A 166,367-nucleotide genomic window follows, 5' to 3' on the forward strand; every position below is an offset into this window, starting at 1 on the left:
TGCAAAGATAAATGTTTTTCTTTTAAACTTCCAAATTATTTCAGAACTTTTTTCAAGAAAAATTTGTTTCATTATTTCGGTATCGCCGTTCTCTCTCGAATGCGGGTGCAAAAGTAACGCTATAAAACATAACCTCCAAACATTTTCGGCATTATTTTTCAAGTTTTTTCTCATGGCTCAACAATCCTTACTTTTAATGTACGCACACGATAAAGGCACATATATTTATCTGTACTGATGTTGACAATATCTGGATGGGCATGGAAATAGGTTTCAAGTTTCAAGGTTTCACGAACCCCTTTTCCTCACACACGCACAAGTACATATAATACAGTTCCTCATGATCGCTCCGTCCGCCTCGGGTAAAAACATCATGTCGTGGCTACGCAAGTTCTTCGAGGCTATCCATCCCGCATAACAAACATAAAGGGATTTATTTGAAACCTATATAATGTACGCACCGTGTGTGTGAAGAAAAAGGTTTCATGAAACCTTGAAACTTGAAACCTGCCTATAGTCATTTTTTAATTCGATACACGCATAAGCAAAGAAGAGCCATACGATAGACTTAATTCCTTCAAGCCAATGACTTAAATCAAAGAGCGCAAAGAGCTAAGTCATCAAGCGCAAAGACTCAACTTCTCATCCCCCAAGTTCCAAGTCCTTTATACACCTTAATCCACAACTAATTAAAAAATCTGATAACAGAACACGAATGTCCGCTCTCATCAGTCCGACACATTGAAGCGTATTCCCACGGGGTCATCATATTGTTTTTGCAGCTTATAAAGCTCGTCTCGCATGCGTTTCGTCACTGCCTCGTAACTGGGCTTACCGTAAAGGTTATTCATCTCGTGGGGATCTTCTTGGAGGTCGTAAAGCTCCCATACGTCGATGTCGTTGTAGAAATGGATCAATTTATAACGATCGTCACGTATGCCGTAATGACGCTTCACGGAATGCTCGGCGGGATACTCGTAGTAATGATAGTAAAGGGAGTTACGCCAGTTCTCCGGCCGCTCGCCTTTCAGCAAGGGAAGCAAGGACTCGCCTTGGATGTCGGCTGGGATGGGGGCTCCGGCCAGTTCCAAAAAAGTGGGGGCGTAATCAATATTCTGCACGAGCTGCGGGATATCACCCTTCTTGCCACCCGGCAGACGCATCAGCAACGGGGTGCGGAAGGATTCCTCATACATGAAGCGCTTGTCGAACCAGCCATGCTCGCCCATGTAGAATCCTTGGTCGGAGGTGTAGACGATCAACGTGTTATCCAGCAAATCGTTCTTCTCCAGATAATCGAGCACGATACCGATGTTCCGATCCACGGAATGGATCACCCGAAGGTAATCGTGCATATAACGCTGGTATTTCCACTCAGCCAGCTCCTTACCCGTGCGTTTCTTCGCCTTGAAGTCTTGGATGATCGGATCGTAATAGGCGTCCCAAGCGGCTTTCTGGTCCGGATTCATGCGGTTATAAAGCTCACGGCCGTACTTCTCCAGATCGGCGTTGGAGGAATGGATCTCGTTCTCCTTATCGGCCATTTTCAAGTCGTATACGATATCCATATCCTTGATGATGCTCATCTCCTGCTCCGAGGCGGCGATGCGGCCGGCGTAATCGTCGTAGAAGTTCTCGGGCAGCGGGAAGGTCACATCATCGTAAAGACGCAGGTCGCAGGTATCGGGCATCCAAGTACGGTGCGGGGCCTTATGGTGCAGCAGGAGGCAGAAAGGCTTGCTCTTGTCTCGTTTATTGTCCAGCCAATCAAGAGCCAGATCGGTCGTGATGTTCGTGGCGTACCCTTCGATCTGACGCTTCTCGCCGTTATCGATGAAGATGGGGTTATAGTAATCGCCTTGGCCTACGAGGATGTTCCAGTAATCGAAACCGGTGGGATCGGAGGTGAGGTGCCATTTACCGATCATGGCGGTTTGGTAGCCAGCTTTACGCAATAGCTTCGGGAAGGTCTGCTGCGAGCCGTCGAAGGTATGGGCGTTATCGATGAAGCCGTTCTTGTGGCTGTGCTTGCCGGTCAGCATGCAGGCACGGCTGGGGCCACTGATGGAGTTGGCTACGAAGCTATTGGTGAAACGTACGCCCTCGTTTGCGATGCGGTCGATGTTGGGGGTTTGGATGTATCGCTTGTCGTAGGCGCTGATGGTTTGGAAGGAGTGATCGTCCGTCATGATGTAAAGGATATTCATGGGCTTGGCGGGCTGCCCGGACGTATTCTCTTTTTGGCTACAGGAGGTGGAGGCTATCGCCGCCAGACCTGTCAGAATGAATAGTTTATTTGTTTTCATGTATTCCGCTTAGATTTATGTTGTTTTGATTGATTTTGCCTAAATACACTCAGCTACAGACTTGTAGAGACGGGGCATGTCCCGTCTCTACAATTGGTGATATTAACCTTGGTGATATTAGCCGAGGAGGTCTTTCAGCTTGCCTTCGGATTGCAGCTTCACGATCAACTCGCCAAACAGAGTATTCGTCCAAGCGAACCACGAGCGGGTGTAATCGGAAGGATTGTCCTTATGGAAAGACTCGTGCATGAAGCCCGTGCCTCCGTCCGTATCACGAAGCGTCTCTATGCAATACCGGATCTCCTTCTCGTCGTTGGAAGTCGTAGCACGCATGATCAAGCTCATCGGCCAGATATAGTTGAAACCGATATGCGGACCGCCGATGCCCTCGCCGGCCTTTCCCTTGAAGAAGTAAGGGTTGGAAGGGCTCAGCACCAAGCGACGGGTATTCTGGTAAACCGGGTCGTTCACGTCCACGCAACCCAAGAACGGCAAAGCCAGCAAGCTCGGTACGTTAGCGTCGTCCATGAAAACACGGCTGCCGTAGCCATCCACCTCGAAGGCGTATACCTTACCGAATTCCGGATGCTCCACGATAGCGTATTTCTTCACGGCCTCCTCTACCTCACCCGCCAACGCCTCGCAACGGCCGGCCAAGTCCGTGTTATTTCTTACGACACGAAGAATCTCCGCGACATGGCGAAGCGAGGTGATAGCGAACAAGTTCGATGGTACCAAGAAGCCGAACAGCGTAGCGTCGTCGGAAGGACGGAAAGAAGAGACGATTAGGCCCACCGGGTTCACCGGGCTACCCCAACCATCGTTCAAGAGGGTATCGCCTTGGCGGTCCGTCACACGGGAGAAACGGTACGGCCCGAGGCTATCCTTGCGCTGTTGCTCACGGAAGGTACGGTAAACGGCCTCCATTGCCTTCTCCCATTTGTTGTCGAATACGGAGGTATCGCCAATCTCTTTCCAATAATGATACGCCAAGCGGATCGGGTAGCAAAGCGAGTCGATCTCCCATTTACGCTCGTGAAGCTCTTTCTTCATCTCCGTGCGGTCGCTCTCCCACTCGCTCCCGGTAGGGCCTTCGTTGAAGCCGTTAGCGTAGGGATCGATCAGGATGCAGGCGGTCTGGCGATTGATAGCTCCGACCAGCATTTGCCGCAAGTCCTTATCCTTCTTCGCCAAGGTGACGAAGGGGTAAACCTGCGCCGAGGAGTCACGCAGCCACATGGCGTGGATATCTCCGGTGATCACGAACGTATCCGGCTTGCCGTCTACCATCTTGAACTCACAAGTCGTATCCAAGGTATTCGGGTAACAGTTCTCGAACATCCAAGCCAGCTTCGGGTCCTTGATACGGGCCTTGGAAGCCTTCAGCTGCTCCTCTACCGCCTTGGAGGTAAACTTACGGGCCTCGGGAGCCGGGCGCTTGCTGGCGTAATCGCCGGTCACCTTAGAGGCGATCGCGCTAAAACTCTTTTTATTGTCGGGCGTACTCACGGCGGAGTATACCTTCTCGCCAACCAACAGGCCGGCCAAGGAAATAGATCCTGTTTTCAGGAAATTACGTCTTGTAGTCATTTATATAGTTTTTATGGTATTATATTCCAGTGGCAAAGTTAAGAAAAAAAATAAAGGCTCCCAATCCTTTTCGGACCGGAGCCTTCGCCAACTCAATAATTCCTTAAATTAGCCTAAATACGATTTTAGAAGCTTGCTACGAGTTCCTTGTCTTAATCTTCTGATTGCTTTTTCCTTGATCTGGCGGACACGCTCTCTAGTGAGGCCAAATTTGTCGCCAATCTCTTCCAATGTCATTTCCTGACAGCCAATACCGAAAAACATCTTGATTATCTCACATTCTCTTTCGGTCAGTGTAGCAAGCGCTCTATCAATTTCCTTAGCCAATGACTCGTTCATTAACGACCGGTCCGCGATAGGAGCGTCATCGTTCACAAGCACATCCAAAAGGCTGTTGTCTTCGCCTTCCACGAACGGGGCATCCACGGAAATATGACGTCCGGACACCTTCAAGGTATCGGAAATCTTATCCACCGGGATATCCAACTCATCAGCAAGTTCCTCTGGAGACGGTCTGCGCTCGTTTTCCTGCTCGAACTTGGAGAAGGCCTTGCTGATCTTGTTCAGCGAGCCTACTTGGTTCAACGGAAGACGCACGATTCTTGACTGCTCTGCCAAAGCTTGCAGAATAGATTGGCGAATCCACCATACAGCATAGGAAATAAACTTGAAACCTCTCGTCTCATCGAATTTCTCGGCAGCCTTAATCAAGCCTAAGTTACCCTCATTAATAAGGTCGGGCAAACTCAAACCTTGGTTCTGATATTGCTTAGCCACAGAAACGACGAAACGAAGATTCGCACGGGTCAATTTCTCTAACGCCCTACGGTCTCCTCTTTTGATAGCCTGTGCCAATTCCACTTCCTCTTCTACCGTGATAAGATCTTCTCGACCAATCTCTTGAAGATATTTATCCAGCGAAGCGCTTTCGCGGTTGGTAATGGACTTTGTGATCTTTAATTGTCTCATTCAATTTGTTTAATTGAGAATACGGGGTGCAAAGATAACCATTTTTGTTGAAAGAATTGGCTGGATGCACCCCACATCCAGCCAATTAAAAACCTTTAACAATCTTTTCACACCTATAAGACTACAGTCCTTGTTTATCTTATTCGGCAAGATCTATCGCATAGTACTTCGTACGTCCGTTCGGGTAGAAGCCTTTAATGAAGAGGCCTTGATCTTCCGTACGTCCTTGAAGTATGCTTTCCACAATCTTTTCCAAGTCTTCCGGAGCAGAGATCTTCTGGTTGTTTACAATCATGATAATGAAGCCTTTCTTTATACCGGCGTCTTTCAGTTTGCCGCTGGTCAGACCGGTGACCTCGATACCATAACTTACACCTAACTTACGTTTCTGCTCGTCGTTCAAAGCCTTGAACGCTGCGCCCATAACCTCTGCGCTGTCACCACCCTTCACGACCTTGGTGCTACCTTGCGCATTACGGAGTTCTACCGTGAATTTCTTCGTGCTACCGTTGCGGTTGATCGTCAACTCTACCTTGTCGCCCGGACGGTATTTGCTGATCTGCTCTTGCAAAGCGCTAGACGATTTGATCTTCACGCCGTTCACGGCTACAATCACGTCACCCTTCTCGATTCCGGCTTCCTTAGCGGAGCTGCGCTCGGCGAAACCACCTACGTAAGCGCCCTCGAATACTTTCACTTTCTCTTTCTCAGCGTCGGGCACGTATTGCGGGTCTTGTATCAATACGCCTAATACGGCACGCTGCACGGTTCCGAATTGCTTCAAGTCGTTAGCCACCTTGCCGGCGATGCTGATGGGCACGGCGAAAGAGTATCCGGCGAAGTTACCGGTCTCGGAGTAGATAGCGGTATTGATACCGACTAACTCGCCTTTCGTGTTCACTAGCGCCCCACCACTGTTACCCGGGTTCACGGCGGCGTCTGTCTGTATAAACGACTCGATCTTGCTACGATCCTTGCCACCGGCGCCGATGTTACCACGGCTCTTAGCGCTCACGATACCTGCCGTAACGGTAGAGGTCAAGTTAAACGGGTTACCTACCGCCAACACCCACTCACCTACTTTCAACTTCTCTGAATCACCAAAGGGGATCGTAGGTAAGTCGGTTGCCTCGATCTTGATCAAGGCGATATCTGTTGTCGGATCAGCCCCTATAATCTTTGCCGGGAATTTCCGGTTATCGTTCAAGGTAACCTCCAGCTCATCGGCTCCGTCGATCACGTGGTTGTTCGTGATGATATAACCATCCGTAGAGATAATGACACCCGAGCCGGCGCCCACACGAGGTTGCTGTTGCGGACGTTGGAACCCTCCACGGCCACCGAAGCCGAAGAAATACTCGAACGGGTCCATATACTGCTGACCGCCGTCCCCGTTAGAGGCTTGCGCGTTAGCCGTGGCCTTGATATGGACAACCCCGTGGATGGCGCTCTCGGCGGCCGTAGTGAAATCGATATTCTCGGCGGCCACGGTTCCATAATTCGTCAATCGATACGGTTGCTTGAAGGTATTCTCAACTCCGGAGGCCAACTCCACCGGACGTTGATTCTTATTCATCAGGTAAGTACTCGTTCCGATCGCGGCACCAAAACTAATGGCTGCTATCAGAGCAACACCAAGCACATTCTTCCAGATATTTTTCATACTTTTCTTATTTAATTAAACACTTAAATTTAACAGTTTCTTTACGGCAAAGAAAACTCAAAAATTGTGCGGATATTCCATTTCCATCGTATTTTTTATCACTTTTAACGAGGCATCACAGGGGCTTAACCGCACTTAACAGTACTGTGTATTGCAAAGTACCTTTTTAACAATTAAACAGCAGACGAATTGACAGTTGACACGCAATAACTGACAGTCGGCAATCGATAAATGACAGTCGGTTACTGGCAATCTAGAATCCCTGTTCGTATAAAAAACACCTAGGAGACAGAATATGTTTACGGCTGAAAAAGAAAATGTTATCCTATCTCTCCTATGCGTCTCCAAAATAATTGTCAACCGCCGACCGTCAACTGTCAACTAAAATACCTATCTTTGTCCTATCGCAGTCTGCCGGTCTGTCGCTCACCTTCGGGTGTGAGGAAAGTCCGGGCAACACAGAGCACCATACTTCTTAACGGGAAGCTGTCCGTGAGGGTAGAGTAACGTAACAGAGAATAACCGCCGGACTCGTCCGGTAAGGGTGAAAAGGTGAGGTAAGAGCTCACCGGGTCCCGTAGCGATACGGGATGCCGTACGTCTTATGGGTTGTAAGGTCATGTATACCGGCGCATGTAGGATGGCTCGTCCGATGCCGGGGGGTAGACCGCTAAAGCTTACCGGCGACGGTAAGACAAGATAAATGGCAGGCGCCTCTTTCCAAAGAGGTACAGGACCCGGCTTATAGGCAGACTGCTTTTTTTATTTGCCAATTAAATCATGTGCCGATATGCCCAAAAACAAGCCACGGGAAGAAAAGAAACCTATTGGAGAACGGATCAGCGCATTATTAGCACGAACCATCCGTTTCGTTACCTACGACATTTGGCGGATTACCGAGAATGAAGTTAGTGGGCTGAAGGAGATTTATATCAATATCATCAAGACGGTCATACTCGCCGTGCGGGGTTTCCAGAGCGAGAACCTGCAAACCAAGGCGTCGGCGCTTACCTACAGTACCTTGTTATCTATCGTACCTTTGCTGGCCGTATTATTAGGTATAGCTAAGGGCTTCGGTTTCCAAGGGACGGTACGGCAGGAGTTGTTCGATTATTTCCCCGGGCACGAGATGGAGCTGAACAAGGCGTTCGAGTTCGTGGAGAGCTATCTGGCGCAGGCGCAGGGGGGAGTGATCATCGGGGTCGGTTTGATTTTGTTGTTTTATACGGTGATCAACTTGATCTCGTCCGTAGAGGATACGTTCAACGATATCTGGCAGATCCAGAAATCCCGGCCGTGGTACCGGAAGATATCCGATTATCTGGCCTTATTCCTCGTGCTGCCGGTGCTGATGACGGCATCCAGCGGTTTGTCCATCTTCATGTCTACCTTGCAGAACTCGTTCTTGGGGCAATACTTATTTTTTACGCCGCTCATGGAGTTGTTCTTGCATATAGCGCCCTATATTATCACGACATTGGCTTTCACGGGGCTGTACGTCTCCCTGCCGAATACGAAAGTGAGGTTCGTGAACGGGTTGGTGGCAGGCTTTATCGCTGGTTGCGCCTTCCAGTTGTTCCAATTTATTTATATCAGCGGGCAGATTTGGGTGAGCAAGTACAACGCTATTTACGGTAGTTTCGCCGCACTGCCTTTGTTGTTGCTCTGGTTGCAGCTTTCTTGGTTGATTTGCTTGTTTGGCGCAGAGCTGTCGTACGCCTCCCAGAACGTGAAGAAATTCAGTTTTGAGAGGGACAGCAAAAGTATCAGCCGCCGGTACAAGGATTTCCTGACCCTACTGATCGCCTCGCTGATCATCAAACGATTCGTGAAAGGCGAGAAACCCTATACGGCCGACGAGCTATCCGACGCTTACCGCATCCCTATCCGCATAACGACACAGATCTTATACCTGCTCACGGAGTTGAACATCATCATCGAGGTGAATTACGGGAATGACGACCGTGTGGCATACTACCAGCCGGCAATCGATGTCAATAAGATCACGGTCAGCTACCTGCTGACCCGCATGGACGAGCATGGCTCCGAGAACTTCAAGATTGACACGAGCAAGCTTTTCAGCAAGGAATGGAAAGCCCTGCTGAAGACACGTGAGGATATGATAAAGGCAAACGACAATATCCTGCTGAAAGACCTATAGGGAATTGAAAATTGAGAATTGAGAATTGAAAATTAATACAGGAAATAGGGATTTGACGAGTGGGGCGGTATGGAAGGTGATCCTGCGTTTCGCTTTCCCTTTGCTGATCGGCAATCTGCTGCAACAACTTTATAACGTGACCGACAGCGTCATTGTTGGGCAGTTTCTAGGGAAAGAGTCGTTGGCGGCGGTATCGGCTTCCTTCTTCATCTATTACTTTATTATCTCGCTGGTGATCGGTATCGGAAGCGGAACGTCGGTGGTGATCTCGCAGTTTTTCGGGGCGAAGGAGTTCGATAAGGTGCAAAAAGCCTTCTCATCTTTCTTTATCTTCATGTTGGTCGCAGGGGTATTGCTGTCCATAGCGGGGATTATTTTTGCCGAGCCGATGTTCAGGCTGACGAACACGCCGGAGGACGTGATCCCGCAGGCGGTCGCTTATTTCAGGATTTATGTAGGGGGTACGTTCTTGTTCGTCACTTTCAATAGCATTATCTCCATATTGCGGGGTGTCGGGGAGTCCGTGCGCCCCATGCTGTTTATCCTGCTTACCACGATCTTGAATATCGCCTTGGATTTACTCTTCATTGTCGTTTTCAAATGGGGGATCGAAGGGGCGGCACGGGCTACGGTGATCGCCCAAGGGATCGGCATGTGCGTGGCCCTAGGCTACGTGAACAACACCCATCCCCTGCTCTCTATCAAGAAACAGGATTTATTGTTCGATATGGGACTGTTCAAGGAAGGGCTCCGCATCGGGCTTCCCTCCAGCGTACAGCAATGTGCCATCTCGCTCGGATTGATTGCCTTGCTGGGGATCGTGAACAGTTTCGGCACGGATACGCTCACCGCTTACGGGGCAGCGGGAAAGATCGACACGATCATCATCCAAGCGGTATTGACCCTCTCTGGGGCGCTAGCTGCTTTCTGCGGGCAAAACATCGGAGCTGGGCACTTGGACCGGGTACGTGACGGGGTACGATTCGCCATGCTTGTCAACCTATTGCTGGGTCTAGCGACCTTCACGGCCATCTATTTCTTCGGGGACAAGATGATGCTGGCTTTCACCAAGGACCCGGAGGTGATCCGGATTGGCAAGGAATATTTATTGATCATGGGAGGATTCTTTATCGTACACGGCGGCTTGAACGTCTTCAACGGGGCATTACGGGGAGCTGGCGATACCCTGTTCCCGATGGCAGTAAGCATCACTTGTCTTTGGCTGATACGCATTCCCCTCGCCTATTGGTTTAGCTCTATCTGGGGACGGAGCGGTATCTGGTGGGCCATTGGCGCCAGCCTTTGCATCGGGCTTACAATCACCTATATCTATTATAAATTGGGATTCTGGAAGAACAAAGGGCCTTTACGGAAGAAATAAGCATAGCTTATTATTCGTTTCCGTCGGGGTCGCATCGCCCGATCGCTTGATTGAATAGAGAAAAAGTCCTCAAGTCAATGACTTGAAGACTTTTTAGTTGCGGAGGCAAGACTCGAACTTACGACCTTTGGGTTATGAGCCCAACGAGCTACCACTGCTCCACTCCGCGATATAGTCGCTATCATTTCTTGATTGCGAGTGCAAAGGTATATATTACATTCCAAACTTCCAAACATTTTCAAGAAATATTTTCAATTTGTTTGCGTACGCCCTTCACTATCGGGCAGTGAAGCCTTGTTTAGCAGCAATTTGACACTAGAGATTCTCGATCGTATCAAAACCGAATGGTTCATATAAATGCAGACGGTTTCTCAACGATTGTATCTCCGCCTGCAAATTCCGCATCCGGTTCAGCATATGATGAATGGCCTCGATTCCCTCGATGTTAATAGACAAGTCGTAATACATACGTGTGTATTGTTCCAGATCACGGAGCTGGGAAGAGAAGAGATACCTCTCTCCATCCGTGATATTAATGTCTATCAAACCTCCCTCTTCCAGCAAAATGATGAACGAAGGGTCTATATGGCATTTCTGGCAGTATTCACTGACAATAACTAAATCTGTTTGCATAATACACCTGTTTTTAATTTAGACTTTGTATTTCCCGGAACAATTCCTTCTGTTTCTCTGTCAAGTTGGTCGGCACCTCGATCGAGTACGTGACGATCAAGTCACCAAACTGCCCCTCCTTCTTGTAAACAGGGAATCCCTTACCTTTCAACCGGACTTTCGTATTGTTTTGCGTGCCCGGTTTTACTTTCAGTTTCACCTTGCTATCCAAGGTACCGATAATCTGCTCGCCACCCAAGACCGCCGTATAGAGGTTCAAGGGGACGGTCAGGTACAGATCGTCTCCCACCCGTTTGAAACGGCTGTCGTCCGGGATAATGAACGTGATGTACAAATCACCGGCAGGGCCTCCATTCATGCCCGGCCCGCCTTGGCCTTTCAGCTTAATGGTTTGCCCGTTGGCTACGCCGGCGGGAACCGTGATACGCAGGTTCTTGCCGTTCACGGTGATCACCTGCTTATGTGTCTTGGCCGCATCCATCAAGGATAAGTGCAATTCGGCCGTGTAATCCTGTCCACGGAACCCATGATTAGAACGGCCACCGCCCCCCCGGCGGGAACCAAACATAGACTCAAAGAAATCCGAGAACTCTCCATCATCGCCGGAGGAAGACCAATACGTACCTCCACCGTTCGAGAAGCCGCCGCCAAAGCCGCCACCTTGCTGGCCGTACTGCTTCCGTTGAGCCTCGAACTCATCCGCATGTTTCCAATTCTCCCCGTACTGGTCGTATTTCTTACGCTTTTCCGGATCGCTAAGCACCTCGTTCGCCTCATTGATCTCCTGAAACTTACGATGGGCGTCGGGATCGTTCGGATTCAAGTCAGGGTGATATTGCCGAGCCAACTTCTTATAGGCTTTCTTGATATCATCCTGAGAAGCGTCCTTGTTCACCCCCAAAATTTTGTAATAATCGATATAGGCCATAATCTGATATGTTTAGTCTATTTTTCTCATATAATTATATAACAATAAACATACCAAGGATAGTTTTGGTTAGTGAAAATTTACTTAAAACGTTTTTAATCGTACACGCACGGAATTAAGATTGTCTGTAGATAGAAAAGGCTCTAGCCGGGATCATCAGATACCGCTAAAGCCTTTTATGGATAGGAAATTCTTCGAACCTTATTTAAACTGCATCATCTTGCTGATATACTTCCCGACAATATCGAACTCTAGGTTCACTACCGTACCTTTCTCGATCTGGCAAAAGTTCGTGTTATCGTGCGTATAAGGGATGATAGCGACTTGGAAACTGTTTTGCTGGGAGTTGCATACCGTCAGGCTGACGCCGTTCACGCAAACGGAGCCTTTCTCCACGGTCATATACCCCTGCCGGGCCATCTCCTTATCAAAAGCGTACTCGAACGTATAGTACCAGCTGCCGTCCGCCTCCTTCACCTCCGCACAAACGGCGGTCTGGTCCACGTGCCCCTGTACGATATGCCCGTCCAGACGGCCGTTCATCAACATGCTACGCTCCAAGTTCACCTTATCGCCCACTTTCAGGTTCCCGAGGTTCGAACGTTCCAAGGTCTCCTTGATAGCGGTAACCGTATACGTATCTTCCGTCATGCTTACCACCGTAAGGCAAACGCCGTTGTGAGCCACGCTCTGATCTATTTTCAGCTCATTCACGAATGAGCACTTCATCGTCAGATGAAGGTTTCCTTTATCGGATTGGAGGGCTACTACCTGAGCCGCTTCTTCTACAATACCTGAGAACATAATCAAATTGTTTTTAGTTTGTACTCCCAAAACTGTTATTTATTCATGGGCAAAGATAACGCCTTTGAGGTAATAAGCCCGATAAAAAGGATGTTATTAAATGTTTTTATCACGGTAGAAACCGCACTTATTTATCGTCCAAGGAGATCAAATCGTATCGTTGGCTTCCCATACCCAACGCTTCCGCATCCTCGACGATATGAAAGCCTAAAAACGAAATGGGGGTTATTCACACGGCTCCGTATCTCGTATATCATTCTAAACCATCCCTAAACATTCCTTAAAGCCACTTGTTTCATAAATAGATTATCCTAATAATATAGATCTTATGAAATCAAAGAATTTAACACTGGCCTCTCTTTTCGCCGGCTTGCTCATGTTCATGAACCCTACGGGAAGCGAGGCGTGTACAAGGGCCGTTTACCTCGGGCCGGACAATATGGTCGTAACCGGACGTACCATGGATTGGAAAGAGGACCCGCAATCCAACCTTTACCTCTTCCCCCGGGGCGTGCAAAGAAGGGGGGCGATATCCGATAATACCATCCAATGGACCTCGAAATACGGAAGCGTGGTGACCGCCGGGTATGATATCGGTACGTGCGACGGAATGAACGAGAAGGGGCTTGTAGCCAACCTATTGTTCCTCACCGAGTCATCTTATTTCCGACCGGACGATAACCGCCCGGTTATGGGGCTTAGCATCTGGACGCAGTATGTACTCGATAATTTCGCCACGGTAGATGAGGCGGTTGCCGAGTTAAGCAAGGAGGTCTTCCGCATCGACGATCCGGATCTCCCGAACGGGGCGAAATCGACCTTGCATCTCTCGATCTCGGACGCTTCAGGAAATAGCGCTATCTTCGAATACCTGAACGGGAACTTGGTTATCCACGAGGGAAGGGAATGCCAAGTCATGACGAATTCCCCTACATACGATAAGCAACTAACCTTAAACGATTACTGGCAACAGATAGGCGGCTTGGTCATGTTGCCGGGTACGAACCGAGCTTCCGATCGTTTCGTGCGTGCCTCTTTCTATATCCACGCCATCCCGCAGACAAGTAATTTCCGGGAAGCGGTAGCCGGGGTATTCAGCGTAATGCGTAACGTATCGGTACCTCTGGGAATCACGACCCCGGATCAACCGAATATCTCCTCTACCCGCTGGCGTACGGTAGCCGACCAGAAGAATAAGGTATATTACTTCGAGTCTACTTTAAGCCCGGATATCTTTTGGGTAGATTTCAAGAGCTTGGACTTCAAGGCAGGTACACCTATCAAGAAACTAACGCTCACAGACGGCGAGATTTACGCCGGAAACACCGCCAAAGATTTCAAGGACAGCAAACCGTTACCGTTCTTGTTCGGGATCTGAAGGGCCGATATCAACATCCCTGCCGGATGCTGTCCACGGGATTCGTGCTGGCAGCCCGGTAGTTCTGGATCGTAACCGTGAGCAACGTGATGATCGTAATGGCAAGGAAAGCCAAGAGGAAAATCCACCAATGGAGCGGAGCCTTCAAGGCGAAATTCTCTTGCCAGCGCTCAATGCCGTACCAAGCGATCGGCGAGGCGATCACGAAACAGATCATGACGATCCATAGATACGATAGGTTATGCTTCCGCAACAAGTCCATCACGGTAGCGCCAAATACCTTCCGGATACCGATCTCTTTCCGTTTATATTCGCTCTCAAACAAGACAACACCAAATACGCCTACCAAAGACACAAATACGGCAATCAAGCTGAAGAACAAGATTTGTTTGCCAAGTAGCAGCTCTTTCTGGTACAAGTTCTCTTGGATATTGTTGAACAAATGGATATCGAGGGGATAATCGGGATCTAGTTCCCGCAAGGCGCTCCCTATGTCTTGCGATAGTTGACGGTAGTCCGTCCCCGGGCGAACCAAGATCATCAAATTCGTCAAGGCCCCAGCCATAATATCCTTTCCGACAAAGATGGCGAACGGCTCCAGTTTATCCCGGAACGAGTTATATTTCAGGTCAGGCACGAAACCGGCGATCTTCTCCCTACGATGTAAATTACCCCAGTCCAACCGGATTGGATCTCCCGCTTTCAGCCCATAGGTCCGCTTCGCTTCCTCGTTGAACAAATAAGTGCCATCGCTCAACTGGTCTTCCGGCAGGAATCCTCGCCCCTCCAGAATAGGAAGGGCCAATACCCGCTCAATCTCCGGGTCAGCCTGCACCACCTTGAACTGGATATCCTCATCCACGTAGGTACGTCCCCATCCGGAGTAATTATCCTCAGCGCCAACCACTCTTGAGGTAAACGACAAGGCCTCGACAGAGGAGAGTTGCCCCAACCGCTGACGCACGCTCTCCGGTTGCCTGCTCAGATTACGGTTTAGCTTTACGGTGACAATCCGCTCGCTATCGAATCCAAGCGGCGTATGAAGCATATTGTAATTCTGCCACGTGATAAACAAAGCCGCTATAACCAAAATAAAAGAGGCCACGAACTGAAATCCTACTAACACATTGCGGAACGAGCGCCCCTTGGGAGATAAGCCAAAATTTCCTTTCAGCACCAGTGCCGGAGAGAAAGAGGTGATATACCAAGCCGGCCAGCAACCAGCGATAAGTCCGATCAGCAACACAAAGCCTCCACAGGCGATCAACAAGGGCATCTGCCCCTCCAAGGAAATGCCTCCACTGACCAAATCCACAAACCCGGTCTTCGACAACAGGCGAACCAGCAGCAAAGCGATCAGGTAAGACAACAGGCACATCCCCACCGCCTCCGAAGCCACGGCCATCCGGAGCGCCGATACCGGACTCCCCAATACCTTCCTCGTGTTGATGCCCCGCAGACGGACCGGCACCAAAGCATTGCTGAAGTTCATGAAATTAATGACCGCTATCAATACGATCAAGATAGCGATAGCAGATAGCGCTTGAAGCTGGGCATAGCTCCCCTTTTGCTTCTGTGAATCGTAGCTCGTGTCAGTCTTAAAATAGATATCCGGCAGAGAAGTCAAGCGCAATTGTCTCGTTTTCCAATTCCATTCGTCGTGGCGGAAATTTTTCTCGAAACCAGCCAAGACATCCGGAGCGGAGGCCGGATTATCCAGACGGAGATAACACTCAAAATTATTTTGCATCCAAGCGCCTGCGCCTTCCTTGTCCGATATGCGCCGATAGACCGCATTACTGACGATCGAGTTGGAGGGAAAGTCCCGGTAGACACCTCCCACCTCGGACGTCCACCCCTCTCCGATCAAGACTTGCCCGACCGCCGGATGATCGCCAAAGAAACGATGAGCCATACTTGCCGGTATCAATACCCGACCCTTCTCCTCCAACGCCGCCGCCTCACCTTCCACCATATCAAAGTCAAAAACACGAGCATAGGAGGGATAGCAGGCATAGAGCTCCTCATGGAAAGTCATCCGCTCACCATCCCGATCCACCGTGATATACTTCTTATCGCCCCACCGATTGATTAGCGACCCCTCCTCAATATGTGGAGAGGAGGCCAAGAACCGATCGATAAGCGGGCGGTTCAATACGACTTGCGCCCCTTTATTATTGTGAACGATCTCCAAGCGATACAACCGGTCGGCATGCTTATGGAAACGATCGTATCCCCACTCGTAACGAACTTGCATGAACAAGATCAAGAAAGCTGTAAAAGCCACAGATAATCCTGCTACATTCAAGAAACTAGCCATTTTAAAACGACTGATCACAAAAACGAAATTTCGTACGATTGAGTTCATGATATTTCCTTTTAAAAGTTACTAAAGCCTATGCCTAAAGCTATCCACCGGATTCGATGTGGCAGCCCGGTAGCTCTGGAAAAAGACAGAGACAAACGAGATCATGAGGCAGAATAAGCCGGCAGCGATAAATATCAGCGGGCTTAAACCGATACGATACGAATAGTCGGACAGCCAATCTTTCATAAAGTACATAATAATAGGTATGGCGATCACGAAAGCGATCAACACATAGTTCAAGAACGTGAATACGAGCTTAACCAATATCTGCCGGTTGCTGGAACCAAATACCTTTCGTACGGATACTTCTTGCAAACGCTGTTGGATAAAATAAGTGGACATCGCCAATAAGCCTAGCAAAGAAATAAGGATGGCGATTATCGAGAATACGATTACGATCTTTGCCAAACGGATTTGCGAGTCGAATGAGTTTTGTAAACTCTCATCCATGAAGAAAGCCTCAAACTCAAGTCCGGTCACTTTCTCATATACTTTACCGATAGCCTCCTTTGCGGCGAAAGGATCACCTTGTGTCTCGATCAAAATCATCCAAGGAGCTTCATTATCTTTCAAGAAACGGAACATGACAGGGTTCATCCCTGTCGTCACATTTCCAAAGCAATAGAAATCCCGGACGATACCCGCTATCGCTATCGGCCTTTCGTGCCTATCCAACATAAAAGAGGTCGCATCCTCCGATAAGTTCATCTCACGCATCGCTTGCTCGTTTAGGAACCAGCCCTCTGTCGTTAAATGGTTATCACGCAAAATCTCCAATCCCAGCATATCGTAACAATCCTTATCCATAACGAATTGCTGAAAAGATATATTTTGCCCCTGATAAGTAGAAGTCCAATTATTACTACCGAATAAAGGCAATCCTTGAGTCTTCCCGACCCTATCTACGCATGACAAACCTTTCAACTCACCGACAAAAGCGGATAACTGCCTTTCATCCACCGATCGCATAGCCAATAAATTCTTCGTTTTATATCCGACAGGAGCGTTGATCATATGAACGATCTGGCAAACCATCGTGATAGAGGCGGCGATCATCGTGATCGTGATCACATTTTGGAATACGATAAAGAACTTACTGAATACCATTTTCGTCTTAGCCCGGAACGTACCCCTTACCACCTCGATCGGTTTAGAAGAAGAAATAATGATAGCAGGCAGTAAGCCGGATAAAACTCCCACGACAACCGTTAATGAAACCAAAGCCAATAGCCAGACAGGTCTACCCAATACATTCATATCGACACGTGTCTGCAATAAATCATTGACAAACGGCACGACCGCCAAAGCAAGGAGAACCCCAATAACCAAAGAAATAAACGTAAGCAAAGTAGACTCCAGCATCAAGCGCATGAATAACTCGCCCCGTGAAGAACCCAAAAGGCGCCGGGTAGCCATCTCCTTCGCCCTGAAACCCGCTTGGGCGACCGTCAAGTTAATATAATTAATGACCGCAAAAATCAAGATAAGGAAACCTACGGACATTAGCACGATCACGAAACGCCAATCTCCCTTTCGCAAAGAAGAGTAAGAAGCGGCTTTCGCAAAATACTGCTCACTAAGCGGCAATATGCGTACCTCCTTTGCCGTCCCATATTGATACGGCCAATAAAACTCCTTGAACCAATGGGCCATATCCTCCGCACGAGAAGGGAAATCACTACCCTCACGCACCAAGACAAAAGCCGATGTACTTCCGGCATTCCTCAACTGATCCGGGGCTAAGCTGGGGTTAAAACAGCTAACCTGCTCCCAACGCACGATCACATCCGCTTCGGGAATAGAGGAATGAAGTAAATCCTCCACCACCCCGTTTATAGTAGCCGATATGGTATCTCCCACCACTAACTGCCGTCCCATCGGATCATCCGTTCCGAACATCTTACGGGCGAACGAAGAAGAGACCACCGCATAGTTCCCGGCGGCCAACGCTTGCTCACGAGTGCCTTGTAACAGCCGGAAATCAAAGAAATCGAAGAACGTGGAGTCCGCAAACATCACGTTCGCCTTTAGTTTCCGATCACCGGAAACTACAACTATATTGCTTGAATTATCTGCCACTACCGGGCAAACTTTCTCTACCTCCGGATAGCGTTCCTTTATCTTATAAGGAATGGCAGCTCCGGTGGCCATCCAATTTTCATTCCCGACCAGATAGATACGATCCGCCTTGGTATGGAATTTATCTGTAGACATCTCCTGTACCGTATAGACCGCTATCAATAACACAAACATCAACGATACAGACAGACCAAACACGTCTATCAGCGTATAAGCCTTATTCCTTCCAAGGAACTTTAAAAAGGACTTAAAGTTCAATAAATTATTCATGAATTATGAATTATCAATTTTCTATTATCTATTTTCAATCACTCAGATTTTAAGCAATTCACCGGATTATCATTAGCCGTCTTGCGGGCATCCAGACAAACCACGGAATATATAATCAATAATACACATACGCCGCAACCCAAGAATATGTACCATGACAAAGGAACCTTCTCCGTGAATTGCTCTTGCCACTTTTGCAAGACAAAGTATGCTATACCACCGCCTAATATGACCGCATAGATACAGATATATCCGATATCCTTTATGAACAACCTCAATATATCCCATAAGGTAGCCCCATTCACCCGGCGAACCGCTATCTCCTTACGACGACGGCTCACCTCATCATTCGTATAGCCAATAAGTCCTATCAACGTAACAAGAAACGTGACCAAACCTCCGATCATCACGGAATCACGGAATTGGCGGGAGTCCTTATATAGATCCATGATCTCGGAACGGAAAGAGATAGCGTTCAGTTCACGATCCGGAAATGTCTCGGATATCTTCTGCTGTAAACGAGCCATACTATCGTTGTTCAGCTCATGGAACTTCACCTGCAAGGTATACATGGGCTTATGCGCATAGAATAATACGGAAGGCCGCATATCTTGGTTCGAGATTCCTCCCAGACGGATATTCTCATAAACACCGCAAATCGTGAATGGCTCCTCATTCCATTTGCTATGTTCGGTGACGCAGATATCCTTCCCGATCACATCATCCGTCCAGCCCGCTACCAATTTCATTTTCTCCACGAAACGGCGGTCTACCATCACCTCTCTTGAATTGGTCACATTTTCCGTGAACGAGCGGCCTTGGATCACGGGAATCTCCATCATGTCCAAATATCCGTTACCTACCCAATAGAGATCGGCGATATTAAAAAGCTCTTGAGTCTCACCCGGTAAAAGAATATTATTACCGGAAGCATGCTCGAAAGGCAATTGATAGACGGTGGTAGCCGCAACGACCCCCGGAAGCCGCATCACCTCATCCAGAATCTTGGCACGAGAGGTAGAGTCCACGCCAGCTAACCCGCAGTAGGCAAGGTTCTCATAGGCATATCCCGGACGATCGTTCACCATAAACGTATATTGACGGGCAACGAAAACAAGCATCGTCACCAAAAAGCCCGTGGCTACAAACTGGACAAGCAACAAGGCTTTCTTCCAGATACGCTTATTCTCCCGGTAATTACGGAAAGCGGAGGCCACCGGAATCCGAGCGTATAATGATCCCGGCATAAAACCAGATACGAAAAACACCAAGATACATATCCCTAGCAAGACCAAGCTACCATTAGACAAGAGCAAGGAATCTAACGAAGTCGCCAACAACTCCTCTACCGTACCTCTAAACGCAAGGATCAACAATAAGGCCAAGATCAGTGAAAGCACTATATGTACCAACGCCTCACCAAACATCATACCATGAATATTATTCTCGCTTGCCCCATAACATTTATGGACAGCCACCTCCTTCGAACGATTTACGATAGAGGATATCACGATCAAGATATAGTTCATCACCGCCGTGAAGATCAAAGCGAAGGCCAGTAAGGAAAGTATCCATGTCATTCGCTTGACTTGCGGCAACTCCTTGTGTAAGCCATCCAGCTCATGAAACGAGAAACCAATGTTAAACCCTGTCTTTTGCTGTTCCTCCGGAGGGAAATAAGAATTCACGAACGTATGCACCTGTTCCTCCAAAGCTAAAGGATTCACCCCCTTGTGCAATTTCACGTAGCTTATGTAACGATCATTTCCCAACATATTAGTAGGCGAACCCTCCCACATGAACCGACCCGCCGAAGCCATAGAAACAATCACATCGTAACGGGAATGAGAATTTTCCGGAACTTCCTCAAAAACGCCACCAATAGTCATAGTACGTCCCGGCGAACTGTCTACCGTGAAGTTTTTCCCGATAACATCGCCCCCGATATTTTTCGCTATACGACTTGATACCAACACGTACATCGGGGTGGAAAGAACCTCTTTCGCATTTCCGATCAGCATAGGACGAGGAAGAATATCAAAGAAACAACTATCCGCTATGATACAACGACCGGAGTATTTCATCTTGGTGTCGGTCATCGTAAAGGTCCAGTCTCCAAAACTCGTGTATCGGGTGACGGTCTCGATCTCGGGTATCTGTTGTTGCATCGTGGGAGCGATGCCACCGCTTGTTTGCGGATAATCCTTCAACTCCCCTCCATTTTGCTGGTATTTCGCCCATACTTGATAGACCCGGTCTCTATCCGGATAAAAATCATCATACGATTGTTCGAAATAGACTTTAGCGATCAATACCAAACCTACCGCTAAACCGATTCCCAACGATACGATTTTCATCACGTTATGCCGCCCTTTCTTAAAAATGGAACGAATGGCGATTAGTATGTTTTTCATATTATATCGATTTTATTCCAGCACCAGCACTTCATTATCCTTATAACTCTCATAACTGGACACAATCACCTTCTCACCGGCTTCCAGACCTTCAAGAACCTCATAGTATTGCGGGTTCTGACGACCGATCTTGATAGAACGCCTGTAAGCTTTCTTTCCATCCGGATCAAGAACAAATATCCAACTTCCACCCGTACTCTGGAAGAAAGTTCCCTTCGGGATAATGATACTCTCGGTAGGTTGTCCCAGCTCCAAGTTGATATAGTAGGTCTGTCCGCTACGGATATTATCCGGACGCTCACCCGTGAAAACGAAATCCGTACGGAACTTACCATCACGAACCTCGGGATAAACTTTGCGCACCGTTAAGTCGAAAGACGAGCCTTGACGCTCGAAAGCGGCACTTAAGCCCGGTTTCACACGGTCTATGTAATGCTCGTCAATCATGGCCTCGATCTTATAATCGGAAAGGTCGTTAATCTGGCCGATCTTTTGTCCCGGATTGATACTTTGCCCCAATACGACATCCAACAGTCCCAACTCACCGTCGATCTGGGAACGGACATTCAAGTTTTCCTTACGCTCACGGATCAACAGGATATTCTTCCGCATGTTCGCCAAGCTGGCCTCCATCTCATCCATCTGGATCGTGCGGGAGATAGAGTCTTGGCGCAAGCGCTCGGTAATCAAGGCGTGCTTTTGAGAGGCTAACTCGAAGTCCTCCTTCGCTTTCAGATAATCCTCCTTGGCGATCAAGTTCTCTTTATACAACTGTTCTTGTTGGTTGAACGAGCGGCGGGCCCGGTTCATGTCCATATCGTATTGAAGTTTCTCCATCTGATTGGTCAGCTTATCCTGCTCCATGGTAACCTGCGTATTACGAAGGAAGTTCTGCTTCTCCGCCAACTCGGCCTCAGCGTTCAATATCTGCAAATCCAGATTTGAGTTGCTCAGACGAACAATGATATCGCCTTTCTTCACTTGGGCGCCCTCTTCCACGACTTTCTCCTGTACGATACCGCCCTCCTCGGGGCTAAGCTGCACGACCGTGATAGGTTGCACCTGACCATCCATACGAAAGAAGTCATTGAATTGCTCACGGGTCACATTACCGATGCTAATCCCTCTCGCGTCCACTTTCAACGTAGAAGCATGATCACCAAAGATAATCCATCCCAACAAGATAACGAACAACACGCCACCCGCTACATAAGGAATATGCTTCTTCTGAAGACCTTTCTTTTTCTCTAATTGTATATCCATCGTATTCTATATTTTTTATTATCATCTAAATTCTATGTTCTCAATTCTTATTCATTGATAAGAGGCTTGCCCTTATAATAATCCACCAGCTTGCTTTTCAATAAGTACATCAATCGCTTTTGAAGCAGATTGGCCTTGGACTCCAACAGCGTATTCGCACTTGTCTGTACATCCAGCGTGCTCATCAGGCCTTCCTCGTACTTCCGTAGGGTAACACGATAAGCCAACTCATCCGATTTCACCTTCTTATCCATCTGTATGGCCTCTTTAGCGTATCCCTCACGATCCAAGACCGATTGCTCTACCGCTGTCTGCAACTGGCGAAAGACCTCTGTCCTTGTCTCCCGTGCGATCCGCATATTGTTACGGTAACGACGAGCGTTCGTTAATCTGCTCAAACCATCGAATAAGGGGAAGCTAAGGCTAAAAGAGACATATTCACCACGGTTATTTTTAAACTGATCCTTGAAAACTTCCGGGGCCTTATCAGATTTCAAGTTCTCGAAATAACTCGTAGAGATTCCGGCATTCAAATAAATACTCGGCAGCAACTTTCCTTTATAAATACGATATTGGTATTTACTTTGCGTTAATTGATACTCGGCTTGCAAGGCGGTAGGGTTATTCCCGGACGCATAGGCGAAAATCTCCGCCACATTCTCTACTTCCGGGACATAATTGATATCCGGTAATAAAGTATCCACCTCCAGTTCTAAATCAGATGGATAATTCATACATTCCCTCAAAGTAAGCAAGGCGGTATTGAAAAGATTCTGCTGGTGGGTCAATGTATAATCATCGGCCGCTACTTGAGCCTCGAATTGAGCTACATCCGCTTTCCCTTTCAAACCCAGCTCTTCTTGCCGGCGAGTCTTATATAAGGTACGGTTACTCTCCTCCAATTTCTCGGCCGCCATACGAATCGTTCCTTTATAATACACCACATCCATATAAGCCTGCATGGTTTTCATCGCTAAATCATCTTTCGCTTTCTGTATGTCATTAACTCCCATACGGCGATTGGATTTTGCCATCAACCATTGATTGATCAGCTGTCCGCCCGTAAAAATAGGAATAGAAGCGTCGAGGCCATAGTTATTATTAAACGTAGAAGTATTCTCATAGGTATTGGTCGCAGGGTCGATCGAACGGCCAAAACTATATTGCGCTCCGACCTTAGCCGATGCCGCCGGGAAAAAAGAAGCTACGGCGGCATTCCGTTCCGCCTTATACGTATCTGATGTATAAACTTGCTTTTTAACCGATGGGCTGTTTTCCACGGCATAGCGCATACATTCATCCAAAGTCCAAAGTTTCTCTTGGGCCACCGTCGCGGTAGCGAAACTGAGAGAAAGAACTGTTGTAAGTAATATTTGTTTCATTGCTCTATTATTTTCTACCTAAATAATAGCAAAGAACGTGCCAAAACACATAAACAACTAAACAACAATCAGATAACAAAAAGCTATTCTTTTAGAACTGTCCAATATTTTGACAACGCTGTCTAATTGTTTGACACTATTCCCACTTTGACACGTAAGAGCGTCTCCTCTTCTCCCTAAGCAAAAAGCACTCTACTCCTATATGAATTCTTTCCCGATAACCTATGAATTCTTATACGCATACTGTATAATTCTACAAACCACGACGTGGTCTGTACAGATCAAGGCGTGGAATATACAGATCACGACGTGGTCTATACATTCCACGGCGATAATCAGGAAATAGATGAGATAGTAATTATATTTGTATATAGTAAGAAGAATTTTTTTTACTTGAAGATACGAACAATTGTTTTGATTACAATCGTTGACTATCCTTTAGATTTAAGGGTAGGACACAAAAAAAGAGAAACAGTTGAATACCAACCATTTCCCTTTCATCAAGTCGGGGTACCAAGACCCTTTTGTGTAAACGCTTAGCATATATTTATCTGTTTATCAAAATATTACAAATATCACTATAATACTATTTTGTCCTAAAATAGTCCCGGTTCTTATAGACACTCTTCAATAGAAGCCGTATTAGGCAAAATTGAAAAAACGACAGAATATGCCTCTTTTACCTCTATCTTCTCTCCTGAAGGAAGAAGAATCATTGTATTATCCCCATTAGGATAAATGGCAGCAATATGTTTCACACAAATAGTAATAGGAGAATCCTCCAAACTAGTCAATTGAATAAAAAGATCTGTTTCGTTCATAATGTTTATATTTAAAGATTAAAAAAATCAATCTATGCCATCCCCCCCTGTATTCCACTTACCTCCATAAGTAATCGTCATACAGCTTCGTCGGTTTTTGATTTGGAATTATACTTTTTGAGTTCCTCTTCTAATTTACGCGCTTTGAAGAACCACTCATCACGATCCTTCTTCATCTCATCATAGTTTCGATTAATCATTTTTAACTCATTGATTAATTCATGCTCTGGCATTTTTTCTTCGGAGAGGAGCATTTCTCCTCTTCCTGTTATTAACCAATCTGCGTTCAAATCACTATACGTATATAGCAATTTCGCAATACTCGCAATAGATAACCCACGAGAGCCTTTTCTTTGTTTCCCTAGCGACCCTACAGGAATTCCAGATTCTACGGTAACTTTGTTATCGTTTAATTTCTTGTATATCATATATCTATCTAAACGATCAAAAAAATCCTCATTCATATTGCGAAATTTCAATATAAAAAGTTTCATATATTGCGAAATAGCAATATATTTGCACCTGTATTAAACATTCAACATTTCAAAGATAACAAAAGCAGATTTATTAATCAATAGGGTAAACACCCTATAAACACATGAAGTATGAGAAAGATAAAGATTTGGCTTAATTGGTTTAGTGCGAAAGATGCACGGAAATTAGTAGAGAACTACAGTCGTTTGAAACCAGCGCTTAAAGAAATAGCAAAAGGGGCAAAACAAGGAGGAGAAACGTGTTTTGTATATGCTCTCACTTCAGAGGACATAGACAAACTAATTAGGTTAGGATATAGTGTTGAACTACGCTTGACCCAAACAATAAACGGTGTAACATTGAAAAAATATTTAATCAAGTGGTAATATGGCAGCATTGAATTTGAATTACTCATTTTTGAAAGGAACGCGAAAGGTTAAGTATGAAGACTACATGCTTTTGCAGGAAGATTTGATGAAAGCTTTGGGTACAAAGACCAAGCAACATTACTATCAAAAGCGTAAACGCATCACCAATATTCCTGTACAGGAAAAAGAGGCTGTTGAGAAGGTTTTCGCAAAATATGAAATAACTGATCCTAACGAGATCTGGGACATAACACCGGCTTGATATGAACAAATATGCAGAACTAACACGACGAGAAAGTCAAATTGCGGAACGTATCGCCTGGGGAGCCTCGATCAAGGAGGTTGCATATGCGCTACAGATCAAGATTAAGACTGTTGACAATGTTATCCAAAGGGTGTATAAGAAAGTAGGTTGCAGCAAAATCAACGAGCTTTCCGCATGGTGGTTCTGCACGAACTTCAATATCTCATTTGACCTTTCTCCAATGGCAAGATCAATAGTGGCCTCTGCTCTATTGTCAATATTCGTCGCTAGCGAATATATATCCAGGAATGATTTCTGTAGATATAGAACTCGCTCTAGGAGATTTAGAATCGAATACGTCAGATTACGCAATAACTAAAATACCATGGCAACATTAGAAGAACAAAAGGAGTACATTCGTACCAATTACAAAAAACAGACCGGTCAATTTATGGCCAAGATGTTAGGCATACGTCCGGAGAAGGTGTATGCGCTAGTAAAGGAACTTGGATTGAAAAAACAACTTCCTCCTCCCGTGATTAAACAGAAGGCTGATATGGGAAAGAATCCAACCCCTATCGTACCAAACGGTAACGATGAAGGAAAGATTCCTCTCCGGATAGATTGTCGAACGGTTATTCTCATCCCCTACACCGCTGATCCTGAGAAGTATCGTAAAGATTTTCTTCAAAAGATTAATCGTAAACATTCAAGTCAGATAGACTCTCTGTAATAACCTAAAAAATACACAGAATATGATAACATTGGAACAAGCAAAAGAAAAATTAGAGGATCTCAAGAGTGAAATTCGATGCCGTTTAAAATGTGAGCCAGAGGATCTTGAGATTGTACAACATGAATCTGGGTGTATATCTATATATTGGGTTACTAAATATATTGGACTCGATTATATGAATATTCCTTCAGAGTGGATAGTAGTAACTATAGATTGGAAAGAAAAAAGGGCATCAATGTTTGCTGATCCATCAGATTTCATGGTATACACTACATAACTAAAGAAATATGAAACGACTGAATAAAAAGACCTACAAGGCAATCAAGCAAGCAAAGGCAGTGATTACCATCACGCAACATGGGGATGTGGTTAAATTGAATGTGGATTTTTTACCTCCCGCAAAAAACAAATCTCCCAAGCTATTCCAATATCTGGCCATCAAGATGTGTAATCATGCCATGGAAATTTTAGGAGGAAAGAAAAAAGATGAATGACAAGAATTATTTAGCGATGGCTGTAGCCACCGCCAAAAGAAAAAAGTTGGCGCATACTACTCCGCAGGAGTACGCTTTACCGATTTGGATGATGTTCATAGCGGCAGATATCCTAGAGAACTCCGCTATGGAAATCCAAGGGCTATTAATGCAGGACGAGCAATTTATCCAGTCCGATAAGATGCACATAAAAGCCATAATCAATCATGCTGGCAAATTCGTTCGTGATGTTGATCGGACATGTGAATACCAGTTCGCTTGCAAATTTGCGGACTATACAGAAGAATGTTCCACTTTACTTCGCAGCTACATGCAAAATAAGTTAGCCAAGATGAACAACATATGGGCACAGAGGAAGGAGGAATGATCATGTATATCGAAACGGATTCAAACGGCAAGATCATCATTCAGGATATCTCACAGGAAGAAGCTATCATCCTAGATGATTGCTTATATACTTACTTGGCGACGAAGCCTATCGATCAAAGATCAAGTGTCGATAGGATCGTAATGGACATGAAAAGACAATTAGAAAAGAATATACAATGAAAGCTAGAATCGTATATGAAGTAGAATGCCCTCCCGTTAATTGCGATCGGGAGGATTTTTTGAAATGGTTGGAACTAAACCTATATGTTCCGGGAGCGTGCGTCACCTCCGATAATCCTCTTTTTGGAGAACCATTGGATTTTGACACTGCAGATTTTGACAATATTGAGGTAATCGATGGATAGTTACGCCCGGTATCGAATGACAGATTGGAACTGGATCGCCATCTATAAAGAGAAAATGGGAGTAGATCAATTCCGGGAGTATGTGAACGGCGTATATAATGAACTTCTAAATATGAAAGTAGATTGTTCATTCTCTCTCGAGGCTACGGTTAAGGAGGAAAACAGAGAACTCTTTATAAAAATAGTCTGTATGTTCATTCAAGAAGGAAACTATGACTATGATTTTAGTCAAAATTATAAATTCATAAGACGACATGAAAAGACAACGCTGGTCAGAAAGCCAAGAAAAAATATTGAAGGAGAATCTGGGGAAGATAACTCTCAAGGAAATAGGGAAGATTCTAGGAAAGACCGAGTTAGCCGTTAAACTATATATCCATAGGAACCATATCGTTTACCGTCCTTCCGTAAAACGGAACCTTGTGCTAGAATTGTTCCGGATTAAATTAATCAATCCGGAATATTTCAATGTAGCAACAGCTTTCTTGCATGCGGTAAATATCAACCAAGTACGGTTTTGGAAATTATACCGGGGAGAGGAAAGCCCCACAGATCAAGAGTATTTACGTCTAGCCACAACTCTAGGCGTATCCTTACAAGAGGCCTTCGAAGCCCGACAACTATATTTATTTAACGACAATAAAGAAGATGAAATATGATACCTCAAGACGTGATCGATAATATCATCAACACGGCCAATATAGTAGACGTGATAGGTGATTATGTTAAGCTAAAAAAAGCTGGAGTAAATTACAAGGGAGTTTGCCCATTCCATGGGGACAATGACGCAAGCCTAGTCGTATCCCCCGCTAAGAATATCTGGAAATGTTTTGGATGTGGTAAAGGCGGGAACGTGATAACTTTCGTAAAAGAGCACGAAGGGATGTCTTTCTTCGAGGCGGTAAAGCTAGTCGCCTCGAAATACAACATAACAGTACCCGAACGGGAACTAACCGACGATGAACGGAAGAAAGCGAAAGAGCGGGAGGCCCTACAAATCTGCCTCACATTCGCCCAAGAAACGTTTACGGCTTTCCTCAAGAAGAAAGAGGCCGCTGAATATCTGGAAACACGAGGAATCACCCCGAATATCCTGTCTAAATATGGAGCGGGGTACTCTTCATCCATGTTTACCGCATTAACCGAGTTAGGCTCTCAAAAAGGTTATGACATGGCGGCTATGGAGAAGGCCGGTTTGATTATCAGAAAAGAGAACGGAAAGATCTTCGATCGATTTGTAAATAGGATCACATTCCCGTTTTATTCCTTATCAGGACTAGTGATCGGTTTCACGGGCCGTTCCTTGGATAAGGATACCCAATGTAAATATCTAAACTCTCCGGAGACTCCCCTTTTTCATAAGGGAAAGACGTTATTCGGTATATACCAAGCTCGCCAAGAGATATCGAAATCCGATAAATGCTATTTGGTGGAAGGTCAATTTGATGTACTCTCTTTCGTTCAATCCGGTTATCCCAATACGGTCTGCGGTAGCGGTACCGCCCTTACACTAGATCAAGTCCGGATCATCAAGAAATTTACCCGAAACGTCACCGCTGTTTATGATGGAGACGCAGCCGGCATGAAAGCCTCCGTCCGGAACATGGATATCATGCTGGCCGAGGGCATGAACGTCCGTGCCGTTCTTCTTCCGGAAGGAGAAGATCCGGACAGTTTCGCCCGCAAGATGGGGACTGAGAAACTAGCCAAATTCTTGAAAAAGCAGGAGACCGACTTCATCTCCTTTATTTATAAAGCATTCGAAAGCGAGATGGATGATCCGATCCGGAAAACAGAGGTTCTCCGGATTATCGCCCAAAGTATCTCCGTCGTACCGGATAAATTACAAAGGCAAGCATATATCGTATCCCTCGCCGAACGATTTAACGCAGATGGGGAATTGATAACAAATCTAGTTGCCGAGCTACAAGCCGTAGGTAAGAAAAGCGTGCCAGCCCAACCTACCCAACCGGGATTAACCGGCGTGGAAGAAGCGGAGGAACTTGTAAAAACCGGGAACAAACAAGTCACCCTTACTTGGTCTGTCAATCGTTTCTCCGAGGGATGGGGAGTTTGTCCGGTCATCCTTATAACAGGTATCCCGGGTGTGTCCGAGGTACAAGAGCTTCGCCGGCTATCTCCCATCATCCGTTGCAGGGATAAATTCGAGGTAAAAGAAAACATGATCGAACCGGAAGAGCTCTCATTTCTACGTTCCTTGACAAGAACCGGCTTCACGGTCTCCATGAGCAAATATAAAAGAGAGCGGGAAAGTTATGTAGACGAGAAAGGTGAAGAACGTTATAAACTCGTAGACACAGAGAAAGAGATTGGATTCAATGAATACTATATCGGATTATACAGTACATTCCGGGAATCTCCCGAGAATATAAAGAAAATAGCCTTAGAAAGATGCTCTGAAGTGATATCCTACGCGGATGCTACCACCCGGGCTTTCCAAACTACAGATTATGCCCGGATGTTAGGGGTCACCAAAACAGCTCTGGAACATGTCTTGAAACCATATCTCGATATCCGTAAATCAGAGGCCCGGTTTAATTCAGACGCACTCCAAGTAGATGGAGCCTCACTCATGTTCGATCCTAGCCGACTCCCGGATTATGTAGACTCTGATCCAGCGATTAACCGGTTATGGCGTGCCTATCAGTTTTTCCCATATCTCGATAAGAATGGAAGAAAATTAGCATATATATTCGCTAATGGTAAAAAATCGTTTATGAGAGTAGGAAACTTCTATATTGAGCCACTATTACATGTTTACGATAAAGAAAGCCAAGCCAACAAACGTATCGTAGAACTCACTCAAGCAAACTATCCCTATCCGATTTATATGGAGTGGATCAGCGCAGAGATGCTCACACTCCCATCCTTTAAAAAACGCTTATGGGAAGAAGGTGATATCAATTTCTCCAATGGGACACAAAACCATCTCGATTTGATCATGGATAGTTGGGCGGGCAAGTTCAAGAAGTGTTTTGAGCTTCGTATGTTTGGCTGGTATGATGAAGGATTCTTCGCTTTCAGTAACGCTATAGTCCATGATATCGATGGAAAACAACAACTCCAATACGTATCAGATTTGGGATTAGTGGAACACAATAAACAATACTATTATATCCCGGCTTTCTCTAAAATTTACGCATCTGAGCGCCGGGATAGCGATCGCTACTATCTGGATCGCTTCATCAAGTACCGGGAACCCAAAGCGGGATGTTCTATCAATTTCCAAAAGTGGGCCTCACTGATGAACGAGGTATACAAGCTAAACAATAACGGTATGTGGGCGATCATATATTCGATCATGAGTGCCTTCCGTAGCGATATATACAATGTCAGGAGAACCTTTACGGCTTTATTCTTTATCGGTCCGACGGGTTCCGGAAAATCACAAATTGGTTATTCCATCCGCTCTCTATCGATGTCTCCGGACGCACCAGCATTCAACCTAAACTCCGGAACCCCCGCCGCTTTGTTCTCTTGGCTGGAGAGATACCGGAATATCCCGATCATGCTCGAAGAGTATAACGACACGCAAATAAACCCTGTGATTTTCCAAGCCTTGAAATCCGCTGTATATGATGGAGAAGGCAAGCAGAAACGTAAGGATGCGGTAAGTAAGGAGATCGATAGTAGCCAAGTGAACGCAGCTCTTGTTATCATGGGCCAAGAAAGTCCCCAACAGGATGACAACTCTCTCGCAAATCGATGTATCATTTGCGAGGTACCGAAACGTGACGATCGGTCTGAATTGGAAGAAGAAATCTTCAATGAGTTGAAAGGATACGAGGAATCCGGACTACATAGCGTCCTCCTTGAGATATTGGCGTGCAGAAATAGCATCTTGCAACATTATAAGAAAGTATACGACGAGGTCTTTAAATCCTTGAAAGATGAGGTACGGGTATCCGTTAAAAACACGGATGGCCTCTCTCGTATACTCGAGACGGTATCAATGTTCGTTTCCGTTTGTCGTATAGTGGAAGAACATACCTCCTTGCAACTACCTTTTACCGCAGAACAGTTCTTCGAAATCGCAATAGCGAAAGTGATCAAACAAGTAGAATCGATTAGTTCCTCAAATAAGATGTTCAACTTCTTCAGTATACTCAACTTCTTGATCGATACAGGAAGCCTAGTTCAAGGTAGAGACTATAAGATCGAGGTACCGGGAAAGGTAACAATTAAGAAACAAGGCCGGGATACGGAAATAAAAAACCTAGAGCCCATAGATACCCGTGTTTTATATCTAAACATGACAAATATCTATCCTATGTATACCCAGCAGCTAAAAGGTGAGGCGTTCTCTCTTCAATCCTTAAATACCTATTTCGAAAGTAACGAGGCCTATATTGGCAAAGTACGTTCCACTCGTTATCGATGGCAAGAGGTGAAAGAAGTCCCAAAAGGAGACATTCTAGCAAACCCGGCGGGAGAACCCACCATAGATAACAGCATGAAACGTATTATGGTGAACAAAGAGAGTAATACCTCGGCAGTTTGTTTCAATTACGATATTCTCAGAGACTTGCTCGATGTCGATTTCGAAAGAGACGTACAAAACTACGATCAGACTCCGGAGACTGAGCCGGGATTCCGCTTTTAACGACTGATAGTATTTTAAAATCGCATAGAACCGACTTTCTAGGATATAGCTTGGCTATTGGAGGCCATGGACAACAAGCACATCCGGGAAGCCGGTTCTATCTTTATTCATCTATTTCCCCCGGACCCCCTGAAATTAAAAAAAGAAATAAGCAAGTTTTGCGTGTTTTGAAACCCTATAAAGGATAGAAAAAGTGGTCAACAGACCAACAGACCAACAAAAGATGAAACATTTCAAAACAGATATAAGATAAATATATAATAATCAATAATATATATATTAATTAAATAGAAGTAGGCTGTTGTTTCCTGTTGGTCATCGTTTTCTTTTTGTTGGTCACTGTTGGCAATAATTCTAAATTCAGGGAAAAATGAAGCACTGTTGACGGTTGGTAGAGGTGACCAACAAGCTCTATTTTTTGTTGGTCGCATATTTCTTGGTGTTTTATCAATTATATCATTGAAATATAGTAAATTAGCATCATATTTTATATTTCTTGTTGGTCTGTTGACGTGTTGGCCGCAAAATATAACACATACACATAGGGAAAATAGAGTAAAAAAGCCTATAAGAAGAGAGAAAATCGATATGGTGACAGTAAAGATAAGCATAAAAAAGCATTTGGAGGAGTACATGCGTGGAAAATTCAATGATTGCCGGGAAGGAGTGATAACCCTTCCGGACAAGACAGATTTGTATCATACCCTGTTTGATCTGACATCCAAGCGCCCGGCCTCCTGCCCTTTGGAGCAAGGAACGCTGGAAATAGCTTTGCCGGACAGACGATGTGGAAAAGATCCGGCTTACTACAACTATCTTAGCGAACGCTCGCAGCGAATCCTTGAGCGACGGATAGAGTTGATGTTCTGGGCCGAGCTGCACGAATGGATAGATTATAACAAGCATATGTATGGGATACAGTATATCGAAAGTATTTTTTCCTTTATGCGCAAATTCGATATCAACGGGATCAGCGAGGACGCTCTAAAAAAGAACTACTATCGCTGGAGGGACCGAACTAGGAAGCAAAAAGAGAAACGTTCGTACAATAAAAGTTAAATACGAGTGTTTTTCACTCCGACCAAGCGTATCGATTTGTCCCTTTTGGGAGGAATAAAATTCCAAGTGTATCCATTACGATCAGATATTATTGATAAACAAATAAAAACTAAGGTTATGGCAGACAATATGGGAGGTATCTCCGATGCGTGGTTCGCTTTCTCGATGCAAATAGCGAGCGTGTCTCAAGAGGCAGACAAAGTAAAAGTTGGACTCAAGTCCGGAGGCTGGATCAACCTTCACCCGGGGAGATATGGAACCTCTATCAAGGTTGAGCCACAAGAAAGTGAATCAGGTACTCTATATAATGTATCTGGTTCCTTGCAAATACCCCGTCAATATATGACCAGCGATCTATGGCAAAAATGCGAACGATTGAACCACCTCACGGCGATCTTTAAGTATAAACACTTTAGTGGGGATACATTCGTGGTCGGATCGGATCGTTTTCCCTTAAAATGCAAATTCGAGGTGTTGCACCCCAGCGATCCTAGCGGTTTCTCGGGATACAAAATCTCGTTATCCGGAAAGCAATTGGTTCCGCAACTTCAACTGATCGATTGACCGAAGTCCTTTACCATACATATATATAAGTATATCCTTGCCATCAAAAAGGAAGATATGCTTTATCTACACAACATTCTGGGGGGAGTATGGTTCGTCGAGGAAAACTTCGCGGCGAATTATTTCCCCCTTATCGCATCTTTTCTTACCAAGCCGGAAGCGATGTTCGGGAAACCCCGGAACGCTTCTTCCGAACAAGAGCCGACCGAGGATAACGCCTTGCTTTTCGCCTCCCTAAAAAATGGCGCATACCAGATCAGCGAGTATGGAGGATGGTCTCCACCCGAGGACGCACCCAAAAACTCCGTAGCCATAATGAACATCAACGGGGCGATCACGAAATACGACCAAGAATGCGGTCCATCCGGAATGCTTACCAAGGCGAATCTCCTAAACCGATGCTACAACGAGAATAATATCAAGGCGATCGTCTTGAATATCGATTCCGGCGGAGGCGAGGGAATGGGATGCCGGATCATGCAGGAAGCGATTAACAGCCGAAACAAACCTGTCGTAGCTTTCTGCAATGATTTCGTAGCGTCCGCGGCCTATGGCATCGCCTCCTGTTGCGACAAGATCGTAGCGAACTCCAACGTCTGCCGGATCGGAAGCGTGGGTACCTATATGACGATCGTTGATACCAGCGAGTATTATGCCAAGATGGGAATCAAGTTGATCGATATCTATGCCTCCAAATCCACGGACAAGAACCAAGAATTTCACAAGGCACTGCAGGGAGATACGGAACCGCTAAAAAAAGTATGCGATACGTATAACGAGAATTTCATCTCCAGTATCGCTAACGCCCGGGTAGGCGTGATCAATGAGGATCAAGGTAAATGGGCCACCGGTAAGATGTTTTTCGCGCCGGAGGCCATGGACATCGGTATGATCGATGAGATAGATACTTTCGAGAATGTTCTTAATTATTTTAATACATAGTGATTTATGAAGTGGTTGAAAGATGATTCGTACAATGCGATGAAACAAGCGGCCGACAACTGGGACAAGCTTCTGAATAAGGTACTGGGTGATAACCCGGACATGAAAGCGGAAGACGTAACAGTGGATCAGCTGCTCGAATCGATCGAGAGCACCGGTAATACCTCCGACTTACAGGAGCGATTATCGACCGCCCAAGAAGAGTTGAAAGAGAAAGACACACAGATTGAGCAACTTCAATCAGACGTGGCAGAGCTAAAGGGAACACCGGCAGGCAAAAAGCCGGAAGCAAAAGTAAAGCAAGAGCCGACCGCGGAGACCGGAGATATCAAGGATTTCGCCGATAAGCATGAGGACGATACCCTCGCTATCATGGCCGAGGCTGAGAAAACAGGATTTTTTAAACACTAAGAACAATGGCAAAACAAGGCATTTTAGATATTGAGAAACTGAATCGTTACGCGAAGGATTACGATAACGTGTTGCGTACCCTTCCCTATTTCACGTTTCAGGAGTTCGCCGCGGCCATGAAGCTCAACGTGATCGAGATCGAGAATGAGGACGTGATCGTGAACGCTCGCCGCAAAGCCGGACACACCGGCCCATATAAAGCCGGGGCCGAGATTAAGTATCCCGATGAGATCGGTAAATTGGTAGAGATGTCCATCAAACCGGAACTTACCGTTTCTCGTTTGAAGGATAACATCTTAAATTATACGGAGAAACGTATTCTCTCCAACGCCGGGGAGAAGGTGGACCATACGGTAAAGAAACACCCCATGGAGAAATTCGTGGTGGATAATCACATCATCAGCCATTCGGAGGATATCACTTTCTCCGCTTTCTTCGCCGAGAGAAACGACAATGTGTATAGCCCGATGAGTTCTTTCACCGGATTTTTCCCTTGGATCGATCATTTCAAGACAACGAAGGATATCACCATGGCGAATCGTAACCTAGTACGTACCGGTACGTTTGGCGGTGGTGACGGTGTAGATGATTACGATCGTCTGGTCAACTTCTTACGTGCGGCACATCCTTTCTTACGCCGTAAAGCGATCCTGTATTATGCCAACGAGATCGAGTTGATCTGTAAGGAGGCTTACCGGCAAAAGACAAAAGCGTTCGCCCGCCCATCCACCGAGGAGTTTTGGAAGGCGGTCAAGGACGACGCCAAGTTCCCGGGACTGGAACCTGTCACCCATGAGGCATATGGAACAGGGCAGGCCTTGATCTTAATCCGTCCCGGAATGCTGGATTTTGGCGTGAATACGAAGAAGGCGACCCGGTTCGTCCAGATCCGCGATATCTTCGAGGACCCGAACGAGGTTCAGTTCTGGCTACAAGCCGGGTACGGTACCCGCTTTCAGGATATCCATCCGAAGGTATTCCAGATTAACGAGTTCACCAATGAGGGCGTTGATTTAGCGGGCGACTACGTAACCGGTGCCGCCCTGACCGTCACGATCGAGAGCGACGAGGCCATAGAAGCCGGTGCCGCTTGGAAGGTGGGCGAGAACGGCGAGTGGATGAGAAGCGGAGCTACCCTTTTAGGCATACCTAAAGGTGAGCAAACCGTATCCTTCAAGGATATCGCCGGTTATACCAAGCCGGCAGACGTGAAAGTCACGGTAGCCGATGGAGAGGACTTCACCGCTTCCGGTACTTATACCAAATCGTAAAACCAGTAAATAAATAAAACGATGAAAGATTTCAGAAAAGTTTTGTCCGTATTGTTTCTGCTAGCGGTGCTATCCGTCCTCTTCATGGGGGCGGACGTTCCGGCGGATTATGTGATGTGCGCCTCGTTTGGCCCTGTTTTATGGCCAGCCGGAGCGGACAATATGGGGGGTTATAAAGGTCGTATCGCCTTTATTCCGGAAACCTCAGTCTCTGTCGTCCCCACGCTCCCCAAAGAGGCCAAGGCCACAGCCGATTTCGTGACGGCGACAGGAGCTTTTACCTTTTTAGAGTCGGGAGGTAAACCGACACCTATTTACGCGACACGGGCAACCGTAGGATACAAAGCGGAGTCTCAAGGCGAGACAGATTGTAAAAGTTACAAGATCAGCGGCGAGTTCTTCCACCCCGGCAAGAAAGTGGAAGCCGCCGCTTTCGCCCGGCAGATCTGCAATACGCCCGGCTATTTGATCATCGAGGACAACGAGAGCCAGCAGCTTATCGGACAGCCCGGCTATCCTTGTACGGTTACCGCCTCTTTCGACGGCGGCAAGGCGGCGGCCGACAAAAGAGGTTGGTCCTTCACTTTCGAGGCCGATAGCCCCGCCCCTATGATTATCATGGGAACGCCTATCGATATAGACGCATTATTCACCGGGGTAGCTCCTACTCCACCGGAAGGAGGTTCTTAAATGATAACATTACAAAACTGGTTAGCGGACCGTAAGCGTAAATACGCGGACGGTCTAGCGCTTTTTCAAGCTCTAGCTCCGGAGGAGATGAGAAAGAAGTATATCGCTTTCTTTAGCGAGGTAAAGGAGGTTCCGCAGTTCGATTCCCATTTCACCGTATTGGTGAATAAGTTGACAACCGTAGCGCGCCTATCGTCGGCCCAACCCCAGATAACAATCTCCGAACGGGGTTCGATACTCTTGAAAACAGCGGTCGCGGCAACAAAGGCGATCGAGAAAACAGCGGATCAGCTAAAAGGCGATAAAGTCTTAAAAGAAATCCTCGTGAAAGAATCCGAGCTATTCAAGCTACAAGACAAGATCACCGAGCTGGAGGAAGACAATGACGATAAATCCGGAGAGATCGATCAATTGCAAGCCGAGCTGGAGGAAGCGCAGGAAGAGTTGCAAGAACTGCAAGATCAATTCGCCCTGTTACGGCCCGGAGCGAAGATCGCCACGTACTCCTCCCTTCCGGATAACATCCGTACGATCTTCGACGAGGTCCGCCAGATCACCCCCTTGTACGCCGCCTTATTCACGGAGATGCAGAACGAGGCCCTTACTCCGGAGCAACGCAAGCCGATCGCCGATCAGGTGCATGAGCTTTGGAGCCGCCGTGCCAAGCTATGGGACCAGATCGACGCTTGGGCCGAGGGTAAGCAGATCCAGTTAAAAACCGAGGTTCAAAAAACCGAGGAGCTCCCGGCCGATCAATTGCTGAAAGGTATGCAGATCGCCAACCGGATCGAACGACTGAGGGAGAATATCCGGCGCACGGAAACCTCTATCGCCCAACATGAGAAAAACGGGAAGCTTAACCTCCGGCAAAAAGCAGAGCAACGCTTGGCTTATTACAAACGTGAGCTGGCGGAACTGGATAACTTGAAATAAATCTTGCTTCCATAATGAAGGGGAATAGACAATCCATAAGGTATTGGCTGTTCCCCTTTATCATAACCTATTTAGAAAGAATGAACAAGGAACTAACATCATACGACAAGATAGCCACGGTACTTTTCAAAGGGCATGAAGAAGCGGCAAGCCTTCTCTCCTGCCGGGAGCTTATGCAAAAAGATCGCTGGATGTTATGTGTTTCCAAGTTATTGGAAGACCCCATGACAGCCGACAAAGACCTGATCGCTTTCCTGATGGCCGGTTGCGACGGTAGTTGTGAGCCCGTATCACAAGCCACCGCTTACCGTGATTTGGCCGCTATCCGGAGACTCGTAGGAAATGTACAGTTAGCCGGCAAGAACTGGTATCGTTACATGGTGATCGAGGCCGCCAAGGAAGGTATCCGCATCGCCCGGGAAGCCAAAGACCCCAAAGGTATCGCCGCCAACGCGGACAAGATCGGTAAATACACCCGCTCCGATAAAGAAGACGATGACATTGATCGAAGCGCTTGGGAACCACCCTGCTTTGAGCCATCCGATGATGTCACGTTAATGGGAGATGATTTCAAGCCTATCCCTAATCTTGAAGAAGAAAGGAAATCATTCCGGGCATTGTTCAAGCAAGATCATGATATCGTAGATATTGAACCCATTACAGACGACTATGGCACTGATGACTGAACCTTTCACCCGTAAAGCGAAAGAGGCGCAACGCAAGTTTTTCAATAAGATGCAACGCATGGGAATGGCGATCGCCGCCCACGACGAGTATTGGGTGTGTAGCCGTGGTACCGGTAAATCCGAGGGTTTGGACGCACGCTTCATCATCCGGAATGTTTGGTCCATGCCGGGTTCTACCGGGGCTTTAATCTCTCCATCCTATGCCAAGGCTTGGGGTAATACGCTACCGGCGATTATCCACGCTCTCGCCGAATGGGGCTATATCGAGGGCATTCATTTCTTTGTTGGCCGCAAGGCACCCCTGTCCGCCAACTTCGGAAAGCCCAAACGCCCGCCGCTTCAGACCGCATGGGGCAATTGCATTCATTTCTGGAATGGCACCGTATTGGTCGTACTCTCCTTCAGTCAAGGGATGTCAGCGAACTCCATGTCCTTAGATTGGGTAATCGGTCCGGAGGCGAAATTCCTAGACTACGATAAGATAAAATCCGAGGTTGATCCCGCCAATCGGGGAAATTTGCAAGATTTCAACCAATGCCCTTGGCATCATTCCGTTCTCTATTCCACGGATATGCCAACCTTAAAAGCCGGACGTTGGATATTGGATAAGATCAACGACATGAATCCGGTTCATATCAACTTGATCCGGAACCTATACCGGGAAATGAAATTAACCGAGCGCCTTCCGGAACAAACATCATACACCCAACGCAAATACAAAGAATTACGCCATGACTTGATGTTAGCCCGTAAGTATCAAGCACCTGTCAAACCTATGCGTGGCAAGACCCGGGAGTACACGGTATATTACGGAGAGTATGATATTTTCGATAACATGGAAGTCGTAGGCAAGGATTACATTTGGCAAATGTACCGCAACGTTCCCTCCCTTATATGGCGTACCGCATTCATGAACGAACGCCTGTTCCGTGTCGCTAATGGCTTCTATTCGGCCTTGAACGATTACCATTTCTATACCCCCGGCGATACTCGCTACATGGGTAGCATGGGAGCGGACTGGAACCGGCTGCGACTGGCCGGATGCCTAGCCGATGGGGATCTGGATATGGACGCTCCCTTGCTAATCGGTTTCGATAGTAACTCCGCAATCAATACCGCATGTATCGGACAGGTACAAGGCCATCAATTACGTACCCTAAAGAGCTTCTTTGTCAAGACCCCCGATAAGCTGGATGAATTGGCTCGTCAGGTTTGCGAATACTACAAATACAAGCTCAAACGTGATATCATCTTCTTTTATGACCAGACCTTCACGTGGACTACCGGCAATAACTCCGAGTCCTATCAAGATACCATCATCCGGATCTTCAAGGAATATGGTTGGGATATCACCGATATCTATATCGGACAGGTAAGCCGCCACGACTGGAGGCACGAGCAAATAGACCGGGCCTTAAAGCATGATCCGGCGCTCCTTTATCCTGTTTTCAATAAATACAACAACGAGTTCCTCAAACTCGCCATGGAGCAAACAGCGGTGAAAGTAGGCAAGAACGGATTCGAGAAAGACAAATCGCCGGAAGCTACAGAAGACAGCCCCGATAACCCGGATGAGTACAAGACACACATTACCGACGCATGGGACACATTGTTTGTCGGCGCGAATTTCTTTATGCCCGAACTTGCGTACGCGGAATCCGGAATCATCTTCCTTCATTAAAAATCGGTAGACGCATTTCATGCGTGATCTGTCTAAGGGAGGCAGCAGATAAGGTGAAAAATTGAACTTGCGCCCGCATTTTTTTTGTAGGGCGCTGCGGGGTACTTTCGCACGCTTTGAGAAAAAAACGCTACTTGAGAGGTGCGCAACTATTAAGTATCAACAAATTAACATTTCAACAATGAGAAACCGTTGCGAAATATGCGGGGACAAAAAAAGAGCCTCTGTTATGGAGGCCCTAAATGCGCTGTTATGATTTGTACTTGCCGTGGCGTGAGTAAGCGTTGCCCGGAATGATACCCGGCTTCGGTAATCTCATAAAATAACGCCTTGTTTAGATTTATCCATCTCTTTAGCTGGATCGAGGCCGAAGCGGGTGCGCTATTCGGGAAATATTGAATGCCTAGCTCCTGCAATCCGTAAGCCCTTATCTTAAAATTCTCATTGTCCATCCTTCTCTATTTATAAATTATCAAATATACTGAATACTAACCTCATAAAAAAAGGACGCACCCTCTTTTCCAAAACGATGCGCCCTTCTCCCTCAAACGATGCGTGCTTTTAGCCTAGATCTCGTCCGGGCTCTCGGAGTCATTTCCACCTTCGCCCTTTTCCACGCTTACCTTCTCGAATCGCAATACCTTCGCTTGCGAGCGAAGCGCCTTACCCGGAGAGAAGGTGTACTTAGGACGACGAATCTTAGTGGCGTTGAAATCCTTCTCCACCTTCGTCCCCTCACTACCGAACGTGATACGGAAATTACCGAACTCACCCAACTGTACGATCTTGCCGTCCGACATCTCCAGCTTCATCACGTAGATAAGCGAATCCAGCACCGCTTTCACGTCTGCGCTGGATACGCAAGAACGCTCGCCAATCATGGAGCAAAGACGCTCCATATCACTAGTACCCGTAGATTTCGCTTGTGCGTAATAAAGCTTATCGCCTTCAGTCGCTCCCTTGTGCATGTCCCGTCGCTGCACTAATTTGTAAGTTGTAGCCATTGTTTGTTGATTGTTTTGAAGTGAATAATAGATAGTTGTGTCGTGATCACGGGGGCAAAGGTGGGATATGGTGATTATAGGATGTTAGGGATTACCTAGCAGTGTAAAGTTATATAAGGATATTACGATTTTTTCTTTGCCATCCCAAAAACTTTCACCATATTTGCGACATGGCAACCAAGAATGAATTAGAAAAAAGTAAAGTAAGAAAGGAAACTACCGCTAAGTTCTTTTTTGATATGGCAAAGTTGACATTTGCGGCTTTGGTGCTAGGGGTAGCGGCCTCTTTACTAAACCGGGAGATAGAGGATGAGATACCAAGTATGGCTAATTATCTTTTTGCGATGGGATTCATCGGTACGGTTGCCTTTGCGATGATTGGATATAGAATCTTAAAATAATAATAATATGCAGATAGCAGTTGTTTTTTTCACCGTTGTAGCTATTGTTGCCGTAGGCATATTAGCGTATACTTATACACCATCCGGAAAACGATGGATAGAGAACATGTGATAAATCCTTTTTGGAATATTCCCCAGCCGGCCCAATAAAAGCCGGCTTTTTCTTTGCCATCCCAAAAACTTTCACCATATTTGCAATGTCCTATTTCACGAAAGGCGGGTGACCGCCTAACATATTTGTATCGGCATTTTTTGTGTCCATACTAGTACGTATATATAATACAACGGTTTCGTACCCCCTTGATATGGCTTAATGGCCATAACTGCCTTTCGTGGTGTAGGACAAAGGGACAGGCGAGACCGTTTTTTGTTTTTCCTGCCCCAAACAAACAATGTTAGTTATGTCCAAACACGAAAACATTTGTTTGCCGGGGAATAATAGTACCCTACAATCAACGTCCACTCACGAAACGAGTTTCTTTTCTTGGATCACCGTCCAGAAGTTCTACAACTTGTTACCTCTTGGTATCACGCCCTGTAAATCCATTCACGAGGCAAAGATGTACACGGTAGCTTTATTAACAATGCTGTCTCCGGCGTTCTTACCGCTGATTGGAGTGGCTTGGTTCGTGTACTGCTCAGCGAAGAAAGGAGGCCGGTCATGAAAGCAAGCCCTTACATAGAACAAATACGGGTGAAATCCCCCGGCAAGAAAGAAGAAGTTCTTTATTGCATTGACTGTAATGAGTACCGCATGAGCGATATAACAGAAGAGCAACTTACGGATATATATAACTTGATCGGGGAGTTCCTCGGGAAAGGAGGTGAGCAATGAGAACTATTAAAACATTAGAGGAAGCCCACCGGATAATCGCTGAATTGGAAATGGAAATCAAAGAAACAAAAAGAAAACATGATGCCGCCTGTGAAAAAATAGGTTGGTTAAAAGGTAAGCTATCTGAGTGCGGAATACCTATTCGCATAGGAGATATGACCATTTTCACTATTATAAAAGGGGGTAAAGCCATATGACACTCCAAGAAGCCCTTCGCCTACTCGACATCGTGACCGATGTAAACGAGCAATACAGCAAACAAGAACGAATACGTGCCGCCATGCGGCTAGAAGAACTACTCCGGCTACTATTGCCGGAAGAATAATATCAATCAAGCCCCGCCCGGAGAAATCCCCGGCGGGGCTTTTTCATGTCCTTTTTCGAAGGTATGATTACGAGCATCTTTGTGAAAAATGTTTGGAGATGATATCACAGGTATTTAGCCCGATCGTAGAGAGGATCTTGATTAAGCTCCAGATGGTATTGAACCATTCTTGGGGCTGGATGATAAGCGGGATGATATTCTTATTGAATTTTATCTCGCCCGTGAAATACGCTTTCGCCGCTATGGGCGTGGCTATTACGGCCGACTTGCTATTCGGGATGTTCTCGGCAAAGAAGCAAGGTAAATTCTTCCTATCACAAAGCGGAAGAGATACCCCCGCCAAGGTGATCGTCTATTTCGGTTTCATGCTCGTGGTATTCGTTACGGAACGGATATTCACTCAAGATAACGCCATAATCACCAAGGCCGGATGTACCCTAGCCTGTGTGTGCGAGCTGTGGAGCATGCTGGGTAGCGTATTGATTATCTGGCCGAACATGATGTTTCCAAAGCTGCTTAAACTACAGCTCAAAGGAGAGATCGAGTCTAAGCTAGGAAAGAATATTAGTAACCAATTAGATAAGGAGGATTGTAAAAATGACAACGACACCAAGGGGAATCCGAAACAACAACCCCGGTAATATCCGGAACTCGGAGCGGAACGACTGGGCCGGAGAAGTATCGAAAGCCGATAAAAAGGACAACGCTTTCGAGGAATTCGAGGATATACCGCATGGGGTACGGGCCATGATGAAGCTCTTGCTAAAATACCAGCGATCGTATAACCTACGCTCCATAAAGGAACTGATAGAACGATGGGCACCCCGCGATGAGAATGACACGGCGGCTTACGTACGATGGGTATGCCGGGAGATGCAAATGCCGGACTGTTGCCGGCTAGACCTGTCGGACAAGGGAACGATGTGCGCCCTAGTGGATGCCATGTGCTACATGGAGAACGGTGAGCGTATCCCTATGGAAGACATCGAGGCCGGCTGGGAACTGATGTGAGAGTGGTATTGTTTATGCGAGCTCCCTTTTGGATAGCGAATCATGGAATATGGACTTTATAAGAGATTGTGTGTCTTGGCCGGAATGGTGGCTCTTTGCGCTAGCTGCTCCGTGCGTCGTAGCGCTTCTGATCATAGCCATTACAGAGATCAAGAGCGACAGGTATTGGAGAGCTTGGATACCTCTATGGATGTACGGCTTGCCAGTTCCAACACCGTGCGAGATCGGTGGAGAAACATCCGGATCATACGAAGGGAATTCGACCTTGAGCGGCAGCCGGACGAAAACGGCCGATACCCGGTCAAGGCGGAAACGACACTCGAAGGCGAGGAACATGAGAACGAGCGAAAAGAAGAAGCGGAAAGCCAAAAGAAAGAGGAGAACGAGAACGTTTTCGCCCGGTCGGAAGCCAGCCATGAGGAAGAGCGATCCGGAGATACCGAACTCAACTCCGATATCGGCAAGAACGCCCTCGGGTGGTGGGCGCTCGGCGTAACGATGGTTCTGGCCTTGGTAATCTTTTTAAGATGGAGATATGGAAAAAAGGATAAAACAAAGTGATGTCTGGGCTGTCATGCAGCAAAAGGATGACCGGGGACGATACAAGATGTTCTCGTTCTCGTACGTGCGGTTGAATGAAAGCCGGGAGGGAAATGGCTCTCCCGGCTCGATCGAGAATTATGAGGTAGCCTACTTCAGCTCGATCCACGCCAAGGGAAGCACGGTAAACATCCGGATTCGGGGCGAACGGTTCCCACGGAAGTTCATCCGTTGCATGATCATCCGGATTAACGGTAAAAAAATATACGCATAATGGGACGCAAGAACGTATTTCTAATGGGTGACACCGCTTTCCTCCCCGGAGCGAAAGCGGCGGTGGTCATGACCGAGGACGTAGGTTTTCTGGAGGATAAAAAATTCACGGCCACGGTCATTACCCCGGCCAAAGGATCTTCCGTCAAGAAAGAGGTCAGGTTTGTCCCGTTCGGTCACCAAGACAAGTTGCCCGTAAGGATCATGAAAAAGATCGCCGACAACACCATCGTAGGCAGCAATATCGAGTTCAAGGCGAACATGGCCTACGGCGATGGGTTGATGGTCTGCCGGAGGGTGAAGAATCCGGAGACCCAAAAGATCGAGCTGGAGGAACTTACCCCGGAAGAGGCTCCGGAGATATTCCAGTTCATATCGGACAGCAACTACTTACGGGTAATGTCCGAGCTGGCCAACGATCTGGTCGTATTCTCCGACTCTTTCGTCTATCTGGCTTTTGGCAAACGGAAGGCCGGAGAGAAACCGAAGGTAGTCCAGATCTGGCACCGGGAGATGTGCTTTTCCCGGATCAGCGAGCAAGACGAGAAGACGAAACGCATCGAGTATCATGGTTATTCCTCGCAATGGGGAGAGGAATCATTTCCGGACGACGTGATCGTAACGAGATTGCTAGACCGCCGAAGCCCGCTTTACGATCTCAAGGTCCGTACCGGGCTCGTACCCGATCCGGAGACCGGAGAGAAAAAGGACGAGGAAGAGAATGGCTATACGTTAAGCCTCAATATGCCGGTACCGGGGCGTTTTTATTACAACCGCCCTTATTGGTGGTCCATCTTCCTCGATTGGTACGAGTTCAGTTGCGCCATCCCGAAATTCAAGAAGGCGTTGCTGAAAAACCAGATGGTCTTGAAATATCACGTCTCCATCAACATGAAATTTTGGGACAAGCTTTACGACTCGGAAGGTATCCCCAAGGATGACAAGAAGAAACGGAACGAGCGCAAGAACGCTTTCCTACAACAACTGAACGACTTCCTTTCCGGAGAGGAGAACGCCGGCAAGAGCTTCGTATCCCATTTCCGGTATGATCAGATCAATAAATACGAGGAGAGCGATATCATCATCAAGCCCTTGGAATCATTTATCAAGGGCGGTGAGTATATCGAGGACTCGGAGGAAGCGACAAACGTGATCTGTAACACGATGGGCGTACATCCGTCCTTGAAAGGAGCGTCGCCCGGGAAATCGAAGAACATCAACGGTACCGAGGCCCGGGAGTTATTCATTATCGCCCAAGTGCTGTTCAAGCCGCTCCGGGACATGATGGTTCTCCCGCTATACCTAGCCCGGGAGATCAACGGATGGGGAAAAGACATCGAGTTCGTGATACCCAATATCATGCTAACGACACTCGATAAGAACACGGGATCGGAAAAGAGTATCGGTAACGAAAAAGTATAATCATGACACAGCCATTCCTACAAACGATAGATGATTTGAGGCATACCGTCAAGGTAAACGCCTCATTTAAGTTCGAGATATTGGAGCCTTATCTTCAAGACGCTTTCGATCGATATATCGTCCCCTACCTCGGGGAAGCCTTGGTCGATCGGCTGTATCGAGAGCCGTTAACGGAAGATATCCTTACGATCAAGACGCTCGCCAGCCGGACACTGGGACCATTGGCCGTAGCGCTAGCCAGTCCGGAGCTAGGGGTCTTGATCGGTGACAGCGGGCATACGGTAAGCCGGAACGATAAGTTCACCGTAGCCAGCGATCAAAAGATCGCCCGATCGGAAGAGAGCATGCAGGAACGGGGATGGAATAACTTGGATAAGCTACTGGACCATCTCGGAAGCCACGAGAACGACTATCCGGAATGGAAAGAAAGCCGCTATTACAAGAACCAAGCCAACGGCCACTACCTTAATTCCGCCCGGGAGTTCCAATATTACGGTAAGGTGAATATCGATTATTCCCGGTTGACCTTCGAAAAGTTCCGTCCCCTACTCGATACACTGGAGATGAAGCTATGCCGCTGGATCGGGACCACTCTTGACAAGAGCTTAAAAGACACCTTAAGAACCGGCGTGGATGATCCGCTCCGGATCAAGCTGATTGATTATATCCGGGTATGGCTCGCCATGTACGTAGCCAAGCTCCATACCAGCCAAACCACCCGGGTACAACGTACGGCGGCCGGCCAGCTGGAGTTTAAGCCCGTGATCTATCCGCTGTATTCCGATCCCACGGACAACGGTAATTTCTACGCCGAGCAGGTAACGTCACTAGAAGCGGTAATCGAGGATTACATGAAAGTTTACGCCCCGGAACTAGGCCTCCCCGCTCCTATCAAGAACGACTTTAATTCCAAGGACAAACATATTTTCGTATTATGAGAAAAATAACGATCAAAGATATCGATTACCTCGTGCCCGGCACATGGGATGAGATGACAACGGAACAGCTTTGCTTTCTCGCCAATATTTTGAACTCGAAAAGTACGGCCCAAGAAGCCAAGGTCAAGATGCTATTGTTTTGCCTGTCCGCGAGAATCCGGCGATACCAGAAAGCCAATGGAACCGGTTACGCCGTTTCCCTTCCCAAAAATCGTATATGGATCACGGCCGAGCAACTGGCGGCGTTGAGCACCATCTTTGATTTCTTATTCCAAGAGACAGAAAAAGGGATCGAGCTGGATATCCGCTTAACCCGTAACCCATTCCCCGTCTACAAAGACAAAGATATCGAGTTATACGGCCCGGAAGACGGCCTGACCAATATCAGCTACGGACAGTTCATCATGCTACAGACTTGGCAACAGCGGATGAGACAGGATTTCTTCGAGGCATTGGATAACTTCCTATCCATAATCTGGAAAGACGGCTCATTCTCCATACGTGAGGACGGTGATCCGGCTTGGTTCCGGAATGTAGAGCCGATCGTAAAGACAGTCATGTTCTGGTACTACCTAGGTAGCATGAATTTCATACAAGCAAAGTTCTCCCGGGTATTCTCCTCCGGAGGGAATGAAGCCCCTTTGGATATATTCGACACGCAACAACGCATCGTGGATGAGATGGCCAGCGGAGACGTGACCAAGAAAGAACAGGTAAAACAATCCCTTTTATACGACGCTCTCTATACCCTAGAAGTAGCGATCGAAAAAGAGGAGAAAAAGAAACAAGATATGTAGTAATAGGTGTTTTTCATGGTATTAGATTTTTAGATTAGTAATGGACAGCCGCTTTGCCTGTGAAGGTGGAGCGGTTTTGTTATTATCTCCAATCCAGATACTATGATAATAAAAATATTACCAAACGTTTGCCATTGATAATATTTTTATTATCTTTGTGATGTCATTAAGACAAGAGCTCTATGCATAGTGACGATGGGCTAAAAGCCCGGATAGAAGAGGCAGAAAAAGATCTCCTTTTTTATCTCCGCAAGTATCATGAACTGACTTCGAGAAGCAAATTCATGAAAGCGGTGGTTGATAAAGAGATCAAGAGACTTGAGAAAGAACTTAAGGAACTTGGAAAGTATTATTGACCAGAAAGGTTCTCCCCCTCCAGGCCAGAGGGGGAGTTTCCCTTTCATGTGTAACTCAAAAAACAGAATAAGATGGATAAAGTAAAGCGTTTTTTTGAACTAAAGGAACTTTGGAAAAAATCCCCGGAGAATGACCGCCCTACCATAGACCGACAAATTACCGATCTGTTGGATAGCATGGATGAAAAGGAAACCGAACTGCTTACCGCAGGTGTGCAAAATGACTTTGAAAACATCCATAAAGAGATCGCGGACATCAAGGAGCAGCTAACTATTCGTGAGCGACTGAGTCCCGTTTTACCATACCTGTCCGTCTCTAATCTAGCCAAAGATTATTTCGGGAAATCATCCTCTTGGTTCTACCAACGATTAAACGGGAACAGCGTACACGGTAAAATTTGCAAATTCACACAGGAAGAACTGGCTATTCTGGATATGGCGCTGAAAGACATCAGTCGCCGGATTACTAAATTGAACTTGGTATAGATCATTTTATTATGGGAGCCATAGAAAACAAACATATCTTTGCCGCATATGCAAACCTAGCGATAGATGGACTAATAAAAACACTTAATTTTATCGCTAAAAAGTTGGACACCCAAAAGCAATTAAGCAGTTGGGATATCAAGCATGTAATAACACTCATCGACTCAATCTTCGATCAAAATCCACAAAACAACCTAGAACAGGTCGTTGAAGGATATTTACCATGGATAAAACCGATCATTGAAATGAAGACGCCTAAAAAAGGTGAAAGGCAATCGGATAAACTTTGTATAGAATATAAAACCATCATTACAGCTTTTGCCTCTTTGCTTAATGACGTCAGGAACTATTACACCCATTATTATCATGATCCCATCTGTATTTATCCCGGTGGGTATGATATCCCTTCATCACTGAACTGCATCTACGATAGTGCCATAAACATTATCAAGGAGCGTTTCCAAGCCGAGGAGAAAGAGATAGAGCATCTTCGTAGATACACTCGCAAAAAAGGGCGGGTTGTTCTAAAAACGGAAGATGATCATTTCTATTACACATTAGTAAACAATAACGATCTGAGCGAAAAAGGGTATGCTTTCTTCATCTCGATGTTCCTTGAAAGGAAGTACAGTTATCTATTCTTGAAAAAGTTATCCGGATTCAAACGGGGAGACTCGTTACAATATAGGCTTACCCTTGAGGTTTTCACGGCTCTTTCCACCAAACCTCCTGTAGAACGTTTACGCACTACGAAAGACACGAAACAAGACCGGGCTTTAGATATACTGAATGAACTATCTAGGATACCAATAGAACTGTATCAAACCCTTGAGCCTAAATACCGGGAAATGTATAACGAGACATTACAACCAACGGATGCCGAAGATCCTTACGGCCTTCCGGATAGATCCAGAATACGGTTCCGCAGTCGCTTTGAGGCTTTTGCCCTGCACTTTTTAGACAAACAAGCTGATTTTAAAGAAATTGGCTTCTACACATATCTCGGAAATTACTTTCACAATGGATATCAAAAAACAAGAGTCGATAGAGAGACAAAGGATAGATACATTAATTTCCAACTCGCAGGCTTTTGTAAAAACATCCAAGATATCTCCGCAAAGAAACTATCGGAGGCATTAAACGTAAAATCCATAGATATAAGTACGGATAGTATACCGGATATCAATTCTTTTGAGCCTTATCTGGTTCAATCTACGCCCCATTATATCGTTAATGGTAATAATATCGGTATTAAGGTATTACCAGAAGGGAAAGATACCTACCCTACCATCGATGAGAAGGGTGCTAAAATGCCTATCGCCGATTTCTGGTTGAGTAAATACGAATTGCCGGCCATGTTATTCTATACTTATTTACGGAATAATAATATACATAAATCACACTGTCCCCTATCCGTAAAAGATATTATTGAACGATCTATCCATAAAAGTACCAAACAAAAGCATCCGGAAGAGAGATCCGAGCTAATGTTACGCCGGGTCATGAAAGCGATCTTTTGGACAGATAGTAAACTCAATGAGGTAGAACGTATCAAATCTCAGAAATCCGCTTTTGGTAAAAGGCAACATGAAATATTAAAAGCAGGCCGAATAGCGGAAACGTTGGTTAGAGACATGCTATGGCTACAGCCTTCAAAAAACAATGGAAGGGATAAAGTCACAGAGCCTAATTTCCAAGCCATACAAGTTTCTTTAGCATATTTCGGGATAAGAAGAAATGACTTAACGGAAATCTTCACACGAGCAGGATTGATCAATTCTTCAAATCCGCATCCTTTTTTAGCTCAAATAGGTACGAATTATACCTCTTTAATAGAGTTTTACATCGCTTACCTTAAGGAGCGGAAAGTATATTTTTCACGAATACAAAAGAAAATCCTCCAAGGGAAACTAAATATCCAGTGCCACCCTCTTCGGGACTTACAACGTGAGCCTAATAAGCCTCAAGATAAGGAAGAGGCCATATTCCTACCTCGTGGTCTATTTAATGAAGCGATCATTAATTGTTTGAAAAAATCCAAATTGAAGCAATTAATAGAATCTCCTACCCGAGAAAAAAGTCCGGCATTGAATGTCTCATACTTGATCCAGAACTATTTTAGAACTTATTTCGAAGATCAATCTCAAGAATTCTATGCACAACCCCGTAATTATCGTTTATTCGATAAGTTATCACCGAATAAGGGTAAATCCAAAAGCTATTTATCCTTAGAGCAAAGGATCAAGAAAATGGAAGAACTAAGGCCATCCAAGATTCCTGTTGCAGAAGCTAATAAGCTATTAGAGAAAGAAGATAGACTTTATCGTAAGAATTATAACGAAATATGCGATAACGAGTCTATAATCAGACTCTACCAAATACAAGATATTCTTTTATTTATGATGACCAAGGAATATCTTCCTTCTGATTTATACAACAGAATTAACAAATACAAACTAGAAAACGTCAAAGGTATTTTAAATGAGAGAGTTTCTTACTTGATCGATCTCAACCCTTTAAAAATACAAGGAGAAGATATCAAGATAAAAGACTACGGAAAGTTATTTTATATACATCATGATACAAGAATCAGCTCTTTGAATAAAGTATTAAGTAAAGTCAAAAGAAACAATAGTATATCTTCTAGCGTAAAGATTCAACCTTATGAAAATTATAAAAGAGAATGCCTAGATTTCGAAGAAGCCCAGATACAAATCATACCTATCATTCATTCTTTCGAAATCGCTATGGTATCGATGTTCCCAGATTTAAAGAAGGCTACTCCCGGAAATTATTATGATTTTAATGAGCTAATTACAGAATATGAGAAACGAACTAAACAAAAGATAGATAGTTCTTTTCTCATTAAAACTCGGAATATGTTCTTACATGATAAATACGAAGCTGAATGTATCAAAGAGATTTCTGACGATTTCGTCTATGCAAAAAAGATTATAGCAGAATTTAAAATGAAGATAGAAAATATAAAATTAGAAGACCTTTCGAATGACTCATCAGCATAAAAACATTTTATGCTCTTTGGTTGAAAGGTAGAAACAACAATCTTTTAACCTGAATTTCGCAATCAGTTGTATTAACCTTTAGTTTGAAAGGTAGAAACAACCCCGTTTTAGTCGTTACCTTGACCTCGGAAGTTGTATTAACCTTTAGTTTGAAAGGTAGAAACAACTCATATTTACCCCTCCTGAATAATTACGCGTTGTATTAACCTTTAGTTTGAAAGGCAAAAACAACCAAACAGAATACAACCATCAAATTAGGTTAGTTGTATTAACCTTTAGTTTGAAAGGCAAAAACAACCTCTCTAACGTCCCACCGGTAAAGGTAGGAGTTGTATTAACCTTTAGTTTGAAAGGCAAAAACAACATTACAACAAATACTGATACTATGCCAAATGTTGTATTAACCTTTAGTTTGAAAGGCAAAAACAACATTTTAAGATATATACTCTTATCAACTTAAATAATCAAGAAAAACCTTTGTATTTCAAATAAACTTTACTTACTTGCAGCATTGTTAACATTTAAATTCACACGATATGAAGAAAACATTATTATCTCTCATTTTCGTCGCAGCCATAACAGGCTGTAGTATTATTCCTAAATCTCCATACCAACAAAGCGCAGTGGTATTAGATTATTCAGAATATACAAACAAAGGATTTTTTATGACAGAAGCCAATTCTGTCAATTTTGAATATAAAGCTATTGGTAGTGTATCCGCAAAAGTTCAAAGTGGTTATGAGATTATAGGAGAGAGCGTTCGCAAAGGAATGAAAGATGATATTTATGGGGAGACCTATGATAAGCATAAAGTCAAATACGGAAAATACAAACAAGCTTTTTCTGATGATGCTATTAATGTCTTATGTAATAAAGCAATGGAAATAGGAGCAAATGGTATCATTAATATCAAGGTCACTTATCTGCCCGCAATAAGAGATTTAAAAACAGGAATTGTTATTGAACCAGATGCTATCATTGTCACTGGCATGGCTATCCGGAAATAATTTGGATTCATCAAAAACTTTTCCTTAATTGCAGTAATGTTAACGTAAAAACTAGTCAAACTTATGATTGTAAATAAGGTTTTAAATATAACCTCAGATGATGTGGAAAATCAAAAGGATTTGCAAATTCTTTTAGATTGGAAACGCACGCTTCAAAATAAAATCAATGAACTGAAAGTTCGTTTGGAGGTTGCAAGAAAAGAATATCAAACTCTTAATTCGGAAGAAAACAAATCAATTCTTATTAGGACATCTGACGCAAGAAACTATAATATAGCCTTTCTTGAATTGTTAAATGCTCGCATTAAGAAATTAAGGAATAAGAATGGTTTAGGAGATCATATCCAAAATCTGCGTAATTTCAAAGCAGTTGCAAAGGAAAAGCTTTCAGAGGAGTTATATGAAGAAATAAAAAGGCTAGCAATAGAAAGAACCGAAAAAACAAGCGAATCGAAGTTTTGAAGCAAAAGCTATTGCCATCTCAAAAACTTTCACCATATTTGCAATGCGTTACATTTTGACAAGGCGACAAAGCCTCGCCATTTATTGCTGCGGGCATTTTTTATGCCTACGGTTAAAAATATAGTTCCGACCCCCGTGTGGAGCGTTAATGCGCCCACTGCCTTGTCAAGGTGTAACGCAACGGGAAAGCGGAACTTTTTTGTTCCCTTCTCGTATATTAATTTATTAAATGCGTTACATTATGACAAAGAAAAATTCAATTACCTTGCAGCCCGAGGTGGCTACAAGCGTAAAGGTATCCAATCCTTTCACATGGACAACCGTCCAAAAGTTCTACAACCTCTTACCTCTTGGTATCGCCTCCTGCAAATCCATTTACGAGGCTAAAATGTACACGGTAGCTTTATTGGTTATGCTGTCTCCAGTGTTCTTTCCACTGGTCATCGTAGCTTGGTTCGTTTATAACTCAGCGAAGAAAGGAGGCCAAAATGATTAGACTGGAAGATATATGTATATCAAACCTGATGCTGGATGCGATCAGATATTGGCAGGAAAATGATAAAGGTGGGTTAGAAGAAGATGTTAAGGCCATTGACAGCGCTATCACTTTCATTGCATGCGAGCATGATGCCCCGGGTGTACTTTCTGAAAAAGAATCATTGTCGCTTATCGCGGCTCTAAGTTTTCTGAAAAAAAGATTATGTTTGTTTGAAGGAAAGGAGGAACCGAAATGAAACTCCAAGAAGCCCTGCGCCTACTCGACATCGTAACCGATGTAAACGGACAATATAGTAAAGAAGAACGAATGCGTGCCGCCATGAGATTGGAAGAGCTGTTACGTTTGTTACTCCCAGAGGAATGATTATATTTGCGATATGTTGACGTTCGTTATCATATTAGGTTTTGTCATGCTGATCGGGGCCTCGATTAATGAGGCTAAACGCAGTGGAAATACAACGGCAAAGGTTATAGCTACTGTACTGATCTTCTTTTTCCTTTTCTTTTTACTATCCTTAGTTTAAAGATATGTCCTTTAAAAGCTCCCTTCGGGGGGCTTTTTTTGTGTCTATAAATTGGATGTTATGGACATATACAATCACTTTGAGTATTCGGAATGGATCGCTAGGCATCTAGCCGCTATCGGTCATACGGACGGGGAATGTCATTTCCTCCGTAGTGACGAGGTAGAGGAAATCTCCGATCTGGAAGAACGTATCTCCTCTATCCGGGATCATGTATTAGTCGCCATCGATGGGCTTAACTCGGATTTTTCTTGGCTTAACAATGATAACCTCGTAAATGTCCCACAATATTTTATCGCCCTATTAAAGCAATGCGAGGCCGGGGATATCGACGGGATTCACTTTGCGAAAGCGGAATGCAAGGATCTTCTCATGCAGATCGTCTGCCGGATGATGCTCGACTGGAACGAGGAACGTAACGGGCTTCAGTTCCTAGAGCTAAACAGCATGACCTTTCGGGGCATTGGTCCCATGGGAGATAATTTCTATGGGGTGATGTTAGGCTTCAATCTAAGAAAGCCTATCCCCTTCTCTATCGACAAATCAATGTGGGTATGATATGGGAGTCATGAAAAGATTGAGCGAGCAGATGCGCACACCTAAACGCAGGAACTCCCTAATCGGAGCGAGGGAAGGATTACCCTTCGAGATCTCGCTAGAGTCAACCAGCCGGATCGCCCGGTATGAACGTAGGCAGGATAAGGAGAAATTGAGACAATTCAATTCTGAGGTAAAGGAATGGATGGGTTACGTGATCCAAGACTTAAAAGGGAATATCGCCTTGCTTGTCCAGAAAGATGAGTTCCTATCGGACTCCCTAGAACCCAGAATTTACAAAAGTAAAGGAGAGACCGAACGAGTGGGATTCAGTTTCGCCCGTGAAGGTATCTATATCCATAAGGGAGCCGGACGGGGCCAAGGTGGTTTCCGGGGCGGCTCTAAATGGACGGACAAATACGGGAAGCTGAAAAAGACCAACCCGGATTCTTTCTACCTGATGGGAACCGGCAACCGCCACCCGATCCGTTGGTTCGATCCCATCATCGAAAAGAATCTTCCCAAACTGGCAGACATCGTAGCGGACTACGCCGCCGATATGCAAATCGACGCATCACGAATTTTCATAGATAAAGATTAGGATATGGCAGGAGATTTAAACAGGAGCATCAAGATATACTTGGATAACTCCGACGCAATGACTAGCGCATCGGAGTTAGAGACGAAAATCGGGGAACTGGAGAAAAAGCTACTTGATCTCCGGACGGCCGGAGAAGGCAATAGTAAGGCGGCAAAGAAAATAGAACGTGAGTTGACTGCCCAAACCCAGAAGATGCAAAAGTATAAGCAAGAGGTCGCTGATACGGAAAGAGTATTGAAGAACCTAAGTGGAGCTACTTATAATGACTTAATAAAGACAAAGAATAAAATTTCAACGGAGCTGAAAAAAGTAACTCGTGGTACCGCTGAATATAACACTAAGTTAGAAATGCTGAAACGCATCTCCAAAGAAACCGCACTAGCCCAACAAGAGATGCGTGTAGAGATCGGTTGCCAAGCCTCGGTCTGGGGACGTGCCACAGATTTCGTAAATAAATATATGGGAATCATTGGTACCGCAGTGGCAGCCATTACGGGTATTACTCTTACTTTCAACAAATTCCGTGAAGCCCGCAATAAACTGGAAGAAAGCAAGGCCGATGTAAAAGCTCTTACAGGCCTAGATGATGAAAGTATAGAGTGGCTTACAGATCAAGCAAAACGTCTTTCCACTACAGTTACCGAAGAAGGTATCCGCATACGCCAATCCGCTGATGAGATACTGGAAGCTTATAAATTAGTAGGTTCCGCTAAACCCGAATTGCTAGCAAATAAAGAGGCTTTAGCAGAAGTGACGGAGCAAACGCTCATCCTCGCCTCTGCCAGTGGCATGAAACTTACAGATGCGGTAGATGCCGTCACCTTGGCATTAAACCAATATGGGGATGGAGCTGATCAAGCCGCTCGATATGTAAATGTACTTGCCGCCGGAAGTAAATTCGGTGCGGCAGCCGTAGAGAGCCAAACCAAGGCTATAAAGACAAGTGGTGTCGCAGCCGCTTCCGCAAAGATCCCGATCGAACAACTGGTTGGAACCATAGAGACTCTGGGAGAGAAAGGTATCAAGGACGAGATCGCCGGTACCGGACTCAAAAAGTTTTTCCTTACCCTGCAAACAGGAGCTGACGAGACTAACCCCAAAATAGTCGGGCTAAGTACGGCTCTGGAAAATCTCCGCAAAAAACAAATGGACGCTACCGCTATCAAAAAAATGTTCGGGGAAGAAGGTTACAATGTTGCCTCTGTCCTTATCAATGAAGCGGATAAGGTAGAATATTATACGAAAGCCATAACCGGCACATCCGTCGCTTTAGAGCAGGCCACGATAAAAAGCCAATCCGCCACGGCTAAAATGCAACAAGCAAAAAACAAACTTAACGATCTTGGCATTGAGTTAATGGAGAAGATCAATCCATCCATTATCAGCGTAATGAATCAAACCGTGAACTGGACTAAAAAACTAGTTCTGATGGCTGATTGGATCAGTAAAAATACAGGGCTGGTTATTACCTTAATATCGACATTAACTTTGTATACAGCCGCTATCAAGCTAAACACTTACTGGAAGATTGCGTCAAATGGAGCTACTCTAAAAGCTACAATTATAGAAAAAGCTCATTTAGTTGCGACCCGTTCTTCCATAGCCGCAGAATATGCATTAGCGGCAGCATCAGCTCTCAAGGCTAGAAATATCAAAGCTGCGACTATGGCTATGCGCAGTTTCTTAGTGACTCTGGGTCTCAATCCCATTATTGCGGCAGGTGTGGCAATTACGGCTTTAGCTGTAGGCATTTACAAAATATGGGATAATTCAACAAAAAGTGCCCGGGCTTTAAAAGAGATGAACAAGGAAATCTCCACAGAACGGGCAGAAGCTTATACCCTATTTGACGCTCTCCAACGAAGCAACGCCGGAACAAAGCAACGAAAAGAATTAATCGATGAGATCAATTCTCGATATGGAAAATATCTTGAAAACCAACTAACAGAACAAAGTACAACCGAGGATATCGCAAAAGCTTTAGAAATAGTTAATGAAAAGTTGCATGAAAACATAGTTTTAAAAACCATGCAGAAAGAGAAGGAGGATGTAACGACCACCGCCTTAAATAAACAAATCGATTTGATGGATCAAATGAGGGAAAAATCAAATCTGGGGCAATTCGTTACCGACGCTATGCTTCGAGACGTAAAACGTATAACAGATGAAGGGATAAAGAACGGACGCTCATGGACAAAAACGTATGATGATGTCATCTCTTACATTGACTACTACTATGGTGCCAGAGGTAAGGTCGATAAGGATTTCTGGGGAAGTTTACAGAGCTATATGACACAAACTTACCAATTAGCATCCAACCTCGATAAGATATCTCAGAAATACTCTCCTCTTCTGCCTAAAAAACCTGCAAACGAGTTGCCAGAAGTAGAAGTTATTGCCCCTAAAATAAAAAAAACGGATATAACCCCGGGACTGTCAGTGGAGCAAGAGAAAAAAATCACAGACGCAAAGCTGAAAGAGGTTGATCGTTATATCGCAACCAAGAAACTAAAATTGACACAAGATTATACCGAGGGCCTAAGATTATATGATGATTATCAAACAAAACTTCAAGCTTTAGAACTCGAAAAATTAAATAAACAATTAGCTATCTATAAAATAGGCAGTGACGAAAGAAAGAAAATAGAGCAATTAATACTAGATTATAAGATCAAATTATTAGACAAAGGGTATCAAGCCTATCTGGAAAATCTCCAAAAAGAAAAAGACATCAACAAAAAGAAGGAAAAACAGACAAAAGAACACTATGACAAATTGAATGAGTTGTTACAAGGATTCGTTAAAAAGGAAATGGACGAAAAAGAGAAGGCTAGAGAAGAAGAGGAAGAAAAGAAAAAAAAGCAATTCAACATAATGAAAGATTTTGGTAGTGAAGCAGGAATGATATTAGGTCAAGCTTTAACAGATACCGAAACGACATTTGCTGATGCTATGCATAATATTCTTCTTCTTACCTTAGATACATTAAGACAGATTGCAGTAATGGCTATCGCTGAAAGAACCATTAAAGATATAGGTAGCTTAGGTTTTCTAGGATTGGCAAAAGCAGCAGGTGAAATCGCACTTATTAACGTCGCTTTCGGTGCCTTGAAAGGTCTTATCAAGAAACCTAGTACATCTACCGCAAATGCAGGTCTTAATGACAGCACTACGCCGCAAACCGGACAACGGGTTGTATCAGACTCCACCGGTTGGTACAACGGAGGATTCACCGGCAACGGTGGTATACTTGAAGTGGCTGGTCCCGTACATCGAGAAGAATACGTTACACCGGCATGGCAATTACAAGATCCGGTTTCCATGAACCATATCCTAGCCTTGGATGCCATCCGAAGACAAAGAACAAGCACAAATCCTCTTCCCGTCAACGGATTCGCCAACGGTGGATACAATGGACGCTCGGATGAAGAAAATGTAATGGTTTCAAGTAATAATCCGGAATTACTCAAAGTACTCACACAGCTACTTATGCTATTTTCCGAACTAAGAGCAAAAGGCATGAGGGCCTATATCGTTTATAGCGATATCGAGGCCGCCCAGAAGACATTGGACAAATCCAAAAAGATAGGAGGCAAATAAGATGGACATCATTCACGAATCCGGCAAGGCTTACGACCTAGGAGACATCCAATTGACCTTATCCCGGATGAACCCGTTCTTTAACGATTACGGAGAGCAGAGCTTACCGGTAACACTCCCTCCCACGGACAGGAATAGGGAGCTACTCATCTATCCGGATAACATGGCCGGGATCAGCAAGGCCTCGCAGCGGATCAACGCCATGATCCAACACGGGGTATTCTCCATTCCCTGCCGTCAAGCCATCCTGTCGGCGAACCGGAAGAGCGGGATCGAGACCAGTTTTTACTTGAATACCGGAGCGTTCTACGAGAAGATCAAGGATGTACCGTTATCCACGGTCTTTGAGGACAAGGTTCTCAAGTTCGCGTCTGTCAGCGAGGCGATATCCTTCTGCCGGAACCTGTTCATTACACATGACGACCGATTCGCCTTGTTCCCGGCCATCCTAGAGTCCGGTTCTTTAAACGCCACCGGTGATCCGGGACCGGACGGATATCCCCGTCTTTACAACGACGTGGAGCGGACGGAGGTAGTCGATGAGAAAACGATCCGGTTGGCTCCGGGATTCTACATATCCCCCTTCATCCGTGGATTGCATCTATTGGAGGAGATATTCGCCTATCTTGGCTACACCTTGGAGGACTCCTTCTTTTCCCGCACCACCCCATTCAAGGACATGGTTTTTTTGAACAACACGATCGATACGATCGTAAGGGGTGAGATCCGATACTCCCAGATCGTCCCGGACTGCATGATCAAGACGATACTGGACGTATACCGATATAAATTCTGCTGCGAGTTCATCCCGGACGAGACCCGCAAGACCATCCGTATCGTGCTATTCGATGAGAACCTGAACGAGACACCCTCCTGCGACCTCACGGATTGCGTAGCTGGTAAATACACAGTCAACCATCCCTCGAGCTTCAAGCAGTTAAAGCTTACCTGTGACCGGCTCACGCCGCCGGAAGAGAAACAGGAGAGCGAGCGCCCGATGCCAACGACGGGAAGAGCCACGGGGAACGAGAACGAGGAGTTCAGTACCTTGGTAGACCTATTAAAGAAATACCCGGACGTGGAGTATAACCAGATATCGGGTGAGTTTGTCCGGAGAGGTTACAAGGGGATCACGCCGGTCACGCAACGGATCGGTCTGGTCACGATGGATTATTACGCCGGCGGGACACTGGAGACGGAGAGCAAGGAATCCCCGGACGTGCTACCGGCGATGGTCCATACACCTGCTTTTGGCAGCGGAGGAGCCGGGGCCATCCCGCATCTCGGGATTTATATAGGGACCGGAAGATCGTTGAACTCCTCCATCATCATGGATTCCGTGAATGACTCCACGTCTGAGGTGGTAGGCGAGGCGGAAGATAACGAGGAGTTGAAACCCATGCCGGCGTTCGTATTCCATGCCGGGAAACTGGACTACGGGACGATCCTCAATCATGATGCGGATGGAAACAAGCTCTGGAACTATACGCTCGCCTACCACGGCCCGGACGGGCTTTTCGAACGGTTCTGGAGGAATTACGATTCCCTGCTCCGGAACTCTCTGCTCGAGATAAAAGCGAGCATGCTTCTCAGTGACATCCAAAAGGTATCGCTCTCCGAGTACAGGAAGGTGACGATCGAGGGACAGGAGTTGCTTCCCTCCGCCATACAATATAGCCCGGGTTCCCGGGAACCCTTGGAATCCACGTTCCTTACCACGAGGCTTTACGAGCCGGTATCCACGGCCATGGCCGAGGCAGAGCGGTTCGCCTCCCATGTATCCAAATATAAATGGAAGGTCAACTACTCCCGGTCCAACGCCAGTGACAGCGTGAAAAGGAGATGGGTGTTCAAGGAGGAGCCCGTGACCATATACTACGCCCCGCCCAGCGCATACCAATACGTGCAGGGCGGGAAATACCATCAAGCCACTTATCCCGTGCAATTCTATAGCCGTGGCTCCGCATCCGGGCCGACCGATCCGGAGGACGGTACCCTGACCGTGTGGCTCGAGCCCGTGACCCGGTAACTGTCCTTTATCGGACCATCCGACAGCCATACTTTTGGGGGTAAAATAATCGCAAATGGCAACGATCATAGATAAACCAGACGCTCTGAGCCTGTCCGGGAACATGAGGAAATTTGTATTGGGGGCACAAGAGGCCGTCTCTTTCATCTTGAAGAAAGGAACGGCCACCTTGCTCGAGCAAAGCTACGAGCCCGGGCCGGACAAGATGGTCACGATCGACGTGAGAGAGGTGGTGGAAAGCCAATTGAGCTATACTTTGGACACGGCCCAAGAGATCTATTCCCAAAATACCATATTCGCAGATTTCACGGCCACGATAGACGGGACCTCCCACTCGTTCCGGGCGATCCGGTGCGGGATAGCGGATCTGGCGGACACGCCGGGAAACTGGTTGAAGTCCCACTTCCTCACGTGGCAGCCAAAGGTCAAGGAGGTGACCTATTACTCACCGGAGTGGTTGACCTACTACGCCATATCGGACTGCACGGTGAAGGCCAAGGCCACGTTCCCGGACAAATCTTCGAGCATGACCTCCTTGAAGGGAATGACCGCCGGCGAGTGCGTGACACTCAATCTCCAATACGCAATCGTAGCCAAGCTATTCGGGAACAAGTACCCCAGCTATCTCGAGGTTTACGCCGAGGCCGGCGGAGCGAGACTGAGCGTATCGCAATTCTATAAATTCACGGATATCCATTCCGAGGACGAGCAATGGTTCCTTTTCGAGAACAGTCTGGGAGGTATGGACACCTTCCGTGCCCATGGGGTGAACCGTCTGCAGGCGGAGCATGGGCACCTGATAGCGGAACTGGGCGAGAACCTGTCCGAGTATGACGTGGAGACCGATCGTAAGTTCGTAAAGAACACGGGATTCCTCGATGATTACTCCCGCCGTTGGTTGCTGGATTTTTTTCCCAGCCGGGCCAAGTATATATACGAGGCGTCCATGATCCGGAGAATAATCGTCACCGAGAGCGACGCCACCTACACCTCCAACGATCTCCCGAGCTCCTATACGTTCACGTACCGACTCTCGGAGATCTCGAGGTACCTGAACCTTATCCGTAACGAGAAAGAGCTTCCGGATAATCTAACGGTTCCAAACCTCTCCTCGCCGGATTTTATTTTTCCCCCTCGCTTAGCTGAGCTCCCACGGCAAGAGCTTGGCGAGGGGGTATTATTCCCGGCCTTTGATCCGCATAACCCGAAAGCATCCGTTACGTCTTTTGGTGTAATACATGACACGATAAGGAACGGCATCATAAGTGAACTTGGAGAGACATGGAGGGCTATCGTCAACGGAGCAGGAGGATCGGGTGGACCGGGAGACGATTTCTATCATATAAAATTAGATGATCTGACAGAGCCGTCCGATGAGAACGCTTTCACGGCTCTTAGAGTCTTGAAGGAGATACTAAAGCCTATATCCGCACTTGATGATCGCTTTTTAAGAAAAGATATAGATGATACGGCGCATGGTAACATCACTTTCGAAAAAGACATAATCTTAAGCGGGCTGGAATCCTCCATCTACTCAGACCGTGACGCTGATAGTTTCAAGCACGAGAACGGTTTCCGTATCTTCGCCGACGGCACGGCATGGGTGAAGGACTTGAAGGTGAAGAATGACTCCATGTTCGCCGGTTCCCTTTCCTCTCCTACATTCGCCTCCGGTTTCCCGAACGGGACGGGATTCATGATAGCGCCTTACAAGGTGACGAACGCCGCCGGTGTGGAGGAGACTAAATACAAGCTGGAGATCGATTCGATCTCGGTACGCAACGAGCTTAAAGTATATACGTTCGTGGTCTCGCAACTGCTTGGCGAGAATGATAACCGCATCTTCGCCGGAATGATGGAGGTGGATCATTACGACCCGGAGACCGGCCGGATCTACTTGGATACCGACGGAGGCAGGTTGTACAACCCGTTCCGGGAAGGCGATATCCTCATGGTACAGCAGTTTCAAGGCGATCCTACCTTGCAGAACGACTACAAGATGACCAAGTCGTACGAGCTGAAGGTGGTGGAAGTGGCCGTAGGGGACCTCTCCGACGGCGAGAACCGTCTGGACTGGCTCCGTTTCACGAATTTCGTGGGAAATCTATCGGACATAGCCAAAAGGGATACCCTTTGTCGTGTGGACAATCCGGATAACTCCACCCGCAGCGGCATCATGAAGATCACCACGGTGGATGAGTTCGGCACGCCCTACATGGACGTGATCCGTGGGATGAAGACCGATCCGGAAAACTGCGTGAAGGTACGTATCGGGAACATGAACGGTCTGGTCACGCCCTATTTCGGAAGGTTGGACGGTGACGGGGCGTACGTGGAGAATCTTTACGCCCGTGGGCAGTTCATGCTCGATACGGGGGAGAACGTGAAGACCAAGTTCGAGATCGTGGAAGGCAGGCTTTCCAGCGAGATGTCTTCCGTGCGCTACGAGTTGTCGGAGAAGGATAATTGCCTCACGAACGCCTCTTTCTCCGCTGATACGGTAGGATGGGTACTCGGTAACGACGTGTCGCTATTCACGGTGAAGGAGCGTTTCATGGCCGTGAACGATTCCTTCTACGCTGAGAAGGATAAGGTTACAGGGATCGTAGAGGTATCTAGCCGCAAGGCCCTGTATATAAAGAATTCGGGAGTGAAGCAAGTAAACTCCTACTTGAGGAATAAGCCGTCCGGACAGCTTGAGCTTCCGGACGGGACGAAGGTCTGGCCTACCTACTACGTATCCTTCATGTACATGGTAAAGACCGCCGGTACGTTAACGTCCGGATTCTCCGGACAGGGCCTTTACGTAAGCAAACCGTTGGCGATTACGGATACCTTCGTTCAAGAGGAATTTTCCGGCAAATGGAACGGAACAGGTGATTTCATCTTGAATTATACGGGGGAAATATATATCTACAACGTCCAGATGTCCACGCATCCCGTGGAGGATCTACGGTTGGAGATGTCCACCCTTTTTCTGCAGACGGACGAGAAGATCGGCATGTACGCCCAAAAGATCGACACGTTGAACGGCACGGTGACGGACATGGGGGTAGAATTGGATAATACGACCAGCACGTTATCCTTGTATGTTGACAAGACTGACAGCATAAACCAGACAGTGACAAGCCTAGGCTTAAAGCTGGACGGTGTAGATGAGAGCTTGACGCTGTACGCCAAGAAGACCGACGTATCCGGGCTGAAAACCGAGATGGAGGCGGCTATCAAGGTGAACGCTGACAATATTAATCTGAAGGTATCTAAGGATAGTATCATATCGAGCATCAACCAGACGGCGGAGACGATCAAGATAAACGCTAGCCGACTCAATTTGAACGGTTTCGTGACATTTTCCATGTTTGACCTAAGCACCCAGAATACGATCAAGAACAAGGTTAGCTCAGGTGATCTAGGATCGATGGCGTGGAAAGATGGTGTCTCTTCCGATGATCTGTCTTGGGCATTAAGTCAAGAGATCGCTGGTAAGATAAATCTGGATACGTTAAACAATAGCCTTACGAATTATACCAAAAAAGGCGCTATCACAAAAGAAGATTTGGCTAAAGCCCTTCAGACGGAATTATCCGGGAAACTTACAGGTAGCGCCAGTGTGGGAGCGAACAAATTGGCGAGCGTGATAATAAACGGACAGACGCTTATAGCGGGAGGGTATATTCAAGCGGACTTGATAAACGTTAAAGACCTTGTCGTAGGCAGTACCTTGAGTATCGGTGCGTTCTCCTTGAATAGTTATAAAGGTCTTAACTGGACTGGCTCTGACTATTTCGGTAATACCTCCTTTAGGTTGACTGTAGGGGGAGGATATACATACAATACCGGAACAAGTTGTAAAACCATGGTAGGGGCTTGGAGCAATTCCGCTGATACCCATGCGTGTATATCTGGTATATGCAACACTTTTGGCGTAGCCATATATGGATCTGTAGATGGTTATGGATCGAATTTCCCTCCTACAGGATCTAAGTTTGCGGGCTACTTCTCGGGAAGCACTAAAACCACGGGTACTACCATTACCGGTACATTGGCGGCGGGGGCATTTCGTTTCGCTTATAACCTCGGCTTTGGTAATTCATATAATTATTATGAGGGCATAAGTTTCGATCCTGCTACTTATGATCTGGATAATGTCCGTATTCGTGTTAGAGGAGGAATAATCGTTGGAGTTACCGATGATAATGGTCATTTATTGCAAGGTGTTTAATTTTAATATATAAAAACATGAAAGTAGATTTCAGTAAAGTAAGTATTAACGCTACGGTAGAAGGCGATCCCGTAGTTATTGACTTGACAAAAGAGGTAGGAAACTTGGTCTATGGACGTACGGCGGATATCGCTGTCTCTGATTTCGGAAAGAAGATATACTACAGCAAGGAAGCTATCGATGTTCCGAGACCTATGGCTGAATCCATCAAGGAGATTATCATGGGATCCTCCTTTATCGCCCCCTTGAAAAATGCCATGAACGAGTTACTAACCCCTAAAACAAAGAAAAATGGAAACAACGACAATCAATAAGTCCTTGACGGAAGCCCTTTCTTCCACGGGTTTCGTGAAGATAGAGGCATCCCGTAAGGAAAGCGAGCCATTCCAGCATATAGATGCCTACATATACGATGCCGGTACCCGTATCGGCTATGCTTCCGTAGACCGGGGGAAAAGGCTCTCTTTCTTCCAAGAATCCCCGGACAGCCTTACCGGAGAGGAATGGATAAGCGCGTATACGAAGGTGCAAAACGCTTTCGACAGGATATTTAACGAGACGGTAACCCTATAAGCAATCTTGATCCCATGGCATATACTCTCGAAGAAATTAAAGAACTGGTCGAGACTTTAACCCCGATCGTAAAGAACGCTATAGAGGCGGGTTCCCTTAGCGTAGAGGATCTCCGTGTAGCGGAGAGCATGGATTTCGTAAACTCTTTGCCGGCCTTGGAGGAGAAAGGTCTTAACGTCTCTTACGTGAAGGTCCGGCTGAAAGACTTGCTCGGTAAATTGGACGGGGATTATGCCAAGGAGCTGGAGGCGATCAAGAAATTGCTGGAAAAGAAGGTGGATAACGGCTACTCGAAAGACGGTAATCTGTATCTTACCTCCGGGGGCATTGTCGTATCGGACGCTATCCCGGTAGGCTCCGGAAGCGGTGGCGGCGGCGGGACTAGCTCGCTGGGCGAGCTTACCAACGTGGATGATATCGTAGACCAAGATCCGGACGAGTCCCGTGTGCTGGTGCAAGAGGCCGGAAGCTCACTATGGACGGTGAAGAACCTCTCCGAGATCGGAGGAGGAGGTGGTGGTGGCGGCGTGACCATGAAACTCGTGAGCGTCACCGATACGCTCATCACCACGGTAGAGGGGGCCGCCGTCACCGTGGGATACAATTTCACGAGCGTCTATCAGGATGACGGTTCCGAGACCGGGCCGGGAACGGCCACTTACACCGTGAACAGCCAGAAGGTGGGCATGGTATCCATCTCGCAGGGCAATAATTATTTCGATCCGACGGAACACTTGATCACCGGCTCCAACATGGTAAGGGTAACCGTGAAGGATAGCACGGGATCGTCACGTTCCCTATCCTATACGATTGAGGTGATATCCATGTCCATATCCTCCTCCATAGACCCGGCGCTCGTCTATTCCGGGGAGATCGTGTATCGCTATACGCCCGTGGGGGCCATCAACAAGACGGTGCATTTTGTACTGGACGGGAAGGAGTTGGGAACGGTGGAGACCAGCGCCTCGAACCGGCAATTGACCTACGTGATCCCTAGGCAGACGCACGGGGCGCACTCGCTCCAAGTCTACATGACGGCCCTTATCAACGAGGAGCTGATCCGGAGCAACACGCTTACCAACGACCTTATCTGTATCGTGGAGGGGGATAACACGCCTATCGTGGCCTCTTCTTTCGCCCAGACCGCCGCGCGGCAATACGACCGGCTCACGATCCCCTTCGTGGTCTATACGCCGGACTCCTCGCTATCGGAGGTTACGCTATCGGCGAACAACGCCACGGTATCCACGCAGAGCGTAGACCGCACCTTGCACGAGTGGAATTACCGTATTCCCCAGTCGGGAGATCTCTCCCTGAAGATATCCAGCGGGTCGGCCTCCCGGACCTTTACGCTCACCGTATCCCCCGCCGAGGTGATCGTGGAGCCGGAGAAGGCGAACCTGCAACTCTGGCTGACCTCGCAGAACCGGAGTAACAACGACAATAACCGTAACGAGTGGAAATACGGGGATATATCCGCGGATCTGACCGGCTTCAACTTCAAGACGAACGGCTGGATCTCGGAACGGGATAGCACCTCCCTCCGTGTGTCGGGTGACGCCCGTGTGCGTATCCCGCTGAAGATATTCAAGGATGACTTCCGGGCCACGGGTAAGACCATCGAGTTCGAGTTCTCCACCCGCGACGTGACCGATTACGAGGCTATCGCTATCGAGTGCGTGAACGGGGGGATCGGCCTTCAGATATCTTCCCAGAAAGCGGTGGTCTCGTCCGAGCAGACCACGATCGACACCCGGTTCAAGGAGGAGGAGAGGGTTCGTATCTCCTTCGTGGTTGAGAAACGCACGCTAAACCGTTTAATATACATCTATATCAACGGCATCATGTCCGGGGCGGCGCAATATCCGTCGGAGGATAATTTCCAGCAGAAGGTTCCGCAGGATATCATGATCGGTAGCGAGGGCTGTACGATCGACCTGTATAACATCCGTGTCTACGATAACGACTTGAACCAATACCAGATGCTCGATAACTTCATAGGCGATCTGGACGATTACGACAAGGCGCTGGCTATCTACAACCGGAACCAAGTATATAATGATTATGGGGATATCACCTATCAAAAGGTGTTGGAGCGATTGCCTTGCTTGATCTTCGAGGGGCCGTTGCCTACTTATAAAGGCGATAAGAAAACAAACAAGGTCTATTTTACGGACTTGCAAGAACCCGGGCGATCTTTCTCTTGCGAGAACGTCCAGAATGACGTGCAAGGTACCTCCTCCCAATATTATCCGAGGAAGAACTGGAAGTTCAAGTTCAAGGCCGATATCACCTACACGGAGAGCGGAAGGACATCGCCCACATACGCATTACGGGCGGATAGTATCCCCGTGAACGCCTTTTGCGTGAAAGCGGATTTCGCCGAGTCTTCCGGTACGCACAACACGGGTATGGCCAAGGTCATCAATTCCCTATTGATAGAGATGGGGCTTACCACCCCGCCCCAAAAGACAAACAAGGAGGTCCGCACAACGGTAGACGGCTACCCGATAGCCATCTTCCACCGTGAGACGGCCAGTGATACGCTCGAGTTCGTGGGTAAGTATAATTTCAACAACGACAAGTCCACCGCCGAGACCTTTGGGTTTTCTGATGGTGATGAGAGCTGGGAATTCTCGAACAACACCTCCGATCGTTGCCTCTTCAAGTCCGCCGATTTCTCCGGGACGGACTGGATGAACGATTTCGAGTCCCGCTATCCGGACGATGACGCTATCAACGCCGAGTACGAGGCGGGCACCCGCAAGCCGGAGAAGCTCATGGCCGTTACCTCATGGGTCGTATCCACCAAGGATAACTTGGAGAAATTCAAGAACGAGGTTCGGAATCATTTCAACCTTGATAACTTGATCGCCTACTACCTTATCACCGAGTTGTTCGGTATGGTGGACCAGCGGGCGAAGAACATGTTCCTTACCTATTTCCATGAGGAGGGGAAATGGATCTTTATCTTTTACGACAACGACACCTGTTTCGGCCTGAACAACGAGGGATTGATCGCTTTCGGATACAATATAGAGTATCACGACAAGATAGGTACGCTAAATGTCTGGAACGGTGAAAGTAGCGTGTTATGGAACAACCTTGAGAAATGTTTCCCTTCCGAGATCGAGGCGATGTACAAGGATATCCGTACCCGTGGATTGCTCTCGTACGACTTGATCATGTCCGTGTTGAACGGCGAGCAATCGGACAAATGGTGCGAGGCGATCTACAACGCCGACGGTCGTTTCAAGTATATCGACCCGCTGATAGAGGAGGGCAACGGGTCTTACCTGTACGCCGCCCAAGGCTCCCGTATCGAGAACCGTAAGTGGTGGACGTATAACCGCTTCCTTTATATAGACAGTAAGTATACGGCGGGCAGTTTCCTCTCGGATTTCGCGACCTTGCGTCTCTATACGCCCCGGGAATGGACGGGCGTGTCCCCGTCGGCCAACATGACGATCATCCCGTACGCCGATCAGTATACCCGTGTAAAGTACGGTTCCTACATGGTGGGGCAACGTACCTACAAGGACGTGCCGGTATTGATCGAGGCCCCCGACATCGTGTTCAATGACACCGAGACCATCATCTATGGCGCGAGCCGGGTAAAGTCACTGGGGGATATGTCCGGGCTGTACGCCGGTACGATCGACGTGTCCAAGGCTACCCGCCTCTCTGAGTTGTTGATCGGTAGCGGCGTGTCGGGCTATAAGAACACGAACCTTACCGTACTCTCGATCGGAACGAATAATATGCTCCGCAAGCTGGACATCCGTAACTGCCCGAACTTGAGGCAGGCGGTGGATATCTCCGGATGCGAGAACATGGAGGAGGTCTACGCCCAAGGCACGTCCATCACCTCCGTGGTGTTGCCTGCCGCCGGTATCCTCTCCAATCTGTATCTCCCGGCTACCCTCACGGGCTTAACCCTCCGTAACCAATCCAAGCTTACGGACGCTTATTTCGATATAGCCGGGGTTACGAAACTGACTACGATCGTTTGCGAGGATACGGGGATAAACGTTCTTTACCTTGTGGAGCGCTGCTTAGGTATGAAGAATCCCGTGCTGAACCGTGTGCGCCTAATCAACATCAATGCCAATGCGAACAACTTGAATGATGTGTATAAATTGATCAAGGTGGGTGGTATCGATGAGAACGGGAACAATCTGACTAAGGCCGTAGTTACCGGCAAACTGCATGTCATTACCGCAACGGAGGATAAGCTAGCGAAATGCCGGGATGCCTTCCCGGAGTTGGTTATCACTTACACTAATCTTTTACCTCCCACGATTACGACCTTCGTGTTCCGTTCCTCTCAATCGAAATCAATTACAAACGGGGTATTCGACTGTGATTTCGAGTTCGAGAAGGTTAATGAGTATACTTATAAAGTAACGGCGGATGATGATAGCGTGATAGACTTTAATTTTAAATGCGATAATCACCAAGACTTCTCGGATTCCTATCTGGTGGCGGGCACCCGTACGCAAACCTATACCATCACCTATATCCCCTTGCGTACGATACGGGTAAAGGTGTGCGGTCAAAACGTTTATCCTTCCGGGGCATCCGTGATCATTGGCGACAAACGTTATGTGACAGACACTAACGGATATGTATACATCCGGGGTGGGGAGGCTGTATCCGGGACTGTGGAAGCTACGGGATATTCTCCGAATACATTCTCTTTTTCGGCGATAACCAATGATACCACCAATACGGTGGAGGTCTATGCGGCTGTTAGCGTAAAATTCGTAGTGGTGGATAAATTGGATACCTCTTTGTATATAGAGGGGGCTACGGTTGTTTGCGGAGGGAAGAGTGGCACTACGAACCGTTACGGAGAGTGTACGTTGCTTTTGTCCAAAGGTACCTTGGATTATTCGGTTACAGATCCAGATTATTACGAGTATAAAGGACAGGTGACAGTAGGCACATCCGCTATGACTGTCAATGTTCAAATGAACTTAAACCCTGAGAGAATAAAGCCGGAAGAGAATGGAAACATCCAGATGATGTTGACAGGAACGTCTTGCTCCATTAGTGTCTCTTCTCCTACCGCTAATTACGTTATTGATTGGGGTGACGATACGACAGAAAATGCTTCCGGTACGGGATACAAGTCCTATAGCCACACCTATGGGAATAGCGGGTTTCACCAGATGGAGGTAAGGAATTGCAGGGACATCACGTCTTGTATGGGCTTTAGTTCTAACTTGATAGCCTATTGGAGCATTGGGGACAGTAAGGTTTCTAATATTACTTTCAGTGGATGCTCTAAGTTAATTTACTTCGGAAAGGATGTGTTTAAGAATGATACGGATAGAACTGATGCTTCAAGCTTGCTGTATAACTGCCCCAGCTTAACCTCCGTGGACTTGACCCCGCTGGCATCGTGGGTGAATGTTACCAGTTGCGAATACTTGCTGTCTAGCTGCACCAAGCTAACCTCCGTGGACTTGACCCCACTGGCATCGTGGGTGAATGTTACGAATTGCGGCGCTTTGCTGTATAACTGCCGCAGCCTAACCTCCGTGGACTTGACTCCGCTGGCATCGTGGGTGAAGCTTACCGACAATTCATCCTTGCTGTCTAGCTGCCGCAATCTGGCTTTCGTCAGCGTCTTATTCCCCACCCCCTTCCCCCTCTCCAGTGGAGCCTTGACGAACGGCAACAACTGTCCGATCTACGTGCCGGACGATGCCGTGGATACCTATAAGATGGCCACGAACTGGTCCGCTTACGCAAGTCGTATCAAACCCATATCAGAAAAAACGGAGTCATGAGAACAGACGAATCTAACAACAAGCATCTGATAGCGGAGGACGGCAAGGTTTTCCGCCGTATCAGTGACGGATGGATAGCCGGACCGGAAATCTATCTAGGCAAGACCTATCACCTAGGCGGCGAGAGGCTGGATACCCCCTTGGAAGAACTCCCCGGGCACTATGAGGAGATCGACGATCCGGTAGCCGCCGAGACCGTATTGCTTGACGAGGATACCGACATGGAGGAAGCGGTGAGGCCAATGATAGCCGCCGATGCCTCCCCCGAACCTCCCGACGATCTTCCCCCGGAACCCCAAAAGGTGACACTGGCCGATTATCGTGCCTTGGAGAGGAAAGTGGAGATGATGATGAGATTATTAGGAATGTAATCTATTAACAACGACCAGATCATATTTTCATTAAAATCCCGTATCAAAATTCGTCAACAAAGGATTCGCCTCCTTCAAATCATGTGGCGTATATATATCCGTTATTGATATTGAGGAATGCCTAGCTTGATCACGTACAGACAGAGCATCCACATTTTGGCGAAGCATCATTGTAACTCCGGAATCTTTTAGGGAATAGAACTTATAATCCTTCGAAAACTTTAAATCTCTCATAACATGGGATAACCAATAATCCCTAAACTGTTTCTCGGTTCTTCCACTCTCTCCTGGTTTGAAAGAATCTGAGAAAAGATAATAATTCATCGGATATTGGTAGATTTTCAAATCTATCATCAATTGAATAACCTTTTTATTCAATGTAACCACCGCATCTTTTCGGTTCTTCGATATATCACCACTAACTAAAATCGTTTGATTCTTAAACGATATATCCCTTATTTTCAGCATTGACATCTCTTTAGGGCGAATAAGGCAATAATATTCAATGTAACAGGCTAGCAAGAAATGTTTATTATTCCCCATCAAGTAGTTCCGTAAGCGCTCAAGATCTTTTATAGACAAGACTGTCCTGTTTTTTTGATAATGCCGCTTTCCTAAAATTTGCAAACCTTCGGCCATATTCGTTTTGTGATACCCAGAGCGTACTAGGAATTTACAAAATACACTCAAAACCCTTATGTAGTTATCATGAGTTTTGGCCGTATTGCCGCGATCAATGTATATATGATCCAAAAACTCTTGCAAAAAGCGCTGATCAATTTGGTAAATATACGTAGCCGACTGTTTCAACGACTCATTGTATTTCTTGAGATTCCTAATCTTTGATTGATATTCCACATAAGTAGCTTCTCGGATAATGTCATCATCCAAATATTTTTTCTGTATCCGAAAGAAATGTTCTATGGCATCATCAATAAATACATAAGATAATGCTGATTCCCGCTCAATCCATGGGTTCCAGCCTCTTCGAAGTTGTTCCGAAAGACGATTGATCAAATCTTTTGCATAGATCCTCCTCTCTCCTATTTTCGAAATATGATTAAGCTTGATTTTTTTTCGGCGCATCTTTCCCTTTGCTGGATCGAAGGCCATAAATCCGATATACCATTCCACCCCGACATATAATTGAGGCGGAGTATAAGCTACGATGCTCAAAACACTCGAACTTTGTTTCCTTTTAGGCATTTTTTTTTAACGTCAATTTTAAATTAAAATCAACGCTAAGACATTTACACTAAAAATCTTACAGACATTTCCTGTCTCAAAATTGTCCCGTTATGTTAAAACGAGGCACTTTGATAACTTATGTCCCATTCCTGTCCCGGGGGTATTAAAACAGTTAAAGGGAAACAGTTGAATACCAACCATTTCCCTTTTTCTAAGTCGGGGTACCAAGATTCGAACTTGGGACCCCCTGCTCCCAAAGCAGGTGCGCTAACCGGACTGCGCTACACCCCGTCTTGCAATTCATAGTGTTTATCTCTGATTGCGGTGCAAAGGTACGCCTTTATTTTAAACTACAAAACTTTTCGGTAACTTTTTTCATGAAAAATATCATTTTCTTGTTGAGTGGATAGAATGGAACTTTGCGTCAGATAGTTCTTATCGTTGGCGTAAATAAATAAAAGGGTTCCATTCTTTATCGTATTAATAATTGGCTTACTGACAGATACAGGCAACGCAGGGCAACCAAGGCTACGTCCTAACCGACCCGAGGAAGCTGCCACAGAAGGATCGGAATAAGAGGCGCCATGAATTACAATCGCCCTTTGCTTAGCCAAATCATTTATTCCTTTTTCCAATCCATTTAGGATAAGCGAATAGCCATTCCGGCCTTGGTACGTATTTTCCGTCAGATAAAATCCTAAAGAGCTTTTGTGGGAACCGTTCTCGTTCGAGAAAGAGGTCGCATAATTCCCCCCGCTATTCTTACCGTGAGAAACCAAAGAGGTGTAAAGTATTCTCTTTTGCCGTATATCCAATACAACCATACGCTCCGCCGTAGAAGGTTTAGAGAAATCGATCAATGTAAGGATATCCTTATTTTTCCGATCAATCTTCTCGGAACCTCTAAGCCCCTGCATAAACGCATCGAAACAAACCCATTGATCCAATCGCATCTCCTCATATAATTGGCGCCCCATAACCGCCACAGACGTTGATCCCGTTTCCGGAGATAGGGCACGCAAAACGCCACCGGTTGAAATTGAACCTACAGACAAGACAATAAAAAACAAATACAAGAAAATCCTTCGCATACTAAAAAACAATAACGCCGCAAAGTTATGATTTTTATTCTAATACAAAAACAATCGTCTTATTAACAGGCGCCCAATCATAAACAAATTGCGCATGCGAAGTCGCATTTCTCACACACATATGAGACCGGGGTGTCGTTCCCAACGAAGGACTATATTCGATCAACGATTTACGAGGAGCGTTGACCGGTACGCCATGGATATACGCCCCATTCGTAAAACGGTTGGCATAAGGAGCGAATCCACCTGTCTCCTTGGAACCGTCTACCAAATAGATCATGCGAGACTTTTTTTCTTGGAGAACATACATTCCCAACGGGGTTTCCTGCGCATAAGGAGGACGATGCTGTCCGGTAGTCGCAGGGTTCATGCTACGAACCAACCATTTCGAGCCGACGTGCTCCAAGGTCGCGATATTCTGGTTATGACGATCCACGAAGATCGCCTTATCGAAGACTACCGTATCCCCTATTTGCTTGATATATTTCTTCGGAGCATACCACTCCTCCTTCCCATCATACACGGTTTGTATACGAGCGAATTTAGAATCCTCATCCATCGCCTTGATACGAACCAAGCTACCGTCACGTCCATAGATCTCGGGAGTCACGGTATCAGTCAGCAAATAAAGCGGGACGGATTGATAGCGTTCTACACCAAGCGTATCGGAAACCCTCTTATAGGCATCTCTCTTGAAGACTTTTACAAGAGGAGCCTCTCCATTCCTGTTTTTATAGTTCTGCAAGATCGCCCATTGAGACGGCTCCTTTTGGATCGACTCCAATAAGGATAATCTTTCTTTCATTTTCTCCCACTGGAACTCCCGTGTCGTATCTTTATAGGGGTAAGTATCTTCTAAAGTATGCTTATCGTAAAGCAGCTCTTTCTCTATTTCGATATGGGGAGGCAAAGTCTCCATGATCACAGCGGAATCCTTCGATATAGAATCCACAGGAGTTAAGACCTCGGTTTGAGCAGGCTCGGTCCTCGGCGTACAATAACTTAGCGTACAAAGGCTCGATATCAAAAGTATAAAAACTGTTCTCGTCATCATTATTACCCGGGATTTATTTGAATATCGTAAATATACGATTTTTTCCAAATAACAGGTAATCTTATCATCTTGTTTACAAAGTAACCGCGCCAAATGACAGAGCTATCCTATATTCATCCTATAATCCATTTACTGCCCGGTATTAATGAGATAATCTTTGTCGTCACATAACAGCAGATAAATGTACTTACCGCAATACATGGTATGGCGGCGACAGTAGGCAAGGCTAAGTCGTGCTTAAACACCGTTACCCACAATCCGAGCCAAAATATATGCATAAGGTACATACCGTAGCTGAGTTTAGACATCTCTGTTATGAGTCGTGGAGATTTCGAATTGCCTATGCAAGTAAAAGCGAGGAACGTACCCGCCGTAAGAAGCACACAGTTAATCGTACAGAAAGCCCATCCGATCTCTATCTCAGGTGTGACAAGAGTTACTCCGGGTATCGCTTGGACATAGAAGGAATAAATCGTCAGCAAGGCACCGACGAGCATCGAGGCGATTCCGATAACCAGACGTTTAGAACGGTTCCATGTAAGATGGACATGTATATAATGTGCCAGTACGAGGTATCCTAAATAACCGGAGAAGTACCACAGTATATGGTATTCGTTCCAAAAACATTGTCCCCACACCTCGCCGAAGCAACGATTGAGATAGGGCATACAGGTCGACAACAGAAACAAGCCGATGAAAAAACGCTCTTCTTTCGCCGTGGCTTTATTCAACCATGGCGATATTACGGGTATAAATAAATAGAGGCTGATCAAAGGGTACATGAACCACAAATGTCCGGCCTGTGAAGGAAAGTTCAAGAATATTCTCGATATATCTTTCAATGATGTCTCGGCATCTATCTGCCCCCACAGCAAGGGTAAAGTGCTGTATAGTATCATAAATATGAAAAACGGCGGTAAGATGCGGATACAACGCTGACGGTAGAATTGCCAAGAGGTCAGCCCTGCCTTCATCGGCGCAAGAAGAAAGGCGGAGACAATTATAAACAATGGCACCGCCATGCGTGAGAAACCATCGTATACGGCTACCCACAACCGATCAGCCTCATTGGCCAGATAAGATTGCGGTCCCACCATATCCGTGGAGCCCTCAGCTCCATAAAAGTTTTCACTGGCGTGGACAACCATGACAAGGAAGCACGCGAACACACGCACGTAATCCAAAAAAACTATACGCTTCATTTTTTGTTTTAGTATTATTATTCGTTAGATGATTTCAAGTTTGTCTTTTTACGCGAAGCATGCATTCAAGAGGGATATATTTCGATGTTTTTCCTGATACTGCTTTATGGCGCACAAAGGTAAAAAAAGTCGGAAAGAATATATACCTTTGTCATATTATAAATGAAATCTAAAATAAAAACATATGAGATCTATTAATGGCGCGGTTTTACGTAGCGCATTTGCGATGGTATTAGGGTTTGTTTTGGTATTATGGCCGGAAGCAGCCATAACCTATCTGGTTATCACGATCGGTATACTATTTATTTTACCGGGGTTATTCGCTATCCTCAGCTATTTCACCCGACCGAAGAACGAGAACGGGGAGAAACCGATGTTTCCTATCGAGGCAGCGGGAAGCGTACTGTTCGGAGCGTGGTTGGTGATCATGCCCGAGTTCTTCGTGAATATATTAATGTACGTACTCGGAGCCTTATTGGTAATTGCCGGTGTACAGCAATTGGTTTCATTGATATCCGCAAGGAAATGGAGCAATGTACCGTTGGGGTTCTACCTGATGCCGGCTTTGATCTTGATAACCGGAGTAATGATTCTTGCCTACCCGTTCGGGGCGGCGGCAAATACATTCGTAATCTTCGGTGTAGCCAGCATTTTCTACGGGGCTTGTGAGTTGATCAACTGGTATAAGTTCCGCAAGCGTATAGAAAATACCGGATTATGATTTCCGGTATTCCATGGGTGATATACCCATATGCTTCTTGAAAAACTTACCGAAAGTGGATTGATCGGAGAAGTGGAGTATATCCGCTACTTGCTGAACCGTGGCTTGCGGGGCCTTCAACAGCATCTTGGCCTCGACGATCAAGGCGTCGTCAATCCATTTATTCGCTGATTTACCCGTTAGCTCTTTCAAGATAAGCGAAAGATACTGTGGGGTAATAAATAATTTCTCGGCATAGAAAGTAACGACGTGCTGCTCCTTGCAATGCTCGAAAAGCAATTGCAGGAACTGCTCGAAAAGCTCCTCCTTCCGAGAGAGTGTAGGTGCCGTCATCAGCTCCTTCTTACCCATAAAGATATTAGCCAACTCGATAAAGAAACCGATTAAGGCGTTCTGGAGAGCCTCCTTCTGGAAAAAATGGGTACGCAACTTCATCTTTTCCCGTAAGATGGAGAATTGGCCGGATATATGCTCAGTCTCCTCGGCGCTAATCGTAGCACATGGATTCTTACGGATCTGCATATAATGCACCATGGAGTTCTTTTTCCCTGCCGGGGCAGTATATCCATCCAGAAAAGATCTGGACACGATCAACAAACGCCCTCTTAGGTCTTTGCTCACCTTCGATACCTGTATGATATGAGTCGGCATCAAGGTTATAAACGTATTCTTCTCTATCTTATATGGAATATAGTCTACCGAGATATCGGCGGTACCTTCCTGTACCAAGATCATCAACAAGGCATTTAAACGCATCGGGGTGGAATGCTCCAGCCTTTTTTCCTCGTAATTAATCAAATCTCCGTTCAGATCCGCTATCGATAAATCATCTTGAAAGTTGTCGCTGGACTCAATTCCCTTGATTAACTCAGTGACTTCAATTAAAGGTAAATTTTTCATATCTATCTGTAGATTTTTATTATCACCTCGGACAAAGATAGAAATAAAAAGCCAAAGACCACCCACTATTTCGTTTTTAACCAATTTTCATCCAAAATTGAACGAATAACAAGAATTTTTGACAATATCCTGTTTCATTCCATATCAATACCGTAACAGTATAAACCTTTCTGGTTTTCTAAATATATCAGACCTTTGCGAATAGATTCGACGGGAATATCCGGTCATTGGTCGATTCCAACGGACGAGTCAGCGCTTTTTACTTGTATACGGGGATTGCCCCGGCTACTTTTGACGTAACAAAAACGAATATGATAAAAGAACAGATTATTAATACGGCGTTCGATCTTTTTTCTCAATATGGCATCAAGAGTGTGAGTATGGATGATGTAGCGAAAGCGGCTGGCATCTCCAAGCGTACACTTTACGAGTCGTTCGAGGACAAGGAAACCTTGCTGATCGAGGGGATCGATCACAATTCCGAATCGCTCGGACAATATCTGACGGGACTGGAAAAAGAACCTTTCAATGCCTTGGAAGTAATCCTGCTTTTCTATGAGGAGATGATGAAAAACCCGAGATGGTTCAACGAGAAGTTTTACGAGGACTTGAAGAAATATCCGAAAGCCCAACAAAAAATAGAGATGAATAAAGCGAGAATGGGTAAGAGGTGTATGGACTTGTTCACACGGGGCGTTAAAGAGGGCGTGTTCCAAGAGGGGATCAACTTCGAGATCATGGCCTTACTGGTGAAAGAGCAGACGAAGATGTTGCGGCCTTCCAATGTCTTCTGCAAGCATTCCATCACCGAGGTATACAACACGATCCTCCTCACATTCCTGAAAGGGATCAGTACCGAGAAGGGAAGAGCGATCCTAGACCGATTCGATCTCAAACAATCCTATGATTTATAGCGAACACTTAATGAGTTTAATCACAGACAAAATCTATCCTAAATGAAACGATTATTGATGAGTAGAAAAATGATGTTGGTCACATTTATGGTATTGCCTTTTCTGGCGGCGAGACCGGTTCTGGCTCAAGACACCCTGAAACTGGATCTTGGGAAAGCGCTAGAGATCGCCCTTAGCGAGAACCCGACCGTAAAAGTTGCCGATAAAGAAATACAGAAGAAAAAGTACGCACGTAAAGGCTCGTACGCTTCTCTATTTCCGCAGATCAGTTTTGCGGGGGACTACAACCGTACCTTGAAGAAACAGGTGATGTATATGGATTTCGACATGGGTGACATGGGAGGCGGCAGCTTGCCCGAAGGCACGGACATGTCGAGTATGGACGAGGGTTTCGAGGTAGGACGTAGCAACAACTGGAGCTTGGGCTTCAACGCTTCCATGCCACTGGTGAACGCCTCCTTATGGAAAAGCTTGAGTATCTCGGCCTTAGACGTGGAATTGGCGGTGGAGCAAGCTCGCTCTTCTAAGATAGCGATGGTGAACCAAGTGAAAAAGAGCTTTTACGCCGTCCTTCTGGCAAGCGACTCTTACCGGGTATTCAAGCAAAGTTACGACAATGCCATGGAGAATTATCTGGATATCAAACGGAAGTATGAACAGGGAACCGTAGCTGAATACGATTTGATACGTGCCGATGTGACGGTAAAGAATACAGAGCCTAATCTGTTGCAGGCAGAGAACTCCCTTACCTTGGCTAAATGGCAGTTAAAAGCGTTATTGGGTATGGATCTGGATTTAAATATCGATTGCGACGGGCAACTGACGGATTTCAAGTCCAGCCTCTTCGCCGACTATCTATCCACGGATACAACCTTATCCGAGAATACCGACTTGAAACAATTAGACCTTCAGGCGGAACAGCTAAAAAAGACGCTGGTCATGCAGAAATTCGATTATCTGCCGACCTTGTCGCTGACCGGTCTATATCAATGGAGTGCCATGAACAATGACTTCAAGTTCAAGAATTACAGATGGAACCCCTATTCGATGATCGGTATCACGTTATCGGTTCCTATCTTCTCCGGAGGTAGTAAATTTTATAAGGTAAAGCAGACGAAAGTCTCCATCGACCAATTAAACCTGCAACGGGACGATACCAAGCGTAATTTGCAGTTGGCCGTTAAACAGTACATAGATAATATGAATACCTGTATCAAGAAGTTCGACGCCGCCCAAAAGGGAGTCGAGCAAGCGGAACGGGGATATATGATCTCGCAAAAACGGTACGACACCGGAGCCGGTACATGGCTGGAGATGAACGATGCCGAACTTGCCTTGACGCAGGCCCGGTTGAACTTCAACCAATCTATCTACGACTATATGGTAGCGAAGGCAGATCTGGAGAAAGTATTGGGTAACGGACAGATGAATTGAAAATTAAAAATTGAAAGTTTAATAGATAATAATTAGGAACAATTATATGAAGACAAGTCAAATGCTGAAAGTAATACCGATAGCTACATTGGCCCTGCTGATGTCTTGCTCGGGTAATAAGAGTGAGGAAGCCACGGAAACACAGAATGAGAAAGTAAAGGTGAAAGTGGAGACGGTCTCTGTTCAAGACGTGGAGCAACTCAGTGAATTTACCGCTACGGTGGAAGCGAATATCAAAAATAATATCGCTCCCCAAACCCCATTCCGTATCGAGAAAATCTTCGCCGAGGTAGGCGACCATGTAAAAGCCGGGCAGTTATTGGCCAAGATGGACGCTACAAGCCTAAAGCAAGCGAAGATACAATTGGATAACCAAGAGATCGAGTTCAAACGTATCGACGAGTTGTATAAGGTAGGCGGTGCTTCCAAATCCGCTTGGGATGCCCAAAAGACTTCCTTGGAAGTGGCTCGCGAGACGTATAAAAACTTGGTGGAGAACACCCAATTGCTAAGCCCGATCAGCGGAGTCGTAACCGCCCGCAACTACGATAGCGGCGATATGTACAGCGGCGGAAACCCCATCTATACGGTAGAGGAAATCCGTCCGGTCAAATTAATGGTGAATGTCTCCGAGAGTCTTTTTACGAAAGTGAAGAAAGGCCATGAGGTAGACATCCGGCTGGATGTGTACGGAGACGAGGTTTTCAAGGGTAAAGTCAACTTAGTTTACCCGACGATCGATCCCGCTACCCGCACGTTCCCCGTGGAGATCAAGATCGCCAACTCGGATGAGCGAGTGCGACCGGGTATGTTCGCCCGGGTGACGATGAGTTTCGGCCATATGGATCACGTGGTGGCTCCGGATCGCTCTATCGTAAAACAATCAGGTGCCGGCGACCGGTATATCTATGTATGCAAAGACGGCAAGGTATCCTACCAGAAGGTGGAGCTAGGACGCCGTATGGGTGATAAATATGAGATCATATCCGGAGTGGAGGATGGCGACCAAGTGGTTATCACCGGGCAAAGCCGCCTGACGAACGGTATGGAAGTTGAAATCGAAAACGAATAACAGACTATGAGTTTATATGGAACAGCGGTAAGAAAGCCCGTATCGACCGCCCTTGTATTTGTGGCGATCGTGATCTTCGGACTTTTTTCCTTAAGCAGGTTATCAGTGGACTTGCTTCCGGAGATAGAGACGAACACCATCATGGTGATGACGGCCTATCCCGGCGCCAGTGCTTCGGATATCGAGATGAATGTTTCGAAGCCCTTGGAAAACGTATTGAATAGCGTAAGCGACTTGAAGCATATCACGTCGCAATCCCGTGAGAATATATCGATCGTAACGTTGGAATTTAATTATGGCATCGATATCGATGTCGCCACGAACGATGTCCGCGACAAACTGGACATGGTAGAGTCTTCCCTACCCGATGACGTAGAGAATCCGATCATCTTCAAGTTCGGTACGGACGATATCCCCATCTTGATCCTTTCCGTGACTGCGGAGGAGAGCACGAACGCTCTTTACAAGATATTGGATGATAAGGTATCCAACCCATTGGCCCGTATCAGTGGCGTGGGTGCCGTGTCTATCTCCGGTACGCCGATCCGTGAGTTGCAAGTGTATTGCGACCCGTACAAATTGGAGGCTTACGGCCAGACCATCGAAGGTATCTCTACCATCATCGCGCAAGAGAACCGGAATACACCGGGAGGTAGCGTAGATATCGGCTCTAATACCTACTCCTTGCGTGTTCAAGGAGAATTCACGGACGCTAAGCAGATGCTAGACCTAGTGATCGGTAGCCAGAACGGAAAGAACGTATATCTGCGTGACGTGGCCCGTGTAGAGGACAGTATCGAGGAACGTGCGCAAGAAACGTTCAACAACGGCACGAAAGGTGGTATGATCGTCATACAGAAACAGTCCGGAGCGAACTCGGTGAACATCGCCAAGAAGGTACACCAGAAACTTCCGGAGATACAGGCTAGCTTACCCTCAGACGTGAAGCTGGACGTAATCATGGATACTTCCACGAATATCTTGAATACGATCGATAGCTTGAAAGAGACGATCATGATTACCTTTATCATCGTTATGTTGGTGGTATTCGTGTTCTTGGGACGTTGGAGGGCCACGTTTATCATTATCTTGACCATCCCGATCTCCTTGATCGCTTCTTTCGCTTATTTGCTGGCCTCGGGTAATACGTTAAACATTATCTCGTTGAGCTCACTTTCTATCGCTATCGGCATGGTGGTGGACGACGCTATCGTGGTATTGGAGAACGTAACGACCCATATCGAGCGGGGTAGCCAGCCGAAACAGGCCGCCGTACACGCCACGAACGAGGTGGCTATCTCGGTTATCGCCTCCACCCTTACGATGTTGGCGGTGTTCTTGCCGTTGACGATGGTTACGGGTATGGCGGGTATCTTATTTAAGCAGTTAGGATGGATCGTTAGTATCATCATGATCGTTTCTACGGTAGGTGCCTTGACATTGACCCCGATGCTTTGCTCACAGTTATTACGCCAGCAACCGGAGAAGGGTAAATTGTACCGGATGTTCTTCACGCCTATCGAAAAGGGATTGAACGCCTTGGATCGCGGTTACGGACGCTTCTTGAACTGGGCCGTACGCCACCGGAAAACGGTGATCGTAGGCGCTACGCTGATCTTCATCGGCAGTATGATGCTGATACCGGTCATCAAGACGGAATTTTTCCCGACACAAGATAACGCACGCATCGGTATAACGATTGAGTTGCCGATCGGTACACGGCAGGATATTACCCGTGAGTTAGCTCTCGACATCGACAAGAAGTTCCGTGAGAAATATCCGGAGATCCTGATCAGTAACTTCACGGAAGGTACGGCGGATACGGATAATACCTTCGCCCAGCTAAGCAATAACGGTACGCATATCATCGAGTTCAATATAAACCTGACTAGCGTGGGCGACCGTGAGAGAGGTCTTACCGAGATTTGCGAGTTGATGCGGCAGGACTTAGCCCAATACAGCGAGATCAAGAAATTCGAGGTACTCGCCGGAGGGCAGGAAGGTTCTATGGGTGGAGAGACCTCGGTTAACATCGAGATCTATGGTTTTGATTTCGCCCAGACGGATGCCGTGGCGAATGAGATCGCCCGTCGTATGAGAAATGTAAAAGGATGCTCGCAAGTAAATATCAGCCGTGAGGATTATATCCCGGAATACCAGATCGACTTCGACCGGGAGAAACTGGCCATCAACGGGCTGAACGTAACAACCGCCTCCATGTATCTCCGAAACCGTGTAAATGGTTCCACCGCTTCAAAATATCGTGAGGATGGAGATGAGTATGATATCAAGGTACGTTACGCCCCAGAGTTCCGTGAGTCCGTAGAGGATCTTGAGAATATTTTGATCTATAACAATGAGGGCAAAGGCATCCGCATCCGTGATTTAGGCAAGGTAGTGGAACGTATGACTCCCCCGACCATCGAGCGTAAAGACCGTGAGCGTGTGATCACCGTATCTGCCGTAGCGGGTAAGGGAGCGGCATTGAGCGACTTGGTTGCCGCCGCCCGGAACGAGTTGAAACAAATGGATATCCCATCCGACGTAAGTTGGCAGTTGGGTGGAACATTCGAAGATCAGCAGGATACATTTACCGATTTGGGCATCTTGATGGTATTGATCATCATCTTGGTATTCATCGTGATGGCTGCCCAGTTCGAGTCGTTGGTAGACCCGTTCGTGATCATGTTCTCTATCCCGTTCGCCTTTACAGGTATCGTATTGGGATTGGCGGTCACGCAGACACCATTGGGCGTTATGGCTTTGATCGGCGTGATCATGTTGATGGGTATCGTGGTTAAGAACGGTATCGTGCTGATCGACTATACGATCTTATGCCGGGAGCGTGGCATGGGTATTATCACGTCGGTAGTGACTGCCGGTAAATCCCGTCTCCGTCCGGTATTGATGACAACGTTGACGACCGTTTTGGGTATGATCCCGATGGCGGTGGGAACCGGCGAGGGTTCCGAGATGTGGCGCTCGATGGGTATGACTGTGGCTTGGGGTCTTTCCGTATCCACCTTGATTACCTTGATTATTGTTCCGACGGTCTATGCCGTATTCGCTGCCAACGGCGTAAAACGAAGACGCCGTAAAATAAGGAAGGCATTACGAAATAATTAATTATCTTTGCGTACCATAGGGAAGCTGAGGCCAAGCAAACCTCGATGGGCATTGTTAGGTCATAACAATGCCCATTGTAAGGTGCTTACGATGCCCATTATAAGCTGTCTTGAATGCCCATCGTAAGAAAAGCTTCCCTACGGATATGCGATCTCATAAAAACAACTATATGAAAGCGATATTTATATCTTTCAATCAAGCGTATTACGAAGCTATCGTCAGTATCATGGACCGTAATAACCTTAAAGGTTTTACCTATTGGGATGTCGTGCAAGGACGGGGAAGTAAAACAGGCGAGCCACATTACGGCAATCACGCTTGGCCTACCTTGAATTCAGCTATCCTTACGATGGTAGAAGACGAGAAGGTCGATCATTTTCTGGAAATCCTACACAACTTAGACAAGGAAACGGAAGCGCAAGGGCTTCGGGCCTTCGTCTGGAATATAGAGAAAACTATCTAACTTAATTTTTCGGAACAACTATATTAATCTATTGATATGGACAAATCAATCCTGTTTACACCCGGTAAGATCGGTCCGCTAACACTTAGGAACCGCACGATCCGGGCCGCCGCATTCGAGAGTATGTGCCCGGGAAACGCTCCCTCGGAGCAGTTATTCAACTATCATACATCCGTAGCCGCCGGAGGGATCGGCATGACGAACATAGCTTATGCCGCCGTGACGCAAAGCGGCTTGTCGTTCGAGCGTCAGCTGTGGATGCGTCCGGATATTATTCCCGGCCTCCGCAAGCTCACCGACGCTATCCATAAAGAGGGAGCCGCCGCTTCCATCCAGTTAGGCCATTGCGGTAATATGTCGCATAAGCGGATTTGCGGATGCACGCCTATCTCAGCGTCCAGCGGGTTCAACCTCTACTCTCCCACGATCGTACGAGGTATGAGACAATCCGAGATCGCTTCCATGGCTCGTGCCTACGGTGAGGCCGTACGATTGGCACGTGAGGCAGGTATGGACGCTGTCGAGATCCATGCCGGGCATGGTTATCTGATCAGCCAATTCCTTTCCCCGTACACCAACCACCGGAAAGACGAATATGGAGGAAGCCTTGAGAACCGTATGCGCTTCATGAGAATGTGTATGGAAGAGGTGATGAAAGCAGCAGGTTCCGACATGGCCGTAACCGTAAAGACCAATATGCGGGACGGGTTCAAGGGAGGACTTGAAATAGACGAATGCCTAGAAGTAGCCCGTACACTCCAAGACCAATGCGGAGCGCATGCCTTAGTACTAAGCGGCGGATTCGTGAGCCGTGCCCCCATGTATGTAATGCGGGGAGAAATGCCGATCCGTACGATGGCGTATTATATGCCTAGGGGCTATCTACCGATTGGAATCCGCATGGTGGGTAAATATATGATTCCCTCGGAACCGTTTAAGGAGGCTTACTTCCTTGAAGATGCGTTGAAATTCCGCAAAGCCTTACATTTACCTCTTATTTACGTAGGAGGATTGGTCTCCAGAGACAAGATCGAGGAGGTACTGAACGACGGGTTCGAGTTTGTGGCCATGGCACGTGCCTTGGTGAACGAGCCGGGCTTCGTCAACCGTATGAAAGAAGACGAGCACGCCCGTTGCGATTGTGGGCATAGTAACTATTGTATCGCCCGTATGTATAGCGAGGATATGGTCTGTCATAAGAACGTGAAAGGTCTTCCGGAATGTATCGTACGTGAAATCAAAAGGCTTGAATATAAATAATGGAAAAGAAATGGGCTTTAGTCACGGGGGCCAGTTCCGGAATAGGTCTCGCCTATGCCGAGGAACTAGCCTCACTAGGCTATCAGTTAGTGATCGTCAGCAATGAGGAGCAGGCGATCCGGGAGAAAGGTGAGTTTCTCTCCGAGAAATATGGTATAGAAGTTTTGCCGCTTTATCGTGATTTGGCGATCCCCGGGGCGGCCAAGGAGCTATATGATACTTGCCAAGAGAAAAACATCCCAATAGAGGTATTGGTCAATAACGCCGGTATGTTTTTTTTCTGCGAGACCTTACAAGCTAAGGCCAACATCGTCGAGAAAATGCTCTACCTCCACGTGACTACTCCTACCCAGCTCTGTTATTATTTTGGGCAAGAGATGAAGAAACGGCGTCATGGATATATCCTCAATATGTCATCCCTATCTTGTTGGCTACCTTATCCGGGAATTACGCTGTACGCTTCCACCAAGCGATACTTGAAAAGTTTCTCCCGGGGCTTGCGTTCAGAGTTACTGGATTATGGAGTAAGCGTAACCGTACTTTGTCCCGGCGCCGTCGCCACGAATTTATATAACCTAAGCGACAACTTAAAGACCTTAGCGATCCGCCTAGGTATCATGATGCGTCCGGAAAAACTGGCTAAAAAAGGGATTAATGCCTTGTTTCACCACCGGGCTTCCCTATTACCGGGTCTCTTCAACAAAATATGCACACCCCTCGTAATGCTCCTCCCCCACGGCCTTGTCCGTTGGATCATGCGAACCACGAAATTAGTGAAGCTAGATCGATAATCCGACAAATAACATGCGAAATATTTGTCACATCAAACAAAAATCGTATCTTTGCACCGCTTTTTAGCCCCGTACCGTGTGATGGGAAATTAGGAAGCAAAATAACTAATTTTGAGTAACACAAAAATTAAAGAAAATGAAGACATTTGAGTTAGAAGGAAAAGGAAGAGAGATCGTCGCTCGTTCCGCTGATCAGAAAAGAGCCTTGAAAGCAATGCGTAAGAACAATGAAATTCCCGCTGTATTATACGGTGGCGAAAAAGTAACTCACTTCACGGTTACAAAAGAAGCCGTTCGTAAGTTGGTTTACACTCCGGAGATTTTCGTTGTTGAGTTAAGCATTGACGGTAACAAGACGATGGCAATCGTTAAGGACATGCAGTTCCAACCTGTAACTGACGAGATCCTTCACATGGACTTTTTGGAAGTATCTAAGGACAAAGCCGTAGTAATGGAAGTTCCGGTTGTTTTGGAAGGTCACGCAGAAGGTGTTAAAGCCGGTGGTAAGTTGTCTCTTCAAATGAGAAAACTGAAAGTGAAAGCTATATACGATCAAATCCCTGAAAAGTTGACGATTAATGTGGATCACCTTGGCTTAGGTAAGACTATGCAGGTAGGTGCTTTGCACTTTGAAGGTCTTGAATTGATGAACGCTAAAAACGCTGTTGTCTGCGCCGTTCAATTGACTCGTGCCGCTCGTGGTGCTCAGGCTAAAGGATAATCTGAGGTAAAAACATTATTACAATACATGAAGGGGAGGATATTCATAGAATGTTCTTCCCCTTTCTTTTATAGATTCGAGGATAATGAAATATTTGATAACAGGACTTGGTAATATCGGTTCCGAATATTGGGGAACCCGTCATAATATAGGTTTCCGGGTTGTCAACCATTTGGTAGAGAGCGTAGGAGGCAATTTCACTGAGGAGCGATACGGGGCAATCGCACGCATACGGGTGAAAAACTGTGACTTGATCGTGCTAAAGCCGAATACCTTTATGAACCTCAGCGGCAACGCCGTTCGGTACTGGTTGCAAAAAGAGAACATTCCCGTGGAAAATCTATTGATCGTCGTAGATGATCTGGCATTGCCATTCGGAACCTTACGTCTGAAACCAAAGGGTAGCGACGCCGGGCATAACGGGTTGAAGAATATCGCCCAGTTATTGAATACGCAGGAATATTCCCGCCTTCGTTTCGGCATAGGCAGCGATTTCCCACGGGGCGGACAGATCGATTACGTGCTAGGGAAATTTCCCCCGGAGGAATTGCAATTGATGCCAGAGATATTGGATCGTGCGACAGAGATCATCAAGAGCTTCTGCCTCGCCGGCATCCAGATTACGATGAATCAATTTAATAATAAATAAAAAGAGACTGAGAATACAGATATGAACGAGGTACGTATCGATAAATGGATGTGGGCGACCCGTATCTTTAAGACCCGCACGATAGCCGCGGAAGCTTGCAAGAAAGGGCGTATCATGATAGGTGGAGTAACGATCAAACCTTCCCGCATGATCAAGGTTGGCGATGTGATCCAAGTGCGTAAACCGCCGATCACCTTCTCTTTTAAGGTAATCGGATTGATCGAGAATCGTGTGGGCGCGAAGCTCGTCCCGAATTACTTGGAGAACGTGACAACCCCGGATCAGTATGAGATTCTGGAGATGAACCGTATCTCCGGTTTCGTGAACCGTGCGAAAGGTCTCGGACGTCCTACCAAGAAAGACCGTCGTGAACTGGAGCAATTCACTGAGCCGGAATTCATGGATGACGGATTCGATTTCGAGTTCGACTTTGGAGAAGAGGAAGAGTAGTAAGCATGCTGATTTCCATTTAATTACATTTACCAATATTTTCATCAAGAAGTAAAAGTATTTTCACCTAGAGGTAAAACTGTTTACATACTGATGTAACGCCATTTACCTCTAGAGGAAAAAACATTTACCATTAGAGGTAAATGGCGTTACAACGGTATGTAAACGGCAATTATCCCTATTGATTCTCCTCGGAAAGCAGATTCCCCTCCTCATCCCAGCTACGCCAGACACCAGATTTCTTCCCTGCCGTATAGAACATCTCATACAACAAATTTCCCTTATCACTCCAGATACGCCAAGGGCCGTCCTTTTGCCCTTCCTTATAAGAAGCCAGGCCGATCAGCTGTCCGTTCTCATTATATGTACGCCATTCTCCGTGAAAGATCCCATGATAATAGGAACGCACCTCGGCGATCTTGCCACTCGGATAATAAATCACGTAAGTTCCCTCCGGACGGCCATCTTTCAAATATAACTCCATCTTAAGCATACCATCGTCATAAAATTCCGTATAACGACCCGTATATGGAGTGGTTTGCGTGGCATCGGTATAATACTGTCCTTCGCTTAAAACCAAGTCTTGCGCTTGTACGGTCCATGAGGCCCCCGCCATAAAAGCAGAAAATAACAATAGCTTTTTATTCATGATACATTCTTATCTAAATTATATGCGAAAAGACACCGAGGGATCTTTCCGGATACCTCAGTGCCCCAAACAAATTCACAGCCTATTCAAAGTCAAGCTAAATTAATATTCAGTGTTATTCGGATCGAAGTTGGTCCAGTTAGCGGCCCAGTCATTCTTGCCATCAAAAGCTCCCTTATAAGATACCTTCTCGAAGAAAGCGTCGTTCAAAGCCGTATCAGAGAAATCCGCTCCGTCAATCTTATCCGCTACGATCGATGTATAGTCACCATCTTTAGCGATGATATCATTGCTGGAAGCGTAAGTAAGGTTGCTCAAGTCTGCTGTCTGAAAGTAATTTTGGCTAGTTTCATCCTTGAAATTCTCCCACATACCGGCGAAGATCACATTCTTAACAACCGCACCCACATTTGCGTTTTGCAGATACAAACCGTATGGCCAACCCACGAAAATCGAGTTATACACATTCAAGGAAGAGTTACGGCGGATGTGCATAGCGGCTTGGAATGATCCACCCTTAGCGCCATTAGCCGCGTCTTCCGTAACATAAAAGATATCATTTTCCGTTTTACCAGCTGATTCACCATAGAACGGACCGATCAAGGTCACGTTAGAAAAGACCGGAGTGGTAAGTGGAGTATTATTGGAACCATCAGCGTCGTTATCAGACTCGAAGCCATTGGACTTGGACGTATCAGCGTGCTTCGGGTCGCGAACGCCTAACAAGAACTGCAATTTACCTTGGAATCCATAGTCCGTATCAAACTCATCATCCCAACCTTTGTAAGCAATCAGGTGTTTTGCGTTTACCGTACCGCCAAACCACTCGAATGAGTCGTCGCCACAGAAAGAGACCTGCACGTATTCGATCGTAGTGCCACGGCCAACACCACCGCAAGTCAAACCATTGATCTCCTTATTTGGCTCCAATGGATAACCGGCGAACTCGATACGGACATATTTCACGATACCGGAGTTATCTTCCGGATCCTTTCCACCGTAGTAAGAACGAGGACCGCCCTCTATCTGAGCCTCGCCAGCCGTATTATTCACGATAGACTTGCCACAAAGAATCAAGCCACCCCAATCACCATAGGTACGAGAAGCTTTCGGTTGGTCGGAAGTGAACACGATCGGTTTCTCCGCCGTACCCTCGGCGATGAGCTTTCCGCCACGCTCGACGATCAAGGAGCCTTTAGACGATTTCTCCCCCTTGATTACCGTTCCCGGCTCGATCGTCAAGGTCACGCCATCCGTCACATATACGAAACCTCTCAACAGGTTGTTATCAGCAGCCTTCAAGGTCATATCCGAGGTAATCTCACCTTCCAATATAACATCTTGAGTTTCCTCTACAGGCGGCTCTACATTTACGAGATCATCATCGTCGCCACAAGCGGTTGTTCCAAACATCGTGGCCATACAGAAAGCGGCGGCCACACCTTTTAATAATAACTTGTTCATAAGTAAACGAATTTAGTTTATATGAGTGAATTCAAATTAAAACTTCACGGCTACACCTAGATTCACGGTCACACCCGGACGATAGCTACGGATTAATTGCTCAACCTCCCGTTTCTCTCCGGAAGCCTCTGTTAACTCTAGGAATTGTTTATATTCTACTTTTGAGTTCAATAGATCTTTTACGCCTCCCTTGACCTCCACGTATTTACCGATCTTCTTCGAGAAACTCAAGTCCAAGGAGTTACGGGGTATCTCATAGATATCGGGAATATCATCGTTCGGGTTCTGCTTCGGTACGCCTACCGTCTCAATACGCTTGCCAATCCGGTTATACAAGGCGGAGGCTGAGATTCCTGCGTTGTCATTCTGATAGAATAAGCCCGTATTGATCAAGTAAGGGGATTGCCCCTGCATCGCACGATCCCGCTCGAAAGAGCCCTCGGCGAAATACACCCTACTATGGATATAAGCCCCGTTGAATACGAAGCTCAAGCCTTTCAGACCGATAAAGTCCAGATTCTTCTTGATATCCAGCTCCACGCCGAAAGCATTCGCATGATCGGCGTTGTGGTATGTGTACTGCAATCCGGAACCCGCTTCCATATAGGTTTGCTCGATCGGATTATCGAACCGTTTGTAGAAACCGCCGATCGTCACCGTCTCACCCGGAGCCGGGTAAAATTCATAACGCAGATCCATATTATTCGCATAAGCGTTCTTCAAGTTTACGTTACCCGTGATATTCGCATCTAAGGCGAAATCATAATATACGTAAGGTACGATCTCCCGGAACTCCGCCCTATTCACGGAACGTCCATAAGCCAAGCGTACTTGGTGCTTCTCATTCAAATTATAAGCGATGTTGACGGAAGGAAAGAAATCCGTAGCGTTCTGATCCAGATGCACCGGTTTTATACCGTCCGACTCATAACCATCTAATTTCAATTGATAGTACTCCATACGTACACCTACGTTCGCATTCAGCCTCTCCCCCCAGTTCAGTTTAGCGGCTACGTAAGCGGCACCCAGCAGATTATCGGAAGTATAAGAGTCGCTCTTGTTCGTACTCTCTTTCATATAGATACGATCGGTCGATATATTTGCGTCCGAGAAGACCGAGCTGTAGTCCCATTCGGCAAAACGGTCATAACCACTTCCCAACATATTATAGACAAAACGACGGGCATCAAAGTTACGTTTCTTAAACTCTCCATATACCCCCGTGTTCAAGACAGGGGTAAACATCTCCGAGACGGCGAACTTATGCTCGTAATTCAAGGCGGTGGAAGCGCTGTTATCTTTCAAGTCTTGATAATAACGAGTCGGGTCGGACACGTAATAACGAGAGTCACCATCCGTCGTACTCTCCAAAGATTTTACCACCTTGCGATCCGGTTCCTTGTAAGCGGCGAAAGCATAACCTAACGTCCAATCCAGTTTATTCATATCTTCTCTCAATTTATGCTCCCCGCTTAGCTGGCCGGAATAGGTAGTGCGTCCGGTATAAAGGGATTCCCATTTCCGGATATTTTGGTCGGAGTAAAAATCCGTTCCCTCTCGTTGCGATAAGGAAGAGGTTCCACGCTGGTTGAAGAAATTCCTGAACTCATATTTGCTCGTTCCCTTCATCAATGACCAGTTGAACAAGGCTCCTAGTTTTGTCGTATTCTTATATTGTACATCATTGTAGCGGTAACGGTATGAGGATTGATCCTTGGCCATGTCGTACGAGAGGTAGTTGTTGTTTTTCATCTCGTAATAATCATAGCCCGTGCTATAGTTCACACTGGTGATATTACCGATCTTCATGTCACCGATATCAAAGGTACGATTCATCGTGAACGTCAGTTTCTGTTCCGGCATCGCCGTGAAATGACACACGTTCCATCCCGTATTCGCCCGCTTCGTAAACGCCGCCGCATCCGCTGCCGATATGTCGTTCAAATGAGATGGGGCGTTCGAGGGTAACATTCGGGAGCCAGCGCCAAAGCCCAGATAATCCAAGGCGGAACCTTTCGTCAGTTGGAAATCTCGGAAAGCGGAGTTTGTATTAAACCCGACTTGATAGGAGACGTTGAGCGTATTACCCTCGGGAATATTCTTTGTCAGCACCCGCACGAAACCTCCGGAGAAATCCGCCGGCAATTCCGCCGAGGGGCTTTTATAGATCATCATATTATCGATCAAGGAAGAGGGCAGCACGTCGAATGAGAAAGCACGACTATCCGTCTCGCTGGAAGGAGTCGTGGCATTGTTCAGCCATACATTATTATAACGTTGCGCCAGACCCCGGACCACGATGAAACGGTCGTCCACGATGGTGATTCCCGGGATACGGCGTAGTACCTCGGCGGCATCGCTATCCTGTGTTTTACTGATTTGCTGGGCGGAGATACCATTCACGACCGGAAGGCTCTTGCGTACGGTATTTAATACGGCCATCTCGGTTCCCAATTTCCGTTGGGCCACTACGACCACATTCTGTAATTGGAGGTTAGCGTCGGAAAGCTCGATATTCAACACCGCCTCTTGGCGTGCGACTACCGGAACATCCTTTACCGTTTGCGTTTGGTACGACACGTAAGAGGCGGCTACCGTATAAGTACCCGGCTTCACGTTCTCGATACGAAAATTACCGTCTATATCCGTGATAGCGCCAACCGTAGTCCCCTCGATCACGACCGAGGCGCCGATCAACGGTTCTTTCATCTTAGCGTCCGTAACCGTCCCGCAGATAACCCCTGTTTGTGCCCATAGAGAGAATGACAGGAAAACTCCCATCCAGAAAAGCCCTAACCTTTTCAATCTTTTGCCCCTTAAACTCTTTCCCATTATCTTACTACTTATTATTTCATCTTTGATTTCGACGCGAAAGTACGGGGGCGATATTTCAAAGATGTTTAGATCCGATAACAATAAAGACTACAAATGTTACATTTTTAAGACCGCAACTTTTCCTTATCGTTTGACATAGCTAACGTATTTTTACTACATTTGCACTCCTGAATGCATAAAGACATTTAATAACATGAAGAACATTAAAATTTTTCCGAAAGACTGGTTGCAGTTGCATCCCTATAAACAAAGCACTCCCGTGGATTCCTATTATACCGGAATAGCGAACCGTATCTACGATATCATGGAGAAGACCGAGTTGGTAAACTCCTTCGAGGGCGAGGAAACAAAGCAGATCTGTATCCGCATGGCCGCCTACTTCGAGGATGTGATCTCCGGCATGGGGATTTGGCGTGCCTTCATCCTTACCCATAAGGAGCTATACGGCAAATACCTTCCCTTCTACACTCCGGACGATCATTATTACGACGATGAGGTGAACCTTGAGGACGTGCGCTTCCTCCTTTGGCATTATACCCAGCAGTATCACGGCTATCGTAAAGGCACTTTCGTCAGTCCAGACAACCCTGCCAACGAATCCACCGGCATGCTTATCTACGACCTGTTCTGCAAAGAGTGGACCACGGCGCCGGAGAATACCCGCATGGCCAAGCTTTTCGCCCTTGATACCCGCTACGAGCGGCAAGAGGATTACGATCGTCTATTGCAATGGTTCCATTACGAATCCTATATCCTGCCTGAGTCGGCCCGGGAACTGAGCGACTTCGCCCACGACCGCTGGAAGGAGCAGCCCGACCTCAACCAAGAGCAGCTTAACAACCTGCTCGTCAACAGCCACGGCATGATGGCCTACACCAGCAAGACCTCCTTGCTAGGCCTGACCTCCCCGCAATGGCTGGCAAAGATATTGCCCGCCGAGCATCCCGACCATGCGGTATTTCAGAACACCGCCGACGAGTCTGTAGCTACCCTGCCCGACGATATGCTGGAGGAAAACCGCCAACAATACGAGACTTTCCGCAAAGCCGCAGGTGGCAAACTGCTTCTCTATTTCGACAAGACCGAAGACGCACAAACATTTATCACGGAGACTTCCGGCCTTATCCCCGCCGAGAACTTCCATCTTCCCGAGGACTGGCAAGGCAAGAAGCTGGCGATCTACGCCACGCCCGAGGAAGGCGCCCAAGTCATCACCCGTGACGTGGAGTTGATCAAGGATGAGAACAATCCCTTCTACGACGCCAACCGTGCCGCCAAGCAAGCGCTCTCTTTCTTCATCGTGAAACATTGCAGCGTTTACTTCCTGAAAGAGCTGGTAGACCGAGGCATGTTGGCCGACGCACAAACAAAAAGCCTTACCAGCCCGGAACGTGGCAAGGCGATCATACAAGATAATTGGAAATTCCTATCCCGCTATTTCATCCGAGAATATCCCGATAGATAAAACAGATAGGAAGCGACATCACAATCCGTGACAGCGCTTCCGGAGAAAAAGAAGCACTGTCGCAAAACGTGACGGTGCTTCTTTTTTTAGTTCATCTTTCATTTAGCAAACTAACCAGCCAAATATCTTTCAAATAAAAAGAATAAACCCAATAAATACTTACAAATAGAAACATCAGATAAGATATTCTTATCTTTTCTCCGTTCTTTCGCTCCTACAAGCAATTACATTATGCCATTAATACCTATATTTGCGAAATAAATTGACGCAATAATCATTTATACGCAAACATAAGGTCAATAAATGAAAACAAACAGAAATCATTTTAATAGCAGACAAGGATTATACGACCCGTCTTATGAACATGACGCTTGTGGAGTAGGAATGTTAGTAAATATCCACGGCGAGAAATCGCACGACATCATCGAATCAGCCCTTAAGGTACTAGAGAACATGAGGCATCGAGGCGCTGAGGGAGCCGATAACAAAACGGGTGACGGAGCGGGAATCCTATTACAGATCCCGCATGAGTTCATCCTCCTGCAAGGAATTCCGGTTCCAGAGAAAGGCAAATATGGCACCGGACTAATCTTCCTCCCGAAAGACGAGGAACAGCAAGCGAGTATCCTCAGTATCCTCATCGAGGAGATCGAGAAAGAGGGATTAACCTTGATGCACTTACGCAAAGTTCCCGTTCATACGGAAATCTTGGGAAAGGACGCACAAGCGACCGAACCAGATATCAAGCAGATATTCATCATCGGCTGCAACGATCAGCAAGAGCTGGAACTAAAGCTATACCTCATACGTAAGCGGGTCGAGAAAAGGGTATCGGCCACCGACCTTCCGGCCAAGGATGATTTCTATATAGCGTCTCTTTCCACCAAAAACATCGTTTACAAAGGCATGCTGGAATCCATGCAGCTACGCCATTACTTTCCGGACCTGACGCAACCTTATTTCACTAGCGGACTGGCCTTGGTACACTCACGTTTCAGCACCAACACCTTCCCCACTTGGAGTCTGGCGCAACCTTTCCGCCTACTGGCACATAACGGGGAAATCAACACGATACGAGGCAACCGGGGATGGATGGAGGCCCGGGAGAGCGTACTCTCCTCCCCCAGAATCCCGGATATCAACGATATACGCCCGATCATCCAGCCGGGCATGAGTGACAGTGCCTCACTGGATAACGTATTGGAATTCTTCGTGGCCTCCGGGATGAGCCTGCCGCATGCCATGGCGATGCTGGTACCGGAGAGTTTCAACGAGAAGAACCCGATCTCCGAAGACCTAAAGGCTTTCTACGAATATCACTCCATCTTGATGGAACCGTGGGACGGGCCTGCCGCCCTGCTCTTTAGCGACGGACGCTACGCCGGAGGCATGCTAGACCGTAACGGTCTCCGCCCCGCCCGTTACCTGATCACGAAACATGACATGATGGTCGTGGCCTCCGAAGTCGGCGTCATGGATTTCGAGCCTAACGAGATCAAGGAAAAAGGCCGTCTGCAACCCGGAAAGATCTTACTCATCGATACCGAGAAAGGCGAGATTTATTACGATAGCGAGCTGAAGGAACAACTGGCGAACGCCCAGCCCTACCGTACTTGGCTGGAGAAAAACCGGGTGGAATTGGACGAGTTGAAATCCGGCCGTAAGATCCCTCATAAGGTAGAGGGATACGACAAGCTACTGCGTACGTTCGGATACAGCCGTGAGGATATCGAACGTATCATCGTACCGATGTGCACGGGAGGGGCGGAACCGGTCGGCTCCATGGGCAACGATACGCCACTGGCCATATTATCCGCCCGTCCGCAAATCCTCTATAATTATTTCCGCCAACAATTCGCCCAAGTAACCAACCCGCCGATCGACCCGATCCGCGAGGAACTCGTCATGAGCCTGACCGAGTATATCGGGGCGGTGGGAAGCAATATCTTAGTTCCAACCGAGAGCCACTGTAAAATGGTTCGGCTGAACCATCCGATCTTGACCAATACGCAACTGGATCTCCTGTGTAACATCCGGTATAAGGGCTTTAAAAGTGTTAAGCTCCCCACTTTGTTTAACGCAGAGAAAGGATGCGCAGGACTGAAAGCTGCCTTGGACGAATTATGTAAACAAGCGGAGCAATCCGTCACCGACGGCGTTAACTACATCATTTTAAGCGATAGAAACGTAGATGAGAAAAAAGCGGTGATCCCCTCCCTGTTAGCGGTAAGCGCCGTGCATCACCATCTGATCTCCGTGCAGAAAAGGGTGCAAACAGCGCTGGTAGTGGAAACCGGCGAGATGCGTGAGGTAATGCACGCCGCCCTCTTACTAGGCTACGGGGCCAGTGCCATCAACCCCTATATGGCTTTCGCTATCTTGGATGATCTAGTAGACAGGCAAGAGATACAATTGAATTACGAGACTGCCGAGAAGAATTACGTAAAAGCCATTTGCAAGGGTTTATTCAAGATTATGAGCAAGATGGGGATCAGCACGATCCGCAGTTACCGGGGAGCGAAGCTTTTCGAGGCGATCGGCCTAAGCCGGGATCTGGCAGATACTTACTTCGGGGGAACCACCAGCAACATCGGTGGTATCCGCTTGGAAGAGATAGCGGCAGATGCGATCGCCATGCACAATGACACATTCTCCCACCCCACGGATTCTTTATTGGAACATAAAGGCATTTATTCCTTCCGCAAGGATGGCGAGAAACACGCTTGGAACCCGGATACCATTTCCATGCTTCAACTGGCTACCCGCTTGGGGAGCTACAAGAAATTCAAGGAATATTCCCATGTGGTTGATGAGAAGGAAAGCCCCATATTCTTGCGTGACTTCCTGACCTTCAAACAACGCACCCCGATCCCCTTGGAGCAGGTAGAGCCGGAAGAAGCGATCATGCGCCGCTTTGTCACGGGAGCGATGAGCTTCGGCTCTATCAGCCGGGAAGCGCACGAGACGATAGCTATAGCCATGAACAAGATACACGGACGCAGTAACACGGGCGAGGGTGGTGAGGACTCGGCTCGTTTCATCCCCCGTGAGGACGGGTTATCGCTCCGCTCCGCCATCAAGCAAGTAGCCTCCGGACGCTTCGGCGTGACCACGGAATATCTGGTAAACGCCGACGAGATCCAGATCAAGGTCGCCCAAGGAGCGAAACCGGGCGAAGGAGGACAGCTTCCCGGCTATAAGGTGAACGATATCATAGCGAGAACCCGTCACTCGATCCCATGTATCTCTCTGATCTCTCCCCCACCTCACCACGATATTTACTCGATCGAGGACTTGGCGCAATTGATCTTCGATCTGAAGAACGTGAACCCTCAAGCCGAGATCAGTGTGAAACTCGTATCCGAGAGTGGCGTGGGAACCATCGCCGCCGGTGTAGCCAAAGCAAAAGCGGACCGGATCGTGATCTCCGGGGCGGAAGGAGGAACGGGGGCTTCCCCGATAAGCTCTATCCGTTACGCCGGAATCCCACCTGAGCTAGGACTATCCGAGACTCAACAGACGCTCGTGATGAACGGCCTCCGGGGGCAAGTCCGCTTGCAAACAGACGGACAGTTGAAAACCGGACGGGATATCGTATTGATGGCGATGCTGGGTGCCGAGGAGTTTGGATTCGCCACCTCCGCCTTGATCGTTTTAGGTTGTGTGATGATGCGTAAATGCCATATGAACACGTGTCCGGTAGGTGTCGCTACCCAAGATGAGGAATTACGTAAACGCTTTCATGGTCGACACGAATATTTGGTGAATTTCTTCACCTTCCTCGCCCGTGAAGTTCGGGAATATCTGGCAGAGCTAGGCTATACGAAACTAGACGATATCATTGGCCGTACGGACTTACTCATGCGTAAACCTTCCGATCATATCGAGAAACATGACCTATTGGATCTCAGCCGCTTGATCCATCTACCGGAACAAGCCGCCACGCAGACCATCCATCAAGTCACCCGTCAACTCCATGCGATCGACAACGTGAAAGATGTGGATATCATCCGTCACGCAAAGGCCGCCATCGAATCCGGACAGGAAGTATCGTTGGATTATGCGATAGCCAACACCGATCGTTCCGTAGGAGCCATGCTTTCCGGAGAGATCGCCAAGCGGTACGGGAACATCGGGTTACCGGAGAACACCCTGCATATCAAGTTCAAGGGGGCGGCAGGCCAGAGCTTCGGGGCCTTTCTGGCTCACGGCGTACATTTCCGGTTGGAAGGCGAGGCGAACGACTATCTCGGAAAAGGATTGAGTGGCGGACACATCTGCTTAATGCCTCCGGTACGCTCCACCTTTATAGCGGAAGACAATACGATAGCCGGTAATACCTTATTATATGGGGCTACCAGTGGTGAGGTCTATATCAACGGCCGGGTCGGAGAGCGTTTCTGCGTGCGAAACTCCGGGGCGATCGCTGTCGTGGAAGGTGTAGGCGACCATTGTTGCGAGTACATGACCGGAGGCCGGGTTGTCGTCTTAGGCAATACAGGCCGGAACTTCGCCGCCGGAATGAGTGGTGGTGTCGCTTACGTGTGGAACAAGAATGGTGATTTCGATTACTATTGTAACATGGAAATGGTAGAGCTTTCCTTGATCAAGGATAGCACCTCACGAAAGGAACTTCATGAATTGATCCGCAAGCATTATCATCATACCGGCAGCCATCTGGCCGGATTGATGCTCGATAACTGGAACAAGTACGTGGATGAGTTCATCCAGATCGTCCCGATCGAATACAAGAAAGTACTCCAAGAGGAACAGATGCGCAAACTCCAACGCAAGATTGCGGAGATGCAGAAAGACTACTAAATATTTACACAAAAACAAGAGAACTATGGGAAACCCAAGAGCATTTCTAACGATACATAGACAAGAGGCGGGCTATCGTCCCGTCCACGAACGTATAGATGATTTCAGCGAGGTAGAACAGACCTTGAACAGCGGCGACCGCCGTACGCAGGCCTCCCGCTGCATGGATTGTGGCGTACCCTTCTGCCACTGGGCCTGCCCGCTGGGTAACAAGCAACCCGAATGGCAAGATTTGTTATACAAAGGCCGTTACAAAGAGGCATATCACGTATTAGAGCAGACCGACGATTTCCCGGAGTTCACGGGACGTGTCTGCCCCGCCCTCTGCGAGAAAAGCTGCGTACTGAAACTTAGCTGCGACGAACCTGTCACGATCCGTGAGAACGAGGCGGCTATCGTGGAAGCCGCTTTCCGGGAAGGATACGTACAGCCTATCCAACCGGTACGCAACGGGAAAAAGGTAGCCGTGATCGGTAGCGGTCCCGCCGGATTGACCGTAGCGAACCAATTGAACCGAAAAGGATATGAAGTCACCGTATTCGAGAAAGATGAGTTACCGGGCGGCTTGCTACGTTTCGGCATCCCCAATTTCAAGCTAGGCAAGCACATTATCGATCGCCGTATCCGCATCATGGAGCAAGAAGGGATTCTTTTCCGTGTAAACACGATGGTCGGCAAAGAGATATTAGCGAAAGATGTAGTGAAAGATTTCGACGCTGTTTGCGTAGCGATCGGCGCCGAGGTTCCCCGGGATCTATCTATCGAGGGACGTCATTTAAGAGGCGTACATTTCGCCTTGGAGTTATTAAGCCAGCAGAACCGGATCTTAGAAGGCATCCCGATCCCTCCCAAAAGCCAGATCAATTGTAAGGGCAAGAAAGTCTTAGTGATTGGCGGAGGCGATACGGGTAGCGATTGCGTAGGGACAGCGAACCGTCATGGGGCGGCCTGTGTCACCCAGATCGAGATCATGCCCCAGCCACCCGTCGGACAGAATCCGGCGACACCTTGGCCCATGTATCCCCAAGTACTGAAAACCAGCAGCAGCCATGAGGAAGGTTGTATCCGCCGGTGGAACCTAGCCTCTAACCGTTTTATCGGAGAGAAAAACAACCTGATAGGGGTTGAGGTAGAAGAAGTCGAATGGGCTCCCTCCCCAGACGGAGGCCGTCCGCAAATGAGACAGACCGGCAAGAAAGAGATCATCGAGGCCGATCTGGTTTTCCTCGCCATGGGCTTCCTGCATCCGGAGCAAGAAGGATTGATCAAAGAACTGCGATTGGCTACCGACAACCGCGATAACATCGCCGTAGACAACGCCGGATATACCGCCAACAGCAACCTATTCGCCTGCGGAGACGCTGTCAGCGGAGCGAGCCTAGTCGTAAAAGCGATGGCCTCCGGCCGTAATGTCGCCCGATCCATCGACCGTTTCTTACAAACCAACTAATTTTCAACTCTCAATTTTCAATTATCATGTGTGGTATAACAGCGATATTCAATATACACGACAGAGCGCAAGCCCTGCGTAAACAAGCGTTATTAATGAGTAAACGAATCCGTCACCGGGGGCCGGACTGGAGTGGTATCTACCAAGGCAAAACCGCTATCTTAGCCCATGAACGCCTTTCCATCGTAGACCCCGCCTCCGGAGGACAACCTTTGGTCAGCCCCGACGGGAAACTCATCCTCTGCGTCAACGGAGAGATCTACAACCATCAGGAATTACGAGAACGGTTAAAAGGCGATTACGAGTTCCAAACCGGCTCCGATTGCGAGGTGATCCTCGCCTTATACAAGAAGAAAGGGATTGATTTCATCGAGGATCTCAATGGTATTTTCGCCTTCGCTCTCTATGACGAGGAGAAAGAGGTTTACTTGATCGCCCGTGACCCGATCGGCGTGATCCCGCTCTACATCGGATACGATGACGAGGGGCACTTGATGGTATCTTCCGAGTTAAAAGGGCTTGAAGGCTTCGCCACTCATTACGAACCGTTCCTCCCCGGTCATTATTTCTATAGCGAAGACCGGAAACTCACGAGATGGTACACCCGTGACTGGATGGATTACGCCAACGTGAAAGATAATCCTACCGACGTACAACAACTTCACGATGCGCTGGAAGCCGCCGTCAAACGCCAACTGATGAGCGATGTCCCTTACGGCGTCCTTCTATCCGGAGGTTTGGATTCCTCCATCACCTCCGCTATTGCCAAGAAATACGCGGCGAAACGCATCGAGACCAATGGGAAAGCGGACGCATGGTGGCCTCAACTCCACTCGTTCGCCATCGGATTGAAAGATGCCCCGGACTTGATCGCCGCCCGTAAAGTAGCGGATGCGATCGGTACGGTTCATCATGAGATCCATTATACGATACAAGAAGGATTGGACGCTTTACGAGATGTCATTTATCATATAGAGACCTATGATGTCACTACCGTCCGAGCCTCCACCCCCATGTATTTATTGGCCCGTGTGATCCGGAGCATGGGTATCAAGATGGTACTAAGCGGCGAGGGGGCGGACGAGGTATTCGGGGGATATTTATATTTCCATAAGGCCCCGAATGCACAGGCTTTCCATGAAGAGACCCTGCGTAAATTAAGCAAATTGTATTTATATGATTGCTTGCGCGCGAACAAAAGCCTTTGCGCATGGGGCGTAGAAGGACGAGTGCCGTTCTTGGATAAAGAGTTTCTTGATGTGGCCATGCGTCTGAATCCGGTGGCAAAGATGTGCCCGGGTACGATCATCGAGAAGAAGATACTTCGAGAAGCATTTTCCGACAGCTTGCCCAAGGAGATCGCTTGGCGGCAAAAAGAGCAATTCTCGGATGGGGTAGGCTATGGCTGGATCGATACATTAAAGAAAATAACCTCCGAGTCGGTCACTGATAAAGAGATGGCGAATGCCGCCAAACGATTCCCGATCAATCCGCCCCAAAACAAGGAAGAGTATTATTACCGCTCCATCTTTGAAGAGCATTTCCCCAGCGAAAGCGCGGCGAGAAGCGTACCTTCCATTCCTAGCGTAGCGTGTTCTACCGCAGAGGCTTTAGCTTGGGACTCGGCTTTCAAAAACATGAACGAGCCAAGCGGCAGGGCCATAAAAGACGTACATGAATCCGCTTATTGACGAATATTTCTTTTCTTTAGTAGCAAAATGCACCAACTTTTATGAATAATAAACGCTGGTGCATTTAATTTTTATAATAACTTTGCCAGCTAGAGTCATAAAACACTTTAAAACAAATTTATATGAAGAAAATCTTTACATGCATTAGTTTGGCAGCCGCTACATTCATGGCTACCACCCCAGTGATGGCACAACAACAAAAACAATTAACAGATAAAGAAAAGGCTGCTGTTGTTAAAGTTATTGTTCCTGCCGTTTTTGATCAAGTAAAGCAAATTAGTGGAGTTGATTTCATGTCTCTCACAAATCCTAATATCGAAAGCATAATTAATTCCCCTTTATTTTTGCCTCAAGTATCAAGCCTACGTGCAGATCAATTAAATCCAATCTCGGTTACTCCTGATAGTTTAAAATTGGATCTTAGTTCTATGGATTTTTCTGCGATAGCACCGGGAATGGGTGATTTCATCGCAGGGATCGTTAATGACGTAAAACTGACATTCAGTGATTATAAAGAATATAACGTTTCACTTAACGGACAATCCGTAAAAATTGATTTACCAGAGAAAATTGATGTATCCGCAGCTGCTTTAGTTGACGCAGAAACGGGTAAACCCACAAATTTATTATCGGTATTAATCAAGACCGGGAACAAAGGAACCATTCTTCCTTTCAACAGCTTATCCGTAGAATTGAAATTAGGTTGGTTAGGTACCGTGGGTAGCATGATCCCTAATTTCCCGCTTAAAGATGGAAAATTGATAAGCCTAACAGAAACAGCAAATAGCTCTGGTACGATTGATTATACGATTACTTTAGAAGATAATTTACGTAGTCTAGCAGCAACGTTAGCTCAAGTCCCGAACTTCCAAATATCTCTTGATATGACAAAGTTGATGACAGAAAGTACTATCAAGGCTAGCTTATTCGGTAAACCTCTACAAGCACCTAACGCAAAATTGCCAATGGGTGACGCTGTCGTATATGCAAACTTGAAATCAACTACAGGAATGCCTGCTGATTCTATTGTCTTGACTTCATATGATGCCGCATCTAGCAAAATCAAAGGATACAAGAAGTTGACTCCGACAATTGGCGTATCTGGAGCAAATCTAGTTTTAACGACAACAGATTCAGTACGTGCTGACGTAAATACAGCTTGGACTCCAATGTCTAAACAGATCGTTACAATGCCAGCAACAATGAGCACAGCAATCAATTCTATTATGTCCTCTCTTGTTAATGGTGTCGTTAGTAATCTTAAAGCAAGCGCAGAAACCAATTACACTATTACAATCGATTCTATTTACGAAGCTAAAAAAGATGAGGTTATTCGTGTAATGGAAATCGACGCAACGACAAAAGTTGAAGCTACGAGCTTAAAAGATACAAAGATGATCGTAGATGTCAACTTCTTGAAAGGAAGCAGTAAAGAAAAAGTCATGAATATCAAGGCTACGGCTCCTACAAATGATACTAAGATTACGGTAGACTTTAGTCCTGCTGTTGATCCTAATGGCGATGGCGTTAAAGAAAATGTCCGCATGGCGACATTATATATTACATCTGACGCTATGGGTATCATCACCGATAACGAGACTATCAGTGACGAGGTTCAAGAGGTTACGGTATCTACAAACGCTAGCGGTCTTTATGTAAAGAATGGTAAGGGTAATTATGTAATCGTTAATATGGTAGGTAGAGTTGTTTCTACGGGTATCATCACTAGCGATGAGCAATACATCAGTACTCCGAATATGCCGAACGGTATTTATATGATCTCAATCGATCAGTCTAAGCTCTTGAGATCTGCTCATAAGACAACTGTTAAGTTCGTAAAATAAATTATCTAGATAATTAGTTAATCTGATAAAAGGAGCTATCCGGAAACAAAACCGAGTAGCTCCTTTCTTTTTGTCAATTTGTAAACCAAACTCCCGGAGAGTTGATTTTTCTGGCCTGATGTACTTCTCGTCCCTAAATATGAGAAAAAATATTAGCAAATGATTGTTTAGTAATATATTACAAATACGACCTTTTGTTCTAGAGAAATAATTCATGCTAGTTCACATTTATACGGGTCAAAACATGTTTTTTATACGGATAAAAGAGGCATTTCATACGGTTGTATCGCCCGACGCAACTATATGTATCGCCTTATGCGACCTATTGCGTTGGCTAACGCCACTACTTGCGTCGCCCAACGCAACCTTTCGTGTGACAAAACATGACCTTTTACGTAGAAATCAGTGGTTAAATACGTATTTTCACCCATTATCTATCCCTAGTTAAGGCTTCTTGAAAAAGAGGCTCGTCAGACAAACAGACTTATTTTAAGCAAATAGATAGATATATAGCTTTTTTACTTACAGTTACAGCAACCCATATTCACAAAGCATATATTACGATATAAAACCAAAACACACACTTCTAATTATCATTTATAACTAAAAGCATATATTATAACTTCAATCTATTACAAACCTCATATTTATAAAACATTCGAGCCTCTCACCTGTTATATACTTATCAAAACGTTATATATTTGCATTACAATAAAACAAAAAGAAATAATATAAAGAATAATATCATCAAAATGACAAAATCAATCAGATTCACAAAGATGCACGGTGCCGGAAATGATTACATCTATGTAAACACGATGGTCTATCCGATAGACAATCCCGAGGAATTATCTATCGCATGGAGCAAGCCGCACACAGGCATAGGATCTGATGGTTTGGTCTTGATAGGTTCTTCAGACATCGCCGATTTCAGCATGCATATCTATAATGCGGACGGCTCCGAGGCGATGATGTGCGGAAACGCATCCAGATGTATTGGCAAATATGTCTATGAGGCCGGCCTAACGCAAAAGAACAAGGTCACCTTAGAGACCTTATCAGGTATCAAAGAGCTACAATTGAAAATAGAGCGTGAAGAGGTCACCGAGGTCACGGTAGATATGGGAATGCCTGCCGTAGGCGAGATGGCCTTGGAGGTTGAGGCTGGAGGAGAAATTTACACCGGCACCGTCATCTCTATGGGAAATCCTCACTTGGTTATCTTCGTGGACGAGATGGACCAGGTCGGTCTGGCAAGCGTAGGCCCGTTACTGGAATGCCTCCCGCTTTTTCCGGACCGGACAAACGTGGAGTTCGTGCAGGTGCTAAAGCCGGACGAGGTACGGATGAGGGTGTGGGAACGAGGTTCCGGCATCACACAAGCCTGCGGAACCGGAGCTTGCGCCACCGCCGTGGCCGGGGTCGTACGTGGGAAGACAAAGCGAAAGACGAAGGTCATCATGGATGGGGGCCCTTTAACCATCGAGTGGGACGAGCGAAGCGGTAAGGTCTTTATGACCGGCGGAGCGGTCAACGTGTTCGAGGGATTCATCAAAGTCTGACACGGGGAACAAGACAAAACAACAAAAACAACAACATAAAAACAAAAGAACTGAGTATGGCACTAATTAATGAACATTTCCTGAAACTACAGAACAATTACCTTTTCTCCGACATCGCGAAAAAGGTAAACAGCTTCAAGGTTACCCATCCCAAAGATAAGATCATTCGAATGGGTATTGGTGATGTTACGCAACCACTTGCCCCCGCCGTTATTGAGGCGATGCATAAAGCCGTGGAAGAAATGGCGAGCAAGGATACATTCCACGGATATGGCCCCGAGCAGGGATATCCTTTCCTAATCGACGCTATCATCAAGAACGATTATGCCAGCCGGGGAGTCTTTATCGAACCGAGCGAGGTATTCATCAGCGACGGAGCGAAAAGCGATTGTGGAAATATAGGTGACATGCTCCGCCACGACAATAGTATCGGGGTGACAGACCCCGTATATCCGGCCTACATCGACTCGAACGTAATGAGCGGACGCACCGGGGTATTGGAAAACGGGAAATGGAGCGATGTCGTATACATCCCTTGCACGGAGGAAAACAACTTCGTACCGGATCTGCCCAGTCGCAGGGTGGACATCCTTTACCTCTGCTATCCCAATAACCCGACCGGAACGACCTTGACAAAGGACGAATTGAAGAAATGGGTAAACTATGCCCTTGCCAACGACGTGCTTATCATGTACGACTCCGCTTACGAAGCTTATATACAGGACCCGAATATCCCCCACTCTATCTACGAGATCAAAGGAGCGAAGAAGGTAGCCATCGAATTCCGGAGCTTCTCTAAAACCGCCGGGTTCACGGGGATACGTTGCGGATACACGGTCGTTCCGAAGGAGCTGAACGCCTTCACGCTGGACGGGCAACGGGTACAGTTGAACAAATTATGGAACCGTCGCCAATGCACGAAATTCAACGGAACCAGTTACATAACCCAACGGGGTGCGGAAGCGGTTTATTCCACCGCCGGGAAACTGCAAGTAACAGCTACTATCAATTATTATATGACCAACGCGAAGATCATGAAAGAGGGTCTGCAAAACTGCGGTCTTACGGTGTACGGAGGCGATAACGCCCCATACCTCTGGCTAAAGACCCCGGACAGCCTCTCCTCATGGAAATTCTTTGACAAACTGCTTTATGAAGTCAAGATAGTCGGAACCCCCGGAGTGGGATTCGGACCGAGCGGGGAAGGTTATCTACGCCTCACCGCTTTCGGCGATAGGGATGACACCCTAGAGGCCATGGCTAGGCTGAGGAAGTGGCTAAGATAAGTCATTTACTATAAACAACAATAATCATCAGGTATTATGTCAAAGTTAAGATTTAGAGTCGTAGAATCGGCGTTCGAGAAGAAAGCGACCGAGCTAACCACTCCCGCCGAGAGACCTTCCGAGTATTACGGTGAGTTAGTATTCAACCGTGAGAAGATGTTCAAATATCTTCCAGAGAGAGCGTACGAGAGACTGGTGGACTCCATCGACAACGGTACCCCGCTAGACCGTGAGACAGCGAACGCCGTGGCCTCCGGCATGAAGAAATGGGCGATGGAAAAAGGCGCTACCCACTACACCCACTGGTTCCATCCCTTGACGGAAGGTACCGCCGAGAAGCACGACGCTTTCATCGAGCATGATGGCAAAGGCGGCGTACTTGAGGAGTTCGAGGGGAAACTACTGATCCAGCAAGAGCCGGACGCCTCCAGTTTCCCGAACGGCGGTATCCGCAATACGTTCGAGGCCCGTGGCTACTCGGCTTGGGATCCTTCCTCCCCCGCTTTTATCGTAGGCGACACCCTCTGCATCCCGACGATCTTCATCGCTTACACGGGCGAGTCCCTCGACTACAAAGCTCCCCTGCTAAAAGCCTTGGAAGCCGTAAACAAAGCGGCAGTCGATGTCTGTCACTATTTCAACCCGGCCGTGAAGAAAGTATACGCCTACCTCGGCTGGGAACAGGAATACTTCCTAGTAGACGAGGGCCTGTACGCCGCACGTCCCGATCTGTTGATGACCGGCCGAACCTTGATGGGACATGAAAGCTCCAAGAACCAGCAGTTGGAGGATCATTACTTCGGCGCCATCCCCACCCGTGTCATGGAATTCATGAAAGACCTCGAGGTAGAGGCATTGAGGCTCGGCATTCCCGTAAAGACCCGCCATAACGAGGTCGCCCCGAACCAATTCGAGCTGGCTCCCATTTTCGAGGAATGCAACCTCGCCAATGACCATAACTTACTGATCATGGCCCTGATGCGCAAGATCTCCCGCAAACATGGGTTCCGTGTCCTGTTGCACGAGAAACCGTTCAAAGGCGTGAACGGTTCCGGCAAGCACAATAACTGGTCGCTGGGAACCGATACCGGAATCCTTTTGATGGGATCGGGTAAGACGCCGGAAGACAACCTGCGCTTCGTCACCTTCGTGGTCAACGTACTGAAAGCCGTGTACACCCATAACGCATTGCTGAAGGCCAGCATCTCCAGCGCAACCAACGCCCATCGTCTGGGAGCGAACGAGGCTCCTCCAGCAATCATCTCCAGCTTCTTAGGAGCACAATTATCCAAGGTATTGGAGCATCTGGAGAACAGCGACACGGAGGATTTCAACCTAGCGGGAAAACAAGGCATGAAACTCGATATCGCCCGTATCCCCGAGTTATTGATCGATAACACGGATCGTAACCGTACCTCCCCTTTCGCCTTCACCGGTAATCGTTTCGAGTTCCGTGCCGTAGGTTCCTCCGCGAACTGCGCCGCCGCCATGCTGGTATTGAACGCCACCGTAGCGGATCAGTTGAGGCAGTTCAAGGCCGAGGTAGACGCTAAGATAGCCACCGGAAAGGATAAGTTCGCCGCTATCATCGAGATAATCCGCAAGGATATCAAGGAATGCAAGGCGATCCATTTCGACGGCAATGGCTACAGCGAGGAATGGAAGGCCGAGGCCGTACGCCGGGGCTTGGATTGCGAGACCAGCGTGCCTTTGATCTTCGACGCTTATCTGAAAGATAGCAGTGTCCGCATGTTCGAATCCACAGGAGTCATGACCCGCAAGGAGCTGGAAGCCCGCAACGAGGTCAAATGGGAGATGTACACGAAGAAGATCCAGATCGAGGCACGTGTATTAGGCGACCTAACGATGAACCATATCATCCCGATGGCCATCAAATACCAGTCTTCCTTGATCGACAACGTATATAAGATGCGTGAATTATTCCCCGCAGATAAAGCCGCCCATCTATCCTCCAAGAACATGGAGATCATCGAGGATATAGCGAACCGCACGATCTTCATCAAGGAAAAAGTGGACGAGATGGTCAACGCCCGCAAGATAGCCAACAAGATCGAGAGCGAGCGGGAGAAGGCGATCGCTTACCACGACCGGATCGTCCCGATGATGGAAGCCATCCGTTACCATATCGACAAGTTGGAACTGGTTGTCGATGACCAGATATGGACCTTGCCGAAATACCGTGAGCTTTTATTCATCAGATAGTCTTATTCAGACAGTAGTTTTTTGTTGATTGTTTTGTGTTTACAAGGGGAGGATGCTGCGAAGTATGCCTCTCCTTCTTTTTTATCCCATACAAAATACATACCTTTGGGGCATAAATATATAGGAGGGAAATTGATATGACGACAATAGAGTTACAACAATGGAGAGAAAGCTTTATCGAGAGGTATCTCAATAAAATAGACGATATGGAAACGGTCCTAAAGATCGAGAAATATATGAAACGAATTATGTCCAAGGCGAATGCAGCATCTCCCATTTCATTCAGTTTGAAAGAAGCCAATAGGGAAATAGATATAGCCGAACAGGAGCTAGAAGAAGGTAAAGGCATCAATGAGGATGATATGCACCAATTCTTTGAGACATGGAGAAACAAGCTAAAGTAATCTGGGCACCCCGTGCGAAAAGACAAGCTGATTTAGCCATAGCCTACGGTTTAAAGCATTTTGGGAAACAAGCTGCTCTCAACTTTATCGATAAGTTAGAGAAGAATTGTATCCGGATCAAGAACAATCCTCTTATTGGTACTATAGAAGAGACTTTCGCCGATAGAGACAAGGAATATCGCTCCTTGATCGAGGGACATCATAAACTTATATATACCCAAGAAGGAAAACGTTCCATACGTATCGTATTGTTGTGGGATTGTCGTCAAAACCCCGATAAATTAAGAACATCTATCAGATAAACAATAACAAATATGAATTACGGATTCGTCAAAGTAGCGGCAGCCGTACCACAGGTTAAAGTGGCTAACTGCTTTTATAATATTCAACAGATTGAGGGATTGATGCGCCAAGCGTCCCAAAAAGAGGTCCAGATCATCGCCTTCCCCGAATTATCGGTTACGTCTTATACTTGCATGGATTTGTTCTCGCAAGAGACCTTACTCAGGAACGCCGAGAAAGCCTTGCTGGATTTAGTGAACAACACCGCCGATCTGGATTTACTAACGATCGTAGGTTGCCCGCTTGTCAGCGGGAGCCAACTGATAAACGCCGCCGTCGCTTTCCAACGGGGCGAGATATTGGGGGTAGTGCCCAAAAGTTACCTGCCCAGCTACAAGGAGTTCCAAGAAGAGCGTTGGTTCACGGCCTCTTCACACCTACAGCAATCCATGATCACGATCGGTAACCGGGAAGTGCCGCTGGATTGCTACCTGATCTTCGAGTACGATGAGGTACGTGTGGGTATCGAGATCTGCGAGGATCTTTGGGTTCCCATCCCTCCCAGCTCCGAGCTAGCCATGCAGGGGGCGAACTTGATATTCAATCTATCCGCCAGCAACGAGTTGATCGGTAAGCATGCTTACTTACGATCCTTGATCTGCCAGCAATCCGCACGTTGTATCGCCGGATACGTCTACGCTTCCGCCGGTTTCGGAGAATCCAGTACCGACCTCGTATTCGCGGGAAACGGTATCATAGCGGAGAACGGCACGTTATTAAGGGAATCCGAGCGTTTCTCCATGGAGGAGCAACTCGTTATCAGCGAGATCGATATCCAGAACTTACAGAACGACCGACGGATCAACACCAGTTTCATGCAGGGTTATCTCAACCATAACATGGATAACGGCACCGTAGTCTCATTCAGCCTTCCCAACCGGACACTGGATTTGACCCGGGCAATCGACCCGCATCCCTTTACCCCTTCCGGCGATGCCTTGAAAGAACGTTGCGAGGAAATATTCCATATACAGGTAGCGGGACTCGCCAAGCGCATCCTCCACGCCCACGCCCAAACCGCCGTCGTAGGCATCTCTGGGGGACTGGATTCCACCTTGGCCCTACTGGTCACCGTCATGACCTTCGATGCCTTGAAGATCCCACGGGATAAGATCATCGGCATCACCATGCCCGGCTTCGGAACGACGGATCGTACCTATACCAATGCCTGCGACTTGATACGCTCCCTTGGCGTGACCCTCCGGGAGATCTCCATCAAGGACGCTTGCATCCAACACTTCAAGGATATCAATCACGACATCCATGTACATGACGTGACGTACGAGAACAGCCAAGCCCGTGAGCGTACCCAACTTCTTATGGACGTGGCGAACCAAGCGAACGGCCTCGTGATCGGTACGGGAGACCTCTCGGAGCTTGCCTTGGGCTGGGCTACTTACAATGGCGACCATATGTCTATGTACGGCGTCAACGGTAGCATTCCCAAGACATTGGTTAAATATCTGGTGGAATGGGTGGCCAATAACAAGGTAGACGAGGCTTCCCGCGCCACGTTATTAGATATAGTAGACACTCCGATCAGCCCGGAATTGATTCCCGCCGACGAGCATGGGAATATCAAGCAGAAGACAGAGGATTTGGTAGGCCCGTACGAGCTGCACGATTTCTTCCTCTATCACTTCTTACGCTTCGGAGCCTCACCCGCGAAGATTTATTTCTTGGCGAAGCGGGCATTCGGGGAAACCTACGACGATGCCACCCTCAAGAAATGGCTCCATACCTTCTTCCGCCGCTTCTTCCAGCAACAGTTCAAGCGCAGTTGCCTGCCGGACGGCCCGAAAGTGGGCTCCATCAGCCTCTCCCCCCGCGGAGACTGGCGAATGCCGAGCGACGCGATGGCTACGCTTTGGCTGGATGAGATCGCAGGGCTTTAACATTTTTTCAATGGTATAGTCATAGACGAGGCTCTCTTATGGGCCATAGACGAGACACCTACCCCCATAAGAGAGCCTAATCTATGACCTATGAGAGAGCCTCGTCTCTCACCCGTATTAACCGAGGCCCTAACATAGATCGTAACTAATCGAACTGCGTAATCACCCTGCGAATCCGGGTGAAGCTATCCGTATCCTTCTCCAGTTTATAGATGTGCTTATAGGACAGGGCATCCTGCTCGGTCGGCGAACCATTGATCAAGAGAATATCCCGGTCGTTGGCAAATTTCAAGATCCCCGCCACGTTATTCGGGTGCAGCTTCCCGATCTCATCCATCATGCAATGGAGCCTGAAATCGGAGAATACCGTGGAGGCGTTCCGCTTGAACACGTTCAGCAACATGATATTCACCATGGATTTGACCAAGATATCCGTACCCTCGGAGCCTACGTTCGTAAGACGTTCAACGAAGCCCGTATCATTCCGGTTCTCGATCACCCGGAATTTAAGGTCGAAGAAGTCCGCCAAGCGGATCAAGTTGCCGGAATAAGCGTCCATCGACTTGATCAACTCACGTAGCAACGTCGTCGCCTTCTCCCGGGTAGCCGTATCGTCGGCTGAGGAAGCGAAGAGGTTCTGCCCCAAATCCCAGCTATATTCCTCGTTGAATCGCTTGATCTCCTTCAACAGATTGACGATCTTGTTCTGGCTCGGATCAATACGCATCTCGATACACTGGATAATCCCCACGAAGTTCTTCTCCTTGAAATCGGCGTTGATCTGATCCACCACGCCACGGATATTGCCTTCCTGAGAGACCATGCTTTTCGTGTCCGCCGTAATCTGCCGGAAGATATCGGAGTTGCGGGTATTGATACGCGATTGGTATTCCGAGACCTTATCCTCGTCGATAAACTCCTTCAAGTCGCAAGCGAAATCCATATACTCTTTATCATCCGAGAAGCTCGTCTTGAAGGCGAACACATTATCCTCGGAGAAATTGCCGGTGTAGGCGGTTATCTCCTTGCGCAGCTCGGAAAGCTTCTGGGATTGCTCGCTGACGCGGATCGTGATCTCCCGTACCAAGGAACGGCAATCGCCATCCGTATCGGTACGGTTCATGGAAGAGAAAATGGATTCCCTAGAGGTAAACCAGTCCAACAGGGTAGAGCGGTGATATTCCTCCCGGTTCTCCAACGCTTTCCGGTTGGCCTCCTTCAGCTCCTTCAACTCGGCATCTACCTTGAAGATACTCCGGTTCACGTCCGCCAGACGTTTTTTCAATTCCTCCCGTTCCCCGTGGATGATCTGCTGCAAGCGCAGGCTCTCCGTCGTCCAGTCGGATACCTTATCCAGCATCTCTCGTTTATCTTTCAGATACTCGATAATCAATGCCTTGGTCTCGTTGATATATTTAATCTCCCCACCGATATACGCCAAGCGGGAATGGATCTCCTCCAAACGTTTCGGATCGCCACCACTGGCGGTCAGGCTATCCAATTGCTCCCTGTCATATCCGGATTTGCGCTCTTCCAACTCCGCTTTCTTGCGTGCGATCTCCTCCGAGATAGCTTCCCTTGCGACGGAGAGTTCCTTATCCAAAGCAGCCAACTCATCTTTCTCTTGCTCATCCAAGGAAGCGAGTTCCCGGTCCATCTTACCTTGAAGCGTGGCGATCTCCTGCTGGATCGAGGAAAGGACGGCTTCGGCAGCGTTCAACTCCTCCTCCAAGCGCCGGATCTCCTCCTGCCTCAGACGGGTCGCCTGATCCCGCAAGGCCGACAGACGAGACTCGTCTTCCTTCTTGCGGACCGCCAGTTGCTCCAACTCATATTCCGCATGATAGATATCCTCCTTGATGGGCTTCACCGAGGATTGATATTGCTTGCGAAGATTCTCCTTAGCCGCCTCCAAATCCTGCCGTGCCGTAGCGATAAACCGCTGGATTCCGGCACGTTTTTCCTCGGCCACCTTCTTCTCCGTCAAGTAATCCTCCTTAGTCTTGACATTCCGGTGAATCCCGGAGGTGAAGCGGATTCCATAAAAGGTATCTCCCTCGCCTACCTCCGCCGTAAACTCTTTCCCGTAAAGCAGGCGCTCGTCACACACTTGCCCGATCGTCTGCTCCCAGCCGGGTTTATGCTCGGACAGCCAGTTGAAGAAGCTATCTTTCTGGTTATCCAAGAACTCCGTCAGTTCCACTAGCTTAGCGCTCAGGGCCTCGATCTTCATCTCGTTGGATTCCGCTAGCTTTTGATAATCCTCATCCAAATGCTTCTCGGCGGTCTCGAACTCTTTCGTCTGGTAGTTCAACTCGTACTTCAGCTCACGGATCTTCAGCTCCAAGTCCTTCCGGTTCGCATCGTAATTGCCGAGACGCCCCTTGACCGCCTCCAATTCCTCCGAGGTTCCCGACTGCCCCCGGGCAGTCTTGATACGCATCTTCAAGGCGGCGACCTCCGTCGTACGTTTCTCCCGATCCACCAACAAACGCTCTTTCTCCTCCGAGGCGGCATGGCGCGATTCCTCCCGTAGCCGTCGATAATACTCCCGGCGAGCCTCCCGACGAGCATTGATCTCGGTCTCTGCCGCCAGTAATTGTTTCTGTTTCTCGTTCTCGAAGCCGGCCAACTCGTTCTTCAGATTAGCGATCAAATTGGCGTGCAAGACCGAGGCTTCTTTATTCTTGGAAGAAAGCAAATCTTTCTCCACGACTAAGGATTCCTGTTCCTGCTGCAAGATCTCCAATTTGTTACAACGATCCATCGCCGTCTGGATATCTTTCCCGGCATAGAAAACCCGTTTCGCTTCCGCCTCCGACAAGGCGTTTTTCAGCACGGCCAACTCGCCTTCCATCGTGGCTGTCCGGTTCTTCGATTCAGCGTCTAGCTTATCCCTTTGCTTATAGAAATCCGATTTGACCGCCTCCTGCTCGTGTATCTTCCGGGACAACTCCGGCAAGATACGCTCCGTTTCCAGATAAGCCCCGCGCAATTGGCGGCACAGATCGTTGATCCGTAAATCCCGCTTACGGATATCGTCCGACAAGGTGGAGATCCCGGCGGCCTTCCGCACCATGCCCGGCTCACGGAAAACACCGATATCATTCAGTTGCGCCTCAAAACCGGATAGATGGCTCCGGTAACGGCTCAAGTCGATCACGCTATCCGCCTCGTTCAAAGAGGTGATGATCGTCTGCTTGATATAATCCGCCTCCAAGCGTGAGTTCAGCAAGACGTTCTGGATCGTACGGATGATATTCTGATACGAGCCGCTCTCCATCAAGGAATAACAGGAGTAATCCCGTTTATTATCCGAGTTTCCGTAGAGGATATTCCGGTATTCCTCATACGTGGAGATCGCCCCGCTATACTTGATACCGTTCTTATCGAGCACCGAGCGGATACGATCCGACGGATAAGGCGCTCCCTCCTCGTCGATAAAAAGATCCGGCCGGTACGGAGAGGCGATAAAACGGTAGCAGATACGGTTCATCGTCTTATAGCTAAGTACCGTAAACCAACCATCCTCCCTCGCTACCTCGTAGATGATCGAGGAATCGGCATAAGGGAAATAATAATCCTGATACGACTTCTTCTCGACCGGGATTCCGAGCCGCTGCGTATCGGCGTTGTAAAAGAAAAGGATCGCACGGAGGATCGTACTCTTCCCCACTCCCTGCGTTCCGATTAAATGTATATTTCCATCCAGCTGTACTTCCGAGTAACGGATAGCGGCGCTGTTTATAAATACTATTTTATTGAGATATCTCATCTTCGTTCTTTATGTTAATACTATGGATCATCTTCGTGAGGTAATCCCACGAGGAGAGCACTTTCCACGTCCCGTTCATATCGCTTACGCACTCGATAAAGCCCTCTTTCGTCATCCTGTCCAAGATGGTATCGAGGATATCCTTGCGTTTCTCCTTGCCTCCGGTATGTTTTTTCAACCCGTCCAGCTTCATCTCTAGATCCATGTCGATACGGGAACGTACCAATATCTCCGCCGGCGAGAAGGTGAAACCGGGCCCGAAGGCCGTATCGTACGTACAGAAGAAGTCCATGATATCGATCCAAGCGAAGAAACGCTGGAGCTTTTGCTCCAAGGTAGCCCGGGGCTCCTTGCGGGAGAAGTAAAAGTAATTATTCCCCTGCTCCAACACGAAATTGATATGCGAGAAATAATCACGTAAACGCTCAAAATTATCTTCTACGACCGAGAAGAGTGTCCTCAACTCCTTTACACTTGTATTCGAGCACAGAAAATTACCTTTCGACAGGTAATCATAGATCTGTGCGGTCTGTACCGGTAAATTATCTATCATCCTTATTATTGTTGTTTTATTTTATCCAGTTGTAGAGACGGGGCGTGCCCCGTCTCATCACAGGGGACACGCCCCGTCTCTACAACTAGGTTCTTTGAATAATGGCATATTCTATATGCTCCGTATGCCCAAAACGGTCTGTTATCTCCAACTCATTTTCATAGAGGGAGAGCAAACGGCAAAATAACGTAACCTTCGCCTCGAAATCCATCTCCCGGTTATACTCGTAGCCCATCACGAAAGAGAACAAATCCCCTCCGGTCCGGCTAAAAAGATCCATCATCTTCCGGGTATTGATAGCGGCCTCCCCCACTTCTTGATTCTCCATCTGCTCGGCGGAGATCACGCCTAGCTCCTGCCGGTGGATCGCCTTGTCCGGCCGCATGCCGTCGGCCACCTTCAAGATGACATCCAGCGCCTCGTCCGTTTGCAAATAAGGAATGGAAATCTTGAATAAGGTAGGCTGCACGCCCTCCAATACCACGGAACGCTCCGCATCTACCACCTCCCGTACATTCGTGTTCTCCTGTAACTCAAACTGCTCCCGCAGATATTTGATACGACGCAGCTTACGGGTAAAACCCACCTGCGTACGGATCTGGTTCAAGTAATCAATGATATCCTGTTGGGAATGGATCAAGCTATGGCCAGCGCTCAATAACTCCGTCTTCAACTCACGGGCGATCGTCAACAGCTCCTCGTCCGGGGCTTGGGCGAAAAAGGGAGTCCGTTCCCGATCCAGCAGCTTCTCCACTTCCACGATCAGGCGGTTGATCTCGATTCGTTTAGCGTCCAGATTCTCCAGTTTGGCGATCTTCACCTTATAGCTCGGCTCGTTCTTGAACGTATTATCGATCACCCGTTGCAAGGACACCACGTTACGTACCAAGATCTTCCCGATCTTCCGCAAATGCGCCTTGACCGATCGCAGATAACCCAGCTTACGCAAATCGTTATCCTCCTTGCCATAATAATCGATCAATTGATACACCAACTGGATATTCTCATCGATCACCGAGGTAGAAATCTCCTCATTCGCCTCCAGAAGCAGCTCATAGAAAGAGAGATAATGCTCATCCATCTCGATATAAGGGCCGTTCCTGCGGATCACCTCACGCTCGATCAGGATATTCAATTTATTCTCATCGATAATATCCAACGCATAATCATAGCGAAACGGTAATGATTTTCTTTTCTCAAATAAGACCTCCAATAGGTCCTTTCCCAGATTTAGCGTGTTCGTTATATGGGGTATTGAATTATATATGTACATCCTAAACAATTAAGGACACAAAGGTAATAAAAATACAAGTAACCCTTTTTTCTCCGTGATGAAAAAGGATTTCCATCGTAGTGAAAAAGAGGAAAATCACGAAGAGTTATCAATCCGCCGGATAGACAATTCCCAACTGCCGGCGTACTTCATCGATAATCTCCAATGTAATCAAAGAATTATCAAGGCTATTGATTTCTGACTCCCGCTTGCCAGACAAGACGAGGTTGATAAATTCCGCTACCTCATAATAGTACTCATCCTTATCGGCGACCACGCTTAGGTCTTCCGGAACCGGTTCCGGGCCTTTTCCCATCGCCGGAGCTAAACGGGGAGAATACGTCACTTTACGGATGATATTGATCCGGTCCAAGGTCAAGTTCCCCTCCTCCCCTTGTATCTCGGTAGGCAAGGCGGAGTTGGCGATCTTAGAATAAAGCACCGTGGCGTTCATCCCCTCATACAAGAAATTCACGGCCCCTTGCCCGTCCGCTCCTGAGGACAGGACTATGCCCGAGGCGTCTATCTTCTTTGGGCGACCAAACAAGACAACCATCGGATAGACCGTATAAATACCGATATCCATCATGGCCCCATTAGACAACTCCGGCTTGAAAGCGTTCAACACGATTCCTTCCTTGAACTTATCATAACGGGAGGAATACTGGCAATAGCAGGCGAAATAACGACGAACCGTACCTACACGCCCAAGATTCTCTCGCACGGCAAGAAAGTTCGGCGTAAGCGTAGGCTTCATCGCCTCCATCAACGTGACATTATATGTACGGGAAGCCTCGATCATCGCACGTACTTCTTTCGCATTGGAAGCGAAGGGTTTCTCGCAAAGAACATGCTTGCCATAGCTCATGCAAAGAATACTCTGGGAGGCATGAAGGAAGTTCGGGGAGGCAATATACACAGCGTCGATCAACGGGCTTTTCGCCATCTCCTCCAAGGAGGTAAACGTATACGGTATATTATGTTTCGAGGCGAAAGCATCCGCCGTCTCCTGAGTTCTCGAATATACAGCTACCAGTTCAAAACGCTCATCCTGCCGGGCTCCGGCAATTACCCAATCACTTATGAAATTGGTTCCGACTACACCAAAACGTACTTTATCCATATTCTATCGTATTATGTTCTTTATTTACAAATGTACGATTTCTGTTTAACATAAATACTCCGTGGAAATGTTATTGTATCTATAAAAAGGATAAGTCACAGGAACTTTTTCGCGACGACGCTGTTTAATCTATACAATTTAAAACCGTTTTAAAACTAAATCAAGTATGAAAAGAATTGTATCTTTTATCGTCGTTCTCGCTGTCGCTATGTGCGGAATGACACAAGTAATGGCTCAAAAATCGATAACAAAGGAAGCCAAAAAAGTAGAGAGAGAAATCAAGAAACAAGAGCGTCTGGCACAAGATGCCGTAGAAGGCCAAGAAGAGTTTAACGCCGCTGTACAAGCTATCAACAACCAATCATTCGTATTGGAGGCTAACAACATACAACCGATGAACGGACAGGTATTCTACGTAAATTCAAATACGAACTTCGTATCTTTGAATGACGGACAGGCTATGGTCCAGATCGCATCCAACTCTCCGTATCCCGGTCCTAACGGATTAGGTGGTATCACCGTACAAGGTAGCGCCTCCAATATCCAGACCAAGCAGGATGACAAGGGCAATGTTTATCTGAACATGAACGTACAGGGTGTGTTTATCTCCGCTACCGTTAGCTTGATGCTTACCAACGGAACAAACAACGCAACCGTTACCGTAGACCCGAACTTCTCCGGTAGAAACTTGAGAATGACCGGTACCCTACTTCCGTACTCACAATCGAACATTTTCCAGGGAACAACATATTAATCATGTCCAACTTTTCTATAATAAGGAAGGCGGTGCTCCGTGAGGAACATCGCCTTCGAACTATTTATAGATAGCCTTATCTCTTATTTACGGAAAGGAGCCTTTACCACTTGAGCCTTCAAGTTCTTATTACGCACCTTGATAAAGATATCCGTACCAGCTTTCGCAAACTCAGGTTTCACGTATCCCATACCGATCCCCTTCTTCAATACCGGAGACATCGTACCGGAAGTAACCACGCCAATTACATTCCCTTCCGCATCGGCGATCTCATAGCCATGACGGGGAATTCCCTTTTCCTGCAACTCGAAAGCACACAACTTACGGGTTACGCCCTCTTTCTTCTGACGCTCCAATTCCGCACGATTCGTAAAGTTCTTACCCTCGGCGAACTTCGTGATCCAGCCTAAACCAGCCTCGATCGGAGAAGTCGTATCATCCAAATCATTTCCATACAGACAGAAGCCCATCTCAAGACGAAGCGTATCGCGTGCTCCCAAACCGATCGGCTTGATGCCTTCTGGCTTACCAGCCTCGAATATAGCGTTCCAGATCGTCATCGCATCACTCGGATAGAAATACAACTCGAAGCCACCCGCACCGGTATACCCCGTGTTGGAGATAATCACGTTCTTGCAACCGGCGAACTCACCCGTCACAAATGAATAGTAAGGAATAGAAGATAAATCAACCGGAGTAAGACGTTGAAGAACCTCCTGTGCTTTCGGTCCTTGGATAGCCAATTGAGCCGTACGGTCGGAAGAATTCTCCAATTCGGCACCTACCGTATTATGGCTTACGCACCATTCCCAATCCTTATCGATATTACCGGCGTTTACGACCAGCAAATATTTCTCCGGCTCGTAATGATATACCAAAAGGTCATCCACGATACCTCCCTTGTCGTTCGGGAAGCAAGTATATTGAGCCTTACCAAGCGGCAAGACAGAAGCGTCGTTAGAAGTTACGCTTTGAATGAAAGCCAAGGCGTTCGGGCCTTTTACCCAAAACTCGCCCATGTGGGAAACATCAAACACACCTACACCATTCACTACAGTCATGTGTTCGTCGATAATTCCGGAATATTCGATAGGCATATTGAAACCTGCGAATTCGTGCATCTTTGCGCCCAACGCGATATGCACGTCGGTAAACGGAGTTGTTTTCATGTAATTATTGCATTTAAGATTTACGAGCCGATAGCTCTATGATTTTTATAACTGTTTCCATACTCTTCTCCAACGAACGAACGGGCAAGAACTCATAACGTCCGTGGAAATTCAGGCCTCCCGCGAAAATATTCGGGCAAGGCAATCCCATAAACGACAGGCGGGCACCATCCGTACCTCCCCGGATCGGTTTCACGATCGGTTCTACCCCAACGGAGGTCATCGCCTCAAACGCCAAATCAACGATATGTTTCTGGGGCTCCACAACCTCGCGCATATTGTAATATTGATCCCGAAGCTCTAAATGCGCACATCCCGGATGCGCTTCATTCATCTTATCAACCAACGTACGAAGCAATTCTTTCTTCTCCTCGAACAACTTCCGGTCATGGTCACGGATGATGTAAGATAGAGTAGCTTCCTCGACTGAACCGGTCATACCGGTCAAATGGAAGAATCCCTCATAACCAGTCGTATGCTCCGGACGTTGCTCGGCCGGCAACCAAGAAGCAAACTCGATCGCACGCAAGGAAGCGTTTTGCATCTTATCCTTGGCGTATCCCGGATGTACGTTCAAGCCCTTGAAGATAATCTTAGCGCCGGCGGCATTGAAATTCTCATATTCCAACTCACCGATTTGTCCACCGTCAATCGTATATCCCCAATCACAACCGAACTTCTCCACGTCGAAATGATCGGCACCTTGTCCGATTTCCTCATCCGGGGTAAAAGCGATACGGATCTTACCGTGCTTGATCTCCGGATGATCCTTCAAATATTGCATAGAGGCGACGATAGCGGCTACACCTCCCTTATCATCGGCACCTAATAAAGTCTTACCATTCGTTACGATAATATCCTGTCCCTTATAATCTGAAAGCTCAGGGAACATCGATTGAGATAGTACAACATTTTCTTCCGCATCCAAGACAATATCACCACCCAGATAAGTCACGATACGAGGTTGAACATTCTTACCCGACATATCCGGACTCGTATCCAAATGAGCGATAAAACCGATAGTCGGGATTTTCTCGTCCGTATTAGCCGGCAGAGTAGCCATTACATAACTATTCTCATCCAAGGAGATCTCCTCCATACCAATCGCTTCCAATTCCTTCACCAAAGCCTCGGCAAAGACACGTTGTCCCGGCGTACTAGGAGTCGTACCCGTCTCCTCGTTCGACTGGGTATCGAACGTAACGTACTTTAAAAATCTATCTAAAACTGTCATAACTCACTCTTTTTAGCCATTAAAACATTGCAGGCATAAAAGTAGGTAAAGCAGGTTACATAACAAAAAAATAGCGAAACAAATTGTTTCGCTATTCCATATTATCTCAAAAAATGTCATCAAAAACAGCTTGAACCATCAAAGCAATGCGTACAAACCTTACACTTAGGCAAGCCGATCGCCTCCACCAAGGTTTCCAGCGTATTAAACTTCAAGGAACTCAACCCGAAACGCTCGGCGATAATTCCGACCATCTTCTTATATTCCGGAGAGTCTGTCGTAGCATATTTATCCAGATTCTTATTCTCATCCCCTTCCAATTCCTTGATAATCTGACGAGTTATCAACTCCAAAGGACTCTTGGAAGAAGTAAAACCGATAAACGGGCAACTATAAATCAATGGAGGGCAAGCGATACGCATATGTACCTCTTTCGCCCCATAATCATATAAGATCTTCACGTTATCACGAAGCTGTGTACCACGCACGATCGAGTCGTCGCAGAAAAGGATGCGTCTGCCTTCCAGCATCGCACGGTTCGGTATCAATTTCATCTTAGCCACCAAGGAACGCATCTCTTGGTTAGCTGGGGTAAAACTACGAGGCCACGTCGGTGTATACTTAGCGATAGCCCGATGATAAGGCACCCCCTTACCTTCCGCATACCCCAAAGCCATACCCACACCGGAGTCCGGTATACCACAAGCGCAATCCACCTCCGAGTCATCCTTCTGCCCCATCTTATAGCCACTCATAAACCGGACATCTTCCACGTTCTTTCCCTCATAGCAAGAAACAGGGAATCCATAATATACCCAAAGGAAAGAGCAGATCTGCATCCCTTCATTCGGTTTACGCATCTGCTCCATACCATCGGCACGCAACCGGACGATCTCGCCCGGGCCTATAAATTTCTCGATCTCATAATCCAAGTTCGGAAGACTGCTGGACTCGCTGGTCGCCGCATAAGCCCCGTCTTTCCTTCCGATTACGATCGGCGTACGCCCCCATTTGTCACGGGCAGCGATAATACCATCCTCCGTCAGGAGCAACATGGAGCAAGAGCCCTTTATCTTATTGTAAACATTCTCAATGCCCTCCACGAAGTCCTTACCTTGTGTAATCAGCAAAGCGACTAACTCCGTCTGATTCGTTTTTCCTGAACTCAATTCCGAAAAATGCATATTCGCCTTCAATAACTCATCCTCCAATTCGTCCAAGTTATTGATCTTCGCCACCGTCACGATCGCGAATTTTCCTAAGTGAGAGTTGATAACGATTGGCTGCGCATCCGTATCGCTGATAATACCGACCCCGGCATTTCCTTTGAATTTAGGAAGCCCCGGTTCAAACTTGGTGCGGAAATAAGAATTCTCCAGATTGTGGATCGAACGCGTAAATCCTTCTTCCTTATCGTACGTAGCCATACCGCCTCTGCGGGTTCCTAGATGAGAATTGTAGTCCGTACCATAGAATAAATCCGTAATACAGTCTCCATTAGAAATAGTTCCGAAAAAACCACCCATTGTTTTTTATGTTTGTATTTATGTTTGAGACCGCAAAGTTACAAGTTTATTTATATATGTTCCAAAATTTACTTCATAACGTTTATTATCATCGGCAATAAAAAAAGGATACCCCTTTTCGGGATATCCTTTTCCTTATTCTTTGGTCGCAGAAACTTAAGCCTCAGCAACAACTTCTTTTACAGAAACGAATGATCTGTTTTCTTTTCCTCTACGGAAAGTAACAACGCCATCTACCAACGCATACAACGTATGATCCTTACCGATACCTACGTTCTCGCCCGGATGATGAACCGTACCTCTTTGACGAACGATGATGTTACCAGCTTTAGCAACCTCACCACCAAAAAGCTTAACACCTAATCTTTTACTTTGTGATTCACGGCCGTTCTTAGAACTACCCACACCTTTCTTATGTGCCATTTCTTTTCTTCTCCTTTAAACGTTAAGCAATAACTTCTTTAATACTCACCTCAGTGAACTGCTGACGGTGACCGTTCAATTTACGGTAACCTTTTCTTCTCTTCTTGTGGAATACCAGCACCTTGTCACCTTTTACCAGCGGAGATAATACCTCACATACTACCTTTGCGCCTTCTACAGTAGGAACACCCACTGTTACCTCACCGTTGTTATCTACTAACAACACCTTGTCAAACTCCACAACAGCACCGCTTTCTGCGTTCTGAATGTGATGAACGAACAATTTCTTGCCTTGCTCAGCCTTGAACTGTTGTCCGTTAATTTCTACGATTACGTACATCTGTCTTAAAATCTTTTAAACAGGTTAGGTTCCGGGGGTGGGCTCCGTCTCCGGCTCCACTTATTTACCCTCTGCGGAAAATCGAGTGCAAAGATAGAGGTTTTTATTTAAAGGACAAGGGAGAAGAGGAGAAAAAACATCATAAAATAACAATCGCCTTCAATCTATTATAGATCGCAAATAACACAGGGACCTTTGAGATAAGCTCGTTCAATATAGAAACAACATCATTTTCTAATAGGGGATAATCATGGGCGATCTCGTTTCGAAGCTCACGGATATAATTCCACTCCTCCGCCTTATCTATCAATCGATAGCGTTCTAAAAGATTTAACAGGTCACGCATAGGAAGAGAGCTAACATCCTCATCCAGATATTCCAATAGATTCCGGAATATTTTGGCCCCCATAGCATCTTGAAGCTTGGAAAAACGAAAGATAAATTGATCTAAACAACGGATTTGCTCACTATTCAAGCCTACATAATCCTCCACCGACATCGGTAAAAGATCAGTCAACTCATCCAACGCCTCTTCTATACGCAGTATATGTCGATCGCAAATCTCAAACTCCCGATTCAGACGCTGTTCTAATTCTTGCTTTTTATTTGTCATACCAAACGTATTCCGGTCATTAATGCTTCCCTTGCTACCGGTGAGTCCTCGTGATCACCTATTATATCGATCTTCTGATCTCCCAAAAAGTATTTCAAACGAGCCAACATCCTGATACGAGCCAATACGCCTTTTCGCTCCGAGGAACCACGTACAAGCAAATCAATATCCCCTCCTTTCTTCTCATCATTTATACGAGAACCAAAGAGATAGATCTCCACTCCCTCACCATATATTTCCTTAGCGACACGAAGTATTACTTGTATTTCTTTTTTACTTAAACGCATATACAAAAACATACATTATTCTTAAGTACAAAGATAGGCCATTAAATGAGACAGAGCAAATAATGAACAAACTTTTACACATACAGAACTGTACACTAAAAAAACATGTATAAAACGACGGGGATATCGAGCTTTTTACTACCTTTGCTACTAACAATATATTACCATTATCCAAATAAAGATGCAAGAAACAAACAATATGTTATCAGTTCTTGACAGCTATACACTAGACAACCCGGATGAGATCGCTAAAGAAATAGCCAACGACTTCCGCAAGCGACGTATAGAGAAGAATCTGACACGCGAACAAGTGTCAGAGAAGGCAGGTGTAGCAGTCAGCAATATCGTGCGATTCGAACAGAAAGGCCTTATCTCACTCAAGAACCTTATCAGCATAGCAATGGCATTAGGTTACACTTCGGAGATAAAGAAGCTTTTTTCCGAACCAAAATACTCCACCATGGAGGAGCTACTACAAATCCGCAAGAATACCAACAAGAAAAAAGTACATAAGTAATGAGAATCAAAAAAATAGAAAGACTTATCGTAAAGTATCACGAACAGATAGTCGGGACGCTTTCGCTCACTCCCGACAACAAACAGTGTGCCTTTGAATACGATAAAGCATGGCTTTCCAACGGTTTCAGTATATCCCCATTGGAACTTCCGCTGAAATCGGGATTGTTCATCGCAAAGCCCTCACCTTTTTATGGGAATTTCGGTGTTTTCGAAGACAGTCTGCCCGATGGCTATGGTCGCTACCTCTTGCATAAGGCCTTGCTCAAAGAAGGCATCAACGATACCCAATTGTCAGCGCTCGACCGTCTAAGTCTAGTGGGAAATGGGGGTATGGGAGCACTCACATACGAACCGGAAACCAGCATAGGTACTTCGCATGAGCCCCTTGATTTCGATCTGCTGCAAGAAAAGGCCTTAGAAGTGTTGCATGAGAAGAACGACGATGACGTAGAACTTCTTCTTTTTAACAGCCGAAATAGCGGCGGATGCAGACCCAAGGCATTGTTCTCCAACAATGAAGGGCATTGGATGGTGAAGTTCCGCCATACATACGACCCTCAAGACATGGGATTGATAGAATTTCATTACAATGAGTTAGCACGACAATGTGGCATCCGCGTTCCAGACTTCAAACTGATCAACGGTAAGTATTTCACGACACGCCGCTTCGACATCTCGCAAGATGGAGAACGTTTGCATACAGTCACAGCCGGAGGGCTGCTTAACATTCCACTATCCAACCCAATTCTCGATTATAGCAACTTACTGGCCCTAACTGGCTATCTAACGCAGAATCCTTTAGAAGTGGAAGAAATGTTTCGTCGTATGGTTTTCAACTATTTCACAGACAACAAAGATGATCATTGCAAGAATTTCAGTTTCACAATACAGAAAAGTGATACCAGCACATGGCAATGGCATCTTGCTCCCGCCTACGATCTCACCCTATGCACAGAGGGTTATAATGGTGAACATGCGACTTCGGTCAATGGAACCGGACATCCCACCATTCAAGACATGATAACCATCGGTACTAAAAACAAGATGAATAAACCGCGCTGCATACGAATCATTGAAGAGGTTAGGACTGGCTGCGGAGATTTGTTGCGGAACAAAGACTGGTAAGCACTCAATTTAGGACACCCCCCTTTGAAAGGGCACATAAGTGTGCATTAGACTGAGTATTTTCAATATATCCGCTTGTCGCTCCGATAACTCGACCAATCTGAATCATATAACCTTTCATACTGTTGCGCTATAATCTCCCATCGGTAACGGCGATTAGCAATCTCTTTCATATCTTGACCTATCACAATCGGATCTAAAATCTGAGCAGTTAATAGCTTTATAAGTGTTTCAGACGAGTCGAAATAGATAGCCTTATTTTCTGTAGACTCTCTATTGTAAACGCAATCAAAAGCGATTATAGGCTTACCAAAAAACATTGCTTCCACAAGAGAGGGATTAGTGCCTCCTGCACTATGCCCATGTATGTACAGCCCACAGTGACTTCTCAAAACATTAAGAGTCTTTAAATCATAGATAGCAGGAATAATGGTAATATTATCATATAAACTGAAGCGTTCTATCAATTCTTTTCCGTAAGAGTTCTTCTGCCAGTTTCCTATAAAAACAAGATGTTTATCAGGTGTTTTACAAAATGCCTCTAATATGGTATGCACATTGTTTTCCGGCTCTATCCTACAAATAGCAAGAGCGTAATTACCAACAGCTAAACAATACTTACTTAATATTTCATCTGATTCTACAACTGAAATATCACACAAGACATGATCACCTCCATAAGCTATCAATTCAGACTCTTTTCCATATTCCTTTTTGACATAATCAGTAATCCCTTTATTATCAGTCACGATAACATCGGCGTATTTCACCGCCTGTTTCTCTGAAAATCTCAAAAACTTACGTACCCACTTATTCCATTTATCCCTTCTATGCTCAAGACCATCAATATTAATAACAAGACGTTTCTTGGAAAACAATCTATATAAAGGAAGAAAAGCGCAGCCTGAAACTCCTAAAATCAATACGACATCGCTTTTCCGCCCGGCTCTTATAAGAGAGATGATATCATAAAAGATGCTTTGGATACCATTTGCGTTTAAACCCACATATTCTATCTTAGCGCCATGATATACCCAGCGTTCGTCCGTGTAAGATTTTCGACTGCAATATACGGCGTATTGTAAATCCTCTGAATGATTATACTCAATCAATTGTTCGACTAGCGTTTCAAATCCACCATAATTTGCCGGAACTCCGACAGTACCGATGATAGCGACTTTCATTGATATATAATTGAAATTAATACAACATGAGAGAAAAACTCCACATAGAATATTTTACGATCAAGCTAGAACTTCTTCTACCAAACGAAGATAAGTATTGATTACATTTTCTATACTAAACCTTTCCAATGCATATTTACGACTTTCAATCTTGAAGCATTCACGTTCTTCCGAAGAAAGATGATACATCCGTAAAATAGCATCATACAACGCATAAGAATCTTTAGGAGGTATGATAAAACCGGTTTTTCCATCGATTACCAATTCACGGCATCCTCTGTTATCTGTTGTTATAATAGGAATACCCATGCTAAGAGCCTCCATAAGACTTCTATTCATCCCTTCATTATAGTAAGATGGTAAAACAACACAATCAGCATCGCCTATGAATTGCTGGAGATTGTTTAAATGCCCCATGTATTTGAAAAGAAAGTCTTCCTCTGCCATAGCTATTTCCTCTCGTGTTATCTTTGCGGGATGAATCTCATCGATCCCCCCACATAGATAGAAATCTATATTCAGCCTGTTTTTTTTACATAAACGCACCGCTTCGACAAACTCTTGATAACCTTTCGTTTTCAGGACACGGGCAATCATCACCACTTTAAAACGTAATGAGTTTTCAGGTTGTAACAGGGGAGTATATTTATCGGTATCAACACCCTCTCCTCCCCTCAAAAGCAATACTTTATCTAAAGGATAAAGATTATATTTTTCAACAAATCCGACATCTTCCTCATTTAAGAACACAGACCTTTCATTAACTTTCAACAGTTTACGAAGCACCATCATGCAAGCAGTCGATTTAACAGAACTTTGCCCGGCCATACCAGATAACACAGAACTAATTCCCGCGAAAAAAGAGATAGATGGAACACGTAAAAAACGTGCGACCAAGCTACCCAACAGTATTGGCTTGATCGTATAATTTATTACCATATCAGGTTTTACCTCCTTGAATATTCTATACAATTGACAGAAATATTCAATCCCGTCCTTTACGCCTTTTGACGTTCTATTCATTAGGACAGGCTGATAATCTACCCCATATGGAACAGTTATCTGATCGTGGTCAGAGATAGGTGCCACTATTACCACCTTATACCCCTTCCGGAGTAAAGCCTCTATTACTTCACCCCTGAAATGGAGCAAAGCACCTAAATGATTATCATTCAATAATATAATCGGGATACTGGGGGGGGGGGGGGTTATCTGCCCTTTTAGATCTTTTGCCAGTTGATTACATACTAAATTCTTATCGTATCTTTTACCAGTCTCTATGCAATTATATCTCAATTCTTCCTTCGAATCGATATCCATCCCCATATATTTATAAATCCGATCCACAATCCCGTCTATATCTTTTACAGGGACCAACCAGCCATTACTACCATTCTCCACATAGGAGGCGATACCTCCGATATCGCTTCCTATAACAGGTACACCACACGCCATGGCCTCAATACCTGTCAGCCCTAGACTTTCACCAGTCCTACTACTACTAAAAATCAACAGATCCATGCCCCGATAATAATCTCCTAACTTTTCTTGAGGAACTCCATTGACAATCGTAATTTCTTTTTTCAGATCATGAACATCTATAAAGCGCATCACCTCATCGTAACAACTACCATACCCAACGACCGAGGCTTTAAACACGACACCATTTTGTTTAAGTCTGTCACAAGTTTGCAAAAACTCTCTTATGCCTTTGTCAATCTCAAGCCGACCGACATATCCTATATGTAAAGCAAAATCATAACTTTTAGTTTCAAGAGGGAAAAACAGAGCCGGATTTATCCCACCAGATGGCGATACGATGACCTTAGACGCAGGAAGAATATTCCGGCCAACCACGATATCCTTGAAATATCGAGAAGGAACTACTATCGCCGAAGCATATTTTCTGCAAAATCTTTGGGTGACCTCACCTAATATCTTGGTATATCCTTTTTCCTCATACATCAAATCTTCACCATGATAGTTTACGACAATTTTGGGTGTACGAAACTTATAAAGAAAATTTAGTAATGGAATAGCCTGATTAGGAAAATGTATGTAGATGAAGTCATATTCCTTGAAAAAGCCCTTGATTATGGCTAAATAAAAAACCACATATTTCAATAGCTTATCGATGCGTCCCTTGCTTCCTCCTCGGATCACAGCCATGCAAGACATATGCACATCATCCTGAGATAGCATCCCTTCACACACATTTTTCACAAAGCAGCCGTAACCCGGGCTATCTAGGGTCGGATACATATTTGAGATTAGAAAAAACTTCACGATTATATTGTTGTTAGATTTTCAAATAAAGTTTCCCATTGCCGTATTATACTTTCCGGAAGATATTTCTCAGCCTCACGATAAGCGGATTTACCCATACCCTTGCGTCGATTTACATCTTTAATAAGCGCTATAATTTCATCAGCCAGTCCTTTGACGTTTCCATTTCGCACCAATACTCCCGCATCACCATTCCCAATCAGATCCCTAGGACCACATTGACAATCAAATGAGACGATTGGCAAACCACATCCCATCGCCTCCAGCATAACCATCGGAAGCCCCTCATAACGAGAAGCAAGAACATATATTGAAGAATGAGAAAAACGATCATAAATATCATCAACCGGTTTTTCTATAGCGACAGAAGAAGACAGTCCCAAACTATCAATCTTATCCAAAAGAACATCCTTCAATTCCCCACTTCCATAGATTTCCAAATTCCACTCCGGACAATGCGCATGAACGATTTTCCACGCATCAATCAATCGATCATACCCCTTTTGAAACGATAGACGTCCGGCCGTAATCACCATTTTCGAATCTAAGGCCGCCGGCTCGAATGACCTACGATCTATAAAATTAGGGATTACATGAAGATTCTTCACGCCATTCCAATTCAAACGATCTTCCTCTGTCAGACAAACAAAAGCATCATACTTCTTGACATTCAGTTTAAATTTATAGGTAAGCCATCGATTGGCCAATCTCCAAATTCCCCGTTGATCCAATTGTAGGCGATAAAAACGAGAAAAATGTATCTCAACGACCTTTTTCCCGCCTGATTTAAGTCTATGAAGAAAAACTATTTCATTTCCAAATGTAGAAATCGTAATATCCGGGGCTATATCACAAAGTATCCACTCCAGTTTCTCACGATGTCTAAACAACTTGATTTGTCGTTTTATCAATTTCTTGACAAATGGCAGACTCTCTATATCATCATAATTAACCCCAAGATCCAGACATCGCACATCCGGATCTATAGGAAAGAACGAGTTTCTACCTCTTTGATTGGTAGTTACGATCGTCACTTCATGACCTAAGCGAGATAAATGATTCGCTTTACAGATAACAATACGCTCCATCCCGCCTGAATTAAATGTACTTTGAAGGCAATAAACTATTTTCATAAACAAGACTTTAAGATTGCCAAAAGAACTTGAAAGCAGATGTATTTTCCGGTAATTTCGCTTCATAAAAAACCGAAGAATAATCCATTGAAAGCAACAGCATATAACAGCAGCACATAAAAAAAATTTTATAGCTCTTCCGGTAATTTGAAATCAAATAATAAAGAGTATAAGCATATATTACAAGTTTCATATAATAAAGAGGCAAAAAGACACGTGAGACAACATTTGTTCCATACAACACTATTTCCGCACATACGCCCCAAAAGAAAAGATTATAAAACTGAGTGAAACCTACTGTAGGGAAATAAGCCCGGACTCTATTAGAAAAAAGGATCGTGACAAAAACCAGTGCCACACGTATCAAGGTACGCCCCCCCCAATTAGGATCCATAAAAAGAGCCTCTAGGACATTAAAACCTTCGTACTGAGAATATCCCAAAAAAGATGCTATCGCAGAGAAATCCTCAAACTTATCAAGGATAAAATGAGAATATCCCAAATAAACACAGACAATAAATGTTATATTCTGAAACAGATAGGTTCCACACATATTCTTCCTTAATCTAATAAACGGATACAAAGGAAGTAGCAATATCGCTGATTTATGAAAGAAGAACGTACATAAAACAATCCAAATCGCATACTTTGCGAACGATATAAAATTGATCCGACTCACCAACCATATAAAACAACAGACAAACGTCATTTGACGTACCAATGTCATCATAACCATAAATTGAGAGGAAAGTAGAACAATAAAGATCCATGGTAATAACTCTGGTTTGTTCTTAAAAGCTAAAATGATAAAGAATACCTGCAAACAACAGAAGAAACCAAAAAAGAAAGAATAATGCAATCCTAAAGCTCCTATGATTTTACAGATCCAATAAAATCCAGGCTCTATTATATCATCGGGAATTTCCCCATTTTGAATGACCTCATATATTTTTTTATAACTTAAGTAATCTATCCCCACCTCATACCTTGTCCCAAATATCAAACTAAAAATTAATATCACACAAAATAGGATTCCCCAGTAATGATATAATCTGTTTGAATCAGGCCTTTGGTAAAACTGATTTGCGGTGTGACCTAAAAAAGGCAAAGAGATCAGCAAAGACGTATAAACCACAAAACTTTCTAGTACACTTAGCGACAACATCATTTATTATACTTTATCTAACTGCACCAACAAATAATCCATAGCTCGCTCACGTTCCGAGCGAAGCGTCTGCTCCACTCTTATATAATCTACAGGACGTTCCAAAACAGAACAAATCATAGATTGATTACCTGCCAACACCTTCCTCTCACACAAACCTAGTTGGTCCAATAAGAAATCTAACTTTTGACGGTTCGAACTACGAATTAAGCTACAAAACGGCCGATGTGTAATGACCGAAAAGATCGTGCCGTGAAAAGTATCAGTGACAATACATTCAGCCCCTTTAAACCAAGCTAACACATCAAAAGGAGTTGATGGTAAAACAGCCTCGTCACACCAGTCATAACGGCAAAACACAGAGACTAGTCGTAATTTCTTTAAACGAGCATAAGTCACAATCTCCTTTATCTCGCTCTTATTCCCAATTCGGCCTTGATAGCTATAAATTACCATATAAGGGCTACACGTCTCCATACACCTAGCCTCTATTTCATCTTTATAACCATAGATCAAGACTGGATCCAAATGAATCTCAGACTTTATGCCAGTAAGGTGCTCTACGATATCATACGAATTCTGATCACGAACAGAAATGGCAGATAAATTTTCTTTCATCGTTTGCCCAATCTCCCCATCTACCTGTAGCTTTTTCAACAACCCTAATGTAGTATGTCCAAATGAGCCTGCGTATGATACAATCCGATCCGCCTGTGGAATATGCCCATAGAGTTGCGACGTATATCCCCAAGTTGTTTTTTGGCAACAATTGAACACTTCGTCACTACCTATAAATACCACGTCAAAATGATTCGGATTTATCTCGTCCAAGCTTAGCTCCGGCCATTGAGATTTGAGACTTTTCGCTAATTTCACCATAAATTTCATGTCTCTAATCTTTGCAGGTAACTGACCTTGAACGAGCAAAACAATGGCACGAAATAACTTTTTCAATAATGAATTTTCCTGTTCAAAGCCAGCCAAAGAACGTCCTTTCTCTATGTCTATAAAATAAACATCATCCGCTCCATTTTGTAGCAATAACTGTTTCAATGCATACGCCTGCAAGAAAGAACCATAATTTAAGACCCTTTGCATGGAGAGTATTCCCACTACTTTTCCCATTTAAATATTCTGATTAATTTATTAATGATTCGTTTCGGCAAACAGCATAACTTATACATGATCAACATAGATCGCAACGAGTGGTCGGAACAGAAATGCGCAAGAATCCATGACCGTAACCTCGGTCTACGAGGACATTCCTTCATCTGTCCTTCCGCAACAACATTAAAAGGATGTTCTATCAACTCACAACCACAAGAACGCAATATTTTATTACCCTTTTCCGTGAAGGCAACCGCCGCACTCACGCCATCCTCATCCGATTTATAGGTATCCCCCCATAAGTCACCAATACGGATATCCGCAGCTGAACGATCATACTTATATTTACACATTTCATAGCAAGCCTTGCCCAAACATGCATCGCTTAAAAAGAAGCGGTAAAAATTGTCTCCTTGAGACAACCTTGAATTATAGAAACTTTTTTCCCTTATTAACAAATTGCACGAATCATGCCAATCAACCTTCTCCCCACGCTCTTTACCGTCTATTGACATCGCCCAGCTATCATGCCAACCCGTGAATTTATTACGCCATGAGACATAAGTAACTTTCCCTGTTATTTTCTCCACCTCCTGAAGATACTTTTGCCATAAACGCATAGAGGGGACACCATGGCAGAAGAAGTCCATTAAAACAAAATTATCTTCTACATCAAACTTTCGGATATACCTACGGAAAGAATCTATCTGGCAAGGCGTACCAGTCACCAGATATTTTTCTTTTCGGTTAATCGCCTTAAAACCTTCAATCGTATAACTTTGTATATATTTACTACCTATACTAGGTATTAAATCCTCCACGGTCGTAGCTATGTAATGCTCGGCCCTTGCCCGCTCCACATCATAACGCACACCGCATACCTTATAGCCTTCCTCTATCAAGGTCCTCCCCAACTCAAAACTTACACCCCCCGAGGAGCACTTTCTCCGTACAGCCACATCTTTACACCAAGCCGCATAACTGTGAATCTCAGTACGCCGCAAAGATGGCTCTTCCTGCAAAAAGGAACATACCTCCAAACATAAACCACAACCTACACATTGATCAGGATCGACGACCTGCGGCTCATAAAAGCCCTCTTTATTCAATCCAATCCCTATAATTTTTTTACCGCAAACCGTAGCGCATACACCACAACCATAACAATCTTTTATCTCACCTATATTTCTCATCTGTAAATTAAGGATTTTCCGCTTACTCAGTAATAGACGGGGGAAACGAATCAAAACGTATTAAAAATTAAAGTTTGCAATATCTTAATTAAGACATTCACTTATGTTTCACTTATAATAATTAAAAACACCCTCGAAATAATACTTTATAAACAGCAACCATTTCTTAAATTGAAAATTACAGACATAGATAGCAGTATTCGCAATTAAATACTTTATAATACCGCATATACCATAATATCGAGAATATATATACCCCTTATTTCTATGGACACAAATAAAACGAGTTCCAAAAACATCTGGTACCTTCCAGTTATAAAAGGAAATATAATTATTCTTATTTACAGATTTGGGGTGTAAATGCACAGCCGACGGAACCGTTGCAATCTTAAATCTATTCTTTTTTGTGCGTAAAAAATATTCTATTTCATCTCCCCAAATAAACATTTCTTTCTTAATAAAGCCTATTTTTTCTATCACTTCACGACTAACAAAAGTACCATTAAAAGGATTAGCGACATCTTCTATAACAGGTTTCTTCTTCGCATCCTCTACTGTATAAACAAGCCTTCCTTTCGATAATCCAAAAGAAAAATGCGTAGGATCTTTTATGTCAAGCACCAAGGCATTGGCGTATTGCAAATGGTACTCAACTGATTTATTATACAATTCTTTCAGTTCCTTCCTATCAGGCAATCCGTCATCATCCATAAGCCAAAGCCAATCATATCCACGGTTAAAAGCTTCCTTCATCGCTGCATAAAAACCACCAGAACCACCGTCATTTACCTTCTTCTGAATATATACAACAGACATCGACCGATTTGCCACGATGATATCCCCTTCATAAACAAATCCACTCTCGTTTTCGTACCGAAATATTAGACCGGGGAACATGCGAGTGGTTATCTCCTCAAAGGTAGAATCGGTGGATACATTGTCTACTATGACAATGCCATCGGGCAGATATTCTTGTCGCAATATAGCATTTAAACATCTAATCAACAGATCTTTCCTATTATAGGTTACAACGCAAGCTCCAATAGTTTGTTTCATTTTAGTTTAATTTGAATTTATTATTCTAAATACTTTCTCCACAACCGGCCCCATATCATAATACTTATACTCCGCCAATCGGCCTCCAAAAATCACGTTCTTTTCTGTTTCCGCAAGTTGACGATACTTTTCCGCCAATAGCATATTCCGCTCGTCATTCACCGGATAATAAGGTTCCATTCCTTCTTTCCATTCTGTTGAATACTCCTTTGATATAACCGTCTTCGGGCATGCATTCACGGCATTTCCGAACATCTCAAAATGCTTATGCTCAATGATACGTGTATAAGGAATATCTCGCTCCGTATAATTCACCACGGCATTACCTTGATAGTTACAGCACTCATGGATCTCCTCCTCAAAGCGTACCGTTCGATATTCCAACTTGCCGAAACAATAACCATAGAACTCATCAATCTTACCGGTAAATACAATCTTATCAGCCAAGGATTCACAATAGGTACGATCCGCAAAGAAATCAACGTTCATCCGAGTTTCCACTCCCTCCAGCAAACCTTCGATCAATTTATTGTAGCCTCCCACCGGAATTCCTTGATAAGTGTCGTTGAAATAATTATTGTCGAACACGAAGCGAACGGGCAGACGCTTGATGATAAAGGCGGGAAGCTCCGTGCACTTCCGCCCCCATTGCTTCTCGGTATAACCCTTGATCAAGCGCACATAGATGTCCTTCCCGATCAAGGTCAACGCCTGCTCCTCCAAGTTCCGGGGTTCTTTCACCCCTGCGGCTCTCATAGCCTCCATTGCCTCCGCCTTCTGTTCCTCTATCTTCGCCTTCGCCTCTTCCGGGGTTCTCACGCCCCACATTTGGTAAAAGGTATTCATATTAAAAGGCAAATTATAGAGTTTTCCTTGATAATTGGCAACCGGGCTGTTCGTATAACGATTGAACTCCACAATGGAGTTCACGAAGTTCCACACCTCCTTGTTCGAGGTATGAAAGATATGCGCACCATACTTATGTACATTTATACCCTCATTCTCCTCACAATAGATATTCCCGCCCAAATGAGGGCGTTTATCGATCACCAAGCATCGTTTACCTCGCTTTCGGGCAAAGTAGGCGAACGTGGAACCGAACAAGCCGGCTCCGACGATCAAATAATCATATGGTCTCATTTATTTTTTGATTAGTTTAGTAGCGTAACTAAAGACCTCCAAGAAAAGGACATCTCGCTTGATCCACAAAAATCCGGCATACGAGAAAACGCCGACCATCACGCTTGCCGCAATCAATGACCAGCTATTCGAAATCAAAAGGCTCAAACCCAAAAGGGCGAACGCCATCAAAACGGAGGCCTGAAGATAATTCAAGTAATCCCGCTCAAACAAGCGGATCGGCAAAGATCTACGTCCTACGACGATTTGGATAAGCAACACGATTAACTCGGCTCCAAAAGTAGAGATGGCCGCACCTACCGCACCCTGCAAAGGGATCAGTAACAAGTTCAAAAGGAAATTCAGCACGGCTCCTCCCACCGTACTCCAAATCACGATACTTTCCTTACCCAACGGATACAGGATCTGCAAGCCGATCACGTTGCTCAAACCGATAAACAAGATAATAGGGGCTGTCCAACAAAGTACGGGGACTGCCTCCAAGAATTCTTCCCCGCAAAAGATACATATTACAGGTGTCGCCAACACAATAAGCCCTACAATACAAGGCAGTGACAAACTTACAACCAAACGGTAGGATCTGTTCGTCACTTTCGAGAATGCCTCCATCTGACCGGTCTCTATCAGATTGGAACAACGGGGTAACAAAACAACACCCAAGGAGGCGACCACACTCAATACCACATGCGACAACTTATTGCCCGCCGTATAAAAACCCACAGCGTCATCGCCCCGCATAAAACCAAGCATCACCGTATTCAAATTCAAGTAAATGCTGGTCACCAAGTTAAAAACAAAAATACGCAGCGAGGGGCGCAGATGCCTCCAAATATGTAACTCAGCCCAAGTGACGGAATGGAAGGGTATCCACTTCCGCAGATGGATGAAGTTTATCAGGTTATTACCTACCGTAGAACCTACCAAGACAAACGCATAGATCAACAGATCGTCCTTGTCCTTGACAAACAAGAAAAGCCCCAACGCCGCCAACAAGCGAAAGCACAAGGCCCGAATCGTGATGAACTTAAAGTCCTCGATTGCTTGATAAAACCAATTCACACCCAAGCTTGTGAACAAGATCGTCAGGCTTAACGCATAGAATACGCCTAACTGCGCAGATATTTGCGACACATAGATACCCAACACGGCGACCGCCACATACCCGAACAAACAGAGAATGACGCTCAACAACAATATCTCCACCGTGATCCGGTTTCGAATGGCTACATCATCCCGATACTTAGCCACTTCCCGAACCGCGTACATCGGTATGCCTAAGCTGGTCGACAAGACAATATAGGCAACGATCGATTGCAGGAAATTCACGGCACCAATTCCTTCCGGCAGCAACACACGCGCGGCGTATGGGAATGTGATCACCGGGAATATGATCCCCGTAACCGTATTCAAGAAATTAAGGACGACGTTCGTCTTTAAGGAAGACATAAAAGGAGTACACAAAACACTCTCATCCCGCCAACAAATCAGCAGGACAAAAAACGAGTGTCTTGATTTAAAATGAATTTAAACTATAATTTATCGTGATAATTTACCGAGACAAATCCCTCTACATAACACAAATAGTAGAGTACAAATCCGGGACTTCCTTTTGAAGGCTATAAAGTATTATGCTTGCGTCAATATCAAAATAATAATAATTACACAAATTGTAAGTAAATAAACACTCATAGATCTGAACCTCAAAGATACAACTTTTCCCAGATTTAACGAATTTCACCCAGTTTTTTACAGTTCTTCGTTTTTATCCGTTCTTCCACAGGTGTTTTTGCGATAAAACAGTTAATCGTCAAATGAAGCGACGACCATAAGATCAAATTTATTCCCAATAGGAAGGTTATATTCATCTGCCATGCCAGCCATGCGTTCAATCCGATAAAAGACACCGCTATCCCTAGGATCGTCACCATCACCACCCGCACCCGCATCCCCGTGCGCAACAACTTATGATGAAAGTGATTCTTATCCGGCAAGAACGGGTTCTTGTGCTCACGCAGGCGATGCAAGACCACACGGATCACGTCCAACAGCGGAACCAGCACCGTAGAGAAAGCGATCACCATGTACGGGTTGGACAATGTCGGAGAGACCTCGTTCGTCACGCTCATGTGAATGATCAAGAAACTGATCACGTAGCCCAGCGTAAGGCTGCCGGCATCCCCCATGAAAAGCTTATGTCCACGGTTGGCGTTACCGAACACGTTGTAACACCAAAAGGGCATAAGGATACCCAGCGTACAGATCGCCAACAAGGCGTAAACATACTGCCCGCGAAGAAAGAATATCACGCTCAAGACCGACAAGGCGATACAACACAGGCCCGAGGCCAGGCCATCAATACCGTCGATCAAGTTGATGGCGTTGGTGATATACACCACGATGAACACCGTGAACGGCATCCCCATCCAAGCCGGCACCGAGTAGATACCGAACAAACCGCCCAACGAGTCGAACCAGTTACCTGACAGTACCAACAGAAACGCAGCGGCGATCTGCACGGCGAACTTATAGCGGTAGCCTACACCGACCAGATCGTCGCAAACACCCACCAGATAAAGCAGCGTCATGCCCACGAACAGGAACAGGTACTCATAAAGCATATTGAATGACAAGCTCGAGGTGTCCATATCCCAAAAGTACAGACGAAAACCGATCACCAAGAACATCGACATCAGGATCACCGGAAAAAAGGACAGCCCACCCAGACGGGGAACCGGCATCGTATGCACCTTACGGGCGTCCGGGACATCATAGAGCCGTTTCTTATGGGAAATCACCAAGATCCTCGGGATGATCACCATGCCGAGCGATACGGCAAACAGGAAACCGAATAATAGAAACAAATATGTTTGCATGATCCTAACGTATAAGATTAATTCTTACCTCCATCCATCTTCCCCCGCATGTAAGCGATATACCGCTCCACGGCTTCATGGGCCAGCCGGCGGAACCGATCCTCGTCATCCAGATGTTCCCAAAGGAGATCCAACAGACGGGCATAGATGCTGAAATGCATGTCTATACCTTTTTTAAAGCGTTATAGGTACTGCCGCCCATACCTCCGGTTACGCAGACGATGGATTTGGTCAGCTTGGTGACTTTCAGCAGCGTGTCGATGTAATCACCCAGACGGGGAAAGAATTGTTGTCGGTACATATGTGATAATCGTATTAATTTCTCTGAAATCCGTACGTGTGGGGATACGGCAGTCCCGATACCTCCCGGTCGTGCCACGACCGGTAATCTTCCGCAGGGAAAACGGGGACGGTCAATCGCTTATAATCCGGCTCGTCTATCCGCAAGATATGCTTGCGGGCGTACGAACGCAGCGAGCGATCCGTTACGGACACCATCACGACCGGAAACGGATACCCGAACAGGCGCATCGGCGTGGTCTCGCTGTCCGGGAACGCACGACGCAACTGATAGGCCGAACGCTCGAAGGCGACCCAGTAAGGCCCCGTACAATATAGGTGCATGGAGGTATGGTTCGCACGCTCGCGCCCCATGATCTCGCGCAAATGGTCGTTCAGCAACGCCACCAAACGAACGCCGGAAGGAAGGGTAGACATCAAATTTGAATTTTGAATTTTGGATTATGATTTAAACTGTCAACTGCCACTTCTCAGCTGTCAACTGATTCGTGGCCCAGCCATCTATCATAGTCGCCCAGCCGGCGGATCAAAGATAATTTGCTTTTCTTAGGCGAGGGATCGACTTGCCAAGGATCCACTAGCTCGTGTGCCATGCGACGGTAGAGAGCGTTATCCGTGCAGCCATACAAGGTGACCAGCAACAGGGCACGAGATTGCGGTGCTTTCACGACAGGCAATAAGCCGCGCATCGTGTCGTGCAAGCGAACGAAAGCCTCCTCATCGCCCGACAGCTTATAGGTCGGGAGGAGCAATGCGCACAGCTTGCAACGCATCACGTCTGTCTCCGCACGCAAAGAGGCATATCCCCGCAGTACCTCGCCGGCCAATCGTCGATCCTCCTCGCAGACACTGCCGGAAACATGGTAACGTCCCAAGGCCTCGTGCAGGCCCTCCGACAGGCGGTCGTTGTCCAGATGGGTATAAACGTGCTTGCTCTTCGCATTCAACTCGATCAACTCGTACTCACCCGCCTTCACCTCGAACAAGGGTACCCACATGCAATCCAGTATGCGTGCCATCACCTCCTTATGACCGCCGCCCGGCTGGATCACCACCTCGGCCTCCATCCCGGTAAAATAACCGGACGTGATGCGTACCCGATCCCCCTTCAACAAGCGGGTGCTCTCCGGCACGTACACCGGGAGCTCGTTGGAGTAAGCCTCCGCCACCCAGCGCAAATTCGCCATCTCCTGATCCAAGAGGTGCGGGAAATAGGTCGTATTCCCGGAAGAGACACGGGGAAGGAAATTATACAAGGGGAGTGCCTGCTTCATGCGGAAGATTTCCTCTACCGAAGAACGGATAAACACGTAGTTGAACAGCAAAGGTCGCCTCGTGTTGACCAGCTTGCCACCCACCTTTCGCACCTCCACGTACGAGGGGGCGAAATACTCGAAAAGAGTCTCTCCCCGACGTTCCCGCCGGGAAAGCTCCACGTCCAAGCCTTTGGAGGGGCTGATCCGGTCACGCCGTCCACCCGCGGCGGTAGGAAGCGTGAGCACGTACCAGCGCACGGCTTTCAAGTCATGACGCTTGCCGGCCTGTGTCAGGCCCCCCTTCGGACGATCGTTTCTCAAAATACGCGTCGGCATGATTCTCTTTTCCCTAAGATATACGAGGAGTTCCCCTCTGATTAAACGACAATTCAAAGCCCTGCCAAGCGTACCCTATTTACGCCTAACACACAGCACTTTAAGTTTTCAATTATGGCATTTCTGAAAATTACCATACCTAGTGAATATTTAGCTACTCGGGAAGTAGCGTATTCTTTCATGCCGCGAATATAGTGAAAAATAACTAAAAACAAGCGAATAGATCCGCTTGTTTACTCATTGTAGGCGTTTGATCCTCTCGATTCTTTGATTTTCCCATTTTATCCTAAACGTATAGACATGGTGACGCGGGTGAAACGACCTCTTGTTCCCGGTATCATTCCACCATGCCTCATAACCTGTGTGTGTATTCCTGTAGAGACGGGGCGTGCCCCGTCTCATCTCCTCAAAATGGTATTTAAATTACCGTCAGACGATGGGAGACGGAGCACGCTCCGTCTCTACAACTGGGTAATTTTCCCCTCCTTTTACGCTACTTCCCGAGTAGCCAACCTCTTACCCCACCTCGGATATCGGTTTATACACGCTCTCGAAGCAAGCCCGGTTCACCGCCGACAGACGTTCCAAGGAAAAGCTCTTCAAGTAAATTTGCGTGGTCTTGATAGACGTATGCCCCAACAGCTCACTGATCATCTCGATCGGTACGTCCCGTTCCTTCAAGGTCGTGGCGAAAGAGTGACGGATCGTGTACGAGGTGACCGGCTCACCCACACCACAAGTCTCCGCCAGCGACCTCAAGTCGCGGTTAAAGCGCAGCAAGGCGCCGTTGTATTCCGCATAGGCCGCCTCACCCGTTTTCTTCCCGCTCAGAAACGGGAACAGGTAAGGCGAGTCCTTGTCCGTGCAAACCGCCAACTCATCCAACAAGAGCCGTACATCGGCCGGGATCTCCACCCGGATGAAAGACCCGCTCTTCTGACGATGGTACGACAAGACCCCGTCCTTGACATTCTCTTTCCGCAAATGGGCGAAATCCACGAACGCCATCCCGCTGAACGAGAACATCAGGCAAAAACACAGCTGGGTTCTCCGCATCTCCGGCTCAACTCTCGGAGTCCCCATCAACGAGCGCAAGCTATCCAGAGGCAACGCCTTCTTCCGCTTGCTCTCCACGCCTGTAAACACCCCCTTGAACAGATTCGGGATATACGAAACCTCGCCAGCCTCCACCGCCAAGTTATAGATATGCCGGATTCGCCGCATATAGGTGGACACCGTATTGCGCATACAGCCCCGCTTCGACAGCCATGCCTGATAAAGCAAGAGCCTCTCTTTGTCTATATAGGCATAAGGGATTTCCTCCATCCCGCAAAAACACTTGAACGAGCGTAAAGCGTCCAGATAACTCTTCGCCGTGGAATAACGCCCCACCTCACGAAGGTGGGCTATATAAGCCAACATACCCCCCACCACGTCTTCTTTTTTCATATAAATCCTCCTTAAATCCTTGTTTATTCTGTTATCTTTTATTTAATCATGTCAACACCATTAACATTGGGACGAACTGTTCGTCCCGCACTTTATTTTATTAATCCGACCTTCACCGCCGTTAATCTTAAGAAAAAGAATACATGAAAAATGAATTTAAAATGTCCCTTTTCGCAGCCCCGATCTCACCGGTCAAAGATAGCCTAACGGGACGAGTATCACGACCGGCTACCGTATATCCCAGTCGAGAAGTCACCTTACAGGAGGTGGCCCGACTCATCACCGGCGATCCGGCCCTCGAACGCCTCACCCGGCAGCTCCGCCTCCCGCTTGAGACGGGTGACAAGGAACGATTCAGCGAGCTGAAACGGCAAACGCTACCGTATGTCACGCCTTGCGGGACTTTCTCCTACCGGAAAAGCGATCGGCTCCTGGCCCCGAGCGGATTGGTGGTAGTGGATGTAGACGGATTGGACTCTACCGCGGAGGCGGAGGCCCTCCGAAGACAGCTGTTCGACGATGCCTACCTATGCCCCGCTCTCTGCTTCATCAGCCCGAGCGAACGAGGCGTAAAGGCTTTCGTCCCCTATCCGGAACATCCCGGAAACGAGACACCCGCCTATATCTCCGAGCATATCCTAGGCGTAATGAACTACGTGGAATATGTGTATGGCGACGGAGAGACGCGAGGCTCCCGGAAAGTAGACCCGAGCGGCAAAGACATCGTCCGCTCCTGTTTCCTATGTCATGATCCCAACGCGCTCTTCAGGATTTGAAATCATAACTCATAAATCATAAATTACATGTCAGACAGTTTATCCCGCTTAGTAGAAGCGGTTCGTTCGGCGGGTGTAGATATCGCCCCCGGATATTGTGAATACGTGCGCTTGGCGTTTGCCATCGCCAACGATTGCGGCGAGGCAGGACGAGAAGGTTTCATCGCCCTGTGTTCCCTATCGGTGAAGTTTAACCGGGAGAAGGCCGAACGACTTTTCTCCAACTCCTTGAAAAAGGGAGACCACAGGATACACCTCGGTACGGCCTTCCACTTGGCCGAACTGGCGGGTGTACGCTTGGAGCCTCCAAGCCGCCCCCGCGATACGCACGCAAATAATGCAAGTAATGCAAATAATGCAGCACCTGTTTCCCACACACGTGCGTGCGATAATAATGTAGAGATCGAGATCGAAGAGCAGGTCGATCCGTTCACCCACCTGCCCTTCTTCCCCGAGGGGCATGAGTGGCCCCGGATGTTGCGGCAGATCATGGCGTTCGGACAGAGCCGGGAGCAACGGGATGTACTCCTTCTGGGCGGGCTCACCACCTTGGGCGCCTCGCTCGCCCAGACGCTGCGGTTCCTATATGGAGGCAAATGGTTCTTCTCCAGTTTGCAAACCTTCGTCGTCGCTCCCCCCGCCTCCGGAAAAGGCGTGCTCGCATGGACGCGAATGCTCGTGCAACCGATCCACGACGAGATCCGGGCGACCGTGGCGGAGGAGATGAAAAGGTATAAGAAAGAGATGACCTCCTTCAATTCCTTGGGACGGGAAAAGGCAAAAGCCGAGGAGCCGGAAATGCCTCTCAACCGTATGTTTATATTCTCCGGCAACAACACCGGTACCGGTATCTTGCAGAATATCATCGACTCAGGCGGCGTGGGGATCATCTGCGAGACCGAGGCGGACATGGTCAGCAACTCCATCGCCTCGGATTATGGCCATTGGAGCGAGGTGATCCGCAGCTCGTTCGATCACGACCCACTCAGTTACAACCGGCGGACAGACCGGGAGTATCGGGAGCTGCGGCACTCCCACCTGTCGGTATTGATAAGCGGGACGCCCGGGCAGGTGAAGCCACTGATCCCTTCCAGCGAGAACGGATTGTTCTCCCGGCAAATGTTCTATTATATGCCCCGTGTACTTCACTGGATCAACCAGTTCAGTCTACAGCGGACCGACACGTCACTGGAATTCCAGAAATTGGGCAAAGACTGGATCGCTCACTTGAGAGAGATCCAGAAACTGGGGGTGATCTCGCTTCGCTTGACCGACGCGCAAATCGTCTCCTTCAACGAGGTGTTCCAAACCTTGTTCGAGCGCTCCCGGAAGGGCACCGGCAACGAGATGAACAGCTCCGTCGTACGGATGGCCATCAATATCGGACGTATCCTGTCGATCGTCGCCCTATTGCGAATAACAGGGGAATGCGAGGAGGCGGGAGACTTCGCCGCCAGCCTGCGCAAGTCGCCCCGGCTCACGCCAGACCCGCAGACCTGCTCCGACAACATCAAGGACGGGATCATCACCCGCTGGGATCTCTCCATTCAAGAGGATGATTTCCAAGCGGTCCTTTCCTTGGCCGAGCCCATGTACCTACACGCCGTACACATACTCTCGTTCCTTCCCGCCAACGAGGTGAAGAACCGGGGCATGGCCGACCAAGAACGTCTCTTCATCACCTTAGATACGGATTTCACCTATCAATCCCTCTTGGAAGAAGCCGAGAAGCTGAAGATACCCAAAAACACCGCATGCAGTTGCTTGCAACGTTGGCAGAAACAGGGAATCGTCCGAAAGGGAGAAAAACGAGGGGATTATAAGAAAACATAATCCCTCTTCCTCCTCTTCTTTTAAGTATGTACGCACGTGTGTGGGAAAACAGGTACTGCATTACTTGCATTATTTGCATTACTCGCACGCCCCACACGTACACCGGCATCGCCTCACGCCTACGCCCGTATAGGGCCACGGCGATATACGTGTGGGCTAACGTCAATATACGCATGAAGCGATGCCGATATACGCATGCGAAAGCGAACGTGGAAGACCCTCGTTCAAGGACGGCCCAAATAGCGAAAGATCAGTTCCACTTGCAGGGAGGTGAAAATCCGCTGCCGGTTTTGGTAGCCTGTCTCATCCAGCTCATCGCTGAGCCTCCGATGATGTCGGACCCATCCCGCCAAGCGGTTGAGAGCGGAACTCGGACTGATATCGGGAGCATAGGCCATGGCCAACTCCCGTTTGCTATAAGGGCGCACCGGCCACTCATCCAGATATTCGTTATTTGTCTGCATAAAATAGGTATTTTTCATTCATTTACAGGAATAAAGATACTAAAAAAGTACGAATCCGGCAACGATCCGATCCACTAATATTCATCTTTTATCACCTTATTCCCCTCGATTTCACACCGCCTCTACGAGACTCATTCCGGAGGAAACCGGAAGTCGTACATTCGTAATCGAAAACAGATCGATCCCATTTTCAATTATCAATTATCAATTTTTAATTATCAAAACTATGGCATTAAATTACAGTGTGGCCCTTCGGCCCAACCCCTTGAAGAAAGACGAGCCGGCGAAAGCGTACGCCACGGCACAGGTCAATGGAGAGCTGTCGCTCAAGCAACTGAGTCGCCGGGTATCCATGCAAACCACCGTCAGCCGTGCGGACGTGGTAGCGGTATTGATCTCCACCGTCGAGAACCTGCTCGATGCCCTCCAAGAGGGAAAGCAGGTGGATTTTGGCGAGTTAGGCAAATTCCGTCTACAGATCCTCAACGAGGGGGCAGAGAGTCTTGAGAAATTCACATCTACAAACATCACCGGTGTCAACATCCAGTATATACCGGGTGAGGACCTGAAGAACATCTTCGCCGGACTGGAGTTCCAGCCGGTGGCCAGTCGCAAGGCTCAGCAAGCCGTGCTTCGTGCGGAGAAGGCTGGGGAGACCTCTGTCGATATCAGCAAGAAGCCCGCTTCCGGAGGGGACGACTCGGAATCGCCTGACGAGATCTAGCGTGTCACTTTTGGCTTACACCCAATCGGTATGTCACTTTTGGCTTGACCCAAAAGTAACCAAAAGGTCAAGGCTGACGCTGACGGGCTACTTCGAGACCTGCGCTCGCTGTCGCATCCCAACTCGCTGCGCTCAAACAGGGATGCTCCGGGCGCTCGCTACGGTCTCTCCGCTTTACGCCCGTCCGCTGAGGCCGTCCTAAGGAAAGCGTCGCTTTCCTCTTATATCAGCCGGGATATCATTATTCATTATTCATTGTTCACTATTAATTATTAATTATCATGAAGAAGTCTGTTTGGAGTACCATTCTCAAAGTGATCATCGCTGTTGCTACCGCCATCGCAGGGGCCTTCGGCCTGCAAGCTTGCCAATTGTTTTAGCAAGCCTCCCCCACCCGTTCCCACTCCCTAAAGAAGACAACCTCCCCAAAAGAGGACACCCTCTACCCAGAAGGACAGTCTTTCTCAAGGGGCCGGCCTCTCCTCAAAGAGCCGGGAACGGCTCTCCATCCGGCCTTAGCGGGCGGGCGTAAAGCGAGGCGGCCGAAGTGAGCGACAAGAGCGTCCCTGTTTGAGCGAAGCGAGTTGGGACGCGACAGCGAGCGAAGGCCGACGAGTAGCCCGTCAGCGTCAGCCTTGAACTTTTGGTTACTTTTCTTTCAAGAGAAAAGTAACACACAAACTAAAAAAAGAATAAAAATGAAACAATATTGCTTTTACCAGAATTACAGGGAGGTTCGCCTCCTTGTAATTCATTGCAGCGCAACCCGCTACGACCGGGATTTTCCCGTAGAAGCGCTTCGGAGCGCACACAAGGATCGTGGGTTCGCCGACATCGGCTATCATTACTATATCACCCGGGATGGCGAGCTGCACCGCTGCCGGCCGGAGAACCAGATCGGGGCACACGCCTCGGGCTGGAACGATCACAGTCTGGGTATTTGCTACGAGGGTGGATTGGATGAGCGGGGTCTTCCCGCTGATACCCGCACCTACGCCCAGCGTTGTACCCTGCTCGATCTCTTGCGGCAGCTACGCCGTGATTACCCATCGGCACGTATCTTAGGACATTATCAACTCAGCACCAACATTCGCAAGGCTTGCCCCTGCTTCGACGCGGAGAAAGAATATGCGGAATTGTATTAGGCTTCGTGATATTTGAATAGGCAACAGATTTTTTCGTATGTTTGCGGACAATATAGAAAATAAACAAAAAGATACGACATGAACTATTACGAACTTAGTTTCACATACACCTCCCCTATCGAGAAAGAGATTATCAATGACGTGCTGGCCGCCGAGTTGGGGGAAATCGGTTTTGAGAGCTTTACGGAAAGCGAGAAGGGTTTGCTGGGATATATATCCGAGGCTTTATACGACAAAAAGACATTGGATGATAAACTGGCCGACTTTCCGCTAGAGAATACCCGGATCGATTACACCTCCAAATGGGTAGAAAGCAAGGACTGGAATGAGGAATGGGAGAAGAATTATTTCAAACCCATCCGGATCGGAAGCGAATGCATCATCCGTGCCTCCTTCCACGAGGCGGAGCCCGGCTATACATATAATATAATAATAGACCCGAAAATGGCTTTCGGCACCGGCAATCACGAAACGACTTATTTGATGATAAGCGAGATGCTGAAACTAGACCTAGAAGGCAAGGAGCTACTGGATATGGGATGCGGCACAGCCGTGCTGGCCATCTTGGCCCGGCTGAAAGGGGCGAAACGGGTAGCGGCCATCGACATCGACGAATGGGCTTATAACAACGCCCTAGAGAATATCCGCCTGAATCATACCGAAGACATACAAGTTGCCTTGGGCGGCGCCGAGAAAATCAAGGAATTCGGGCTATTCGACATCGTCTTCGCCAATATCAACCGGAACATCCTCCTGAATGACATTTGTCAATATACAAACAGTATGAAACCGGGAAGCATCCTATTTATGAGCGGCTTTTATGTAGAAGATATCCCGGCGATAGAAGCAGAATGTCAGAAGAACGGGCTGAAATTGGATTCTTATAACGAAAGAAATAACTGGGTTGCCGTGAAGGTCTTAAAAGGATAACTTTTTTTAACAGCAAAAGTTAAGACAAGGATAAACCTTAATCCAAATAAATACGTTATCTTAGTGGAAACTTCTAAAAAGAAAAAGTTATGAAAAGCGTAGATTCAAAATTATTACTTGGCCTTGTAGTAGGCGCGGCTGTTGGTGCAGCTGTAGGTTATTTGGCAGCGACAGATAAGAGAGAACAATTACTGGAAGAATTGAACGGTGTTGTCGGAAAAGTAAAAGAAGGTTTTAACTCCGCTCTTGCCAAATATAAAGAAGGAAAGCAAGAAGTAGTACAGGCAACAGAAGAAATCGTAGCTGAATAAGCTTTGTATGGAGAAAGATTCAGGAACAGTCTTCCGTGAGCTGAAAGAAGATGTATCGGCTTATGTGGAGTTAAAACTTGAGCTCCTAAAGTTGAGTACATATGAGAGAACGGGTAAAGTCATAGCCGTTCTCTCATATGGCTTGATATTATTGTTTTTGGCATTCTTCGCCATCTTGTTCATATTCTTGGCCTTGGGCTTCTTCCTAGGGGATTGGCTCGGCTCCTCCGGGTTCGGATTCGGTATCGTGGCGGTCTTGTACCTGCTACTTATCGGCATTATAATAATGAATAGGGACAGGATCAGCACAAAAGTATTAAATGAGGTAATAGCCGCCATGACGGCGAATGACGATAAAAATAACGCGACAAACGATGAACAACCAGCAAACCCCACTGGAGAAACTGATTTCTGACAAAGAACGCATACAGAGACAATGTAAGCGGCAGGAACAGAAATTGAATGAGGATTTCTCTTATATACAGGAGAACGCCGGAAGTTTGTTGTTATCCGGACTATCGTCTCTCCTTTTCCCTAGCAATAAGTCAACGACAAAAACAAACGACAAGAACACAGCTCCCGTAACGGCCGGACAACCCTCCATCGCTTTAGGGATCTCAGACTATTTATCCATAGCGAAAGGCATGATTCCCATCGCTTGGGATCTCGCTCAACCATTTATTATGACGTGGGGAATCAAAAAAGCGAAAAAATGGTTCTCAAATCTCTTATTCAAGAAAAAGAAATAACCTCCAACAATTAATTTATGTTAGAGGGCAGTTTTTTTCTCGCTATATTATAAGGCTCAATACAAAAAACATGACTACATTTGCAGTCGTTAAAGCAAGGATAAAATGAATATCTACTCCTTGCGATGGATAAGAGATAAAAATAAAGACTTATTATTAATAAACCCATAAAAAGTTTTATTACAATGATCAAACTAGGTATTAACGGTTTTGGCCGTATCGGACGTATGGTGTTCCGTGCTGCAGTTGCTAACTTTGGCAACGATATTCAAGTTGTAGGTATCAACGACCTTTTGGATGCTGATTACTTGGCATACATGTTGAAATATGACTCAGTACACGGTCGTTTCGACGGCGAAGTAGCTGTAGAAGACGGCGCTTTGGTTGTAAACGGTAACAAGATCCGTTTAACTGCTGAGATGGATCCTGCTAACTTGAAATGGAACGAGGTTGACGCTGACGTTGTTGTTGAGTCTACTGGTTTCTTCTTGACAGACGAGACAGCTCGCAAGCACATCCAAGCTGGCGCTAAGAAAGTTATCATGTCTGCTCCTTCTAAGGACGCTACTCCTATGTTCGTTTACGGTGTTAACCATACAACTTACGCAGGTCAAGACATTATCTCTAACGCTTCTTGTACTACAAACTGCTTGGCTCCTATCGCTAAGGTTTTGAACGACAAGTTCGGTATCGTTAAAGGTTTGATGACGACAGTTCACGCTGCTACAGCTACTCAGAAGACTGTAGACGGTCCTTCTAAGAAAGACTGGAGAGGTGGTCGTGGTATCCTTGAGAACATCATCCCTTCTTCAACGGGTGCCGCTAAGGCTGTAGGTAAAGTATTACCTGTATTGAACGGCAAATTGACAGGTATGGCTTTCCGTGTACCGACTTCTGATGTTTCTGTTGTTGACTTGACAGTAGTTCTTGAGAAAGAGGCTTCTATGGCTGACATCTGCGCTGCAATGAAGGAAGCTTCTGAAGGCGAATTGAAAGGTGTTCTTGGTTATACTGAAGACGCAGTTGTTTCAACTGACTTCCGTGGCTGTGCTAACACTTCTATCTTCGACGCTAAAGCTGGTATCTCTTTGGATTCTAACTTCGCTAAGATCGTATCTTGGTACGACAACGAGTGGGGTTATTCAAACAAAGTTTGTGAGATGGCTCGCGTTATCGCTGGTAAGTAATTTATTACCACTCTACATAGAAAAGGCTATCCTCTTTGAGGATGGCCTTTTTTTTCGTACGTTTGTATCATGAAATCATATGAACTTATCACGATTCTAGGGCCTACGGCTTCCGGAAAGACGACCTTCGCCACCGCTCTCGCCGCCCAGTTGGATACGGAGATCATCAGCGCTGATTCCCGGCAGATCTATCGTTCTATGGATATCGGGACGGGTAAGGATTTGGCCGATTACAACGTGAATGGAAAACAAATCCCCTATCACTTGATCGATATCTGCGAGCCCGGCTATAAATATAACGTATTTGAGTATCAGCATGACTTTTTCCGGGTCTATGAGGATATGAAGCGGAGGGGTAAACTCCCGATCTTATGCGGAGGAACCGGGATGTACATAGAGGCCGTACTAAAAGGATATAAGCTATTAGACGTGCCTCAAAATCCTGAGCTAAGGGAATCCTTGAGGAATAAAACCTTGGAGGAACTGGAAACCATCCTCGCCTCTTATAAGATATTACATAATAAAACGGACGTGGACACCGCCCAGCGGGCTATCCGTGCGATCGAGATCGAGGAGTATTATAAGACTCAGGCACCAGACGTAAATGAATATAATCCGATCAACAGCCTGATCATCGGTATCCACATCGACCGGGAATTACGTAGGGAAAAAATATCCAGACGCTTGCGGACCCGGTTGGACGAAGGAATGGTGGATGAGGTTCGTACGATCTTGGCTACGGGTGTTAAACCGGAAGACTTGATCTATTACGGATTGGAATATAAGTTTCTTACTTTATATATTATCGGGGAGCTTTCTTTTGAGGAGATGGTCTCGCAACTCGAGATAGCGATCCATCAATTCGCCAAGAGGCAAATGACTTGGTTCCGGGGCATGGAACGCCGGGGTTGCGAGATTCATTGGATAGACGCCACTCTACCGACCGAAGAAAAAATAGCGACAACAATGCGAATTCTAAATAATCAGCTATGATAACAATAAACGATCTAAATAAAAGCGAGAACTTCTTCTTGATGGCAGGTCCTTGCGTAATCGAGGGGGAAGATATGGCGTTACGTATCGCCGACAAAATAGTGGGTATCACGGAAAGACTGCATATACCCTATGTATTCAAAGGCTCCTATCGGAAAGCGAATCGCTCCCGTCTGGATTCTTTTACGGGCATCGGGGATGAGAAGGCGTTAAAGATCTTACGGAAGGTGGGCGAGACGTTCAATATTCCCACCGTTACCGACATCCATGAGACAACGGAAGCTGCCATGGCCGCCGAATATGTCGATGTCCTTCAAATCCCGGCTTTCCTATGCCGTCAAACGGATTTATTGGTAGCGGCGGCCGAGACCGGGAAGATCGTCAATATAAAGAAAGGACAGTTCCTTTCGCCGGGTGCCATGCAATTCGCCGTACAAAAGGTAGTGGACGCGGGAAATGATAATGTCATGATCACCGAGCGGGGAACGACATTCGGCTATACCGACCTTGTTGTCGATTTCCGGGGTATCCCGCAAATGCAAACATTCGGTTTCCCAGTCATTATGGATGTAACCCATTCCTTGCAGCAACCGAACCAAACCTCCGGCGTGACCGGTGGATTACCCGCCCTTATCGAGACGATAGCGAAAGCCGCGATAGCCGTGGGCACGAATGGCCTATTTATAGAGACCCACCCGGAACCAAGCCAAGCCAAATCCGACGGGACCAATATGCTAAAACTGGATTTATTGGAAGATCTTTTGACACGTTTGGTACGTCTACGCCAAGCGATCCTATAAAAAATAAGGGGCCCTTACTAAAAAGGCCCCTTTATTTCTTATTTTTACGATCAATAATCTAATTATCCCATCTTGCTGATCTTCTTCAACCGATCTTCATCTATCAACTTAATCTTTCTACCGTCTAAAGCAATGATACGTTCCGCCACAAAGGTGGACAACGTGCGAATAGCATTCGATGTAGTCATATTAGATAGATTTGCCAGATCTTCACGAGCCAAATAGATGCTTAACGTAGCACCGTCTTCTTCCAGCCCGTAACTATCTTTCAGGAATAACAAAGATTCAGCCAATCGCCCACGAATATGTTTTTGCGTAAGGTTAACCGTACGTTCATCCGAGATACCGAGATCAATGGATAATTGTCGGATGAAAAACATAGCCAAATTCGGATTGCTCATTAAAAGGCCCGTAACCACTGTCATAGGAATCATGCAAACCGTAGAAGCCTCGAATGCGGAAGCGTTCGTCAAGTAATCTTCTTGAGCGAAACTAGCCCGGTAACCAAAATACTGCACAGGCTTAATCATTCGGATAATCTGGCTTCTGCCACCTACTCCATCCTTGTAAATCTTCACTTTACCCTTTAACAAGCACATCATGTCCTTTGGTTCGTCGCCCTCGCAATAAATCAACTCATTACGTTTGAAATGCTGGATCGTCGAATTACTACGGAGGATCTCACGTTCCTTATCAGTCAGAACCCTCCACACCTCTGATAAACTGGCCGATAAATCGACCTCTTCTTTTTGCTGTTTAACCACGACTGCTATATAACATACTTATGAAGCACAAATATACGATTTTTCTTTTGAAAAAATAAAAACTTTTGTACGATTAATTACACCATATTGTAACATTTTACTTTCTTTCACGTCTAAACTGAAATTTATTCATTATGTTTGTCTGGAAAGAATGTAAAATCGTTGAAAAAGTTATATTCGATACTTACCTTGATTTTAATCTCTATAAGTATTTTCGCAAAGAGCACTGATACTTATAGTGATAAGATCCTGTCTTTTGGCAAGGGGAATCGAGAAACGAGAGAACGGGCGGACTCGATCATGCACCTTGTCATCGAAAAAGCGGCCCAATACCAAAATACGGTATCGAAATATGAGGCTGAGATCTATATCAAAGGACGTACAGAAATTTTAAAACAAAATATGTTAATACGTCTCGCCCACCATATCTTCCCTATCGACCGAAAAAATAAGGATATGCTTTTTGAGATGGTCAGCCAATCTAAATTTAACGCTCCGCAGAACTATCTTCATGATCTAAAGGCGGTCAACGGAAACAGCATACCCAACGGGAAAAAGCAGCAGGAGGCCTTGGCCTTCTTGAATTTGAACGTATACTCCCCCACCGCTTACGATGATGCCATCTTCATGCCGATAGCCAGCAACGCTTTTAAGTTTTATACGTTCAACTTGGAAGGGCTGGAGACTATCAACGGCTTGACGATTTACAAAATCCGTTTCCTGCCGAAGCAATGGAGCCAGAAATTGGTATGCGGGGATTTATATGTCATCGACCAGTCATGGACGATCGACAAGATCGATATGAACGGTCGTTACTCTTTCGCCGAATTCAACCTAGTCATGAGCTACGGACGGGATTTCAGGCGGTTCATCCTACCCGAGAAGGCGGATCTATTCCTCCGATACAGGGTATTGGGAAACGCGGTGGCAACCACCTACCATTCTTCCTTTAAGTATCAGGAAGTGGAATGGGTGGAGGAGGACAACGAAAGCCATAAGTGGAAATCCTTGGACCTGACCAATTATTACAAACTCTCGTCCGATACGGTTCCTATTATCAGGGATTCCACGTATTGGAATATCCATCGTGACAATCCCTTGAGTCCGGATGAAGCCCACTTATACAGTAAAGCCCAAGAGCAGAATATAAGTAAAATCGATACGGCCGATGATCTCCAGAAGTACGTTAAGCTAACAGAGCAGTTGACGAATACGGTCAATATGGATTATAAAACGACCCGTATTAAATATTCCGGCTTTCTAAATCCGTTCCAATTGGGTTATTCCGCCCGTAACGGCATCACTTACAAACAGCGATTCCGTATCAGCAAGACATTCGCCCGTGACAAACAAATTCGTTTCCGTCCGGAGATTGGTTACGTATTCAAGCGCAAGCAGATATTTTTCAAGGTCGGAGGCGATTGGGAATACTCGCCGCAGAAACGGGGAATCTTATCGGTAGAAGTAGGAAACAGTAATGAAAGCTACTCCTCCGAGATCACCCAAAAGATCAATGAGGAACTAAAAGATTCCACCTTCAATTTTGATGATTTAAACCTTGAGTATTTCAAACACTACTATGCGGAAATAAAAAACTCCATCGAGTTATTCAATGGGTTTCAATTAACGACGGGTATCACTTACCACCGGCGTATCCCCTCTAAAAAGAGAGTGGAGATCGATCCCGGGGATGATGTAGAGGAAATACTCAGCCAAAATTATAATGACTTTACGCCCACGCTCGGTTTCTCCTATACCCCCCGCCAATATTATCGCATGGACGGATACCGGAAGGAGTATGTCTATTCTTACTATCCCACGATATCAATCGAAATAGCGAGAGGTATCCCCGGAGTCGGGAAAAGCTCGGGAGATTACGGACGTATAGAGGCGGACGTGCATCAAAGCCTTATGCTTGGCCTATGCAGACGATTGAACTATCATATCAGCGCCGGTCTTTATACACAACAGAAGTCTACCTATTTCGCGGACTTTAGGTATTTCACCCGCAGGAATTTCCCCGATACATGGGATGATCAGATCGGCGGAGTCTTCAATCTGCTGAAAGGCGAGTGGTTCAATGCCTCCGATAAGTATATACAAGCGCATTTCATGTATGAAAGCCCTTTTGTCTTATTCAAGATCCTCCGCATCAACTCCACGAAAAAGTTCATGCAAACGGCCTCACGCTATATCCTCTCCGAACGTTTTTATTGGAGCCAGCTATGGACACCGGTCTTGCCTAGCTATACGGAAGTCGGATACGGGATCGGGAACCATATCTTTAATATCGGGATATTCGCCGGATTCGATCGCTGGCATTACCAAAGCATGGGATTCAAGTTTGCCTTCGAGTTATTTCAATGAATAGATAGCGGGCGGGCTACCAATATCCCTTTACAGCTCTTTATCCCCTCGGCGTAATCTCGTAAGGAGGATGCTTGGATGATTACCTTTTTAGCGGAAGAAGAGGCATGGATAAATGTCAGTTGTCCATCCTTCCAATAGGCGATCCCGACATGCGTCACGTCCAGCCCCTTGATAGAAGTAACAAAACAGAGGATATCGCCATTCTTGATTCTGAACGAACATTTGTCGATCTCTTGTTTAGGCACATAATAATAAGGACGTAGGTTTATCTCCTTTTCCTTATCGGCCATCCTTCGAACTCTTTCCGGATGGTTCTTCAGTTGCTTATAGCTATCCGGATGCGTAGAGATAAAAGATAAATCCAAAGGTAGGGAGGCACCACCGATTTCCCTCCCTATATCTTTCACGATTCCTTTTCGCTCATTCTCATAGAACCAGTCCGTCATATAATGCAAACGATCCGTGTAATCCCCTATCGTACCCTCTCTGTACCGGAGCCGTTGTAGATTCTCACAGAAGTTCTCAAAGGTAGTTTTTTCCTCTCGCAGGGTACGGGATAAAGCCAATACGGTCTCCGCGAATGTGGTACAATCCAGTTCCCGCAGATTGACCACCAAGCCCTCCGGCTCCTTTTCCAAGGTAGAGGCGACATAAGGAGTCCCCCGGAAGAAAAGGGCGGTATGGATCATTAGCTCGTCTAGGGGTAACGACTTCTTAGGCTCCATCTGAGTACAATACCGATCAAAAATAGCACGATCCTCATCCGTACAATACAATTTACGGGATGTATGCTCTTGGGCGTTCACTAAAAACACCATACATACACACATCCAAAAACCGAGCAGTAGCATTCCCCTTCTCATAAGCTAATCCTTTTTCGTTTTCAGTAAATCCTCCAATTTCACCAGCTCGTCACGGAATTGGGCAGCCTCGATGAAATCCAGTTTCTTCGCTGCTTCCGTCATCTGTTTGCGAGTCCGCTCGATCGCCTTCTCAAGCTGCGTACGGTTCATGTATTGCACGACCGGGTCCGCTACCAAGCTTGGTTCCGGCTCTATATAAGCGTAAGGCTCCGCCGTTTGTTGTTTCTCGGCAAGCAAAGAGACACTGTTTTTCATGACTTGCTTCGGAGTAATGCCATGCGCCTCGTTATAAGCCATCTGTTTCTCCCGCCGGCGATTGGTCTCGTCCATGGTCTGTCGCATACTCGCCGTGATCTTATCGGCATAGAAGATAACCTTTCCGTTCACGTTTCGGGCGGCACGCCCGGCTGTCTGTGTCAAGGATCGGTGGGAACGCAAAAAGCCTTCCTTATCCGCATCCAAGATAGCGACCAACGAGACTTCCGGTAAGTCCAGCCCCTCGCGTAGCAGGTTGACACCGATCAGCACGTCAAACAGGCCATTCCGCAGGTCGTCCATAATCTGTACCCGCTCCAAGGTATCTACATCGCTATGTATATAGTTGCATCGTACCCCCATGCGGGTCATATACGTAGTCAGCTCTTCCGCCATACGCTTGGTCAAGGTAGTCACCAAGACTCGTTCGTCTTTTGCCGAGCGCTGCGTGATCTCCTCCATCAAGTCGTCGATTTGGTTTAATGAAGAACGGACATCGATAATCGGGTCCAGCAGGCCTGTCGGACGTATCACCTGCTCCACCACCACTCCCTCGCTCTTTATCAACTCGTAATCGGCGGGAGTAGCGCTCACATAAATGCCTAGAGGCGTCAACGACTCGAACTCATCGAAGGTAAGCGGACGGTTATCCATCGCCGAGGGCAAACGGAAACCATACTCCACCAAGTTTTTCTTCCGGGCATAATCCCCGCCATACATCGCACGAATCTGCGGGATCGTCACATGGCTCTCGTCTACGACTAGCATGAAGTCTTTCGGGAAATAGTCCAACAGGCAGAAAGGACGATCTCCCGCCGCGCGTCCGTCGAAATAACGGGAATAGTTCTCGATACCCGAGCAATGCCCTAGCTCCCGGATCATTTCCAGATCAAACGTGACACGCTCATACAGGCGTTTCGCCTCGAAGGGCTTACCGATCTCCTTGAGGAAATTCACCTGCGTCCCCAGATCCACATCGATCTGACCGATCGCCGTATTGATACGCTCTTGGGTGGTCACGAATAAATTGGTAGGATAAATATTCAGCTCATCTTGCTCATCATACTCCTCGCCTGTCAACGGATTGAAAGAGGAGATGCGGTCTATCTCATCATCCCAGAACTCGATACGGTACGCCATGCCGTCGAAGGTCTCGATCGCCGGGAAAATATCCACCGTATCGCCATTCACACGGAAACAGCCGCTTTTGAACTCCAGCTTATTATTCACGTACAGAGCGTCTACAAACCGGCGCAACAACTTATCCCGGTCGATACGCATACCCCGTTCCAGATGCGTCACTTTCTCGGCGAAAGCCGTAGGGTCTGCCATGCCATATAAGCAGGACACGGATGAGACCACGATCACGTCCTTACGACCCGACAATAAGGAAGCCGTGGCCCTCAAACGCAGCTTATCGATCTCCTCATTGATCGCCAAGTCTTTCTCTATATAGGTATCGGTAGAAGGTAGATAGGCCTCCGGCTGGTAATAATCATAATAAGAGACAAAGTACTCTACCGCATTATTGGGGAAAAACGCTTTAAACTCACCGTATAACTGAGCGGCAAGCGTCTTATTATGACTGAGTATCAAGGTCGGTCTCTGAACTTCCTTTATCACGTTAGCGATCGTAAACGTCTTACCCGAACCGGTAACACCTAAAAGTGTCTGGAAAGGAACGCCGTTCTTGATCCCTTCCGACAATGCCGCAATCGCCTCGGGTTGGTCACCCGTGGGACTGAACGAAGACGATATTTCAAAATTCATTCTTTATCCGATCTGTTGTTTAGGCATTATCAACCATAATATGACGTAAAGCAGTATACCGAATCCGGCGAAAAGAACCATCAATACCCATACGATCCGTACGATCGTCGGATCGATATCCAAGTATTCCGCAAGACCGGCACAAACGCCACCTATCATCTTATCATCCGAACGAGTCAATCTTTTCTTCTCTTCCATTATCCTCTATTTTAACAATTAGACAGTATACACGCAAAGATAATTTTTTCCTTCTAATAAAATAACAACTCCAGTCGATAATTCTTACAATTACGACAATGCCCATTGCAGGCTCTTTATAATGGGCATTATAAAGCACTTACAATGGGCATTCAACACCGCTTACAATTGCGGTTAAGCAGCCTATCGTTCCAGCAACTCTTGCAAATATTTACGAGTTTGGATCACATAATCATGGCGAGTACCATTCAGCTCACATTCAATTGTTATAGCGCCCTTGAATCCTTGTTTTTTCAACTCAGCGATCACAGCGGGGAAATCTACATCGCCCGTAGGGATCGGTACCTCACGGCCCAGCTCATACGGATTGCCAGGATCCGGATACTTGCCATCCTTCGCATGGAACTCCTTAATCAAGTTACCAAACAACTTGACCGCATCCAAGGAGTTCGACTTGCCATACATTAGTAAATTCGCCAAATCACAATTGATAAACAAATTACCCGTACCGATATCCCGGATCGCACGAATTAAAGTGATAGGAGTCTCCTGCCCTGTCTCGAAATAAATCATGACATTACGCTCCTTCGCATAAGTAGCCAAGCCACGCATCACCTCGATGAAATCCTTATACTGCACCGAAGACGGATCCTCTGGAATAAATCCAAAATGCGAGTGCATAGCCGGAATACCTGCCTGCACACAAAAATCGATCATTTTACGGTATACGTCCAACTTCTCGGAACGCTCATCGGTAGGTACCAGGCCGATCGTGGCCGGTCCTTGACGAAAATTCCACGTACTTTTACTTCCCGGCACACCAACCAACGTAGTTACCCGGATCCGATGCTTCTTGGAAGCGGCCTTCACCTGCTCCGCCAATTCCTTCGTAAATCTTTTTTCACTATAATTTAACTCACAAGAACCAAAGCCCTGCTCATGCAGGTCTTTGAAGCTCTTGTCTATATCGCATACATCATATTGGATGACACCGATCGTGATCTGTTCCTGCGCCTTCATGACTGGACCAATCAAGGCCATAGCCACCGCGCACGTCCATATATAATTCCTAATGCTCATATTCCTTATTATTCAATCTAAGAATCAATTAATTATTGTTCCATAGTCGGATTGAACGTACCTCCCCAATTATTATTCTGCTCCAAATTCGGGTTCTCGTCCAAGTAAGTTTTCTTGATCGGGAAGAAATAGAAGCTTTCCTCGATCACGAACTGGCGCTCAGCTGCCTCCGTATAAGGAACTTGATGGATTACGTAGCGGAAATCACCGGTAGTCAACTCATTCTTGGCGATCCGGTCGCGAGCGATGTTCAAGTCCATATCCGAGCCATCCGGGTTGACTGCGATCGCCTCGATACCATGTTTTGTCCAACCGGCCAACATCATCATATTACGCGTACGGCGCAAGTCCCAGAAACGATGTCCCTCATAGCACAACTCGATATGACGCTCATCCAAAATCGCCTGACGGATCTCCTCACGGCTACCCACCTTCAAGCCATACAAACCATCAGCTCCAGCCTCTATACCCGCACGCTTGCGGATCTGTTTCAACAAATCGATAGCTACATCTGAATGCCCGTTCTCATTAGCGGCCTCCGCATAGATGAACATCACTTCGGCAAAGCGCATCAAGATATAATCAATATCGAACGTCATCACCTTGTCTTGTGTCAAGGAAAGATCGGACACTTTGTAATTATACATTCCAGAAAAAATATCATTGTTGGCCGCATTGACACCCGCATTCGGATTGACACCATATTGATCGTCCGCATTGCTCACACCCAAGGCATTATACATACGGTTGTCGGCAGGTCTACCAGCAACCGGCCATTCGCGTCCGTTATACAAACAAGCCCTGTTGAAACGCGGATCGCGATTCTTCCAGAAAGCCTTCAGCAAAGCCTGCTCGTCGCCCACGTAATACTTACCCGTAGGATCGTCGTAACGCTTACCATCCAACATCGGGAAATCCTTTACGAATTCCCAAGTAGGATTATGATAAGGTTTATCACGGCTCACGGAAGCCGGACGCGTCCCATACTCCCAAGTAGCGACACGGTTCGGATTTGAATAAATAACCGGGAAGATTACCTCCGGACCTTTTTCTTGTAACCAAATATCCGCCGGATTCTCAGTCAATGCGATGCCATTCTGCACACAAAAATCATACGCCTCCTTAGCCGCCACGTAAGCCTCTTTCCAGTATGCGTTATCATACATACGTTTCGGATTGAACTGAGGAGAAGCTTTCAGTAACAAGGTCTTTGCTTTCCAAGACTTTGCGAAACACTGGTCTATACGCCCATAATCACTGGAACTACCAGCAATCTTGGCAGGCAACAAGGAAATCGCATGATCCAAATCCTCTATCATAAACTGGAAACATTCCGGCGTAGAGTTACGTTTCACGTACAAATCATCCTTATCTTTATCTTGCGGCACTTTCAAATAAGGTACGCCACCATGATGCAACACCATCCAATAATACATATAGGCACGCATGAAATAGGCTTGTCCCAACATGAAATCCACAGCATCCTTATCCTCTATCACGCTAGACTCCAGTTTAAAGATCGCCTCATTGATATGGCGGATCTTGGTATAGTCCCATTTTTTATAACTATCCCCGGTCTCCGTGATCGTACCCAAATACCAAGGAATACCCGTCACTTGATCCGAATTTTGGTCGGCAGAAACACTCCATCCCTCAAAACACTCCTCATACAGATTGTTCACGTAAGCCTGAGCCAGATTAAGGTCTCCCCAAACCATAGACTCATCGTAGGTCTCTAGGTTGTCGATATCCAACGTGTCACAGCCTGTTGTCATTCCACCTAACAAAAAGGCTGTACTAATTATCGCGTATTTAAATTGAATCATTTTCATATCTTCCTATATTATATTTAGAATGAGAAATTAAGACCAAAAGAGAACGTTCTCATCAAAGGATAAGAATCATAATATTCCTGTTCCGGATCCAAGAACTCGGTCACAGCTGAAATACAGAATAAGTTAGTAGCGTTCGCAAATACCTGAGCATGCGTGATTCCTAACGGACGAAGAATAGCCATAGGCAAATCGTAACCAATATTCAGATTCTTCAAACGCAAATAAGCGCCATTACGCATCCAGTAACTCGTATTACCCGCTCCAGACTCATACCAACTCGTACCCGTGATACGTGGATAAACTCCATCCGGATTAAGTTCCGGATCGTACACTTTATCACTCGTCCAAATCGGGAAATAAGGACGAATCGTACCACCATGTTGATAGAAACCTTTATCTACGCCACCTACGAAGCGATCATATTTTCCGACTCCTTGAAAATGCACATCCAGCGTGATTCCCTTCCACTTGATACTACCGCCAAAACCATAATTGATACGCGGCGTACCATTCTCACTCAACAAATTATACTCATCATTGCTATCAATCCGTCCGTCTGGTCCCTCCGAGTAGCCATCACCTCTCGTATCCTTATACAAGATACCACCCAGATAGGGATCTCGTCCGAATTGCTTGAAACCTTTCGCCTTCAAGGCTTCCACCTCAGCCGGATCCGTCAGCAAGTGATCGGCGATCAGACCCGTCAAGATTCCCTCAGCCTTGCCCAATTTCGACAATGCATGCAGGTTACCCCCTTCTCGATAAGTGGCATCCTCATCCAATACATCCCAACGATCACGTGCGAATCCCAGATTCAAATAGGCGGAGTAAGTAATGTCGCCATTCGCAGCCTTATCCATCCAAGTCAAGGCCAACTCACCGCCTCGCCAAGAACGTTCGGCATAGTTTTCCGGAGCCAAAGCCTGTCCGTACGTGCTTGGGAGTGTCACCGTACGCGGTCCGAGGATATCTACCTCTTTCCGATAAAAGGCATCGAACGTTCCAGACAAACGATTATTGAAGAAACCAAAATCCAAACCACCATTATAAGTAGTAGAGGTTGCCCATGTCAAGGCATAGTTCGGAGTCGCTCCAGCCACAATCGTATTTGCCAAGTTATTACCGAAGATATATTTTTCACCCAGTTTGTACTTTTGCAAATAAGAGAACGCATCCACCTTGTCTACCGGGTTCTTGCTCAAATCCATATCGTTACCCGTCGTACCATAAGAGGCACGGATCTTCAAATTACTCAACCAATCGGACGTCGACTCCATAAACGACTCTTGGCTGATACGCCATGCGGCGGACACTGAGGGGAAAAAGCCCCAACGCTTACCTTCCGGGAAGAGGGTGTTACCATCGTAACGGAAAGAGAACTCGGCGATATACTTCTGATCGAATGTATAGTTGAAACGGCCGATCCAAGAAAGGCGCCCTCCGGTCTTCTCCTTCGCCTCGCCCCAGCGCCGCAAAGCATCGGACGAATAGTTGAACATCTGGTCTAAATTCGTAAGCGGAGACTCACCTTTGGCCGATACCTCCTCGCCACCATTAGATGCCTGCTCGAATACCACCATGGCTGCCACATCATGCTTACCGAACGTATTGGCATAATTCACGAACCAGTTGAATTGCTCGGTCCACAATTGTTTAGTCTTATACTCCAGATTCTCGTAATTCTGCGAGAAGTTGAAGGTATTATATTCATTCAGATTCAATGGAGCCGGCAAGAAACGATTGCCTTGCGGATCCGCTTGCTGGAATTTATAGTTTTTCTGGAAGGTCATAAAGCGCTTCCGGTTGTAATCGTGGCCCAGATAAGAGGCCATCACTTTCGTGCTCAAACCTTTCGTTATGAAATCAAGGTTGATATTAAACGAAACGATACCGTTCAAGTTACGCCGACGTGTCTTCAAATAACGGTTTCCAACCACTTGATCCACGGGATTCCATCCCTGCCAAGAACCATAGTCTTGATAGATCGGATAGTCCGTGATGGTGTTAGCGGGCGTTCCGTCTAAGTAAGAGTAAAACGGCGTTGTCTTCATTGCGTTGAAGGTACAACGGTATAAATCGTACACCGCTTGGTCGTCATCGTCTGAGAAAGGCCAGTAGAAACGCTTATCGTTCGATTGATTCGCATCCAAGTTCACATTCATGGTTATATACTTGGTCAAATCGACAGAAAGGTTCGAACGTAAAGAAAATTTCTTATTCGCCAATGACACATACGATCCCTCCTCGGCCAAGAACGATCCCATCACATAATACTTTACCTTGTCCGTACCACCGTTCACGCTCAAGGAGTGTTTCGTATTCCAGGGATTCTGCCAAATATAATCGTTCACGTTATAGTTGATCTTATTGTCACGGAAATAGGCATACTCCTCCTCGCCATTTGGAAGCGGCGTACCTTGGAAACGAGCTACCGCATTCTGATAGTCCAAATCATCAATCGCATCCCAACGGTCGGCAAACAATTCCTGAGTCGGTTTACTAAACGCATAAGAACCTTGGTAATTAAATATCGGTTTCTGATTTTTCGTTCCTCCCTTGGTCGTTACCAACACGACACCATTTCCTGCAGCGGAACCATAGATTGAGGCGGTAGCCGCATCTTTCAAAAAGCTCATTTGGTCTATTTCATAAGGTTCCAGCAAGTCAAAAGCCTCTTTATCGCGAATCACCCCATCAATAACGAACAAAGGATCACCGAATCCTCCACGCATACGGATCTCGGATTTAGCTCCCATCAAACCAGAGTTACCCGTGATCGTAGCTCCCGGCGCACGTCCGGCCAAAGAGTTTGAAAGGTTTGTACTCGGGATCACTGATAGATCATCTGCTTTCACGTTCGATATAGACCCGGTCATGTTCACTTTTTTCTGCACGCCATAACCTACGACAACGACCTCATCCAACTTCTGTGTATCCTCTTTCAAACGGATTTCCAACGTACTTTTCCCTGCCACAGGAATCTCGCGGTCTAGATATCCGATATAAGAAACCACCAAGATTGCGTTTTCAGGGACATTGATTAACGTAAACCTACCATCCATATCGGTAATCGTTCCGTTTGTCGTCCCTTTTACAAGAATGTTCGCACCAATCACAGGTATACCGGCTTCATCAATAACGGTACCCGTAAATCTTATATCACCCTGATTTACAGAATAATTATGGGGGGGGGGGGGGGGGGGGGGT

At 46.5% G+C, this 166,367-nt stretch carries 149 protein-coding genes, 2 tRNA genes, 1 other RNA gene and 1 CRISPR repeat array; of the genes, 91 read left to right on the forward strand and 61 right to left on the reverse strand.

The window, feature by feature from the left end:
* Positions 1–728 precede the first annotated feature (728 nt).
* The 4 genes from DWY79_RS00005 to DWY79_RS00020 all read right to left on the reverse strand — a co-directional run bounded on the left by DWY79_RS00005 (position 729) and on the right by DWY79_RS00020 (position 6,528).
* A complete protein-coding gene (locus tag DWY79_RS00005) occupies positions 729–2,306 on the reverse strand; it encodes a sulfatase (RefSeq protein ID WP_005866102.1) in 1,578 nt (525 codons plus the stop codon).
* Positions 2,307–2,423: 117 nt separating this feature from the next.
* The gene (locus DWY79_RS00010) at positions 2,424–3,896 is read right to left on the reverse strand and encodes a glycoside hydrolase family 125 protein (RefSeq protein WP_122368642.1); all 1,473 of its coding nucleotides are present in this window, start codon (positions 3,894–3,896) and stop codon (positions 2,424–2,426) included.
* A 108-nt stretch (positions 3,897–4,004) separates the two neighbouring features.
* Complete coding sequence (locus DWY79_RS00015; protein WP_005641668.1) at positions 4,005–4,865, reverse strand: RNA polymerase sigma factor RpoD/SigA; 861 nt, start codon at positions 4,863–4,865, stop codon at positions 4,005–4,007.
* A 139-nt stretch (positions 4,866–5,004) separates the two neighbouring features.
* Entirely contained in the window at positions 5,005–6,528 is a 1,524-nt protein-coding gene (locus DWY79_RS00020; protein WP_122368643.1) for a Do family serine endopeptidase, read from the reverse strand.
* 406 nt (positions 6,529–6,934) lie between these two features.
* On the opposite strand from DWY79_RS00020, the gene rnpB reads away from it, so the two are divergent.
* The 3 genes from rnpB (at position 6,935) to DWY79_RS00035 (ending at position 10,070) form a co-directional block, all read left to right on the forward strand.
* Positions 6,935–7,289: RNase P RNA component class A (rnpB, locus tag DWY79_RS00025), an RNA gene on the forward strand.
* Positions 7,290–7,318: 29 nt separating this feature from the next.
* On the forward strand, positions 7,319–8,689 hold the full coding sequence (locus DWY79_RS00030) for a YihY/virulence factor BrkB family protein (protein WP_005866096.1): 1,371 nt from the start codon (positions 7,319–7,321) through the stop codon (positions 8,687–8,689).
* Positions 8,690–8,714: 25 nt separating this feature from the next.
* On the forward strand, positions 8,715–10,070 hold the full coding sequence (locus DWY79_RS00035) for an MATE family efflux transporter (protein WP_008778066.1): 1,356 nt from the start codon (positions 8,715–8,717) through the stop codon (positions 10,068–10,070).
* A 97-nt stretch (positions 10,071–10,167) separates the two neighbouring features.
* Here the strand turns inward: DWY79_RS00035 and DWY79_RS00040 are convergent.
* The 4 genes from DWY79_RS00040 to DWY79_RS00055 all read right to left on the reverse strand — a co-directional run bounded on the left by DWY79_RS00040 (position 10,168) and on the right by DWY79_RS00055 (position 12,435).
* Positions 10,168–10,239: transfer RNA gene (locus DWY79_RS00040), tRNA-Met, on the reverse strand.
* A gap of 146 nt (positions 10,240–10,385) precedes the next feature.
* On the reverse strand, positions 10,386–10,703 hold the full coding sequence (locus DWY79_RS00045; RefSeq protein WP_005866094.1) for a chaperone modulator CbpM: 318 nt from the start codon (positions 10,701–10,703) through the stop codon (positions 10,386–10,388).
* Positions 10,704–10,716: 13 nt separating this feature from the next.
* A complete protein-coding gene (locus tag DWY79_RS00050) occupies positions 10,717–11,631 on the reverse strand; it encodes a DnaJ C-terminal domain-containing protein (RefSeq protein WP_005866092.1) in 915 nt (304 codons plus the stop codon).
* A gap of 201 nt (positions 11,632–11,832) precedes the next feature.
* Positions 11,833–12,435 carry a riboflavin synthase gene (locus tag DWY79_RS00055; RefSeq protein ID WP_005862004.1) on the reverse strand — a complete coding sequence of 201 codons (603 nt, stop codon included), beginning with the start codon at positions 12,433–12,435 and terminating at the stop codon, positions 11,833–11,835.
* A gap of 376 nt (positions 12,436–12,811) precedes the next feature.
* Here DWY79_RS00055 and DWY79_RS00060 point away from each other — a divergent pair, with 376 nt between their 5' ends.
* A complete protein-coding gene (locus DWY79_RS00060) occupies positions 12,812–13,813 on the forward strand; it encodes a linear amide C-N hydrolase (RefSeq protein ID WP_369799703.1) in 1,002 nt (333 codons plus the stop codon).
* Between the two features lie 10 nt (positions 13,814–13,823).
* Here the strand turns inward: DWY79_RS00060 and DWY79_RS00065 are convergent, their stop codons facing one another.
* The 7 genes from DWY79_RS00065 to DWY79_RS00095 form a co-directional block, all read right to left on the reverse strand.
* Positions 13,824–16,181, reverse strand: a complete 2,358-nt coding sequence (locus DWY79_RS00065; RefSeq protein WP_122368644.1) for an ABC transporter permease — start codon at positions 16,179–16,181, stop codon at positions 13,824–13,826.
* Positions 16,182–16,202: 21 nt separating this feature from the next.
* Positions 16,203–18,530 carry an ABC transporter permease gene (locus DWY79_RS00070; protein ID WP_087345542.1) on the reverse strand — a complete coding sequence of 776 codons (2,328 nt, stop codon included), beginning with the start codon at positions 18,528–18,530 and terminating at the stop codon, positions 16,203–16,205.
* Between the two features lie 38 nt (positions 18,531–18,568).
* Positions 18,569–20,944, reverse strand: a complete 2,376-nt coding sequence (locus tag DWY79_RS00075) for an ABC transporter permease (RefSeq protein ID WP_122368645.1) — start codon at positions 20,942–20,944, stop codon at positions 18,569–18,571.
* A gap of 12 nt (positions 20,945–20,956) precedes the next feature.
* Entirely contained in the window at positions 20,957–22,207 is a 1,251-nt protein-coding gene (locus DWY79_RS00080) for an efflux RND transporter periplasmic adaptor subunit (protein ID WP_005861993.1), read from the reverse strand.
* Positions 22,208–22,254: 47 nt separating this feature from the next.
* Positions 22,255–23,589 carry a TolC family protein gene (locus DWY79_RS00085; protein ID WP_122368646.1) on the reverse strand — a complete coding sequence of 445 codons (1,335 nt, stop codon included), beginning with the start codon at positions 23,587–23,589 and terminating at the stop codon, positions 22,255–22,257.
* Between the two features lie 614 nt (positions 23,590–24,203).
* Entirely contained in the window at positions 24,204–24,410 is a 207-nt protein-coding gene (locus DWY79_RS00090; RefSeq protein ID WP_122103734.1) for a hypothetical protein, read from the reverse strand.
* Positions 24,411–24,487: 77 nt separating this feature from the next.
* Positions 24,488–24,874 carry a hypothetical protein gene (locus tag DWY79_RS00095; protein ID WP_147431795.1) on the reverse strand — a complete coding sequence of 129 codons (387 nt, stop codon included), beginning with the start codon at positions 24,872–24,874 and terminating at the stop codon, positions 24,488–24,490.
* A gap of 141 nt (positions 24,875–25,015) precedes the next feature.
* On the opposite strand from DWY79_RS00095, the gene DWY79_RS00100 reads away from it, so the two are divergent.
* The 11 genes from DWY79_RS00100 to dnaG all read left to right on the forward strand — a co-directional run bounded on the left by DWY79_RS00100 (position 25,016) and on the right by dnaG (position 32,084).
* Entirely contained in the window at positions 25,016–25,270 is a 255-nt protein-coding gene (locus tag DWY79_RS00100; protein ID WP_022192473.1) for a hypothetical protein, read from the forward strand.
* 1 nt (position 25,271) lies between these two features.
* Positions 25,272–25,514 carry a hypothetical protein gene (locus DWY79_RS00105; RefSeq protein ID WP_022192472.1) on the forward strand — a complete coding sequence of 81 codons (243 nt, stop codon included), beginning with the start codon at positions 25,272–25,274 and terminating at the stop codon, positions 25,512–25,514.
* A 1-nt stretch (position 25,515) separates the two neighbouring features.
* Positions 25,516–25,875 (forward strand): response regulator transcription factor, encoded by a 360-nt coding sequence (locus DWY79_RS00110; protein ID WP_022192471.1) that lies wholly within the window; start codon positions 25,516–25,518, stop codon positions 25,873–25,875.
* A gap of 6 nt (positions 25,876–25,881) precedes the next feature.
* On the forward strand, positions 25,882–26,229 hold the full coding sequence (locus DWY79_RS00115) for a hypothetical protein (RefSeq protein WP_122368648.1): 348 nt from the start codon (positions 25,882–25,884) through the stop codon (positions 26,227–26,229).
* Between the two features lie 22 nt (positions 26,230–26,251).
* Complete coding sequence (locus tag DWY79_RS00120) at positions 26,252–26,509, forward strand: hypothetical protein (protein WP_122368649.1); 258 nt, start codon at positions 26,252–26,254, stop codon at positions 26,507–26,509.
* Positions 26,510–26,519: 10 nt separating this feature from the next.
* On the forward strand, positions 26,520–26,726 hold the full coding sequence (locus DWY79_RS00125) for a hypothetical protein (protein WP_022192468.1): 207 nt from the start codon (positions 26,520–26,522) through the stop codon (positions 26,724–26,726).
* Positions 26,719–27,093 carry a hypothetical protein gene (locus DWY79_RS00130; RefSeq protein WP_122368650.1) on the forward strand — a complete coding sequence of 125 codons (375 nt, stop codon included), beginning with the start codon at positions 26,719–26,721 and terminating at the stop codon, positions 27,091–27,093. The genes DWY79_RS00125 and DWY79_RS00130 overlap by 8 nt, the downstream gene beginning before the upstream one ends.
* On the forward strand, positions 27,069–27,275 hold the full coding sequence (locus tag DWY79_RS00135) for a hypothetical protein (protein ID WP_229055227.1): 207 nt from the start codon (positions 27,069–27,071) through the stop codon (positions 27,273–27,275). Before DWY79_RS00130 ends, DWY79_RS00135 begins: the two co-directional genes overlap by 25 nt.
* Entirely contained in the window at positions 27,272–27,460 is a 189-nt protein-coding gene (locus DWY79_RS00140) for a hypothetical protein (RefSeq protein ID WP_022192465.1), read from the forward strand. The genes DWY79_RS00135 and DWY79_RS00140 overlap by 4 nt, the downstream gene beginning before the upstream one ends.
* Before the next feature lie 254 nt (positions 27,461–27,714).
* A complete protein-coding gene (locus DWY79_RS00145) occupies positions 27,715–28,119 on the forward strand; it encodes a hypothetical protein (RefSeq protein ID WP_122368651.1) in 405 nt (134 codons plus the stop codon).
* Entirely contained in the window at positions 28,116–32,084 is a 3,969-nt protein-coding gene (gene dnaG, locus DWY79_RS00150) for a DNA primase (RefSeq protein ID WP_122368652.1), read from the forward strand. The genes DWY79_RS00145 and dnaG overlap by 4 nt, the downstream gene beginning before the upstream one ends.
* A gap of 233 nt (positions 32,085–32,317) precedes the next feature.
* On the opposite strand, the gene DWY79_RS00155 is transcribed toward dnaG, so the two are convergent.
* Positions 32,318–32,515, reverse strand: coding sequence for a hypothetical protein (locus DWY79_RS00155; RefSeq protein WP_022192462.1), 198 nt, complete (start codon positions 32,513–32,515; stop codon positions 32,318–32,320).
* Positions 32,516–32,672: 157 nt separating this feature from the next.
* Between DWY79_RS00155 and DWY79_RS00160 the strand changes: the two genes are divergently transcribed.
* The 9 genes from DWY79_RS00160 to DWY79_RS00200 all read left to right on the forward strand — a co-directional run bounded on the left by DWY79_RS00160 (position 32,673) and on the right by DWY79_RS00200 (position 40,321).
* Positions 32,673–33,143: a hypothetical protein gene (locus DWY79_RS00160; RefSeq protein WP_009018461.1), complete on the forward strand. Its 471-nt coding sequence runs from the start codon at positions 32,673–32,675 to the stop codon at positions 33,141–33,143.
* A 117-nt stretch (positions 33,144–33,260) separates the two neighbouring features.
* The gene (locus DWY79_RS00165) at positions 33,261–33,707 is read left to right on the forward strand and encodes a hypothetical protein (protein WP_122368653.1); all 447 of its coding nucleotides are present in this window, start codon (positions 33,261–33,263) and stop codon (positions 33,705–33,707) included.
* Between the two features lie 57 nt (positions 33,708–33,764).
* Complete coding sequence (locus DWY79_RS00170) at positions 33,765–34,649, forward strand: S49 family peptidase (protein ID WP_122103728.1); 885 nt, start codon at positions 33,765–33,767, stop codon at positions 34,647–34,649.
* A gap of 6 nt (positions 34,650–34,655) precedes the next feature.
* Entirely contained in the window at positions 34,656–35,060 is a 405-nt protein-coding gene (locus tag DWY79_RS00175) for a peptidase S49 (RefSeq protein WP_122368654.1), read from the forward strand.
* 5 nt (positions 35,061–35,065) lie between these two features.
* The gene (locus DWY79_RS00180; protein ID WP_009018465.1) at positions 35,066–36,331 is read left to right on the forward strand and encodes a hypothetical protein; all 1,266 of its coding nucleotides are present in this window, start codon (positions 35,066–35,068) and stop codon (positions 36,329–36,331) included.
* Between the two features lie 21 nt (positions 36,332–36,352).
* Positions 36,353–37,021 carry a hypothetical protein gene (locus DWY79_RS00185; RefSeq protein ID WP_009018466.1) on the forward strand — a complete coding sequence of 223 codons (669 nt, stop codon included), beginning with the start codon at positions 36,353–36,355 and terminating at the stop codon, positions 37,019–37,021.
* Positions 37,022–37,954 (forward strand): hypothetical protein, encoded by a 933-nt coding sequence (locus DWY79_RS00190; protein ID WP_022192458.1) that lies wholly within the window; start codon positions 37,022–37,024, stop codon positions 37,952–37,954.
* Between the two features lie 80 nt (positions 37,955–38,034).
* Positions 38,035–38,640, forward strand: coding sequence for a hypothetical protein (locus tag DWY79_RS00195; RefSeq protein ID WP_048928121.1), 606 nt, complete (start codon positions 38,035–38,037; stop codon positions 38,638–38,640).
* On the forward strand, positions 38,624–40,321 hold the full coding sequence (locus DWY79_RS00200) for a hypothetical protein (RefSeq protein ID WP_233563919.1): 1,698 nt from the start codon (positions 38,624–38,626) through the stop codon (positions 40,319–40,321). Before DWY79_RS00195 ends, DWY79_RS00200 begins: the two co-directional genes overlap by 17 nt.
* A gap of 227 nt (positions 40,322–40,548) precedes the next feature.
* Here DWY79_RS00200 and DWY79_RS00205 read toward each other — a convergent pair whose 3' ends face one another.
* Together DWY79_RS00205 and DWY79_RS00210 are read right to left on the reverse strand one after the other, a co-directional pair.
* Positions 40,549–40,773, reverse strand: a complete 225-nt coding sequence (locus tag DWY79_RS00205) for a DUF4248 domain-containing protein (protein ID WP_122368655.1) — start codon at positions 40,771–40,773, stop codon at positions 40,549–40,551.
* Between the two features lie 114 nt (positions 40,774–40,887).
* On the reverse strand, positions 40,888–41,325 hold the full coding sequence (locus DWY79_RS00210; RefSeq protein ID WP_022192455.1) for an HU family DNA-binding protein: 438 nt from the start codon (positions 41,323–41,325) through the stop codon (positions 40,888–40,890).
* 239 nt (positions 41,326–41,564) lie between these two features.
* On the opposite strand from DWY79_RS00210, the gene DWY79_RS00215 reads away from it, so the two are divergent.
* From DWY79_RS00215 to DWY79_RS00335, 29 genes are all read left to right on the forward strand, one after another.
* Positions 41,565–41,726 (forward strand): hypothetical protein, encoded by a 162-nt coding sequence (locus DWY79_RS00215; RefSeq protein WP_227713729.1) that lies wholly within the window; start codon positions 41,565–41,567, stop codon positions 41,724–41,726.
* 401 nt (positions 41,727–42,127) lie between these two features.
* Complete coding sequence (locus DWY79_RS00220; RefSeq protein ID WP_048928092.1) at positions 42,128–42,391, forward strand: hypothetical protein; 264 nt, start codon at positions 42,128–42,130, stop codon at positions 42,389–42,391.
* Positions 42,388–42,561, forward strand: a complete 174-nt coding sequence (locus tag DWY79_RS22520) for a hypothetical protein (RefSeq protein ID WP_154396219.1) — start codon at positions 42,388–42,390, stop codon at positions 42,559–42,561. Before DWY79_RS00220 ends, DWY79_RS22520 begins: the two co-directional genes overlap by 4 nt.
* Entirely contained in the window at positions 42,558–42,758 is a 201-nt protein-coding gene (locus DWY79_RS00225) for a hypothetical protein (protein ID WP_048928091.1), read from the forward strand. Before DWY79_RS22520 ends, DWY79_RS00225 begins: the two co-directional genes overlap by 4 nt.
* Positions 42,755–42,886, forward strand: coding sequence for a hypothetical protein (locus DWY79_RS23255; protein ID WP_255352140.1), 132 nt, complete (start codon positions 42,755–42,757; stop codon positions 42,884–42,886). Before DWY79_RS00225 ends, DWY79_RS23255 begins: the two co-directional genes overlap by 4 nt.
* A gap of 98 nt (positions 42,887–42,984) precedes the next feature.
* Positions 42,985–43,527 (forward strand): phage holin family protein, encoded by a 543-nt coding sequence (locus tag DWY79_RS00230; protein ID WP_122145331.1) that lies wholly within the window; start codon positions 42,985–42,987, stop codon positions 43,525–43,527.
* Positions 43,484–43,897, forward strand: a complete 414-nt coding sequence (locus DWY79_RS00235) for a hypothetical protein (RefSeq protein ID WP_122103717.1) — start codon at positions 43,484–43,486, stop codon at positions 43,895–43,897. The genes DWY79_RS00230 and DWY79_RS00235 overlap by 44 nt, the downstream gene beginning before the upstream one ends.
* A 42-nt stretch (positions 43,898–43,939) precedes the next feature.
* Positions 43,940–44,458, forward strand: a complete 519-nt coding sequence (locus DWY79_RS00240; RefSeq protein ID WP_122145332.1) for a hypothetical protein — start codon at positions 43,940–43,942, stop codon at positions 44,456–44,458.
* Positions 44,433–44,711, forward strand: a complete 279-nt coding sequence (locus DWY79_RS00245; protein WP_048928087.1) for a hypothetical protein — start codon at positions 44,433–44,435, stop codon at positions 44,709–44,711. Before DWY79_RS00240 ends, DWY79_RS00245 begins: the two co-directional genes overlap by 26 nt.
* Positions 44,711–46,132: a hypothetical protein gene (locus DWY79_RS00250; protein ID WP_048928086.1), complete on the forward strand. Its 1,422-nt coding sequence runs from the start codon at positions 44,711–44,713 to the stop codon at positions 46,130–46,132. Before DWY79_RS00245 ends, DWY79_RS00250 begins: the two co-directional genes overlap by 1 nt.
* A 2-nt stretch (positions 46,133–46,134) precedes the next feature.
* Positions 46,135–47,070 carry a DUF6712 family protein gene (locus DWY79_RS00255; protein WP_122368657.1) on the forward strand — a complete coding sequence of 312 codons (936 nt, stop codon included), beginning with the start codon at positions 46,135–46,137 and terminating at the stop codon, positions 47,068–47,070.
* Positions 47,067–47,867, forward strand: coding sequence for a hypothetical protein (locus tag DWY79_RS00260; protein ID WP_122103714.1), 801 nt, complete (start codon positions 47,067–47,069; stop codon positions 47,865–47,867). Before DWY79_RS00255 ends, DWY79_RS00260 begins: the two co-directional genes overlap by 4 nt.
* 182 nt (positions 47,868–48,049) lie before the next feature.
* The gene (locus tag DWY79_RS22645) at positions 48,050–48,223 is read left to right on the forward strand and encodes a hypothetical protein (protein ID WP_009018485.1); all 174 of its coding nucleotides are present in this window, start codon (positions 48,050–48,052) and stop codon (positions 48,221–48,223) included.
* Between the two features lie 72 nt (positions 48,224–48,295).
* Positions 48,296–48,709 (forward strand): DUF5053 domain-containing protein, encoded by a 414-nt coding sequence (locus DWY79_RS00265; protein WP_087345601.1) that lies wholly within the window; start codon positions 48,296–48,298, stop codon positions 48,707–48,709.
* 11 nt (positions 48,710–48,720) lie between these two features.
* Positions 48,721–51,732, forward strand: coding sequence for a type VI-B CRISPR-associated RNA-guided ribonuclease Cas13b (gene cas13b, locus DWY79_RS00270; protein ID WP_122368658.1), 3,012 nt, complete (start codon positions 48,721–48,723; stop codon positions 51,730–51,732).
* Between the two features lie 2 nt (positions 51,733–51,734).
* Positions 51,735–52,154: direct repeats of the CRISPR family, unit length 26 nt; unit sequence GTTGTATTAACCTTTAGTTTGAAAGG.
* 114 nt (positions 52,155–52,268) lie between these two features.
* Positions 52,269–52,739 (forward strand): hypothetical protein, encoded by a 471-nt coding sequence (locus tag DWY79_RS00275; RefSeq protein ID WP_147423670.1) that lies wholly within the window; start codon positions 52,269–52,271, stop codon positions 52,737–52,739.
* Between the two features lie 63 nt (positions 52,740–52,802).
* On the forward strand, positions 52,803–53,201 hold the full coding sequence (locus DWY79_RS00280; RefSeq protein ID WP_122368660.1) for a hypothetical protein: 399 nt from the start codon (positions 52,803–52,805) through the stop codon (positions 53,199–53,201).
* Positions 53,202–53,442: 241 nt separating this feature from the next.
* Positions 53,443–53,697 (forward strand): hypothetical protein, encoded by a 255-nt coding sequence (locus DWY79_RS00285; RefSeq protein WP_122368661.1) that lies wholly within the window; start codon positions 53,443–53,445, stop codon positions 53,695–53,697.
* Positions 53,690–53,935 (forward strand): hypothetical protein, encoded by a 246-nt coding sequence (locus DWY79_RS00290; RefSeq protein WP_009018495.1) that lies wholly within the window; start codon positions 53,690–53,692, stop codon positions 53,933–53,935. The genes DWY79_RS00285 and DWY79_RS00290 overlap by 8 nt, the downstream gene beginning before the upstream one ends.
* Complete coding sequence (locus tag DWY79_RS23260) at positions 53,932–54,063, forward strand: hypothetical protein (RefSeq protein ID WP_255419875.1); 132 nt, start codon at positions 53,932–53,934, stop codon at positions 54,061–54,063. Before DWY79_RS00290 ends, DWY79_RS23260 begins: the two co-directional genes overlap by 4 nt.
* 220 nt (positions 54,064–54,283) lie before the next feature.
* Positions 54,284–54,781 (forward strand): hypothetical protein, encoded by a 498-nt coding sequence (locus DWY79_RS00295; RefSeq protein ID WP_199705174.1) that lies wholly within the window; start codon positions 54,284–54,286, stop codon positions 54,779–54,781.
* A gap of 10 nt (positions 54,782–54,791) precedes the next feature.
* A complete protein-coding gene (locus DWY79_RS00300) occupies positions 54,792–55,361 on the forward strand; it encodes a hypothetical protein (RefSeq protein WP_229055233.1) in 570 nt (189 codons plus the stop codon).
* Between the two features lie 3 nt (positions 55,362–55,364).
* Positions 55,365–58,961, forward strand: coding sequence for a phage tail tape measure protein (locus DWY79_RS00305; RefSeq protein ID WP_022192794.1), 3,597 nt, complete (start codon positions 55,365–55,367; stop codon positions 58,959–58,961).
* A 1-nt stretch (position 58,962) separates the two neighbouring features.
* Positions 58,963–60,990: a hypothetical protein gene (locus DWY79_RS00310; protein WP_122368663.1), complete on the forward strand. Its 2,028-nt coding sequence runs from the start codon at positions 58,963–58,965 to the stop codon at positions 60,988–60,990.
* A gap of 55 nt (positions 60,991–61,045) precedes the next feature.
* On the forward strand, positions 61,046–65,212 hold the full coding sequence (locus tag DWY79_RS00315) for a hypothetical protein (RefSeq protein WP_233554150.1): 4,167 nt from the start codon (positions 61,046–61,048) through the stop codon (positions 65,210–65,212).
* Between the two features lie 17 nt (positions 65,213–65,229).
* Positions 65,230–65,526, forward strand: a complete 297-nt coding sequence (locus tag DWY79_RS00320; protein WP_122368664.1) for a hypothetical protein — start codon at positions 65,230–65,232, stop codon at positions 65,524–65,526.
* Positions 65,504–65,785 (forward strand): hypothetical protein, encoded by a 282-nt coding sequence (locus tag DWY79_RS00325; RefSeq protein WP_048928078.1) that lies wholly within the window; start codon positions 65,504–65,506, stop codon positions 65,783–65,785. The genes DWY79_RS00320 and DWY79_RS00325 overlap by 23 nt, the downstream gene beginning before the upstream one ends.
* Before the next feature lie 14 nt (positions 65,786–65,799).
* A complete protein-coding gene (locus tag DWY79_RS00330) occupies positions 65,800–71,583 on the forward strand; it encodes a CotH kinase family protein (RefSeq protein ID WP_122368665.1) in 5,784 nt (1,927 codons plus the stop codon).
* Positions 71,580–71,954 carry a hypothetical protein gene (locus DWY79_RS00335; RefSeq protein WP_122368666.1) on the forward strand — a complete coding sequence of 125 codons (375 nt, stop codon included), beginning with the start codon at positions 71,580–71,582 and terminating at the stop codon, positions 71,952–71,954. The genes DWY79_RS00330 and DWY79_RS00335 overlap by 4 nt, the downstream gene beginning before the upstream one ends.
* A gap of 30 nt (positions 71,955–71,984) precedes the next feature.
* Here the strand turns inward: DWY79_RS00335 and DWY79_RS00340 are convergent, their stop codons facing one another.
* The 5 genes from DWY79_RS00340 to DWY79_RS00360 all read right to left on the reverse strand — a co-directional run bounded on the left by DWY79_RS00340 (position 71,985) and on the right by DWY79_RS00360 (position 76,489).
* Complete coding sequence (locus tag DWY79_RS00340) at positions 71,985–73,160, reverse strand: site-specific integrase (protein WP_122368667.1); 1,176 nt, start codon at positions 73,158–73,160, stop codon at positions 71,985–71,987.
* Between the two features lie 198 nt (positions 73,161–73,358).
* Positions 73,359–73,433: transfer RNA gene (locus DWY79_RS00345), tRNA-Pro, on the reverse strand.
* A gap of 59 nt (positions 73,434–73,492) precedes the next feature.
* Positions 73,493–74,233 carry a murein L,D-transpeptidase catalytic domain family protein gene (locus DWY79_RS00350; RefSeq protein ID WP_122246856.1) on the reverse strand — a complete coding sequence of 247 codons (741 nt, stop codon included), beginning with the start codon at positions 74,231–74,233 and terminating at the stop codon, positions 73,493–73,495.
* 34 nt (positions 74,234–74,267) lie between these two features.
* On the reverse strand, positions 74,268–75,287 hold the full coding sequence (locus DWY79_RS00355) for a L,D-transpeptidase (RefSeq protein ID WP_122368668.1): 1,020 nt from the start codon (positions 75,285–75,287) through the stop codon (positions 74,268–74,270).
* A gap of 113 nt (positions 75,288–75,400) precedes the next feature.
* The gene (locus DWY79_RS00360; protein ID WP_036651401.1) at positions 75,401–76,489 is read right to left on the reverse strand and encodes an acyltransferase; all 1,089 of its coding nucleotides are present in this window, start codon (positions 76,487–76,489) and stop codon (positions 75,401–75,403) included.
* Positions 76,490–76,673: 184 nt separating this feature from the next.
* Here DWY79_RS00360 and DWY79_RS00365 point away from each other — a divergent pair, with 184 nt between their 5' ends.
* Positions 76,674–77,210 (forward strand): HdeD family acid-resistance protein, encoded by a 537-nt coding sequence (locus DWY79_RS00365; protein WP_005866076.1) that lies wholly within the window; start codon positions 76,674–76,676, stop codon positions 77,208–77,210.
* Here the strand turns inward: DWY79_RS00365 and DWY79_RS00370 are convergent.
* Entirely contained in the window at positions 77,205–78,110 is a 906-nt protein-coding gene (locus DWY79_RS00370) for an AraC family transcriptional regulator (protein ID WP_036612287.1), read from the reverse strand. The genes DWY79_RS00365 and DWY79_RS00370 overlap by 6 nt on opposite strands.
* Before the next feature lie 311 nt (positions 78,111–78,421).
* Between DWY79_RS00370 and DWY79_RS00375 the strand changes: the two genes are divergently transcribed.
* The 10 genes from DWY79_RS00375 (at position 78,422) to DWY79_RS00420 (ending at position 88,990) form a co-directional block, all read left to right on the forward strand.
* Positions 78,422–79,024, forward strand: a complete 603-nt coding sequence (locus tag DWY79_RS00375) for a TetR/AcrR family transcriptional regulator (RefSeq protein WP_005866074.1) — start codon at positions 78,422–78,424, stop codon at positions 79,022–79,024.
* Between the two features lie 42 nt (positions 79,025–79,066).
* The gene (locus DWY79_RS00380) at positions 79,067–80,458 is read left to right on the forward strand and encodes a TolC family protein (RefSeq protein ID WP_008778062.1); all 1,392 of its coding nucleotides are present in this window, start codon (positions 79,067–79,069) and stop codon (positions 80,456–80,458) included.
* Between the two features lie 46 nt (positions 80,459–80,504).
* Positions 80,505–81,530 carry an efflux RND transporter periplasmic adaptor subunit gene (locus tag DWY79_RS00385; protein WP_008774010.1) on the forward strand — a complete coding sequence of 342 codons (1,026 nt, stop codon included), beginning with the start codon at positions 80,505–80,507 and terminating at the stop codon, positions 81,528–81,530.
* 6 nt (positions 81,531–81,536) lie between these two features.
* Positions 81,537–84,656 carry an efflux RND transporter permease subunit gene (locus tag DWY79_RS00390; RefSeq protein WP_005861971.1) on the forward strand — a complete coding sequence of 1,040 codons (3,120 nt, stop codon included), beginning with the start codon at positions 81,537–81,539 and terminating at the stop codon, positions 84,654–84,656.
* A 169-nt stretch (positions 84,657–84,825) separates the two neighbouring features.
* Positions 84,826–85,119, forward strand: coding sequence for a PG0541 family transporter-associated protein (locus tag DWY79_RS00395; RefSeq protein ID WP_005866064.1), 294 nt, complete (start codon positions 84,826–84,828; stop codon positions 85,117–85,119).
* Positions 85,120–85,155: 36 nt separating this feature from the next.
* Positions 85,156–86,379, forward strand: a complete 1,224-nt coding sequence (locus DWY79_RS00400) for an NADH:flavin oxidoreductase (protein ID WP_005861966.1) — start codon at positions 85,156–85,158, stop codon at positions 86,377–86,379.
* Positions 86,379–87,170 carry an SDR family oxidoreductase gene (locus DWY79_RS00405; protein WP_057329469.1) on the forward strand — a complete coding sequence of 264 codons (792 nt, stop codon included), beginning with the start codon at positions 86,379–86,381 and terminating at the stop codon, positions 87,168–87,170. Before DWY79_RS00400 ends, DWY79_RS00405 begins: the two co-directional genes overlap by 1 nt.
* A gap of 136 nt (positions 87,171–87,306) precedes the next feature.
* Entirely contained in the window at positions 87,307–87,891 is a 585-nt protein-coding gene (locus tag DWY79_RS00410; protein WP_005861962.1) for a 50S ribosomal protein L25/general stress protein Ctc, read from the forward strand.
* Between the two features lie 85 nt (positions 87,892–87,976).
* The gene (gene pth / locus DWY79_RS00415; RefSeq protein ID WP_005861960.1) at positions 87,977–88,540 is read left to right on the forward strand and encodes an aminoacyl-tRNA hydrolase; all 564 of its coding nucleotides are present in this window, start codon (positions 87,977–87,979) and stop codon (positions 88,538–88,540) included.
* A gap of 21 nt (positions 88,541–88,561) precedes the next feature.
* Positions 88,562–88,990 carry an RNA-binding S4 domain-containing protein gene (locus tag DWY79_RS00420; RefSeq protein WP_005866061.1) on the forward strand — a complete coding sequence of 143 codons (429 nt, stop codon included), beginning with the start codon at positions 88,562–88,564 and terminating at the stop codon, positions 88,988–88,990.
* A gap of 178 nt (positions 88,991–89,168) precedes the next feature.
* On the opposite strand, the gene DWY79_RS00425 is transcribed toward DWY79_RS00420, so the two are convergent.
* From DWY79_RS00425 to DWY79_RS00435, 3 genes are all read right to left on the reverse strand, one after another.
* Positions 89,169–89,639 (reverse strand): toxin-antitoxin system YwqK family antitoxin, encoded by a 471-nt coding sequence (locus tag DWY79_RS00425; protein ID WP_005866059.1) that lies wholly within the window; start codon positions 89,637–89,639, stop codon positions 89,169–89,171.
* A 102-nt stretch (positions 89,640–89,741) separates the two neighbouring features.
* On the reverse strand, positions 89,742–91,103 hold the full coding sequence (locus tag DWY79_RS00430) for a hypothetical protein (RefSeq protein ID WP_005866058.1): 1,362 nt from the start codon (positions 91,101–91,103) through the stop codon (positions 89,742–89,744).
* Positions 91,104–91,139: 36 nt separating this feature from the next.
* Positions 91,140–93,935 carry a TonB-dependent receptor gene (locus DWY79_RS00435; RefSeq protein ID WP_048928070.1) on the reverse strand — a complete coding sequence of 932 codons (2,796 nt, stop codon included), beginning with the start codon at positions 93,933–93,935 and terminating at the stop codon, positions 91,140–91,142.
* 196 nt (positions 93,936–94,131) lie between these two features.
* Here DWY79_RS00435 and DWY79_RS00440 point away from each other — a divergent pair, with 196 nt between their 5' ends.
* From DWY79_RS00440 to DWY79_RS00490, 11 genes are all read left to right on the forward strand, one after another.
* Positions 94,132–95,403 (forward strand): DUF3843 family protein, encoded by a 1,272-nt coding sequence (locus DWY79_RS00440; protein ID WP_122368669.1) that lies wholly within the window; start codon positions 94,132–94,134, stop codon positions 95,401–95,403.
* A 303-nt stretch (positions 95,404–95,706) separates the two neighbouring features.
* Positions 95,707–100,224: a glutamate synthase large subunit gene (gene gltB, locus DWY79_RS00445; protein WP_122368670.1), complete on the forward strand. Its 4,518-nt coding sequence runs from the start codon at positions 95,707–95,709 to the stop codon at positions 100,222–100,224.
* Positions 100,225–100,249: 25 nt separating this feature from the next.
* Positions 100,250–101,674 (forward strand): glutamate synthase subunit beta, encoded by a 1,425-nt coding sequence (locus DWY79_RS00450; protein WP_005861945.1) that lies wholly within the window; start codon positions 100,250–100,252, stop codon positions 101,672–101,674.
* 26 nt (positions 101,675–101,700) lie between these two features.
* Positions 101,701–103,365 (forward strand): asparagine synthase B, encoded by a 1,665-nt coding sequence (gene asnB / locus DWY79_RS00455; RefSeq protein WP_122145340.1) that lies wholly within the window; start codon positions 101,701–101,703, stop codon positions 103,363–103,365.
* 122 nt (positions 103,366–103,487) lie between these two features.
* Positions 103,488–105,209: a DUF6383 domain-containing protein gene (locus DWY79_RS00460; RefSeq protein WP_005861940.1), complete on the forward strand. Its 1,722-nt coding sequence runs from the start codon at positions 103,488–103,490 to the stop codon at positions 105,207–105,209.
* Positions 105,210–105,961: 752 nt separating this feature from the next.
* Positions 105,962–106,771, forward strand: coding sequence for a diaminopimelate epimerase (gene dapF / locus DWY79_RS00465; RefSeq protein WP_005861939.1), 810 nt, complete (start codon positions 105,962–105,964; stop codon positions 106,769–106,771).
* Positions 106,772–106,827: 56 nt separating this feature from the next.
* Complete coding sequence (locus DWY79_RS00470) at positions 106,828–108,057, forward strand: LL-diaminopimelate aminotransferase (protein ID WP_122368671.1); 1,230 nt, start codon at positions 106,828–106,830, stop codon at positions 108,055–108,057.
* Positions 108,058–108,093: 36 nt separating this feature from the next.
* Positions 108,094–110,280: a glutamine synthetase III gene (locus tag DWY79_RS00475; protein ID WP_122368672.1), complete on the forward strand. Its 2,187-nt coding sequence runs from the start codon at positions 108,094–108,096 to the stop codon at positions 110,278–110,280.
* A gap of 137 nt (positions 110,281–110,417) precedes the next feature.
* Positions 110,418–110,684, forward strand: a complete 267-nt coding sequence (locus DWY79_RS00480; RefSeq protein ID WP_005866038.1) for a hypothetical protein — start codon at positions 110,418–110,420, stop codon at positions 110,682–110,684.
* Positions 110,663–110,986: a type II toxin-antitoxin system RelE/ParE family toxin gene (locus tag DWY79_RS00485; protein WP_122368673.1), complete on the forward strand. Its 324-nt coding sequence runs from the start codon at positions 110,663–110,665 to the stop codon at positions 110,984–110,986. The genes DWY79_RS00480 and DWY79_RS00485 overlap by 22 nt, the downstream gene beginning before the upstream one ends.
* Positions 110,987–110,998: 12 nt before the next feature.
* Complete coding sequence (locus DWY79_RS00490; RefSeq protein WP_122368674.1) at positions 110,999–112,921, forward strand: NAD(+) synthase; 1,923 nt, start codon at positions 110,999–111,001, stop codon at positions 112,919–112,921.
* A gap of 145 nt (positions 112,922–113,066) precedes the next feature.
* Here DWY79_RS00490 and DWY79_RS00495 read toward each other — a convergent pair whose 3' ends face one another.
* The 4 genes from DWY79_RS00495 to DWY79_RS00510 all read right to left on the reverse strand — a co-directional run bounded on the left by DWY79_RS00495 (position 113,067) and on the right by DWY79_RS00510 (position 119,645).
* Positions 113,067–116,696: an ATP-binding protein gene (locus DWY79_RS00495; protein WP_122368675.1), complete on the reverse strand. Its 3,630-nt coding sequence runs from the start codon at positions 116,694–116,696 to the stop codon at positions 113,067–113,069.
* Positions 116,680–117,249 carry a hypothetical protein gene (locus DWY79_RS00500; protein WP_005866029.1) on the reverse strand — a complete coding sequence of 190 codons (570 nt, stop codon included), beginning with the start codon at positions 117,247–117,249 and terminating at the stop codon, positions 116,680–116,682. Before DWY79_RS00500 ends, DWY79_RS00495 begins: the two co-directional genes overlap by 17 nt.
* Before the next feature lie 85 nt (positions 117,250–117,334).
* Positions 117,335–118,522: a hypothetical protein gene (locus DWY79_RS00505; RefSeq protein WP_122368676.1), complete on the reverse strand. Its 1,188-nt coding sequence runs from the start codon at positions 118,520–118,522 to the stop codon at positions 117,335–117,337.
* A gap of 109 nt (positions 118,523–118,631) precedes the next feature.
* Positions 118,632–119,645 (reverse strand): Gfo/Idh/MocA family protein, encoded by a 1,014-nt coding sequence (locus tag DWY79_RS00510; protein ID WP_005861919.1) that lies wholly within the window; start codon positions 119,643–119,645, stop codon positions 118,632–118,634.
* Between the two features lie 166 nt (positions 119,646–119,811).
* Between DWY79_RS00510 and DWY79_RS00515 the strand changes: the two genes are divergently transcribed.
* On the forward strand, positions 119,812–120,399 hold the full coding sequence (locus DWY79_RS00515; RefSeq protein ID WP_005861917.1) for a DUF4251 domain-containing protein: 588 nt from the start codon (positions 119,812–119,814) through the stop codon (positions 120,397–120,399).
* Positions 120,400–120,482: 83 nt separating this feature from the next.
* On the opposite strand, the gene gcvT is transcribed toward DWY79_RS00515, so the two are convergent.
* From gcvT to DWY79_RS00550, 7 genes are all read right to left on the reverse strand, one after another.
* Positions 120,483–121,568, reverse strand: a complete 1,086-nt coding sequence (gene gcvT, locus DWY79_RS00520; protein WP_057326408.1) for a glycine cleavage system aminomethyltransferase GcvT — start codon at positions 121,566–121,568, stop codon at positions 120,483–120,485.
* A gap of 13 nt (positions 121,569–121,581) precedes the next feature.
* Positions 121,582–122,802 carry a peptidase T gene (pepT, locus tag DWY79_RS00525; protein WP_005861913.1) on the reverse strand — a complete coding sequence of 407 codons (1,221 nt, stop codon included), beginning with the start codon at positions 122,800–122,802 and terminating at the stop codon, positions 121,582–121,584.
* A 119-nt stretch (positions 122,803–122,921) separates the two neighbouring features.
* Positions 122,922–124,328, reverse strand: coding sequence for an amidophosphoribosyltransferase (locus DWY79_RS00530; protein ID WP_121772754.1), 1,407 nt, complete (start codon positions 124,326–124,328; stop codon positions 122,922–122,924).
* A 156-nt stretch (positions 124,329–124,484) separates the two neighbouring features.
* Entirely contained in the window at positions 124,485–124,751 is a 267-nt protein-coding gene (gene rpmA / locus DWY79_RS00535; RefSeq protein WP_005861909.1) for a 50S ribosomal protein L27, read from the reverse strand.
* Positions 124,752–124,773: 22 nt separating this feature from the next.
* Positions 124,774–125,091: a 50S ribosomal protein L21 gene (rplU, locus tag DWY79_RS00540; RefSeq protein WP_005861907.1), complete on the reverse strand. Its 318-nt coding sequence runs from the start codon at positions 125,089–125,091 to the stop codon at positions 124,774–124,776.
* A gap of 139 nt (positions 125,092–125,230) precedes the next feature.
* The gene (locus DWY79_RS00545; protein ID WP_036617507.1) at positions 125,231–125,704 is read right to left on the reverse strand and encodes a hypothetical protein; all 474 of its coding nucleotides are present in this window, start codon (positions 125,702–125,704) and stop codon (positions 125,231–125,233) included.
* Positions 125,701–125,991 (reverse strand): nucleotidyltransferase domain-containing protein, encoded by a 291-nt coding sequence (locus DWY79_RS00550; protein WP_036617544.1) that lies wholly within the window; start codon positions 125,989–125,991, stop codon positions 125,701–125,703. The genes DWY79_RS00545 and DWY79_RS00550 overlap by 4 nt, the downstream gene beginning before the upstream one ends.
* Positions 125,992–126,172: 181 nt before the next feature.
* Between DWY79_RS00550 and DWY79_RS00555 the strand changes: the two genes are divergently transcribed.
* Both DWY79_RS00555 and DWY79_RS00560 read left to right on the forward strand, forming a co-directional pair.
* A complete protein-coding gene (locus DWY79_RS00555) occupies positions 126,173–126,508 on the forward strand; it encodes a helix-turn-helix domain-containing protein (protein WP_122368677.1) in 336 nt (111 codons plus the stop codon).
* On the forward strand, positions 126,508–127,635 hold the full coding sequence (locus DWY79_RS00560; protein ID WP_122368678.1) for a type II toxin-antitoxin system HipA family toxin: 1,128 nt from the start codon (positions 126,508–126,510) through the stop codon (positions 127,633–127,635). Before DWY79_RS00555 ends, DWY79_RS00560 begins: the two co-directional genes overlap by 1 nt.
* Positions 127,636–127,697: 62 nt before the next feature.
* On the opposite strand, the gene DWY79_RS00565 is transcribed toward DWY79_RS00560, so the two are convergent.
* From DWY79_RS00565 to DWY79_RS00625, 15 genes are all read right to left on the reverse strand, one after another.
* Positions 127,698–128,819, reverse strand: a complete 1,122-nt coding sequence (locus DWY79_RS00565) for a DUF1972 domain-containing protein (RefSeq protein WP_122368679.1) — start codon at positions 128,817–128,819, stop codon at positions 127,698–127,700.
* Between the two features lie 60 nt (positions 128,820–128,879).
* On the reverse strand, positions 128,880–131,105 hold the full coding sequence (locus DWY79_RS00570) for a glycosyltransferase (protein ID WP_147431796.1): 2,226 nt from the start codon (positions 131,103–131,105) through the stop codon (positions 128,880–128,882).
* Between the two features lie 2 nt (positions 131,106–131,107).
* Positions 131,108–132,238, reverse strand: a complete 1,131-nt coding sequence (locus tag DWY79_RS00575; protein ID WP_008774037.1) for a glycosyltransferase family 4 protein — start codon at positions 132,236–132,238, stop codon at positions 131,108–131,110.
* A gap of 10 nt (positions 132,239–132,248) precedes the next feature.
* Entirely contained in the window at positions 132,249–133,406 is a 1,158-nt protein-coding gene (locus tag DWY79_RS00580) for an EpsG family protein (protein WP_008774038.1), read from the reverse strand.
* A gap of 3 nt (positions 133,407–133,409) precedes the next feature.
* Complete coding sequence (locus tag DWY79_RS00585) at positions 133,410–134,528, reverse strand: polysaccharide pyruvyl transferase family protein (protein ID WP_034532238.1); 1,119 nt, start codon at positions 134,526–134,528, stop codon at positions 133,410–133,412.
* Positions 134,516–135,703, reverse strand: coding sequence for a Coenzyme F420 hydrogenase/dehydrogenase, beta subunit C-terminal domain (locus tag DWY79_RS00590; RefSeq protein ID WP_008774040.1), 1,188 nt, complete (start codon positions 135,701–135,703; stop codon positions 134,516–134,518). The genes DWY79_RS00585 and DWY79_RS00590 overlap by 13 nt, the downstream gene beginning before the upstream one ends.
* A gap of 108 nt (positions 135,704–135,811) precedes the next feature.
* Positions 135,812–136,759, reverse strand: a complete 948-nt coding sequence (locus tag DWY79_RS00595; RefSeq protein WP_008774041.1) for a glycosyltransferase — start codon at positions 136,757–136,759, stop codon at positions 135,812–135,814.
* 6 nt (positions 136,760–136,765) lie between these two features.
* The gene (gene glf / locus DWY79_RS00600; protein ID WP_008774042.1) at positions 136,766–137,899 is read right to left on the reverse strand and encodes a UDP-galactopyranose mutase; all 1,134 of its coding nucleotides are present in this window, start codon (positions 137,897–137,899) and stop codon (positions 136,766–136,768) included.
* The gene (locus DWY79_RS00605) at positions 137,900–139,345 is read right to left on the reverse strand and encodes a flippase (protein ID WP_008774043.1); all 1,446 of its coding nucleotides are present in this window, start codon (positions 139,343–139,345) and stop codon (positions 137,900–137,902) included. It abuts the gene before it with no gap.
* A gap of 278 nt (positions 139,346–139,623) precedes the next feature.
* Entirely contained in the window at positions 139,624–140,772 is a 1,149-nt protein-coding gene (locus DWY79_RS00610) for an MraY family glycosyltransferase (RefSeq protein ID WP_122368681.1), read from the reverse strand.
* Between the two features lie 17 nt (positions 140,773–140,789).
* Positions 140,790–140,933 (reverse strand): hypothetical protein, encoded by a 144-nt coding sequence (locus DWY79_RS22650; RefSeq protein WP_191215918.1) that lies wholly within the window; start codon positions 140,931–140,933, stop codon positions 140,790–140,792.
* Positions 140,934–140,935: 2 nt separating this feature from the next.
* Positions 140,936–141,073 carry a hypothetical protein gene (locus DWY79_RS22655; protein ID WP_005861865.1) on the reverse strand — a complete coding sequence of 46 codons (138 nt, stop codon included), beginning with the start codon at positions 141,071–141,073 and terminating at the stop codon, positions 140,936–140,938.
* Between the two features lie 14 nt (positions 141,074–141,087).
* On the reverse strand, positions 141,088–141,489 hold the full coding sequence (locus DWY79_RS00615) for a hypothetical protein (RefSeq protein ID WP_036632613.1): 402 nt from the start codon (positions 141,487–141,489) through the stop codon (positions 141,088–141,090).
* 53 nt (positions 141,490–141,542) lie between these two features.
* Positions 141,543–142,664 carry a transcriptional regulator gene (locus DWY79_RS00620; protein ID WP_048928048.1) on the reverse strand — a complete coding sequence of 374 codons (1,122 nt, stop codon included), beginning with the start codon at positions 142,662–142,664 and terminating at the stop codon, positions 141,543–141,545.
* Between the two features lie 516 nt (positions 142,665–143,180).
* Positions 143,181–144,113, reverse strand: coding sequence for a site-specific integrase (locus DWY79_RS00625; RefSeq protein WP_122368682.1), 933 nt, complete (start codon positions 144,111–144,113; stop codon positions 143,181–143,183).
* A gap of 143 nt (positions 144,114–144,256) precedes the next feature.
* Between DWY79_RS00625 and DWY79_RS00630 the strand changes: the two genes are divergently transcribed.
* Both DWY79_RS00630 and DWY79_RS00635 read left to right on the forward strand, forming a co-directional pair.
* Positions 144,257–144,889, forward strand: a complete 633-nt coding sequence (locus DWY79_RS00630; protein ID WP_008774051.1) for a BT4734/BF3469 family protein — start codon at positions 144,257–144,259, stop codon at positions 144,887–144,889.
* A gap of 27 nt (positions 144,890–144,916) precedes the next feature.
* The gene (locus tag DWY79_RS00635) at positions 144,917–146,722 is read left to right on the forward strand and encodes a DUF3987 domain-containing protein (RefSeq protein ID WP_122368683.1); all 1,806 of its coding nucleotides are present in this window, start codon (positions 144,917–144,919) and stop codon (positions 146,720–146,722) included.
* A 224-nt stretch (positions 146,723–146,946) separates the two neighbouring features.
* Here the strand turns inward: DWY79_RS00635 and DWY79_RS00640 are convergent, their stop codons facing one another.
* Complete coding sequence (locus DWY79_RS00640) at positions 146,947–147,186, reverse strand: DUF4248 domain-containing protein (RefSeq protein ID WP_122368760.1); 240 nt, start codon at positions 147,184–147,186, stop codon at positions 146,947–146,949.
* Positions 147,187–147,412: 226 nt separating this feature from the next.
* On the opposite strand from DWY79_RS00640, the gene DWY79_RS00645 reads away from it, so the two are divergent.
* From DWY79_RS00645 to kdsA, 10 genes are all read left to right on the forward strand, one after another.
* A complete protein-coding gene (locus DWY79_RS00645; RefSeq protein ID WP_122144290.1) occupies positions 147,413–147,910 on the forward strand; it encodes an HU family DNA-binding protein in 498 nt (165 codons plus the stop codon).
* A 281-nt stretch (positions 147,911–148,191) separates the two neighbouring features.
* Positions 148,192–148,290: a smalltalk protein gene (locus DWY79_RS22530; RefSeq protein ID WP_005861849.1), complete on the forward strand. Its 99-nt coding sequence runs from the start codon at positions 148,192–148,194 to the stop codon at positions 148,288–148,290.
* A 318-nt stretch (positions 148,291–148,608) separates the two neighbouring features.
* Positions 148,609–149,055, forward strand: coding sequence for an N-acetylmuramoyl-L-alanine amidase (locus tag DWY79_RS00660; RefSeq protein ID WP_122368684.1), 447 nt, complete (start codon positions 148,609–148,611; stop codon positions 149,053–149,055).
* Between the two features lie 78 nt (positions 149,056–149,133).
* Positions 149,134–149,985, forward strand: coding sequence for a 50S ribosomal protein L11 methyltransferase (gene prmA / locus DWY79_RS00665; RefSeq protein WP_087344231.1), 852 nt, complete (start codon positions 149,134–149,136; stop codon positions 149,983–149,985).
* A gap of 89 nt (positions 149,986–150,074) precedes the next feature.
* On the forward strand, positions 150,075–150,296 hold the full coding sequence (locus DWY79_RS00670; RefSeq protein WP_005861840.1) for a YtxH domain-containing protein: 222 nt from the start codon (positions 150,075–150,077) through the stop codon (positions 150,294–150,296).
* Positions 150,297–150,303: 7 nt separating this feature from the next.
* Positions 150,304–150,711, forward strand: a complete 408-nt coding sequence (locus DWY79_RS00675; protein WP_005861838.1) for a phage holin family protein — start codon at positions 150,304–150,306, stop codon at positions 150,709–150,711.
* Complete coding sequence (locus tag DWY79_RS00680) at positions 150,671–151,045, forward strand: hypothetical protein (protein ID WP_005865964.1); 375 nt, start codon at positions 150,671–150,673, stop codon at positions 151,043–151,045. Before DWY79_RS00675 ends, DWY79_RS00680 begins: the two co-directional genes overlap by 41 nt.
* Before the next feature lie 185 nt (positions 151,046–151,230).
* A complete protein-coding gene (gene gap / locus DWY79_RS00685; RefSeq protein ID WP_005861834.1) occupies positions 151,231–152,232 on the forward strand; it encodes a type I glyceraldehyde-3-phosphate dehydrogenase in 1,002 nt (333 codons plus the stop codon).
* A gap of 69 nt (positions 152,233–152,301) precedes the next feature.
* The gene (gene miaA, locus DWY79_RS00690) at positions 152,302–153,225 is read left to right on the forward strand and encodes a tRNA (adenosine(37)-N6)-dimethylallyltransferase MiaA (protein ID WP_122368685.1); all 924 of its coding nucleotides are present in this window, start codon (positions 152,302–152,304) and stop codon (positions 153,223–153,225) included.
* A complete protein-coding gene (kdsA, locus tag DWY79_RS00695; RefSeq protein WP_122368686.1) occupies positions 153,222–154,025 on the forward strand; it encodes a 3-deoxy-8-phosphooctulonate synthase in 804 nt (267 codons plus the stop codon). Before miaA ends, kdsA begins: the two co-directional genes overlap by 4 nt.
* Positions 154,026–154,087: 62 nt before the next feature.
* On the opposite strand, the gene DWY79_RS00700 is transcribed toward kdsA, so the two are convergent.
* Positions 154,088–154,738 (reverse strand): Crp/Fnr family transcriptional regulator, encoded by a 651-nt coding sequence (locus tag DWY79_RS00700; RefSeq protein WP_369799702.1) that lies wholly within the window; start codon positions 154,736–154,738, stop codon positions 154,088–154,090.
* Between the two features lie 213 nt (positions 154,739–154,951).
* Here DWY79_RS00700 and DWY79_RS00705 point away from each other — a divergent pair, with 213 nt between their 5' ends.
* Entirely contained in the window at positions 154,952–157,156 is a 2,205-nt protein-coding gene (locus DWY79_RS00705; protein ID WP_122368687.1) for a DUF5686 family protein, read from the forward strand.
* On the opposite strand, the gene DWY79_RS00710 is transcribed toward DWY79_RS00705, so the two are convergent.
* From DWY79_RS00710 to DWY79_RS00735, 6 genes are all read right to left on the reverse strand, one after another.
* Positions 157,150–158,022: an N-acetylmuramoyl-L-alanine amidase-like domain-containing protein gene (locus DWY79_RS00710; RefSeq protein ID WP_053093255.1), complete on the reverse strand. Its 873-nt coding sequence runs from the start codon at positions 158,020–158,022 to the stop codon at positions 157,150–157,152. The two genes, DWY79_RS00705 and DWY79_RS00710, sit on opposite strands and share 7 nt — an antisense overlap.
* A 3-nt stretch (positions 158,023–158,025) precedes the next feature.
* Positions 158,026–160,047, reverse strand: a complete 2,022-nt coding sequence (gene uvrB, locus DWY79_RS00715; RefSeq protein ID WP_122368688.1) for an excinuclease ABC subunit UvrB — start codon at positions 160,045–160,047, stop codon at positions 158,026–158,028.
* Positions 160,048–160,050: 3 nt separating this feature from the next.
* The gene (locus tag DWY79_RS00720) at positions 160,051–160,245 is read right to left on the reverse strand and encodes a PspC domain-containing protein (RefSeq protein WP_005865954.1); all 195 of its coding nucleotides are present in this window, start codon (positions 160,243–160,245) and stop codon (positions 160,051–160,053) included.
* A 183-nt stretch (positions 160,246–160,428) separates the two neighbouring features.
* Entirely contained in the window at positions 160,429–161,325 is an 897-nt protein-coding gene (locus DWY79_RS00725) for a sugar phosphate isomerase/epimerase (RefSeq protein ID WP_005865953.1), read from the reverse strand.
* Between the two features lie 32 nt (positions 161,326–161,357).
* Positions 161,358–163,157: a RagB/SusD family nutrient uptake outer membrane protein gene (locus DWY79_RS00730; RefSeq protein WP_005865951.1), complete on the reverse strand. Its 1,800-nt coding sequence runs from the start codon at positions 163,155–163,157 to the stop codon at positions 161,358–161,360.
* A gap of 17 nt (positions 163,158–163,174) precedes the next feature.
* Positions 163,175–166,318, reverse strand: a complete 3,144-nt coding sequence (locus tag DWY79_RS00735; protein WP_036623335.1) for a TonB-dependent receptor — start codon at positions 166,316–166,318, stop codon at positions 163,175–163,177.
* Positions 166,319–166,367 lie beyond the last annotated feature (49 nt).

The sequence above is a fragment of the Parabacteroides sp. AF27-14 genome (genome assembly GCF_003635425.1).
Lineage (GTDB): Bacteria > Bacteroidota > Bacteroidia > Bacteroidales > Tannerellaceae > Parabacteroides > Parabacteroides distasonis.

Coding starts and splice junctions, on each gene's coding strand:
- DWY79_RS00005 (WP_005866102.1), bottom strand. CDS start 2,306: ATGAAAACAAATAAACTATTCATTCTGACAGGTCTGGCGGCGATAGCC.
- DWY79_RS00010 (WP_122368642.1), bottom strand. CDS start 3,896: ATGACTACAAGACGTAATTTCCTGAAAACAGGATCTATTTCCTTGGCC.
- DWY79_RS00015 (WP_005641668.1), bottom strand. CDS start 4,865: ATGAGACAATTAAAGATCACAAAGTCCATTACCAACCGCGAAAGCGCT.
- DWY79_RS00020 (WP_122368643.1), bottom strand. CDS start 6,528: ATGAAAAATATCTGGAAGAATGTGCTTGGTGTTGCTCTGATAGCAGCC.
- DWY79_RS00030 (WP_005866096.1), top strand. CDS start 7,319: ATGCCCAAAAACAAGCCACGGGAAGAAAAGAAACCTATTGGAGAACGG.
- DWY79_RS00045 (WP_005866094.1), bottom strand. CDS start 10,703: ATGCAAACAGATTTAGTTATTGTCAGTGAATACTGCCAGAAATGCCAT.
- DWY79_RS00050 (WP_005866092.1), bottom strand. CDS start 11,631: ATGGCCTATATCGATTATTACAAAATTTTGGGGGTGAACAAGGACGCT.
- DWY79_RS00055 (WP_005862004.1), bottom strand. CDS start 12,435: ATGTTCTCAGGTATTGTAGAAGAAGCGGCTCAGGTAGTAGCCCTCCAA.
- DWY79_RS00060 (WP_369799703.1), top strand. CDS start 12,812: ATGTTCATGAACCCTACGGGAAGCGAGGCGTGTACAAGGGCCGTTTAC.
- DWY79_RS00065 (WP_122368644.1), bottom strand. CDS start 16,181: ATGAACTCAATCGTACGAAATTTCGTTTTTGTGATCAGTCGTTTTAAA.
- DWY79_RS00070 (WP_087345542.1), bottom strand. CDS start 18,530: ATGAATAATTTATTGAACTTTAAGTCCTTTTTAAAGTTCCTTGGAAGG.
- DWY79_RS00075 (WP_122368645.1), bottom strand. CDS start 20,944: ATGAAAAACATACTAATCGCCATTCGTTCCATTTTTAAGAAAGGGCGG.
- DWY79_RS00080 (WP_005861993.1), bottom strand. CDS start 22,207: ATGGATATACAATTAGAGAAAAAGAAAGGTCTTCAGAAGAAGCATATT.
- DWY79_RS00085 (WP_122368646.1), bottom strand. CDS start 23,589: ATGAAACAAATATTACTTACAACAGTTCTTTCTCTCAGTTTCGCTACC.
- DWY79_RS00090 (WP_122103734.1), bottom strand. CDS start 24,410: ATGAACGAAACAGATCTTTTTATTCAATTGACTAGTTTGGAGGATTCT.
- DWY79_RS00095 (WP_147431795.1), bottom strand. CDS start 24,874: ATGAATGAGGATTTTTTTGATCGTTTAGATAGATATATGATATACAAG.
- DWY79_RS00100 (WP_022192473.1), top strand. CDS start 25,016: ATGAGAAAGATAAAGATTTGGCTTAATTGGTTTAGTGCGAAAGATGCA.
- DWY79_RS00105 (WP_022192472.1), top strand. CDS start 25,272: ATGGCAGCATTGAATTTGAATTACTCATTTTTGAAAGGAACGCGAAAG.
- DWY79_RS00110 (WP_022192471.1), top strand. CDS start 25,516: ATGAACAAATATGCAGAACTAACACGACGAGAAAGTCAAATTGCGGAA.
- DWY79_RS00115 (WP_122368648.1), top strand. CDS start 25,882: ATGGCAACATTAGAAGAACAAAAGGAGTACATTCGTACCAATTACAAA.
- DWY79_RS00120 (WP_122368649.1), top strand. CDS start 26,252: ATGATAACATTGGAACAAGCAAAAGAAAAATTAGAGGATCTCAAGAGT.
- DWY79_RS00125 (WP_022192468.1), top strand. CDS start 26,520: ATGAAACGACTGAATAAAAAGACCTACAAGGCAATCAAGCAAGCAAAG.
- DWY79_RS00130 (WP_122368650.1), top strand. CDS start 26,719: ATGAATGACAAGAATTATTTAGCGATGGCTGTAGCCACCGCCAAAAGA.
- DWY79_RS00135 (WP_229055227.1), top strand. CDS start 27,069: ATGGGCACAGAGGAAGGAGGAATGATCATGTATATCGAAACGGATTCA.
- DWY79_RS00140 (WP_022192465.1), top strand. CDS start 27,272: ATGAAAGCTAGAATCGTATATGAAGTAGAATGCCCTCCCGTTAATTGC.
- DWY79_RS00145 (WP_122368651.1), top strand. CDS start 27,715: ATGAAAAGACAACGCTGGTCAGAAAGCCAAGAAAAAATATTGAAGGAG.
- dnaG (WP_122368652.1), top strand. CDS start 28,116: ATGATACCTCAAGACGTGATCGATAATATCATCAACACGGCCAATATA.
- DWY79_RS00155 (WP_022192462.1), bottom strand. CDS start 32,515: ATGCGACCAACAAAAAATAGAGCTTGTTGGTCACCTCTACCAACCGTC.
- DWY79_RS00160 (WP_009018461.1), top strand. CDS start 32,673: ATGGTGACAGTAAAGATAAGCATAAAAAAGCATTTGGAGGAGTACATG.
- DWY79_RS00165 (WP_122368653.1), top strand. CDS start 33,261: ATGGCAGACAATATGGGAGGTATCTCCGATGCGTGGTTCGCTTTCTCG.
- DWY79_RS00170 (WP_122103728.1), top strand. CDS start 33,765: ATGCTTTATCTACACAACATTCTGGGGGGAGTATGGTTCGTCGAGGAA.
- DWY79_RS00175 (WP_122368654.1), top strand. CDS start 34,656: ATGAAGTGGTTGAAAGATGATTCGTACAATGCGATGAAACAAGCGGCC.
- DWY79_RS00180 (WP_009018465.1), top strand. CDS start 35,066: ATGGCAAAACAAGGCATTTTAGATATTGAGAAACTGAATCGTTACGCG.
- DWY79_RS00185 (WP_009018466.1), top strand. CDS start 36,353: ATGAAAGATTTCAGAAAAGTTTTGTCCGTATTGTTTCTGCTAGCGGTG.
- DWY79_RS00190 (WP_022192458.1), top strand. CDS start 37,022: ATGATAACATTACAAAACTGGTTAGCGGACCGTAAGCGTAAATACGCG.
- DWY79_RS00195 (WP_048928121.1), top strand. CDS start 38,035: ATGAACAAGGAACTAACATCATACGACAAGATAGCCACGGTACTTTTC.
- DWY79_RS00200 (WP_233563919.1), top strand. CDS start 38,624: ATGGCACTGATGACTGAACCTTTCACCCGTAAAGCGAAAGAGGCGCAA.
- DWY79_RS00205 (WP_122368655.1), bottom strand. CDS start 40,773: ATGGACAATGAGAATTTTAAGATAAGGGCTTACGGATTGCAGGAGCTA.
- DWY79_RS00210 (WP_022192455.1), bottom strand. CDS start 41,325: ATGGCTACAACTTACAAATTAGTGCAGCGACGGGACATGCACAAGGGA.
- DWY79_RS00215 (WP_227713729.1), top strand. CDS start 41,565: ATGGCAAAGTTGACATTTGCGGCTTTGGTGCTAGGGGTAGCGGCCTCT.
- DWY79_RS00220 (WP_048928092.1), top strand. CDS start 42,128: ATGTCCAAACACGAAAACATTTGTTTGCCGGGGAATAATAGTACCCTA.
- DWY79_RS22520 (WP_154396219.1), top strand. CDS start 42,388: ATGAAAGCAAGCCCTTACATAGAACAAATACGGGTGAAATCCCCCGGC.
- DWY79_RS00225 (WP_048928091.1), top strand. CDS start 42,558: ATGAGAACTATTAAAACATTAGAGGAAGCCCACCGGATAATCGCTGAA.
- DWY79_RS23255 (WP_255352140.1), top strand. CDS start 42,755: ATGACACTCCAAGAAGCCCTTCGCCTACTCGACATCGTGACCGATGTA.
- DWY79_RS00230 (WP_122145331.1), top strand. CDS start 42,985: ATGATATCACAGGTATTTAGCCCGATCGTAGAGAGGATCTTGATTAAG.
- DWY79_RS00235 (WP_122103717.1), top strand. CDS start 43,484: ATGACAACGACACCAAGGGGAATCCGAAACAACAACCCCGGTAATATC.
- DWY79_RS00240 (WP_122145332.1), top strand. CDS start 43,940: ATGGAATATGGACTTTATAAGAGATTGTGTGTCTTGGCCGGAATGGTG.
- DWY79_RS00245 (WP_048928087.1), top strand. CDS start 44,433: ATGGAAAAAAGGATAAAACAAAGTGATGTCTGGGCTGTCATGCAGCAA.
- DWY79_RS00250 (WP_048928086.1), top strand. CDS start 44,711: ATGGGACGCAAGAACGTATTTCTAATGGGTGACACCGCTTTCCTCCCC.
- DWY79_RS00255 (WP_122368657.1), top strand. CDS start 46,135: ATGACACAGCCATTCCTACAAACGATAGATGATTTGAGGCATACCGTC.
- DWY79_RS00260 (WP_122103714.1), top strand. CDS start 47,067: ATGAGAAAAATAACGATCAAAGATATCGATTACCTCGTGCCCGGCACA.
- DWY79_RS22645 (WP_009018485.1), top strand. CDS start 48,050: ATGCATAGTGACGATGGGCTAAAAGCCCGGATAGAAGAGGCAGAAAAA.
- DWY79_RS00265 (WP_087345601.1), top strand. CDS start 48,296: ATGGATAAAGTAAAGCGTTTTTTTGAACTAAAGGAACTTTGGAAAAAA.
- cas13b (WP_122368658.1), top strand. CDS start 48,721: ATGGGAGCCATAGAAAACAAACATATCTTTGCCGCATATGCAAACCTA.
- DWY79_RS00275 (WP_147423670.1), top strand. CDS start 52,269: ATGAAGAAAACATTATTATCTCTCATTTTCGTCGCAGCCATAACAGGC.
- DWY79_RS00280 (WP_122368660.1), top strand. CDS start 52,803: ATGATTGTAAATAAGGTTTTAAATATAACCTCAGATGATGTGGAAAAT.
- DWY79_RS00285 (WP_122368661.1), top strand. CDS start 53,443: ATGACAAAGAAAAATTCAATTACCTTGCAGCCCGAGGTGGCTACAAGC.
- DWY79_RS00290 (WP_009018495.1), top strand. CDS start 53,690: ATGATTAGACTGGAAGATATATGTATATCAAACCTGATGCTGGATGCG.
- DWY79_RS23260 (WP_255419875.1), top strand. CDS start 53,932: ATGAAACTCCAAGAAGCCCTGCGCCTACTCGACATCGTAACCGATGTA.
- DWY79_RS00295 (WP_199705174.1), top strand. CDS start 54,284: ATGGACATATACAATCACTTTGAGTATTCGGAATGGATCGCTAGGCAT.
- DWY79_RS00300 (WP_229055233.1), top strand. CDS start 54,792: ATGAAAAGATTGAGCGAGCAGATGCGCACACCTAAACGCAGGAACTCC.
- DWY79_RS00305 (WP_022192794.1), top strand. CDS start 55,365: ATGGCAGGAGATTTAAACAGGAGCATCAAGATATACTTGGATAACTCC.
- DWY79_RS00310 (WP_122368663.1), top strand. CDS start 58,963: ATGGACATCATTCACGAATCCGGCAAGGCTTACGACCTAGGAGACATC.
- DWY79_RS00315 (WP_233554150.1), top strand. CDS start 61,046: ATGGCAACGATCATAGATAAACCAGACGCTCTGAGCCTGTCCGGGAAC.
- DWY79_RS00320 (WP_122368664.1), top strand. CDS start 65,230: ATGAAAGTAGATTTCAGTAAAGTAAGTATTAACGCTACGGTAGAAGGC.
- DWY79_RS00325 (WP_048928078.1), top strand. CDS start 65,504: ATGGAAACAACGACAATCAATAAGTCCTTGACGGAAGCCCTTTCTTCC.
- DWY79_RS00330 (WP_122368665.1), top strand. CDS start 65,800: ATGGCATATACTCTCGAAGAAATTAAAGAACTGGTCGAGACTTTAACC.
- DWY79_RS00335 (WP_122368666.1), top strand. CDS start 71,580: ATGAGAACAGACGAATCTAACAACAAGCATCTGATAGCGGAGGACGGC.
- DWY79_RS00340 (WP_122368667.1), bottom strand. CDS start 73,160: ATGCCTAAAAGGAAACAAAGTTCGAGTGTTTTGAGCATCGTAGCTTAT.
- DWY79_RS00350 (WP_122246856.1), bottom strand. CDS start 74,233: ATGCGAAGGATTTTCTTGTATTTGTTTTTTATTGTCTTGTCTGTAGGT.
- DWY79_RS00355 (WP_122368668.1), bottom strand. CDS start 75,287: ATGATGACGAGAACAGTTTTTATACTTTTGATATCGAGCCTTTGTACG.
- DWY79_RS00360 (WP_036651401.1), bottom strand. CDS start 76,489: ATGAAGCGTATAGTTTTTTTGGATTACGTGCGTGTGTTCGCGTGCTTC.
- DWY79_RS00365 (WP_005866076.1), top strand. CDS start 76,674: ATGAGATCTATTAATGGCGCGGTTTTACGTAGCGCATTTGCGATGGTA.
- DWY79_RS00370 (WP_036612287.1), bottom strand. CDS start 78,110: ATGAAAAATTTACCTTTAATTGAAGTCACTGAGTTAATCAAGGGAATT.
- DWY79_RS00375 (WP_005866074.1), top strand. CDS start 78,422: ATGATAAAAGAACAGATTATTAATACGGCGTTCGATCTTTTTTCTCAA.
- DWY79_RS00380 (WP_008778062.1), top strand. CDS start 79,067: ATGAAACGATTATTGATGAGTAGAAAAATGATGTTGGTCACATTTATG.
- DWY79_RS00385 (WP_008774010.1), top strand. CDS start 80,505: ATGAAGACAAGTCAAATGCTGAAAGTAATACCGATAGCTACATTGGCC.
- DWY79_RS00390 (WP_005861971.1), top strand. CDS start 81,537: ATGAGTTTATATGGAACAGCGGTAAGAAAGCCCGTATCGACCGCCCTT.
- DWY79_RS00395 (WP_005866064.1), top strand. CDS start 84,826: ATGAAAGCGATATTTATATCTTTCAATCAAGCGTATTACGAAGCTATC.
- DWY79_RS00400 (WP_005861966.1), top strand. CDS start 85,156: ATGGACAAATCAATCCTGTTTACACCCGGTAAGATCGGTCCGCTAACA.
- DWY79_RS00405 (WP_057329469.1), top strand. CDS start 86,379: ATGGAAAAGAAATGGGCTTTAGTCACGGGGGCCAGTTCCGGAATAGGT.
- DWY79_RS00410 (WP_005861962.1), top strand. CDS start 87,307: ATGAAGACATTTGAGTTAGAAGGAAAAGGAAGAGAGATCGTCGCTCGT.
- pth (WP_005861960.1), top strand. CDS start 87,977: ATGAAATATTTGATAACAGGACTTGGTAATATCGGTTCCGAATATTGG.
- DWY79_RS00420 (WP_005866061.1), top strand. CDS start 88,562: ATGAACGAGGTACGTATCGATAAATGGATGTGGGCGACCCGTATCTTT.
- DWY79_RS00425 (WP_005866059.1), bottom strand. CDS start 89,639: ATGAATAAAAAGCTATTGTTATTTTCTGCTTTTATGGCGGGGGCCTCA.
- DWY79_RS00430 (WP_005866058.1), bottom strand. CDS start 91,103: ATGAACAAGTTATTATTAAAAGGTGTGGCCGCCGCTTTCTGTATGGCC.
- DWY79_RS00435 (WP_048928070.1), bottom strand. CDS start 93,935: ATGGGAAAGAGTTTAAGGGGCAAAAGATTGAAAAGGTTAGGGCTTTTC.
- DWY79_RS00440 (WP_122368669.1), top strand. CDS start 94,132: ATGAAGAACATTAAAATTTTTCCGAAAGACTGGTTGCAGTTGCATCCC.
- gltB (WP_122368670.1), top strand. CDS start 95,707: ATGAAAACAAACAGAAATCATTTTAATAGCAGACAAGGATTATACGAC.
- DWY79_RS00450 (WP_005861945.1), top strand. CDS start 100,250: ATGGGAAACCCAAGAGCATTTCTAACGATACATAGACAAGAGGCGGGC.
- asnB (WP_122145340.1), top strand. CDS start 101,701: ATGTGTGGTATAACAGCGATATTCAATATACACGACAGAGCGCAAGCC.
- DWY79_RS00460 (WP_005861940.1), top strand. CDS start 103,488: ATGAAGAAAATCTTTACATGCATTAGTTTGGCAGCCGCTACATTCATG.
- dapF (WP_005861939.1), top strand. CDS start 105,962: ATGACAAAATCAATCAGATTCACAAAGATGCACGGTGCCGGAAATGAT.
- DWY79_RS00470 (WP_122368671.1), top strand. CDS start 106,828: ATGGCACTAATTAATGAACATTTCCTGAAACTACAGAACAATTACCTT.
- DWY79_RS00475 (WP_122368672.1), top strand. CDS start 108,094: ATGTCAAAGTTAAGATTTAGAGTCGTAGAATCGGCGTTCGAGAAGAAA.
- DWY79_RS00480 (WP_005866038.1), top strand. CDS start 110,418: ATGACGACAATAGAGTTACAACAATGGAGAGAAAGCTTTATCGAGAGG.
- DWY79_RS00485 (WP_122368673.1), top strand. CDS start 110,663: ATGGAGAAACAAGCTAAAGTAATCTGGGCACCCCGTGCGAAAAGACAA.
- DWY79_RS00490 (WP_122368674.1), top strand. CDS start 110,999: ATGAATTACGGATTCGTCAAAGTAGCGGCAGCCGTACCACAGGTTAAA.
- DWY79_RS00495 (WP_122368675.1), bottom strand. CDS start 116,696: ATGAGATATCTCAATAAAATAGTATTTATAAACAGCGCCGCTATCCGT.
- DWY79_RS00500 (WP_005866029.1), bottom strand. CDS start 117,249: ATGATAGATAATTTACCGGTACAGACCGCACAGATCTATGATTACCTG.
- DWY79_RS00505 (WP_122368676.1), bottom strand. CDS start 118,522: ATGTACATATATAATTCAATACCCCATATAACGAACACGCTAAATCTG.
- DWY79_RS00510 (WP_005861919.1), bottom strand. CDS start 119,645: ATGGATAAAGTACGTTTTGGTGTAGTCGGAACCAATTTCATAAGTGAT.
- DWY79_RS00515 (WP_005861917.1), top strand. CDS start 119,812: ATGAAAAGAATTGTATCTTTTATCGTCGTTCTCGCTGTCGCTATGTGC.
- gcvT (WP_057326408.1), bottom strand. CDS start 121,568: ATGAAAACAACTCCGTTTACCGACGTGCATATCGCGTTGGGCGCAAAG.
- pepT (WP_005861913.1), bottom strand. CDS start 122,802: ATGACAGTTTTAGATAGATTTTTAAAGTACGTTACGTTCGATACCCAG.
- DWY79_RS00530 (WP_121772754.1), bottom strand. CDS start 124,328: ATGGGTGGTTTTTTCGGAACTATTTCTAATGGAGACTGTATTACGGAT.
- rpmA (WP_005861909.1), bottom strand. CDS start 124,751: ATGGCACATAAGAAAGGTGTGGGTAGTTCTAAGAACGGCCGTGAATCA.
- rplU (WP_005861907.1), bottom strand. CDS start 125,091: ATGTACGTAATCGTAGAAATTAACGGACAACAGTTCAAGGCTGAGCAA.
- DWY79_RS00545 (WP_036617507.1), bottom strand. CDS start 125,704: ATGACAAATAAAAAGCAAGAATTAGAACAGCGTCTGAATCGGGAGTTT.
- DWY79_RS00550 (WP_036617544.1), bottom strand. CDS start 125,991: ATGCGTTTAAGTAAAAAAGAAATACAAGTAATACTTCGTGTCGCTAAG.
- DWY79_RS00555 (WP_122368677.1), top strand. CDS start 126,173: ATGCAAGAAACAAACAATATGTTATCAGTTCTTGACAGCTATACACTA.
- DWY79_RS00560 (WP_122368678.1), top strand. CDS start 126,508: ATGAGAATCAAAAAAATAGAAAGACTTATCGTAAAGTATCACGAACAG.
- DWY79_RS00565 (WP_122368679.1), bottom strand. CDS start 128,819: ATGAAAGTCGCTATCATCGGTACTGTCGGAGTTCCGGCAAATTATGGT.
- DWY79_RS00575 (WP_008774037.1), bottom strand. CDS start 132,238: ATGAAAATAGTTTATTGCCTTCAAAGTACATTTAATTCAGGCGGGATG.
- DWY79_RS00580 (WP_008774038.1), bottom strand. CDS start 133,406: ATGATGTTGTCGCTAAGTGTACTAGAAAGTTTTGTGGTTTATACGTCT.
- DWY79_RS00585 (WP_034532238.1), bottom strand. CDS start 134,528: ATGGGAAAAGTAGTGGGAATACTCTCCATGCAAAGGGTCTTAAATTAT.
- DWY79_RS00590 (WP_008774040.1), bottom strand. CDS start 135,703: ATGAGAAATATAGGTGAGATAAAAGATTGTTATGGTTGTGGTGTATGC.
- DWY79_RS00595 (WP_008774041.1), bottom strand. CDS start 136,759: ATGAAACAAACTATTGGAGCTTGCGTTGTAACCTATAATAGGAAAGAT.
- glf (WP_008774042.1), bottom strand. CDS start 137,899: ATGAGACCATATGATTATTTGATCGTCGGAGCCGGCTTGTTCGGTTCC.
- DWY79_RS00605 (WP_008774043.1), bottom strand. CDS start 139,345: ATGTCTTCCTTAAAGACGAACGTCGTCCTTAATTTCTTGAATACGGTT.
- DWY79_RS00610 (WP_122368681.1), bottom strand. CDS start 140,772: ATGCAAACATATTTGTTTCTATTATTCGGTTTCCTGTTTGCCGTATCG.
- DWY79_RS22650 (WP_191215918.1), bottom strand. CDS start 140,933: ATGCATTTCAGCATCTATGCCCGTCTGTTGGATCTCCTTTGGGAACAT.
- DWY79_RS22655 (WP_005861865.1), bottom strand. CDS start 141,073: ATGTACCGACAACAATTCTTTCCCCGTCTGGGTGATTACATCGACACG.
- DWY79_RS00615 (WP_036632613.1), bottom strand. CDS start 141,489: ATGTCTACCCTTCCTTCCGGCGTTCGTTTGGTGGCGTTGCTGAACGAC.
- DWY79_RS00620 (WP_048928048.1), bottom strand. CDS start 142,664: ATGCCGACGCGTATTTTGAGAAACGATCGTCCGAAGGGGGGCCTGACA.
- DWY79_RS00625 (WP_122368682.1), bottom strand. CDS start 144,113: ATGAAAAAAGAAGACGTGGTGGGGGGTATGTTGGCTTATATAGCCCAC.
- DWY79_RS00630 (WP_008774051.1), top strand. CDS start 144,257: ATGAAAAATGAATTTAAAATGTCCCTTTTCGCAGCCCCGATCTCACCG.
- DWY79_RS00635 (WP_122368683.1), top strand. CDS start 144,917: ATGTCAGACAGTTTATCCCGCTTAGTAGAAGCGGTTCGTTCGGCGGGT.
- DWY79_RS00640 (WP_122368760.1), bottom strand. CDS start 147,186: ATGCAGACAAATAACGAATATCTGGATGAGTGGCCGGTGCGCCCTTAT.
- DWY79_RS00645 (WP_122144290.1), top strand. CDS start 147,413: ATGGCATTAAATTACAGTGTGGCCCTTCGGCCCAACCCCTTGAAGAAA.
- DWY79_RS22530 (WP_005861849.1), top strand. CDS start 148,192: ATGAAGAAGTCTGTTTGGAGTACCATTCTCAAAGTGATCATCGCTGTT.
- DWY79_RS00660 (WP_122368684.1), top strand. CDS start 148,609: ATGAAACAATATTGCTTTTACCAGAATTACAGGGAGGTTCGCCTCCTT.
- prmA (WP_087344231.1), top strand. CDS start 149,134: ATGAACTATTACGAACTTAGTTTCACATACACCTCCCCTATCGAGAAA.
- DWY79_RS00670 (WP_005861840.1), top strand. CDS start 150,075: ATGAAAAGCGTAGATTCAAAATTATTACTTGGCCTTGTAGTAGGCGCG.
- DWY79_RS00675 (WP_005861838.1), top strand. CDS start 150,304: ATGGAGAAAGATTCAGGAACAGTCTTCCGTGAGCTGAAAGAAGATGTA.
- DWY79_RS00680 (WP_005865964.1), top strand. CDS start 150,671: ATGAACAACCAGCAAACCCCACTGGAGAAACTGATTTCTGACAAAGAA.
- gap (WP_005861834.1), top strand. CDS start 151,231: ATGATCAAACTAGGTATTAACGGTTTTGGCCGTATCGGACGTATGGTG.
- miaA (WP_122368685.1), top strand. CDS start 152,302: ATGAAATCATATGAACTTATCACGATTCTAGGGCCTACGGCTTCCGGA.
- kdsA (WP_122368686.1), top strand. CDS start 153,222: ATGATAACAATAAACGATCTAAATAAAAGCGAGAACTTCTTCTTGATG.
- DWY79_RS00710 (WP_053093255.1), bottom strand. CDS start 158,022: ATGAGAAGGGGAATGCTACTGCTCGGTTTTTGGATGTGTGTATGTATG.
- uvrB (WP_122368688.1), bottom strand. CDS start 160,047: ATGAATTTTGAAATATCGTCTTCGTTCAGTCCCACGGGTGACCAACCC.
- DWY79_RS00720 (WP_005865954.1), bottom strand. CDS start 160,245: ATGGAAGAGAAGAAAAGATTGACTCGTTCGGATGATAAGATGATAGGT.
- DWY79_RS00725 (WP_005865953.1), bottom strand. CDS start 161,325: ATGAGCATTAGGAATTATATATGGACGTGCGCGGTGGCTATGGCCTTG.
- DWY79_RS00730 (WP_005865951.1), bottom strand. CDS start 163,157: ATGAAAATGATTCAATTTAAATACGCGATAATTAGTACAGCCTTTTTG.